210 protein-coding genes and 6 tRNA genes (2 of these 216 only partly in view) are annotated in these 230,686 nt (G+C 56.7%); 134 read left to right on the plus strand and 82 right to left on the minus strand.

The window, feature by feature from the left end:
• The 26 genes from nuoL to lpxB form a co-directional block, all read left to right on the plus strand.
• A protein-coding gene (nuoL, locus tag B8783_RS05315; protein ID WP_084421912.1) for an NADH-quinone oxidoreductase subunit L crosses the window boundary here: on the plus strand, positions 1 to 99 show its 3' end. Its footprint begins 2,037 nt before the window's first position; only the last 99 of its 2,136 coding nucleotides appear in the window; its start codon lies off the left edge, out of view; its stop codon occupies positions 97 to 99.
• Positions 99 to 1,589: an NADH-quinone oxidoreductase subunit M gene (locus tag B8783_RS05320; protein WP_084418800.1), complete on the plus strand. Its 1,491-nt coding sequence runs from the start codon at positions 99 to 101 to the stop codon at positions 1,587 to 1,589. The genes nuoL and B8783_RS05320 overlap by 1 nt, the downstream gene beginning before the upstream one ends.
• A 6-nt stretch (positions 1,590 to 1,595) precedes the next feature.
• Positions 1,596 to 3,020 (plus strand): NADH-quinone oxidoreductase subunit NuoN, encoded by a 1,425-nt coding sequence (gene nuoN, locus B8783_RS05325; protein WP_084418802.1) that lies wholly within the window; start codon positions 1,596 to 1,598, stop codon positions 3,018 to 3,020.
• Positions 3,017 to 3,781: a biotin--[acetyl-CoA-carboxylase] ligase gene (locus tag B8783_RS05330; protein WP_169711706.1), complete on the plus strand. Its 765-nt coding sequence runs from the start codon at positions 3,017 to 3,019 to the stop codon at positions 3,779 to 3,781. The genes nuoN and B8783_RS05330 overlap by 4 nt, the downstream gene beginning before the upstream one ends.
• Positions 3,765 to 4,550, plus strand: coding sequence for a type III pantothenate kinase (locus B8783_RS05335; protein WP_084418806.1), 786 nt, complete (start codon positions 3,765 to 3,767; stop codon positions 4,548 to 4,550). The genes B8783_RS05330 and B8783_RS05335 overlap by 17 nt, the downstream gene beginning before the upstream one ends.
• Complete coding sequence (locus tag B8783_RS05340; RefSeq protein WP_084418808.1) at positions 4,540 to 6,219, plus strand: ribonuclease J; 1,680 nt, start codon at positions 4,540 to 4,542, stop codon at positions 6,217 to 6,219. Before B8783_RS05335 ends, B8783_RS05340 begins: the two co-directional genes overlap by 11 nt.
• 7 nt (positions 6,220 to 6,226) lie before the next feature.
• Positions 6,227 to 6,658: a methylmalonyl-CoA epimerase gene (gene mce, locus B8783_RS05345; protein WP_084418810.1), complete on the plus strand. Its 432-nt coding sequence runs from the start codon at positions 6,227 to 6,229 to the stop codon at positions 6,656 to 6,658.
• A complete protein-coding gene (locus B8783_RS05350; protein WP_084418812.1) occupies positions 6,658 to 6,906 on the plus strand; it encodes a DUF1467 family protein in 249 nt (82 codons plus the stop codon). Before mce ends, B8783_RS05350 begins: the two co-directional genes overlap by 1 nt.
• 115 nt (positions 6,907 to 7,021) lie before the next feature.
• Complete coding sequence (gene proS, locus B8783_RS05355; protein WP_084418814.1) at positions 7,022 to 8,341, plus strand: proline--tRNA ligase; 1,320 nt, start codon at positions 7,022 to 7,024, stop codon at positions 8,339 to 8,341.
• Positions 8,341 to 9,612, plus strand: coding sequence for a lipoprotein-releasing ABC transporter permease subunit (locus B8783_RS05360; protein ID WP_084418816.1), 1,272 nt, complete (start codon positions 8,341 to 8,343; stop codon positions 9,610 to 9,612). Before proS ends, B8783_RS05360 begins: the two co-directional genes overlap by 1 nt.
• Positions 9,612 to 10,298, plus strand: coding sequence for an ABC transporter ATP-binding protein (locus B8783_RS05365; RefSeq protein ID WP_084418818.1), 687 nt, complete (start codon positions 9,612 to 9,614; stop codon positions 10,296 to 10,298). The genes B8783_RS05360 and B8783_RS05365 overlap by 1 nt, the downstream gene beginning before the upstream one ends.
• Before the next feature lie 59 nt (positions 10,299 to 10,357).
• Positions 10,358 to 13,777: a DNA polymerase III subunit alpha gene (dnaE, locus tag B8783_RS05370; protein ID WP_084418820.1), complete on the plus strand. Its 3,420-nt coding sequence runs from the start codon at positions 10,358 to 10,360 to the stop codon at positions 13,775 to 13,777.
• A gap of 137 nt (positions 13,778 to 13,914) precedes the next feature.
• Entirely contained in the window at positions 13,915 to 14,754 is an 840-nt protein-coding gene (rpsB, locus tag B8783_RS05375; protein WP_084418822.1) for a 30S ribosomal protein S2, read from the plus strand.
• Between the two features lie 37 nt (positions 14,755 to 14,791).
• Complete coding sequence (tsf, locus tag B8783_RS05380; RefSeq protein WP_084418824.1) at positions 14,792 to 15,706, plus strand: translation elongation factor Ts; 915 nt, start codon at positions 14,792 to 14,794, stop codon at positions 15,704 to 15,706.
• An 88-nt stretch (positions 15,707 to 15,794) separates the two neighbouring features.
• Positions 15,795 to 16,532, plus strand: a complete 738-nt coding sequence (gene pyrH / locus B8783_RS05385) for a UMP kinase (protein WP_084418826.1) — start codon at positions 15,795 to 15,797, stop codon at positions 16,530 to 16,532.
• Between the two features lie 18 nt (positions 16,533 to 16,550).
• A complete protein-coding gene (frr, locus tag B8783_RS05390; protein ID WP_084418828.1) occupies positions 16,551 to 17,105 on the plus strand; it encodes a ribosome recycling factor in 555 nt (184 codons plus the stop codon).
• Positions 17,102 to 17,863 (plus strand): polyprenyl diphosphate synthase, encoded by a 762-nt coding sequence (uppS, locus tag B8783_RS05395; protein WP_233355680.1) that lies wholly within the window; start codon positions 17,102 to 17,104, stop codon positions 17,861 to 17,863. Before frr ends, uppS begins: the two co-directional genes overlap by 4 nt.
• A gap of 1 nt (position 17,864) precedes the next feature.
• The gene (locus B8783_RS05400; RefSeq protein WP_084418830.1) at positions 17,865 to 18,695 is read left to right on the plus strand and encodes a phosphatidate cytidylyltransferase; all 831 of its coding nucleotides are present in this window, start codon (positions 17,865 to 17,867) and stop codon (positions 18,693 to 18,695) included.
• The gene (gene dxr / locus B8783_RS05405) at positions 18,692 to 19,900 is read left to right on the plus strand and encodes a 1-deoxy-D-xylulose-5-phosphate reductoisomerase (RefSeq protein WP_084418831.1); all 1,209 of its coding nucleotides are present in this window, start codon (positions 18,692 to 18,694) and stop codon (positions 19,898 to 19,900) included. Before B8783_RS05400 ends, dxr begins: the two co-directional genes overlap by 4 nt.
• Positions 19,897 to 21,069 carry a M50 family metallopeptidase gene (locus tag B8783_RS05410; RefSeq protein ID WP_084418833.1) on the plus strand — a complete coding sequence of 391 codons (1,173 nt, stop codon included), beginning with the start codon at positions 19,897 to 19,899 and terminating at the stop codon, positions 21,067 to 21,069. The genes dxr and B8783_RS05410 overlap by 4 nt, the downstream gene beginning before the upstream one ends.
• 34 nt (positions 21,070 to 21,103) lie before the next feature.
• A complete protein-coding gene (bamA, locus tag B8783_RS05415; RefSeq protein WP_084418836.1) occupies positions 21,104 to 23,677 on the plus strand; it encodes an outer membrane protein assembly factor BamA in 2,574 nt (857 codons plus the stop codon).
• Between the two features lie 20 nt (positions 23,678 to 23,697).
• Positions 23,698 to 24,288 carry an OmpH family outer membrane protein gene (locus B8783_RS05420; RefSeq protein ID WP_084418838.1) on the plus strand — a complete coding sequence of 197 codons (591 nt, stop codon included), beginning with the start codon at positions 23,698 to 23,700 and terminating at the stop codon, positions 24,286 to 24,288.
• Positions 24,289 to 24,297: 9 nt separating this feature from the next.
• Complete coding sequence (gene lpxD, locus B8783_RS05425) at positions 24,298 to 25,314, plus strand: UDP-3-O-(3-hydroxymyristoyl)glucosamine N-acyltransferase (protein ID WP_084418839.1); 1,017 nt, start codon at positions 24,298 to 24,300, stop codon at positions 25,312 to 25,314.
• Entirely contained in the window at positions 25,311 to 26,102 is a 792-nt protein-coding gene (gene lpxA, locus B8783_RS05430) for an acyl-ACP--UDP-N-acetylglucosamine O-acyltransferase (protein WP_084418841.1), read from the plus strand. Before lpxD ends, lpxA begins: the two co-directional genes overlap by 4 nt.
• Before the next feature lie 10 nt (positions 26,103 to 26,112).
• Positions 26,113 to 26,952 carry an LpxI family protein gene (locus B8783_RS05435; RefSeq protein WP_084418843.1) on the plus strand — a complete coding sequence of 280 codons (840 nt, stop codon included), beginning with the start codon at positions 26,113 to 26,115 and terminating at the stop codon, positions 26,950 to 26,952.
• A gap of 2 nt (positions 26,953 to 26,954) precedes the next feature.
• Positions 26,955 to 28,103: a lipid-A-disaccharide synthase gene (gene lpxB, locus B8783_RS05440; RefSeq protein WP_084418844.1), complete on the plus strand. Its 1,149-nt coding sequence runs from the start codon at positions 26,955 to 26,957 to the stop codon at positions 28,101 to 28,103.
• Here the strand turns inward: lpxB and gltA are convergent.
• A complete protein-coding gene (gene gltA, locus B8783_RS05445; protein WP_084418846.1) occupies positions 28,100 to 29,407 on the minus strand; it encodes a citrate synthase in 1,308 nt (435 codons plus the stop codon). The two genes, lpxB and gltA, sit on opposite strands and share 4 nt — an antisense overlap.
• A 25-nt stretch (positions 29,408 to 29,432) precedes the next feature.
• Complete coding sequence (gene gltX, locus B8783_RS05450; protein ID WP_084418848.1) at positions 29,433 to 30,917, minus strand: glutamate--tRNA ligase; 1,485 nt, start codon at positions 30,915 to 30,917, stop codon at positions 29,433 to 29,435.
• A 165-nt stretch (positions 30,918 to 31,082) separates the two neighbouring features.
• Between gltX and B8783_RS05455 the strand changes: the two genes are divergently transcribed.
• Complete coding sequence (locus tag B8783_RS05455; RefSeq protein ID WP_233355866.1) at positions 31,083 to 33,056, plus strand: ComEC/Rec2 family competence protein; 1,974 nt, start codon at positions 31,083 to 31,085, stop codon at positions 33,054 to 33,056.
• A 10-nt stretch (positions 33,057 to 33,066) separates the two neighbouring features.
• On the opposite strand, the gene lexA is transcribed toward B8783_RS05455, so the two are convergent.
• The 7 genes from lexA to B8783_RS05490 all read right to left on the minus strand — a co-directional run bounded on the left by lexA (position 33,067) and on the right by B8783_RS05490 (position 40,403).
• The gene (gene lexA, locus B8783_RS05460; protein WP_084418852.1) at positions 33,067 to 33,750 is read right to left on the minus strand and encodes a transcriptional repressor LexA; all 684 of its coding nucleotides are present in this window, start codon (positions 33,748 to 33,750) and stop codon (positions 33,067 to 33,069) included.
• Between the two features lie 62 nt (positions 33,751 to 33,812).
• The gene (gene trpC, locus B8783_RS05465; protein WP_084418854.1) at positions 33,813 to 34,613 is read right to left on the minus strand and encodes an indole-3-glycerol phosphate synthase TrpC; all 801 of its coding nucleotides are present in this window, start codon (positions 34,611 to 34,613) and stop codon (positions 33,813 to 33,815) included.
• Positions 34,610 to 35,641, minus strand: coding sequence for an anthranilate phosphoribosyltransferase (trpD, locus tag B8783_RS05470; protein WP_084421916.1), 1,032 nt, complete (start codon positions 35,639 to 35,641; stop codon positions 34,610 to 34,612). The genes trpC and trpD overlap by 4 nt, the downstream gene beginning before the upstream one ends.
• A 78-nt stretch (positions 35,642 to 35,719) precedes the next feature.
• Entirely contained in the window at positions 35,720 to 36,493 is a 774-nt protein-coding gene (locus B8783_RS05475) for an alpha/beta fold hydrolase (RefSeq protein WP_084418856.1), read from the minus strand.
• 12 nt (positions 36,494 to 36,505) lie between these two features.
• On the minus strand, positions 36,506 to 37,075 hold the full coding sequence (locus tag B8783_RS05480) for an anthranilate synthase component II (RefSeq protein ID WP_084418858.1): 570 nt from the start codon (positions 37,073 to 37,075) through the stop codon (positions 36,506 to 36,508).
• Positions 37,072 to 38,502 (minus strand): anthranilate synthase component I, encoded by a 1,431-nt coding sequence (gene trpE / locus B8783_RS05485; protein WP_084418860.1) that lies wholly within the window; start codon positions 38,500 to 38,502, stop codon positions 37,072 to 37,074. The genes B8783_RS05480 and trpE overlap by 4 nt, the downstream gene beginning before the upstream one ends.
• The gene (locus B8783_RS05490; protein WP_169711707.1) at positions 38,499 to 40,403 is read right to left on the minus strand and encodes a peptidylprolyl isomerase; all 1,905 of its coding nucleotides are present in this window, start codon (positions 40,401 to 40,403) and stop codon (positions 38,499 to 38,501) included. The genes trpE and B8783_RS05490 overlap by 4 nt, the downstream gene beginning before the upstream one ends.
• An 87-nt stretch (positions 40,404 to 40,490) precedes the next feature.
• On the opposite strand from B8783_RS05490, the gene tpiA reads away from it, so the two are divergent.
• The 14 genes from tpiA (at position 40,491) to B8783_RS05560 (ending at position 53,925) form a co-directional block, all read left to right on the plus strand.
• Complete coding sequence (gene tpiA, locus B8783_RS05495) at positions 40,491 to 41,240, plus strand: triose-phosphate isomerase (RefSeq protein WP_084418863.1); 750 nt, start codon at positions 40,491 to 40,493, stop codon at positions 41,238 to 41,240.
• A 73-nt stretch (positions 41,241 to 41,313) separates the two neighbouring features.
• A complete protein-coding gene (secG, locus tag B8783_RS05500; protein WP_084418865.1) occupies positions 41,314 to 41,808 on the plus strand; it encodes a preprotein translocase subunit SecG in 495 nt (164 codons plus the stop codon).
• A gap of 59 nt (positions 41,809 to 41,867) precedes the next feature.
• On the plus strand, positions 41,868 to 43,502 hold the full coding sequence (locus B8783_RS05505; protein WP_084418867.1) for a CTP synthase: 1,635 nt from the start codon (positions 41,868 to 41,870) through the stop codon (positions 43,500 to 43,502).
• An 85-nt stretch (positions 43,503 to 43,587) separates the two neighbouring features.
• Positions 43,588 to 43,767, plus strand: a complete 180-nt coding sequence (rpmF, locus tag B8783_RS05510) for a 50S ribosomal protein L32 (protein ID WP_084418868.1) — start codon at positions 43,588 to 43,590, stop codon at positions 43,765 to 43,767.
• Between the two features lie 107 nt (positions 43,768 to 43,874).
• A complete protein-coding gene (gene eno, locus B8783_RS05515; RefSeq protein WP_084418871.1) occupies positions 43,875 to 45,152 on the plus strand; it encodes a phosphopyruvate hydratase in 1,278 nt (425 codons plus the stop codon).
• 79 nt (positions 45,153 to 45,231) lie between these two features.
• Entirely contained in the window at positions 45,232 to 45,531 is a 300-nt protein-coding gene (locus tag B8783_RS05520; RefSeq protein WP_084418873.1) for an FtsB family cell division protein, read from the plus strand.
• 69 nt (positions 45,532 to 45,600) lie between these two features.
• Complete coding sequence (pdhA, locus tag B8783_RS05525; protein WP_084418875.1) at positions 45,601 to 46,620, plus strand: pyruvate dehydrogenase (acetyl-transferring) E1 component subunit alpha; 1,020 nt, start codon at positions 45,601 to 45,603, stop codon at positions 46,618 to 46,620.
• The gene (locus B8783_RS05530) at positions 46,620 to 48,044 is read left to right on the plus strand and encodes a pyruvate dehydrogenase complex E1 component subunit beta (RefSeq protein ID WP_084418877.1); all 1,425 of its coding nucleotides are present in this window, start codon (positions 46,620 to 46,622) and stop codon (positions 48,042 to 48,044) included. The genes pdhA and B8783_RS05530 overlap by 1 nt, the downstream gene beginning before the upstream one ends.
• A gap of 9 nt (positions 48,045 to 48,053) precedes the next feature.
• The gene (locus B8783_RS05535; RefSeq protein ID WP_084418880.1) at positions 48,054 to 49,475 is read left to right on the plus strand and encodes a pyruvate dehydrogenase complex dihydrolipoamide acetyltransferase; all 1,422 of its coding nucleotides are present in this window, start codon (positions 48,054 to 48,056) and stop codon (positions 49,473 to 49,475) included.
• Positions 49,476 to 49,490: 15 nt separating this feature from the next.
• Positions 49,491 to 50,900 carry a dihydrolipoyl dehydrogenase gene (gene lpdA / locus B8783_RS05540; protein ID WP_199288154.1) on the plus strand — a complete coding sequence of 470 codons (1,410 nt, stop codon included), beginning with the start codon at positions 49,491 to 49,493 and terminating at the stop codon, positions 50,898 to 50,900.
• Positions 50,901 to 51,010: 110 nt separating this feature from the next.
• Positions 51,011 to 51,673, plus strand: coding sequence for a ligase-associated DNA damage response endonuclease PdeM (gene pdeM, locus B8783_RS05545; protein WP_233355681.1), 663 nt, complete (start codon positions 51,011 to 51,013; stop codon positions 51,671 to 51,673).
• Positions 51,674 to 51,735: 62 nt separating this feature from the next.
• Positions 51,736 to 52,572, plus strand: coding sequence for a mechanosensitive ion channel family protein (locus B8783_RS05550; protein WP_084418888.1), 837 nt, complete (start codon positions 51,736 to 51,738; stop codon positions 52,570 to 52,572).
• A gap of 28 nt (positions 52,573 to 52,600) precedes the next feature.
• Positions 52,601 to 52,975, plus strand: a complete 375-nt coding sequence (locus B8783_RS05555) for a DUF6460 domain-containing protein (protein WP_084418891.1) — start codon at positions 52,601 to 52,603, stop codon at positions 52,973 to 52,975.
• A gap of 47 nt (positions 52,976 to 53,022) precedes the next feature.
• A complete protein-coding gene (locus tag B8783_RS05560) occupies positions 53,023 to 53,925 on the plus strand; it encodes an SDR family oxidoreductase (protein WP_233355682.1) in 903 nt (300 codons plus the stop codon).
• Positions 53,926 to 53,937: 12 nt separating this feature from the next.
• On the opposite strand, the gene B8783_RS05565 is transcribed toward B8783_RS05560, so the two are convergent.
• The 4 genes from B8783_RS05565 to B8783_RS05580 all read right to left on the minus strand — a co-directional run bounded on the left by B8783_RS05565 (position 53,938) and on the right by B8783_RS05580 (position 58,716).
• The gene (locus tag B8783_RS05565) at positions 53,938 to 54,915 is read right to left on the minus strand and encodes an alpha-L-glutamate ligase-like protein (RefSeq protein WP_233355683.1); all 978 of its coding nucleotides are present in this window, start codon (positions 54,913 to 54,915) and stop codon (positions 53,938 to 53,940) included.
• A gap of 2 nt (positions 54,916 to 54,917) precedes the next feature.
• Complete coding sequence (locus B8783_RS05570; RefSeq protein WP_084418899.1) at positions 54,918 to 56,486, minus strand: UUP1 family membrane protein; 1,569 nt, start codon at positions 56,484 to 56,486, stop codon at positions 54,918 to 54,920.
• A gap of 37 nt (positions 56,487 to 56,523) precedes the next feature.
• A complete protein-coding gene (locus B8783_RS05575) occupies positions 56,524 to 57,051 on the minus strand; it encodes an ATP-dependent zinc protease family protein (RefSeq protein WP_084418902.1) in 528 nt (175 codons plus the stop codon).
• Positions 57,052 to 57,144: 93 nt separating this feature from the next.
• Complete coding sequence (locus B8783_RS05580) at positions 57,145 to 58,716, minus strand: AMP-binding protein (protein ID WP_084418905.1); 1,572 nt, start codon at positions 58,714 to 58,716, stop codon at positions 57,145 to 57,147.
• Positions 58,717 to 58,858: 142 nt separating this feature from the next.
• Between B8783_RS05580 and lipA the strand changes: the two genes are divergently transcribed.
• Positions 58,859 to 59,806 (plus strand): lipoyl synthase, encoded by a 948-nt coding sequence (gene lipA, locus B8783_RS05585; RefSeq protein ID WP_084418908.1) that lies wholly within the window; start codon positions 58,859 to 58,861, stop codon positions 59,804 to 59,806.
• A gap of 7 nt (positions 59,807 to 59,813) precedes the next feature.
• Complete coding sequence (locus B8783_RS05590; protein WP_084418911.1) at positions 59,814 to 60,272, plus strand: type II toxin-antitoxin system RatA family toxin; 459 nt, start codon at positions 59,814 to 59,816, stop codon at positions 60,270 to 60,272.
• On the opposite strand, the gene B8783_RS05595 is transcribed toward B8783_RS05590, so the two are convergent.
• The gene (locus B8783_RS05595; RefSeq protein ID WP_084418914.1) at positions 60,269 to 60,760 is read right to left on the minus strand and encodes a CinA family protein; all 492 of its coding nucleotides are present in this window, start codon (positions 60,758 to 60,760) and stop codon (positions 60,269 to 60,271) included. The genes B8783_RS05590 and B8783_RS05595 overlap by 4 nt on opposite strands.
• Positions 60,760 to 61,923, minus strand: coding sequence for a bifunctional 2-C-methyl-D-erythritol 4-phosphate cytidylyltransferase/2-C-methyl-D-erythritol 2,4-cyclodiphosphate synthase (locus B8783_RS05600; protein WP_084418917.1), 1,164 nt, complete (start codon positions 61,921 to 61,923; stop codon positions 60,760 to 60,762). The genes B8783_RS05595 and B8783_RS05600 overlap by 1 nt, the downstream gene beginning before the upstream one ends.
• 118 nt (positions 61,924 to 62,041) lie before the next feature.
• On the opposite strand from B8783_RS05600, the gene dusB reads away from it, so the two are divergent.
• From dusB to hflX, 9 genes are all read left to right on the plus strand, one after another.
• Positions 62,042 to 63,031: a tRNA dihydrouridine synthase DusB gene (gene dusB / locus B8783_RS05605; protein ID WP_267889689.1), complete on the plus strand. Its 990-nt coding sequence runs from the start codon at positions 62,042 to 62,044 to the stop codon at positions 63,029 to 63,031.
• Positions 63,028 to 64,086 carry a two-component system sensor histidine kinase NtrB gene (locus tag B8783_RS05610; RefSeq protein WP_084418923.1) on the plus strand — a complete coding sequence of 353 codons (1,059 nt, stop codon included), beginning with the start codon at positions 63,028 to 63,030 and terminating at the stop codon, positions 64,084 to 64,086. Before dusB ends, B8783_RS05610 begins: the two co-directional genes overlap by 4 nt.
• The gene (locus B8783_RS05615; RefSeq protein ID WP_084418926.1) at positions 64,083 to 65,450 is read left to right on the plus strand and encodes a sigma 54-interacting transcriptional regulator; all 1,368 of its coding nucleotides are present in this window, start codon (positions 64,083 to 64,085) and stop codon (positions 65,448 to 65,450) included. The genes B8783_RS05610 and B8783_RS05615 overlap by 4 nt, the downstream gene beginning before the upstream one ends.
• Before the next feature lie 138 nt (positions 65,451 to 65,588).
• Positions 65,589 to 67,721 carry a sensor histidine kinase NtrY-like gene (locus tag B8783_RS05620; protein WP_139792255.1) on the plus strand — a complete coding sequence of 711 codons (2,133 nt, stop codon included), beginning with the start codon at positions 65,589 to 65,591 and terminating at the stop codon, positions 67,719 to 67,721.
• Complete coding sequence (gene ntrX / locus B8783_RS05625; protein WP_084418932.1) at positions 67,718 to 69,106, plus strand: nitrogen assimilation response regulator NtrX; 1,389 nt, start codon at positions 67,718 to 67,720, stop codon at positions 69,104 to 69,106. The genes B8783_RS05620 and ntrX overlap by 4 nt, the downstream gene beginning before the upstream one ends.
• Before the next feature lie 3 nt (positions 69,107 to 69,109).
• Positions 69,110 to 70,483 carry a Trk system potassium transporter TrkA gene (gene trkA, locus B8783_RS05630; RefSeq protein WP_084418935.1) on the plus strand — a complete coding sequence of 458 codons (1,374 nt, stop codon included), beginning with the start codon at positions 69,110 to 69,112 and terminating at the stop codon, positions 70,481 to 70,483.
• Positions 70,484 to 70,515: 32 nt separating this feature from the next.
• Complete coding sequence (locus B8783_RS05635) at positions 70,516 to 71,922, plus strand: TrkH family potassium uptake protein (protein ID WP_084418938.1); 1,407 nt, start codon at positions 70,516 to 70,518, stop codon at positions 71,920 to 71,922.
• Between the two features lie 86 nt (positions 71,923 to 72,008).
• A complete protein-coding gene (gene hfq / locus B8783_RS05640) occupies positions 72,009 to 72,263 on the plus strand; it encodes an RNA chaperone Hfq (RefSeq protein WP_084418940.1) in 255 nt (84 codons plus the stop codon).
• Positions 72,260 to 73,603 carry a GTPase HflX gene (gene hflX / locus B8783_RS05645; protein WP_084418943.1) on the plus strand — a complete coding sequence of 448 codons (1,344 nt, stop codon included), beginning with the start codon at positions 72,260 to 72,262 and terminating at the stop codon, positions 73,601 to 73,603. Before hfq ends, hflX begins: the two co-directional genes overlap by 4 nt.
• Here the strand turns inward: hflX and tyrS are convergent.
• Complete coding sequence (gene tyrS, locus B8783_RS05650; protein WP_084418952.1) at positions 73,600 to 74,853, minus strand: tyrosine--tRNA ligase; 1,254 nt, start codon at positions 74,851 to 74,853, stop codon at positions 73,600 to 73,602. The genes hflX and tyrS overlap by 4 nt on opposite strands.
• Before the next feature lie 59 nt (positions 74,854 to 74,912).
• On the opposite strand from tyrS, the gene B8783_RS05655 reads away from it, so the two are divergent.
• The gene (locus B8783_RS05655; protein ID WP_084418954.1) at positions 74,913 to 76,034 is read left to right on the plus strand and encodes an anhydro-N-acetylmuramic acid kinase; all 1,122 of its coding nucleotides are present in this window, start codon (positions 74,913 to 74,915) and stop codon (positions 76,032 to 76,034) included.
• Here B8783_RS05655 and B8783_RS05660 read toward each other — a convergent pair.
• Positions 76,031 to 76,783 carry an alpha/beta hydrolase gene (locus B8783_RS05660; RefSeq protein WP_084418957.1) on the minus strand — a complete coding sequence of 251 codons (753 nt, stop codon included), beginning with the start codon at positions 76,781 to 76,783 and terminating at the stop codon, positions 76,031 to 76,033. The two genes, B8783_RS05655 and B8783_RS05660, sit on opposite strands and share 4 nt — an antisense overlap.
• 119 nt (positions 76,784 to 76,902) lie before the next feature.
• Here B8783_RS05660 and B8783_RS05665 point away from each other — a divergent pair, with 119 nt between their 5' ends.
• The 8 genes from B8783_RS05665 to B8783_RS05705 all read left to right on the plus strand — a co-directional run bounded on the left by B8783_RS05665 (position 76,903) and on the right by B8783_RS05705 (position 84,940).
• Positions 76,903 to 78,045: a cysteine desulfurase family protein gene (locus tag B8783_RS05665; protein ID WP_084418960.1), complete on the plus strand. Its 1,143-nt coding sequence runs from the start codon at positions 76,903 to 76,905 to the stop codon at positions 78,043 to 78,045.
• A gap of 1 nt (position 78,046) precedes the next feature.
• Complete coding sequence (gene sufB, locus B8783_RS05670) at positions 78,047 to 79,588, plus strand: Fe-S cluster assembly protein SufB (RefSeq protein WP_084418963.1); 1,542 nt, start codon at positions 78,047 to 78,049, stop codon at positions 79,586 to 79,588.
• Between the two features lie 580 nt (positions 79,589 to 80,168).
• On the plus strand, positions 80,169 to 80,849 hold the full coding sequence (locus B8783_RS05680; protein WP_139792256.1) for a hypothetical protein: 681 nt from the start codon (positions 80,169 to 80,171) through the stop codon (positions 80,847 to 80,849).
• A 65-nt stretch (positions 80,850 to 80,914) separates the two neighbouring features.
• The gene (sufC, locus tag B8783_RS05685; RefSeq protein WP_084418972.1) at positions 80,915 to 81,676 is read left to right on the plus strand and encodes a Fe-S cluster assembly ATPase SufC; all 762 of its coding nucleotides are present in this window, start codon (positions 80,915 to 80,917) and stop codon (positions 81,674 to 81,676) included.
• Positions 81,673 to 82,917 carry a SufB/SufD family protein gene (locus B8783_RS05690; protein ID WP_084418974.1) on the plus strand — a complete coding sequence of 415 codons (1,245 nt, stop codon included), beginning with the start codon at positions 81,673 to 81,675 and terminating at the stop codon, positions 82,915 to 82,917. The genes sufC and B8783_RS05690 overlap by 4 nt, the downstream gene beginning before the upstream one ends.
• On the plus strand, positions 82,914 to 84,137 hold the full coding sequence (locus B8783_RS05695) for an aminotransferase class V-fold PLP-dependent enzyme (protein WP_084418977.1): 1,224 nt from the start codon (positions 82,914 to 82,916) through the stop codon (positions 84,135 to 84,137). Before B8783_RS05690 ends, B8783_RS05695 begins: the two co-directional genes overlap by 4 nt.
• 9 nt (positions 84,138 to 84,146) lie before the next feature.
• Positions 84,147 to 84,545, plus strand: a complete 399-nt coding sequence (locus B8783_RS05700) for an SUF system Fe-S cluster assembly protein (protein ID WP_084418980.1) — start codon at positions 84,147 to 84,149, stop codon at positions 84,543 to 84,545.
• A gap of 35 nt (positions 84,546 to 84,580) precedes the next feature.
• Positions 84,581 to 84,940: a HesB/IscA family protein gene (locus tag B8783_RS05705; RefSeq protein WP_084418983.1), complete on the plus strand. Its 360-nt coding sequence runs from the start codon at positions 84,581 to 84,583 to the stop codon at positions 84,938 to 84,940.
• Between the two features lie 65 nt (positions 84,941 to 85,005).
• Here B8783_RS05705 and B8783_RS05710 read toward each other — a convergent pair whose 3' ends face one another.
• Together B8783_RS05710 and B8783_RS05715 are read right to left on the minus strand one after the other, a co-directional pair.
• On the minus strand, positions 85,006 to 85,773 hold the full coding sequence (locus B8783_RS05710; protein ID WP_139792257.1) for a lysophospholipid acyltransferase family protein: 768 nt from the start codon (positions 85,771 to 85,773) through the stop codon (positions 85,006 to 85,008).
• Positions 85,774 to 85,788: 15 nt separating this feature from the next.
• On the minus strand, positions 85,789 to 86,382 hold the full coding sequence (locus B8783_RS05715) for a TetR/AcrR family transcriptional regulator (protein ID WP_084418986.1): 594 nt from the start codon (positions 86,380 to 86,382) through the stop codon (positions 85,789 to 85,791).
• 149 nt (positions 86,383 to 86,531) lie between these two features.
• Here B8783_RS05715 and B8783_RS05720 point away from each other — a divergent pair, with 149 nt between their 5' ends.
• The 4 genes from B8783_RS05720 (at position 86,532) to secF (ending at position 90,300) form a co-directional block, all read left to right on the plus strand.
• Positions 86,532 to 87,143, plus strand: coding sequence for an HD domain-containing protein (locus B8783_RS05720; protein ID WP_084418989.1), 612 nt, complete (start codon positions 86,532 to 86,534; stop codon positions 87,141 to 87,143).
• Between the two features lie 94 nt (positions 87,144 to 87,237).
• Positions 87,238 to 87,618: a preprotein translocase subunit YajC gene (gene yajC / locus B8783_RS05725; RefSeq protein ID WP_084418993.1), complete on the plus strand. Its 381-nt coding sequence runs from the start codon at positions 87,238 to 87,240 to the stop codon at positions 87,616 to 87,618.
• A 23-nt stretch (positions 87,619 to 87,641) separates the two neighbouring features.
• Positions 87,642 to 89,318: a protein translocase subunit SecD gene (gene secD, locus B8783_RS05730; RefSeq protein WP_084418996.1), complete on the plus strand. Its 1,677-nt coding sequence runs from the start codon at positions 87,642 to 87,644 to the stop codon at positions 89,316 to 89,318.
• Positions 89,319 to 89,331: 13 nt separating this feature from the next.
• The gene (secF, locus tag B8783_RS05735) at positions 89,332 to 90,300 is read left to right on the plus strand and encodes a protein translocase subunit SecF (protein ID WP_084418999.1); all 969 of its coding nucleotides are present in this window, start codon (positions 89,332 to 89,334) and stop codon (positions 90,298 to 90,300) included.
• Here secF and B8783_RS05740 read toward each other — a convergent pair whose 3' ends face one another.
• Complete coding sequence (locus tag B8783_RS05740) at positions 90,301 to 91,065, minus strand: NAD kinase (RefSeq protein ID WP_084421920.1); 765 nt, start codon at positions 91,063 to 91,065, stop codon at positions 90,301 to 90,303.
• 112 nt (positions 91,066 to 91,177) lie between these two features.
• Between B8783_RS05740 and B8783_RS05745 the strand changes: the two genes are divergently transcribed.
• Both B8783_RS05745 and hemA read left to right on the plus strand, forming a co-directional pair.
• A complete protein-coding gene (locus tag B8783_RS05745) occupies positions 91,178 to 91,969 on the plus strand; it encodes a class II aldolase/adducin family protein (RefSeq protein ID WP_084419003.1) in 792 nt (263 codons plus the stop codon).
• 113 nt (positions 91,970 to 92,082) lie between these two features.
• The gene (gene hemA / locus B8783_RS05750) at positions 92,083 to 93,303 is read left to right on the plus strand and encodes a 5-aminolevulinate synthase (RefSeq protein ID WP_084419006.1); all 1,221 of its coding nucleotides are present in this window, start codon (positions 92,083 to 92,085) and stop codon (positions 93,301 to 93,303) included.
• Between the two features lies 1 nt (position 93,304).
• On the opposite strand, the gene B8783_RS05755 is transcribed toward hemA, so the two are convergent.
• Positions 93,305 to 93,697: a MucR family transcriptional regulator gene (locus B8783_RS05755; RefSeq protein WP_084419009.1), complete on the minus strand. Its 393-nt coding sequence runs from the start codon at positions 93,695 to 93,697 to the stop codon at positions 93,305 to 93,307.
• Between the two features lie 199 nt (positions 93,698 to 93,896).
• On the opposite strand from B8783_RS05755, the gene glyA reads away from it, so the two are divergent.
• The 9 genes from glyA to B8783_RS05800 all read left to right on the plus strand — a co-directional run bounded on the left by glyA (position 93,897) and on the right by B8783_RS05800 (position 102,314).
• On the plus strand, positions 93,897 to 95,204 hold the full coding sequence (gene glyA, locus B8783_RS05760) for a serine hydroxymethyltransferase (RefSeq protein ID WP_084419012.1): 1,308 nt from the start codon (positions 93,897 to 93,899) through the stop codon (positions 95,202 to 95,204).
• Position 95,205: 1 nt separating this feature from the next.
• On the plus strand, positions 95,206 to 95,676 hold the full coding sequence (gene nrdR / locus B8783_RS05765) for a transcriptional regulator NrdR (RefSeq protein WP_084419015.1): 471 nt from the start codon (positions 95,206 to 95,208) through the stop codon (positions 95,674 to 95,676).
• Positions 95,673 to 96,335 (plus strand): RibD family protein, encoded by a 663-nt coding sequence (locus tag B8783_RS05770; RefSeq protein ID WP_084419018.1) that lies wholly within the window; start codon positions 95,673 to 95,675, stop codon positions 96,333 to 96,335. Before nrdR ends, B8783_RS05770 begins: the two co-directional genes overlap by 4 nt.
• An 86-nt stretch (positions 96,336 to 96,421) precedes the next feature.
• Positions 96,422 to 97,048, plus strand: coding sequence for a riboflavin synthase (locus B8783_RS05775; protein ID WP_084419021.1), 627 nt, complete (start codon positions 96,422 to 96,424; stop codon positions 97,046 to 97,048).
• The gene (gene ribB, locus B8783_RS05780; RefSeq protein WP_139792258.1) at positions 97,048 to 98,175 is read left to right on the plus strand and encodes a 3,4-dihydroxy-2-butanone-4-phosphate synthase; all 1,128 of its coding nucleotides are present in this window, start codon (positions 97,048 to 97,050) and stop codon (positions 98,173 to 98,175) included. Before B8783_RS05775 ends, ribB begins: the two co-directional genes overlap by 1 nt.
• A 1-nt stretch (position 98,176) precedes the next feature.
• Entirely contained in the window at positions 98,177 to 98,605 is a 429-nt protein-coding gene (gene ribH / locus B8783_RS05785) for a 6,7-dimethyl-8-ribityllumazine synthase (protein WP_084419027.1), read from the plus strand.
• On the plus strand, positions 98,602 to 99,078 hold the full coding sequence (nusB, locus tag B8783_RS05790; protein ID WP_084419030.1) for a transcription antitermination factor NusB: 477 nt from the start codon (positions 98,602 to 98,604) through the stop codon (positions 99,076 to 99,078). The genes ribH and nusB overlap by 4 nt, the downstream gene beginning before the upstream one ends.
• Positions 99,079 to 99,086: 8 nt before the next feature.
• Positions 99,087 to 100,031, plus strand: a complete 945-nt coding sequence (gene thiL / locus B8783_RS05795) for a thiamine-phosphate kinase (protein WP_084419034.1) — start codon at positions 99,087 to 99,089, stop codon at positions 100,029 to 100,031.
• 129 nt (positions 100,032 to 100,160) lie between these two features.
• The gene (locus B8783_RS05800; RefSeq protein ID WP_084419037.1) at positions 100,161 to 102,314 is read left to right on the plus strand and encodes a sodium-translocating pyrophosphatase; all 2,154 of its coding nucleotides are present in this window, start codon (positions 100,161 to 100,163) and stop codon (positions 102,312 to 102,314) included.
• 83 nt (positions 102,315 to 102,397) lie between these two features.
• Here the strand turns inward: B8783_RS05800 and B8783_RS05805 are convergent, their stop codons facing one another.
• Complete coding sequence (locus B8783_RS05805) at positions 102,398 to 102,877, minus strand: outer membrane protein assembly factor BamE (protein WP_084419040.1); 480 nt, start codon at positions 102,875 to 102,877, stop codon at positions 102,398 to 102,400.
• Positions 102,878 to 102,947: 70 nt separating this feature from the next.
• On the opposite strand from B8783_RS05805, the gene B8783_RS05810 reads away from it, so the two are divergent.
• From B8783_RS05810 to B8783_RS05835, 6 genes are all read left to right on the plus strand, one after another.
• Positions 102,948 to 103,487: a ubiquinol-cytochrome C chaperone family protein gene (locus B8783_RS05810; RefSeq protein ID WP_169711708.1), complete on the plus strand. Its 540-nt coding sequence runs from the start codon at positions 102,948 to 102,950 to the stop codon at positions 103,485 to 103,487.
• Between the two features lie 78 nt (positions 103,488 to 103,565).
• Positions 103,566 to 104,603, plus strand: coding sequence for a phosphate acyltransferase PlsX (gene plsX, locus B8783_RS05815; RefSeq protein WP_084419042.1), 1,038 nt, complete (start codon positions 103,566 to 103,568; stop codon positions 104,601 to 104,603).
• Positions 104,604 to 105,572, plus strand: coding sequence for a beta-ketoacyl-ACP synthase III (locus tag B8783_RS05820; protein WP_084419045.1), 969 nt, complete (start codon positions 104,604 to 104,606; stop codon positions 105,570 to 105,572).
• Positions 105,573 to 105,621: 49 nt separating this feature from the next.
• Positions 105,622 to 105,918 (plus strand): integration host factor subunit alpha, encoded by a 297-nt coding sequence (locus B8783_RS05825; RefSeq protein ID WP_084419048.1) that lies wholly within the window; start codon positions 105,622 to 105,624, stop codon positions 105,916 to 105,918.
• Positions 105,919 to 105,930: 12 nt separating this feature from the next.
• Positions 105,931 to 106,425 (plus strand): MerR family transcriptional regulator, encoded by a 495-nt coding sequence (locus B8783_RS05830; RefSeq protein WP_084419051.1) that lies wholly within the window; start codon positions 105,931 to 105,933, stop codon positions 106,423 to 106,425.
• A gap of 57 nt (positions 106,426 to 106,482) precedes the next feature.
• A tRNA-Pro gene (locus tag B8783_RS05835) sits at positions 106,483 to 106,559 on the plus strand.
• Between the two features lie 13 nt (positions 106,560 to 106,572).
• Here B8783_RS05835 and glpK read toward each other — a convergent pair.
• Positions 106,573 to 108,084 carry a glycerol kinase GlpK gene (glpK, locus tag B8783_RS05840; protein WP_084419054.1) on the minus strand — a complete coding sequence of 504 codons (1,512 nt, stop codon included), beginning with the start codon at positions 108,082 to 108,084 and terminating at the stop codon, positions 106,573 to 106,575.
• A gap of 126 nt (positions 108,085 to 108,210) precedes the next feature.
• Here glpK and B8783_RS05845 point away from each other — a divergent pair, with 126 nt between their 5' ends.
• The gene (locus B8783_RS05845; protein WP_084419056.1) at positions 108,211 to 110,655 is read left to right on the plus strand and encodes a putative bifunctional diguanylate cyclase/phosphodiesterase; all 2,445 of its coding nucleotides are present in this window, start codon (positions 108,211 to 108,213) and stop codon (positions 110,653 to 110,655) included.
• 194 nt (positions 110,656 to 110,849) lie between these two features.
• Positions 110,850 to 110,926: transfer RNA gene (locus tag B8783_RS05850), tRNA-Asp, on the plus strand.
• A 131-nt stretch (positions 110,927 to 111,057) separates the two neighbouring features.
• Here B8783_RS05850 and B8783_RS05855 read toward each other — a convergent pair.
• The 7 genes from B8783_RS05855 to B8783_RS05880 form a co-directional block, all read right to left on the minus strand.
• Positions 111,058 to 111,870 carry a crotonase/enoyl-CoA hydratase family protein gene (locus B8783_RS05855; RefSeq protein ID WP_084419058.1) on the minus strand — a complete coding sequence of 271 codons (813 nt, stop codon included), beginning with the start codon at positions 111,868 to 111,870 and terminating at the stop codon, positions 111,058 to 111,060.
• 100 nt (positions 111,871 to 111,970) lie between these two features.
• Positions 111,971 to 113,002: a 1,9-bis(guanidino)-5-aza-nonane synthase gene (locus B8783_RS05860; protein WP_084419060.1), complete on the minus strand. Its 1,032-nt coding sequence runs from the start codon at positions 113,000 to 113,002 to the stop codon at positions 111,971 to 111,973.
• Positions 113,003 to 113,125: 123 nt separating this feature from the next.
• Positions 113,126 to 114,313 (minus strand): type III PLP-dependent enzyme, encoded by a 1,188-nt coding sequence (locus B8783_RS05865; protein ID WP_084421924.1) that lies wholly within the window; start codon positions 114,311 to 114,313, stop codon positions 113,126 to 113,128.
• A gap of 101 nt (positions 114,314 to 114,414) precedes the next feature.
• Positions 114,415 to 114,549, minus strand: a complete 135-nt coding sequence (locus B8783_RS18710) for a hypothetical protein (protein ID WP_267889648.1) — start codon at positions 114,547 to 114,549, stop codon at positions 114,415 to 114,417.
• Positions 114,550 to 114,693: 144 nt separating this feature from the next.
• Positions 114,694 to 115,854, minus strand: a complete 1,161-nt coding sequence (gene metC, locus B8783_RS05870; protein WP_084419062.1) for a cystathionine beta-lyase — start codon at positions 115,852 to 115,854, stop codon at positions 114,694 to 114,696.
• Positions 115,851 to 116,702 (minus strand): sulfurtransferase, encoded by an 852-nt coding sequence (locus B8783_RS05875; protein ID WP_084419064.1) that lies wholly within the window; start codon positions 116,700 to 116,702, stop codon positions 115,851 to 115,853. Before B8783_RS05875 ends, metC begins: the two co-directional genes overlap by 4 nt.
• Positions 116,703 to 116,704: 2 nt before the next feature.
• A complete protein-coding gene (locus B8783_RS05880; protein ID WP_084419066.1) occupies positions 116,705 to 117,706 on the minus strand; it encodes a cysteine synthase A in 1,002 nt (333 codons plus the stop codon).
• Between the two features lie 127 nt (positions 117,707 to 117,833).
• On the opposite strand from B8783_RS05880, the gene B8783_RS05885 reads away from it, so the two are divergent.
• Positions 117,834 to 118,361 carry a cupin domain-containing protein gene (locus B8783_RS05885; RefSeq protein WP_169711709.1) on the plus strand — a complete coding sequence of 176 codons (528 nt, stop codon included), beginning with the start codon at positions 117,834 to 117,836 and terminating at the stop codon, positions 118,359 to 118,361.
• Positions 118,358 to 119,065 carry a DUF6134 family protein gene (locus B8783_RS05890; protein WP_084419070.1) on the plus strand — a complete coding sequence of 236 codons (708 nt, stop codon included), beginning with the start codon at positions 118,358 to 118,360 and terminating at the stop codon, positions 119,063 to 119,065. The genes B8783_RS05885 and B8783_RS05890 overlap by 4 nt, the downstream gene beginning before the upstream one ends.
• A 62-nt stretch (positions 119,066 to 119,127) precedes the next feature.
• On the opposite strand, the gene B8783_RS05895 is transcribed toward B8783_RS05890, so the two are convergent.
• The 4 genes from B8783_RS05895 to B8783_RS05910 are packed head-to-tail and all read right to left on the minus strand — an operon-like array spanning position 119,128 to position 123,997.
• Positions 119,128 to 120,360, minus strand: a complete 1,233-nt coding sequence (locus B8783_RS05895; protein ID WP_084419072.1) for an SAM-dependent methyltransferase — start codon at positions 120,358 to 120,360, stop codon at positions 119,128 to 119,130.
• Positions 120,361 to 120,369: 9 nt separating this feature from the next.
• Complete coding sequence (locus B8783_RS05900) at positions 120,370 to 121,158, minus strand: DUF1365 domain-containing protein (RefSeq protein ID WP_169711710.1); 789 nt, start codon at positions 121,156 to 121,158, stop codon at positions 120,370 to 120,372.
• Positions 121,155 to 122,486: an NAD(P)/FAD-dependent oxidoreductase gene (locus B8783_RS05905; RefSeq protein ID WP_084419076.1), complete on the minus strand. Its 1,332-nt coding sequence runs from the start codon at positions 122,484 to 122,486 to the stop codon at positions 121,155 to 121,157. Before B8783_RS05905 ends, B8783_RS05900 begins: the two co-directional genes overlap by 4 nt.
• A complete protein-coding gene (locus B8783_RS05910; protein WP_456077584.1) occupies positions 122,483 to 123,997 on the minus strand; it encodes a cryptochrome/photolyase family protein in 1,515 nt (504 codons plus the stop codon). Before B8783_RS05910 ends, B8783_RS05905 begins: the two co-directional genes overlap by 4 nt.
• Positions 123,998 to 124,099: 102 nt before the next feature.
• Between B8783_RS05910 and rfaE2 the strand changes: the two genes are divergently transcribed.
• Positions 124,100 to 125,551, plus strand: a complete 1,452-nt coding sequence (gene rfaE2 / locus B8783_RS05915) for a D-glycero-beta-D-manno-heptose 1-phosphate adenylyltransferase (protein WP_084421926.1) — start codon at positions 124,100 to 124,102, stop codon at positions 125,549 to 125,551.
• On the opposite strand, the gene B8783_RS05920 is transcribed toward rfaE2, so the two are convergent.
• From B8783_RS05920 to B8783_RS05930, 3 genes are read right to left on the minus strand one after another with little or no spacing between them, the layout of a single operon-like run.
• Complete coding sequence (locus B8783_RS05920) at positions 125,548 to 126,444, minus strand: DUF3089 domain-containing protein (RefSeq protein WP_084419078.1); 897 nt, start codon at positions 126,442 to 126,444, stop codon at positions 125,548 to 125,550. The genes rfaE2 and B8783_RS05920 overlap by 4 nt on opposite strands.
• Positions 126,445 to 126,446: 2 nt before the next feature.
• Positions 126,447 to 126,824 carry a DUF6285 domain-containing protein gene (locus tag B8783_RS05925; RefSeq protein ID WP_084419080.1) on the minus strand — a complete coding sequence of 126 codons (378 nt, stop codon included), beginning with the start codon at positions 126,822 to 126,824 and terminating at the stop codon, positions 126,447 to 126,449.
• On the minus strand, positions 126,817 to 127,824 hold the full coding sequence (locus tag B8783_RS05930; RefSeq protein ID WP_084419082.1) for a phosphotransferase family protein: 1,008 nt from the start codon (positions 127,822 to 127,824) through the stop codon (positions 126,817 to 126,819). The genes B8783_RS05925 and B8783_RS05930 overlap by 8 nt, the downstream gene beginning before the upstream one ends.
• Positions 127,825 to 127,902: 78 nt before the next feature.
• Here B8783_RS05930 and B8783_RS05935 point away from each other — a divergent pair, with 78 nt between their 5' ends.
• Positions 127,903 to 128,643, plus strand: coding sequence for a DUF502 domain-containing protein (locus tag B8783_RS05935; RefSeq protein WP_084419084.1), 741 nt, complete (start codon positions 127,903 to 127,905; stop codon positions 128,641 to 128,643).
• Here the strand turns inward: B8783_RS05935 and recG are convergent.
• A complete protein-coding gene (recG, locus tag B8783_RS05940; RefSeq protein ID WP_084419086.1) occupies positions 128,593 to 130,659 on the minus strand; it encodes an ATP-dependent DNA helicase RecG in 2,067 nt (688 codons plus the stop codon). The genes B8783_RS05935 and recG overlap by 51 nt on opposite strands.
• Positions 130,660 to 130,769: 110 nt before the next feature.
• On the opposite strand from recG, the gene B8783_RS05945 reads away from it, so the two are divergent.
• The 4 genes from B8783_RS05945 (at position 130,770) to B8783_RS05960 (ending at position 136,411) form a co-directional block, all read left to right on the plus strand.
• Positions 130,770 to 131,027, plus strand: coding sequence for a succinate dehydrogenase assembly factor 2 (locus B8783_RS05945; RefSeq protein ID WP_084421928.1), 258 nt, complete (start codon positions 130,770 to 130,772; stop codon positions 131,025 to 131,027).
• A 42-nt stretch (positions 131,028 to 131,069) separates the two neighbouring features.
• Complete coding sequence (gene mfd / locus B8783_RS05950) at positions 131,070 to 134,525, plus strand: transcription-repair coupling factor (RefSeq protein ID WP_084419088.1); 3,456 nt, start codon at positions 131,070 to 131,072, stop codon at positions 134,523 to 134,525.
• Between the two features lie 89 nt (positions 134,526 to 134,614).
• Positions 134,615 to 135,712, plus strand: coding sequence for a CaiB/BaiF CoA transferase family protein (locus B8783_RS05955; RefSeq protein WP_084419090.1), 1,098 nt, complete (start codon positions 134,615 to 134,617; stop codon positions 135,710 to 135,712).
• Positions 135,713 to 136,033: 321 nt separating this feature from the next.
• Entirely contained in the window at positions 136,034 to 136,411 is a 378-nt protein-coding gene (locus B8783_RS05960; protein WP_084419092.1) for a helix-turn-helix domain-containing protein, read from the plus strand.
• A 3-nt stretch (positions 136,412 to 136,414) separates the two neighbouring features.
• Here B8783_RS05960 and B8783_RS05965 read toward each other — a convergent pair whose 3' ends face one another.
• On the minus strand, positions 136,415 to 137,383 hold the full coding sequence (locus tag B8783_RS05965; protein ID WP_084419094.1) for a LysR family transcriptional regulator: 969 nt from the start codon (positions 137,381 to 137,383) through the stop codon (positions 136,415 to 136,417).
• A 126-nt stretch (positions 137,384 to 137,509) separates the two neighbouring features.
• Here B8783_RS05965 and B8783_RS05970 point away from each other — a divergent pair, with 126 nt between their 5' ends.
• Positions 137,510 to 138,088: a hypothetical protein gene (locus tag B8783_RS05970; protein ID WP_139792259.1), complete on the plus strand. Its 579-nt coding sequence runs from the start codon at positions 137,510 to 137,512 to the stop codon at positions 138,086 to 138,088.
• Positions 138,089 to 138,152: 64 nt separating this feature from the next.
• Positions 138,153 to 138,737 carry a GNAT family N-acetyltransferase gene (locus B8783_RS05975; RefSeq protein ID WP_233355687.1) on the plus strand — a complete coding sequence of 195 codons (585 nt, stop codon included), beginning with the start codon at positions 138,153 to 138,155 and terminating at the stop codon, positions 138,735 to 138,737.
• Positions 138,738 to 138,997: 260 nt separating this feature from the next.
• Here B8783_RS05975 and B8783_RS05980 read toward each other — a convergent pair whose 3' ends face one another.
• From B8783_RS05980 to B8783_RS06030, 11 genes are all read right to left on the minus strand, one after another.
• Entirely contained in the window at positions 138,998 to 141,580 is a 2,583-nt protein-coding gene (locus tag B8783_RS05980) for a DEAD/DEAH box helicase (RefSeq protein WP_084419097.1), read from the minus strand.
• A 3-nt stretch (positions 141,581 to 141,583) separates the two neighbouring features.
• On the minus strand, positions 141,584 to 143,692 hold the full coding sequence (locus tag B8783_RS05985) for a site-specific DNA-methyltransferase (RefSeq protein WP_084419099.1): 2,109 nt from the start codon (positions 143,690 to 143,692) through the stop codon (positions 141,584 to 141,586).
• Positions 143,693 to 144,010: 318 nt separating this feature from the next.
• Complete coding sequence (locus B8783_RS05990; protein WP_084419101.1) at positions 144,011 to 144,601, minus strand: hypothetical protein; 591 nt, start codon at positions 144,599 to 144,601, stop codon at positions 144,011 to 144,013.
• Positions 144,602 to 144,876: 275 nt separating this feature from the next.
• Entirely contained in the window at positions 144,877 to 145,305 is a 429-nt protein-coding gene (locus B8783_RS05995; protein ID WP_139792260.1) for a hypothetical protein, read from the minus strand.
• Between the two features lie 13 nt (positions 145,306 to 145,318).
• Complete coding sequence (locus B8783_RS06000; protein ID WP_084419105.1) at positions 145,319 to 145,525, minus strand: helix-turn-helix transcriptional regulator; 207 nt, start codon at positions 145,523 to 145,525, stop codon at positions 145,319 to 145,321.
• Positions 145,526 to 145,624: 99 nt separating this feature from the next.
• Positions 145,625 to 146,347 (minus strand): hypothetical protein, encoded by a 723-nt coding sequence (locus B8783_RS06005; protein WP_139792261.1) that lies wholly within the window; start codon positions 146,345 to 146,347, stop codon positions 145,625 to 145,627.
• 78 nt (positions 146,348 to 146,425) lie between these two features.
• Entirely contained in the window at positions 146,426 to 147,619 is a 1,194-nt protein-coding gene (locus B8783_RS06010; RefSeq protein ID WP_084419108.1) for a tyrosine-type recombinase/integrase, read from the minus strand.
• Between the two features lie 185 nt (positions 147,620 to 147,804).
• Positions 147,805 to 147,889 (minus strand) — tRNA-Leu (locus tag B8783_RS06015).
• Positions 147,890 to 148,414: 525 nt separating this feature from the next.
• Complete coding sequence (locus B8783_RS06020) at positions 148,415 to 149,593, minus strand: MFS transporter (protein WP_139792262.1); 1,179 nt, start codon at positions 149,591 to 149,593, stop codon at positions 148,415 to 148,417.
• Complete coding sequence (gene betA / locus B8783_RS06025) at positions 149,593 to 151,224, minus strand: choline dehydrogenase (protein ID WP_084419111.1); 1,632 nt, start codon at positions 151,222 to 151,224, stop codon at positions 149,593 to 149,595. Before betA ends, B8783_RS06020 begins: the two co-directional genes overlap by 1 nt.
• Before the next feature lie 2 nt (positions 151,225 to 151,226).
• Positions 151,227 to 152,060 (minus strand): phytanoyl-CoA dioxygenase family protein, encoded by an 834-nt coding sequence (locus tag B8783_RS06030; protein ID WP_169711711.1) that lies wholly within the window; start codon positions 152,058 to 152,060, stop codon positions 151,227 to 151,229.
• Between the two features lie 185 nt (positions 152,061 to 152,245).
• On the opposite strand from B8783_RS06030, the gene betI (B8783_RS06035) reads away from it, so the two are divergent.
• Both betI (B8783_RS06035) and betI (B8783_RS06040) read left to right on the plus strand, forming a co-directional pair.
• Positions 152,246 to 152,854 (plus strand): transcriptional regulator BetI, encoded by a 609-nt coding sequence (gene betI, locus B8783_RS06035; protein WP_084419115.1) that lies wholly within the window; start codon positions 152,246 to 152,248, stop codon positions 152,852 to 152,854.
• A 5-nt stretch (positions 152,855 to 152,859) separates the two neighbouring features.
• Positions 152,860 to 153,438 carry a transcriptional regulator BetI gene (gene betI, locus B8783_RS06040; RefSeq protein ID WP_084419117.1) on the plus strand — a complete coding sequence of 193 codons (579 nt, stop codon included), beginning with the start codon at positions 152,860 to 152,862 and terminating at the stop codon, positions 153,436 to 153,438.
• Positions 153,439 to 153,442: 4 nt separating this feature from the next.
• Here the strand turns inward: betI (B8783_RS06040) and B8783_RS06045 are convergent, their stop codons facing one another.
• Complete coding sequence (locus B8783_RS06045; RefSeq protein WP_084419119.1) at positions 153,443 to 154,354, minus strand: NAD(P)-dependent oxidoreductase; 912 nt, start codon at positions 154,352 to 154,354, stop codon at positions 153,443 to 153,445.
• A 164-nt stretch (positions 154,355 to 154,518) separates the two neighbouring features.
• Between B8783_RS06045 and betB the strand changes: the two genes are divergently transcribed.
• Both betB and B8783_RS06055 read left to right on the plus strand, forming a co-directional pair.
• Entirely contained in the window at positions 154,519 to 155,976 is a 1,458-nt protein-coding gene (gene betB / locus B8783_RS06050) for a betaine-aldehyde dehydrogenase (RefSeq protein WP_233355689.1), read from the plus strand.
• A gap of 49 nt (positions 155,977 to 156,025) precedes the next feature.
• Complete coding sequence (locus tag B8783_RS06055; RefSeq protein WP_084419121.1) at positions 156,026 to 158,353, plus strand: TonB-dependent receptor; 2,328 nt, start codon at positions 156,026 to 156,028, stop codon at positions 158,351 to 158,353.
• Positions 158,354 to 158,836: 483 nt separating this feature from the next.
• On the opposite strand, the gene B8783_RS06060 is transcribed toward B8783_RS06055, so the two are convergent.
• A tRNA-Ser gene (locus B8783_RS06060) sits at positions 158,837 to 158,926 on the minus strand.
• 533 nt (positions 158,927 to 159,459) lie between these two features.
• On the opposite strand from B8783_RS06060, the gene B8783_RS18755 reads away from it, so the two are divergent.
• The 7 genes from B8783_RS18755 to mazG all read left to right on the plus strand — a co-directional run bounded on the left by B8783_RS18755 (position 159,460) and on the right by mazG (position 165,888).
• On the plus strand, positions 159,460 to 160,434 hold the full coding sequence (locus tag B8783_RS18755) for a septal ring lytic transglycosylase RlpA family protein (RefSeq protein WP_324612754.1): 975 nt from the start codon (positions 159,460 to 159,462) through the stop codon (positions 160,432 to 160,434).
• A 90-nt stretch (positions 160,435 to 160,524) separates the two neighbouring features.
• Complete coding sequence (locus B8783_RS06070) at positions 160,525 to 161,682, plus strand: D-alanyl-D-alanine carboxypeptidase family protein (protein WP_084419125.1); 1,158 nt, start codon at positions 160,525 to 160,527, stop codon at positions 161,680 to 161,682.
• Positions 161,679 to 162,311, plus strand: a complete 633-nt coding sequence (tmk, locus tag B8783_RS06075) for a dTMP kinase (protein ID WP_084419127.1) — start codon at positions 161,679 to 161,681, stop codon at positions 162,309 to 162,311. The genes B8783_RS06070 and tmk overlap by 4 nt, the downstream gene beginning before the upstream one ends.
• Positions 162,308 to 163,255: a DNA polymerase III subunit delta' gene (locus B8783_RS06080; RefSeq protein ID WP_084419129.1), complete on the plus strand. Its 948-nt coding sequence runs from the start codon at positions 162,308 to 162,310 to the stop codon at positions 163,253 to 163,255. The genes tmk and B8783_RS06080 overlap by 4 nt, the downstream gene beginning before the upstream one ends.
• Before the next feature lie 11 nt (positions 163,256 to 163,266).
• A complete protein-coding gene (locus B8783_RS06085) occupies positions 163,267 to 164,043 on the plus strand; it encodes a TatD family hydrolase (RefSeq protein WP_084421934.1) in 777 nt (258 codons plus the stop codon).
• Positions 164,040 to 164,852 carry an MBL fold metallo-hydrolase gene (locus tag B8783_RS06090; RefSeq protein ID WP_084419131.1) on the plus strand — a complete coding sequence of 271 codons (813 nt, stop codon included), beginning with the start codon at positions 164,040 to 164,042 and terminating at the stop codon, positions 164,850 to 164,852. Before B8783_RS06085 ends, B8783_RS06090 begins: the two co-directional genes overlap by 4 nt.
• 217 nt (positions 164,853 to 165,069) lie before the next feature.
• Positions 165,070 to 165,888, plus strand: coding sequence for a nucleoside triphosphate pyrophosphohydrolase (gene mazG, locus B8783_RS06095; RefSeq protein WP_084419133.1), 819 nt, complete (start codon positions 165,070 to 165,072; stop codon positions 165,886 to 165,888).
• Between the two features lie 5 nt (positions 165,889 to 165,893).
• Here mazG and B8783_RS06100 read toward each other — a convergent pair whose 3' ends face one another.
• A complete protein-coding gene (locus B8783_RS06100; protein WP_084419135.1) occupies positions 165,894 to 169,313 on the minus strand; it encodes a YhdP family protein in 3,420 nt (1,139 codons plus the stop codon).
• 80 nt (positions 169,314 to 169,393) lie between these two features.
• Here B8783_RS06100 and B8783_RS06105 point away from each other — a divergent pair, with 80 nt between their 5' ends.
• From B8783_RS06105 to B8783_RS06115, 3 genes are all read left to right on the plus strand, one after another.
• A complete protein-coding gene (locus tag B8783_RS06105; RefSeq protein ID WP_084419137.1) occupies positions 169,394 to 169,852 on the plus strand; it encodes a peroxiredoxin in 459 nt (152 codons plus the stop codon).
• A 196-nt stretch (positions 169,853 to 170,048) separates the two neighbouring features.
• Positions 170,049 to 171,266, plus strand: a complete 1,218-nt coding sequence (locus B8783_RS06110) for a M23 family metallopeptidase (RefSeq protein ID WP_084419139.1) — start codon at positions 170,049 to 170,051, stop codon at positions 171,264 to 171,266.
• 88 nt (positions 171,267 to 171,354) lie between these two features.
• On the plus strand, positions 171,355 to 171,789 hold the full coding sequence (locus B8783_RS06115; protein ID WP_233355691.1) for a bactofilin family protein: 435 nt from the start codon (positions 171,355 to 171,357) through the stop codon (positions 171,787 to 171,789).
• A 61-nt stretch (positions 171,790 to 171,850) separates the two neighbouring features.
• Here B8783_RS06115 and prfB read toward each other — a convergent pair.
• The 3 genes from prfB to B8783_RS06130 form a co-directional block, all read right to left on the minus strand.
• Positions 171,851 to 172,964, minus strand: a protein-coding gene (gene prfB / locus B8783_RS06120; RefSeq protein WP_139792264.1) for a peptide chain release factor 2 whose coding sequence is annotated in 2 segments (ribosomal slippage) — positions 171,851 to 172,894 and positions 172,896 to 172,964 — 1,113 coding nt in all. Because the reading frame shifts where the segments join, the coding sequence is not laid out codon by codon here.
• Between the two features lie 60 nt (positions 172,965 to 173,024).
• Positions 173,025 to 175,595 (minus strand): penicillin-binding protein 1A, encoded by a 2,571-nt coding sequence (locus B8783_RS06125; protein ID WP_084419143.1) that lies wholly within the window; start codon positions 175,593 to 175,595, stop codon positions 173,025 to 173,027.
• 100 nt (positions 175,596 to 175,695) lie between these two features.
• The gene (locus B8783_RS06130) at positions 175,696 to 176,892 is read right to left on the minus strand and encodes an N-acetylmuramoyl-L-alanine amidase family protein (RefSeq protein ID WP_169711712.1); all 1,197 of its coding nucleotides are present in this window, start codon (positions 176,890 to 176,892) and stop codon (positions 175,696 to 175,698) included.
• A 398-nt stretch (positions 176,893 to 177,290) separates the two neighbouring features.
• On the opposite strand from B8783_RS06130, the gene B8783_RS06135 reads away from it, so the two are divergent.
• Positions 177,291 to 179,900 carry an Rne/Rng family ribonuclease gene (locus B8783_RS06135; protein WP_084419147.1) on the plus strand — a complete coding sequence of 870 codons (2,610 nt, stop codon included), beginning with the start codon at positions 177,291 to 177,293 and terminating at the stop codon, positions 179,898 to 179,900.
• A 33-nt stretch (positions 179,901 to 179,933) separates the two neighbouring features.
• Here the strand turns inward: B8783_RS06135 and B8783_RS06140 are convergent, their stop codons facing one another.
• The 3 genes from B8783_RS06140 to B8783_RS06150 all read right to left on the minus strand — a co-directional run bounded on the left by B8783_RS06140 (position 179,934) and on the right by B8783_RS06150 (position 182,606).
• The gene (locus B8783_RS06140) at positions 179,934 to 180,971 is read right to left on the minus strand and encodes a Glu/Leu/Phe/Val family dehydrogenase (protein WP_139792265.1); all 1,038 of its coding nucleotides are present in this window, start codon (positions 180,969 to 180,971) and stop codon (positions 179,934 to 179,936) included.
• A gap of 64 nt (positions 180,972 to 181,035) precedes the next feature.
• Positions 181,036 to 181,932: an alpha/beta fold hydrolase gene (locus tag B8783_RS06145; RefSeq protein ID WP_169711713.1), complete on the minus strand. Its 897-nt coding sequence runs from the start codon at positions 181,930 to 181,932 to the stop codon at positions 181,036 to 181,038.
• A gap of 86 nt (positions 181,933 to 182,018) precedes the next feature.
• Positions 182,019 to 182,606 carry a uracil-DNA glycosylase family protein gene (locus B8783_RS06150; RefSeq protein WP_233355692.1) on the minus strand — a complete coding sequence of 196 codons (588 nt, stop codon included), beginning with the start codon at positions 182,604 to 182,606 and terminating at the stop codon, positions 182,019 to 182,021.
• 46 nt (positions 182,607 to 182,652) lie between these two features.
• Between B8783_RS06150 and B8783_RS06155 the strand changes: the two genes are divergently transcribed.
• The 3 genes from B8783_RS06155 (at position 182,653) to rlmJ (ending at position 186,218) form a co-directional block, all read left to right on the plus strand.
• Complete coding sequence (locus B8783_RS06155; protein WP_084419152.1) at positions 182,653 to 183,549, plus strand: pirin family protein; 897 nt, start codon at positions 182,653 to 182,655, stop codon at positions 183,547 to 183,549.
• Positions 183,550 to 183,644: 95 nt separating this feature from the next.
• Positions 183,645 to 185,432, plus strand: coding sequence for a M28 family metallopeptidase (locus B8783_RS06160; RefSeq protein ID WP_084419154.1), 1,788 nt, complete (start codon positions 183,645 to 183,647; stop codon positions 185,430 to 185,432).
• Positions 185,433 to 185,435: 3 nt separating this feature from the next.
• Positions 185,436 to 186,218 carry a 23S rRNA (adenine(2030)-N(6))-methyltransferase RlmJ gene (gene rlmJ, locus B8783_RS06165; protein ID WP_084419155.1) on the plus strand — a complete coding sequence of 261 codons (783 nt, stop codon included), beginning with the start codon at positions 185,436 to 185,438 and terminating at the stop codon, positions 186,216 to 186,218.
• Between the two features lie 10 nt (positions 186,219 to 186,228).
• On the opposite strand, the gene B8783_RS06170 is transcribed toward rlmJ, so the two are convergent.
• Complete coding sequence (locus B8783_RS06170) at positions 186,229 to 187,809, minus strand: PAS domain-containing sensor histidine kinase (RefSeq protein WP_169711714.1); 1,581 nt, start codon at positions 187,807 to 187,809, stop codon at positions 186,229 to 186,231.
• Between the two features lie 309 nt (positions 187,810 to 188,118).
• Here B8783_RS06170 and B8783_RS06175 point away from each other — a divergent pair, with 309 nt between their 5' ends.
• Together B8783_RS06175 and B8783_RS06180 are read left to right on the plus strand one after the other, a co-directional pair.
• Positions 188,119 to 189,369, plus strand: coding sequence for an FAD-dependent oxidoreductase (locus tag B8783_RS06175; protein WP_139792266.1), 1,251 nt, complete (start codon positions 188,119 to 188,121; stop codon positions 189,367 to 189,369).
• Positions 189,370 to 189,390: 21 nt separating this feature from the next.
• Positions 189,391 to 189,930: an acyl-CoA thioesterase gene (locus B8783_RS06180; RefSeq protein WP_139792267.1), complete on the plus strand. Its 540-nt coding sequence runs from the start codon at positions 189,391 to 189,393 to the stop codon at positions 189,928 to 189,930.
• 38 nt (positions 189,931 to 189,968) lie between these two features.
• Here the strand turns inward: B8783_RS06180 and B8783_RS06185 are convergent.
• The 6 genes from B8783_RS06185 to B8783_RS06210 form a co-directional block, all read right to left on the minus strand.
• Positions 189,969 to 190,044, minus strand: a tRNA-Val gene (locus B8783_RS06185).
• Between the two features lie 99 nt (positions 190,045 to 190,143).
• Complete coding sequence (gene lon / locus B8783_RS06190; RefSeq protein WP_084419163.1) at positions 190,144 to 192,552, minus strand: endopeptidase La; 2,409 nt, start codon at positions 192,550 to 192,552, stop codon at positions 190,144 to 190,146.
• A 144-nt stretch (positions 192,553 to 192,696) separates the two neighbouring features.
• Positions 192,697 to 193,962 (minus strand): ATP-dependent Clp protease ATP-binding subunit ClpX, encoded by a 1,266-nt coding sequence (gene clpX / locus B8783_RS06195; RefSeq protein WP_084419165.1) that lies wholly within the window; start codon positions 193,960 to 193,962, stop codon positions 192,697 to 192,699.
• A gap of 116 nt (positions 193,963 to 194,078) precedes the next feature.
• A complete protein-coding gene (locus tag B8783_RS06200) occupies positions 194,079 to 194,702 on the minus strand; it encodes an ATP-dependent Clp protease proteolytic subunit (protein ID WP_084419167.1) in 624 nt (207 codons plus the stop codon).
• A gap of 187 nt (positions 194,703 to 194,889) precedes the next feature.
• Positions 194,890 to 196,293 (minus strand): type I glutamate--ammonia ligase, encoded by a 1,404-nt coding sequence (gene glnA / locus B8783_RS06205; protein ID WP_084419169.1) that lies wholly within the window; start codon positions 196,291 to 196,293, stop codon positions 194,890 to 194,892.
• Positions 196,294 to 196,346: 53 nt separating this feature from the next.
• A complete protein-coding gene (locus B8783_RS06210; RefSeq protein WP_084419171.1) occupies positions 196,347 to 196,685 on the minus strand; it encodes a P-II family nitrogen regulator in 339 nt (112 codons plus the stop codon).
• Between the two features lie 238 nt (positions 196,686 to 196,923).
• Between B8783_RS06210 and B8783_RS06215 the strand changes: the two genes are divergently transcribed.
• The 5 genes from B8783_RS06215 to tig all read left to right on the plus strand — a co-directional run bounded on the left by B8783_RS06215 (position 196,924) and on the right by tig (position 200,783).
• Complete coding sequence (locus tag B8783_RS06215; protein ID WP_233355693.1) at positions 196,924 to 197,700, plus strand: ubiquinone biosynthesis protein COQ4; 777 nt, start codon at positions 196,924 to 196,926, stop codon at positions 197,698 to 197,700.
• Positions 197,697 to 198,236 carry a histidine phosphatase family protein gene (locus B8783_RS06220; RefSeq protein ID WP_084419172.1) on the plus strand — a complete coding sequence of 180 codons (540 nt, stop codon included), beginning with the start codon at positions 197,697 to 197,699 and terminating at the stop codon, positions 198,234 to 198,236. Before B8783_RS06215 ends, B8783_RS06220 begins: the two co-directional genes overlap by 4 nt.
• A 115-nt stretch (positions 198,237 to 198,351) precedes the next feature.
• The gene (locus B8783_RS06225) at positions 198,352 to 199,197 is read left to right on the plus strand and encodes an NAD(P)H-hydrate dehydratase (RefSeq protein ID WP_084419174.1); all 846 of its coding nucleotides are present in this window, start codon (positions 198,352 to 198,354) and stop codon (positions 199,195 to 199,197) included.
• A 40-nt stretch (positions 199,198 to 199,237) separates the two neighbouring features.
• A tRNA-Leu gene (locus tag B8783_RS06230) sits at positions 199,238 to 199,322 on the plus strand.
• Between the two features lie 126 nt (positions 199,323 to 199,448).
• Entirely contained in the window at positions 199,449 to 200,783 is a 1,335-nt protein-coding gene (gene tig / locus B8783_RS06235; protein ID WP_084421938.1) for a trigger factor, read from the plus strand.
• 52 nt (positions 200,784 to 200,835) lie between these two features.
• Here tig and B8783_RS06240 read toward each other — a convergent pair whose 3' ends face one another.
• Both B8783_RS06240 and B8783_RS06245 read right to left on the minus strand, forming a co-directional pair.
• Positions 200,836 to 203,835, minus strand: a complete 3,000-nt coding sequence (locus B8783_RS06240; RefSeq protein WP_084419175.1) for an SdrD B-like domain-containing protein — start codon at positions 203,833 to 203,835, stop codon at positions 200,836 to 200,838.
• A gap of 35 nt (positions 203,836 to 203,870) precedes the next feature.
• On the minus strand, positions 203,871 to 204,065 hold the full coding sequence (locus tag B8783_RS06245) for a hypothetical protein (protein ID WP_084419177.1): 195 nt from the start codon (positions 204,063 to 204,065) through the stop codon (positions 203,871 to 203,873).
• A gap of 266 nt (positions 204,066 to 204,331) precedes the next feature.
• Between B8783_RS06245 and B8783_RS06250 the strand changes: the two genes are divergently transcribed.
• Positions 204,332 to 204,832, plus strand: coding sequence for a c-type cytochrome (locus B8783_RS06250; protein WP_199288155.1), 501 nt, complete (start codon positions 204,332 to 204,334; stop codon positions 204,830 to 204,832).
• On the opposite strand, the gene B8783_RS06255 is transcribed toward B8783_RS06250, so the two are convergent.
• A complete protein-coding gene (locus B8783_RS06255) occupies positions 204,829 to 205,524 on the minus strand; it encodes a hypothetical protein (RefSeq protein ID WP_084419181.1) in 696 nt (231 codons plus the stop codon). The genes B8783_RS06250 and B8783_RS06255 overlap by 4 nt on opposite strands.
• Positions 205,525 to 205,569: 45 nt before the next feature.
• Complete coding sequence (locus B8783_RS06260; RefSeq protein ID WP_233355694.1) at positions 205,570 to 206,064, minus strand: MarR family winged helix-turn-helix transcriptional regulator; 495 nt, start codon at positions 206,062 to 206,064, stop codon at positions 205,570 to 205,572.
• A gap of 306 nt (positions 206,065 to 206,370) precedes the next feature.
• On the opposite strand from B8783_RS06260, the gene B8783_RS06265 reads away from it, so the two are divergent.
• Genes B8783_RS06265 through dacB form a run of 4 tightly spaced genes read left to right on the plus strand, consistent with a single transcriptional unit; the run spans position 206,371 to position 209,764 of the window.
• Entirely contained in the window at positions 206,371 to 206,688 is a 318-nt protein-coding gene (locus tag B8783_RS06265; RefSeq protein WP_084419183.1) for a PilZ domain-containing protein, read from the plus strand.
• A 55-nt stretch (positions 206,689 to 206,743) separates the two neighbouring features.
• On the plus strand, positions 206,744 to 207,268 hold the full coding sequence (locus B8783_RS06270; protein ID WP_169711715.1) for a GNAT family N-acetyltransferase: 525 nt from the start codon (positions 206,744 to 206,746) through the stop codon (positions 207,266 to 207,268).
• A gap of 20 nt (positions 207,269 to 207,288) precedes the next feature.
• The gene (gene hemB / locus B8783_RS06275; protein WP_084419187.1) at positions 207,289 to 208,293 is read left to right on the plus strand and encodes a porphobilinogen synthase; all 1,005 of its coding nucleotides are present in this window, start codon (positions 207,289 to 207,291) and stop codon (positions 208,291 to 208,293) included.
• Between the two features lie 10 nt (positions 208,294 to 208,303).
• Positions 208,304 to 209,764 carry a D-alanyl-D-alanine carboxypeptidase/D-alanyl-D-alanine endopeptidase gene (dacB, locus tag B8783_RS06280; protein WP_139792268.1) on the plus strand — a complete coding sequence of 487 codons (1,461 nt, stop codon included), beginning with the start codon at positions 208,304 to 208,306 and terminating at the stop codon, positions 209,762 to 209,764.
• On the opposite strand, the gene B8783_RS06285 is transcribed toward dacB, so the two are convergent.
• The 3 genes from B8783_RS06285 to B8783_RS06295 all read right to left on the minus strand — a co-directional run bounded on the left by B8783_RS06285 (position 209,761) and on the right by B8783_RS06295 (position 212,138).
• Entirely contained in the window at positions 209,761 to 210,195 is a 435-nt protein-coding gene (locus B8783_RS06285; protein ID WP_084419191.1) for a DUF1801 domain-containing protein, read from the minus strand. The genes dacB and B8783_RS06285 overlap by 4 nt on opposite strands.
• A 70-nt stretch (positions 210,196 to 210,265) precedes the next feature.
• The gene (locus tag B8783_RS06290) at positions 210,266 to 211,267 is read right to left on the minus strand and encodes a TIGR00341 family protein (protein WP_084419193.1); all 1,002 of its coding nucleotides are present in this window, start codon (positions 211,265 to 211,267) and stop codon (positions 210,266 to 210,268) included.
• 1 nt (position 211,268) lies between these two features.
• Complete coding sequence (locus tag B8783_RS06295) at positions 211,269 to 212,138, minus strand: NAD(P)-dependent oxidoreductase (RefSeq protein ID WP_084419194.1); 870 nt, start codon at positions 212,136 to 212,138, stop codon at positions 211,269 to 211,271.
• Positions 212,139 to 212,362: 224 nt separating this feature from the next.
• Here B8783_RS06295 and B8783_RS06300 point away from each other — a divergent pair, with 224 nt between their 5' ends.
• From B8783_RS06300 to B8783_RS06325, 6 genes are read left to right on the plus strand one after another with little or no spacing between them, the layout of a single operon-like run.
• A complete protein-coding gene (locus B8783_RS06300; RefSeq protein WP_169711716.1) occupies positions 212,363 to 213,001 on the plus strand; it encodes an OmpA/MotB family protein in 639 nt (212 codons plus the stop codon).
• Positions 213,002 to 213,046: 45 nt separating this feature from the next.
• Positions 213,047 to 214,885, plus strand: a complete 1,839-nt coding sequence (locus B8783_RS06305; RefSeq protein ID WP_084419198.1) for an SLC13 family permease — start codon at positions 213,047 to 213,049, stop codon at positions 214,883 to 214,885.
• 12 nt (positions 214,886 to 214,897) lie between these two features.
• Complete coding sequence (locus tag B8783_RS06310) at positions 214,898 to 215,662, plus strand: arginyltransferase (protein ID WP_084419200.1); 765 nt, start codon at positions 214,898 to 214,900, stop codon at positions 215,660 to 215,662.
• A gap of 52 nt (positions 215,663 to 215,714) precedes the next feature.
• On the plus strand, positions 215,715 to 216,830 hold the full coding sequence (locus B8783_RS06315; protein ID WP_084419202.1) for a TRAP transporter substrate-binding protein: 1,116 nt from the start codon (positions 215,715 to 215,717) through the stop codon (positions 216,828 to 216,830).
• A gap of 12 nt (positions 216,831 to 216,842) precedes the next feature.
• Positions 216,843 to 217,511 carry a TRAP transporter small permease subunit gene (locus B8783_RS06320; protein WP_084419204.1) on the plus strand — a complete coding sequence of 223 codons (669 nt, stop codon included), beginning with the start codon at positions 216,843 to 216,845 and terminating at the stop codon, positions 217,509 to 217,511.
• Complete coding sequence (locus B8783_RS06325; protein WP_084419206.1) at positions 217,501 to 219,081, plus strand: TRAP transporter large permease; 1,581 nt, start codon at positions 217,501 to 217,503, stop codon at positions 219,079 to 219,081. The genes B8783_RS06320 and B8783_RS06325 overlap by 11 nt, the downstream gene beginning before the upstream one ends.
• A 115-nt stretch (positions 219,082 to 219,196) precedes the next feature.
• On the opposite strand, the gene B8783_RS06330 is transcribed toward B8783_RS06325, so the two are convergent.
• Positions 219,197 to 219,757 (minus strand): LemA family protein, encoded by a 561-nt coding sequence (locus B8783_RS06330; protein ID WP_084419208.1) that lies wholly within the window; start codon positions 219,755 to 219,757, stop codon positions 219,197 to 219,199.
• Positions 219,758 to 219,820: 63 nt separating this feature from the next.
• Positions 219,821 to 222,055, minus strand: coding sequence for a DNA topoisomerase IV subunit A (parC, locus tag B8783_RS06335; RefSeq protein WP_139792269.1), 2,235 nt, complete (start codon positions 222,053 to 222,055; stop codon positions 219,821 to 219,823).
• 87 nt (positions 222,056 to 222,142) lie between these two features.
• On the opposite strand from parC, the gene B8783_RS06340 reads away from it, so the two are divergent.
• Entirely contained in the window at positions 222,143 to 222,841 is a 699-nt protein-coding gene (locus B8783_RS06340; protein WP_084419212.1) for an extensin-like domain-containing protein, read from the plus strand.
• On the opposite strand, the gene recO is transcribed toward B8783_RS06340, so the two are convergent.
• The 7 genes from recO to rpoZ are packed head-to-tail and all read right to left on the minus strand — an operon-like array spanning position 222,838 to position 228,878.
• Positions 222,838 to 223,569 (minus strand): DNA repair protein RecO, encoded by a 732-nt coding sequence (gene recO / locus B8783_RS06345; RefSeq protein ID WP_084419214.1) that lies wholly within the window; start codon positions 223,567 to 223,569, stop codon positions 222,838 to 222,840. The genes B8783_RS06340 and recO overlap by 4 nt on opposite strands.
• Positions 223,569 to 224,516, minus strand: coding sequence for a GTPase Era (gene era, locus B8783_RS06350; RefSeq protein WP_084419216.1), 948 nt, complete (start codon positions 224,514 to 224,516; stop codon positions 223,569 to 223,571). Before era ends, recO begins: the two co-directional genes overlap by 1 nt.
• Positions 224,506 to 225,276: a ribonuclease III gene (rnc, locus tag B8783_RS06355; RefSeq protein WP_084419218.1), complete on the minus strand. Its 771-nt coding sequence runs from the start codon at positions 225,274 to 225,276 to the stop codon at positions 224,506 to 224,508. Before rnc ends, era begins: the two co-directional genes overlap by 11 nt.
• Positions 225,273 to 225,686, minus strand: a complete 414-nt coding sequence (acpS, locus tag B8783_RS06360) for a holo-ACP synthase (RefSeq protein WP_084419220.1) — start codon at positions 225,684 to 225,686, stop codon at positions 225,273 to 225,275. Before acpS ends, rnc begins: the two co-directional genes overlap by 4 nt.
• 12 nt (positions 225,687 to 225,698) lie before the next feature.
• Positions 225,699 to 226,280 (minus strand): orotate phosphoribosyltransferase, encoded by a 582-nt coding sequence (pyrE, locus tag B8783_RS06365; protein WP_084419222.1) that lies wholly within the window; start codon positions 226,278 to 226,280, stop codon positions 225,699 to 225,701.
• Positions 226,277 to 228,520, minus strand: a complete 2,244-nt coding sequence (locus B8783_RS06370) for a RelA/SpoT family protein (RefSeq protein WP_233355695.1) — start codon at positions 228,518 to 228,520, stop codon at positions 226,277 to 226,279. Before B8783_RS06370 ends, pyrE begins: the two co-directional genes overlap by 4 nt.
• A gap of 7 nt (positions 228,521 to 228,527) precedes the next feature.
• Complete coding sequence (rpoZ, locus tag B8783_RS06375; RefSeq protein ID WP_084421944.1) at positions 228,528 to 228,878, minus strand: DNA-directed RNA polymerase subunit omega; 351 nt, start codon at positions 228,876 to 228,878, stop codon at positions 228,528 to 228,530.
• A 133-nt stretch (positions 228,879 to 229,011) separates the two neighbouring features.
• Here rpoZ and B8783_RS06380 point away from each other — a divergent pair, with 133 nt between their 5' ends.
• The 3 genes from B8783_RS06380 to parE form a co-directional block, all read left to right on the plus strand.
• On the plus strand, positions 229,012 to 229,587 hold the full coding sequence (locus B8783_RS06380) for a LabA-like NYN domain-containing protein (protein ID WP_084421946.1): 576 nt from the start codon (positions 229,012 to 229,014) through the stop codon (positions 229,585 to 229,587).
• On the plus strand, positions 229,580 to 230,236 hold the full coding sequence (locus B8783_RS06385) for a uracil-DNA glycosylase (RefSeq protein WP_084419224.1): 657 nt from the start codon (positions 229,580 to 229,582) through the stop codon (positions 230,234 to 230,236). Before B8783_RS06380 ends, B8783_RS06385 begins: the two co-directional genes overlap by 8 nt.
• A gap of 120 nt (positions 230,237 to 230,356) precedes the next feature.
• Positions 230,357 to 230,686 carry the 5' portion of a DNA topoisomerase IV subunit B gene (parE, locus tag B8783_RS06390; RefSeq protein ID WP_084419226.1) on the plus strand. Its footprint extends 1,674 nt past the window's final position, so the window shows 330 of its 2,004 coding nt (coding positions 1-330); it begins with the start codon at positions 230,357 to 230,359; its stop codon lies beyond the right edge, outside the window.

The raw sequence follows: 230,686 nt of genomic DNA on the forward strand, positions 1-230,686 counted from the left end.
ATGCACACTGGCTATCTCTATCACTATGCATTCGTGATCATCGGCGCTGCGCTCGTCTTTGGCGCTGTGATCTTCTGGCGCGTCGGAGGCGCGGGCTAATGGGCAATTTCCCTATTCTGACAGCGGTCACATTCCTGCCGCTCGCAGGTGCCGTGCTGATTATGCTGGTGCGCGCCATGACGGGCAGCCAGGAAAGCGATGTCGCCAGCGGCAACAAGGCGCTGATGGCGGGCCTGATCTTTTCGGTTGCCACATTCCTGGCGTCTCTCGTCATGCTTGCGAGCTTCGATATCGGCGCGCCGGGATATCAGTTGGTTGAGGAAGTCAGCTGGTTTCATGGTGTGCAGTACAAGCTCGGCATCGACGGCATGTCGCTCTTGCTCATCCTGCTGACGACGCTGCTTACACCCATCAGCCTGATTGCTTCCTTTGGGTCAGTCAAAACGCGGCTGACTGAATACACGGTGGCATTTCTCGTTCTTGAGACGTTCATGATCGGCGTTTTCTGCGCGCTGGATCTTGTCGTGTTCTACGTGTTCTTTGAAGCTGGCCTCATTCCGATGTTCATTATCATCGGTGTCTGGGGCGGTGCAGACCGGATCTACGCATCCTACAAATTCTTCCTGTACACCTTGCTGGGCTCGCTCTTCATGCTCGCAGCCGTTGTCTTCATGTACCTGCAGGCTGGGACGTCAGACATTACGGTACTTGAGACATTCGCCTTTGCACCAGAAGTCCAGACCTGGCTGTGGTTGGCGTTCTTTGCGTCCTTCGCGGTCAAACTTCCCATGTGGCCCGTCCATACATGGCTACCGGACGCGCACGTCCAGGCGCCGACGGCTGGTTCCGTTATTCTGGCGGGTATCCTTCTGAAGATGGGCGGATACGGCTTTCTGCGCTTCTCATTGCCAATGTTCCCCGATGCCAGCGAAATGTTTCAGCCAATGATGTTTGCGCTATCGGTGATTGCGATTGTTTACGCATCGCTCGTTGCGTTCCGTCAGACGGACATGAAAAAGCTCATCGCATACTCCTCGATTGCGCATATGGGCTTTGTCACGCTCGGCATCTTCTCGTTCACCGAAGTCGGCGTGCAAGGCGCCATCTTCCAGATGATCTCGCACGGGCTCATCTCGGCCGCGCTCTTCCTTATTGTGGGGGTCGTCTATGACCGTACCCATACCCGTGAAATTGCGGCCTATGGTGGCCTTGTGAACAAGATGCCAATCTATGCGGCCATCTTCATGCTGTTCGCCATGGCCAATGTCGGCCTGCCGGGGACCAGTGGGTTCGTCGGGGAGATCCTGACGATGACCGGTACTTTCCAGGCATCGACCTGGGCGGCAGCAGGCGCCGCACTGGGCGTCATTTTCTCAGCGGTTTACATGCTTACGCTTTATCGGCGGACAGTGTTCGGCGAGGTGACAAATCCAGCGCTTGAAGCCATTCAGGATGTCAGCGTCAAAGAGCTCGTCACGCTCGTTCCGCTGATTATCGGCACCATTCTGCTGGGTATCGCACCCAATATCGTTTTCAACATCACGCGCGAGACGAGTCTTCGCGCGCTCCAGATGATCACCGGAGGTTAGTCGCCAATGTTAAATATTGAGGCGATGATTGCGGCGATCGGGCCGGAGATGCTTCTGGCCCTCGCGGGCTTGGTTGGCGTGCTGCTCGGTGCCGTTTTCGGCAAAAAATTTAACGCATTGTCGTTCAAACTTGGTGCGGCCACGCTAGTCGTGGCAGCAGCCATTGTCCTTTTGAACTGGTCAGGCGGCGAAGCTTTCAACGGTCTGGTGTCGACCAGCCCATTCGTCAATTTTGCCAAGATTGTCAGTTTCCTGGCCGGCGCCGTGACCTTGCTCATGGGCGAGAACTTTCTGGCGCGCCATGGGACGATCCGATACGAGTACCCGCTACTTGTCGTATTCGCGTCACTCGGCATGGGCATCATTCTGTCGGCGTCGAACCTGATGACGCTCTATATGGGCATCGAGACGCTGAGCCTGTCGTCCTACGTATTGGCGGCTTTCCACCGCGACTCGGCCCGTTCAGCTGAGGCCGGTCTCAAATATTTCGTACTTGGCGCATTGGCGTCAGGCATCCTTCTTTATGGTATTTCGCTCGTCTACGGCTTTACCGGTTCGACCGCCTACGCAGATATTGCAAATGCTGAAAGCGGGATCGGCCTCCTGTTTGGTATGGTCCTGATGATTTCAGGCATGGCGTTCAAGGTGTCCGCAGCGCCGATGCACGTCTGGACGCCCGACGTCTATGAGGGCGCACCTAGCCCTGTCGTCGCCTTCTTTGCGACAGCGCCGAAAATGGCCAGCATGATTGTGTTTGCAAATCTCATGTACACGGCATTTCCGAGCGTCTTTGAAGACTGGCAGATGATCATCGCAATCATCGCGACACTATCGATGCTGGTCGGTGCCTTTGGGGCGCTTGTTCAGAAGAACCTCAAGCGTCTGCTTGGCTATTCCTCGATCGCGAATATGGGGTATGCGCTGATTGCTGTTGCGGCGGGTGCTGAGTATGGCGCGGCTGCGCTGCTCGTCTTCATGACGACCTACGTCGTTGCATCAATTGGCTTGTTCGGTGGTGTCCTGTCGATGCGCCGCGAAGGTGGCATGGTCGAGAATATCGATGAGCTGGCTGGCCTGGTTCGCCGGCGCACCGGTCTAGCGATTGCTTTGACCATTCTTGTGATCTCTGTTGCTGGCTTTCCGCTCGCTGTCGGTTTCCTCGGCAAGCTGGTGGTCTTCGAGGCAGGTTGGAATGCTGGGCTGCTTCCGCTCCTCATCGTGCTGGTGCTTAGCTCTGTGATCGCCTTTGGTTATTACTTGCGTATCATCCTGGTGATGTGGGTGCGTGAGCCTGCTGAGCGCTTCCAGCCGATCGACAAAACGGTCTCTGCCGCGGTCTATCTTTCAGCAATTCTCTGTATCGTGCTGTTTATCTTCATCTCTCCATTCATGGATTGGGCAGCCGCTGCGGCATCCGGGCTTATTCAGTGACACCAGACACCTCTGTCTACTGGCACGATGAGGTCGACAGCACCAATGAACAGGCAAAACGGCTCGCCCAATCGGGTGATTACGGGCCTCGTTGGATCGCTGCGCATAAACAGACTGCGGGCAGGGGACGGCTTGGACGTTCCTGGGTTTCGCCAACGGGAAATCTCTACGTAACGGCGCTGTTTGTCGAACCGTCCGGGATCTCGACTGCGACGCGATATCCGTTTGCAGCTGGGCTCGCCATCATTGATGCCTGCAAGGTCTTTCTCCCGGCGGTGCGCGCCGAATTGAAATGGCCGAATGACGTTAGAGTGGACGGGGCCAAACTTTGCGGAATTCTGGTTGAAGCTGGCACTATACGTCCCGCAAATTCAGCCTGGGTCGCCGTCGGCATGGGGATCAACATTCAAAGCTCGCCGGAAAACGCTGGCCAGTCGGCAACAAGCCTTTGTGAGCTGGGCGCCAATCCAGCCCTCGATGCTCAGACGTTTTTGCAGGCTTTGATCGCGACCTTTGAAAGACGGACACGTCAGGCCCGCGAAAATTTTTCCAGCCTTCTGAAAGACTGGGAACAAGCCGCCGAAGGCCTCGGCAAGATGGTTAGTGTCGGAAAAGACCCTGACAAAATCCATGGCCGCTTCAAAGGACTGGCGAGCGATGGCGCGCTGGTTCTTGAGTTGGCTGATGGCACCAGTCACACGGTTCGAGCCGGAGATGTAGAGCTTATCAGGGAGATCAGCGACGATGCTGCTCGCAATTGACGTCGGCAATACCAATACGGTTTTTGCCCTGCACGATGGTGAAGATTGGGTCGCGATGTGGCGGAGCGCGACAGACTCGCGGCGAACTGCGGATGATCACATCGTCTGGCTGGGGCCGTTGATGGACATGCGTAAGGTGTCAGTGAATGACGTAAGCGCGTGCGTGATCTCATGTGTTGTCCCCCAAGCGCTTTTCAATTTCAGAAATCTGGCCCGGCGATACTTTGCTGTTGAGCCGCTTGTCGTGGGTGAGCCTGACGTCGAGCTTGGTGTTCCCATCCGCATCCAGAGACCGGAACAGGTGGGCGCGGACAGGCTTGTTGCCGCGATAGGCGCGCACATCGCGTATCCTGGCGCCTTGATCGTGATTGATAGCGGCACTGCAACCACACTCGATGTTGTGGGGCCGGACGGTGGCTTCGAAGGCGGCATCATCAGCCCCGGCATCAATCTGTCGATGCGCGCCTTGCATGATGCGGCCGCCCAATTGCCACGCATCGCTATCCAGAAACCGGAACGCATCATTGGCGATTCAACTGTTGCCGCGATGCAGACAGGCGTCTTCTGGGGATATATCGATTTGATAGACGGTCTCGTGAGGCGCGTGAAAGAAGAGTATGCGCAGCCGATGACCGTGATCGCCACGGGCGGTGTCGCCTCGCTCTTTGAAGGCGCTAGCGCGACGATCGACCATTACGACCAGACGCTCATGGAGTCTGGGTTGCTGGAAATATACCGGCGCAACAAGAAAGCTTTGAATGGCAAATAAGGATACACCCGAACTCGTCTTTCTACCGCTTGGCGGCTGTGGCGAAATCGGAATGAATCTCAACGCTTACGGGTATGGTCCTTCCCATGCCCGAAAATGGATACTGGTCGACGTTGGGGTCACGTTTGGTGATCATACGACGCCCGGCATTGATCTCATTTGCCCGGACCCGGAATTCATCGCTGAACATGCAGATGACATCGAAGCGATTTTTCTGACGCATGCCCATGAAGACCATATCGGCGCTGTGGGGCTCTTGTGGCCACGGTTGAGAGCTCCCCTATATGCGACGCCGTTTACCGCGCACCTCGTGGCCGGCAAGCTTGCCGAGCGCGGTCTCAAACATGTGGATGTGAATGTCATTCCCATCGGTGGAGCGGTCGAAGCCGGACCATTCCATGTCCGGTACATGACGCTGACCCATTCCATTCCGGAGCCTAATGCGCTTGCGATTACCACGCCGGCCGGTGTCATCCTTCACACCGGCGACTGGAAGATTGATCCCGATCCGTTGATCGGGGACAGCGTCGATATTGAAGGTCTGACAAAGCTTGGAGACGAAGGTGTCCTCGCCATGGTGTGCGATAGCACCAACGTTTTTGTTGATGGCGAGAGCGGCTCAGAAGCAACGGTTCGAAAGAACTTGATCGAACTTATCGGGTCGCTTGAGGGCCGCGTCGCCGTTGCAACCTTTGCTTCGAATGTCGCGCGCGTATCCACGGTTATAGAGGCCGCCCGCTTGGCCGGACGAAGTGTTTGTCTAGCAGGGCGCAGCATGCACAAGATTGTCGATGCGGCGGTCCAGACAGGTGTGCTGAAGGATTTGCCAGACCTGGTTGATGAAGCGGATGCCGGTAGTTTTCCTTCCGACAAGATCCTTTACCTTTGCACGGGCAGTCAGGGCGAAGAGCGCGCAGCGCTTGGCCGTATTGCCAGCGGATCGCATCGCCATATCGTGCTTGGCGAGGGTGATACGGTCGTGTTTTCCTCGCGTGTTATTCCCGGCAATGAGAAGGGCATATTTGATATGCAAAATGCCCTGGCGGAAAAGGGCGTTCGTATCATCACTGACCGCATGTCGCCAAAAACGATACATGTATCAGGGCATCCCGCGCGCGATGAGCTGAAGCAAATGTATCAATGGGTGAGGCCGCGCATCTCGGTCCCGGTCCACGGTGAGCGTCGGCATATCATGGAGCATGCAATCTTTGCGAAATCCATGCAGGTGCCCGAGGCTGTTACGCCGCGAAATGGAGACCTTATCCGTCTCGCGCCCGGGCGCGCCGAGGTAATTGATGTGGTTCCAAACGGCCGTCTTCATCTGGATGGCTCACGTCTGGTGCCAGCTGATTCTGCCGGGCTCAGAGAGCGTATTGCGATATCGAAATTTGGCTATGCGACGGCCAGTATTTCGTTCGATGAATCCGGCTCAATTGCTGACGGCCCATATTTGTCCGTTCGTGGCCTTTCGGAGCTTGATGGCAGTCTGGCTGACGAGTCCGTGGATATCCTCGAAGAAGCTTGCGAAGAAGCAATAGACGGTTTGTCGCGCCGCAAGCGCCTTGACGACAATGCCGTAGAAGCGGTTCTGGTGAGAGCAATAAGAAAGTCCTGCGAGCGCGAGTTTGGGCGCAAACCGCTCGTGGATATAACAATCATGAGAGTGTGAGGACGCCATGTCGAAAGAATTCAAACTCGGACCCCTGAACCATGTCGGCGTTGCCGTGCCGTCTTTGCCAGACGCAATCGATACCTATCGGACACTGTATGGCGCAACGGACATTACCGAGCCATTCGACATGGAAGCCCAGGGCGTGAAGGTCTGCTTCGTCAACTTGCCAAACAGCCAGATCGAGTTGATCGAGCCGTTGAGCGAGGCCAGCCCGATCTGGAATTTCATTCAGAAAAATCCAAAAGGCGGCCAGCACCACGTCTGTTTCGAAGTTGATGATATCAATGAAGCGGTCGACGTCATGAAAACACGTGGCGCCACCGTACTTGGCGAGCCGCGCATTGGCGCTCACGGCACGCCAATCGTCTTTGTGCATCCAAAAAATTCAAACGGTGTGCTTGTTGAGCTAATGGAGACCCCGAAGGGCGATCACTAATGAACCTCGTCGGCGGCATCGTTATCTTTCTTATATCCTGGTGGATCTGCCTGCTTGTCGTTCTGCCCATCGGCGTGCGTGGCCAGTTTGAAGACGGGGAAGTGACCGATGGCAGCGAAGAAGGTGCGCCCGTATCCCACATGATGCCGAAGAAGATCTTGTGGGCCACGATTGGCGCTGTCCTTTGCACGGTTCTTGCCGGATTGGTTGTAGTGCCGCTCATCCGCGTCTACGGCGGCCACATCTAGGCTGAGCCTGGATCATGATCGGATAACAGCGCATGCTTGCATGCGCGCTCTAGCCAATCTTCAAATCTCACAATAACACAGGCTTCAAATCAGCCGTTCGAGAGATGACGCGCCCATGCGACTTTCAAAATTCTTCTTGCCCGTGTCCAAGGATGTTCCTGCTGACGCGGCCATCGTTTCGCATCAATTGATGTTGCGCACCGGAATGGTGCGTCAGAACGGAGCGGGCATCTATTCCTGGCTGCCTTTGGGCTTCCGGGTTCTTCAAAAGATCGAACAGATCGTTCGCGAAGAGATGAACCGCGCGGGCGCCATCGAAATGCTGATGCCCACCATCCAGCAGGCCGAGCTCTGGCAGGAGAGCGGACGCTATGATGATTACGGCAAAGAGATGCTGCGGATCACGGACCGGCATGACCGCGAGATGCTCTTCGGCCCGACAAATGAAGAGCTGATCACCGACGTCTTCCGCTCCTACGTGAAAAGCTACAAGGCGCTGCCACTCAATCTCTATCACACGCAGTGGAAGTTCCGGGACGAGATTCGCCCGCGCTTTGGCGTGATGCGCGGGCGCGAATTCCTGATGAAGGACGCGTATTCGTTCGATCTGACAGAAGACGATGCGCGCAAAAGCTATCGGAAAATGTTCTGTGCCTACCTCAATGCATTTGAGCGGATGGGGCTGACCGCAATTCCGATGCAGGCTGACACCGGACCAATCGGCGGTGACCTCAGTCACGAATTTATTGTGCTTGCCGAGACAGGCGAAAGCGCCGTGTTCTGTGACAAGGCACTTCTGGATATGCCCGCACCCGGCCTCGATCTTGATTTTGAGGGTGACCTGACCGCGGAAGTGGAAAAACGCACCTCTTACTATGCGGCGACCGAAGAGATGATCGACGAGGCTGAGTTTGCGAAGGTCCCCGAAGATCGTCAGGTTTCGGCACGCGGTATCGAAGTCGGGCACATCTTCTTTTTCGGAACGAAATATTCCAAGGCGATGAATGCAACCGTGCAGACAGCGGATGGTGAGAATCTGCCGGTTCAGATGGGCAGCTACGGGATTGGCGTTTCGCGTCTGGTCGGCGGCATCATCGAAGCCTGCCATGACGAGAATGGTATCGTCTGGCCTGCAGCTGTTTCGCCTTTCGATGTTGGCCTGATCTCCATGCGGCCAAAGGATGAAACAGTCTCGTCACACGCAGACGCCGCCTACGCTGAATTGGGCAAAGCCGGTTTCGATGTGCTGTACGATGAGACGGACGAACGTCCGGGCTCCAAATTCAATCGCATGGACCTGATTGGACTGCCTTGGCAGATCGTCATCGGGCCGCGCGGTATCGACGCTGGTGTGGTGGAGCTCAAGAATCGCAAATCGGGCGAGAAGACAGAGCTACCGTTGGCAAAGGCGATTGAGCGGATCAAGGCTGGCTAATGGCTAATCCTGCGCCTTTCAGTCAGGTCGAGCGCGCTCTTGCCTGGCGATACCTGCGCGCACGCCGTCAGCACGGCGGTGCCTCGCTTATTTCAATCATTTCCTTCTTCGGAATTATGCTCGCAGTCACTGCGCTCATCGTGATCATGTCTGTCATGGCCGGGTTTCGCTCGACCTTGCTGAACGCTTTGCTAGGCGGGCAAGGCCATGTTTTCGTGACGGTGAACGGCTATCCTGAAGGCGATGTGCAGGATCTCACTCAACAGATTATCGAGCTTGAGGGCATAAAAAGCGCGTCTCCGATCATTGAGCAGCAGGTTCTGGCGACCTCAGAATATGCTCGTACGGGGGCAATTGTTCGCGGTGTCCGGCCTGATGATCTCGACAATCTGCCATATCTCGCAAATGGAAAATCGACTGCTGATGCGGCTGGATTCAATGCGGGGCGAAACGGTGGTGATGTCGTCCTGATCGGCGCTTTCCTGGCATCTGACCTTGGCGTTGGGATTGGGGATAAGATCACGCTTATTGCGCCTGAAGGGGTGGCCGGTCCATTCGGGGTGACGCCTCGCAGCAAGGCCTATACGATAGGCGACACGTTCACGACTGGTAGTGTCGAACTGGACAAGCTCTATGTCCTGATGCCGATGCAGCAGGCGCAACTGTTCTTCAACAAGCGCGGCGAATATCAGCTAATCGATGTCCGCATCGACGAGCCGATGAAGTCTGAGCAAGCCGTTGCCCGTATTCGGGATGCGACCGGTAATATCTTTCCAATACAGGACTGGAAGCGCCAGCGCGCGTCCTACTTCAACGCACTCAACGTCGAGCGGGGCATGATGCGCATCATCATGCTGATCCTCATTACAATTACCGCTCTCAACATCATTACGGGCGTAGTCATGCTCGTGAAGAACAAGACCCGCGATATTGCGATCCTCCGGACGATTGGCGCAACACAAGGATCGGTGATGCGCATCTTCATCATGATTGGCGCAATCCTCGGTCTGGCTGGGGCCCTGATCGGCTTGGCTCTCGGTGTGCTGATCGTGTTGAACATTGGTGTCGTGGAGTCCTTCCTCAGCGCCATTCTCGGCCGCGATATCTTTGACGCTGAAGTCTATGGTCTTGATGGTTTGCCCGCCGAACTGGACTGGGGCGAGGCCGTATTCACAACGCTGTGGGCAATGAGCATGTCGATCCTCGTCACTATCTGGCCGGCCTGGAATGCGGCACGGCTCGACCCTGTTGATGCATTGAGGTTCGAATAATGAGCGCGCCCGTCCTCGAATTACGCGGCATCGTCCGAGAATACCGGTCAGGCCCGAACGTCCTGAAAGTGCTGGAAGAGGCTGACCTTGTCCTGAACAGGGGTGAGCTTGTTGGTCTGGTCGGCCCATCAGGCTCAGGCAAATCGACATTGCTTCATACGGCGGGCCTGCTGGAGCGCGCCGAGGGCGGCGAAGTGCTTCTGGATGGTGAGGGCGTGCTTAAGCTTTCCGATTCCGTTCGCACGCGGCTACGGCGTGAGAAGCTTGGCTTCGTCTATCAGTTTCATCACCTTCTGCCGGAATTCAACGCGTTAGATAACGTTGCCATGCCGCTTATGGTGAATGGTGTGAAACGGTCAGTGGCGCGCGAAAAGGCTTCAGTTCTGCTCAACGAAATGGGTCTTGCTGACCGTGCGACACACCAACCCGGACAGCTGTCTGGCGGTGAGCAACAACGCGTCGCGATTGCGCGTGCGCTGGTCAACGATCCGAGACTGGTGATTGCGGACGAGCCGACAGGTAATCTCGATCCGGCGACAACCGACAGGGTTTTTGCGAGCCTTATCAAGATCGCCCAGAGCGAAGGCGCTGCTGTCCTGATCGCTACCCATAACATGGCGCTTACGCGGCACATGGACCGTGTGCTGACCCTCAAGGACGGGAAACTCACAGACTTTACTGCATAGGCCCTTCGACTCAGTGGCTTGAACAGGCATACTCACTTTGTTCTCGCAGGAGTGTGTCTTTGTCCGATCAGCTTTTTATCCATCTGGCGGTCCGTACCAGCTTCTCGCTGCTGGAAAGCATGATCACGCCGAAAGATCTGAAGGCTTGGGCTGCGGACTATTTCGTCCCGGCTGTCGCCGTTACTGATCGAAATAATCTTTTTGGCGCGCTGGAAATCTCTGAAACCTTGGCGGGCGCTGGTGTTCAGCCGATCATGGCCTGCTGCTTTGACGTTACCGACGGGGCGCATCAGGAGTGGCTGACCCAGGTCTCACTCTATGCGCAGGACGAGCCGGGATATCGCCGACTGATGGAGCTATCGTCCCTGGCTTATCTCGAGGCTGAGGACGGGGTGCCACGGCTCAAACGCCAACATCTGTTCGAAAAGACCGACGGCCTTATCCTGCTCACAGGCGGGTCAAATGGCGAAGCGGCGCAATACATCCTTAAGGGCAAACAGGCTGAGGCCGAGGAGACGCTTTCGGCATTCGCTACGGCGTATCCGGGCCGTTGTTATGTAGAGCTCACGCGCCACGGCTTGCCGGATGAAGCCAATAGCGAACAGGGCCTCATTGAAGCGGCTTACAAGCTTAATCTTCCATTGGTTGCAACGCACGACGCGCGGTTTCTGAAGCCTGAAGATGCAAATGCTCATGATGCCATGATGTGTATCGCGAACGGTCAATATCTCGGGCAGGACGACCGCAAGCGGGTGTCGCCAGAGCAGTACCTCAAGACATCGGCTCAGATGGTGGAGCTTTTCGAGGATATTCCCGAGGCTGTCGCCAACACAGTCGAAATCGCCAAACGCTGCGCCATACGTGCGCGCAAGCACGATCCGATCCTGCCAAACTTCGGGGATGGCTCGCGGTCAGAATTTGACGAATTGCGCGTTCAGGCTGAGGCCGGCCTCGAAAAACGTCTCGCTGAGGTGCCGCAGCTATATGCGCCGCGCGAAACTTATATTGAGCGGCTCAATTACGAGCTCGGCATCATCAAGAAGATGGGGTTCCCGGGCTACTTTCTGATCGTTGCTGACTTTATCAAATGGGCCAAAGAGCAGGGTATCCCCGTTGGGCCGGGTCGTGGGTCCGGCGCTGGCTCGCTCGTCGCATGGGTGCTGACCATTACCGATCTGGATCCGCTCCGCTTCGATCTTCTGTTTGAGCGCTTCCTCAACCCGGAACGTGTGTCGATGCCCGATTTTGACATCGACTTCTGCCAGGAGCGGCGAGGTGAGGTCATCCGCTACGTTCGCGACAAATATGGCGCTGACAGCGTCGCGATGATTATCACCTTCGGTACGCTGCAGGCGAAGGCTGTGGTTCGCGATGTCGGCCGCGTGATGCAGATGCCTTACGGACAAGTAGACCGACTTGCCAAGCTCATCCCGTTCAATCCGGCCAATCCGCCGAAGCTTCAGGAAGCTATCGACGACGAACCGAAGTTCCAGGACGAGATTGAGCAGGATCCACGCGTCGGCGAACTTTTGGAGACTGCGCTTTCGCTGGAAGGGCTGTATCGAAACGCCGGTACGCACGCCGCAGGTGTCGTTATCGGCGATCGGCCACTGACCCAGCTCGTTCCGCTTTACAACGATCCAAGATCTGACCTGCCAGCCACCCAGTTCAACATGAAGTGGGCCGAAGCTGGTGGTCTGGTGAAGTTCGACTTCCTTGGCCTAAAAACGCTGACCGTGATTGATCGGGCGCTCAAATTTATTCGGCGCGATGGCCGCGATGTCGGGCCGGAATGGGATAGTCTCGACGACGAAGCCACATATGAGCTTATGGCGAGTGGCAATACGCTCGGCGTGTTCCAGCTCGAAGGGCAGGGCATGCGCGACACGCTGCGCAAGGTCCGTCCCGGCAATCTGGAAGATGTCATCGCGATCATCTCGCTCTATCGCCCGGGCCCGATGGATAACATTCCAACCTATGTCGCTGGGAAGGAAGACCCAAAGAACGTAAGCTATCAACACCCTGACCTCGAGCCCATTCTGGAAGCGACCTATGGCGTGCCTGTCTATCAGGAGCAGGTCATGCGGATGGCGCAAGAGATTGCCGGCTACTCTCTCGGTGAAGCTGACCTCTTGCGGCGCGCGATGGGTAAGAAAAAAGTCGAGGAAATGGTGGCTCAGCGCGAGCGGTTCTTGCGCGGCGCCAAGGAGCTAAAAGGGATCGATGCGCCGCTTGCGAACGACATCTTCGATACGATGGAAAAGTTTGCCGGCTACGGCTTCAACAAATCCCACGCGGCGGCCTACGCCTTGATCGGGTATCAGACCGCCTATCTGAAGCAACACTTCCCTGTTGAGTTTCTCGCAGCTTCCATGAGCCTAGATCTGCACAACACTGACAAGCTCGCTGCCTTTGTTCAGGAAGCCAAGCGTCTGAAGATTTCGGTCATTCAGCCGGATGTGAACCGATCCACGGCGGACTTTGACGTTGAAGATGGTGCGCTCGTTTATGCACTCGGCGCCCTTAAAGGCGTTGGGCTTGAGGCAATGCGACACCTTCAGGCTGAGCGAACGGATAAGGGCCGGTTCGAAAACCTGCATGACTTTGCCGAGCGCGTTGATCCGAAGTCCGTGAACAAGAAATGCATGGAGCAGCTGGCGCGCGCTGGCGGCTTTGATGCGCTTGAGCCCAACCGGGCGACCGCTCTTGCGTCTGCACACCTGCTCGCGGCCACGGCTGTTTCGGCAGCAGAGGACCGTGCAGGCGGGCAGGGGGGACTGTTCGGTGAAGCCGAACCGGCGATCCGCGCAACCTTGCCTCAGGTCTCGCCGTGGAACGGCCAGGAAAAGCTGGACCAGGAATTTGCGGCCATTGGCTTCTATTTGAGCGGTCATCCATTGGATGACGTTCTCGAGAGTCTCGAAGAGGGCCGCATTACACTTTCGAGCAGCATCGGGGACGTTGCTGTGGATGGCCGGCCTCTTGAGCTGATTGGTGTCGTGCGCCGACGTGTAGAGAAGATGTCGAGGTCAGGCGGCAAGTTTGCGTTCCTCACCCTTTCCGACCCGACTGGTGAGGTCGAGCTTATGGTGATGCCGGAAGTGCTCGAGAATTTCAGGGATTTGATGTCACCCGGCAACAGCGTCTGGATGACTGTCAATGTGCGACGCCAGGACGAAGAGATCCGCCTGTCGGCGAAGCAGGTAAAGCCCATTGAAAAGGCCCGCATTGGCAAGAAGGCCAAAGCCCTGATCGTGAAGCTTTCGCGTGGGGCCAATTTCGAACAGTTGGCGAGTGTGGCCGAAAAGCTTGTCGATGCGCCTGGCGCCGATCGCGGTGAAATCTATCTCGATCTTGAGCTTGAAGACGGTAGAACCGTCTCAATGAAACTGCCCAAGACCTATGCCACCGGGTTGGAGGCGCTTCGCGCGCTCAAGATGGCATCCGGCGTGACGCGCGTTGATACCCGCGCTGCCTGACAAGGGCGGTTGCGCAAACGCGCGAAATTTGTATAAGCCAGCCCCATAACCCCCGATGCGCAAGCTATCCGGTGTTGGTCTCTATGGTTTGAGCCCAATAACGCTTGTGCCGGTCAACCGGAAAAGGAAAATTAGATATGGCAGTGCCAGAATTCACCATGCGTCAGCTGCTCGAAGCGGGCGTGCACTTTGGTCACCAAACCCACCGTTGGAACCCAAAAATGAAGCCGTACATCTACGGCGATCGTGCGGGCATCCACATCATGGACCTGTCGAAGACGGTTCCACTGCTTCATCAAGCTCTTGTGCAAGTTCGCGATGCTGTTGCCAAAGGCGGCCGTGTGCTGTTCGTCGGCACCAAGCGTCAGGCCTCGCAGCCCGTTGCTGAAGCTGCACAGCGTTGCGCACAGTACTACATGAATCACCGTTGGCTCGGCGGCACGCTGACCAACTGGACCACTGTTTCGAAGTCGATCAAGCGTCTTCGCGAGCTCGACGAAGTGCTCAGCGACAAGGATAGCTCTGGTCTGACCAAGAAAGAGCTGCTCAACATCGAGCGTGAGCGCGACAAACTCGAGCGCGCCCTTGGCGGTATCGCCAGCATGGGTGGTCTTCCAAGCCTTATGTTTGTCATCGACACGAACAAGGAGTCCATCGCGATCAAGGAAGCCAAGAAACTTGGTATTCCGGTGATCGCGGTTATCGATACCAACTGCGACCCTGACGATGTCGATTTCCCGTTCCCGGGCAATGACGACGCAGCACGTTCGATCTCGCTTTACTGCAATCTGATTGCTGATGCGGTTATCGATGGTCTTGCTGAATCGTCCGCCGGACTGGATCTGGACCTTGGCGAATCTGAGGATGTCGACGCGCTGGCTGCTGCTGATGTGGCTGCTGCCGACGCTGCTGAAGCCGCTGCTACGGCAGAAACAGACACCAGCTCAGACGAAGAAAAAGCTAAAACCGACAGCTAATAGCTGAACCAAAACTCAATCTGGAAGGATCATTGAGATGGCACAGATTACAGCCGCTCTGGTCAAGGACCTGCGCGATCGTACCGGCGCAGGCATGATGGACGCAAAGAAAGCGCTCGTTGAAAACGACGGCGACACCGAAGCCGCAATTGATTGGCTCCGCGCCAAAGGTCTTTCAAAGGCCGCCAAGAAGTCCGGCCGTACCGCTGCGGACGGGCTTGTTGCTGCCGTACGTTCCGACGATGGCAAGACCGGTGCGCTGGTCGAGCTGAACGCTGAAACTGATTTCGTTGCTCGCAACGAGAAGTTCCAGTCCGCCCTTCGTGAGATCGCAGCAGAAGCTCTGAAGACAGATGGTTCGCTGGAAGCTCTTCAGAATGCACCTGCGCCTTCTGGCGAGGGTTCGGTCACCGACATGATCACGGCTTTGGTCGCGACGGTCGGCGAGAACATGACGCTGCGCCGTACGGCGAAACTGTCTGCGCCAAATGGCCAAGTCGCTTCGTACATTCACAGTGCAGAAGCTCCGGACATGGGCAAGATCGGCGTGCTTGTTGCGCTCGAAGGCGCCGATGCCGAGAAACTTGCTGATGCAGGCCGCAAGGTTGCCATGCACGTTGCGGCGACCAGCCCAGCGTCTGCAACCACTGATGACCTTGATCCAGAACTGGTCGAGCGTGAGCGTCAAGTGCTGACCGATCAGGCCCGTGAAAGCGGCAAGCCTGACAATGTCATCGAGAAAATGATCGAAGGCCGAATCAAGAAGTTCTACAAGGAAGTGGTGCTCGTTGAGCAGCCTTTCGTGATGAACCCTGATCAGACCGTTGGTCAGTTCATTGAAGAGCAGGGCGCAACGCTGGTTGGCTTTGTTCGCTTCACGCTTGGTGAAGGCATTGAGAAAGATGCAGACGACTTCGCAGCAGAAGTCGCTTCGATGACGTCAAAGTCCTAGGACGACATAATTGCTTCCAAAGGTACCCGGCTGCCCATGACAGGCAGCCGGGAATCCTTTAGGAGCATGTCGACCCTGGGAGATTTTGATGCCTTCAGATACAGAAAGTACTGGCAAGCTCGTTTATAAACGTGTCCTGCTCAAACTGTCGGGCGAGGCCCTCATGGGGCCCACCGAATTTGGCATTCATATGCCCACCTGCCTTCAATTCGCAGAAGAAATTGCAACGGCCCTTCGAGACACCGGTGTAGAGCTTTGCCTTGTCATTGGCGGCGGAAACATCTTCCGCGGACTGGCAGGTGCAGCAAACGGTATGGAGCGCTCGCAAGCCGACTCCATGGGCATGCTCGCCACAGTCATGAATGCCCTGGCCATGCAAAGTGCCCTGGAGCAGGTTGGCGTGCCAACCCGGGTCCAGTCTGCGATCCCCATGGACACCGTCTGCGAGCCTTATATTCGCCGCCGTGCGATCAGGCACATGGAGAAGAAGCGCGTCGTGATTTTTGCGGCCGGCACAGGTAATCCGTACTTCACGACAGATACAGGCGCGGCGCTGCGCGCAGCCGAAATGAGCTGCGACGCCATGTTCAAGGGCACTCAAGTCGATGGTGTGTATTCAGCCGATCCGAAAAAGGATGCCGATGCAGAACGCTATGACCATCTGGCCTATCAGGATGTGCTTGCGAGAGACCTTCGCGTAATGGATGCTTCAGCCGTCAGCCTTATGCGTGACACAAACATTCCTATCGTTGTGTTTTCCCTTCACAAGAAAGGTTCATTGCAGGATGTCCTGCTTGGGTTGGGAACATCGACGGTCATTTCTTAATGTGCGAGAACACAAGTCATGAGTATTGATAAAAAAGACCTTGAGCGCCGGATGGATGGCGCGATTACAGCGCTTCAGTCAGACCTTGCCGGTTTGAGAACGGGGCGGGCATCCCCTAATTTGTTGGACACTGTTATGGTGCCGGCGTACGGCTCCGACATGCCTCTTAGCCAGGTAGGGTCGGTGTCAGTGCTCGATGCGCGAACGGTCTCAGTCAATATCTGGGACAAATCGATTGTCGGTGCTGCTGACAAGGCGATCCGGGATTCCGGGCTCGGGCTTAATCCGGTCACTGATGGTACGAACCTTCGAATTCCGATTCCCGTGCTCAATGAAGAACGTCGCCATGAGTTGACCAAAATTGCGGGCAAATACGCCGAACAAGCACGTGTTGCGGTTCGCAATGTACGCCGCGATGGCATGGACCAGCTCAAAAAAGCTGAGAAAGACGGCGAAATTGGCGAAGATCAGTCGCGCGGCCTTTCGGATGACGTGCAAAAACTGACCGATCGTCACATTGCTCGCATCGATGAAATCGTGAAGGCCAAAGAAGCGGAGATCATGCAGGTTTGACGGCACAACCCGCACTTTTTGGCCGACCAGAGACATCCGGTACAGATGTCATGCCGCGTCATATCGGCATTATAATGGACGGAAATGGCCGCTGGGCGTCCCGAAACGGACTGCCGAGATCGGTTGGCCATGAGCGGGGCGTGGAGGCATTACGCCGGACAGTTCGGGCAGGGCAGAAGATGGGGCTCGAATACCTCACCGTCTATTCCTTCTCGACAGAGAACTGGCGTCGTCCGGTGTCCGAAGTGACGGCATTGTTTGGCCTGCTGCGAACGTTTATCAAGCAAGACCTCAAGCGCCTGAACTCTGAAGGTGTCAAGATTGACGTTTTTGGAACGCGCAACGGGCTTCCAGACGATATTTCAAAATTGCTGGATCTTGCTGTAAGTGAGACGTCGTCCAACGATAAGTTCCGACTCGGCATTGCCTTTAATTATGGCGGCCGCGAGGAAATCGTGCGTGCTGCGGCTCTGATTGCTCAGAAGGTTCAGGCCGGCGAGATTACGGTTGAGCAAATCGACGAACAAACATTTTCGGATGCGCTTGATACCCGGACTTATCCTGACCCGGATCTGATTATCCGTACCGGTGAAGAGCGCCGGCTAAGCAACTTCCTCGTCTGGCAATCAGCCTATTCAGAATTGTATTTCACCGAAGTGCTATGGCCCGAGTTTGGTGAAGAACAGCTTCGCGATGCATTGCTGGCGTTTACAACGCGTGAGCGTCGTTTCGGCGGACTGAAATCCGGGGCAGCCTGATATGGTTGCCTCCTCGCCTGGCAGTCACAAATCAAGAGAACTGGCCCTGCGGCTCGTATCCGCGGCCGTCCTAATTCCATTCGCACTCTTTGTTGTTGCCTTCGGAGGGGTGCTACTAGCCGTTTCGTGTGCAATTTTTGCGGCAATTATGGCGTATGAGTGGGCGCGTATGACGGCCTCGCCAATTATGCCGGTTATGACGGCTCTGGCCGCGGTGCCGGTCATTGTCAGTCTGTTTCTGACCTGGCAATTGGTGCTTGTGAGCCTTCTGGTTTGCGCTGCAATCGTGGTGCTCGTTCACCCATCAAAGATGAATGACCGCGTCGTCAGCGCCTTCGGTGTTTTCTACACGGCAGGATTGCCCCTCTCATTGATGTTGCTCCGGTCCGGTGACTGGAATGGGCAAGCCGCAGCACTGATTGTCATGGGGACTGTCTGGGCATCCGACTCAGGTGCTTACTTTGCTGGTCGCGGATTTGGTGGACCACCTCTTTCGCCCAAGGACTCGCCTTCAAAAACATGGAGCGGCGCAATCGGAGCGCTCATATGTAGCGGATTGTGCGGACTGATCGCTGCTGGCTTGCTGGATGCGTCCCGTCTGCCGTGGCTGCTAGGCGGTGTTCTGATTTCGGTCGCCTCTCAATGGGGCGATCTGTTTGAGTCGTCGTTGAAGCGAAAGTTCGGCGTGAAGGATACGAGTGGCATTGTTCCAGGCCATGGGGGCGTAATGGACAGGGTGGACGGGTTTGGCATGGCTTGTGCGTTCGCTGTCGTGGTTCTTTCTATTTCGATGGGACTTACTGCGCTACTCGGTCTGGATACGCCTGCATGACCCTTAAACTGACAATTACCGGCTCAACGGGATCCGTCGGTCAATCCGCGCTCGCCGTCGTCGAGGGCGCCAATATTGCTGGACAAGAGCCGGCATTCGAAATCGAAGCCCTGACTGCGAACACAAATGTTTCTCGCCTTGCGAGCCAGGCTATTACTTCAAAAGCACGTCTGGCGGTTATTGGCGATGAGTCTCTATATGAAGAACTTAAAACCGCATTGGCTGGCTCAAATGTCGAGGCCGCCGCAGGTGATAAGGCGATTATTGAAGCATGTGAGAAACCTGTCGACCGTGTATTGGCGGCGATTGTTGGTATTGCAGGGCTCAGATCGACCCATGCCGCGCTCGTGGCGGGAAACTCAGTTGCGCTCGCCAATAAGGAAAGCATGGTGTGCGCCGGGCAGCTCCTGAAGGATGCAGCGGCAACAAGCGGTGCGTCCATTGTGCCAACAGATTCAGAGCATAATGCGATGTTCCAGGTCATGGAACGCAGATCAGATATTGAGTCGCTGATCCTGACCGCATCGGGCGGACCGTTTCTCGACACAGACCTCAGCACGCTGAAGACGGTCACACCTGAACAAGCCTGCGCCCATCCTCAATGGCAGATGGGTCGAAAGATCTCTGTCGATAGTGCCACGTTCATGAACAAGGCGCTCGAGCTTATCGAGGCTGCATTTTTGTTTGATATGCCGGAAGAGCAGATCGAGGTCGTCGTACACCCGCAATCAATCATTCATTCGCTGGTTAGCTACATCGATGGGTCGGTGCTGGCCCAACTTGGTTCGCCAGACATGCAAACGCCAATTGCGCACGCCCTGTCATGGCCGGGGCCGCGTGTCCGCACAACTGTGCGACGGCTGAATCTCATTGAAATTGGGCAGCTGGATTTCAGGGCCGTTGACCATGATCGATTCCCTGCGATCAATTTGGCACGCCGAGCGGTGCGTGACGGCGCAGCAGCACCCGTCGTCATGAACGCCGCGAATGAAGTCGCGGTTGATGCGTTCTTGTCCGGCCGCTGTCGCTTCACGGACATCAATCGGATTGTTGAAAACGCGCTCCAACAGAATTTCTCGGTTCAGACCACCCCCAGCGGCGCGCTTGATATAGATGACATTATTGCACTGGATGAGATGTCTCGAACCAAATGCGGTGAGCTGATAGGACAGGGCCTATCGCAGTTGCAGGGCAGAGCGTCATGATGTCATTTCTGAGCCAAGGGCCGATTTTCATTGTTTGCCTCGTCTTCCTGCTAGGCGTGGTCGTTGTGATTCACGAATACGGTCACTATCTGGCCGGCAGATTTTTCGGTGCTGGCGTTGAATCGTTTTCGGTAGGCTTTGGAAAGCCCATTTTTGAGACAACAGATAAGCGCGGCACGCGCTGGCGCCTGAACTGGATCCCTCTGGGCGGCTTTGTAAAGTTTGTAGGGGAAAGTCAGCTACCAGGAGACGTCGGCAAGGTTGAATCCGGTCCCGTCGGTAAGGTCTTTAATGATATAAGCGTTGGCGGACGCACAATCATTGCGGCCGCTGGCCCGGCGGCAAATTTCCTGTTGGCGGCCCTCATCTTTGCGCTGTTCTTTTTTTTCAACGGCACGTACGAGACGCGCGTCGGAGTCGTAAATGTAGTGGGTGACGGCGCAGCTCATGAAGCTGGAGTTGAGCCCGGTGACATATTTGTGAGCATGGACGGCAAGGCCATAAATGGTATTGGCACGCTGCAGACGATTGTCTCCATGTCGAGCAATTCAGAGCTTGAAACAATCGTTGAGCGAGATGGGCGTGAGCTGACGCTGGATCTTACGCCCCGCCGCGAGCTACGAAGAAATCCCGTTGGTCAGATGCAGCAGCAAGGAACGATCGGCGTCGAGCTCACCCCGATTCGCGACTCGGCTCGGCAAGTTCATTACAATCCAATCGAGGCTATTGCGAAGGGTGGCCTGCAGACTTGGGAAACCCTGACCATGACGACCGATATGATCGGCAGAATGGTAACGGGAAAGGAAGCCCTCAGCTCTCTGAGCGGACCTGTGGCGATTGGAGATGTAAGTCGCCGGATCGTCAATCAGACCATGGAAAACGACCAAATACCGCTGATCGTGAGGCTGGAATCGCTGTTCTGGAGCATGATGACCATTTGCGCGGCGGTTTCTGTAGGAATTGGTTTCTTTAATTTACTTCCATTTCCTGTTCTTGATGGTGGCCACATCGTTTTCAATTGTTATGAAGCTATAGCTGGCAAGCCCATGCCAGCGCGTGTGCAAGAGGGCGCCTTGATGGCCGGTATGGTTTTGTTGCTCGGGATGTTCGTTTTCATCACCTGGGGCGACGTACTGGAAACAGGGCTGTTCAACGGCGCACGAGGCTGATAGCCGATCCTCGAGGTTAATGAGAGTGTACAACATGCGATCAGTGTTCGCCGCGTCCTTCATGAGTGTTGCCGCCACGGTTGGTATAACTGGCCTGTCAGGAGCGTTGCTGGAAGCAAATGCACAGAACGTCGACCAGGATGAGGTCATTCGGTCAATTCTCGTTGAAGGCAACCAGCGCATTGAGGATCGCACGATCCAATCTTACCTTTTGGTGGAGCCAGGCGACAGATTTGACTCAGAGCGCATTGATCTTTCGCTCAAAACGCTGTTTGCGACTGGCCTGTTTGCGGATGCTTCTTTTGATAAAGCGGGCCCGGACCTGATCGTTCGCGTCGTTGAGAACCCGGTGATTAACCGCGTGATCTTTGAAGGCAATCGCGCAATCGACGATGACAAGATGCGCGAAGAAATTCAGGTGGCGCCGCGCGGCATTTTCACGGCAGCACGGGTGCAGGCTGACGTCCAACGTATTCTTGAGCTCTATCGTCAAGCAGGTCGCTTTGCGGTCAGCGTGGAGCCGCAGTACAAGCCGCTCGAGCAGAACCGGGTCGACCTTGTTTTCGTCATCAGCGAAGGCCCTGTAACAGGCGTTCGCGCGATCAATTTCATCGGCAACGAAGAATATTCTGACCGTCGCCTTCGCAGTGAAATTGTGACCCGGCAGTCGCGTTGGTGGCGCTTCTTTAGCTCGAATGACAATTACGATCCGGGCCGCTTGGAATATGACCGTGAATTGCTGCGTCAATTCTATCAGAATAACGGCTACTATGATTTCCGCGTTGTCTCTGCTGTGGCTGACCTGACGCCTGATCAGGAAGACTTCTACATCACGTACACAGTGGACGAGGGCGATCAGTATAATTTCGGCAACGTCCAGGTTTCAACTGAGCTCGACAAGCTCAACGCGGATGCTCTGCGCGGCGTGCTTTCCATCCAGGAAGGTGATCTGTTTCGGGGCAACCGGATCGAAAACGCGATCGATACACTGACTTATGCGGCAGGTGTTGCGGGTTATGCTTTTGTCGACATTACGCCTGATCTGAAACCGAACCCTGAAACGAACACGGTCGACGTGACGTTCGCGATTGATGAAGGTCCCCGCGTCTATGTCGAGCGCATCAATATTATTGGCAATACACGCACACTGGACCGAGTAATTCGCCGCGAGCTTCGCGTATCTGAGGGCGACGCATTCAATCGGGTTCTTCTTGACCGTTCGCGCAACCGTGTCCGCGCGCTCGGATACTTCAAAGACGTTGAGATTACCGAGACCCAAGGCTCACGCCCTGATCGTACGATTGTTGATGTCTCAGTCGAAGAGCAGCCTACAGGTGAGCTTTCCTTTGCCGCGGGCTACTCATCGGTCGATGCGTTTCTTTTTGATGTTAGTATTTCGGAGCGAAATTTGCGTGGACGCGGTCAGTCCGTTGTTGCCCGCGTCTCAGCCTCGCAACGCCAGCAGTATGTCGATCTGCGCTTCCGGGAACCACGGTTTCTTGACCGCAATCTTGCAGCAGGCATCGACATCTTTTCGTCCCGGTCCGACTTCTCGAATATTCGTGATGGTGCCTTCACTTCGGACACGGTCGGCGCAGGTGTGAACCTTGGCTTTCCGCTGACAGAGAACACAAATCTGGGTCTGCGGTACCGCCTGCAATCTGACGAGCTGGACCTTAATTACGGTGAGGTCGTAATTGACGACAATGGTGACCGGGTAACGAAGACGGTTACTAATGACAACGGCACGCCCGACGACCCTAGCGATGATACGACTTCGACTTTTTTCGCCGTGCCCTCAGATCTCCCATTGGCCGATGTACCGAGTGCCAAGGCCGTGGACTTCTGTTCGCCAGCATTCAATGATCGCCCATTTGCGACCTGTCGCAATGAGCGTGCTGAAATCTCGTCCATCCTCGGATACACGTTTAACTGGGACCGCCGCAACGATCCCATCACGCCAACAGCCGGCTTTGACTTCTCCCTTAGCCAGGACGTTGCCGGGCTTGGCGGCGATGTTCAGTATCTTCGCACAGAGGTTTCTGGTGCGACCTATAAAGGCATCTTCAAGGACGTTCGTGCCAGCTTGCGCCTGTCAGGCGGTTATATTGTTCCGTTTGGCGATGACGACGGCATCAGGATTAACAACCGCTTTTTCCGTGGTGGTAGCTCATTCCGTGGTTTTGATGTTGCCGGTCTCGGCCCGCGTCGTATCCAGCGCGAAGTGGATACTGACGGCAATACGGTACGGGTCAGAAAGCTCGAAGCCCTCGGCGGTACGGCCTACTATCAGGGCACATTCGAACTCGCATTTCCAAACTACCTGCCCGAGGAATACGGTATCGACACTGCGTTCTTCGTAGAAGCAGGTTCGGTCGGATTGCTGGACGACGTTGATATTGAGCCAGCACAAGTTATTGCGACGACATCCGACACGACGACAATCGAATTGTCCAAATATAGCATGGCTCTGCGTGCGTCTGCAGGGCTCTCGGTGGGCTGGGATTCACCGTTCGGACCGATCCGGTTCGATTTCTCTCAAATCTTGAGCAAGGAAGAGTACGACCGTACGGAGACGTTCCGGTTTAGTACCTCCACTCGATTCTAGTCAGTTCTCAGGAGGAACTCATGAAACTTTTGAAAGCAGCGCTCGCGTCTTTCGCGATGCTTTTTTCAGGTCTGTCCATTGCAGCGCCAATCGCGGCAGCACAGGGCACCAGCATCGTGGTCATCGATCAGGCGAAGATCATGCGCGATAGCGCCGGTGGCAAAGATATCGTCAGCAAAGTCAATGCGATTGAAAAAACCATGCAGGCCGAGTTGCAGCCTACTGCCGATAGCCTGACCACTGAAGGCAACGCGCTCGAGGCGAAGACCGCCAATATGACGATGGACGCCATGAGGGCGGATGCTGCGCTTCGGGCGGAAGTGGAGGCCTATGCCAAGAAAGCTCAGGACTTTAATCGTCAACGACAGGTTGCCGCTGCAGAACTTCAAGCAACTGAGCGTAAGGCCTGGGGCGATTTTTTCACAGCTCTTCAGCCAGTGCTGCAAGAAGTCGTCACTGAAGAGGGTGCAGACCTGATGTTGGATCGTGCTGACGTCGTCTATTCTGGGCCTTCGATTGATGTCACCAACAGTGTCATCACCAAAATGAACGCAAAGATGCCCACGGTTTCTGTCGTGCGCCAGAAGATGCCTGCTCAACAGCAGCAATAGTTTTCGGTCATGGCGGTTGATTCGAGATTCTACGAGAAGACGGGCCCGGTTCGCATTGCCGATTTAGCAGCCACTACAGGCGCGACTTTTTCTGGTGATGGCGAGGTTCGGATTTCCGATGTCGGTGCGGCAGAGCATGCCAAGTCGAATGAAGTCTGTTACTTTGAGGGAAAAGCTCCGCCGACGGAAGGCCAGGTCAGTGCTGAAGCCGGGGCCTGCTTTGTCACCGCCGCCCATGCAGACAAGTTGCCGGCCGGCACAATAGCGCTGATAAGCCGTACGCCGCGGTCTGCCCATGGCAAAGCCGCGGAAATGCTGTTTCGTCTACGCAATTGGACGGATGAGGCGTCAGCCGAAAACCCGACCAACATTCACCCAACGGCTGTGATTGCTCCATCTGCGGTAATTGGCCAAGGCGCCGCTATTGGTGATCGTTCTGTCATTGCCCCCAACACTGTGATTGGCCCCGGCGTGCAGATAGGCCGTGATTGCATCATTGGACCGAACGCTTCGGTTCAATGCTCACTTATTGGCAACCGCGTGAAAATCTATGCCGGTGCACGAATAGGTGAAGCGGGATTCGGGGTGGCTGCTGGACCGGAAGGAGCTGAAGACGCTCCACAGTTTGGAAGAGTGATCCTGCAAGATGGCGTCACTATTGGCGCCAACACTTGTATTGACCGAGGCGCCTTCGACGACACGATTATCGGTGAGAATTCCAAGATCGATAATCTTTGTCAGATCGCGCATAACGTCGTCTGCGGCCGTAATGTCTTGATTGCATCGTTTGCAGGGATTTCCGGCTCAGTTGAGATTGGCGACGGTGTCATGTTTGGTGGTCGCGTCGGTATTGCGGACCACGTCAAGATCAATGAAGGCGCACAGATTGCTGCAGCGTCAGGCGTGTTTCGCGAAATACCCGCTGGTGAAACCTGGGGCGGTGTGCCGGCGAAACCTTTGAGACAGTGGATGCGCGAAATTGCGTGGCTACAGAAACATAGCTCTGGCGGAAAGCGGAAAACGTGAGTGCAAATATACACCCAACCGCCATCGTTGAATCCGGCGCATCGCTTGGTGAAAACGTCACCATCGGCGCGTTTGCGATCGTCGGCGAGGAAGTCGTGCTGGGCGATGGATGTGTTATCCACCCGCGAGCAACCGTCATTGGCCGAACGAAACTCGGTAAAGATGTTGAAGTCTATCCGAATTCCGTTGTTGGCGGGGCGCCGCAAATCTTAGGGTTCGAAGACGATGGTACGTCGCGGACAGTCGTCGGTGACAGATCCATTATTCGAGAACACACGACGATCCACGCTGGGTCGCCGGCTCACGGGGGGCTAACCGAACTTGGTGACGACTGTCTTCTTATGGTCGGGTCCCATATCGCGCATGATTGTCATTTTGGAAGCAAATGCGTGCTTGCCAATAATGTGCAGGTTGGAGGCCATGTGACCGTCGCCGACCAGGTATGGATGGGTGGTCAGGCCGCCATTCATCAGTTCTGCAGAATAGGACCTCACGCATTTGTTGGCGGTGGTGCAATTGTCGTTGCAGACGTCATTCCATACGGCTCTGTTATTGGGAACCATGCCCATCTGGCCGGGCTGAATATCATCGGGATGAAGCGCCGTGGTTTCACTCGGAAATCCATTCATGACCTCCGCGCAGCCTATCGCATGTTGTTCGCAAAAGAAGGCACTTTCAGTGAACGTGTTGTCGACGCAGAGCAGACGTATGGCGATTGCAAGGAAGTTATGGAGATCATTGCTTTCATTCAGTCGTCGAAAACCCGCTCACTTTGCTTGCCTGAATAGAGGGCCGCGAATGCCCACTTTGGGAATCATAGCAGGCCTCGGACACCTGCCTGTAAGCGTCGCTGAAGCCGCTGAAACAGACGGCAAGACTGTCCACATAATCCGTATCGCCGGATTTGAAGAGCCCGCGCTTGAGCGATTCAAGTGCGAAACCATGGGTATTGGACAGCTCGGTCGTCAGATCAAACGACTGAAGAAGCTGGGCTGTGATGAGGTCGTGTTCGCGGGCATCGTAAAGCGGCCGGAGTTTTCAAAGATAAAGCTCGACCTTCACGGTGCACGCGTATTGCCGAAGGTGCTCAAAGCCGCTCGCCAGGGCGACGACGCGCTTTTGCGTGTGATCATCAATGAATACGAGCAAGCCGGACTGAACGTCATTGCAGCCGAAGAAGCCGCCGCCGGTTTACGAGCCACAGAGGGTTTGATCTTCGGCTCGGAACCGGACGAGACTGCAATGCGAGACCTTCGCAAAGCCGCCACTATAGCTGCAGAGATCGGCAAGCTGGATATAGGGCAGGGCTGTGTCGTATGCGACGGCCTCGTGGCGGCCGTAGAAGCGCAGGAAGGGACGGACAGCATGTTGGAGCGTGTTGCCTCACTCGATGTCGCTGTTCGTGGCTCTATCAACCATAAAAGAGGCGTTCTGGTGAAACGCCCCAAGCCTATCCAGGAGCGACGGATTGATCTGCCCACAATTGGACCGGGCACGCTCGAGCGCGTCGCCGAAGCAGGCTTGGCCGGCATTGGCGTTGAAGCCGGAGGCGCGTTGCTTCTCAACAAAGGAAAGCTGGGTGATCTCTGTGATCGTTACGGGATCTTTGTATTTGGCTTTCCTTCCAACTGGGAGTGAGTATGGCTGAACGCATATTCTTTGTGGCGGCCGAATCCTCCGGTGACTTGCTGGCATCCGAGATTATCCGCGAGATTCGTCACTTGCAGCCCGAGTGCGAGATGGCGGGGATTGGCGCGGACAATATGGCAGCCGAGGGCGTTGTTTCACCTATCGACATATCGGACCTATCTGTCGTCGGCTTTGTTGAAGGCCTAAAGATCTACAAGCGAGTTGTTGAGCTAGCAGACGCGGCAGCGGATGAGATCGTCGCCTGGGGGGCTGACACAGTTGCCCTGGTGGATTCTTGGGGCTTCACGCTTCGTGTTGCCCAACGCGTGCGCGAGCGGATGCCAGAGATCCGTCTCGTAAAAGTTGTTGGCCCTCAAGTCTGGGCCACCCGTCCAGGACGAGCAGAAACCCTCGCCAAAGTCGTTGATCATCTGGTGTGTATACACGCCATGGAGGTCGACTTTTACACACCGTTCGACTTACCTGTGACCGTGATGGGCAATCCGGCATTGTCGCGCGGTCATGCCGGTGACGCTCTCAAAGGCCGGGAGATTCTTGGTGTAAAACCGGATGAGCAAATTTTGCTCGTTTTGCCGGGAAGCCGACGAAGCGAAATAGATAAGGTTGCGCCGACACTGCTTGCCGCAGCGCAAGAGGTCTATAACTCACGACCGAATACCCGAGTTATCGTTCAGCCGTCTTCCAACATTCGTCCGTATTTCATTGAAAACAATAAGAGTATCGAGAGCTGGGCGACGTTAGCCCCGGTTTCCGGCGATCGTTATGATGTGATGGCGGCAGCTGATTATGCTCTGGCCTGTTCTGGAACCGTGACGAGCGAGCTCGCAATGCAGAACGTCCCGTTCCTTGTAGGCTATCACATGGGATGGGTGACCTGGGCCATCGCTCGGATGTTTCTCTTCAAGCCCGACCATATAACGCTTCTGAATATCGCTGCGGACGACACAGAGATCGTGCCGGAGTTTGTGCAAACGAAGTTCAACGCAACTGAGATGGCCAAAACCGCAATAAATATGCTTGCATCCGAGACTGCTCGTAGAAGCCAGGTGCTCGCCCAAAGAAAAGCCCTCTCCAGGATGGGAGAGGGCCAGACCAATTCCGCAAGAATCGCGGCAGAGGTTCTTCTAGATCGTACCTAGTCGCGCTCTGAAACCGGTTTGAAGTCACGCATGGCTTCACCTGTATAGATTTGCCGTGGACGTCCAATCCGCTGGGTCGGGTCTTCAATCATCTCATTAAGCTGTGAGACCCAGCCGACCGTGCGAGCGAGTGCAAACAAGACCGTGAACATCTCGGTCGGGAAGCCCATCGCATCCAGGATGATGCCGGAATAGAAGTCGACATTAGGATAGAGCTTTTTCTCGATGAAATAATCGTCTTCCAGAGCAATCTTCTCAAGCTCCATCGCGACCTTCAGAACAGGGGTGTCGCGAACGCCGAGCTCATCAAGCACCTCATGCGCCGTTTCCTGCATGACTTTCGCGCGCGGATCATAGTTTTTGTAAACACGGTGACCGAAGCCCATAAGCCGGAAAGGGTCATCCTTGTCTTTGGCCCGCGCGATAAATTCAGGGATCCGATCAACCGATCCGATCTCATGGAGCATGTTGAGGCAGGCTTCATTGGCCCCGCCATGGCTTGGCCCCCAAAGACATGCCACGCCAGCCGCGACTGCCGCGTAAGGATGGGCGCCTGACGAACCGGCGAGCCGAACCGTTGACGTCGATGCATTCTGCTCGTGATCGGCGTGCAGAATGAAAAAGCGATCCATAGCTTTGGAAAGAGTGGAACTGATCTTGTAGTCTTCGGCCGGGACCGAGAAGCACATGCGCAGGAAGTTTTCTGCGTATGACAGATCGTTGCGCGGGTTCACGAAGGGCTGGCCAATCGAATACTTGTAGATCCGTGCAGCCAGTGTGGGCATCTTGGCAATCAGGCGGATCGATGCAAGCCGGCGCTCTTCTGGATCAGCGCTATCCATGGAGCTTGGATAAAATGCCGACAGCGCGCCAACGGCGCCGGTGAGCATCGCCATTGGGTGGCTGTCTCTGCGGAAGCCGTCAAAGAAACGATCCATTTGCGTGTGCAGCATAGTGTGCTGCGTAATCTCCCGGGCGAAGGTCTTGAACTCCGCGCCTGTTGGAAGTTTGCCATTCAAAAGCAGGTAGCAGACTTCGAGGTAACCGGACTGTTTTGCAAGTTGGTCAATCGGATAGCCGCGATGAAGGAGGATACCTTCCTCGCCATCAATGAACGTGATCTTTGATTCGCAGCTGGCTGTGGAAGTGAAGCCTGGATCAAGAGTGAAAACACCTGCTTGAGCATAGAGTTTTTTCACGTCAACGACGTTCGGCCCATGGGTCCCGCTTAGAACAGGCAGGTCATATGATGTGCCATCAATCTCGATTTTAGCGGTGCCAGCAGGTTTAGTACTATTGATCATTTCAGCCTCTCAAACGGGTCGGGTCTTATTCGCCCTGCATTTCTGCACGAGCGAGATGAAAATCAATGCGCGTTAAAGTCTCGTCCCGGCCAAGCCACTCCATGACAGGAGCCAGATCTGGCGCAGGCAGTCCGCCTGTCAGTGCGGCGCGAACGGGCGGGCCGACTTGTCCAAACGATAATTCGTTCGAGGAACAGTAAGACTCTAAAGCATGTTGCAATGCGGTATCGCGCCATTCAGGAACAATGGCAATGATTTCTCGCAATTCAGCCAACGTTGAAATCTTGTCGCCGGAAAGAGATTTGCGCGCCTTCTTGTTCAGATTGTCGGCATTTGACGTCCACAAAAAGCGGAAAGCCTCAGCAAGCTCGGGCAGTGTCTGTCCTCGATCTTTCATGGTCGGAAGTGCCAGAGCGATCTTCTTGTAGATATCGTCTGATAGGTCATGCCCGGCGGCTTCTACCAACCAGGGACGCAACAGATTCAATAATCTTTCGGGGTCGCAGGCTCGAATGAAATGGGCATTCACATCATTCAGTTTCGCGAGGTCCAGCCGAGCAGGCGACTTGTTGATCGCGTCGAGCGAAAAAACTTCCGCCGCTTCGTCCAGCGTGAATATCTCTCGGTCTCCATGGCTCCAGCCAAGCCTCAAGAGATAAGCGTTCAGAGCTTCGGGCAGATAGCCCATGTCGCGATATGCGGTGGTGCTGAGGGCTCCATGCCGTTTTGAAAGCTTGGCCCCATCATCGCCATGGATCATTGGAACGTGGGAAAAAGAAGGAACAGGCCACCCCATACCTTGATAGATTGGGATCTGGCGGAAGGTGTTCCGCAAATGGTCGTCGCCCCGAATGACGTGAGTGACGCCCATATCGTGATCGTCGACCACCACTGCGAGCATGTAGGTGGGGGAGCCGTCAGCTCGCAGCAGTACAAGATCATCAATCTCATTAGCCGCAACTTTTACGGTGCCCTGAACCTGGTCCTGCAACACGATGTCTGTCTGATCGGGCGCACGAAGGCGCACGGTGAATGGCGCGTCTGGCGACGGTGGTGTGCCGCCGTCGCGGTAAGGCGAACGGAAGGGGGCTAGAAGCTCTTCGGCCTCTTTGAAGCGGGCTGACTTCTCGCTCTCACTCAAGCCTTCCTGCTTCGCAGACGCCCTTGCGGCCTCACCGCGTTCGCGCCTGTGCTGCAGCTCTTCCGAGGTTACATAGCAGCGAAAGGCGGCTCCCTTTTCGATCAGCTCCATCGCGCAGGCAACATGACGATCCGACTGCCTGCTTTGGAACACAGGTTCCTGATCGGGCTTCAGACCAAGCCAGTCCATCCCATCAAGAATCGCGTCGACCGCGGCCTGCGTGGAGCGGGCCTTGTCGGTATCCTCGATACGGAGAAGAAACTGACCGTGGTTGCGGCGCGCAAACAAGTAGTTGAAAAGAGCGGTGCGGGCTCCACCGATGTGGAGCATTCCGGTTGGGGAGGGGGCAAATCGCGTTATCGTCGTCATCAGTCTGACAAATCATCCAGTTTGTTCGAATTGCAAGCGTCTGCGGGCCATGAACACGCTTGCAAAGGTTCAGGCAAGAGCCCTGCTGAATTCGAGCCAATTGATGCGCCAAGAGATGCAGTTTCAGAGCTGATCCTGCAGGGGCCGCTCTATTTTGCACTTGGTATGTGCGTCGGCGCAATCGCGTACTTTTCACTTCCGTTTGAACCCGGCCTGCTGACATTGATCGCGTTAAGTCTATGCTTGTTTTGCGGTTCGCTGATCGCCCTCAGATACGTTGCTATTGTAGCGCTTCGGATCCTCCTGTTTTTAGCACTTGGGTGCGCCGTCGGAGGTATGTCGGCGAAGATACATACAGCTATTCGTCCGGCACCGACGCTTAGCGAAGCGCTGGGCCCCACAATTATTGAAGGGTGGGTCACATCGGTGGAGCAGGGGGCGAACGGCGTTCGTCTTAGATTGCGCGTTCACGCGATTGGCGGGCGATCAACCGCAAACTTGCCCGATACCGTCCGCCTGACCCACACCCTGTCGCTCAATGTCGCACCAGGACGATTTGTCAGATGCTGGGCAGTTTTGCGGCCTCCACCCCAACCGTCATTGCCAGGCGATTACAATTTCAGCCGACAGGCATTTTTTGAAGGGCTTTCCGGCGTTGGGTATGTTCAGGGAAGATGTCGCGGTGGCACGCTTGGCGAGCCAGCTAGCGCGCGCGGCAGTATCGCACTGGCGATCTCACGCGCGCGGCGCCAACTGGCAGAACATGTCCGACAATTGTCCGGCGAAAGAGCAGGGGGCTTTGCAGCGGCGCTTTCTTCGGGCGACCGGAGCTTCATGAGGGCCGAAGACGTAGAAGCGCTTCGCCGTTCGGGCCTCGCGCACCTTCTCGCAATATCTGGACTTCACCTGGGCATAGTTGGCGGACTGGTTTTCTTTTCGGTGAGGAGGGGCCTCGCCTTGTGGGAATGGCTAGCTCTGAGGATCGCTGTGCAGAAGCCGGCCGCAATCGTCGCCTTGGTCGCTCTGACCATATATATGGTGCTCTCTGGGGCGAGTATTTCGACCCAGCGCGCCTATGTAATGGCTGCGGTCTTTTTCGGCGCAATCATACTCGACCGATCGCCGCTGAGTTTCAGATCATTCGCTGTGGCGATGATCGCGATTCTCATCTTGCAGCCTTACAGCGTCATGACGCCGGGTTTTCAGATGTCGTTCGCTGCAACTGGGGCGCTCATCGCCGTTTACACCGCGTGGCGCCGGTACAGCGCATCTTCAGCAAGCTTGCCGAGAAAATCTGGTTTCAGCTTTATGATGAAGTCGCTCGTGCTGACCTCGATTGTTGGTGCTGCCGCCACAGCGCCTTTTGCGCTTTACCATTTCAATCGCGTTGCACCTGCAGGCGTCGTTGCCAATCTCGCGGCTATGCCAATCGTAACATTCATCAGCGCCCCAGCTGCCGGACTGGCACTTGTTACGGCTCCGTTCGGATTGGATGGCGTCTTTCTGCGCGTATTTGGATGGTCGCTGGAACGCGTCTTGATGATTGCGCACTGGACTGCGGGTCAGGGAAAAGATGGTTTCCAGCTGGACCAACGCATGCCCGGTTCAGTGCTGATCGTCATGAGCGCTGCAATGGTCACTATATGCCTGTGCAGATCAGCGAAAACGGCGCTTCTCACGAGCGTATCGGCTGTTGTTCTATGCTTATTGTGTTGGATCGCCAGCCCAAAGCTTGTGCTGCACTGGTCGGCATCGGGTGACATCTATGTTCGTGAGACCAATCAGCCAATCCGGCGCTATCAGTTCACCAGGGGCGATGCCCTGTCTCCGCTGTCATTCAGCGATATGGAACCGGCAGCAGATTGCAGCGCATCTTCATGTTCGTTCCAGACTGCATCCGGGAAGATCGCGGTTATGACCGGAAGTTGGAACGCAAACGGGTGCCCAGAAGCTGTCTCGTATATACTGCAGACACAGCCTGAGGATCACCTATGCAGCGATGCCAAAGCGCACCTCCTCAGTTGGGATGCCGTTGAAGCTTCAAAGGGCGTAACCGTGCGATCAGCCCTTATAGGCGAAGACATCATAAGCTCGCCCACATGCGGCATCCGCCCTTGGGCACCATGCCTTCACGACTAGCATCAACGTCTTAATCGTAACGCCGCACCAGAGCGACAAGACGACCCTGAACACGAACGCGGTCCGGTCCGAAAATGCGTGTCTCATAAGCAGGGTTGGCGGCCTCGAGCGCGATGGAAGCGCCCTTTTTGCGAAGTCGCTTCAAGGTAGCCTCTTCATCATCGATGAGCGCGACCACGATATCACCGGTATGAGCCTCATCAGTTCTCTTGAGAATGACAAGATCTCCGTCATGAATGCCCGCATCGATCATTGAGTCGCCTTTGACCTCGAGCGCAAAGTGCTCATCACCTTCAGGCAATCCATGAGGCGCATTGATACGCGACGTCTCATGCTGAATAGCCTCAATCGGAACGCCCGCAGCAATTCGTCCCAGGACTGGAATGGACTTGCTAGAGAAATGTGGCATGGCGCCAACATTGCCAACGACGCTCGGCCTGAAGACCTGTCGTCCTCTAGGGGGCGCAGCGGGAGTGGCGGAGTCGGGGAGCTTCAGAACCTCAAGAGCCCGCGCGCGGTTCGCCAGACGCTTAATGAAACCGCGCTCTTCCAGCGCAGTAATAAGCCTGTGGATGCCGGACTTCGACGCGAGATTCAAAGCTTCCTTCATCTCATCGAAAGATGGTGACACACCATCCTTTTTGATACGTTCGTGAATGAAGAGAAGAAGCTCTCTCTGTTTGCTTGTAAGCACGTCGTGTCCTCCGACTATACCGATTACGTTCACATGTGTTCTACATGCGTTCTCGTTTCGGGTCAATCGTGCTTCGCGTTGCTCAAGGTCTCGCAGGCCGCCTGACGGTCATCAGACTTCATCAGACTTTCGCCGATCAGAAAACGTCTCGCGCCAGTTTTTCTGAGACGAGCAATATGCTCAGGACTGGAAATACCGCTCTCCGATATAAGCATCTTGCCTTCTGCTAGATGGGGGGCGAGCTTTTCTGTTGTCGACAGGTCAGTGACCATTCGTTTCAGATCGCGGTTATTGATGCCCACGAGTTTGCCCGGCAAATTATTCGCTCTGTCGAGTTCTGCGCGATCATGCACCTCGATAATTGCGTCCATCCCCAGCTCTTCGGAAAGGTTTATGAGGCTTTTCGCCTGGCTGTCGTCCAGCACAGAGAGAATGACGAGTATTGCATCGGCACCGTAAGCTCTGGCCTCGGCCACCTGAATCTCATCAACCATGAATTCCTTGCGGAGGATGGGTAGCTTCACGGCGTTCCGGATCTGAACAAGATCATCCAAAGATCCGCCGAAACTTGGCAAATCTGTCAGAACCGAAAGGCAAGCGGCACCGCCCGCTTCATAATCGCGCGCGATTTCGACCGGGTTGGCGCCGGGCATGATCTCGCCGGCAGACGGCGACTTTCTCTTCAGTTCGCAGATCAGCGCGTTCCGGCCATTGTCAGCGACTTTTTGCAAGGCATTAGAAAACCCCCTTGGTTCAGGAGTGTCGCGTGCCTGTGAGAGTAGGGCGGTCAGTGAGCTACGCTTCTTCAACTCCGCCACTTCGTCTCTCTTGTAGTCGATAATTTTGTCCAGCGCCGTTTTCATTCGTTTGCCAATCCGCGGCTTGTCGCAACCAGTTTGGAGAGCGTATTCAGTGCCCGTCCGCTATCAATCGCTTCGGCGGCCAGAGATGCACCAGCTTCAAGACTGTCTGCCTTGTCCATTATCATCAGTCCTGCGGCCGCATTCAGAAGCACCACGTCGCGAAAGGGCCCAGACCGCCCCTCAAGCAACTCGCGAATTGCCGCTGAGTTCTGCTCAGGTGAGCCGCCTTCAAGCGCCGAAAGCGGACTAGTGTCGAGACCGGCATCTGCAGGGGTCACGGCAAATTTGCGAAGCGACCCTTGCGCCACTTCCATGACTTGCGACTCACCTGCGATGGACAGCTCATCGATCCCATCTACGCCATGGACGACCCAGGCTTTTTCAACGCCGAGCTTTAAAAGCGTCTCGGCCACCGGCTCGATCCACCTCGACTCGTACACGCCAAGAATATGGTGCGTTGCATTGGCTGGGTTTGAGAGCGGCCCTAACAAATTGAAGATGGTTCGAATCCCGAGGCTTGCCCGCACGGCCGCGACATGCCGCATCGCAGAATGATGGCTAGGCGCGTAGAGAAATCCGACCCCAACCTGGTCGATACACTCACTGAAGATTTCAGGCGTAACATCCAGCTCAACACCAAGGGCTTCCAGGACGTCAGCCGACCCGGTCTTTGGCGGCACCGAACGATTGCCATGCTTGGCGACACGCCCGCCCGCAGCGGCAATGACGATTGCGCTCGCGGTGGACGTATTGAGCGATGTCCATGGAAGACCGCCAGTGCCGCACGTATCCAGAAGAGGGCCGTCCACGTGAACCTGTCGCGCATGCTTGCGCATGGTATGTGCGCCAGCACTAAGCTCCGTCGATGTTTCGCCACGAACAGCCAGCCCCATCAAAAATGCGCCCACTTGTTCAGGCGCGGCCTTACCGTCCAGCAGGGTGTCGAAAGCAGCTTCTAGCGTGCTTTCTGACAATTCCTCTTTCCGGGCAAGCGCCTTTATGGACGCGGCAAGGGCTGTGTCAGTCATCGTCATTAAATCCGGTCGGGGCCAAAAGTCAGGCCAGCGATAGCCAGCTTGTCTGCAGGACGCAATTGCATGGATGTTTCATCCAGCCAGAAATGCCTTGATTTCCGAGAGAATGCCGCGGTCCTGAGCAAGCTCACGGTGATCGAGATCTTCGACCTCCAGCAGTTCGGAATGGGGAAGCGTTGTAGCCAAGCGTTTTATGCTGTCGATCGGGCAGTCTTCATCGTTTTGAGACCCTATCAGCAGGATGCGTCCTCTGAAATCATTCAGGCACTCACCAATGTCCAGAGCCTGCAATTCGAAACCGTGTATTTGTCGGTACTTTTCCTGCGCACGCTGGATGATCTGTTCATCGACACCCTTTCGGCGCTGGCGAGCCTCCCAGCCTCGTCCGTTGCCGGGCAAAGGCGGCGCGATCAGAACGATGGCCGGTACATCTGCACCTTCGGCAATTGCGTTGGCCGTCGCCGAGCACCCGAAGGAGTGGGCAATGATTGCGTTCAACTGCGCTTCACTGTCCATGACGGCTTTGACAGATGCGCCAGCCGACTTCCACGTGCAGTCCTCATCCTTCGAGGCGCCATGACCTGGCAGATCCATCAGCAGGACGGCGTCTCCACGTTGCAGGTAGTCCATCGCAAAGGGCCGCCAGACGCGGTGAGTATCATCCCAGCCATGAACGAATAGTGTCGCGACACCGTCTCCGGCGCGCCAGACGGGTGCGCTTGTCTCATCAAAATCCACATCGAAGCGTGTCTGCGGTGGCAGAAGGTTTTGACCAGGCCCTGCCGTCGCGCTGATGGGACGCATCGTCTCCAGGAGTGCTTCAGCCTGTTGATCTAGATCGTTCATCTGCCTGCTTAGCTAGCGAGTAAGTTTCAAAAAGTTCTCGATGAGCTCGTGCCCGTACTCAGTCTTGATAGATTCTGGATGAAACTGAACGCCGTACACCGGCCGCGAAAGGTGGTGTACCGCCATGATCTCACCGTCTGGCGTCCACGCATCGGCTTCCAACGCAGCGGGAAGACGATCAGACGGAATGGCGAGCGAATGGTAGCGAACAACGTCGAACTGTCTTGGCAGACCTTCAAAAAGGCCTGTTTGCCGAGTCTCAATTGTTGAGATCTTGCCGTGGAGAATTTGCTGAGCCTGGGTGACCGGCTCTCCAAATGCATCTCCAATGGCTTGATGGCCGAGACATACGCCGAGTATCGGCAGGGACTCCGGAGCCGCCTTTATCAGATCAACGCAGATGCCAGCTTCACGCGGCGTGCAGGGGCCAGGAGACAAAACGATGCTCTCTGGTTGGAGCGCCAGGACGTCGTCAACAGACATCTCGTCATTGCGAATCACCCGTGTGCGACCGCCGGCCTGTTCGATGTAATGAACCAGGTTCCAGGTAAAACTGTCATAGTTGTCGATGACGGCAATCATTGATCGAACTCGTAAATTGCAGACATTTCCGCGGCGCGTCTAAGCGCGCCAGCCTTGTGAACAGTCTCATCGAATTCGTATTGGGGCGAGCTATCGAGAACGACGCCGCCACCCGCCTGGATATGTATCTGTCCATCTTTCAGGACAGCTGTCCGCAAAGCGATACACGTGTCCATGTCGCCATCCCAGCCAAAATACCCAACGGCCCCGCCATATATTCCACGGCGGGAAATTTCCAGCTCGTCGATAATCTGCATGGCGCGGATTTTTGGGGCGCCTGAAACTGTGCCTGCCGGCAACCCTGCTAGCAGCGCGTCGACACAATCCAGCCCGTCCCGCAAATCACCCTCAACGTGGCTAACGATGTGCATGACATGGCTATAACGCTCGACGATGAACTGCTCTGAGACTTCAACGCTGCCATATTTGGCGACCCGGCCAACATCATTGCGACCGAGATCAAGAAGCATCAGGTGTTCTGAGCATTCCTTCTCGTCCGCAAGGAGGTCGGCTGCGCGACGTGCATCCTCAACAGGGTCACCGGACCGAGGCCGCGTGCCGGCGATAGGACGGATCGCAACCCGGCCTTCACGAAGTCTGACAAGAATTTCGGGGCTCGACCCGACAAGCCGGACGTCGCCGAGATTCATATGGAACATGAATGCGGACGGATTGAGCCGGCGCAGAGCGCGATAGAAACTTATCGACTGGCGGCCGAAGGGGGCCGAGAAGCGCTGGCTCGGCACTATCTGAAACGTATCGCCTGCACGGGCGTACTCTACAGCTGCCTCAACCATCTCAAAGTATCGAGCCTTGGATGTGTTCGATGTAAAATCCATCGAAGCAGGCTCACCATCGCGAGGCGAGATCGGTGAGGCGCGTCGCAGGTTTTGCTCGACCCGATCCAGCCGCGCATTCGCCGCGTCTTCTCCGCCTGGCTCATGGCGCCCAACAAGAAGAAGCTCCTGGTACAGGTGATCGAAAATGATCATGACGCCAGGAATAACGAGAAGCGTTTCAGGGACTTTCAGGTCGTCTGGCGCGTTGATCTGAACAGGCTCGACATATTGGATCATGTCATAGCCGACATATCCGAAAGCGCCGGATGCCATTGGAGGCAATCCGGCTTCATCGGTTGTCGCGCGAGCCATCGAGACAAACTGGCGAAGCGCAGAAATAGGGTCGGCCTCAACAGTTTCAGAAGATGCGAACCCCGCATCAGTGGCTATCTCGCATTTCCCCTCAAGGATCCTGAACCACTTGATCGGCTCTACACCGACGAAGGAGTACCGACCGAGCCGTTCGCCCCCATGAATGGATTCAAACAGGAACGAGCCGGGCTCTTCGGGGTCGAGCTTGAGCATCGCCGAGACAGGAGTCTCGATGTCACCGATCCGCCGACGCACAATCAATCTGTCGCGGGTCATGTGTCGGGATTCACGCGAGCCTTGTAGGACGAGAAGGCGCCGTCATTGACCTTGAGCTTAACGTCGCTCTGTATCTCAGCGACAAACGCCTCCAGCAAGTCATTCGTTAGCTGGCTTTCGATCTCCGTTGACGCAGCAGAGCTAGCCGCTTGCAATGCATCACCGGCAGGTTTTTCGATACTGGTCAGTTGGACCACAGCAACGGCTTGTCCAGTTTGAAGCGGCGCCAGATAGATGTCCCCGACCTCTTTGAGAGAAAACACGCCCGCGGCGAGGGCAGGGGGAATTTGGCTATTCGGTCCAGGTACGCGCGTGAAGGCCTGATCAAATTCAACCACATTTGCGTCATAGGTTTCGGCGGCATCTTCAAGGGTCAGCGCCCCACTGGCGATGTCATGCTGGATCGACTGAGCAGTCGTGTTGAGCGCTTCTGAATCTCTTTGAGCCTCAAGCGCCAGACGCAGGTCGTCCCGTATATCCTCCAGATCAGGCGTGAATGGTTCCACGATCGAGTCCACGCGTAGAATATAGGCGGTCTCATCTTGTCCGAAACGCGAGGTCTTGCCGCCTTCGGTCAACTCAAAAGCTCGCATGAGAATGTCTGGGTCGGCCTGCAGCGCAGCAATGCGAACGCCATTCTGGGTCGTCCCTGAGCGGTCGACGGGGGCAAAGCTGAGCACCGGGGTCCCCATTTCCGCACCAATTGATTCCAGGCTGGCGCCAGTCCCGATCAGATTGTCGAGCTGCGACAGCGAGTCATAATAGAGACCAATCGCCTGTTCCCGAGAGAGCTCATCAACAATCTCTTCGCGAACCGCATCGAAAGGTTCGACTTCACCAGGCGTAATCGATTCCAGGCGAGCGACAGTGAACAGGCGTCCTGTCTCGAACGGACCGAAAATGCCGCCAGGTTGCGCGGTTGGCCCAAACACTCTCTCGGCAAGCTGACGATTATTCATGCTGGTCATTTGTCCGGTGCGGTCCGCAGAGTTCAGCAATCCAGGAATGACCGACGGCGCCGCGCCACCCGCAATACGTCCCAGAGCTGAGCGGGCCTCTTCTTCGGATTCGAACACAAACTCTGTCCAGGACCGCGTATCAGGGCCGGCATACTGGCTGGACTTCACTGCGTCGTAATAGCTTCGAAGTTCATCCTCGCTGAATTCAGACTGGTTGAGGAAGTCCTCGACCTTCAGATTCAATATGCTAACGCGACGTCTTTGTGGATTGGTTAGCGCGTCCTTGCGTTCATCATAGAACGCCGTGAGCTCGTCATCACTGATTGGCTCAGCTTCTGGCAGCGCGTCCCGCTCAAGAAAGAACCATTGAGCCTTGCGCGTCTCACCGGAATAAGATGCTTGCAGGGAACTGACCACTTCCGGGGTCTGGAGACCCGCAGAAATTGTGCCGGTCAGGCGGTTGATCGTCAGGTCCCGCTTCAGGAATTTCTCGAATGAGGCAGGTGTGAAGCCACTTTGATTGAGCAGGCCGCGATACAGATTCGGGTCAAAAGCACCAGTGTCCGATTCAAATGCAGGGTCCTCGCGAATGACGTCTAGAACTTCAGCGTCTGTGGCTCCGGCGCCAAGCTTGGATGCGTAGGCAACCAGGGTCGTGCGGAACAGCTCTCGCTGATAGACTTGATCGACCAGTCCGCGCTCGACAGCTTGTGCCTTGCTCAATGAGCGGCCGCGATCATCGGTTGCGGTTCGCAGTTGTCGTTCCACCTCGCGGTCCAGATCGGATTCTGAGAACTCGGTGTTACCAGCTTGCGCGAGATTGCCGCCCAAACCGCCCGAAAATACATCGGTAACGCCCCACGCCGCCATTGCGACGATAAGCAAAACAAACAGCAATCCCGCCAATTTCGAGCGGAGCATGTTTCGGATCATTGTCAGCATGTGCGGATTGCCTCGCAGTTTGCCTTGTAAGCTGGTCATGTGCTTGCTAGGCGAGCGCGCTATTAGTTGCAAGATGGGGAGAGCTGCATGATCAGGCCATTGATCGCCGGAAACTGGAAAATGAACGGGCTTGAGGCCTGGCTGGAAGTCATCGAAGCGATCGGCGATGGGCTGAATAAGCAACCAGATGCTGCGGATTGTCTCATCTGTCCGCCATTCACAATGATTGCAGCGGCAGCGAAGGCCGCTGACAAAACAAGGCTCAACATAGGTGCACAGGATTGCCACACCGTCGCGAACGGCGCTCATACAGGCGATATCTCAGCGGAAATGATCGCTGACGCAGGCGGCAAGTACGTCATTGTTGGCCATTCCGAACGCCGCGCTGATCATGGTGAGTCGGATGCGACTATTGCAGCGAAAGTGGAAGCTGCCTTCAGGGCCGGCCTCACGCCAATCATTTGCGTTGGTGAAACTCTGTCAGAGCGAGAATCTGGAGAAACAATTGCCGTGATTTCAAGTCAGCTCGCCGGCTCGATTCCTGCATCTGCCTTCGGACAGCACTTCGTTGTTGCCTATGAACCGGTCTGGGCAATCGGAACCGGTAAGGTGGCCAGTGTCGAACAGGTCGAAGAAGTTCACGACAAAATCCGGGAAATTCTCGGTGAACGTTTTCCAGGCCAGGCGAATGAAACGCCCATCCTGTATGGCGGCTCAATGAAACCCTCGAACGCGCCCGAACTTTTGGCCGTGGGCAACGTCAATGGGGGACTCATTGGAGGCGCGAGCTTGAAAGCGGACGATTTCCTGTCCATTTACGCCGCTAGTGTCAGCTAATTGTGAGCTTCAGGGCTTGGCGTAAGCGCCTGAACAGCCTATCCGGCGCGCAGGAATTCTCGAAGGTTCGTTCATGACCGTTATTCTTGTCATTCATATTCTGGTGAGTCTCGTGCTCGTCGGTGTCGTTCTGATGCAACGCTCTGAAGGCGGTGCCTTGGGTGTCGGCGGCGGCGGCGGTGGTGGCGGACTGATGTCCGGTCGCGGTGCCGCTGGCGCGATTGTTCGGACCACGATCATCGCTGGTGCAATCTTTTTCGTCACGAGCTTGCTGCTCACAACGATGACGGCACGCCACCTTGGTGACAACCGGACGGATGTCGAGCGCGCGCTGGATGAGGAATTCGGTGGCGATACAGGGCAAAGCAATATCGATATTCTGAATGATCCGACCGCCCCATTGCTGGATGACGGTCCTTCGTCTGCGCTCCCATCAACCGAACCGACACTTCCTTCCGAAACGGACGCTGAGGATCCACTGGCTGCGGATATTCCTGCTGCCACCGTTGAGGATCCTGCTGCTTCGGATGTTGAAGAAGATCAATCTGTGGAAGAACCACAGCAATAGGCAATCAAGTGCATTTACCAATTGTGTGACTGCGCGCGAATCGGGCAAGCTGACTTCCCATGATCCGCTATATTTTCATTACAGGCGGCGTGGTTTCCTCGCTGGGAAAAGGTATTGCGTCCGCTGCTATGGGCGCCCTTCTGCAGGCGCGCGGATACAAGGTACGCCTGCGCAAGCTCGACCCATATCTCAATGTTGACCCAGGGACGATGTCGCCCCGCCAGCACGGCGAAGTGTTCGTCACTGATGATGGTGCAGAAACCGATCTGGACCTTGGCCACTACGAGCGTTTCACTGGCGTCTCGGCGCGTCAGTCAGACAACATAACGACGGGCAGGATCTACCAGTCCATCATTGAAAAAGAGCGCCGTGGCGATTTTCTTGGGGCAACGATCCAGGTGATCCCGCACGTGACGGATGCGATCAAGGAATTCGTCCTTTCTGATCCCGGCGAAGATGTCGATTTCGTCCTGTGCGAGATTGGCGGCACCGTCGGTGATATCGAAGGGCTTCCGTTCTTCGAAGCGATTCGCCAATTGGGCCAGGAACTGGGCCCCGAGCGCACCTGTTTCATCCATCTCACGCTTTTGCCTTACATTCCGGCCGCCGGTGAAATGAAGACCAAACCGACGCAGCATTCCGTCAAGGAATTGCGCTCGATCGGCATTCAGCCTCAGATTCTTCTTTGCCGCTGTGACAGACCAATTCCGGAGACGGAAAAGGGCAAGATTGCGAGCTTCTGTAATGTGCGTCCGTCAAGCGTCATCGAAGCGCGAGACGTCGGACACATCTATGATGTGCCGTCCGCCTATCATGCAGAAGGCCTCGACACTGAAGTGCTCTGGCATTTCCGTATGGAGGATGCACCGCTTCCGGATCTCACGCGGTGGAATGAAATCGCTCAGACGATCCACAATCCCGACGGTGAAGTCTGTATCGGCCTGGTTGGCAAATACACCGATGTTCCAGACGCCTATAAATCTGTATCCGAGGCACTTGTTCATGGGGGCCTTTCAAACAAGGTCCGCGTAAAAGTCAGAATGATCGATTCTGAGCAGTTCGATGATGAGCATCATCCGCTCGACATTCTTGAAGGCGTGCATGGCGTATTGCTGCCGGGCGGTTTCGGGGAACGGGGCGCACGCGGCAAGATTCGCGCGGCCCGATTCGCGCGCGAGCGGAAAATTCCATGCTTTGGGATCTGCTACGGCATGCAATTGTCTGTCGTCGAAGTGGCCCGGCATATGGCCGGTATTAAAGCTGCGTCTACGACAGAATTTGGGCCCACAGATGAGCCTATTGTCGGCCTGATTGAAGAGTGGACCAAGGGCAACGAGAAAATCTTGCGTGACGAGAACACTGACAAGGGCGGGACCATGCGGCTGGGCGCGTATCCGGCAGTCTTGAAGCCCGATAGCAAAGTTGCGGAGATTTACGGTTCCACAACGATATCAGAGCGCCATCGCCACAGATATGAAGTGAACCGCAGCTATATTGACCGCATGAAGGGGCTTGGAATCAGCTTCTCGGGTATGTCACCTGATGGGCTGCTGCCGGAAATTATCGAACTCGAAGATCACCCCTGGTTTATCGGTGTTCAGTTTCACCCGGAGCTGAAGTCACGGCCGTTTGAGCCCCATCCGCTTTTCTCAAGCTTCATCGAAGCGGCCAAAGTGCAGTCCCGCCTCGTCTAGCGGGTTGCATTCGCATTGCGGCGCAAGTATACGCGCGGTTTGATTTTCATGCGGTGGAGACGCCGCCAAACTCTGGAATACGATCATGGCAGTTCCTAAGCGTAAAACATCGCCTTCGAAGCGTGGCATGCGCCGCGCACACGATCGCCTTGCGACCCCAACTTACATCGAGGACGCCGATTCCGGCGAGCTTCGTCGTCCGCACCACATTGACCTGAAAACAGGTGTGTATCGCGGCCGTCAGGTTCTCGAGCCAAAAGACTAATCATACTGTTCGCCTTGCTTCGGCTGGCGACACAAAGTAACCGACATGGCGCCTCCGGATTCCGGGGGCGTTGTCATATCCGCTGCTAGCCGACAGGATCATGTATCATGAGCGAAATCGTCGATATCCACGCCCGCCAAATTCTCGATAGCCGGGGCAACCCGACAGTCGAGGTTGATGTTCATCTGGAAGATGGATCCTTCGGCCGAGCTGCTGTGCCATCGGGCGCTTCCACGGGCGCGTATGAAGCCCACGAGCTGCGCGACGGTGACAAGGATAGCTATGGCGGTAAGGGCGTCTATAAAGCGATTGACGCGGTGAATGGTGAAATCAACGACGAACTCGTTGGAATCGATGCAACCGAGCAGCGCCTCATTGATGGCTTGATGATTGAGCTGGACGGGACCGACAACAAGAAGCGCCTTGGCGCAAACGCAATTCTTGGCGTTTCCATGGCCGTCGCCAAAGCCGCCGCTGAGAGCTGCGGTATGCCGCTCTATCGTTATATTGGCGGCACCAATGCTCGCATCCTGCCAACCCCGATGATGAACATCATCAATGGCGGCGCGCATGCCGACAATCCAATCGATATTCAGGAATTCATGGTCATGCCGGTTGCGGCAGAGAGCGTGGCGGACAGCATCCGCATCGGGGCAGAAGTCTTCCATTCATTGAAAAAACTGCTCCATGATGCCGGCCATAACACGGCTGTTGGCGATGAAGGTGGTTTCGCGCCAAACCTCGCTTCGACAGACGAAGCAGTTGGCTATGTCATGAAGGCCATCGAAAAAGCGGGCTTCAAGCCTGGCGATGAAGTCGCATTGGCGCTGGATGCTGCATCGACCGAATTCTACAAGGACGGAAAATACGTTCTTGCGGGTGAAAATACCACGCTGGATGCCGAGGGCATGGCGAAATACCTTGAAGACCTCGTCAACCGCTATCCGGTCATCTCGATTGAAGACGGTATGGCTGAGGACGATTGGGAAGGTTGGGGTATTTTGACCGAGCTGGTCGGCGACAAGTGCCAGCTTGTTGGTGATGATCTTTTCGTCACCAATCCTGCGCGCCTGTCAAAGGGCCTCGAGCTTGGCGCGGCGAACTCCATCCTCATCAAGGTCAACCAGATTGGCACGCTGTCGGAAACGCTGGATGCAGTCGAACTGGCGCACCGCCATGCATACACGGCGGTGATGTCACACCGGTCGGGCGAAACCGAAGATTCCACAATTGCCGATCTGGCGGTTGCCGTTAATTGCGGCCAGATAAAAACCGGCTCGCTCTCGCGCTCGGACAGACTTGCCAAATACAATCAGCTCATCCGGATCGAGGAAGAGTTGGGCGCTACGGCGTTGTATGCAGGGCGTTCGCTTATTAACGCGTAGACAGCGCAACTCTCCGGTAACGCAAATTTAACCTAAATCGAGTCCTCTGCCGATTCGCAGAATTGCAGAGGTCTCGATCATGGCTCCCAAATATGCTGCAGCAGGTTTAACCGCCCTAACTGCATATTTCGCGTATCATGCATTTGCCGGTCCGCAGGGGCTCGGGCAATGGACAGACATGCAGGCACAATTAGCGGACCGGAAAACGGAGTTGGCGCGTGTCCAGGCCGCCAACGATCTGCTCCGCATTGATATTGCACGGCTTACCCCAGGCACGGTTGATCCTGATCTTGTAGAAGTGCTGGCACGCGACGATCTTGGATTTGTGTATCCCACAGAGATCGTCGTCATAGGTTCGACCACCGGCGCTGCATTTTGACATAGGTGCTAAAACTGGACGCGGCCCTTTATAGGGATACATATGGTATCCTCGACAAAGGGAGGCCGCATGGCCAAAATGCCGTCCAAGAGCAAAAGCTCGAAATCCACGCCTAAGCTTCAATCTGACGAAGCTCTCAAATTCTACCGCGACATGCTTTTGATCCGCCGCTTTGAAGAGCGCGCCGGGCAGCTCTATGGCATGGGCAAGATCGCAGGGTTCTGCCACTTGTATATCGGTCAGGAAGCTGTCGTCACTGGCATGCAGGCCTGCCTGAAAGAGGGTGATCAGGTGATCACCGGCTATCGTGACCACGGCCATATGCTTGCGTGCGATATGGACCCCAAGGGTGTCATGGCCGAGCTGACCGGACGTGCAGACGGCTACTCCAAGGGCAAGGGCGGCTCGATGCACATGTTCTCCCGCGAGAAGAATTTCTTCGGCGGTCACGGCATTGTCGGGGCGCAGGTGCCGATCGGTACCGGTCTCGGGTTTTCAAACAAATACCGAGGAACAGACAATGTCTGCGTCGCGTATTTCGGCGACGGCGCGGCAAACCAGGGACAGGTCTACGAATCATTCAACATGGCTTCGCTCTGGGACCTTCCAGTCGTATATGTGATTGAGAACAATCAGTACGCGATGGGCACAAGCGTCGCTCGCGCATCCGCTGAAACCGAGCTCTTCAAACGCGGCATCTCATTTGAAATTGAAGGCGAAGAAGTCGACGGTATGGATGTCTACGCCGTCAAAGCCGCCGGGGAAAAAGCGGTGAAATATGCCCGCTCTGGAGAGGGCCCATATATTCTGGAAATGAAGACATATCGCTATCGCGGCCATTCCATGTCTGACCCCGCCAAATATCGAAAACGCGAGGAAGTTGACGACATTCGAACCCATCACGATCCGATCGACGGCCTTAAAGGCCAGATCATCGAACAGAAGATCGCGACCGAAGATGAGCTCAAAGATATCGACAAAACAATCAAGGATCTTGTGAAAGAGGCTGCCGACTTCTCACTCGATAGCCCGGAGCCCGATCCTGAAGAATTGTGGACCGATGTGTTGCGTGAAGTGGAGTCCGCATAATGGCGATTGATGTTCTAATGCCTGCTCTCTCTCCGACCATGGAGGAAGGCACGCTCGCGCGCTGGCTTAAAAAAGAGGGCGACACGGTCTCATCAGGCGATGTGATTGCCGAGATTGAGACCGACAAGGCGACGATGGAAGTCGAAGCAGTCGACGAAGGTACGCTCGCCAAGATTTTGGTCGCGGAAGGTACCGAAGGCGTCAAGGTGAATGCCGTCATCGCGCGCTTGGCAGAAGAAGGTGAAGACGCTTCTGAGGTGGATGATCAGCCATCTGAAGAGGCTAAATCCTCACAGGCGGCCAGCGAAGCAAAAGATGCTCCAGAAACCGAAGGCGACGGATCTGACGACGACTCTGGCTCTGAGTCCGACGGCGCCTCGACGCCGCCTAAACCGGCCGCCAAGTCCATTGCTGACCCGGATGTGCCCGACGGCACAAACTTCGTAGATACCACAGTCCGTGATGCGCTACGCGACGCCATGGCTGAAGAAATGCGCCTCGACGATACTGTGTTCGTGATGGGCGAGGAAGTTGCCGAATATCAGGGGGCCTACAAGGTCACGCGGGAGCTCTTGCAGGAGTTCGGTGACAAGCGCGTCGTGGACACACCGATCACCGAGCACGGGTTTGCCGGGCTTGGCGTGGGCGCAGCTTTTGGTGGGCTCAAGCCCATCGTCGAGTTCATGACCTTTAATTTTGCCATGCAGGCGATTGATCAGATCATCAATTCAGCTGCCAAGACGCTCTACATGTCAGGCGGACAGATGGGGTGCCCGATTGTGTTCCGCGGACCGAACGGCGCAGCCTCGCGCGTTGGTGCCCAGCACAGCCATGACTATTCGGCCTGGTACGCAAATGTGCCCGGCTTGAAAGTTGTCGCGCCATACGACGCTGCAGATGCCAAGGGATTGCTCAAGGCGGCCATTCGCGACCCGAACCCTGTCGTGTTCCTGGAACATGAGCTGTTGTATGGGGAGAGCTTCCCCGTGCCAGATGTCGAGGACTATGTCCTTCCGATCGGAAAAGCCCGGGTCCGCCGTGTTGGCTCTGACGTTACACTGGTCGCTCATTCCCGCATGGTCGGTTTTGCGCTTCAGGCGGCTGAGAAACTCGCCGAAGATGGCATTGATGCTGAAGTTGTCGACCTTCGCTCACTTCGCCCGCTCGACACCGATACTGTGATCGAAAGCGTGAAAAAGACCAACCGGATCGTCACCTGCGAAGAAGGCTGGCGCTTCATGGGCGTTGGAGCAGAGATTTGTGCGACGGTGGTGAATGAGGCATTCGACTATCTCGATGCACCGCCGACCCGTGTGCACCAGAAGGATGTGCCACTGCCATACGCAGCCAATCTGGAAGCGATGAGCCTTCCGGGTACCGCGGATATCATCAAGGCGGCAAAAGCCGTCTGCGAAGGCATGTAGGAGGCATCCATGTCCATTAACATTACGATGCCAGCGCTTTCCCCCACGATGGAAGAGGGTACGCTTGCCAAATGGCTGGTGAAGCCAGGCGATACCGTTTCCTCAGGCGATATCATTGCTGAAATCGAAACCGATAAGGCGACGATGGAAGTCGAAGCTGTCGATGAAGGCACCATCGCGAAGATTCTTGTCGATGCAGGGACTGAAGGTGTGAAGGTCAACGCCGTGATCGCCGTGCTTGCCGAAGAGGGCGAGGATCCGGACAGTGTCGATGTTCCTGAAAGTGGTACAGGCGACGAGCCGAAACAGGCCGAAAAATCGGACTCCAAGGCGGAAAATCCCGAGCCGGCATCCTCCAAGGCAGAAAAACCAAAAGAGACTGAAGCTCAGCGCACCACAGACGAGGACGAGAGTGCCCAGAAGCCGCGTGAAGCTGAGGGCAAGACTGTCTCGAAGGAGCTCGCGGGCACACCGATGAAACTGGCCGATGTTGGCTCTGGTGAAGAACGCATCAAGGCTAGCCCGTTGGCACGCCGGATCGCAGCGCTGCGCGGCATCGACCTTTCTTCGCTCAAAGGGTCCGGCCCGCGGGGACGCATTGTCAAAGCCGATGTAGAGAATGCAAAGCCTGGTAAAACAGCTGAAGCGCCTAAGTCCGCTGCAAGCACCCCGGCGTCTCCCCAGAAATCGCCTGACGGCCTGATCCTGCCACAGACCCTCGACGACAGGGTTTATGATCCAGATAGCTACGAGCTGAAACCGCTCGACGGTATGCGCAAAACGGTGGCGAAGCGGCTCACGACGAGCTTCATGCAGGTTCCGCACTTCCCGCTGAATATCGACATCAACCTCGACAAGCTCCTTTCAGCGCGTGCCGAGATCAATGAAGCCGCCCCCGAAGGCGTGAAGATCTCCGTCAATGACATGCTGATCAAAGCGTCTGCGCTGGCCCTGATGGCCGAGCCTGATTGCAATGCGAGTTTCACTGACGACGGCATTGCCTACCACAAGTCGGCGCACATCTCGGTAGCGGTCGCTATTGAGGGTGGTCTGATCACACCGGTCATCTTTGATGCGCAGACCAAGGGGCTCGCCAAGATTTCAGAAGAAATGAAAGACCTGGCCAGCCGGGCGCGCGACAGGAAGCTCAAACCCCAGGAATATTCCGGTGGCACCTTCTCGATTTCCAACCTCGGAATGTTCGGCATCAAATCATTTGGATCGATCATCAATCAGCCAGAAGGCATGATCCTGTCTGTTGGGGCAGGGGAGAAGCGTCCGGTCGTGAACGAAGAGAATGAGATCGTGCCAGCAACTGTGATGACTGTTACGCTATCTTGCGACCACCGCGTTATTGGCGGCGCGGAAGGGTCTCGCTGGCTCGCCGCATTCAAGCGCTATGTCGAACGACCACAAAGCATGCTGCTCTAAACTGGAGGCCTGACCATGGCTGACTATGACCTGATCGTTATTGGCTCGGGGCCGGGCGGGTACGTCGCGGCAATCCGTGCAACCCAACTTGGTATGAAGACGGCCATTGTGGAGCGCGAGAGTCTTGGCGGGATCTGTCTCAACTGGGGCTGCATTCCAACCAAAGCGCTCCTCAGGTCCGCAGAGGTGTTGCACCTTGCCAAGCACGCCAAGGATTTCGGTCTCAAGATCGAAAAGGCTGACTTTGACCTCGATGCTGTCGTGAAGCGTTCAAGAGGCGTTGCGAAACAGCTTTCGTCAGGCGTCACCCACCTGATGAAAAAGAACAAGATTGACGTCATCATGGGCGAGGCAACGCTCAAAAAGGGCAAGCCCGCTCCAGTGGTGGTCGTCAAAGACAAGGACGGCAAGTCCAAGGAATACAAGGCCAAGCACGTCATGCTGGCCACCGGCGCGCGCGCGCGGTCCATCCCGCAGGCCGGGCTCGAACCTGACGGCAAGCTGATATGGACCTATCGCGAGGCGATGGTGCCTGACATTACGCCGAAGAAGCTGCTCGTCATCGGATCCGGCGCAATCGGGATCGAATTCGCAAGCTTCTACAATGAACTTGGAAGCGACGTGACAGTTGTCGAGGCGCTGGATCGAATTCTGCCCGTTGAGGACGAAGAGATCTCTGCCGCTGCGCGCAAGCAGTTCGAAAAGCAAGGCCTGAAGTTTCACACAGGCGCGCAGGTCAAATCGCTCAAGAAAGGCAAAGACAAAGTCACGGCGGACATCTCTGTCGGCGGCAAGTCTGAAACCATAGAGGCGGATCGTGTCATCCTGGCAATCGGCATTGTCGGGAACGTCGAAAACCTCGGGCTCGAAGAGCTTGGTGTCAAAGTTGAAAAGACGCATGTGGTTGTGGACGGTTTCGGTCGTACCGGTGTCGATGGCCTTTACGCGATTGGGGACCTTACAGGCCCGCCTTGGCTGGCCCACAAGGCGAGCCATGAAGGCGTTATCTGCGTTGAAGGCATCGCCGGCGCCAATGAGAGCCATCCGTTTGACGCCTCCAACGTTCCCGGCTGCACCTACTCGCATCCGCAGATCGCAAGCGTGGGGATGACGGAGACCAAAGCCAAGGAAGCGGGGCACAAGGTCAAAGTCGGAAAGTTCCCGTTCATTGGCAACGGAAAAGCCATCGCGTTGGGGGCCGCCGACGGACTTGTGAAGACAGTGTTTGATGCGGAGACGGGTGAACTGCTCGGCGCGCACATGGTCGGCGCCGAAGTCACCGAACTGATTCAGGGCTACGTTATCGCCCGCCAAGGCGAACTGACCGAAGCAGAATTGATGGAAACGATCTTCCCGCACCCAACATTGTCCGAGATGATGCATGAATCGGTTCTGTCCGCCTTTGGCAGGGTCATCCACATGTAAGTCACGGTCCTGCGTCGCTTGACCATTCAAGCGACCAGCGACACCAATAAGTAATGCTAGCTGCGTCCTCACCTCGTGCCGCCGATACGTTTCTATGCGTCGCCGGTGAAATGTTCCTGCCGCTTGCGGAGGGAGCGCTGTGGTGGCCTGAGCAGGAAACGCTGATCGTGTCTGATCTCCATCTGGAGAAAGGGTCGAGCTTCGCCCGTCGGGGCCAGTTTATTCCTCCATATGATACCGCATCGACGCTCACCTCTGTAGAGAAACTCGTCCGCCGATTTGGACCGAAGCGGGTCATATCCCTGGGGGACAGCTTTCACGACCGGCGGGCAGAGGAACGTCTGGATGAGACTTGCCGAGGGCGGATAAGGGCACTGACGTCCACAACAGACTGGCTCTGGGTGGAGGGTAATCATGATCCTGCGCCACCAGAAAGCCTTGGCGGAACTGGGACCAAGGAATTCAGACTTGGGCCGTGTGTGTTTCGCCACGAACCCACGAATGAGCCGGGCGAACTATCGGGGCACCTTCACCCGGTAGCCCGTATCAAAGCGCGTGGTCGCAGCATTAGAAGAAAGTGTTTCATCACCGATGGCTCTCGCCTGGTCATGCCGTCATTGGGAGCGTTCACCGGTGGCCTGAATGCCCTGGATTCAGCCATCACGGGCTTGTTCCCTAGAGGCACAATGGTATTCGCCAGCAGCGGTAACCGGGTTATGTTGATAGACAACCGGACACTGGTGCCAGACTGCGCATCTGCTTTAATACGCTAAGCTTCGCACTTGTAACTTAAGTAAATTGTTCTAGCTGAGACGCTGGAAGGAGAACTCACTTTATGGAAGATCTGCAGAATATAGATTTCAACTCGCTCTTGGCCGAATACTGGCCCGTCCTGCTTGGCGGTGCGTTGAAGGTTGTTGGCGCACTCCTCGTTCTATTTATTGGGCTGCGCATCGCGGGGTGGCTTGCCAAAGTCGTGAAAACGCAGACTTCCAAACGGCCGGGTGTCGACGACACGCTAGGTAGCTTTTTTGGGTCGCTGGTCAGATGGTTTGTAACAGCTGCCGTCTTTATTGCCTCGCTTCAAGTGTTTGGCGTGCAGGCGACCAGCTTCGTTGCGATCCTTGGTGCGCTTACCCTTGCCATTGGTCTCTCTCTCCAGGGCGCACTTGGAAATATCGCGTCCGGCGTGATGATCATGCTGTTTCGGCCGTATAGTATGGGCGATTTTGTCGAGATTGCCGGCGTTTCTGGTACCGTCAAAGATATCAATCTTTTCCAAACTATCCTTTCGACCGTCGACAATGTGAAAATCATCATCCCAAACTCAGAAGCCATCGATGGCATTATCAAGAATTTCTCAGGCTTCGACACTCGCCGATGCGACATCACTTTTGGCATCGACTATGATGACGACATGGATGCCGCCATCGGCATCATCAAATCGCTTGCAGATGACGACGAGCGCGTGATGCGTGATCCCGAACCGTTCGTAAAAGTTACCAATCTTGGCGACAGTTCCGTTGATATTACTGCCCGCCTTTGGTGCAAGGCCGAAGATCTATGGGGATTGAAATTTGACATGACCAAGCGCGTCAAGGAACAGTTCGACAAGCAGGGTATTTCGATACCATACCCGCACCATACCATCGTTCAAAAATCTTCAAGCTAGCTACTCACCTGCGTCAGGACAAAACAAGATGACCGAACAGGGCTCGCCAGAAGATCCCGTCATTACCCCCGTCACGATGACCTCGAAACCAGATCCGAGGCCAGCGTCGGAAGAGACGCCGAAGCGGTCAATGACGGCGAAACTGTTTGCGGTTTCACCCTGGGACGTGGTCCGGCTTGTCCTGCTTAGCATTCTGGTTGGTTACTTTTTGCTGGCACTGGATTTCAGCACTGACTCCCAGGGTGTCGATATTCTCGGAGCTATCTGGGACGTCGTTCAGACCATTCTCAGCGCCTTGTGGTGGGTCATCAAAAATTTCTGGAAGCCCTTGCTTGCCGGTGCGGCAGTGGTGCTTCCTGTCTGGCTGATCTGGCGATTGGTGAGTCTGCCCTTCCGGAAGTAGGGCAAAACGCTCCAGCGCCGCTTTCAACAACATAGGAATCTGGAACGTTGGATACACAAAAACTCATGTTCAAGGACGGTCTTATGACCGGCGAACGCATTCTCGTAACCGGAGGCGGAACTGGTCTGGGCAAGGAGATGGCCGAAGGCTTTCTCAAGCTTGGCGCCGAAGTCCATATTTGCGGCAGACGAGGGGCGGTCTGCGAAGAAACGGCCAAAGAACTCATGGCGAAACACGGCGGCAAAGTCGTGCCACATGCTTGCGATATCCGTGTGAGCGACGCCATTACAGACATGAATGACAAGATCTGGTCCACGCACGGCCCACTGACAGGTCTGGTGAATAATGCAGCCGGCAACTTCATCTCTCGGACCGAAGATCTGTCGATCAGAGGCTTTGACGCAATTTCCAACATCGTCTTTCGCGGGTCGTTCTATATGACTCACGACATTGGCAAGCGCTGGATTGAAGAAAAGTCTCGCGGAAACGTAATTTCGATTTTGACGACATGGGTCTGGAATGGCGGCCCATTTGTTGTGCCATCGGCCATGTCCAAGGCGGCTGTGAACACGATGACGCAAAGCCTTGCTGTCGAGTGGGGACGTTATGGTCTCCGTTTCAATGCGATTGCGCCTGGCCCCTTTCCGACGGAGGGCATGTCGAAGCGTCTTTCACCTGACGAAGAAGGTGCCAAACGAATGGATTCCGGGGCGTCGAATCCAATGGGGCGCGTTGGCGAAATGCATGAGCTCGTAAATCTTGCTGTCCTGTTGATGGCGCCGGGGGCTGAGTACATCAACGGACAGACCATTGCTATCGACGGCGCGATGTACAATGCGTCAGGCGGCAATTTTGCTCAGCTAACGGCCTGGGGCGATGCCGAATGGCAGGCCGCACGTGAAGCGATTGAATCGACCAATGCCAAGGACAAGGCTCAACGGACGGTCTGACTTGAGTCAGACCTATTCGCCGGGCTCCATGAAGCGATCTAGCGGTTCACCCCGCCAGTTCGCTTCAGCAATCTCGATGCGCTTGTGAACGTCGTCGGGAATCGATGATAGTCTATGGATGGGCAGGAGAAGCGGCCGCAAACCAAGCAAATTTGCTGTTTGAATTGCGATTCCGGGCCGGGCGTTCAATTCCAGCAACGTCGGCCCTTTGTGTTCGCATATCACGATGTCGACGCCCACATATCCAAGACCGACATGATGCCCAAGCCTGGACGCTAGCTCCAGAATTTCAGACCAGCCTGGCACCTGAAAATCGCGAACGGGCGTTTCAAAGTCCGGGTGTAATTCCACCGAATCATTGTGCTGGACGCCCCGCGTGGTGACACCGTTCACAAGATCAATTCCTGCGCCAATCCCCCCTTGGTGCAGGTTGGCCTTTCCGTCTGACTCAGCAGTGGGCAGGCGCAGCATCGACATAACTGGAATGCCCCGGAACACGATCACCCGGACATCCGGCACACCGCCAAATGCAAGCTTTGAAAATGCAGAGTGTGGGACAAGGCGTTCTTCAATCAGGACCCTGTCGGAGCCATCCCCCATCGAAAACATACCCGTGAGCATGTTGTTCAGGTGATACTTCACATCAGACCAGGGCATGATCTGACCGTTCATCCGCCGCAGACCCGTTTTAGCGACACCATTGAACACCATGATGCCGCCGCCTCCCGACCCGCGCGCAGGCTTCACGACGAATGATCGGTGCTTTTTGGCGATCTCTTCAATGAGATGCGCTTCACCCCCGTAGCGAATGACGCCGTAAAGATCCGGGACTGTGACACCCGCTTCGATCGCAAGCTCCTTGGTGATGATCTTATCATCGACGAGCGGATAGAGCCGGCGAGGGTTGTATGCCGCAATGAATTCGAGATTGCGGCTGTTTATCCCCAGCACGCCAGCCTTTGCGAGTTTGGAAATAGGTCCGAAAGGCAAGATCAGTCCTTTCCGGCGTTCGCGAGAACTTTAAAGCGGAAAAACTCTGTCACTTTGTATCCAGTGTAGCGACCGAGCAGGAGAACAATCGCGAGAACAATCAGCAACAGTTCTGGAAACACGATCGCGATATGCTCGATATACTCGCTCGTCAGGATGTAATAAGCGGGCACGGCGCAGGCCAGCGATCCAATAGCTTTCTTCATTGCCTCAGATGCGCCGTCCTCTTCCCATGTCAGCGACATCCGCTCAATCGTCATCGTGATGATCACGAGCGGGAACAGCGAAATTGAAAGTCCTGTCTGAATACCGAGTGCCTCACCAGCCAATGCGATAAACATCATGAGGAACGTCACGATAATCAGGACGGCCGCCAAGCGAGGCACGAGCAGCAATTGCAGCTGATTGAAGTACGCTCTCAAGAGCAGGCCAGTCGCCACGATCCCCACAAATAGGGTCATGCCTGTTATGAGCTGGGTCTCGCGAAATGCCAGCGCAATCAGAACCGGCATGAACGTCCCGAATGCCGGCATGCCGATGATCTGTTTCAGCAAAACGATAATCAAGGCGCCAAGCGGGATCAGAAGCAGCACACGAAACACCAGCTGCAGATCGATCGGGAGCGTAAGCAAGGAGGTCGCATTGACCCAAGGTGCGAATTCTTCACCTCGTTCCATCGCGCGGAGGAGCTGACTTTCAAAATTTCGGGCGACCGACCAGGAAACGCTCACACGGCTGAAACCGTCGCCATCTACGATAGGCTGTCGATCATATACGATGGCCAATGCCCGATTATCATTCAGCGGCTCTGCAGTTCGACCGTCAGCACTTATCCAGGCCCCATCCAGCCAATACTCGACCCAGGTTTCCAGCGGCGCCTGGCGTGTATCTGTGTCGAGAATGATACCTTGAACATGCCGTGCAGGCGTACCTGCCGCATTCAGAAGAAACACCAGCCGGTCAGACGCGTTGCTGATTTCTGGCGGGCCGCCTTCAATAATCGTGGTAATCCGATCATCGTTCTCATCGACACTCAGGCGGGCAAGTTGCGTAATAAAGCTGCGCTCCCCGGCAGACTTGTCCAGCGCTTCTGTCAGGACGGAATCGAGGGCAACCAGAAGCGGCGTCGCATTCTCCTGAATGGCCCGGCGGCGTTCAGCCCGCCGATAGTCCGATACTGCTTCGGGGGCAGGGCTATTGTCGTCAGCACGATAGCGTCGATCTACAGCAATAAGCTTGGACCGATAAAATATGACGGCGTTTCCGTCTTGGGCGCGTCGCTCAAAAATAGCTTTGCGACCCGTCTCGTCCGTGTCTGTTTCGATGCCGAAGCCTGAGGCGACAAACGACTCATCGACGACAGAAAACTGTCCCTCAGAATCAGGCAAGGCCAGCCTCAAGGTTACCGGATCACCTCGACCCCGAAAGGAGATTTTAGCCTCAATTGTCCAAGTGTCGGAATCGAGATCCGGCACGACCGGAAACCCTAGCCGCGTAACCTTGTAAGAGAAAATGCCTAGTGCCGTCGCAATCAAGACGCCGACAATTATAAGCAGCTGTGTCCGTTTCAAAAAGCGACTCCGATTTCCCTACACGCGACTTATGGCGCTACTTGGGGCAGCGAGCCTTCTTCGTATAGATTTCGCTGGAATCAACAACAATGTTTGCAGATTCGAGCATATTTCTACCGATAAGCGTCTCATAATTGAAGTGTCCGCGGTCTGCGAGCGTCACTTCATCAGTTATTGATCGCCCGCCAAGGCAGAATTCAAGTTCAACGACAGGGCGGTAGATCACGCCACCCTTTTTTGTCTTGATAGCGGCCCATCTGACGATCTCAGTCTCGATGGTACGCTCGTCGCCGTCTTCATTGATCACCTTGAAGATAATGTCGCGGCTCTCATCCTCGTCATCGAACTTCTTTCTCGAAGGCTGAGAGAGAACTTCTGCGTGAATTGAAGATGTTGTCGCACCTGTATCAAGCTTGGCATCAAGCTCAATATCGAGGTCGGCAATCGCGACGTGCTCAAGCCAGCCCAAAAGATGTTTGTCTTCCATGTCAGTCTTCTTGTCAGCCGCAGCAGGCAGCGCAGCCATAGCGACAATAGCGAGGCAGGAGAGATGGAAAAATTTCATTTTGGGTACCGTCCTGTTTAGCTTCTTGCATTAGGCGCGTCTAAGAGGCTGAAATTGTGATGATCAGATGGCGTTTCCGCATCAATCTGGTGATCAAGCCTCGGAAATCTCGGTCACCCGCTTTTGAATTGCGCCGTAGTCTAACTTCCCCGTTCCGAGTACAGGTATTTCTTCTACATGATAGACTTTTCTCGGTACGGAAAGTTCCGACACGCCATGCGATTGGGCCCAAGCCAGAATGTCGGCGCGGTTGGCCGTCGGGCATGTCGAGAGCAGTATGATCTGCTCTCCTTTTCGCGGATCCGGTATCGCTCCGGCCGCATGCATATGATCTGGCCAGATCGCGCTCGCGCAGTTTTCGACGACAGACAGAGAAACCATTTCGCCGCCGATCTTGGCGAATCTTTTTACGCGGCCCCGGATCCTGATACAGGCGTCGCTATCAATTGCGACGATATCGCCTGTGTCGTGCCAGCCATCCTCGAGGGGCTCAACCACACCTGGCGCATCACCGCGCATGTAGCCTTGCATAATGTTCGGACCGCGAATTCGCAGTCGACCACCTTCAGAGATGCCTTCCACCGGCACGAGATCATACTCCATGCAGGCCATAAGCTGGCCCACCGTGCCCGGCTTGTTCATCTCTACACTATTGGCGGCAACGACAGGGGAAGCTTCGGTTGCGCCGTAGCCTTCGAGGATTTCAATATTGAATTTGCGTCGGACAAGCTGTCGCGTTTCATCCTTGACGCGTTCTGCGCCGCAAACTGCAAGCCGCACACTATCGAGATCGCCTGCTTGCCCAACTCGAGCGTATTGAGAAATGAAAGTGTCAGTGGCGAGCAGGATCGTCGCCCCAGTTGTACCGATCCGCTTGGCGATTTCTCGAGGCTGAAGCGGTGTCGGATGGAAAATAGCCTTCACGCCGGCGATGAGCGGCAATAGCGCGCCGACCGTCAGACCGAAGCAGTGAAAGGTCGGCAAAGGATTGAAAACAGAGTCCGTTCCAGGATCGAGCCCGATGTGGGCGCGAACCTGCTCAACATTCGCGACGATATTCTGATGACTGAGTACAACGCCCTTCGGCTCGCCCTCGGTTCCGGAGGTAAAAAGGATTACGCCTGTCTTGCGATAGTCAGGTGCCGAATGAACAAGAGTTGGCGCAATCGGGCCGACGGCGCCTTTGATTTTGTCCACAATCGTCAGTTTTTCCCTGACATCTTCAAGATAGACCATCTCACCGGCCGAACTGAGCTCTTCAATCAGTGGCTCCAAACCGCCGATCTCTACAAACCGGTGTGCCGTAACAATGCGTTTGACCTGAGCGGCTTTCATCGCGGCCTTGAGGCTCGATGGGCCAGCCGTAAAGTTGAGCATGGCCGGAATTCGACCGGCAGCAAGAACGGATAGAAAAGCGATCACGGCGCCAGCGCCGGTAGGCAACATTATACCCACGACTTCGTTTTTGGAGGTCAGTCGTCGAAGTGCGGATCCCAGAGCGAAGGACGCGCGTGCGATCTCCGTATAGGACAATTCGCGCTCGTCTCCGTCAATGACGGCAGTGGTTGAGCCACCAAACTCTCGCCGTGCACGCAGAAAGGCCGACAGGATGTCGGTTCGCGTCCGCTTCAAAGAAAATGGAATGGGGGCAGGTGAGTTCGACATATCAGTTCTGCGCTTCACTAATTTCAGGCATGTAACAAACTGTCACACTGCGTTACGATTGCAAATCGCTCAATACATTCAGGGTGGCAGCTATGAGAAGAAGCGACTTGATGCTGATGCGCAGTCAGGCCATTTAGGAACTATGGCCACTCTTATTGATAACAAGATCAAGTTGCGACATCCGGAAAAACGGAATCGCCCGGACACGCCGCTGTTGCGCAAGCCCGACTGGATTCGGGTCAAGGCGCCGACCAGCAAAGGCTTCGCCGAAACCCAGGACATTGTGCGTTCCAACGGTTTGGTGACGGTCTGCCAGGAAGCCGGCTGTCCGAACATTGGTGAGTGCTGGACGAAAAAACACGCAACGATGATGATCCTGGGCGAGACCTGCACCCGGGCTTGCTCGTTCTGCAACGTTTCCACAGGTAAGCCTTCGCCAGTGGACCATGACGAACCTCGCCGCGTCGCTGACGCCGTTGCGCAAATGGGTCTTGAGCATGTTGTAATCACGTCTGTCGACAGGGATGATCTCGAAGATGGCGGCGCCATGCACTTCGTTGAGGTCATCTCCGCGATCCGCAAAGCGTCTCCGGGCACCACGATCGAGATATTGACGCCAGACTTTCTGAGAAAAGATGGATGGGAAAACCGCGTCATAGATGCGGCGCCAGATGTGTTTAATCACAACCTTGAAACCGTTCCACGCCTCTATTTATCCATTCGTCCGGGCGCGCGTTACTACCATTCATTGCGCTTGCTGGAGCGGGTCAAACAACGCGACCCTAAACAGTTCACAAAATCCGGCCTTATGGTCGGCCTCGGTGAGACCAAAGAAGAAGTCATGCAGGTCATGGACGATATGCGTTCAGCCGACATCGATTTCCTGACGATTGGCCAGTACCTTCAACCGACGCGCAAGCATGCGGCCGTTGACCGGTTTGTCCATCCGGACGAATTCAAAGCGTATGAAGAGATTGCTCGCTCGAAGGGCTTTCTGATGGTGTCCGCATCGCCACTGACACGGTCCAGCTATCATGCTGGCGACGATTTCGCGAAGTTGAAAGCGGCGCGTCTCAAATTGAAGGCCTAGCTTCGTCTTGCCCAGCCTTAAACGCCAGGTCAAAATTCCATACCATGCTGACGATGTCTTCGATCTCGTAGCAGACATTAGCCGCTACCCGGAATTCATTCGCTGGATAAAAAAAATGAAGGTGTCCGGCATAGCCCACAGCGGTCCCGTTCGCACCTATCGCGGAGAAGCGGATGTCGGCTTCAAGGGGTTTTCGGAACGCTTTTCAACGGATATCAGGGCCGACACCGAAGTCCGGACCGTTGATGTTTCGTTGGCTCGAGGGCCGTTCAAGAAGCTCAAAAATTCTTGGAAGATGAAGCCCGATGGGCAAGGCCAGACCGACATCGAGTTTTTTATCGATTATGAGTTCAAGAATCCGGTGCTTTCATTGCTGGCGCGGGCGAACACAAATCTCGCCGTGAGCAAAATCATGCAGGCCTTCCAGGATGAAGCAAAGCGTCGTTTCGGGAAGCCGTCAGCTTAAGGAATTTGTTCCCGGATCATAGACAGAGCCGTCTCGATCGTTGCCATGCGCACTTCGTGACGCCCTATGTCGCCGAAATAGCATGCCTGATGCAGCACGGCCTTGTTCTCTCGCGCACAGGCTATGTGGACGGTGCCTACGGGTTTCATCGGCGTGCCGCCGCCGGGACCAGCGATCCCGGTCACAGCGATGGAGAGGTTGGCGCGGCTGATCTCAAGCGCTCCCTCCGCCATCATTCTTGCGACCGCTTCAGAGACTGCGCCGTAATCCGCGATTAGGTCCCCGGGGATGCCAAGAACTTCTTCCTTCGCGCGGTTTGAATAGGTCACGAAGCCGCGCTCAAATACATCTGAGGAGCCGGAGAACTCGGTAAGAAGAGATGCAATCAGGCCGCCCGTGCAGGACTCTGCAGTTGCGATTTTGATACGCCGTTCACGCGCCTCGTCCAACGTTAGCAGGGCGAGATTTTGTAGTTTTTGCGGAAACATTATTGAGCGCCTTTCTTCTCTTCCTTCTCCAGAAGGACAACCGCCTGAGCCGCGATGCCCTCCCGCCGACCCGTGAAGCCCAAGCCTTCTGTTGTCGTTGCCTTCAGGCTAACGCGATCAACATCGACTCCAATGAGTTCTGCGGTTCGCTCGCGCATGGCCAAACGATGCGGCTTCACTTTTGGAGCTTCGCAGATCAGCGTGATGTCGCAATTACCAATGGTCCAACCCTGCGCTTTGGCCAAATCCACAGCGTGTAACAGGAACACCGAAGAATCTGCGTTCTTCCATTTCTGATCCGATGGCGGGAAATGATCCCCCAGATCGCCAAGTGCCAAGGCGCCAAATATCGCGTCGGTCAGCGCATGCCAGCCCACATCGGCGTCAGAATGGCCTGCAAGACCAGACCCGTGCGGAATGCTTACGCCGCATAGCGTAACGTGATCACCGGGCTCAAAGGCATGAACGTCGAAACCACTTCCTGTCCTGAATTCCATTCTATCATCAAACATCAAACGGCTGATCCTGCCAAAGTCTTCCGGGTAAGTTATCTTTGATAATTGTTCGTCGCCCTTCACCAATTCGATAGAGCAGCCAATGGATTCAATGGCCGCTAGATCGTCGACATGATCAGACGCGCCATTTTCCAAGGCTTCGAAGATGGATGCGAAGCGGAATGCCTGAGGCGTCTGAATACGAAAAAGGCTGGTTCGATCAACTGCGGTAATGCCATCAGAGCTGTTCCGCTTCAGCGCATCGACAACCGGCAACGCCGGTGCAGCTGCATCTTTCCGCGACAAGGCATCGATCAGAAGATCAATAACCGCGTGACTAAGTCCTGGCCTCGCGGCATCGTGGATCATCACAATGTCTTGGTCAGATGATCCCGGAATCGCTCTCAGACCATTCAGAACAGAATCGCTACGCGTCACGCCGCCTGTCGCTAACAGGATTGGTTGCTGTTGCAGACCTGCAGTTAGATCATCCGCTGCCGTACCGTCGGGCAGCACCAAGCATATACTATCGATTGCCCTATGGCTGTTCAGCGCCTCCAGAGACCAGCGCAGTACGGGCTTGCCGGCAAGCATTTGAAACTGCTTGGGCATTGAAGAACCCGCGCGCGTTCCACTGCCAGCGGCGACGATGATTGCGTGCACTTTCATGCGACGAGGCTTATCGCTGCTGATGCAAGATGGCCACACTATTTGTCGGGGCAAAGCGGCACGTCTGCTCAACTATTGTGCAGATGCTTTTTATGCATGAATAGAGGGCATGACTTCGATGCGCGATATTTCACCAGAACGCGTTTGGTTGGCGCCCATGTCTGGGTCCACCGATGCCGCTTTCAGACGCCAGGCTATACGCTTCGGCGCGGAAGCTGTTGTCTCCGAAATGGTGGCTGGTGAAGCTTTGACCGCTGCGCGTCCCGATATGGTGCGGAGAATATGTCGGCACGAGGGGGCAGGACGCTGGATTGTGCAGCTTGCAGCCAGGCGCCCTGAGGACATGAAAGCTGGCGCCAGATTGCTGGCCGAAGCAGGGGTCGATCAAATAGATATCAACATGGGCTGCCCATCGCGACAGGTCACCGGCGGACAGTCGGGGTCAGCGCTCATGAGGGAACCGGATCTGGCCCAGCGAATCATGGACGCGGCACTTGAGGGTGGCGGTGGCTTGCCCGTTTCATTGAAGATGCGACTAGGGTGGGATCATGACGCCCTCAACGCGCCCACGCTGGCGCAATATGCTGAACGAGCGGGCATTTGCATGGTCTTCGTCCACGGCCGGACGAGGTGCCAGTTCTACAAAGGCGAAGCCGACTGGGCGCAGATCGCCGACACAAAGGATGCGGTGACAATACCTGTCATCGCAAATGGTGACATCTCAGATCCTGCCTCTGCTCAACAAGCTCTTGAACTGTCTGGAGCTGACGGCGTGATGATCGGGCGGGCCGCAATGGGGCGCCCCTGGTTGTTAGGCTCTGTCTCCGCATCCTTGAATAACAATGACAATTGGACGTGGCCTGACGTACCAGAACAGCTCGACAGCCTTGTTTCCCAGATCGAGGACAGTCTGTCCCTGTACGGAGCCGCCTTGGGCCTCAAAATTGTTCGCAAACATATCTCAGCAGCGATCGACCACCTGGACCGCCCTTGGCATTCAGACGCGCGCCGCGAAGCCAGGTCGACGATCTGCCAATTGAGCTCTGCGGACGCCGTGGTCGAGGCGCTTCAGGATGTCTATCTCAAAGACCGGCGGCTTGCAGCATGAGCCAACTCACCACCGTAAATCTTTCAGAGCTCATACCGTTCGCGATTTTACAGATCGACGAGCGCCGCAAGATCGTGACGGCAAATACCGAAGCGCAGATGCTTCTCGGTCACTCCATCACCAGCCTGATGGACCGTAGCCTCAGCGAATTTATCTATCATGACTCGCCTATCTTTGAGCTTCTCGACCGCGTTTACGGTCAGGAGGGCGATGTCAGCGCGCACGGCGTCTCCATTTCCGGACCCGCCATCACTAAAGGGCGCCTTTACGACATCCGTCTTCGTCCGTCACCTCCAACGGGTATCGTCATTGCCGCATCGGAAGCGCTTAGCCGCGACCCGTCCGAAAGCGCCGCTGGGATTTCAGGTTTTGGCCGCATCCTCGGGCACGAAGTTAAAAATCCACTCGCAGGCATATCAGGCGCAGCTCAATTGCTGATGCGAGACGCCACCGAGCAACAGATACCGTTGCTCGACGTCATCAGAAGCGAAAGCAGTCGGATCGAGCGTTTAGTCAGCCGTCTGTCTGCGTTTGAGCTATTTTCATCGCCGAGACAGGACAGATTCAACATCCACCAGTTGCTCGACAAGATTCTCATGGCTGAAGAAGCTGCGCACGGTGGCAGCATCAAGCTGCGGCGGGCCTATGATCCATCCTTACCGGAAATAATGGGGGATGAAGATCATCTACATGAAGCATTTCAAAACATTGTCAGGAATGCCGCAGAAGCTGCGTCGGAAACGAGCGGAAGCGGCGAAGTCATCCTTCAGACGGCTTTTGAAACCGGCTTTGCATTTTCAAGAACACGTAACGCCAAAAGGCTCCAGCGCGCCATTCGAATAACTGTTGAGGACAATGGCAAGGGCATCAGCGCCCGTGCCCGCGAGCAAATGTTCGACATGTTCTCATCCACCAAGTCAGGTGGCCGCGGCTTGGGGCTCAGCGTCGTATCAGAGGTTATCGCTGCCCATGAAGGGCGAATAAAAGTAGACAGCAGGCCCGGCCAAACGCGCTTTTCCGTTTTCCTGCCGATGAAACGAGACCAAGTTCAATGACACAAAAAACTGTTCTTCTTGCAGAAGACGATGCTAGCATCCGCCTCGTTGTAAATCAGACCCTCGTAACCGCAGGATATCAGGTTCGCGCAACCAGTTCTGCTGATGCCCTTGAACGATGGGTACGAAACGGGGAGGGCGACGTCATCGTCAGTGACGTCTACCTCGGTGATACGGCAATATTTGAGTTGCTGCCTTCCATCAAACTTGCCCGACCGGAGCTTCCCGTCATTGTGATGAGTGGTCAGAACACCATTCTGACGGCAGCGTCTGCGGCTCGGCATGGCGTTTTCGATTACTTGCCTAAACCGTTTGATATCGACCAGCTGACCAGTCTTGTCGGTCGTGCCCTTAAGGCGCCAGGCAAGAAAGACGCCCTCACAAGCGCGGCCCTTAAAGACAAGTCCGAAGGAAGCTTGCCGCTGATTGGCCGCTCGGATCCAATGCAGGAAGTCTACCGGATCATCTCAAGAGTGATGAACACAGACCTCACAGTGCTGATCGAGGGTGAATCCGGCACGGGCAAAGAACTGGCTGCAATTGCCATTCACGAGCTCGGCAGCGAACAGGATGGACCGTTCAAAGCGCTGGATCTTGCCGCGATGTCCACGGACAAAATAAGCAAGGACCTCTTTGGCACGCCAGATGAGCCCGGAATTGCCTTTGACCCTGGCGCGACGCTGTACCTCGATGAAATCGGTGACTTACCCGCCGAGGCTCAGACCCAACTTGTCAAACTCATGCGCGAAGCGGGCGGCGCTCGAATAATTGCGTCCACTCGCCAGCCACTGAGCAAACTGGTGGAGGAAGGCAAGTTTCGGGAAGATCTCTTCTATCGCATAAATGTGGTTCGTATTTTCATGCCGCCCCTTCGGCAGAAAAAGGAAGACATTCAGGAGCTTGTTCGCGCCTTCCTGCTGCGAGCGCAACGCAAGGGCCTCGCAAGCAAGCAGATTGAGCCGGCAGCGATGGACTTGATGATGGCCTATGACTGGCCAGGAAATGTCAGGGAACTTGAGAACCTGATCATGCGGCTTGCTGCTCTGAGCCCCGATGCGGTCATTTCGCAGAGAGATGTAGAGCGGGAACTGCGCGCAGAAGCGCTCAAAGACATTGCGTCAACGGGCAGCTTCGAAAGTGAAATCGAGTCACTTCTGCATCGCTACGTGATGGCTGACCTTCTTCAGGCCTCGCCCGACGATAGCCGCATACACCAGTCCGTTATGGAGCAGGTCGAACGCCCCCTGATCAAGCTCGCTTTATCCGTCACGTCGGGCAACAAATTGCGGACGGCCGCACTTTTGGGCGTGAACAGAAACACCCTGCGCGCACGGATAAACTCCCTCGGATTAGCAGACGACTAATTGACGTCTGCCGTTAGTGTTGCTCTAAATCCTCACTGTTGCCGCTTGGGCACAGGCCCGTCTGTGAGGTAGTGTTTGTTTGGCTTCCTGAAGCCCGGGAGATCGCAAGCTGGCTGGAGACTGTTCCAGGGGCTGTTCGTGGTTGCGGCATTTCTGGCTGCGACAGTCACGTTCATTGCTGTCTCCGACATGGATCCGATCGAGCCCGTAAACCGGGACGTTCAGCTCCTGATCATCGCCAATACCGTAATCATCGGCATTTTGGCGATTCTGATATTTCAACGCTATCGAGCGTCTCGCTCGCCGAAAAAAGGCGAACAAGGCGACCGCCTTGCCAGGCGGTTTCTTATCCTGTTCGGCCTTTCTGCCGTAATTCCCGCGCTGGTCGTATCGCTATTCCTTTGGGCAGCCATTTCGCGCGGTTTCGACACCTGGTTTGGTGAACGTATCGTCACGCTCGTCGAACAGACGGCAACCGTCGCACGGCAGAATGTGGAGGAATACAGCAACGTCCTCGAAGAGGACACCCGCCTGATGGCGACGGACGTCAACAACGCCCTTGAAGGCCTGACGGAAGACAATGACCGCTTTGAATCCTATCTCGGCATTCAGGCTTATGTGCGTAACATGCCGGCCGCCTATGTGATTGACCGCAAAGGCATTCCGCTCGCAATTGGGGAGAATACGGGCGGCGAGGGTTTTTACCGTAAGCCGACCGCCGGAATGCTGAACGATGCAGATAAAGGCGAGGTGATTCTTTCCTTGCAGGAAGCGGACGGTTTCGCGACATCCCTGATCCGGCTTGAGGGAATGAATGACGTTTATCTTTATCTCGCCAAGCCGTTGGACAGAGATGCATTCGCCAGACTGAGACGTGCGGAGCAGGCGCTTGAAGAGTATCGCATTGCGGCGAACCTCAGCGCCCGTTCTCAGACTTTGTTTGTCGTGGCTTTCGGCCAGATTGTTGCGCTTGTCCTGTTGCTCGCTGTGCGGCTTGCGCTTGAGGCCGCAGGGCGGATAACCGGGCCCATTGGCAGGCTCGCGAGCGCTGCCCAATCAGTGCGTGACGGAAACCTGGACATTCGAGTGCCACTCCCAGGAAGCAAGGACGAAGTGCGTGCCCTGACTCGATCCTTCAACGTCATGACGGACCAACTTGGTACGCAGCGTGCCGCTTTGATTGCAGCACGCGAAGAGGCTGAAGATCGTCGGCTGTTTCTGGAAACCCTTCTTGAGGAAGTCAGCGCAGGCGTCATCCGGGTTGATGAAAAGTTTGAAGTCACTCTGGCAAACGCATCAGCACAGAAGTTGCTGGGGCTTGAGGATAATATGGAGGGCAAGCACCTTCAGAAAGTGGCTCCGTCCTTCTTTCCCCTTAGCTCTGAAGTCATGGCGACTGGCCAGCCTGTAGATGCATCCCTGGACCTTAGAGAAGGCTCAGGAGCCCGGCATTTCCGCCTGAAAGCAGCGAGGGATTCGACCGGCGGTCTGGTGCTCACTTTCGATGACGCCACGCGACTAGTGACAGCCCAGCGACAGCTTGCCTGGCGGGATGTGGCGCGGCGTATCGCGCACGAGATTCGCAATCCTTTGACGCCGATCCAGCTTTCGGCTGAACGTATCCGACGTCGTTACACACAATACATTCCTGAGGACGACACGATTTTTGCGAAATGCACCGACACAATACTGCGCCAGGTTAGTGACATTGGCCGGATGGTGGAAGAGTTCTCTGGCTTCGCCCGTATGCCAAAGCCGACACTTCAAAGCTTTGATTTGGCCGCGATGCTGGATGAGACCAGCTTTTCGCAGCAAGTTGTCAGTCCAGATATTACAATCGAATTACATCACGTCACGAAGCCATTGATGATCACAGGCGATGAGAGACTATTAGGTCAGGCCATTGGGAACATCGTCAAGAACGCCGCGGAAGCGATCGAAAGGCTGCCAGAAGAAGATGAGAGCCTGGGATTGATCGAGATCACAACACATGATGCGCTGGATTCAATTGAGATCGTCATCGAGGACGATGGCCCGGGTTTTCCGGAAGAGGCACGCGACAGGTTGCTGGAGCCCTATGTGACGACCAGAGAAAAAGGCACGGGTCTCGGTCTTGCCATCGTTAATCGTGTTATCGTCGATCACGGCGGCTCAATTCTTCTGCAGGGGCGGGACGACAACAAGCGAGGCGCACGTGTGCGAATAATGATACCGAAACAGGCCACGCTAAATGAATATGAAGAACCAGCTTCTACGGAGGTTCTGCAATGACCAATGATATCCTGATCGTTGATGACGAGCCCGATATTCGCGATCTGATCGCAGGCGTGCTCGAAGACGAAGACTACGCCGTACGGACGGCCGCGACCGCTGAAAGCGCTCTCGAAGAGGTTCGCATGAGGGCGCCAGGTCTGGTGATCCTGGATGTCTGGCTGCAGGGCAGCGATATGGACGGGCTTTCACTGCTGAAATACCTTAAGTCCATCGATCCTCTTATCCCGGTCATCGTCATCAGCGGGCATGGCAATATCGAAACAGCCGTCGCTGCCATCCGCCGTGGTGCCTACGACTTTATCGAGAAACCTTTCAAGTCGGACAGGCTAATCCATCTGGTCGAACGGGCTCTGGAATCGACGGCGCTGAAACGCGAAAATGTTTCGCTGAGAAACATGGTCGTGAACAGCGATGACTGGATTGGAAGCAGCCATGCAGCGACGACCCTTCGGTCTTCGATCGGCAAAGTGGGGCCGACAAACTCTCGTGTGCTCATTACCGGGCCCGCTGGCGCCGGCAAGGAACTCACGGCACGCCTCATTCATGCGCATTCGAACCGCAGCGCAGGGCCGTTCGTCGTCGTTAATGCCGCAAATATCTCCCCTGACCTGATGGAACAGGAGCTGTTTGGCGAAGAAGACGCCGACGGAAGACCTCGGCGCATCGGGCTGTTCGAGAAAGCCCATGATGGCACCCTGCTGCTGGACGAGGTGGCGGACATGCCGCTCGGGACGCAAAACAAGATACTGCGTGTCCTGACGGAACAGAGGTTTCAACGCGTGGGCGGCAAATCCGATGTGCGTGTCGATGTACGCGTCATGTCTTCGTCGACTAAGAACCTCAGGGAGGAGATTGAATCCCGACGTTTTCGCGAAGATCTTTTCTATCGGTTGAGTGTCGTGCCAGTGAAGGTGCCGCCGCTGTCTGAACGGCGTGACGATATTCCAGAGCTTATCAACCACTTCACCGGCAAGATCGCTGATAGCTCAGGGCTGAATGCGCGGACATTCTCATCCGAGGCGATAGCAGTGCTTCAGTCCATGGAGTGGCCGGGCAATGTGCGGCAACTGAAAAACCTCGTAGAACGCATCCTCATCCTGTCGCCAAATGACGCAAAGCGGCCGGTGTCGGTCGATGAACTGCCGCAGGAGCGCAGTGGCGTCTCGAGCAAAAGTGGCCCATCAGCGTCGGCAGAGCTTGTCGGGCTTTCGCTTCGCGACGCACGTGAACAGTTCGAACGCGAATATCTCACGCTGCAGATTACGCGATTTGATGGCAACATATCCCGGACGGCTGAGTTTATCGGCATGGAACGCTCGGCTCTGCATCGCAAACTCAAGGCACTTGGCGTGAATGCATCCGCCAGCCGGTCGGAAGTCTAGGTTATGCGCGTTATCATCTGTGGGGCAGGGCGTGTCGGGCAGGGCATAGCCAGACGACTTGCGAAAGAAAATCATGACATTGTGATGATCGATCAGGACGCTCGTCTGATCGACATCGTCCAGACCGAACTGGACGTTCGCGGTGTCCAAGGGCACGCAGGGCATCCGAATGTATTGCTCGCCGCAGGTGGTGAAGCCTGCGACATGATTATCGCTGTCACTTATTCTGACGAAATCAACATGGTGATTTGTCAGGTCGCCGACACCCTGTTCAACATCCCGACAAAGATCGCCCGTATTCGGGCCCAGCAATATCTTGAGAGTTCCTGGCGACAACTGTTCAGCCGGGACGGGCTAGGCATCGACCTGGTTATCTCTCCGGAATTGGAAGTCGGTGACGCTATCCTTCAGCGGTTCAAGACACCCGGCGCTGTCATGAGCGTCAGTTTTGGCCGCGGCGATGTTCAACTTATCGGCATCGAAGTCCTGCCAGACAGTCCTGTCCTGGACACGGCTCTGGACCAATTGCAGGGGCTGTTTCCAAGCCTCAATGCACGCGTCGTTGGCATCAGCCGGAACGAGCACGTCTTCGCGCCGCGCGGAAATGACAATTTGAAGGTTGGTGACACGGCTTATGTGGCCGTCCTCAAGTCTCACGCCCATCGCTTGAACAGTATATTCAATCGACCAGAAGCCGAGACGCGCCGTGTGGTTATTGTGGGCGGCGGCAATGTGGGTCTCTATGTTGCGAAGGGCCTGGAAAAGCAGAGCGGTGTACGTGTTCGCGTGATCGAAGCCGACATCACGCAAGCCGAGCATGCGGTGTCAGAGCTCAGCCGAACAATCGTCATACATGGCGACGGACTGACGCGCGAAATCCTGGAAGAGTCCGACGCGCCGACAGCCGACCTGGTGATCGCGACCACGCACGACGACAAAACGAATATTCTGATCTCAAAGCTATCGAAGCAGATGGGAACGAAACGGGCGCTCGCACTCGTAAATGCACCGGAGCTTGCGCAGCTCGCCAGAGAGATGAAATTGGATGCGGTGCTCGATCCACGCGCGCTCACCGTGTCGAGAATTCTCATGAAAATGCGACGAGGTCGCATTCTTGCCTTGCAGTCGCTTGAAGATGGGGCCGCAGAAATTGCTGAGGGCGTCACGCTTGAGACGTCTCCCTTGATCGGAAAATCTCTGGGCTATGACGATCTGCCTAAAGGGATTACTGCCGCAGCGATCCTGCGAGACGGGGAGGTTATCTTCGCGACACCGGAGGTCAGACCTCGCGCCAATGATCATGTACTGCTTTTCTATGAGACGACGATGACAAGCAAAGTTGAGCAATTCTTCCGCGTCAGCGCAGACTTCTTCTAGCCACTTTCACACGCAGATAGCGATACGCCTGAATGAACTACGCTGCCATCATTCGCATGCTCTCATTGGCGGGACTAGGCTACGCAGCCATCATGCTATTCTGCGCGATGATTGCCTTGTTTTCAGGTGAGACTGCACAATTGCATGTCTTCCTGACGACGACTGTACTTGTAGCGACCCTCGCAATCGCCGCGCTTGTTCTGACGGGAACGCCAAAGCGTCGGGCGCTGCCTTCTGATGGCCTGGCGTTTATGGTGTTTTTCTGGATCTTTTCCGGCATTGTTTGTGCGCCTCCATTTTTGATGGGTCTACCAAACGATAGCTTGGTCACCGCACTTCACGAGGCCGTGTCCTGCCTCACGACCACAGGCCACAGCGCCCTGAACCCGCAATTTCTGGATCTGCCAGTATCAATCCTGATGTATAGGGCGGCCCTTCATCTTGCCGGTGCAATTGCCACGATCACGCTGGCGGCGACTGTGCTCGCTGCGCTGAACCTTGACGGCCCGGGTATCCATCGCACGCACCTTTACAGTCTTTCCGATGCCAGTTTCTTCGATTCGGTGCCGCGCGTATTGCGTACGGTCGCCTTAGTGGCATCGGTCTGCGTATTGCTGGTTTTCGCCATCGAAGTAGTCGGGGGCATCCCTGTAACAACCGCTTTTTTTGACGCCGTCAGTGCGTTCAGCACCGGTCTGGCTGAACCGCAGGGCCTCATCAACGATGTTACGCGAGAGGCGAGGGCCATCGGCATCACATTCGGTCTTATCCTTGGATCAGTTGGTATCTTCGTTCTGCTGCAAATGGTGACGCGCGACTGGAAGCGCACTTTGACCGACGCCGAAGTAACGACCTTTGTCGTGTGCCTGGTTCTGTTTACACTCTTGGCCGCAATAGAAGGGCTGAACGGGCTCAATTCGTTTGGCTGGGCCATATCAGCGCTGTCGACGAGCGGCATTGCGCTGGTTTCGCCCTCCACGACCCAATCGCTGCCACTGGCGCTTCAGCTTGCGCCGGCCCTTATAGGGGGCGCCGCGCTGTCTGCAGCCGGCGGTATAAAACTCGCGCGGGTCTACGTGCTTAGCAGACGCGTCGGTCAGGAATTCCTTCGGATGGGATTCAAGCAATCGCTTTTGCACTTTCAGTTCCGCCGACGAGTGCAGTCGGACAGAACCCTAATGGGCATCTGGGTCTATCTCGTTGCCTACATCATGGCATCGGTAGTCGGAATGCTGCTGTTCTCATTTTCGGGACTGAACTTCGAAGACTCGATATCCAACACAGTCGGCAGCCTTACGAATTCGGGCAACCTGATCGAACTTCAAAACTTGCCCGGTCACGATGTCCATCAGCTGTTTTTAGTATTCGGCATGATTTTAGGCAGACTGGAAGTGCTTGCTTTTATTCCATTGCTAACGCTGTCATTTTGGCGACGATAACGCGCTCGGGACTTGCCAAGGCCGTTCAATCCAGATAGCGCCTGCAAAAACGCATAGCGTATACATCCAGTTTACGGAAACCGACAATGTCTTCAGATAAAAAACAAAACTTGCAGGACACGTTTCTCAATGCTGTCAGAAAGTCCCGCATTCCTCTCACAATCTTTCTGGTCAACGGCGTAAAACTTCAGGGCGTGGTCACCTGGTTCGACAATTTCTGCGTTCTTCTGCGCGGCGACGGTCGCCCGCCACAACTTGTTTACAAGCACGCCATTTCCACCATTGCGCCAGGTGCGCCGGTGCAGCTGTTTGACGAAGAAGCAGCGACGGGCTCCGATTGAGTTCGGACCTGATTGATCGCACCCCTGCGCAGGATCGTGCAGGGGTCATCATTCCTTGGGCCTCACCGCCTGACCGTCCCGATCGCGACAGGCTGACGGAAACGGCTGGCCTTGTCGAAGCGCTTGGCTGCAATCTTTCCTTCTTGCGAGCCGAACACGTGCGCAAACCTAGCGCGTCACACCTGCTCTCTGGCGGACTGCTGGAGAGGCTGAAGGCCGACATCGAGGAATCTGAGTGTACGCTTTGCGTCATCGACGCATCGCTGAGCCCGGTCCAGCAGCGGAACCTCGAAAAGAACCTCAACTGCAAGGTCATTGATCGAACCGGTCTCATCCTTGAAATCTTCGGTTTGAGAGCTCGCACCAAGGAAGGCAAGCTCCAGGTCGAACTGGCGAGGCTGTCCTATGAGCGCTCCCGCCTTGTGCGCACCTGGACCCACCTTGAGCGCCAGCGCGGCGGTGGCGGCTTTCTGAGTGGTCCCGGCGAGACGCAGCTCGAAGCTGACCGCCGAATGCTCGACCGTCAGCTGGCATCCCTGAAGGCTGACCTCGACGAAGTGAAACGCACCCGCGGCCTGCAGCGCTCAGGACGTCGGGAGGCTGGCTTTCCGGTCATTGCGCTGGTTGGGTATACAAACACAGGCAAGTCGACACTGTTCAATCGACTGACCGGCGCGAATGTTTTTGCGCGCAATATGCCATTCGCGACGCTCGACCCGACAATAAGGCGGTTTGAGCTGCCAACCGTTGGTGAGGCGGCGATTGTTGATACGGTCGGGTTCATTTCGGATCTGCCAACCCACCTGATCGATAGTTTCCGAGCGACGCTTGAAGAGACGCTGGAAGCGGATCTTCTCGTCCATGTTCGCGATCGCTCAAGCCAGTTCGACGATGATCGCAAGCAGGATGTCTTGCGCGTCCTGAAACGGTTGGAGCAGGAGACGGGACAAGTCCTTCCGCCGATGATCGAGGCCTGGAACAAGGTCGATTTGTTGCCTGATGATCTACAGGACACAATGAAACTTGCCGCCGCGAGCAACAGCGCAACCTCTACTCCCGCTGTCGTCACCTCTGCGCTGACAGGCGAAGGCATAGAAGACCTGCTTCACCTGATCGAGGCCTCAGTTCGCGAAGAACTGGAGCATTATGTTGTCGCGCTTCGACCAGTCGATGGAGCGGCGAGAGCGTGGCTCTATCAAAATGGACATGTTCAGGCAGAAGACACCGACGAAAAGGGGAACGTCAGCCTGCAGGTCGGCCTGAGCGCCAAGCACCGCGGCCGGTTTGAAGCTACGTTCCCTGATGTCGTTCTAAGAACCGTGCCTGGCCCAGCCGACTAGACAGCCTTCAACAAGGCGTGACGCTTTTTGCCCGCCGACAACTTTACCGTGGCGTCGTCACTGAGATCGTCTGCCGACACAACAGCGTTTTCATCCGACACGACGGCGTCATTTACCCGCGCAGCGCCTTGTTTGATGAGGCGTCGTGCTTCGCCGTTGGACTTGGCAAGTCCAGCCAGATTAAAGGCCGCTGCAACCAGCATTCCTTTTTCGAACTCGCCGCTTGGCACCTCTGTCGTCGGCAAAGCCACGTCCCGATCACCGGCACCAAAGACCGCAGCCGCACCGCGTTCAGCATCCCTGGCCGCCTGTTCACCATGAAGCAGGGCGGTTGCAGCATTGGCTAAAGCGATCTTGGCATTGTTTATTTCCGCGCCCTCGAGGCTTTCCAGCTTCTCAATTTCGTCCAGCGGCAAGTCCGTGAACAGGCGCAGGAAACGCCCAACATCCGCATCTTCGGTGTTGCGCCAGAACTGCCAGTACTCATACGGCGATTTACGATCCGCATTCAGCCAGACTGCGCCATCGACCGTCTTGCCCATCTTTCCGCCCGAGGCGGTGGTGACAAGGTGTGACGTCAGTCCAAAGGCCTCGCCATTGGCAACGCGGCGTGTCAGCTCAACGCCATTGACGATGTTGCCCCACTGGTCGGAGCCGCCAAGCTGGAGGCGAACCTGGTGGCGACGGAAAAGCTCCAGGTAGTCGTACGCCTGCAGCAGCATGTAGTTGAATTCCAGAAAGGTGTAGGGCTGCTCGTTGCGCAGCCTGCGATCGACGGTTTCCTGCTTGATCATTGTATTGATCGTGAAGTGCACACCGTAATCACGTAAAAATTCGACGTAACCGATCTTGGACAGCCAATCGTCATTGTTCACCATAATCGCGTCGGTCGGCCCATCCCCGAAGGTAAGGAACGGCTCAAAGACGCGTTTGATGCTTTCGATGTTATGGCTGATCTGCTCATCGGTAAGCAAAGGGCGGGATTTTTCCTTATCGGTCGGGTCGCCAACTTTTGTCGTCCCGCCGCCCATAAGCACGATCGGTTTACCGCCCGCTTGCTGCAACCGTCGAAGCATCATGATCTGAAGAAGAGACCCAACATGCAGACTGTCGGCAGTCGCATCGAATCCGATATATCCGATAGGAGTTTGTTTAAGGCAGTACTCATCCAGCGCATCGGGATGCGTGATCTGTTTGATGAAACCGCGCTCATCGAGCGTCTTCAGAAATTCGGATTTGTACTGGCTCATAAAAGTTTACTCCGCGAACGCATGCGCAGCTAGCACGAGAGAAGCCACTGTTGAACCAGATGAATGACGAATTTGAACCAATTTGGGCAGCAGGCTTCATGTCGGGAACGTCGCTCGATGCCGTTGATGCCGCAATGATCCTGACGGACGGTATTGATGTGCTGGATTTCGGCCCGGTCGCAGAGCGTAAATATACGCCTTCTGAAAGAGCTGTTCTTAAGAAGGCCGTGGATGCCGCCAGAAGCTGGAATTGGACGGGGCCACAGCCGGACAGGGCGTTCTCAGACGCTAACCAGGTGCTTACGGCAACCCATGTCGATGCCTTTAGAGAGATGATTAGAGTTCGTAACGAGCATTCGCCTGAGTTGGCCGGCGTCCATGGTCAAACGGTTCTCCACAGGGCGCCAAAAGCGGACGCCAAGGGAAACACGCTACAAATCCTCGACGCTAAGCAGCTACGCGACACAATCGGTCTTCCGCTGGCCTACGACTTCCGCACAAAGGATGTAGATGAAGGCGGGCAGGGTGCGCCACTCGCGCCGGCCTATCATGCCGCACTTCTGCGTCGGCTTGGAACGGACCGCAGCCAGGCCGTTCTCAATCTTGGCGGCGTCGCGAACATCACGCTTCATCAGACTGACGGCACGATAGTGGCATTCGACACCGGCCCAGCCAATGGTCCGATAGACGAGTGGGTAGAGCTGCACGGCCTCGGAACTTACGATGTTGATGGAGCAATTGCCTCGAGCGGCCGGGTCAATGAATTATCGATTGAGCAATGGATGGATAATCCGTGGTTCGACAATCATGGCCCAAAGAGCCTCGACCGGTTCGACTTCAGTGCTGATCTCGCCCGTGGCATGTCAGTCGAGGACGGCGCTGCAACTTTGACCGCCTTTTCAGCGGAATGCGTCGCACATGCCGTGCGTAACGCGGCTGAAGTGCCTGAACAGCTTATCGTCTGCGGTGGTGGACGTAGAAACCCAGCGCTGATGGAAGAGTTACGGCGCCGCGTACCCTGTCAGGTTTTGAGCGCCGAAGATGTGGGCTGGTTAGGCGATTCCATTGAAGCGCAGGCGTTTGCGTACCTTGCTGTCAGGACACTCCGAGGTCTTCCAATCAGCTGGCCCGGCACCACGAGGGTGCCGGTTGCCATGACAGGCGGCAAGCTGATCGACTAGTCTTCGCTGTCGATGTCGCCTTCATCTTCATCGTCGTCTGTAACATTCGGCAGGGCCGCCATGCCACGCTTCTTCGAGGTGTCTGTTTCCAGACGCATTTTCTGCTCATCTTCGACAAGGCGGCGGTCCACATAGGTTTCGCACTTCGCCAGCAGCTCATCCTGCTTGCCCTGGAAGAAGTGGTTGGCACCCGTAATGGTGTCGCGCTCGATGACTTCGCCCTTCTGAACGCGAACCTTGGTCAGCGCGCGCTCGACATCTTTCGGGCCGGAGATCTTGTCATTGTCGCCCGAAAGGATGAGGCCTGAAGCCGGGCAAGGGGCCAGGAACGAAAGGTCGTAGTGATTGCAAGGCGGCGCAATCGCCAGGAAGCCATCGATTTCAGGACGACGCATCAGAAGCTGAAGTGTAATCCAGGCGCCAAATGAATAGCCTGCGCACCAGACAAACCGAGGGCTTTCCGTCAGATTCTCCATATAGTCGAGGACATAAGCAGCGTCTTCCAGCTCGCCGACGCCTTGATCATAGACGCCCTGGGAACGGCCAACACCGCGCGTGTTAAAACGAAGAACGCCAAAGCCGCGCTTTTCGAACATCTGGAACAGGCGGATCGTGATCGGATCCTGCATCGTGCCGCCGGCACGAGGATGCGGATGCAGAATCAACGCGATTGGAGAGCCTTCCTGAGGGGGCTTGGTATAGCGCGCTTCGATACGACCGGCCGGACCTGGAATGATGAGCTCTGCCATTTAGGGGCGCCTCTTCTGATTTTAGCTGCTTCTAGCGAAGTTGGCGCTTTAGGCGAAAGCTGCAAGGAAATGCAAGTTTTTGTGTAAGCCCTGACCGTGTTACTTTAGGGGCATCGGTTATGATTTATGCAGATTACAATGCCACTGCGCCCCTAAGGCCTGAAGCGCGTGACGCCATGATGGCGGCTTTGGACGTTGGCGCTAATCCGTCCAGCGTCCACGCGCCAGGGCGCAAGGCACGCAAAGTATTGGAAACTGCACGCGCCCAGGTCGCCAGTTCGATACGCGGCCTGCCTCAGGACCTCGTTTTTACGTCCGGCGGCACTGAAGCCATTTCGCTGGCAATTGGAGGCGTCGTCAAACAACTGGAAGCAAAGTGCACATTGCTTGTATCAGCAATTGAGCATGAAGCTGCCGCGAAGAATGCTGGCTATTCAGGCGCGCCGACCAGAACGGCTTATGTGGACGCAAACGGGCAGATTGATCTGGAGCAGCTTCAGAAAACACTGGACGACTGGGATGAAGACGCATTTGGCAAGCCCGTCCTTGTCCTGATGCTCGTCAATAATGAGACAGGTGTCATTCAGCCGGTGGCGGACGCAGCTACCCGTGTTCGCGCAGCCGGAGGGCTCGTTGTCTGCGATGCCGTTCAGGCGCTCGGAAAAATTGACCTCAACGTGTCACTGCTCGGCGTCGATTATCTTGCGCTGTCCGCGCATAAAGCTGGTGGCCCTCAAGGAGCAGGCGCGCTCTGGATAAGAAGCGGTGCGCCTCTGAAGCCTGTCATTTATGGCGGCGGCCAGGAGCGATCGCTGAGATCGGGGACAGAAAACCTTGCTGGAGTAGCAGGATTTGGGGCCGCAGCGGAGGCGAGCCTTCGCGATCTGGGCCTTTTCAGCAAACTCTCCGGATGGCGCGACGCTATGGAAGCGCGCCTGAAAGCCGAGGCTGGCGTTGTCGTTTTCGGTGAAAGCGCGCCGCGTCTCGCCAACACATCCAACTTTGCATCGTCGGGGTTTCGCGCGGAAACGCAGGTCATGGCGATGGATCTTGCAGGGGTCGCTGTGTCCTCAGGCTCGGCATGTTCCAGCGGCAAAGTGCGACGCTCAGTCGTGCTGGCTGCGATGGGCGCACCTGACAACCTTGCAGAATGCGCTATACGCACCAGCTTTGGATGGAAGAGCACAGCCAAAGATTTCGACAAAACTGCCGAAGCATGGCTCAAAGCTTTTCACCGCCGCAACCTGAAGGAGACCGCCTGAGATGCCGGATGATCTTAAAATCAAGGACAGCATCGATGCCGGGACTGTTGCCGCTGCGAAGGCGCTTGAGTCTGAAAACTATTCTGCTGGCTTCAAGACGGACATCGAAACCGAATACGCGCCCAAGGGTCTGAACACGGATGTGATCCGTTTCATCTCAGAAAAAAAGGGCGAGCCATCCTGGATGCTGGACTGGCGTCTGCAGGCTTATGAGCGTTGGCAGACAATGGAAGAGCCAGACTGGGCGAAGGTCGAGTACGAAAAGGTCAACTATCAAGACATCTATTACTACGCAGCGCCAAAGCAGGGCGCGAAGTATGAGTCTATTGATGACGTCCCGAAAGAGATTCTCGAAACGTATGAGAAGCTCGGCATTCCGCTTCGTGAGGCGGAAGTTCTGCTTGGTGTAGAGGGCGCTGCGAATACGGCCGCTGATGCACGTGGCAGCGCGCAGCCAGCCGGCAATCGCGTCGCCGTTGATGCGGTATTTGATTCTGTTTCGGTCGCGACCACGTTCCGCAAGGAGCTTGAGAAAGCCGGCGTGATCTTCATGTCGATCTCCGAGGCGCTTCGTGAGCATCCGGAACTCGTCAAAAAGTACCTCGGCTCTGTGGTGCCACAATCTGATAACTTCTTTGCCACGCTGAACAGCGCCGTCTTCTCCGATGGTACCTTTGTTTACGTGCCCGAAGGTGTGCGGTGCCCGATGGAACTCAGCACCTATTTCCGGATGAATGCCGAGAACACAGGGCAATTTGAGCGCACGCTCATCGTGGCCGACAAGGGAGCTTACGTTTCGTACCTCGAAGGTTGTACAGCGCCAATGCGGGACGAAAATCAGCTTCACGCAGCGGTCGTGGAACTCGTCGCGCTCGAAGATGCCGAGATCAAATATTCGACCGTGCAGAACTGGTGGCCCGGCGACGAGAATGGCAAGGGCGGAATTTTCAATTTTGTGACCAAGCGCGGAGATTGCCGCGGCGCACGTTCAAAGATCAGCTGGACGCAAGTTGAAACAGGGTCTGCCATTACGTGGAAGTATCCTTCCTGCATTCTGCGCGGCGACGACAGCACGGGTGAGTTCTATTCGATCGCCGTCACAAATGGTCGGCAGATGGCCGATACCGGCACCAAGATGATCCACTTGGGTAAAAACACCCGCTCTCGAATTATCTCCAAAGGCATCAGCGCCGGTAGATCCGACAACACTTATCGAGGGCTCGTGTCCGTGCACAAGAAGGCGGAGAAAGCGCGGAATTTCACCCAGTGTGATTCCCTGCTGATCGGCGGCGATTGCGGTGCGCACACCGTCCCATACGTCGAAAATCGCCGTGTCGACGCCCAGCTGGAGCACGAGGCAACGACGACGAAACTATCTGACGATCAGTTGTTCTATGCCCGTCAACGCGGCCTCGGAGAAGAAGAGGCGGTCGCCCTTCTGGTGAACGGCTTCGTCCGGGAGGTGATGCAGCACCTTCCTATGGAGTTTGCCGTGGAGGCCCAAAGCCTTCTGAAGGTCAGCCTGGAAGGCAGTGTAGGGTAAAGCCATAAGGAAACGCGCGGGGCCGATGCAATTGGAGACTGTAGAGACGTTCAGCCAATGGCTGGAGCAGAGCAGAATTTGTTTGCTCGGTTCAAATAGCGACGCGCTAATTAGCCAGTTCAGCCACGACGTTCAGATATGCACAACGCCTTTCGAAGCGCCCAGAAGAGGGGCGGCTGCATTATCACAACTGATCTCTGAGGTTCTGCCGAAACAGCAAGAGCTTGATCTACAATTCCAGACCATAGGCTTTCGGGACAAAACAGGCTGGGCCCATTTTAGTTGCAGTTTCACACGCCCTGGCACGGACGACCCAGTCCGGTTCGATGGCGTTCTTCAGCTCCATTTCACGGGCTCACATTGCCATAAACTCAGCGCCTGGTGGCACCGGTTGGAGCCCGGGCAGGGCGATCTGATGCGGGATGTCGACGCCTGAGCTCGACATAAACGTTCTTGAAATGGCTGCAGAATCCAAACGATAAATTAGGGCGGCACGCCATTTGCTGGTAAACAAGCCCGCACGTGTAGTGCCTGATTCGATTGGACTGATTTGGCTCGACTTTGGCTCATTCTGGGATTCTTGCTCACGGCGTGTGCCACGCCCAGCAAGCCTACGCCCTATTATATCCCGTATGATGGATATGGTGCGACGGCATATGAGCCGGGCTTTTCCCGTGGCGAAGTTATCGGGCGCGATGATGGTGTCTACGCCTCCAGTCTGGAGGTCCGAGATATCGGACCGGCGCTTGATCGCTTCATGTCTCCGGAGGGTGATCGGCTCATCCTACTGCCGAATCGGCTGGACCGCTCCAAGCTCGACTTCTCGATTGAGAGCATGAAGACAGTCGATAGCTGGTTGAAAGATGTCCACACAATCAACCGTCTTCAGGCATCGGAAGGCAAGGCAGGCGAGTCCCTTATTGCGGACGGCCGTGGGGACAATACTGTCATGTTTGCCGGGCTTTACCTTGGTGAAGTCATTCGGGCCAATTCTGATCTAGACTGGCGTTGGGAACGCTTTGATCGCTTCATGGCGGCGAATCCCTACTTCACAGAGCATTACGGCTTTGATCCAGGTCTCGACAGTTTCGTGCTGGTTGGGCCTCAAGGCGTGGCAACGCCGATTAACACCGCATTGAAGCGTGTGCTGAACGGAAAAGAAGAGAGTCTTCACTATATTGCGACCCTGCTCGTAAATCCTGTTGATCTCGAAGCAGCCGTTTCTGGTCAGGATTTCTACGGGCTGACCGACATTCGCTGATATTTGGGCGAATTTCCACGCATTACGGGCTTTGAATCGAGAGCTGACGGCTCTACATCCACTGCATGTTGAAACTGGAAAATCTTACAGCCCAAGTTGGCGAAGGTGACGAAGCGAAAACGATCCTGAAAGGGCTTTCGCTAGAGGTGCCTGCAGGCGAGGTCCATGCGATCATGGGGCCGAACGGCGCAGGCAAATCGACGCTGTCCTATGTCCTGACCGGACGGGACGGTTATGAAGTTACCGACGGGACGGCCACCCTCAACGGTGAAGACCTTCTCGATATGGAGCCGGAAGAGCGAGCCTCGCATGGCGTGTTTCTGTCCTTCCAGTATCCGGTCGAGATTCCCGGCGTACCGATCATGACTTTCGTGCGCGCCGCGATGAATGCGCAGCGCAAGGCGCGCGGCGAAGAAGAAATTTCGGCGCCCGATTTCATCAAGAAAGCCCGCCAAGTAGGCACTATGCTAAATCTCGATGCCGAGATGTTGAAGCGGCCCGTCAATGTCGGCTTCTCCGGCGGCGAGAAAAAGCGACTTGAGATTTTCCAGATGCTGATGCTGGAGCCTCGGTTTGCGATTCTCGACGAAACAGATTCCGGCCTTGATATCGACGCGCTGAAAACCGTTGCAGAGGGCGTCAATGCGCTTCGTGATGCCGAACGCGGTATGCTTGTCATTACACACTATCAGCGCCTGCTGGACCACATACGGCCCGATAAGGTCCACGTGCTTGCCAACGGCCGAATCATCAAGACAGGTGGCCCGGAGCTTGCCTTGCAGCTCGAAGACGAAGGGTATGACGGCGTCCTCGGAGAAGCGGTTTGACGCAGACCACACTCGCTCCAACCATCAAAGATCCAACGACCGCCGAACAGCAGCTCGTGGATCTTTATCGTTCGCTGCCCGAGAGTGAGCAACGAACAGAGCTGTTCGAAGCATTCGCAAAGATCGGCTTGCCAAGCAGGCGTCTTGAACGATGGAAGTGGACCGACTTTCGCAGGGCGCTCGAAGGCCTTCAAGCGACCGATCAAGCTCCAAAAGAGACGCTCGCACTTCCTGTTGATGCAATTCGTCTATCATTCGATGGCGCGAAGTGGACTTGGCCGGACGGTGAAATAGACGGTCTCCACATCCATTCGAAGTCTTCGCCTCAGCCTTTCGGCGAAGCTGACGCCCATCCACTGGCTGCGTTGACCGCTGCCATGACGGGCAATGACGGACCCGACACGCTTGTTGTCGAAGTTAGCGCATCGCACACGCAACCAATCTGCATTGATGTCGCGCCAAACGCGCAGAGCGCCGCCTTCGCCCGGATTGCCTTTGTGGTACGCGAGGACTGTTCCGTCGATTTGATCGAGGCCTATGGCGGTAGCGCTCCTTTCTCCTCCACATTGTTGGAGTTTGGTCTTCAGGACAGGGCAAAGCTGACACGCACAATCTTTCAGTGCGGCACAGCTTCACAGTGCGTTGCGATTACCGGTTTTGCTCATCTGTCCGAAAGTGCCGAGTTTACTCAGACCGCGCTGTCGTTCGGCGCGAAACTTTCGCGCTGCGAAACGCATGTCAGTTATTCCGGGCCGAATGCGCGCGCAATGATCGACACCGCATACCTCGCCGCAAGCGGCTTTCATTCCGACACGACCACGCATGTTACGCATGGCGCAGAAAGCTGCGTCACGCGTCAGCTCACCAAGGGTGCGGTCAGCGATGGCGGGCAGGGCGTTTTTCAGGGCAAATTCCTTGTCCCGCGAACGGTTGGTCAGTTTACGGATGCCAATATGCAGCATCAGGCACTGTTGCTGGAAAATGGTGCTGAGGTTTTCGCAAAGCCCGAGCTTGAAATCTATGCTGACGATGTTGAGTGCGAACACGGCAATACATCCGGACAGCTGGACGACAGCGCGCTCTTCTACATGCGCCAACGTGGCATTCCACTGCCGGAAGCGCGCGCGCTACTGACCGAGGCCTTCATCGTCGAAGCACTGGACAAAGCTCATCCGGGCGTCCGTGAGCAAATGATTGATGCAACGCGGCGCTTTCTCAGGGCTGAAAAGGCGGTCTCGTGAGCCGGCCACTGGATATCGAAGCCATTCGCGCAGAGTTTCCGATACTTTCGAGATCGGTGAATGGCCGCCCGCTCGCTTACCTGGATAATGCAGCAAGCGCTCAGACGCCTGATGCGGTCCTGAATGCGATGACAGACCAGGCTCATACTGCCTATGCGAATGTCCATCGCGGTCTCCACACGCTTGCCAACGAGACGACAGCGGCTTTCGAGAATGCGAGAGAGATCGTCAGGGCGTTCCTGAACGCACCTGACGCGTCCAACATAATATTTACCAAGGGCGGTACTGAGGCCATAAATTTGGTCGCTAACGGTATCGCAGGCGACATAAGCCCGGGCGATGAGATCGTCCTGTCCGTGATGGAACACCATTCAAACATTGTTCCCTGGCACTTTCTGAGAGAGCGCTACGGCGCCGTTCTCAAATGGGTGGAGATACTCGAAGACGGCTCACTCGACATGGAGTCCCTTCGCGAACAGGTCTCTTCGAAGACCCGGATGGTCGCGCTTACTCATATGTCGAACGTGCTGGGAAGCATCACAGATGTCACCGAAGCAACAAGAATCGCCCATTCGGTCGGAGCAAAAATTCTGGTGGATGGCTGTCAGGCAGGCGTTCATCTCGACATCGATGTTCAGGAGATCGGCTGCGATTTCTACGTCCTGACAGGTCACAAAATCTACGGCCCAAGCGGCATCGGAGCCTTGTTTGGCACGACTGACGCCTTGCAATCGCTTCGGCCGTATCAGGGCGGCGGTGAGATGATCGAGATCGTCGAACGCGACCGCGTCACCTATAATGAGGCGCCTCACAAGTTTGAGGCCGGCACACCGCCGATCCTGCAGGCAATCGGCTTTGGCCGCGCGCTGGAGTGGCTCCGAAGCTTCGACATGGAACAGGTCCGCGCTCACGAGAATAGTCTGTTGAGTCGAGCCGCCGAAGCGCTTTCCGGTGTCAACGGGATCAAACTTTATGGGACGACCCCATCGAAAGGACCGGTGATGTCCTTCAGTGTCGAAGGCGCCCATCCGCATGACATTGCTCAGCTTCTCGACCGGTATGGTGTCGCGATACGTGCAGGCCATCATTGCGCTCAGCCTCTGATGCACCATCTAGGTGTCAGTGCCACTGCGCGCGCAAGCTTTGCGGTGTACAATACGCCGTCTGAGGTAGACGCCTTTGTCGATGCGCTCCACAAAGCACGCGAAATGTTGTTATAAGGTCCCTCAATGCCCGATGATATGAGCCTTGAAAATCCAGACCACGCGGTTGCAGATGACCCGGCGACGACCGGTGAAGGCAGCGCGATTCCTCAAGACGAATTGAACCGGCTGACCGATGCGCTCATCGCAGCGTTCAAGACAGTGTTCGACCCCGAAATTCCTGTCGACATTTATGAGCTAGGGCTGATCTACAAAGTCGACATCGACGACGACCGAAAAGTCGACATCGACATGACGCTAACCGCACCGGGCTGTCCGGTTGCAGGCGACATGCCCGGCTGGGTCGAAACCGCGGCCCGTACCGTCGACGGCGTTAAGGATGTCGAGGTCCGGCTGACCTTCGATCCGCCGTGGGATCCGTCCAGAATGTCTGACGAAGCCCGTCTTGCACTGAACATGCTCTAGTTGAATTCAGCCAACAGGAACATCATCTCTAATCCATGGCCAGAAGACCACGCCCCCAACTCGTAACCCTTACTGATGCTGCCGCGACCCGCGTTCAGGAGATCATGTCCGAAAAAGGGGCAGGGTACCTTCGCGTTGGCGTCAAGAATGGCGGCTGCGCCGGCATGGAATACGTCATGGACTATGTTACCGCACCTGAAAAATTCGACGAAGTCGTCGAGGACAAGGGCGTGAAAATCGTCGTTGACGCGAAAGCCGTACTTTTTCTGCTGGGATCTATCGTGGACTACGAATCAACGCCTCTGCATGAGAAGTTTGTATTCCGGAATCCAAACGAGACCGATGCCTGTGGATGCGGGGAAAGTGTAACGATAATGCCTGCAGAGGCTTCCTGAAGCTCAACGGCGTTGATCAACCTTCATTTTGGTCGAGACGTAGGCGCATCACGGTCTTTTCACTTCTAATCGACCTTGCGCGGTTTCGGGTCGCTGATCAGGCGCGTCGCCTCGCACGCAAATGGCGTATCTTTCAACAAAGCGGCGCACTCGGATTCGATTTGCGTTGTCAGACGCTCAAGAAACAGATCCTTGGGCAATCCGCTTTCCAATGGCGATAAGATGCGCACCGTAGCCGTACCGCTACGTTTCCTGATGTCCTGCTGCGTCCAGAATGCCCCGAGATTAGAGGCGACGGGCACAACTGGAAGGTTCGTTTCTCGTTGCATATGCCAGACACCGGCTTTGTATCTGAAGTATTTTCCGGGTGGAGCCAGATGGCCCTCAGGATAGATCAAGACGCGCCGGCCCTCACTCTTGGCCGAGGCGAGCCCTTCCTCCAGCGAACGAACTTTCCTGTCTCCACCCCCGCAGGTGTCGATAACGATGGCACCGAGTTTCTCCAGGATGCCTCCAACCAGCGGAAACTTGGCAAGATGGTCTCCAGTGACGAAGGTCAGGTCCCGAATTTCTGGATAGATGATGATACCATCACCCCAGCTCTGGTGCTTCGCGGCGAGAATGTAGGCGCCGTCGGGCAAGTTTTCCTTGCCTTCAATTCGAACTTTGACTCCTCCGATCCAATGAAAGGCGAAGCGGACACATCGGCAATACTGGCGAATTGACCAGCTCACGGCGGCACGGCCGGGCAGAATGAGCAATGGAAGGGTGATCAGAACGAACACCAGCGACAGGACATAATAGATGCCAGTAAAGGCGTATCCTCTGATCATGATGGGACGCCCGAATTATTTCTGAAGCAGGATTGCCATAATAGTGCGGGTGAAGGTGTCTATATGCGCCGCAAATGGTCCGGGAAGCCGGTTATAAATCTTGTTTTGCCCAGACTGCATAACGACGCCAAGACACATTGCGGTCGAGAGAGCCGGATCACCGGCCGGAATCTGGCCCGCTTCCATCATAGCCCCAATCACGCGCTCAATCACCGACACCGGATCATCATCGCGTTTGATATCGTGCGGCAAAAAACGATTGAGCGAGACGAGGTGAAACGAAAATAAAAGCCAGTCTTCATCAGCCAGACTACAATACGCTGTCACGGCGCGCCGTACACGTGTCTCCAGAGTACCGTCCTGCGAAAGCGCGTCGCGAAGCATCGCGCCCAGCCTGTTGTGGGTCTCCATGAACAGGGCCAGCGCCAGCTCATCTTTGCCGCTATAGTGCCGATACAGGGCGCCTTCCGACACGCCTGCAGACATAGCAATTTCGCGCGTCGTCGCTGCGTCGATCCCCTCATCGACAAAAAGCTTCAAAGCCGCCCGTTCTATTTTCGGACGAGCATTTCGAGCGCGCTCCCTGCTGACGGGCTTCTTGTCGGGCATCCAGATTATCTCCACCTGCAGTGAGACGCAGCCATCTCTTCAATGGGCATCCGTGAACGACTACTCACAACGCATTGTTGGGAATTTCAAGCACGAAGTGCTATTGATCCGCTTGATACTCATAACAAAACACCACCGGGAGAACGACAATGGCCGACGGACATATCGCAGGGGATCGCGCCCAATTTACCACAATGGTTGAGGGTTCTGGCGATGACTGGGCCGTCATTGCGCGCAACGCCAAGGAATTCAACAGGGGACTGGCTAAACGTGTGCTCGCACACCTGCGCCTCCTTGATGGAGATTTCGGAGGATTTCCAATCGACCGGCTTCAGCACTCTCTTCAGACCGCGACTCGCGCCCATCGCGATGGACGCGACGAAGAGTACGTTGTTTGCGCATTGCTTCACGACATCGGTGATACGCTAGGAAGCCATAACCACCCCGATATTGCCGCGGCTATCCTCAAACCGTTCGTTTCGGAAGCAAACCTCTGGATGGTCGCCAATCATGGCATCTTCCAGGGGTATTATTTCTTTCATCATCTGGGACTCGACCGGAATATGAGAGAGAAATTCAAAGATAGTCCCTACTACGAATATACGGCGCAGTTCTGTCACCTATATGATCAGGCAGCTTTCGACCCTGACTACGAAAGTGAGCCGCTCTCATTCTTCGAGCCAATGGTTGAACGCGTCTTTCGAGCCCCGAAACACTCAATCTATTTGAATGAAAACAAGAAGCCGCGGAAAAAAGTCTGAGTCAGGACTGCTATCGCGCATTGATCGGGCTTGTTTGCAATGTAAGGCCTCCACAGATATAGGCACGTTCCTGAAATCTGGGGAGTAAATCAGCATGTTTTCACGTCTGGCCACGACGGCCATGATTGCAGGTGCATTCGCACCATTCGCATTCGCTCAGGAGCAGGGGGGCGGTACCGGGGGTATTCTCGGGCAGCTCATCTTCTTTGTTCCGCTCATCCTGATCTTTTATTTCCTGCTGATCCGCCCTGCGAACCAGCGTCAGAAGAAGCACCGCGCCATGATTGAGGCGGTCGTGCGGGGTGATACAATCATCACGTCAGGCGGCCTGATCGGCAAGGTCACGAAGGTGACCGACCAGGAACTCAGCGTTGATCTGGCAGAGGGCGTTCGGGTCCGGGTTGTGAAAACCATGGTTGCCGATGTTCGTCCAAAGAATGAGCCGGTTGCAGCGAACGACTCCAAGTCTTCCTGAATAATTTCTAGGAGTTTGCCGTCATGTTGAATTTTCCGGCCTGGAAAGTGGCATTGATTTCCCTGGTGCTCCTCTGGGGCGCTCTGCTTGCATTGCCCAATGCGTTCAGCGACGGCTTCCTTGGCGTAGCGCCAAGGGACACTGGCGCCACGGATGCCCAGTCGGTCGCAGAATTCAATGAACAGCAAGAAGCGGCCGAACACTCCTGGTGGCCGAGCTTTCTCCCGACCAGAAAAGTCAATCTTGGCCTCGACCTTCAAGGCGGCGTCTATCTACTGACGCAGATTGATCCTGAAGAGGTTGCCAGCAATCGCCTTGAAACACTGCAGGCCGATATCGTTCAGGCGCTCAATCGCGCGCCTCTGATTGAACGGGATGTCCCTGAACAGCAGGGCAGCACGCTGCCGATCAGGCTTCGCAATCCAGACCAGATGGATGATGCGGTTCGTCGCTTGCGCCGTTTGAACCCCAGTATCGGGGCCACGGGCAATGAGAAGGTCATGTCAATCGAGAAGTCAGGGCCGGAGCTGATTACTGTCAGCGTCTCTGACAGTGCCAAACAGGCGCTTGCCGCTGATGCCCAGAGCAAGATGATCGAGATTATCCGCCGGCGTCTTGACCCTGATGGCGTTAGTGAAGTTTCCATCACCCCTCAGGGCGATACTCGGATCGTGATTGAGGCGCCGGGTGAAGCTGACCCGCGCCGCATCAAGGATATCCTCAGCCAAGCAGGCCGCATGACGTTCAACATGGCGGATGTCGATGCATCAGCCATCAATGCGGCTCAGTCCACCCGTCCGCGACCAGGCTGGGAATTGCTTCAGGACGTGGAAGGTCGGCCAATCCTTGTGAACCGCACGCCAGTTGTAACGGGCAGTGACATTGCGACAGCCAATCAGGGCAATGACCCTGATGATAACAGCGCTGCCGTTGATTTCCGGCTGACCGGCTCTGGAGCAGAACGGTTTGGCCGCACGACAGCCTCCAATCGCGGGCGGATCTTCGCTATTGTGCTCGACGGCACGGTCATGTCCTCTCCTCGGATCAATGAGCCTATCTGGGGCGGCAACGTTCAGATTACGGGTCAGTTCACGATCGAGGAGGCGCAAGACCTCGCAGCGATCATTGAAGCGGGGGAATTGCCCGCCAAACTGAATTTTATTGAGGAACGGACTGTCGGACCCGGTCTGGGCGCCGATTCGATCGCTGCCGGTACGCGGGCCAGCATCATTGGCCTGGTTCTGGTGGGCGTGTTCATGATCATCGCTTACGGTTTGATCGGGGGATTTGCGGTCGGTTCTCTGTTAGCCAACATCGTATTGATTTTGGGTGCGCTTTCCGGTCTCGGCGCAACGCTCACGCTACCGGGTATTGCTGGTATCGTCCTTACAATCGGTATGGCTGTCGATGCCAACGTGATCGTATTTGAACGCATCCGCGAGGAGCAGCGAGCGGGAAGGTCACCATCCACGGCCGTTATTGCCGGCTATGAGCGGGCGCTTGCGACCATCCTTGATGCCAACATCACGACATTCATTGCCGCGGCGATCCTCTATCTGCTTGGGTCTGGCCCCGTCAAAGGCTTCGCCGTGACCCTCGCCATCGGGATCGTGACGTCGGTGTTCACAGCATTTGTCGTGACGCGTTGGTTCACCGCCATGTGGCTACGCGTGGCAAAGCCTCGCAAACTCTCGATCTAACGAGGACAATTTCATGTTGCTTCAATACTGGCCGAAGAAAACAAATGTCCCGTTCATGCCATTGCGGATGGGCGCCCTGGTCATGTCGACGATTCTCATCGCAGCTTCGTTCTTCATGATCTTCACCAAGGGCCTCAATTTCGGGATCGACTTTTCGGGTGGGTCGGTCATCGAGATTGAACGTCCGGATGGCGCACAGGAACAGGACGTCCGTGAAGTGATGAGCGGACTTGGACTTGGCGAAGTACAAGTAAACGCCGCCCGCGGGACAGGCGTCGATAGCGTCGAAGTTATTGTCATCAGATTCGCGACACAGCGGGCCGAAGAAGGCGTCGATCAGGACGTTGCCCAACAGCAGGCCAATGATCGGGTCCTTGCGGCCCTGGGCGAGGCGTTTCCGGGCTACATCCTGCGCAGCAGCGCCGCCGTTGGCCCCAAGGTATCCGGCGAGCTATTGCGTAGCGGCTTGATCGCACTCGCGGTCGCTCTTCTGTTGATGATGGCGTACATCTCTGTTCGCTTTCAGTGGAAATACGCGCTTGGCGCCGTCGCTGCGCTTTTCCACGACGTGATCATCACAATGGGGATGTTTTCCCTCACGCAGTTTGAATTCAACCTCTCAACCATCGCGGCATTGCTGACGATTGTGGGTTACTCAATGAATGACACGGTCATCGTGTTTGACCGCGTTCGGGAAGAAGCGCGCAAATACAAGAAGATGCCTTCGGCTGACGTGATTGATCTTGCCATCAACCAGACGCTGTCCAGAACCTTGCTGACATCCGGCACCACATTGCTGGCCCTGCTGAGCATCTACCTGTTTGGTGGCACGGTGCTGAGCGGAATGAGCTTTGCGCTTATCTTCGGCGTGGTGATCGGGACGTATTCGTCCGTGTTTGTAGCTTCCGCTGTGGTGCTCATGCTGGGCCTTGATCAAGGCGACAAGCCAAAACGCGAAGTTACCGGTTTCCAGGGCGTCTGATCAGAAGGCAAACTGCTCTCGCAGAATTCGTTCATCAAGCGCCTGTCCTGGATCGAAGAGCATCGTAAGTGGGCGAGAGCGATCTTCCACGACGGTAAGCTTTGCGACTTCCCGCACTTCCTGATTGTCAGCCGCAGCTGACACCGGACGGCGCGTCGGCTCGACAATTTCGAACTCCACCTTCGCGTCATGTCGGAGCAGGGCACCGCGCCACCGACGCGGACGAAAGGCACTCACAGGGGTCAGGGCAAGCAAATTGGCACCGATCGGCAGGATCGGCCCGTGGGCTGACAGATTGTAGGCGGTTGAGCCCGCTGGTGTTGCCACCATGATGCCGTCACAGGTCAGCTGGCTCATTCTTTCCTGCCCATCGACCTGTATCCGCAGCTTTGCGCTTTGCGCGGTTTCACGGAACAGAGATACTTCGTTTATGGCCAGGCGCTCAAAGTTTTCGCCATGAATATCCGTCGCAATCATGCGCAGCGGAACGAGCGTCGCTTTCGCAGCCTTGTTGATTCGTTCGAACAGGCCGTCTTCCGCAAAGTCGTTCATGAGAAAGCCGACGGTGCCGCGGTTCATCCCGTAGACGGGCTTCCGGTCATCAAAACGGCGACGCATGGCATCCAGCATGGCCCCATCGCCGCCGAGAGCGACAATGACCTCGGCGGCCTCCTCAGATGACTGTCCGTAGCGCTTGGTCAGGCGCTGTAGAGCTTCCTGGGCTTCTGGGCGCCGCGACGCGGTGAAAGCGATATCTATTTTCATGTCACCCAAATCCATTGCCCAATCGGGCACGTCAAGCTCCGAATGGTGAACGGGGCTGGCGCTAATGCTCGGTTTTCCTGTATGTTACCGAAAACAATACATGGAGGAACTGATGCCAGACGATATGAAAGCCATCACCGTAAAGGATGCCGTGTCCGCCGAAGAGTGGAAAGCACGGGTCGATCTGGCGATGCTCTATCGTCTCACAGCCCTGCATGGCTGGGATGATATGATCTTCACCCATATCTCCCATCGCGTGCCGGGGCCCGAGCATCATTTCCTAATCAATCCATACGGCATGTTGTTCGATGAGATCACGGCGAGTTCTCTGGTCAAGGTCGATCTTGAGGGCAACATCGTGTCGGACACGCCATACTTCATCAATCCGGCTGGCTTTACGATCCACTCGGCTATTCATGCAAGTCGAGACGACGCAAACGTCGTTATGCATCTGCATACCGATCAAGGCGTTGCTGTTTCATCCCAGAAAGAAGGCCTTTTGCCTATTTCTCAGACGGCCATGATTGTCCGTTCCGACATCGCATTTCATGATTATGAGGGCGTCGCGCTCGACCTCGACGAACGCGAACGTCTGGTGGCAGATCTTGGTCCAGACAAACACACCATGCTTCTTCGTAATCACGGTACGCTGACCTGCGGCGAAACTGCAGCAATGACGTTCACGCGGATGTTCTTTCTCGAACGCGCCTGCAAAATGCAGATCATGGCACTCTCTGCTGGACGCGATGGCGTTCTGGAGTGCGGGGATGATCTGCAAAGCAAGGTGGCCGGCCAGGGCGGTTTGATGGGCCACCGGTCGGGCATGAGCAAATTGTCAGAAAAACTTATCTGGCCTGCCATGCAGCGCAAGCTCGACCGGGAAGCCCCAGGTTACGATATCTGATCCCAAGAACCTGCGACATTTGCAGCCTACGCGAAGTCACCTATAGATACCTACGCAATGACTTGCCATATAGCTGCCAAGCCATTTGATCACTGAATACGAAGGCAAGTGATATGAAACATATCAAGGCATTCGAAGACGCCCTGACAGACATCAGGGATGAAGGCCGTTACCGGGTCTTCGTCGACCTGCAGAGACACCGCGGCAGTTTTCCGAAAGCGACTGCGCGCTTTGAAGACGGCGAGCGGGAAATCACGGTTTGGTGCTCTAACGATTATCTGGGCATGGGCCAGGATGATGACGTGCTGGCATCGATGCACGAAGCCATCGATAGTTTCGGTGCAGGTTCAGGTGGCACCCGAAATATCTCTGGCACCACTCGCTTCCACGTCGAACTGGAGAAAGAACTCGCGGATTTGCATGGCAAGTCCGGTGCGCTCCTGTTTACGTCCGGCTATGTGGCCAACGAAGCAACCCTGTCGACACTCGGCAAAATCCTGCCTGGTCTGATCATCTATTCAGATGAACTGAACCACGCCTCGATGATCGAAGGAATCCGCCGCTCGGGTGCCGACCGTCGGATCTTCCGTCATAATGACGTCGAGCATCTGCGCGCGCTGATCGAAAACGATGACGCCGATCGCCCCAAACTGATTGCCTTCGAAAGCGTCTACTCAATGGATGGCGACATTGGTCCGCTGAAAGAGTTCTGCGATCTGGCAGACGAATTCAACGCACTGACCTATCTCGACGAAGTCCATGCGGTCGGCATGTACGGCAAAGAGGGGGCTGGTGTTGCACAAGCCCAGGAGCTGATGCACCGGATCGATATTATCGAGGGAACGCTTGGCAAGGCCTATGGCGTGATGGGCGGCTATATCGCAGCTCATTCCACAATGATCGACGCTATCCGGTCGATGGCTTCCGGCTTCATTTTCACGACGTCTACCTGTCCTGTTATGGCCGCAGGCGCTTTGGCGAGTGTCCGCAAACTTCGCAGCGACGAAGGACGCGAGCTTCGCGCTGATCATCAAGCCAAGGCAGAACTGCTAAAGAACAAATTCCGCGCAGTGGGCCTGCCTGTCATGGACAGCGTAACCCATATCGTGCCGTTGCTCGTTGGCGACCCGGAAAAGTGCAAAGCGCTGTCTGATACGCTGCTGTTCGATTTCGGCATCTACGTTCAGCCAATCAACTACCCAACCGTACCACGGGGCACCGAGCGTCTCAGATTTACGCCGGGACCGGTCCACGACGAAATCATGATGGATGATCTCGTTTCAGCGATCCTGGCGGTGTGGAAGCAGCTGGGCCTCGACGAACAAGCTGCCTGATTTAGTCAGTGCGCTTTTTGCCAAGCCCAATCTTCTTGGCGAATTCTGATCTTCGTTTGGCGTAGTTTGGCGCGACCATCGGGTAATCTGCTGGCAGATTCCACTTTGCCCTGTAGGCGTCGGGCGTGAGCCCGTAATGGTTCTGCAAGTACCGCTTGAGCATCTTGAGCTCTTTGCCGTCTTCCAGGCAGATCAGATAGTCCGCTGTAATTGACTTGGCGGGGGAGACAGCGGGAAGCTTTTCTTCTTGCTCGGTGGTGTTAACTCCGCTCAAGCTGCAAATGGCTTCATGAACCGTCTCTATAAGCGACGGCAGAGACGCGACGCTCAGCGAATTATTGGCAACATATGCCGATACAATTTCAGTTGTGTACTGAATGTATTTATCTCTCATCTTACCATACCGGCCTAATTCTTGAAATCGCTGCGCATGCTAGGTTAATACTCAATTTCATCATGTGTTGAGCAACAATTACAATGAATTCAAGTTCAATAATACCTATAAAATAGACGGTCTGCGAATTGTCGCATTGGCTTGCCGTAACCGGTCATGATGCGTAAACGGGGGGAACACTCGCAAAAGGTCACAATCCATGCCCGATACCTCCGCAGCACACACCTTTTCAGCTGACAAATTCTTTTCCGCGCGCCTTCAGGACACAGACCCAGAGCTGGCGTCCGCAATGGAGAAGGAGCTTCACCGTCAACAGCATGAGATTGAGCTGATTGCATCAGAGAACATCGTGTCTCGAGCCGTGCTGCAGGCGCAAGGCTCGGTCCTGACCAACAAATATGCCGAAGGGTATCCCGGCCGACGCTACTATGGTGGTTGCCAGTTTGTGGACCTTGCTGAAAACCTCGCGATAGACCGCGCCAAACAGCTCTTCAGTTGCGGGTTCGCAAACGTACAGCCTAATTCAGGCAGCCAGGCCAACCAGGCGGTTTTTCAGGCGCTGATCAAGCCTGGTGACACCATTCTGGGCATGAGCCTCGATGCTGGCGGTCACCTTACCCACGGCGCAAAACCCAACCAGTCGGGTAAATGGTTCAATGCCATTCAGTACGGCGTCCGCGAAGACGATCATCTGATAGATTTTGATCAGGTCCGCTCGCTCGCAAAAGAGCATTCCCCCAAATTGATCATTGCTGGCGGCTCAGCCTATCCGCGGCAAATCGATTTTGCGAAGTTTCGGGAAATCGCTGACGAGGTTGGCGCGTACTTCATGGTCGACATGGCGCACTTTGCAGGCCTTGTAGCCGGCGGCGCTCACCCTAACCCACTGGACCACGCCGACATTGCAACGACGACCACACACAAGACTTTGCGCGGACCTCGTGGCGGCATGGTTCTGACGAATGACGAAACGATTGCCAAGAAGGTCAATTCGGCGGTGTTTCCAGGCATTCAGGGCGGTCCTCTGATGCACGTGATCGCCGGCAAGGCAGTGGCCTTTGGCGAAGCACTCACGCCAGCTTTCAAGACGTATGCGGCCAAGGTGGTTGCCAACGCCAATGCCATGGCAACGGCCGCAAAGAGCGCTGGCATGGATCTGGTCTCCGGCGGAACAGATACGCACGTCGCGCTCATCGATCTTCGCCCGAAGAACGTCACCGGCAAGGATGCGGAAGCTGCGCTTGGGCGCGCTTACATCACCTGTAACAAGAATGGGGTCCCTTTCGATCCTACTAAACCGACGATCACAAGTGGCATCCGGGTAGGGTCTCCTGCGGGCACGACGCGCGGCTTTGGTGAAGCGGAATTCCGCCAGATTGGGGATTGGATCGGACAGGTCGTCGATGCCGTAGCTCAAGGCAATTCAGAAGGCGTTGAAGCACGCGTCAAATCCGAAGTCATGGAGCTAACATCCAAATTCCCGATATACGCTGATCTGGAGCTGTGAGTTGAAGTGCCCGTTCTGCACTGCTGAAAATACGGCGGTTAAAGATTCCCGGCCCGCTGAGGACAACACAGCGGTTCGGCGTAGGCGCGCCTGCGAGGTATGCGGCGGGCGCTTTACCACATTTGAACGCGTTCAGCTGCGTGAAATCATCGTCGTCAAGCGCGACGGCAAGCGCGCGGTATTCGACCGGGAGAAAGTCGCCAGATCGGTTATGATAGCTCTGCGTAAGCGTCCCGTAGGCGATGAAAGTGTAGAGCGCTTGGTATCGGGCATTGTCCGCAAACTGGAAAGCAGCGGCGAGACCGAATTGCTATCGTCTGAAATCGGTGAGCTGGTCATGGAAGCGCTTAAAACAGTCGATCCCGTCGGCTATGTCCGCTATGCGAGCGTCTACAAGGACTTCAAGGATCCGAGCGATTTCGCCCAGTTCATTGAAACCTCGTCTCTGGATGAATCCGGGGTCGACGATTGACTTCCAACGTTGGCGTCACGCTCAAAATCGCGACATCGCTTGATGGTCGAATTGCGCTTTCCAACGGGACGAGCCAGTGGATCACGAATAGCGCTTCTCGGGCGCGCGTTCATGAAATGCGCGCCAACCATTCAGCCGTTCTGGTTGGAATCGGGACGGTTTTAGCTGATGATCCATTGCTAACCGCCAGAACAGTTCCGCCGCCCCAGAACCAGCCTGTCAGAATCGTCGCAGATAGCCGATTGCGGACACCGAAACATGCGCGACTGCTCGCTTCAGCCGCATCGGGACGAGTTGTCCTGGCTCACGCGCAGAACGCATCAGGCGAGACATTTGATGGCTCCGACGTTGATCTATGGGAGGTAGGCGACGGCAGCGGGCGCGTTTCACCGCAGCACCTGCTTCGCCGTTGTAGGGCCGAGGGCATCAATGATGTGTTTCTCGAGGGAGGTGGCATTCTTGCTGCCAGTTTCTTGAGAGCTGGTCTGGTTTCACGCATCGCATGGTTCAGGGCCCCGATCATCATTGGCGGCGACGGCATCTCGGCGATTGGCGCTCTCGGATTTCAATCCATGGACGCGGTGTCATCCTGGAGACTGGAGTCCAGAGAGCAGATCGATAGCGATACGCTCGAAATCTGGACGCCTGACGTATCCTGATCCCTTTTTGGCTCACGCTTACCGCTGCGGGATAGATTGGCGGAGCAGCCCGCCTTTCCTATATCAGCCCCCGAGGAGGAGACCGCATGTTTACAGGACTTGTTACCGACATGGGTAAAGTCGAAAGCACGACCGATCTGGACGGGCTTAGACGTATCCGCGTGCAGTCTTCTTACCCCGCTTCTGACATCGAACTTGGCGACTCGATCATGCATTCGGGGGTCTGCCTGACGGTGACTGACTTCGGCGAACTCGAAAGCGGCAGCTGGTTTGAGGTAGAGGCAGTTCCAGAAACCCTATCGAGATCGAATCTCGGCGCTCTTAAAGCCGGGTCGATCGTGAACCTCGAGCAATCGCTCAAACTGGGCACCAAGCTTGGTGGCCATTTCGTATTTGGGCATGTCGACGGTTTGGGTGAGATTATATCCATCATCGAAGACGGTCAGAGTTTCAGGATCACCGTCCGCCCCCCGCGAGAACTGGTTCGATATTTTGCGACTAAAGGCTCGGTGACCATCGATGGCGTATCTCTGACCGTTGCAGACGCCCATGCAAATGGTGACTTCGAAGTTGCTGTTATTCCACACACGTGGAGCGTCACAACCATTGGCCAATTGCAGGCGGGCAGCAAAGTAAATCTTGAGGTGGATATGCTAGCGCGCTACGTCGCCCGCATGATTGGCGTCGACGCGCCAGAAGGCCAGGTGAAATAATGAGCGACGACATACACGCAGCGATTTCTTCAATAGACGAAATCATCGAAGACGCCCGCAATGGGCGTATGTTCATTCTCGTCGATGCTGAAGACCGCGAGAACGAAGGCGATCTTGTCATTCCGGCCAGTTACGCCACACCCGAAGCAGTCAATTTCATGGCCCGTTTTGGCCGGGGCCTAATCTGCCTCGCCATGACGAAAGAACGCGCGCACACGCTGAACCTCGACATGATGGCGCGCGACAACCGCGAAAGCATGCAAACGGCCTTTACGGTGTCGATTGAAGCCAAAGAGGGCGTAACGACCGGTATCTCTGCATCTGACCGCGCGCGGACGGTTGCTGTGGCGATCGATCCAACCAAGGACCATCACGACATCGTTTCACCGGGACATGTATTCCCGCTGATAGCCCGTGATGGAGGCACACTCGTGCGAGCCGGCCACACCGAAGCGGCCGTCGATATCTCGCGCATGGCGGGTCTGTTTCCGGCCGGGGTGATCTGCGAGATCATGAATGATGACGGCACGATGGCGCGGTTGCCGGAACTGATCGCTTTTGCACAGCTTCACGGCCTGAAAATTGGCACGATTGCAGACCTCATTGCGTGGCGCAGAAAGAATGATCGTTATCTGGAGCGGCGCGTCGAAGCACCGCTCGACAGCGAATATGGCGAAGGTTTCAAGACGGTCGTCTTCAGGAACTCGCTTGATAACATCGAACACATCGCCGTTGTTCACGGCTCGATTACGCCCGACAAAACTGTCCTTGTGCGCGTTCACCGTACAGACGTTCTGGCCGATATTCTCGGTCAGAAAGGTCCGCGCGCCAATCTGGTCGAACAGGCCATGAAGGTCATTTCGAACGCTGACGAGCCGGGCGTTGTCGTGTTCGTCAACACGATGCGTCCAAACTCGCTGGCTGCCCGACTGGGCCTCAAGACCCTCGACGGTGAGGACGAACATATGCCCCTGCGCGAGTATGGTGTAGGTGCACAAATTCTAAGAGAGCTCGGCATCCGGAAGATGATCTTCCTTTCGGATACCAAACCGACCCGCGTTGCCGGGCTGGAAGGGTACGGGCTCAGCATTGAAGGTTGGCGCACGCTGACCAAAGAGAAAGACTAGTATGGCTCACCGCATTCTGATCGCGACTTCGCGCTATTATGAACACATCTCGCTTGAACTCGAAGCAGGCGTTGCTGAGGCCCTTGAAGGCGAAGATATCGTTGCTGAAACGATCGAGGTTCCAGGTGCGTTCGAGCTTCCTGGCATCATTGCCATGGCGGCCGATAGCGGTCGCTATGACGGCTTCATTGCGCTTGGCTGCGTGATACGGGGTGAGACGTCTCATTACGATTACGTTTGCGGAGAAAGCGCACGCGGATTGATGTCGCTCGCCGTCGACCGGCGTCTTGCCATCGGATACGGCATCCTGACGGTTGAGAACGAACAGCAGGCAATCGTTCGCGCTGACCGCAAACAGAAAAACAAAGGCCGCGACGCCGCTGTCGCATGTCTGGAAATGTTGAAACTGCGAAAGAAGTTTGTCGGATGAGCAACGCTCAGAAACTCCCTTTCGAAGTGCTGCGAGCAAGACGCGCTGGCGCAAGACTTGCTGCGGTGCAGGCGCTTTATCAGATGGAACAAACCGGCGAGAGCGCGAAAGCCGTCATCCGTGAATTCATGGAAGACCGCCTCGGTTTCGGACCGGACGAAGAACCTGTTGAGGAAGCTGACCCGGACCTCTTCAAGTCAGTGCTTGCTGCAACGGTTGAGCATCAGTCCCAGATAGATGAAGCCATCCTCAAACGGCTCTCCAAAGGCTGGAAACTCGCGAGGCTGGACGCAACGACGCGGGCGATTTTGCGCGCGGCCACTGCGGAACAGATTGCCCACACTGAACTTTCCCGCGCGGTTATTATCGATGAGTACGTGTCGCTCGCACACGACTTTTTCGACAAGACGGAAGCGAACTTCGTAAACGCCGTTCTCGATAACATCGCGCGCGACATTCGCCCTGATGGCTAAGGCGTCGAATGGATGAGTTCGATCTCATTGATCGGTATCTGAAGCCGCTTGCCACAAGTCCTGGCGCGGATGGCCTGTCAAACGATGTCGCAATACTCAACACTGCCGGGACGGGTGCCGCGGTTGTAACCGTCGATACGCTTGTATCCGACGTACATTTTCTCGCCGATGATCCATTGCATTACCTGGCACGGAAACTGGTGCGCGTGAACGTTTCGGACATTTTGTGCAAAGGCGCACGGCCCAAGGACGCGCTCCTGTCTTTGGCTTTGCCTTCAGACATATCTGAGTCCAGCTTTGCGGAATTTTGTGCTGCCCTTGGGGAGGAATTTCGCCTTTGGGGAATAAGTCTCATCGGCGGAGATACGGTGCGCACTCCCGGACCGCTGACCGTTACAATGACCCTGACGGGACACTGCGTCGGTAAAGGCCCCACGCTCCGGTCAACCGCGCGGCCTGGTCATCAGATCTGGGTCACCAACCAAGTTGGCCACGGCTTTCTCGGCCTTCGCGATGCGAGGGCGAAAACGCCCTCCAAACACGCTGAATTCTATCGCTCACCAGATCTGCCACCCATGGCAATTGCTGATCTTATTGCCAACTTTGCGACCTCATCAATCGACGTTTCTGACGGTTTGCTCTCGGACGCCGCACATATTGGCGCTGAAAGCGCCGTGCAGATGACACTGGATCTTGGCACTATTCCTTTCGCTGCATCGGTCACCGGAATTGAAGCTGCGGTGCAGCTCGCAACCGCCGGCGATGACTACCAAACGCTCTTTACCGTCCCCGCATCGGCCGAATTTGCTATGCAAGAACAAGCACGTGCAGATGGCATAGAGCTCACCAGGATTGGCATGGTCGAGGCGGGCAGGGGCCTCGAATTGAGATGGAAGGGCGAAACCGTTGCCGTGCCTTCAAACCTTGGATACCGGCATAATAGCGAAAGTTAGAGCAATCGCCTGCTCAACGAACTTGCTTGCTTATCGCTGCGCCTTTTGGCAGTGATTCTCCCACATGAATGATCGAACCGACTCAAATTGGGTCAGGTTTGACGCTTACAAAGGGAGGAAGGGCATCAAATGACCCTCTGGCTATACGTTGCACTCGCTGCGGGTCTCGCAGCCGTGCTTTATGGATGGATCCAGTCGCGATCCATCATGAGTGCCGACGCAGGCACTGATAGAATGAAAGAAATCGCTGCGGCAATTCAGGAAGGGGCAAACGCTTACCTGAAACGCCAATATACGACGATTGCGATTGTTGGCATTGCCGTTGTCGTGCTTCTCGTCATTGCGTTCCGCAGCTGGGAAGTGCCGGTCGGCTTCGTCATCGGGGCTGTGTTGTCCGGTGCCGCCGGCTTCATCGGCATGAAAGTTTCCGTACAGGCGAATGTGCGCACCACGCAGGCGGCGAGCATCAGCCTTGCCGGCGGACTCAACATGGCCTTCAAGTCCGGCGCCGTAACGGGGCTCCTCGTCGTCGGGCTCGCGCTACTTGGCGTGGTTGGCTACTACGGATTGCTTACAGGCGTCGTTGGTTACGCCGATAGTGATCGCGCAGTTGTAGACGGCCTCGTTGCGCTTGGCTTCGGGGCTTCCCTGATTTCGATCTTCGCCAGGCTAGGCGGCGGCATCTTTACAAAAGGGGCCGACGTTGGCGGCGACATGGTCGGCAAGGTCGAAGCCGGCATTCCTGAGGACGACCCTCGCAATGCCGCAACGATTGCGGACAATGTGGGCGATAATGTCGGCGACTGCGCCGGCATGGCAGCTGACCTGTTCGAAACCTTCGCCGTTACGATCGTTGCAACGATGGTCCTTGGCGCAATCTATTTCGGCGGGACAACTTACCTTGGATCGATCATGGTTCTGCCGCTCGCCATTTGTGCGGTCTGTATCATTGCATCGATTGTGGGCACCTGGTTTGTCCGCCTCGGCAAGGGCTCAACCAACATTATGGGGGCGCTCTATAAGGGTCTGATCGCGACGGGCATCCTGTCCGCTGGTGGTCTGGCGATCGCCATCAATTGGGGCCTTCCAAACGGCTTCGGCGTGCTGGAAGGTGCTGCCGCAGCGCTTGGCCTGGCTGGCACCGGCGTGACAGTCACAGGTATGGATCTGTTCCTCTGCGGTCTGGCTGGCCTCGGTGTCACGGCACTTATCGTGGTAATCACCGAATACTATACCGGTACGGCCTATCGACCGGTTCGTTCCGTCGCGAAATCTTCAGAGTCTGGACACGGCACGAACGTGATCCAGGGTCTCGCCGTTTCGCTTGAATCCACGGCTCTACCAGCCATCACGATCATTGCCGGCATTATCGTTACCTACAACCTTGCCGGCCTTTACGGGATCGCGATCGCAACCACGACCATGCTGGCGCTCGCCGGGATGATCGTTGCGCTCGATGCCTTTGGACCAGTGACGGATAATGCTGGCGGTATCGCTGAGATGTCTGATCTTCCGAGCGAAGTTCGCGACACCACCGATGCGCTCGACGCTGTTGGCAACACCACGAAGGCTGTGACGAAAGGCTATGCGATCGGGTCTGCCGGTCTCGGTGCTCTCGTCCTGTTTGCGGCGTACTCAGAGGACCTGAAGTACTTTGCCGTGAATGCCGCAGAGGGAAGCGTGCTTCTTGGTGTGTCGGTCAATTTCTCGATCGCCAACCCATACGTCGTGGTCGGTCTGCTCTTTGGCGGCCTTCTGCCCTTCCTGTTCGGTGGCATGTCCATGATGGCTGTTGGCCGGGCCGCGCAATCGGTCGTCGAAGAAGTCCGTCGCCAGTTCCGCGAGATGCCAGGCATCATGAAAGGCGAGGTCAAACCTGACTATAGCCGGGCGGTCGATATTCTCACCCGCGCGGCGATCAAGGAAATGATCGTCCCATCCATGCTCCCAGTCTTGTCGCCGATCGTTCTGCTCTGCGTCATCTGGGCAATTGCAGGCATCGCTTCGGCGCTCGCTGCGGTTGGCGCCATGCTTCTTGGTGTCATCGTGACCGGTCTGTTCGTCGCGATCTCCATGACATCCGGTGGTGGCGCCTGGGACAACGCCAAGAAGTACATCGAAGATGGCAATCATGGCGGCAAAGGGTCTGAGGCTCACAAAGCGGCCGTGACCGGCGATACGGTCGGTGACCCTTATAAGGACACTGCTGGCCCAGCTGTGAACCCGATGATCAAGATCACCAATATCGTTGCTCTGCTGATGCTGGCATTCCTGGCTCACTAGACAAGTTGCGATAAGTCCAAAACGAGAAAGCCCCGGCCAAACAACTGGCCGGGGCTTTTTTAAGTTCAATTGGTTGAAAAAACCTAGTTGCGTCGACCGGTCGGGTTGCCGGGGGTCGCTTCGTTCGTTGCTGGTAGCACCGTGCGCCCGACATTGCCGAAGATCTGTTCCCACAGCCCAAGCTCGCGGCCACGTGTTGGCGTTTCGCGCGATGCATAGTTCAGCACACGTCCATCTTCCTGGTCGTATTCCAGGACTTCCTGAACCACGTCTTCTTCGCTGAAACGGATAGCCGTTACCGTGCGTGTGGATATCTGCGGGCGGTAAAATGCAATCCGCTCCTGGATCGTCGTAATGTAGATCCAGGTGTTATCGTCAAAGATGCTCTCTGTGGACGGCGAGCCAAGCTGCGCCAGAACGCTGGAGCGCGTATCGATGCCCGGGGTAATCTGGTTTGGCGCCACCTCGTCCGGGGCATAGCCGTGATACGCCTGCACAGGAGAGATACAACCAGCTGTCAAACAAGCCAGCGCGACGGTCGCGAGAATGGTACGGTGTGCCATTGACTGTTCCTTTTACTCCTTTTTCGATTACAGGGCCGGGCGTGCGATTGGCAAGTTGTGGAGCGCAGATATGTTTTCGATAGCCGAGAAATTATTTCCCGCCCGTACCCGGCGACGCGCAATAGCAAGACAACTTCACGCCCAAATCATTGCCGAAGCCAGACGTCAGGAATTGTTCGGAGACGCTCGCATAAAGGATGATGTAGACGGCCGTGTTGCCGCCATCTCGATTTTCTCCAGCTTTGTAACGCTGCGGCTCTCGCAGGCGGACGAAGATGGCAAAGCGATCGCAGATTTGCTGACCGCACAGATATTTGAAGGGTTTGATGCCGCGCTTCGCGAAACGGGCGTCGGCGATGCGTCGATATCCCGTAAGGTGCGCAAACTTGGCGAAGCTTTTGTCGGCATCGGCGTGGCCGTGAACGAAGCGCTTGCCGGAGAAACCCCGAAGGACGATCTCGAAGATGTCCTGATCCGAAACCAGATCGTTCAGCCCGAAGGCAGTGAGGCGGTCGCGAGGCATATAATGTTGGCACACAGCAACCTGATGAAGCGTAGTATGGAAGACATACGCAACCCGCAGGCCGATCAGCCATTATTTAAGGCGTGAGACAATGCGCCGTGGCAGTTGCACTCAATAGGGCGCCTGCGTAGTGTCCCCGCTGAACCGGACGGCATTGAGCGAGTCATGACGAATATCACTATCTCTGTCGACGCAATGGGGGGCGATTCTGCGCCCGAAATTGTCCTGGATGGCTTAGCCTTATTCTGCAAGGAACGCTCCGGTGTACGCTTCCTCGTGCATGGGAAGTCGGCTGAAGTCGAAGCTGGCGCCAAGGCGCGTGGATTTGCCGATCGATGCGTATTTATTGACCAGCCTGAAGTTGTCTCGATGAGCGCTAAACCGTCCTCAGCCCTCCGGCGCGCCAAGGGCACGAGCATGTGGAGCATGATTGAGGCTGTAAAGTCTGGAGAGGCGCAAGCTGGGGTCTCGGCAGGCAATACGGGCGCTCTCATGGCGATGTCGATGGTCGCTCTCCGGAAAATGGATGGCGTTCATCGTCCGGCAATGACCGCTGTCTGGCCTAGCCTGAAGGGCCGATCGGTCGTCCTGGACGTCGGCGCAAACCTGGATGCAGACGCCGAACAACTGGTTGAGTTCGCTGTCATGGGTGAATCCTACGCGCGAGCCGTTTTTGGCATCAAGAAGCCAACCGTCGGCTTACTGAATATCGGGTCCGAAGAAGAGAAAGGCCGCGACGCCATCAAGTTTGCTGGTGAAATTTTGCGCACACGTGACCTTGGTCTGGACTTTCGTGGGTTTGTCGAAGGCAATGACATCTCAATGGGCGCCGTCGATGTTGTCGTCACAGATGGCTTTACCGGAAATGTCGCCTTGAAAACCGCAGAAGGGACCGCGCGTTTGGTATCGACTTATGTGAGAGAGGCGCTGACGGGCTCCACGCTCAGCAAGATTGGCGCAGTCATGGCGTCTTCCGGCTTGAAATCACTGCGCCAAAAACTGGATCCATCCAGCGTAAATGGTGGGGTATTGCTCGGTTTGAATGGCGTTGTCGTCAAAAGTCACGGCGGCACGGATGCAATCGGATTTGCCACAGCTATTCGACTCGCCGCAAATCTCGCCCAAAGCAACTATATGGACGAGGTCTCAACGGGGCTCAGTCGCGTTGCCAGACAGGGTTTAGCTCCAGAAGCAGTAGAATAGATGTCCACACGAAAAAGTATCATCCGGGGAACCGGCGCTTATCTGCCAAGCCGGATTCTATCAAATGATGATCTCTCCAAGATGGTCGACACCTCCGACGAGTGGATCCAGGAGCGGACCGGCATCAAGCAACGCCATATCGCTGCTGAGGACCAGGTAACGTCTGATCTCGCCACAGCAGCAGCTCTCGATGCGCTCAAGAACGCAGGCGTATCGGTTGATGATGTTGACCTGATCGTTCTGGCCACGACGACCCCTGATCAAACCTTCCCGGCGACCGCGACAGCGGTTCAGGCAAAGCTCGGCGTCAAGTCTGGCGCGGCGTTTGATGTGCAGGCGGTATGTTCGGGCTTCCTCTTTGCAATGGCGACTGCCGATTCAATGCTCAAACAGGGATTGTTCTCCACTGCGCTCGTCATAGGCGCGGAGACGTTTACACGCATCCTTGACTGGTCGGACCGGGGCACTTGTGTCCTGTTCGGCGACGGAGCCGGCGCTGTTGTCCTTCAGGCTGAAGAAACTGACGATGATGTCGGCGTGATCGCCCATCACATTCGGACCGACGGCACAAAAAGCGATCTTCTCTATGTTGATGGCGGCGTTTCATCCACGGGCACAATCGGGCACGTACGCATGCAGGGCAATCAGGTGTTCCGGCATGCAGTGACGAACATTTCCAGCGCGATCAAGCATGTCCTGGACGAAACAGAATTGACGATTGAGGACATTGACTGGTTCGTGCCTCATCAGGCCAATCAGCGCATATTGAACGGCGTTGCCAAGAAACTGGGCCTCCCGGAAGACAAAGTAGTTTCAACGGTGGCCTTGCATGGCAACACGTCTGCCGCTTCAATACCGTTAGCGCTTCACACCGCGGTCGCCGACAAGCGAATTAATAAGGGCGATCTCGTTCTCAGTGAAGCAATGGGAGGCGGATTCTCATGGGGAGCGTCTCTCTTCCGGCTGTAATTCTTTCGTTAAGAAATCAGCCATATCTGTTAATCAGGGGAGCTGTTCAGTGGCTAACAAAACCATCACTCGAGTTGAGCTGTCAGATGCCATTGTCCGTGAAATCGGACTTACGCGTCAGGAGTCAGGCGACATTCTCGATCGCATGCTGGACATGATCGGCAAAAGCCTCGAGCACGAGAACGAGGTGAAGCTTTCGCGGTTCGGCAATTTTGTCGTTCGCAAGAAAGCCGCAAGGGCAGGGCGCAACCCAAAGACGGGCGTCGAAGCCCAGATTTCCGCGCGTCGCGTCGTGACTTTCAAGCCCTCTCCAATGCTAAAATCTACCGTTGAAACAGACGAATAGGGGACGTCTTTAATGCCATCTGCCGCAAAACGTATTACAAAATCTGCCCAGGCGTACCGCTCAATTGGAGAGGCGGCTGAAGAGCTTGGCTTACAGACACATGTTTTGCGGTACTGGGAAACAAAGTTTCCGCGGCAGCTCAAACCCGTAAAGCGGCCAGATGGCCGACGCATGTTCCGGCCGGAAGACATCGAAACGCTAAAAGCTATCCAGTTGCTGGTGCACAAGCAGGGCATGACATTGAAGGGCGCTGCGAAGCTTTTGAGCGAGCACGGCAGCGTTCAGATTCTTAACGAAGGCCCTCTGCCAGGCAGGCCAACTTCAGCCCCGACCAGCAAAGAAGGTCCGGCCCGCGAACTTCAAAAGACGATCGCGAGCGCTTTTTCTTCTGAAATCAACGATGCGCCTCTACAGGACGCTTCTCAAAAGCGGCTGGAAACAGTCCTCGCAGACCTGCAAAGTATCAAAGCCCGGCTGGATGCTTATCGCGTCGACCGCGCCGCCTAACAGCTAGCAGCACGGGGCGTTGCAATAAGCTCAAAGCGAGCTTAAGCAGTCGCCAGTCGGAGCGTAGCGCAGCCCGGTAGCGCACTTGTCTGGGGGACAAGGGGTCGTGGGTTCGAATCCCGCCGCTCCGACCATTTCCACCTTTTCTCAGCGCTGCCTTTTAAGTTCGGCATGGTACAGTGTCGCCTTTACGGCGCTATGCCATCCTGAAACCAGTTCACCGCGCGTCGCTGCAGACATTTTTGACGAGAATTCGCGCTCACTCGTCCAAAGCGAGCTCAGCGTCTCGACGTCTTTGTAAACGCCGCTTTGTAGGCCCACGAGGAAAGCCGCGCCCCTCGCCGTACTTTCGATGACGGAGGGCCGATCAATGTCCACGTCCGTGATGTCCGCTAGAAATTGCAGAAACCAGCTGTTCTCCACCATTCCGCCATCAACCCTCATCCTGTTCGCCTGAAGGCCATCAGCCTTCAACGCATCCAGTAGATCCTGTGTCTGATAGCCGACGGCCTCAAGCGCCGCCCGTGCGAGCATTTTACGGTCCGTCGCTCGTGTCAGTCCAAAGAGGGCGCCTCTGGCATCGGCGTCCCAGTGCGGTGCGCCGAGTCCCGTAAAGGCCGGAACGAAATAGACCCCGCCATTTCCTTCGACGCTGGACGCCAGCGCCTCTGTATCCGCCGCCGTCTCAATGATTTGCACCTGATCACGCAGCCATTGAGACACAGCGCCAGCGATGAAAATAGAGCCTTCTAACGCGTACTGAATGCTCGACCCTGTGCGACAGGCAATCGTCGACAAAAGCCGGTTCTGCGACTGGAGGCACTCCTCACCCGTGTTCGCCAGCAGGAAGCAGCCGGTGCCATAGGTGCTTTTAATCATGCCAGGCTCAAAGCAGGCTTGCCCAAAAGCGGCAGCCTGTTGATCTCCTGCAACGCCGCGTATCGGGAGTGGGCGCCCGAACAGGTCCGCTGACGTCATTCCAAACTCTGATGCACTCGGCTGCACGGAGGGGAGAACAGACGTTGGAATATCCAGCATGGCGAGAAGGCCATCATCCCATTCCTGCGTCTTGATGTTGTAGAGCATTGTCCGGCTGGCATTGGTTTCGTCGGTCAAATGCATTTGCATCCCGGTTAGCCGGAAGATCAAAAAGGAGTCGATGGTTCCAAATGCCAGCTTGCCTTGCGATGCAAGCGCGGCCGCCTCCGGCCTGTTTTCCAGGATCCATTTGAGCTTGGTGCCTGAGAAATACGGATCAATCGTAAGTCCCGTTTTCTGATTGATCTCTGCCTCGCGACCACTCGCCTTGAGCTGCTCGCAGATCTCCGACGTTCGTCGATCCTGCCAGACGATGGCGTTACCGATGACCTCGCCGTTATCCCTGTGCCAGGTGAGAGTGGTTTCGCGCTGATTGGCAATGCCTATAGCAACCACTTCCGCATCGCCGCCGGCTTCAGCCTGCGACATTGCTTGCCTGGCCGTCTGCAAGGTGGTTTCCCAGATCTCCTCACAATCGTGCTCAACAAAGCCAGATGCCGGGAAGTGTTGCGCGAATTCCATCTGAGCGGTCGCGACGACCGCTCCATTGTCATCAAACACCAGGGCTCGGCTGGACGTCGTTCCCTGGTCAAGTGTCAGTATCAATGGCTTTTTTGTCATTACTGTCTCTTAGACTGATCATTGGCTCCAAACCAGATAGACGAAATTTTATCCATTTGCCTTCAAAGATATTCACCTCTGTTCACTAGGTGTGCTCCACTCTGAGTTTCGAAAGCAGGATAGCGGATGTCTGATATCGCGCAGCCAAAGAAAAAAAGTTCTCTGTTTTCGTCGAGCCTCATCAAGAAGATCAACATTCCTGATGAGCAACTGGCCGTTGTGCAGGAGCGTCAGCTCAGCACGGTCAGCGACTTGATCCCTGTTATTGGCCTGGCAAATCTCGTGAATGCCGCCGTTGTCGTGATGTCCTTCTGGGACACGCCGGCAAACAGGCTATTGAGTGTTTGGTGCTTCAGCATGGTGTTTGCCACCACGGTCATGCTCGTGGCCTATATGCGGAACCGCTCGCAGAGCGCGAATGGCTTCAGCGAGCATTCCTCGACGGAGCATTTCGCATCCAAGCTGGAAAGTAGCGCCAGATTTGCGTCCGTCATCGGGCTGCTTTGGGGCATCCTGCCTCTGCTGATTCTTCCATTTACCGACCATACGAACCAGCTTGCCGTCAGCTCGATCGTGGCCGGCGTCATGTTCGCCGGCGTGCTGCTCATTGGGCGGATACCTGAAGCGGCCATGGGGTTCCTCATACCCACCGTCGTGGGCTACATCGTCGGCCTGCAACTGGGCCAGGACCCGCGCAACGATTTCCTATCCGTTCTCGCTCTGGTCTATGCCGTCGTACTTTGGACATCATCGCGTTGGTCGTACACCCAGTTCGTGGAGCAACTTCTCAGTGGGTCAGCGGTAAAGCAGCAGGCGCAACTGATCGGACTACTTCTGCGCGATTTTGAAGAGAGCACGTCTGATTGGCTCTGGCAGACAGATGCCGACGGCACACTCATCGAAATACCACTTCCAACGCTTGGAGAACAAAAGCACTTCGAGCTCATGGAGCAGGGCGTAAAGCTTTCCGGGCTGTTCAAGAGCAGTGAGGCCAGCGCCACTCTATCGCGCGCCCTCAACCGACGTCAGAGCTTCCGCGATCTCTCGCTAGAAATTGAGAGCGACGGCGAGGGTGAGACCTGGTGGTCTCTGACTGGCAAGCCGATTTTTGACGTAAATGGTCAGTTTCAGGGCTTTCGCGGCGTTGCCTCGGATGTCACTCAGTCGAAAGCCATTGAAGACCGTATTGCGTTCATGGCGCACTTCGACCCGCTCACCTCTTTGCCAAATCGAGCCTTCCTGCATGAGGCGCTTGAAAAAGCGACCCTGCGACAGATACCGGAAGGCGCCTGCCGGGCCTTGTTCTGGCTGGACCTCGATAACTTCAAATGGGTCAACGACACGCTTGGGCACCCAGCAGGCGACGAGCTGCTTTGTCAGGTGGCCAACCGTTTACGGACTACAGTCCCGGATCAAGACGTTATTGCGAGATTGGGGGGCGATGAATTCGCCATCCTGCTTGAGCTGGACAGCCACGAACTGGTTCTGGAGCAAGTCGAGCGCCTCAGTGAAACACTAAACCGGCCCTATGAAATCTGGGGGTCGATTGTGCATTGCGGCGCGAGCATCGGTGTTCGCATCATCGAGCAGCACAATATGGAAATTCAGACCCTGCTGAAACATGCTGATCTTGCGCTGTATCAGGCCAAGGATGCCGGTAAGCGCACCTGGTGCATATTCACCCAGGACTTGGCCGACCGGGCCAAGGCTCGGCAAGTCATCGAACTCGATCTGAACACTGCGCTTGAAAATAATGAGCTGCGTCTGTTTTTCCAGCCACAGCTTTGCGCCAAGACGGGCGAAATCATCGGCTGTGAGACCCTGATCCGCTGGCAGCACCCCACACGGGGGCTCATCGGACCTGATCACTTCATCCAGCACGCCGAGGACAGTGGCATCATCACGCGTCTGGGAGACTGGGCGTTGCGGGAGGCTCTGAAGGCTGCGCGGCGCATGCCTGAGAGCATGCACATTGCAGTCAACATCTCGCCCCTGCAGATCCATAGTTCAAGCCTGGTCACGACGATCATCAACGCAATCGCTGCGAATCAGATCGATCCATCACGCCTTGAGCTGGAAATCACCGAGTCGGTCTTGATGAGTGATACCGAATTTACCCTTGAGCGGCTGAAACAGCTCAAGGATATCGGGCTTCGGATCTCACTTGATGATTTCGGCACGGGCTTCTCGTCTCTCAGCTATCTGCGCCGCTTCCCATTCGACAAGCTCAAGATTGATAAGAGCTTCGTTGAAGACGCAGACCACAACAATGAAAGCCGCGCGATTACCAAGGCCACTCTGCAGATTGCAAAAGCCCTGAACATGCGCTGCACGGCCGAAGGCGTTGAAACGGAAACCCAGAAACAGTTTCTGACTGAAATCGGCTGTGATGAGCTCCAGGGCTATCTGATCAGCCGGCCACAACCGCTGGATAGACTGGGTCACCTGTTTCCGATCCTGTCTGAGGAAGAGGCTGACGCGCGACTTGAGAAGCGGCATGAGCAAGGCAGCAAGACTGCTGAGATTGTCTCGATATCAGAAGCGGGTTTTGCCAAACGCTCCGCGATGTAGCGGGCTTTCGAAACAGTAGATTTCGCGCCATTACGTGCACTCAGTTTGTCTTTCAGGACATGACAAGCCGCGCCGCCCTCAGCATTTTCTGAATTAGCTGCAAGTCGCTGCATTGTGATGTCAGTTCGCGCTTGACCGGGGCAGTCTGCTTGTCTAATCAGGCGCCTCACCGTCAAATGCGGTGGACGATCTGTGCGGGTGTAGCTCAGTTGGTTAGAGTGCCGGCCTGTCACGCCGGAGGTCGCGGGTTCGAGCCCCGTCACTCGCGCCAGATCGCTCCAGTCCATTTATGGACGACAATTATTCCCAAATTTATCGAGCTAGCCCACCCCATATTTTGGGGCAGGCTTCCTGTATCTCGATTGTTGTTGGGCTGCGACAGCGCCGAAGCGCTATTCGCGCTTAGCGACCGTCGGTGAAGTTTGCCGGGCGCTTACCAAGCTCAGCCATGATGGCTTCAATCTGATTCTTGCTGCCGATAAGCTTGTCCTGCAAAATCGATTCCTGGAGCAGGGCTTCAGCTTCCGTCATATCGGCAAGACTGTTGAAGATCTGCTTGTCGGCTCTGATGGCATCCGGGTTCTTGCCGGCAATCAGATTAGCCATCTCCATCGCGCGGTCATACGGGCTCTCAGAGACCTCCGTCGCAAAGCCATAATCGGCTGCCTCAACGCCCGAAAAGATACGGCCGGTATAGGTTAGCTCGCGAAGGCGGTCGTCGCGGCAGAGAGAGCGCATGATCGGCGTCCCGGCCATATCCGGCACCAGTCCCCACTTGATCTCCATAATTGACAGTTTCGTCTCCGGATGAACGATCCGGATATCTGACCCGAGCATCACCTGGAAGCCGCCCCCGAGCGCGACACCATGCACTGCAGCGATGACCGGCACGGGCAACTCGCGCCATCCCCACACAGCCTGCTGGGCGCGATTGGTGATGCCGTGTGTACGAGGCTCCAGCTTCTGCTTACCGGCTGGTGTACCGCCAGTCCCTTCAGCCATCTTGCCGAAATTGCCCATATCGAGCCCAGCGCAGAAGGCGCGGCCATCGCCCGACATGACAACACAGCGAACGCTCTCGTCCTTGGCCAGCTCTTCTGCTGTCTCCAGCAAGGCGGAAAACATCGCATCATCCAGCGCATTCATCTTGTCTGCGCGCGAGAGTTTGACGTCGGCAACGCCGCCCGATTTCGTAACTGTAATCCGCTCGGCCATTTCGTGTCCTCTATAAGCTTTTCTCAGAAGCACTTTGACCAACGAAAAACGCCGGGACAAGTAATGTCCCGGCGTCAGGTAATGTCTATTGAGCTCGTCGCTAGAGAAACAGTTTCGCGAACTCGCGGGGTTTACGCTTCTTCCACTCGCCCTTGTGCCAGGACGCAGAGGCCAGCAGAGGAATAACCGAACCGGCTTCGGCGAAAACCATCTGCTCATAGACCGTCTGAACCTTGCCCCAGCTTGCGGCTTCTTTCAGCGTCGAAGACGAGCAGGCACCGTCGCGCGTGTCGGCAACCGTGATCTGCACGGCATATTTGTGCATCTCGCACTCCTTGCCGAGGATTTCAGCACAGACAACCGTGTCCTGAACGAAGTTCTTCGGCACGCCGCCGCCGACCATCAGAAGGCCGGTGCTTCCAGCGGCGATCTTCACATCAGTCAGCTCACGGAAGTCCGCAACGCTATCGATCGACATGTAGTTGCCCGGATTTTCAACCTGGTGCTTCACCAGACCAAAACCGGCAGAGCAGTCAGAGAAGGCCGGCACGAAGATCGGAACGTTGTGGTCGTAGCAGGTCTCGATCAGTGAGTTCTTTTTGACGGCATTGGTCTTGAGCCATTTGCCCATCTCCCAGATGAATTCACGGGAAGAATAGGGGCGTGGCTCCAGGCTGTTGGCAATTTCCAGAATGGTATGGTCGCAGGACTGCAGCTCTTCTTCATCGATGAACGTATCGTAGATACGGTCGATATAGAGATCGCGCAGAATGTTGTCGTCAACGGACTCAGGCGCCTGATAGTGCTTGTACCCAAGCGCTTCAAAGAAATCCATGTCGACGATGGACGCGCCGGTTGCCACGATACAATCGACGAGACCGTACTTCACGAGGTCGCGATAGACGTGCATGCAGCCGCCGGCGGACGTTGAGCCGGCCAGCGTAAGGATGATTGAGCAGTCTTCATCCTCGACCGCCATGTTGAAAATGTCCGTAGCGCGCGCAAGGTCGCGCGATGTGAAGGACATCTTACCCATCGATTCGACAATTGGACGGGCGTCGAAAGATGTAATGTCGATGTGCTCGACGACTTTGCTCAGCAATTCCGCCTTGCGGTTGGTGTTATCGGCCATAGGGAGGAACTCCAGTTGAATTGAATGGCTTTGTAACGGCAGGGCCCATAAGGGTCCAGCCAAAGCGAAGCGCCGCCACAAGAGAGCGGTCGCTCGCTACGATTAGATTGTAGAAAATGAGACTTACGCCATCACAGCGACAGTGGTTTCACTGTAGAAGCCGTTGAAGCGCGAGGAGAGCGCCTGGCCATAGGCACCGAGATGGCAAACCTCGATCCAGTCGCCTTCAGCAATGTCACCAGGCAGCTCAAACGGCCCCTCCATGACATCCAGGCTGTCACACGTCGGACCAAAGAAACGAAACGGCTCATTGGCCTCAGCGATCCGTGGGGTCGCCCGGTGAAGCTTGACTGGAAACTTCCAGGCGCACTGAGCCGCATCAAACAGAGACCCATAGCTGCCATCATTGATGTAGAGGTCAGCGCCCTTGCGAAGCTCCACACGCGTCAGCGTAGACCCACCTTGAGCGCAGAGCGCCCGGCCGGGTTCGCCGAGGATCTGCAGACCGTCGAAGCCGTTCTCTCGAAGGGCCGTCCGGATCGCGGCAAAGTAATTGCCCATAGGCTTGTGACTCATGCCCGGATACGCAACGGGAAAGCCACCACCGCAATCGACCGAATCGATTTCGACGTCGGCGTCGTCAACGATCGAGCGTACCCACGACAGGGCACGGCCATAGTCTTCTACGTCCAGGCATTGAGAGCCGACATGGAAGGTGACGCCCAGCTGGGCAACGTGCGGACGCGCAGCTTTCAGCAACTCGATCGCTGTTGCCCGGTCCGCGCCGAACTTGCCAGACAGTGGCATCGCTGCATTGCCCTTTGGCAGCGCCAGACGAAGGTGGAATGTCAGATCAGGTGCGTAGCCGGTTTCCTCGAGCATCTTCTGAAGCTCTTCTGCGCTATCGAACGAGAAATCACGCACGCCCGCCTCATAGGCCTGACGGATCGTGGCTCGCGACTTGACCGGGTGCATGAGGAAGAGTTTCGCATGCGGCGCAATCGAGCGAACGAGATCAACTTCACGTGTCGAGGCGACATCGAAATTGCGGATGCCGCTCGTCCAGAGAGTCTTGATAACGGCGGGATGCGGGTTCGCCTTCACCGCATAAAGGACAGTGCCAGGAAAACCGTTGAGAAACGTCCGGGCGGCCGCCGCGATCTTCTTCGGGTAAAGCACAAAGATTGCGTCATCGCCCTCATAGGCGTTGAGCACATCACCAACGCTCGCAAAGGCCGGGAGGCCTTGACGGTTGGAGGCATCGGGAAGAATTGCGGGACGCGCCAGAGACGCGAAATCGTTTTTGAACATGATTGAAAAATTCGGTTTGTACCTGGCAAACGCCAGTGAACTTACAGACTGCATACAAGCAACAACGCCTAATGCGCGGCAGAGTTCGGCGGGCGAACCCGCTACGGCCTTATAAGTTCAGCGACCGCAGCCGCATAATCTCCGAATTTTCTATCGTAATAGTTGTAGAGGCCGTTGTCGTAAGCAACGTCCATACGTTTATAGTTGATCGCTGATGCGAACTCATTGCGGGTCATCCAAGTATCCTCGTCCAGCACGACTGGCGCCTTAGCCAGTTATGAAAGTGAAGACAGTTGGGCTCACCCGTACTGACGACCTTTCGGACCCGTCGTAGCTCGCTTGCTTGTCGGCGGTGGAGATATGAGAAACCGGAACCGGAATCAAGTATTTTTTACGTTAGCTAACGCAGCGAAACCGCGATCAAGATCTTCCATCAGATCACGCGTGTCTTCTAGGCCAGCATGGACGCGCATCAACCATCCATTTCGGTCGCCAGTCCAGTCACCCGGCAGACGCGTCAATTGCTCGTCACAAGGGATAATCAGGCTCTCAAAGCCGCCCCACGAAAAGCCAAGTTCAAAGACTTCAAGCGCTGACAGGAAGGCGTCGACCTCATGATTCGACGCTGCTTGCAGAACGAAGGAAAAGAGGCCCGAGCTGCCCGTAAAGTCCCGCTTCCAGAATTCATGGTCAGGATGTGATGGCAGGGCAGGGTGGATGACATCGCTGACCAGTGGCTGCTCCTGAAGCCAGGACGCCAGCTTCAGCGCAGATGCCTGATGATGGTGGAGACGTGTAGATAGCGTGCGGGTGCCGCGAAGGGCTGCGTACGCATCATCAGCGCCCAGCGATATGCCCCAGTCCTCAAGCAGATCATCGATCGCACCCGCATACCGTGCATCGCTCGTCATCACGGCGCCGCCAAATGCGTCTGCATGACCCACCACATATTTTGTCAGTGCCTGCACAGAAATATCGACGCCGAGGGCCAAAGGCTGGCAAAAAACGCCTGCAGACCAGGTATTGTCCATGATGGTTGCAATGCCGCGCTCGCGCGCGATGCTCGTAAGTCTTGGCGTGTCTGAGATCTCGAACGTCAGAGACCCCGGCGCCTCAAGAATGATTGCGCGAGTATCCGGACGAATGAGGTCGACAAGTCCGTCGGCATTCCTCGGATCAAAGCGCTGTGCCTCCACGCCCATTGTCTTCAGACGTTTCTCACAAAAACGGCGCGTCGGCCCATAAACAGAATCAGACAGCAGCACCGAGTCGCCAGCAGACACGCATGACGCAATCGCAACTGCGCAGGCACTGAGGCCAGAAGGCGTGAGCCGCGCATCCGATGCGCCTTCGAGCTCGCACATAGCCGCTTCGAGCTCACGATGGACCGACAGGCCCATCCGGCCATAGCCGGGCTTGGCGTTGTACAACTGCTCCCGGTCAGGAAGAAGGACGGTTGAGGCGCGCTCCACCGGCGGATTCACAGTGCGGCGCGCCGGATTGCCCGACCGATTATGTATCAGCCGCGTTGGTAGCTTCATGCGTTTTCCACTGCGATTTCATTTTCCGCTGACGCGGCCCATTCAGACCAGGATCCGTCATAGATCGCTGCGTCCCAATTTCCGAGCTCTGCCAGAGCGAGCGCAATAACGGCCGCCGAAACGCCTGAGCCGCACGTCGCAATAGCAGCAGTTGAAGTATAATCGTCCAGCAAGGCTTTCAGTTCGTCCTTCGGGGCCAGTTTACCATCAGCGCCGACCAGCTTGCTTGCGGGTACATTCGCGCTGCCTGGTATATGACCTGATTTCAGCTCAGGACGCGGCTCTTTTTCAGAGCCACTGAAGCGGCCCGCCGGCCGGGCATCCAGTATCGCAGCATTCTTCTGCTTCGACGCGGCTCGAACCTGATCCATGGACTTCAGCAGATCGGCTCGCACGCGGGGCGTAAAATGTCGTCCACCCGTGATGACGGGCGGCAGGTCTTCCAGCTCACCTTCGATGGCTTGCCAGGCTCTGAGGCCACCGTCCAGCACATAGACATCTTCATGACCCATCGCCCGGAACATCCACCATACGCGCGCTGAGGCGAAAAAATCATTCGCATCATAAACAACGATCCGATTGCCATCACCGACGCCGAGCTTTCTGACCCGCGATGAGAATTTCACCGCATCCGGCAACATGTGCGGCAGCTCAGAATTGCTGTCAGCAATCTCATCAATGTCGAAATAGACGGCTCCTGGAATATGGCCTCTATCATAGGCCTGCTTCCCAGCACCCGACGCCGCAGTCCACGCCGGGAAATAGCTGGCATCAATCACGCGCAGGTCCGGGGCCTGCAAATTATCTTTAAGCCACTGGGCCGAAACGAGCGGAGATCTGTCGGTCATTATTATTTGTCCATCCATGGCGGAACAGGCAGATCCTTGCTGCGTAGAAATTCCGGATTGAAGAGTTTTGATTGATAGCGATTTCCATAATCGCAGAGCACCGTCACGATCGTGTGGCCGGGTCCCATATCCTTCGCCAGGCGCACAGCACCGGCAATGTTGATACCGGCTGAGCCACCAAGACAAAGGCCTTCATTGAGAATGAGATCATAAAGGATGTGAAGCGCCTCGGTGTCCTCACATCGATAGGCATAATCGACCTTCAGGTCTTCAATGTTCTTGGTGATGCGTCCCTGACCGATCCCCTCAGTGATCGACGTGCCTTCGGCTCTCAGCTCTCCGGTCTTGAAGTACTCATAGAGCGCCGCGCCGCCCGGGTCGGCAATACCGATCTTGATGGCCTCATTCTTTTCTTTGAGCGCCTTCGCGACACCAGCAAGCGTGCCGCCCGAGCCGACCGCACAGATAAAGCCGTCAACCTTGCCGTCCGTCTGGGTCCAGATTTCCTGTCCCGTCGTCTCGTAATGGGCGTTGAGGTTGGCGATATTATCGAACTGGTTAGCCCAGATCGCTCCGTTCGGTTCGGTTTTGGCCAATTCCTCAGCGAGGCGGCCAGAGTAGCGGGCATAGTGATTTGGATTGGAGTAAGGCACGGCATCGACTTCGATGAGTTCGGCGCCGAGCAACTTAACGGCCAGTTTCTTTTCCTGGCTTTGCGTGCGCGGCATCACGATGACGACCCGATAGCCCAAAGCGCTGCCGACCAGCGCGAGGCCAATACCGGTATTGCCCGCGGTGCCCTCAACAATCGTCCCACCCGGCTTAAGCTCACCAGACGCTTCGGCGTCGCGTACAATGCCCAGGGCGGCGCGATCTTTTACCGACTGTCCGGGGTTCAGAAACTCCGCTTTGCCAAGGATCGTGCAGCCGGTTTCTTCGGAAACCTTCTGAAGCTTGATGAGCGGCGTGTTCCCGATCGCATCCAGAACCGAATTCAATATCATCTAATACACTCCAATGGGGCCTAACGGTGTAGCTGCCCGTCCAATCACTGACAACAGGTCGCGAATGATCCAGATGGGCGCCACTCGCGTAGAACATGTAACCGATGCCGTGAGATGGAAGTTTTTAATGACAGATGCCTGCACCTATCAGTCGTTCATGCTGGATCATGTCGCAGGCAATCTTGGCAAGGGCATGCATGTCGCAGCCACCATCCACACGCTGATGTCTCGCGAGGGCAAAGAAGCGAGGCAGGTCTGGCAGAGCGTTAAACGCGCGCTCCATACGGATACGAAGTCCGTTAAACAGGATCCAACACAAGACTTCCTCGAGGAAGCCCTCACAATTCTCGATACAGACTATGACGACGTGAAATGGCGGCGCGGCTTGTCGGGTATAAAGTATTCCAAAGTCAGCGAGGCAGGCGGCAAACTGATGCGCCTCTCGCCAGGCGACCGCGTCTTCGAACATGGCCACAGCGCCCTCGAGGCGATGGTTGTGCTTGAAGGTTGCCTGAAAGACGGTCGCGGTCACTACGAGGCGGGCGAACTCGTGCTCGCAACACCTTCGGTGCGCCACAGACCCGAAGCCGCGAGGAACGGGGCCTGTACCTGCTTCGTTGCTCAGTCAGACATTCCATTCTGGAGACTCACTTGACGAGAACATGCATTCAATTCGCTCTCGGTTCGCTTTTGCTGGCCGCAGTGCCGCTCTCTGCAACCGCGAATGAAAACGCGCCGTCCGAAACTGTGGATACAAACGCGCCACAAGCCTGGCAGCCTGAAGACGGCGATGTCATCAGCTTCAAGGTCTTGCGAAAGGGAAAGCCGTTCGGCACTCACACCGTGTCGTTCGACGTTGATAGCGATGGATCTTTCACGGCCACGTCTGAGGTCGAGCTGAAAGCTGGCTTCGGGCCGATCACCTTGTATCGCTATGAACTGAACACCACCGAAACGTGGGAAGATGGTGTGCTCGTCGGACTCGAAGGCCAAACAAATGATGACGGTGATGACGAAGCTGTTTCAGCCAGTCTGGAAGAGGGTAAACTCGCTGTCGCAGGCACTGGCTTCGAAGGCGCAGTGCCAGTGGGCATAATTCCTTCGAGCCACTGGAATATTCAGGAAGCCTTCAGCTCGAAGATCATCTCAACACAAGACGGTGAAATTCTTGATGTCGATGTGACAACGATCGGTGAAGACACGGTCACGGTTGCGGGCGAAGAAGTGCCAGCCACGCATTATCGTCTCGTCTCAGACCTGACGGTTGACCTCTGGTATGATGAGCAGTCGAGATGGGTGAAACTTAGTTTTGAAGCGCGCGGTCAAAAGATCGACTACGTTCTGAACGCACTCTACTAGACCAGTCCGCAGCAGCCAAAAGTAAGGCCGATCAGGACCAAAAACCTGATCGGCCTTTTAGTTTAGCTCTTCGCGAGCTGGAACTGGCCAACATTGATACGGCCATTGCTGAAGCCCGCCTCACAGTAGCTCAGATAAAACCGCCAGAGACGCCTGAACCGTTCATCAAATCCGAACGTCTGGATACGGTCCCAGGCGTCCTCGAACCGCTGCGCCCAGAGCTTCAGCGTGTGCGCATAGTCCTGCCCAAAGTAGTGGACGCCATCATAGCGAAGACCCGCCGCCTGGAACTGGGCCTTCAGCGCGTCTTCACTTGGCAGCATCCCGCCGGGAAAGATGTACCGCTGAATGAAGTCGGCCCGTTTGCGGTAGGTCTTGAAGAGCTCGTTGTCGATTGTGATGATCTGGAGCGCGGCCCGCGAAGAGTCTTTCAGCGTTTCACGAACCTTGGCGAAATAGCTGGGCCAATAGCTTTCGCCGACCGCCTCGAACATCTCGATTGAAGCAACACCATCATACTGGCCTTCATGGTCTCGATAGTCCTGAAGCCTGATGTCCACGCGCTCCGACAGGCCTTCACGCTGCATACGCTCCATCGCGTAGTCACGCTGGGCCTCGGAAATCGTCAGACAGGTAACCCTGGAGCCGCGCACCTTTGCTGCGTACTCGGCAAATCCACCCCACCCACACCCGATCTCCAGGAGGCTGCTGTCAGGACCGGCGCCGATCTCGTCTGCTATGCGCGCATACTTGGCCGTCTGCGCTTGTTGCAGCGACATATTCGGCTTGTCGAAAAGGGCTGACGAGTAGGTCATCGTCTCGTCCAGCCAGGACGAATAGAAGTCGTTTCCGAGATCATAGTGCGCCATGATATTGCGGCGCGCGCCAGAGCGGCTGTTGCGATTAAACAAGTGCCGCAATTTGTTTATCAGCCTCATGATCACGCCGCCGACCGCGAGCTTGCCGGCCGATTCGAAGTTTTCGGAAAAGAATTCGAGGACTTCGGTCAGATCCGGTGTCGTCCAATCTCCATCCATATAGCTTTCGGCAAAGCCGATGTCGCCATTGGCCAGGGCGCGCTGGGAAAATCCAAATCGAATCACATCCACGACGGCCGTCGGCCCTGGATTTCCATTGTCGAACAGGACTGACCGTCCATCCGGCAAATTGAACCGGATGGACCCGTTTTCGGTGCGTAGAATGAGCAATCCTGCCAGCCGAAAATTGGCGGGCACGCCGGAAAGTTGGCGCAAAGAAGAGACGCTCGCCCGGATCGTGTTTTCTTGGTTCGTCATTGTAAGCCCTTAAGTCTCTGAATTCGCAGATCTGGCGACTGTGAGCCTGTCTCGTTTGGTTTCAGGTCGAGAATGATATTTTGCGCCTTTTAGCCAAAGCTTCAATGCCTCCCAATGGATCGCAATGCTGACACCAAGGGTGGAGAAAGGCATTGTCAGGAACGCTGAGAGAAATGCCCGGTCGGTGGCCGGTTTTCGGCGGGTGGCGAGGGTCGCCATGTGAAGCGGCTGCCCGTCTTTGATCGTCGTCACGCCTAGATGCAGCTCATTCGCGTCAGAGCGGAGCGAGAACTGATAACGGCCCGAAATGTCAAAAAACGGTGAGACGTGAAACGACTTCGGGGCGTTATGCCTATCCCATTCGCCGTCAATTCTCGCCGCATAAATGTGTCGATCACCAAACGTATTCCGTACTTCGTAGAGCACACCAACAGGCGAGCCATCCTGCCCCCGCGCGATCCAGATAGAGATCGGCGCAAATTTATAGAAAAGATGCCGGGGCAGGGTGATGAGACCGACTGATGCCTCGGAGATGTCCACGCCTGCTTTGGCAAACTCGTCGGCAGCCCAACCACGCAATTCGCTCTGCCCAAGGTCGCCATGGTCTTTCCGTTTGAACGAGAACAACGCCGCACCCGTCGTGCTGAAAAGGCGGCACTGACGACCGGCCTCATCAAGGCGATCAATGTCGACCTCAATCAGAAACATCCGGTAGCGGAACGCCGACAGGAACGGCTTGAACCGCCGATGAGTCGTGTGCCCCTTATGGACGCTGAGGGGTTTCGGCAGGTTGATCACTGAACGACCTTGAGGCGCGGTCTGTCTACGTCGGCCCTGTCGCGGGCAACCTCGACCAGCTCTACGCCTTCTGCCGACCATGGCACCCGCCCGCCAAGAGACAAGCCAGCACGAAGACCGCTTTTCAGTCCGTCTTCATGAAAGCCTGACCCAGCCCACGCCCCGGCCAGCCATACGCCGCTTTCACCCTGAATGCGCTCAAGGGATCTCACGGCCGCTTCAGCGGCGCCATCGAACTGCGGGTGGTCAAACGTCACCATCTGGAAAATGTCTTCCTCTGCCGGCGGCGTTGCCGGATTGAGCGTCACAAAGAGCGGATGCGATTTCGGCAAGTTCTGGAGACGGTTCATCCAATAGGTCAGGCAGATGTCACTCCCGGTGGACTGCGCTTCAATGACATTCCAGCTCGCCCACGCCTGCTTGCGAGACGGCATGTAGGCAGGGTCACGATGGAGAAAGATACGGTTTGGCCGGTAACGTATTGAATTCAAAAGAAAGCGATGCTCCGAAAACGCGTCGCCTGCCAGCAAGGCCCGCGACGTGTCTGTGTGCGTGGCCAGGATCACATCATCGAAAAATTCGGTTGAACCGTCCTCAAAATCGACTTTCACCTTGTTTCCGTAGGAGACGACCGACCTAGCCGCCATCCCAAGCTTTAGCCGGTCGCCCAGCTGCGCTTTCACCTTGTCGACATAGGACCGTGACCCCCGAGTGACGGTTCTCCATACCGGGCGTTCGGCATGCATCAGTCTGTGATTTTCGAAGAACCGGAAAAAACTCATGGCCGGATAGTCGAGGATCTCCTGCGGCGGCGTCGACCAGATCGCGCCGCCCATCGGCAGAATATAATTCTGCTTGAAATCATCGCTGAACCTCTTCTGCTTGAGCCAGATGCCAAGGCTTTCAGACCCTACGTTTCCAGCAGCGAGCTCCGCACGGGCGACATCGTTGAACTTCAGGATCTCACGCCAGAAACTGTGAAACCGCATCCGGAAGAGATTGCGTTTGCGGGCAAACATACCGCGCACGGTCGAGGCCCACTCAAACCCGTCGGGATTAGAAACGGCGAAGCTCATATCTGTCTCTTCTGTCGAGACGTTCAACGCTTCGAAAAACCCGGTCAGGTTTGGATAGTTCAGGCCGTTATAGACGATGAAGCCCATGTCGACGCTGAGCTGAGTGCCATCATAATCGACATCGACGGTATGCGCATGGCCGCCAGCCCGCTCTCTGGCCTCAAAGACGGTGATGTCGGCGTGACCATCAAGCGCAAAAGCTGCGCCCAGACCTGATATTCCAGAGCCTATAATGCCTATTCGTTTCGTCATGCGTCCTGCTTCTCTTTCAGGGTGTCCCAAGCATCGAGCGCTTTTTGCCGACCTTCGGCGTGCTTGATAATCGGCTTGGGGTAGGTATCGCCGAGTTTAACACCGGCTTTTTCTAGTACGTCCGAGGGGGCCTCCCAGGGCGCATGCAAATATTTGCCGGGCAGGTCTTTTAGTTCCGGGCACCATTTACGGACATATTTGCCGGTTTCATCGAACTTCTGCCCTTGAGTGATCGGATTGAAAATCCGGAAATAGGGCGACGCATCCGCGCCTGAACCGGCCGTCCATTGCCAGCCCGCGGCATTTGATGCGGGGTCTGCATCAACCAGCGTGTCCCAGAACCAGGTTTCACCGTCGCGCCAATGGATCAGCAAATGCTTGGTCAACAAGGATGCCACGATCATGCGGACACGGTTGTGCATCCATCCTGTATGCCAGAGCTGCCGCAACCCAGCGTCAACGATCGGATAGCCCGTTTGCCCATCCTGCCAGGCCTCAAGCGCGCTTTTGTTCTTGCGCCACGGCATCTCGTCGAATTTCTTGTTGTAGTTTTCCCAACCAAAATCAGGGTTGTGATAATAGAGAACGTAGGAAAACTCGCGCCAGACTACCTCTGACAGAAACGTCCACGCGCTATCATCCTCCTTCAAGCCGCGATTGATTCTCCCGGTAACAGATCGCCAGATCTGCGCCGGACTGATTTCACCATGAGCGAGATGCGGGGATAGACCCGACGTCCCATTACTGATGTCTGGCCTGTCTCGCGCCGTTTTGTAGGATCTGAGGCCATCATCGAGAAAGTCAGAGAGCCGCTCCTTCGCGCCCGCTTCGCCGGGTTGCCAAAGATCGGAAAATCCCTCTGACCAGTCCGGGTTTTCCGGGTGCAGGCCCCAGTCTTCAATCCTGTCGCCGTCTATTCCCGCTCCCGAAAAGCTCTCAGGCGTGGAGAAAGGTGAGGGGGCTGAATAGGTGGCTTTCACCGACTTCCAGTAGGGCGTGAAAACCTTGTAATAGCCACCGGACGTCGTTTCATAGCTCCACGGCTCCGTCAGCAGGCAGGTGTTGAATGATTTGGCCTCAATGCCATCATCCGTCAGAGCTGACTTGATACTGGAATCGATTTCACGCTCTGGCTTTCCATAGCGTCGGCCCCAATACACCGCACCAGCCCCAATTTCATCAACCAGTTCTGGAATGATCTTTCTCGCATCTCCGCATCGACAGATCAGTTTGCCACCCTTTTCAGATATATCAGACCGCAGGGATTTCAGGGATTTATCCAGCCACCACTTCGAAGCACCGCCGCGCGCACGAAGATTGGCACCATCCTCCAGAATATAGACAGGATAGATGTCTCCGCCTCGCTCCATAGCGGCTGCCAGCGCCGCGTGGTCGTTGAGTCGTAGGTCATTGCGAAACCATACGATGACCGGTTTTTTATTTGATGCAGCCAGGGCGACAGCTCCTTCAGAACTTGTATGTACTGTTACGATCCAAATGCGTGCTTGGATCAGCCAGTCGAGCAGCTATCTTGATCGCTGGCGCAGGCAAACGGTTTTCGCTAGGCAGCCACGACGTTGACCGGACCGGCGGACGGAATGAATGATTTGAGAATGAAACAGCAACTTCCAGAGATTCTCGCACAGGCCAGTACGCGTCGTATTCTATGCGTCGGCGATCTGATGCTAGATCGCTTCGTTTATGGGGCCGTCGACCGAATTTCTCCGGAATCGCCCGTGCCGGTCCTTCGCAAGACCCATACGGTTGAGATGCTCGGCGGGGCAGGCAACGTCGCGCGCAACATGGCCGCCATGGGCCTGAAGGTGATCATGGCAGGCCTCGTCGGCGAAGACGATTCCGGGCGTCGCTTGGTCGAATTACTCGATGAGAATGATCGCATCGAAACCCGAATTGTTTCGACTGCGCAATTTCAAACCGTCGTGAAGTCCAGATTTGTGGCCAGAAACCAGCAATTGCTGAGGGTCGACTCCGAGCAGGCCAACCCGTCTCTTGATGCGCCGGCAAAAAAACTCGTCGAGTTGATTGAGAAAGCTGCACCGGACTGCGACGCAATTGTGGTCTCGGACTACGCCAAGGGCGCCATCAATCCTGATGTTTTCGCTGCCTGTAGGAACGCGGCGAGCCGTCATTCCATTCCGTTGCTAGTCGATCCGAAGTCCCGAGACTTCTCAATCTATGCTGGCGCCACCCTCATCAAACCCAATGCCAGTGAACTGGCGGCCGCCACCTCTCTTCCATGCACGGCGGATGAAGACATTGAGGCGGCTCTCGATGCTGCTTCGAACAAAGTCGAAGGCGCGAGTATCGTCGTCACACGTGCCGGAAGAGGGATGTCCTGGCTAGAGGAAGGCCACGTGTCGCACAAACGCGGTGAAGCCCGTCAGGTCTTTGACGTGTCCGGGGCAGGCGACACAAGCATGGCGGCGCTCGCGCTCGGCCTCGCATCAGGCGCATCGCTTGAACAGTCCGTTTCGCTGGCCGTCACCGCATCTGGCATCGCCGTTTCGAAGACGGGCACTGCAACAGTAGATGCCGATGAGATCATCGCAGCCTTACGGACCGGCCAGATCGACAGAACAGGCGTCGTGCTGGGGCGCGATGCCCTCATAGATCAGGTGCAGAAGTGGAAGTCAGCCGGCTTGCGTGTCGGCTTCACCAACGGGTGTTTTGATATTCTCCACACCGGCCATCTATCATTGCTGGAAACCTCGAGAGAAAATTGTGACCGGCTTGTCGTCGCGATCAATACAGATGCGTCTGTGCGACGGCTTAAGGGCGATGAGAGACCGATCAATTCCGAAGCTGACCGCGCCAGATTATTAGCCGGCATGACGGTCGTCGATGCTGTCACCAATTTCGATGAAGATACGCCAGCCGAGCTGATCGCAAGCCTGATCCCCGACGTGCTGATCAAGGGTGGGGACTACTCGATTGAAACAATCGTCGGCGCCGATGTTGTAAGGTCTGCAGGCGGCGAGGTGCTGATCGTGCCGCTCGTGCCCGGCCAGTCCACCACCGGCATTATCGAGAGATCGCGGCGCTAGTTGCCGCGTTCGCCCGAAATATCGGTCTCCGAATTTGGTCGCCGGATCGGCGCGACATCCACCACCTCATCCGCAGCCCAACTATCGAAAGGCTCGGCCGGTTTGACCGCATTGTCATCCAGCCAGGCAGACAGCGTCTCGGCGCGTTCGTCTACGACACCGCCCAGGGGCGCCTCTGCGCTATAACTCAATGGCGGGTGGGCAAGCGTTGGCATGAAGAATCGGGTTTTTGTCTTGGATGCCGATAGGGTCGTTGCGACCGCACACGCGTCGAAGGCAGGACTGCAGGCACCAACCTTGTCAGTCCATTCTGTGGCATCCACACCCTCAGGCAAAAGCACGCCAGCAAAGCGGTTCCGGAACGCCTCATCATCAGGCAGTTCTTTTAGCGCAGCTTCCAGAAGAGTGACTGTATCCGGCGCCGCCAATATCATCAGACCGCGCTGACGATTATTTGCCGCAAGATAACGACGCATTGCATCAGAAACATCTGATGCCGATGTCTTCAAGCCTTCCACGCGAGCTTTCGCGGACGAGGCCGGAGATGGCGCGCGATAAGCGGGCGCATAAACTATTGCCGACTCGGGCTGAAGGCCTGCGCCCTCAGCAAAGGCATCATAGTCAGCCTTTTGCGCATCACTTTCTGCCGGGATCAGTCCCTTGGGTGCTGGTGTTGTGGTCGGTGGCGCAAGCACAAACACATCCACGCCCCAAGGCGTCGCCCAACCACCCTCTGGCGTTTCAGCCGGGCGTTCAAACCAGGTTTCGTTGTAGGAATAATCCGGTGTGATGGCGTCTGTATCCGACCGACCAAGAAATGCGGAATAGCCAACATCCTTCAGCGCAATCCAGGCCACAATGACGACGAAGACAGCGATGAGTATGCGGCGCATCTTTACTCCTTGAGGGCGTCGGCCAGCCCCGAATATCCAGGTTGATCGACTTTTAGCTGCGCGATTGCGGTCTTTTTGAGGTGATCGAGCAATTGGTCCGACTCGATTGTGAGGTCGCCAGCACGAATAGCATCGCGCAGGTCTCGGTTCAGTTTTTCGATAGAGGAGGTGCCATTGTCCGAAAGCAGGGCCTGAAGCCGCCCCAACTCGGCAGCATCATTCGAGTCCCGGCTTTCAAGGTCGCGAAGAATTGTCGCCAGTACGTTTGACGCGACGCGGGCGTGGAAGGCAGCGCGCCCGGTGAGTTCAGGCATCGCGGTTTGATCTACGAAATTCTTCACAGACTGCACCAGCTCGGTGACGCTTGGTTGATTATGCATGGCGCTGGCGCTCCAGAAGGTTGATGAGGTCCATCTCTGTCTCTGACACACGGCGCCCGATCGCGGCGCGCTCAACACTCGGGTCTGCGCCAGACCTGAACGATTCGTACATCAGCATGCACATGATGCCCCATTTCATACTGCCCAGCATGTCCCACCAGTCGATGTCGGCTGGTTTTATCTCCACGCCGCCTGACGCCGCATAGGCGTCAAGAAAGGGCTCAAGATCGCCGAAGCCACCGAGACGCTTGTCCGAATGACCAAACCGCCAGGAATTAGTGCACATCCAGCCAATGTCTTCACGCGGATCGCCAATGTGGGCGAGTTCCCAGTCCAGCACGGCGGCGAGACCTGACTCATCAACCATGATGTTGCCCAGTCGGAAATCTCCATGAACGACGACGGTAGGCAGGGGCGCGGGCGCATTCTCACGCAACCACACCATGGCAAGATCGAAGATCGGACGACAGACCTCTCTCGACTGGTAGATATTCTCGTAATAGGCGAGTTGATCCAGGCCGCTACTCGGTTTCAGAACCGGAACTTGCGCACTATCGATGGCATGAATACCCGCCAACGCGCGGCCGCACTGCTCGGGCAACACATCTCTGGCCGTGGCGAACTTATCGTCACGCAATATCCGCCGGGCAATTGTTTCACCTTGAATGCGCGACATCAGAAAACCGCTGCCCATATCGTCATCTTCGTCGAGAACATGGACGACACCGGGCACAGGAACGGCGCCTTGGTGAGCCTGCCGGATAACCTTTGCCTCATTCTCAAGCCCAATCGCGGCAGACCCCATCGACTGTTCGGCACCCGGCGGCGCACGGCGCAAGATCAGGTCCGAAGGACCTGACTCTGCGTCGAGCGCAATTAACCAGGTCTCCTGGCTGGCTCCGCCGGAGAGGCGATTTGCCGATTGAAGAACGGTGTTGTGTCCATACACCCGGCGAAGGACAGACTGGAGCCTGTCATTGAATTCTTGCGTGTCACTCATCTTCGCCACATTTAACCGAAATCATAACATCTCCAACCCATACTCAACGTCAACCAATGCGAATTCAGGAGCGCCTTGATGGCCAATCAATCTGGTCCGGACGATAATGGACTGACGCCTCCGCCGCCGAAGCGGCCGAGCGTATGGGCATGGCTGCGTGGACGCTTCCTCGCGGGCATGGTGATCGCTGCACCTATCGCTATCACCTTCTTTGTTCTGCAGTTTTTGATCAATTTGATCGACAACCGGGTAAAGCCGCTGCTGCCGCCAATTCTTCAGCCGGAGACGTATACAAATTACGCCATTCCGGGTTTTGGCGTACTGGTCATGGTGGTCGCGCTAACGGCGCTGGGCGCCGTGGCGACAAACCTGATTGGCCGTTCAGTGATTCGCGGCGCAGATCGTCTTCTGTCGAGCGTTCCAGTCGTTCGGAATGTGTATGCTGCCTTCAAACAGCTCGTCGAAGTGCTGACCAACAATCAGCAAGCATCGTATGACCGTGTCGTCATGGTCGAATATCCCAAAAAGGGGTCCTGGTGCATCGGCTTCGTCTCGTCGAATGCGAAAGGCGAAATCAGCCATCATCTCGGCGCCCACTTTGTCGGCGTATTCGTCCCAACGACTCCCAATCCGACATCCGGTTTTCTCATCTATGTGGACGAATCAGAGTGCATCGAGATGGATATGTCGATTGAAGACGGCGCCAAGATGATCCTGTCAGCCGGCCTCGTTGTTCCGGATTTTGAGCATGGCGATACCGCTCAACGCTCACTCCCCCTGCCGGACGAGGGGGCTGAGAAGCTCCCTAAGAAGGCTTAGGGCGCGCCCTCTAGCACTGGTAAGACCAGGATCGCGCTCGATTGCAAATCTCGCATCCTTGCGGGCAATGGTGATCAGGTCAGCGTCTTTCGCGAGATCGAGTATTCTGTAGTCGACCGCGCCGGACTGGCGCACGCCCAACAGGTCGCCCGGACCGCGTAACCGGAAGTCGGCTTCAGCAATGACAAAGCCGTCCTCGGTGTTTCGCAGCGTCTCGAGTCGCGCTTTTGCGGTCTCGCCCAGCGGGGGCCTGTAGAGCAACAAACAGTACGACTTACGGCTTCCGCGTCCGACGCGCCCCCGCAGCTGATGTAGCTGGGCAAGTCCAAAGCCTTCAGCTCTCTCGATCACCATGATCGTGGCATCCGGCACATCGACGCCAACCTCAATCACCGTGGTCGCGACGAGAATTTTCGTGTCGCCCCGCCTGAAACTGTCGAGCGCCTCATCTTTCTGATCTGACCGCAAGCGGCCATGCACCAGCCCAACCGGAACCGACAGCCAGTCCGACAGCGACGCGGCGCGATGAACGGCCGAGCTGTCATCTTCATCCGCATCCACGCGTGGGCAGACCCAGAAAATACGCTCATCCCGCGCAATCGCCCGGCCGATGGCCTCCACAACGTCCTCTATTCTTGTGTCAGGTATGGCGCGTGTCTCGATCGGCTGGCGTCCGGCAGGTTTCTCATCGAGCACCGAGACGTCGAGATCTCCATGCACGGCCTGCGCAAGCGTGCGAGGTATCGGCGTCGCACTCATGACTAGCCTGTGCGGCGCATGCGCCTTGCTGACGAGCCGCATGCGGTCAGCCACGCCAAACCTGTGCTGTTCATCCACGACGATCAGGCCGAGTTTCTGAAAGTGCACAGCCTCTTGAAACAGGGCCTGCGTGCCAACGACAATCTGGATCGAGCCATCCGCCAGCCCCATCAACACTCCTTCACGGCCAGCGCCTTTGTCACGCCCAGTCAGCGCAGCCACCTCATAGCCGAGCGGTGAGAGAAGCGATGCGATCGTCTCATACTGCTGACGAGCCAAGACTTCGGTTGGCGCCATGAATGCCGCCTGAAACCCGGCCGATACCGCTTTCACCGCCGCCATGATCGCGACCAGTGTCTTACCCGCGCCCACATCGCCTTGCAGCATCCGGCGCATCGGTTGATTGCGCGCGACATCTGCCAGGATCTCCTTGATGGCCTTTCGCTGCGCATCGGTCATCTTGTAGGGCAGGGCCTTTGCAAGCTCATTCAGCGCATCCGACTCAGACACCAGCGCCGGGGCCGTTTTCTGCGACCGTGCCTGCCTTGCGAACGCAAAGACCGTCTCGCGGGCCAATGCCTCGTCATAAGCGAGGCGCTGGCGCGCAAGCTCCAGAAGGTCGAGGTCATATTTCTCCGGCATGTGCAGCGTGGCGAGCGCACTCTTGAAAGTCGGCCAGCCACGCTCAGCAATCAAATTCTCATCGAGCCATTCGGGCAGATCGTCAGGGACGAGGTCCATCGCCGCCACCATCGCAGAATGGACGCGCTTATTTGTCAGTCCAGCCGTCAGCCGGTAGATCGGCTCGACAGCGGGCGGCAGCTCACCTTTGGCCGGGTCCAGAATGTAATCAGGGTGCGACATTTGCCGCTCCCCATTGAACTCACTGATGGGCCCCGAAACGATGCGTTCCTTGCCGTTCGGAAATTGCCCCTGAAGCCACCGCGGATCAGCCCGAAAAAAGGTGAGCGTCAAAAACCCTGACCCATCGAAAAGCTGAATTCGGTGCGGCGCCCGGTCACTGAACGGCGCTTTGTAGGAGTGGACTTCGCCTTTCACCGTCGCGACTTCGCCAGCTTCCAGCATATCGAAAGACGCCTTCACGCGGCGGTCGAGCCAGCGCTCCGGCAGGTGCAAGAGCAAGTCCCAGACTGTCTCTCCATCGATCAGCCGTTCGAACACTGGCCGCAGCTTCGGGCCAATACCCGGCAAGCTGTCGACAGGCTGAAACAGAGGGAAGAGTCGTTCGTCGCGCATGAGTCAAACTGACAATAGTGGAAGTCGGGCCTGCTGCAATTGTGCTTCGGCGGTGGGAAGGCAGACGAGTTTGCCCTATGTCAGCCCAGAACGGTGATGAGAGGCAGACCATGAATGAGAGAAAGCGAAAACTGAAGTTCCGGGCTCAGCGGCGCGGCTTTAGAGAAATGGACCTGATAATGGGCCAATTCGCTGATGCGCACATTGCTGCCATGAGCGACGCCGAACTCGATGAATTTGAGCGGCTCCTCGCCACGCCGGACTGGGATGTCTACGCCTGGATCATTGGAAACAAACCCGTTCCGCCAAATTATACAGGCCCGGTTCTGGACCAGCTGCTTGGCTTTCGATACGACCCGGGCGCCTGAGCCCGCAAAACTCTCCGACTTTTACCGATAGACTGATACGCGATGTCCAGTGCTGACTTCCTGAGCCGCCTGTCTGCGCCGACAAATGTGTCAGGCGCCCCCTTTGGCGTTGACCTTCAAGCCTTGCAGGATGCTTTGGCGCTTAAGGGCGGGATCGCACTTTACGTTGCCCGCGACGACAAAACCGCGGCGACAGCGCTCAAACTCGCAGAGTTCAACCGGCCAGCCATGGACCGCGTGCTTCTGCCGGGTTGGGACATTCTCCCCTATGACCGCGTTAGCCCGAGCGCCGCTGTCTCTTCCGCCAGATGCGCCGCGCTCTCCCGGATTGCCCAATACAGCGACGGCGACAAACCTTTGCTGGTCATCACAACCGCCTCGTCTCTGGTCCAGAAGGTGCCCCCACGCGAGACCATGAAAGCGGCCAGCTTTTCGATGGTTGTCGGCGAGGAAATTCGTGAGGAAGCCCTCACCGATTATCTGTCAATCAACGGCTATATCCGCACAAGCACAGTCAGCGAACGCGGTGAGTTCGCGATTCGCGGCGGCATTATCGACATCTATCCGCCAACCAGCCCGGAACCTATCCGCCTCGACCTCTTCGGCGACACGCTCGATCAGCTAAAAGCCTTTGATCCGGAAACGCAGGTGTCGACCCGGTCCCTGACATCCGCCGTGCTCGCCCCAGTCTCGGAAATTCTGTTCTCCAACGAAACGCTCAGCCTGTTCCGCGAGAAATACCTCGCCGCGCTCGGCGCGCCGGCTGGCGACACGATGTACGAAGCGGCTCGCGCGCAGATCCGCCGGCAAGGGCTGGAAAACTGGCTGCCACTTTTCCATCCGCACCTCGATACATTGTTCGACTACATTAGCGGGGAGGCCCTCATCGGCTTCGGCCACCTTTCTGGCGAAGCGGCGTCAGAGCGGCTGACACAGGCGGAAGACTATCATGCAACCCGCCTGGAAGCGGCGAGTGATGACCGGCCAGCCAAGGTCCTGCCGCCAGAAGATCTCTATCTCGTCCCAGCTGAGCTGACCGCCACGCTTGAAACAAGCGGTGTCGCGAAGTTCTCGCCTCTACCGGGCGAAGGCGGCCTGGACCTTCAGGGCAAGCCCGGCCGCGATTTCGCGCCAGAGCGTGCCCGGCCAGACATCAATGTCTTCGAAGAAGCCGCCGCCCATGCGAAAACACTGCGCGCAGAAGACCGCACGGTTGTCTTTGGGGCATGGAGTTCCGGCTCAGCCGACCGCCTCATCAACGTCATGGAAGACCATGGCCTCGGCGTTCTGCCGCGCATCTATTCCCTAGAGGCCGCGACAAAAGCCGGGTTGAGTATCTGCGAACTGCCGCTCGAACACGGCATCGAGACAACAGATCTCGCGATCATTTCAGAACCGGACATTCTGGGTGACCGTCTCGCCGCGCCTCGGCGCAAAAGGAAAGCCGCAAACTTCATCGCCGAAGCAGGGTCACTGAACACCGGCGATCTCGTCGTTCACGTTGATCATGGCGTCGGCCGCTATGAAGGCCTCAAAACGCTTGAGCTGACCGGCGCCCCACATGACTGCCTAGAGCTGTCCTATGCGGGCGGTGACCGCATCTATCTGCCCGTCGAGAACGTCGACCTGATCAGCAGATATGGCAGCGACGAAGCCGAAGGCGCGATTGACCGACTCGGCGGGGTTGGATGGCAGACGCGCAAGGCGAAAGCCAAGAAGCGCATCCTCGAGATGGCGGCAGAGCTGCTCGACATCGCCGCTGCACGTGAACTGAAACGCGCCGAGCCAACGACAACGGGCCAAGGGCTCTATGAGGAATTTGCGGCGCGATTCCCATACGAGGAAACCGACGACCAGTTGAACGCGATCGAAGACACGCTGACTGACCTTGCCAGTGGCAAGCCCATGGACCGTCTGGTTTGCGGCGATGTTGGCTTTGGCAAGACGGAAGTCGCGCTTCGTGCCGCTTTTGTCGCCGCCATGAGCGGCATGCAGGTGGCCGTTATCGCGCCAACGACATTGCTGGCCCGCCAACATTTCAATGGCTTTGCTGAGCGTTTCGCGAACTGGCCGGTCAATGTGCGGCACCTCTCGCGCATGGTCTCCACGAAGGAAGCCTCCGAAACGCGCGACGGTCTCACCAGCGGCTCGGTCGATATCGTCGTTGGCACACACGCCCTGCTGTCCAAATCCATCGATTTCAAGCGCCTTGGCCTCTTGATTGTCGATGAGGAGCAGCGCTTCGGGGTGAAGCACAAGGAACGCCTCAAAGAGCTCAAATCAGACGTGCATGTTCTGACCCTGTCGGCCACACCCATTCCGCGGACATTGCAGATGGCGCTGACGGGCATTCGCGACCTCTCCATCATCGCAACGCCGCCGGTCGACCGCCTGTCTGTGCGCACCTATGTCGCAGAGTTCGACACCGTCACAATCCGCGAAGCCTTGCTGCGCGAGAAGTATCGCGGCGGTCAGGCCTTCTTCGTTGCACCGCGCATCTCCGATCTCGATGGCCTGGAAGCCTTCATGCGGGACAATGTGCCGGAAGTGAGCTTCGTCGTCGCCCACGGCCAGATGCCTCCGACCGAACTCGAAGACATCATGACGGCTTTTTATGAGGGTGAATTCGACGTTCTTCTGTCGACCACGATCGTCGAAAGCGGACTCGACATACCGCGCGCCAACACGCTGATCATCTATCGTGCTGACAGGTTCGGCCTGGCGCAGCTCTATCAGCTACGCGGTCGGGTAGGGCGCTCAAAACTGCGGGCCTATGCCTATATGACAACCCCGCGCGACCAGGTCATGACGCCGAATGCTGACCGTCGTCTTCGCATTCTTCAGTCCCTCGACAGTCTTGGTGCAGGCTTCCAGCTTGCCAGCCATGACCTTGATATGCGTGGCTCCGGCAATCTCTTGGGGGACCAGCAATCGGGTCATGTCCGGGAGGTCGGTGTCGAGCTTTATCAATCCATGCTCGAAGACGCCGTGAATGCCCTCAAGGCCGGCGCGGGTGACCTCGACCAAGAAGTTGCCGACGACTGGTCTCCGCTGATCAATCTCGGCGTGGCTGTTCTTATTCCCGAATCCTATGTCGAAGATCTAGGCGTTCGACTGGGCCTCTATAGACGCCTCGCCGAAATTGACACCGAAGAAGGACGTGAAGGGTTCGCTGCAGAGCTGATCGACAGGTTCGGACCTCTGCCGGAGGAAACGCGCCAGCTTCTCGACGTCACGGCTATCAAGGCCGCCTGTAAGAAAATAGGAATTTCAAAACTCGATTCGGGCCCCAAAGGCGTCGTCATGGCCTTCCGCGATGATACGGCCGTTGACCCCGGCCAGCTGATGCAGCTTGTTCGTTCGCGGCCAAATTCTCTGAAACTGCGCCCCGATTCCAAGCTCGTGGTCACGCGCGTTCCCGACGGCAAGGACAAGCGCGTCCAGCTGATACGCGGTCTTCTGAAAGAACTCACTGAGATCGCTGACTCTGCCGCGTAATTAAAATAACCGGCGCGACGCGACGGTAAGGCTTGGCAGTGGTGAGCACTTTTATATGGTCCAGCCAACAGACAAGGGAGACCAAAATCATGGCCAGTGGACCACTCAACGGTATCAAGATCGTCGAATTTCAAGGGATTGGGCCCGGCCCATTTTGCGGGATGCTCATGTCGGACCTCGGCGCTGACGTTATCCGTATCGACAGGGCAGGGGCAGGCGGCCGCGCCGCAACGCCCGCCAATGTTGAGTCGCGAGGACGCCGGTCCATCGCGCTCGACCTGAAAAACAAAGACGATGTTGAGACCGCTCTGAAACTGATCGAGAAGGCCGACGGGCTGATCGAAGGCTTCCGGCCCGGCGTCATGGAACGCCTTGGCCTTGGACCGGATGTTGCGCTCGGTAGAAATCCGCGTCTGGCCTATGGCCGTATGACGGGCTGGGGTCAGACAGGCACGCTCTCGCACTCAGCCGGCCACGACCTCAACTACATCGCCCTTACGGGCGCCCTCGGTGCGATGGGTCGCAAGGGTGAGGCGCCATACCCGCCGCTTAACCTGATCGGTGATTATGGCGGCGGCGCGCTCTATCTCGCTTTTGGCCTTCTGGCAGCGATCCTCAGCGCCAAGTCGACAGGCGAGGGGCAGGTGATCGATGTCGCGATGACGGATGGTGCAGCGTCTCTGTCTGCGATGTTCTTCGGAATGAGAGCCATGGGCATCTGGTCAGATGAGCGCGGGGACAATCTTCTGGATGGCGGCGCGCACTTCTATGACTGCTATGAAACCAGCGACGGAAAATATGTGTCCATCGGCTCTATCGAGCCTCAGTTCTATGCGCTACTCCTGGAGAAGGCTGGCTTGTCCGATCCTGATTTCAAACATCAGATGGACCGCAAGAAGTGGCCAGAGCTGAAAGAGAAAATTGCAGACACATTCAAGACCAAGACCCGGGATGAATGGTGCGAACTGATGGAAGGCACCGATGTCTGCTTTGCGCCAGTTCTTTCCATGGCCGAAGCGCCCGACCATCCACACAACAAGACGCGAGAGACGTTTGTTGACTATGAAGGCGTCACGCAGCCCGCGCCGGCCCCACGCTTTTCCAGGACACCGGGCAAGATCCAACGCCCGCCAGCCTCACCTGGCGCACATTCGGACGAAATTCTCAGTGACTGGGGTGTGTCCTGACGCCAGATTTTCGGTCTGAGAAACATGAACCGATGACAACACGAACACCGTCATCTCGTTCAGACTAACTTTGTTAGAAAGAGGATGTCAGCAAATTCTACCTGCAACTACGCTAGGTTTATGAGCTGACGTCCTTCTTGCTAAACTTTGGCCGCTCATTGAGCGGCCTTTTTTTCTGAGTGTTAAAAACTCCCGCACTATTCAGGATTTAATGTTTCGTGTTTCATATTCTTTATAAACAAGTCTATTGCCGTAACACGCTCTGAAGTCGAAAAGGCCGCTGACCAAAGTTGATTATTTTTACCTAAGAGGAACGGCTTTATGGAGACCGTGCTATCGGCATCGCCTAGAAAAGTCAGCGATGCTGACCGGGGAATCGGACAACTGGTGCGCAACGCCCGGCGTCGTATCGGTATGACCCTCGATGATCTGGCTAAGAAACTTGGACTGTCCTATCAACAGGTCCATAAATACGAGAATGGCACCAACCGCATTAGCGCAGGCACACTTGCAGCAATTGCGAACATTCTGGTTGTTCCTATTGAAGAACTCTTTCCCGCCGACGCATTGCTCGGCAACGACAGTTCAGAAGAGGGCAGCGAACTTGAGCAGATGCGTAATGAAATTCATCGCATCGTGCGGCTGATTGACGATCCCAAAAAACTTGAAGCGATCGTCACCATCCTGAAGACGGTCTAGCCCTCAATCCTTAGCAGCAGCGACGGGCAACCTGTTGTCCAACGATACCTTGTCTGGATGGATGAAGGTTTCGCGGAACCATGGATGCTCGTCGCCTGCAAACTGGCGCCGGACCCAGTCAACCAGCCTGCGCCCGCGGGACAGGCGTTGCAGCCTCTGGGTATACACCAGCCAGAATTGAATCGGCGCGATTTCGGGCATCTGCAAAGCGATAAGGCGCCGGTCAATCTCCGCCACATAGGACGGCATGAGCGCAACTCCGCCGCCATTGGCGCATACCTCTTTCAAGACTGTACCTGAATTGGTCTGCATCTTCACGTGAAGCGACTTCTTCAGGTTGGCACCACGCGATGACCAACGCTCAACCTGATGCACATAGCTGTCATGAGCGAGACAATCATGGGCGTCGAGATCAAAGAGGCTTTGCGGCGTACCGCGGCGGTCCAGGTAATCCTGCGACGCGAAAAACATGTAATGCAGAACACCCAGGCGGATAGACTGCAGCTCGCGATGACGTGGTTCGCTGAACGAAATCGTCACATCTGCCTCTCCGGTCAGCAGATCCGGCTCCCGCTCCTGAATCTTGAAATCGAATTCGACATGAGGATTGTCCCTCTGAAAGCTCGGGAGAAATCGCGTCAGCCAGTGTGACGCCACCCCATCCTGCGCGATCATCCGGATATTGCCGCCACCTTCTATGTCGAAATTGGCAACGTCATTCCATAGCGTATTGGCCTCGTCATTAATCGCGAGAATGTGTTTTGCTGCAAGCCGGCCAGCCTCTGTCAGTTCGACGCCCTGGGTCGTTCTCACAAGCAACTGGCAATTGAGCGTTTTCTCAAGCTCAACGATCTTTCTGCTCACCGTCGGCGTGGATTCCCCGAGGCGTTTGGCGGCCGCCGTCAGGCTCTTCAATTCGGAAACAACACCGAATACCCGAAGCTTGTCCCAGTCCATCTGTTTCGTACTCATGCCGCAGCATCCCAAAAAATGTGGTATGAAGCGTCTCTCCTGCCGATTGTTTCGCCCATTGTAAATTTACCAACTTGACAACTCTTACGCGAATTTACCACATTCTCCCGTGAAGGGAGAATTTCCATGTCGATTCACCGAACAGTTGCAGACGAGACCGTCAAACCATACTGCCATGTGCCACCGAGTGATATGGCCCGTGCAATGGGAGAGTTTGGCTTGCGCCGGTGCCCAATGGGGCGCGTGCAGGAAGCTTTATCTCTCGGCGAGGACCTTATCGCCGGCTCACTATCGCGGCCGGAGGTCGTTTCCACGGTCGACGCGATTACCGGAATGACGATCTGGGTCGTTGAGACCGATAGCCAGCTTAACGGCGTCTATCTCATCGTCCCATTGACAGAAGAGGGCAGGGCCGCAGTCGAGTCTGGCGATTTTAATCCAGCAGACCCCGCCTTGCGGCACCTCGCGCCGGCCGGCACGGCGATCTTCGGCCTGTATATTGGCATTTATGCCGGAAGCACAAAAGATGCCCGACGCTCGATTATGGCGGCCTCCGCGAATGTGCGGGTTAGCCGGTTTTCGCCGGTGCCTGTTTTTGCGCGAGCCGCTACGGAAGATGGTGCGCGGTCAATGCTCAGCCTAGGCTTCAGACCTCTGGAAGGCGGACTTCCAGATTTGTTTGTCTCTGATCCACTAAATGGTTGAGACGATGGACCACCAGCTTTCCTTCCCGGAGATCGGATGCCGAGCGCTCAGGAGAGCGCCATCTGTGGACAGCTTTGCCGCAGTACACGTCAGCACGGCACGATCTCTGGATGACCTCCACCGCGTTTTCATGATCCGGGCCATTGTCTTCATGGCAGAGCAGGAATGTCCCTTCGATGAAGAATATGACGGGAATGATCTCGCCTGCCTTCATCTGATCGCCCGGATTGACGGAGAGCCTGTTGGCACGCTTCGGCTGCGCTGGTTTGCGGGGTTCGGTAAGATTGAACGCGTCTGCATTCTTCCACGCGCACGCGGGCATCGGCTCGACCGGATACTGCTTGCTCATGCGCTCGAAATTGCGGCCCGCAAGGGATACCGGCTGATGATCGGACAAATTCAAGCCAGGCTATGGCCGCTCTGGTCGCGCGTCCTCCATTGCCATCTACAGGAAGACCGCGCGAAATTTTCGTTCTCGGATTTTGAGTATCTTGAGATCCACATTCCCGTCCCTCGCCATCCGGACGCGTTAAGCCCAACAAGCGATCCGTATGTTCTGATCAGGCCTGAAGGCGACTGGGACCGCAGAGGTATTCTGGAAGCATCAACCGACAGAACCGTGGCTGACAAGCCGGGCAGGGCGGCCTAATCCGCTTTTGGACGGGTCGGACTTGAAATCGAAAAATATAGAGCGCGGCGAACGTCCACTTGGCCATGATCGGACCAACGGCCAAGGGTTTTGCTCGGCTCGACCTCATAGTCGTTCCGGAAGCTAGCGCCGCATTTCGAAAAATTGAGTGGTGCCAGGAGAGGACTCGCATCGATCTGATAATCGATTGATTTATCTGTATATTATTTATTTGTCAAAGCACTATACCAACAAATATACCAACAATCTCTGCCTTTGCTCTAAGCGGGGTAATCTTTTGCGACGCCACCTTTCGCATATAGAGACGTCGGCGTTTCGGCAGTCTCGATTGCTTTTCTTACCGTAGGATCTTGCAGATCCAGCACTCTTAGCACTCCGTCACTCGTTGCCGCTATTGCGTCAATCCTTCGGAAGTGGCCACCATGAAGCTCTGCATACCGTGCCAAGCCCCTTAGCTTTGGAAGCGCATCGCTGAACTGCGTGCCGTGAGGGTCCACGATGTCGGCAACAATTGTGCCATCCCCTAACTCTGAGAAGCAAATCAAGTCCGGCCGAACGATCCGCAGCTCGTCCATTTCGTAAGTTATACCCAGCGAGTCTTGGCTTGCTCGTGGTGGATTTCGATACCAAGCAACGAAGTCGTCTTGGCTCATCTCTCGGTTCAGAACTCGTGTCTCCCAATCGTTTAGCTCATCAGGGAAAAGTCCCTCTTTATTGCAAAGCAAGTGCCGGGCAAATGTGGGCAAATCGGCTATTCTCCCATCCGGCATCTTCATCTTTGTCGGTTGCAGCCAGACGTCTGGCCGCACGAGATCTACGTTTTGCGGGTCGGAACTCATTTCGCGAATCTCGCGATAAGTGTCTTGGCGCTGATCACTCAGGCTTTTGATCGCGCCGCCATGTTCTGAGAACCATTCTTTCGTAAGGGCGTCGGCAGCGGCATCCAGCTTGTCACGAACGGTTGGGACCAGCCCGATCGCTGCCACATCGGTATGTGCCTCTACCAGTGCTTCCTCAATATCCTCTGCTTCTTCATTCTTGTCGGCGAGGTATTCGCTATAGGTCCGCGCCACATCAGGCGTAATCAGCCGTGCGGCGCGCCTATAGGCATCCTCGATAACCGCAAGGTCAGCGTCCTCTACAAAACTCTCGAAACTCTGCTCTCTCGTGTTCACGTCGGCGACAAGCCTTAACCCCTCCACCCTCAGAACAGCTTCGCGTGCAGCTTTGATTTCGTCCGCTTGGCTTACGGCAAAGTCATCCAGCACCTTGTGCAGATGTGCGTGCGCCCGTTTACCAGCCCCGTCCAAAAGGTCGTCAGCAGCCAACTCGTGCGCCAAGGCCGTCAGGCGCTTAATCGGACGGGCCTGGCGCTTAGGCAGGCTTTGAGATGGCAGTGAGACCAGCTTTTCCCAAACGGCTTCCGGAACGTCTGGATTTGGCGTCATTTCGCGCGGGTTAATCAACACCCGGCGCTCGAGGCTATCGCCGCCGGGTTCGCCGCCGTGCATCAGCACATCCACCACGTTCTCGACGGTCTTGCGATTGAAATGAGGCAGAAGGCAATCGACGGCGTTCAGCATCTCATTGCCAGGGATGCGGCGGGCCAAAGGCGTCCGGACCATCCGCCCCAAAAGTTGCGTAATGTGCGTATTGTCCTGTGCCGCCCGAAGCGAAACCATCACTTCCGCGCGTGGGCAATCCCAGCCGGTACTAATGGCATCCTTCGCAACGAGAATACGCACCCACTTCGACTCTTGAACGCGCTCCGGTGCGATGTAAGGCGCTTCGTAGGAGCCGAATTTTTCGGCACGGTGCTCACCAAAAACATTGGCAATGCAATCACTGTCCAATTCTGGCCACGTCTCAAATATGGTCTGCAGCCACATTCCGATTTCATTATGATCCGGCGAATTGGGAACCTGCAGCACCAGAAGCGGGATGACCTGATCCGCATCGTTTTCTTTCTGATGATAGTCCAGCCAGCGCGTGGAGATATTGCGGAACTTTTCACCAGCGCGCCGCAAAAGCACGGTCTCAAAATCTCCCGTCTCATCGGGCACGTCCATGTTAATGGTGTCTTTGAGCAAGCCGGACGCCTGCACCTTCTTTGAATCGACGACAACATCGGGAAACTTGGTATGGCCCGCCATGTCCTCTATCGCTTCGTTAAAGCGTTGGACTGTCGCGGAAATTCCCCAAACAACTGGAATGCCTGGCACGCGACCTTGGCCGTTGATCAACCGGGTTACAATCGTCTGGCGGCCTTTGGCTGTCCCGCTAACGCCACGGTGCGCTTCATCCAGCATCAGGTAAAGCGTCAGGTCCGGATCCTCGATCGTATTCTGTATCGTATCCCAGATCGTGTGCGCACGCAGATCCGGCATGACGCGCTGCCCGCCTACCTCCACAACGCTATCATCATCGTCGTGACCGCGCACCAGCAGACTGGTTTTCGATAGCTTTTGGGTATTTAGAAAATAGATTTTGCCCGCTTCGAACGTCTCTCGGCCAAAGCTGCTTTCGACCGTCTCAAGATTGCTAGTAGTCAGCTTGTCGGACGCCTCCATCAAGCGGTATTTCGATTGCTCGTTCAGGGACGGGTCATCACTGAACCAGATGACAACAGCGCCAGCATCTGCCTCAAACTCAAACTCATCGCTGCCATAGAACAGCGCTTCGAATACGGCGGCTGCCATGACCGTCTTGCCAGCGCCCGTCGTTGCGGTCAGCGAGAAGGCATGCTTGTCGCCGTCCTCGTGCCAGCGTTTGCGCGCCTTTTTGAGGTTATCCAGAACGTCTCTAACGGCGTCATCCTGATAGTCTTTGAGCGTAAACTTCATCGTCTATCGTCCCATAGAGAAGCGGAAATTTGTAAGGTAGGATTCGTAAAGCCGCACAGGCTCCACGCCGTCAGGCAGACGCTGCGCAATTGACTGAAAACGCCTTTCATCATCCGTCACGATATAGGCGATGCGGATCGCCTTTGCTGCCTCGATAGCGGCGCAATAGGCTGCCGCCTGATCGAGATCGGTCAGCAGGCCATATGTGTCGGCTACATCCCATCCAGCTTCTGGCAAATTCTCGACGCGTCGCCCTTCGCTACCCGCCCGCATCCAGAGGAGCGGCGCAATGCGGGCGAAAGCCTTGTTATGGCTGACAGAGACCGGCGTTTCATAGGTCAGCGTGAAGAACTCGGCATTCTCTTCGAAGCCGTCCGCCATCGGAAATTCGTCAGTAAACTTGTAATCGCCATTGATCGGCTCGCCGTCCGGTGTCTTGCCGGTGATCGCCGCAGCAATGCGCGGCTTGGTGATGTGGTCGCAAATGCCCCATTTCTCCCAATCCGGGTCGCCGGGGCGAAGGCCCGCTTCGCGCAACACCTTCTGTTCGTCGGCGGCAACTTCATTATTTGTGACCGAAATACATTGGCGCCGTCCGCCATCTTGTCGGTTCAGCCGCATCACGGCATGGGCGGTAGTCCCGGAGCCCGCAAAGAAATCGACCACGGTGGCGTTTGGTTTGGCTGAAACAAAAAAACGCAGTGCATCTTCAACTGCGAATAGTGACTTGGGGAAAGGAAAAACCCGGTTGGGTAGCAATCGCTTCAGTAGAAGGCTTCCATGGGATTGAGCGTTATGAGAATCTCTCAGCCAAACACTTTTTGGCATCAGCGTCTTGCTGCCCGGGCGAAAATATCCTTCAATTCCCCCGAATGAATCGCGTCCGGTTACCTCGACTTGCCCAGATGCTATGGCTTGAACTGTGCCAGCGTTTAGAAACTGAACCAGTCCGCGGTCATTGACGCGTGCATATCCATTTTCTGCTAAATATCTCAGACGCTCGGGGACTACGCCCCACAGTCTTTCTTCCCCAGCTGGATTCAAAGGAAATACTGCATGAGTGCCCACAGGGGCTTCAACGTCTTCAATGTTCACATCGTTAGGAAGCGAATCTCCAACAGAGTGAATAAGACCGCTCAAGTCGTCTACAAAAATAGGATAAAATTGATTTGGGCGAGCGCCACGAACACTTTCTCTCTCTCGTCGCCTAAGGTTTCTCCATTCAATCGGCACGACCACTTCACGCTCATTTCGGTCGAACATGTTGTCCGCATTTGCAAGCAACTCGTATCCTTCAAACATGACAAATAGAATGTATTCATGCGTCCGAGAGAACTCGTTGACGCGACCTGTTCCTTGAGGGTTGATTATTATCGATACCGTCTGGATAGTTGCATCCGGATATATTTGCTCAAGTAGCAGTGCAAGGCGGTGGATTTCTTTCTCGTCGACCGTTACCATCAGTACGCCTGACGGAGCTATTAGCTCTCTTGCGATTACTAGCCGCCGCTCCATGAAGGCGAGCCATTTGGAATGGCGGTAGAGATCGTCGGCTTCGACATAATCATTATTGTATTTCCAGTCCTTTGCCCCGGTATTGTAGGGCGGATCTATGTAGATCGCGTCGATCTTGCCGCGATGTGTGTAAGTCAGCGCTTCCAGCGCGTGAAAATTTTCACCATTGATTACGCAATGAAACGGCTTGTCTCCGCCACGCTCAACCTTGCCAGTGCCAATCAGCCCCGGATAGATATAATCGCGAAATTCCGCGACGACGCATAGATCGGCCGCATCGACAGTCAGCGTTTCGTCTTCCTGCCCCTCAAGCAACGACAGATGGGCCAGGCGCACGCAATCGGTGCGCTGGATGCGGTTGACCTTCCACAAACGCTGATCGCCCTTGGACGTGTCTCCACGCTTCGGCAGCACGCGCACCTTGTCGCCGCGCCTGATCGGACGCCCCGGCAACTCAACGCTTTCCGGCCGGTGACGCTCAAAGTTCAGCCCGAATGACCGGCGCGATGCGAGCGTTTTGAACTCGCGCTCCAGCTCACGCCCCAGCGCTTCATTCTGTTTTTTGGTCTCTGCAATCAGATCAGTGAGGCGTGACATTATCGCCTCCCATCGTCAGCCGCGCTTGCAGCGCCCAAGTGTTCACACAATCGGTCATAGTCGATTCCATCCCTGAGGACGCATCGAATGCCATTCAGCCTTCCGCATCAAGCCCGAAACTTTGGGTTAGCTGTTTGTCTTGCGCGTGCGCGCGAGACAACTGGGTTAGCGTTTTCGCTTGGGATAGGCGCCGATGGCGCATCAAGACGCTCCCAACATTCTTGCCCCCTCCAAATCTTGAACTGAGGAAACGCGCAGAAAGCATAGGACGCCGGTTGCCGTGCGTTCCCCTCTGAAGTTTGCCATACCCCCGCCCCCTTACTTGCGGCCAAGCCTGCGAACGTCATGCATCAGCAGCGCGTCAATCCGCATCTGCGCCGCCCAGTCCGCTTTTCTCAGCCGGTTATAAGTCTTCCAGTGCATGCCCTTTGGCCGGTCGGGGAATGGGTAGGCAAGGCCCATCTCCCCCTTCAACTTCCGGCGCACACGCATGGCCCGCGTGACGCCGGGCGCATAGATGCGCTCATACTGGCTTTCATAGGTGAGGCGGCAGCATTGCCGACAGCGGAAATAAGTGCCGCCAAAAAGCACCCTGCATCGCCGTCCGCAGCCTCTGCACTCGATCCACCAGCGCTGTCCGCCAAGGGGCTGTTCAGTGGGTGTCATGACGAAGCATTCCGTAATGTCCTGGCGCTCGCCTTCGCGCGTGACGGTGTAGTGCAGCTCCAGCCGGTTTGGTGACAGGCGATAGCCGATGCTGCCGGTTTTATGATCGCCGCGTGACCAGGTGAGCGTGCCGGTGCGGCGATGCTGAAACCATTCGCGGGGGAAGTCAGTCAGATCCCGCCTGTGAAACTGGTCGCTTCGTCCTGCCCCGCGCGCGTGCCGTCCTGATCCGTAACCGCCCATGTTTCAGCCTCGTATTTTCGCAATCATGTGGAAGGTGGAGACTGTCGGTCTTTGCCGGATACCCCGCCCGCCTTGCCCCGCTCGTATGAGCGGCGGGGCGGCGTTGGGCTAATCACTGCGCCGAAGCGGTCCGGTGTCTTCCGATGCAAGGCTATATGGGTGGAAGCCGTATTCTGGCGTGTGACAAAAACTGGCGCAGGTTTCGATAAACATTCAGGTTTTTTCAGGTTTTGCGGCATGGCAAAATCATTTCAGACGCATCAGATTTGCAGCGCTCATGCTGCAGATTTGCGGCGTTCATTTTTCTGGCGTCTCTGCCACAGCGTGATTGGCCACATTGGGTCTCCAGCTGCCGTCTCGGTGTCATAGTGGGTAAGCGAAACGATCCGCTCGCGCCCGACGGCTTTGCCACGGTTGCGGCCGGTCTGCTCGACCCGCAGAAAGCCGCGCTCGATCAGGTCGTCTATTGCCTTCTTAGCCGTTCTGGGCGGACAGCAGCTCATGGCTGAGACACGCCTTTCGCCGACAGGGAAAATATTTGGTTTGTCGGGACGGTAAGACGTCATGAGCATCACGATGATCTTGAAGGCAGGCGACGTCAGCTCCATCCAGGCCGGATGGTGCATCCAATGGTCAAAGATACGCGCATGCGGCATGTCTCGCCGTTTCAACGGAAAGACGGCTTTAGACTCTTCTCTCGCCATTTTCTTAGCCCCTCTACGCCGCGCCGTTTTCGATCAGCGCGCGGATATCCTCGACGCGCCAGACGGTCACACGCTCGCCCAGCTTCTTTGGCTTGGGAAAGCGGCCATCTTTCACGCCCGCCCACCAGGTCGATTTGCTGACGGGGATCGGGCCGTCGGGCGCGAGAATGGACTTCAGGCGAAGAAAGCCCGTTTCGGGAAAATCAGATTGGTCGTGCATGGTTTCACCTCGTTCGTTTGAAGGTGAAACAGACTTATCCGGTACGTCTGAGGGGTTGGACGATTTCGGTTTCGATCAAACCGTTTTCGGTAATCGGTTTCAATCAAACGGTCCGAGCCAATGCTCTTCGCCTGCTTGTTCAAGATGGCTTCGTACAGCATCATCGCTGATAGTTAGCTCGATCTTGGCGGCAGCGTCCTGAATGCTGCGAGGCGCCGTGTTCCGCGTTTTATCAGGATCATAACGATATTTGTCCACAGCCATAATCAAGATGATTTTGCGAAGTGTAGAGATAACTCTCGTCTGCGAAGACTGATTGGCAATGTCTTTTGGAGAGGAAGCCACGGCTTCTAACGCCGCAAGTCTGCTCACAACCCCATTGTAGTGTGCGCTTTCCGCCGGGACTTCTGAGAGATTGTCAAACGTCGGAAGGTTGGCGGCGACCTCCAACAACTTAGGCGGAAAGGGTTCATCCAAGGCCTGCAGCCAATTGAGTGCAATTATCGGCTTAATCTGGCGCAACAAGTACCCCATTTCTTGAGCGCGTTGAGCTTGGTCTATTCTGTCCAAAATCTTTTGCATTGTCGCACGATCGGATTGTTGCTGCTGATCGGTAGCTTTGAATATTGGCGCGGGCTCAAATCCTAACGTCACACACGCCAGTTCTTCACAAGTCCAGAACGGCATCTTTGCCCACCGGACCAGATCGGCCGGGCGGTAGCAATTCTCCGAAACGCCGCCTTCAATATCAGTTTCTTGAGCCGTCTGTCGCCCAATCGAGCCCATAGCCATATCTTGTGCAGCCCTTTCGTCTGACCACAATCTATAGTGTCCGTTACGCTTGATTTGTGACAGTTTTATTACACAATTTGTGAATGTAGGTCGTTTTCCACATTTCCGTTAGATAGCTGTTAGACAGCCTGCAATATCAGCCGCCCACCAGTCCGCCATCTTAACGCGTTCATCCCAATACCGCGCGCGATGGTAGGCCCGGCGGACTTCATCACTGCCGACATGGCCAAGCTCTGCCTCGATCGCGTCTGCGTTCCAAAGGCCGCTTTCATTCAGCAGACTTGAGGCCGTGGCGCGGAAGCCGTGGGAGGTGTGCTGATCCTTGTCGAAACCCATGCGGCGCAAGGCTTGATTGAGCGTGTTCTCACTGATCGGCCTGTCTCGGGCGATGGCCGACGGAAAGGCGCGATAGTTGCTGCCGGTTTCAGCTTTCAGCGCCTGCAGGATCTCGACGGCGAGCGGTGGAAGTGGCTTTACATGCTCGCGCCGCATCTTGGTGCGCTCTGCCGGAATGGTCCAGATTGCTTTCTCCAGGTCAAACTCTTCCCAGAGCGCGAGGCGCAACTCGCCGGGGCGTGTGTAGAGGAGCGCCATCAGCTTTAGCGCGGCGCGTGTGGAGGGAGAGCCGCCATCATAGGCCCAGATCGCTTTCAGCAGCGCTCCAAAGCCGTCCCAGTCGGTAATCGCCGCCATATGCGAGACCTTCGGCGTAATGAGCGCGCCTCTCAGACCGAATGTCGGATCATTATCAGCGCGCGCCGTCGCAATCGCAAACCGGAATACTTGCCCGATCGTGGAGCGCAGGCGTCTGGCGCTTTCGTAATTGCCTTTGGCCTGCACTTTCTGAAGCGGCTTCAAAATGTCAGCCGCCGTGATCGCTCTAATCGGCCTGTCTCCGAAGGCAGCATTCGCCATATCCAGAAGCCATTGCTTCTTGGACAGCGTGACCTCTGCCTTGCCTTCCTTGCGCAGCTTTTCGATCAGTTCGGCGGCGATTTTTGCGAAGGTATGTTCTGTAAGCGCCTCTTGTGCGGCCTTCTCCGCCTTCGCATGCTCGTTAGGATCAATACCTTGGGCCAGAAGTACTTTAGCTTCTGCTCGCAGCTCGCGCGCACGCGCCAGACTGACGGCGGGGTACGCCCCAAAAGCCAGCAGCTTCTGTTTACCGTCGAAACGGTACGCCATCCGCCATAGCTTCGAGCCAGACGGCGCCACCTGGATAAACAGTCCATGGCCATCGGCGAGCTTCACCGTTTTTCCGTCTGAAGAAAGAGAACGCAACTTTGTGTCAGTTAGCGGCATCTGTTGGTATCAACATCATGAGGCGCCACTAAATCGTGGCCGATACCAACGGATATACCAACAAATGCTCAGGATACCAACACACCCCAGCGGACACCGCCGGACCACAAGAGCGAGATAAGCTCTGTTTTTCTTATGATTTACAACGAATTACGGAGGTTGTCGCACTGTCTCGGAGAACAAGATGGTGCCCAGGAGAGGACTCGAACCTCCACGTCGTGAGACACACGGACCTGAACCGTGCGCGTCTACCAATTCCGCCACCTGGGCAATCCGGCCTCGGAAGGCGGGTTGATACGTTGGACGCTTCATCAGGTCAACGGCGAAGTCCAGCGAAAACAGTGCAAGTCGACACGAATTGCAGAGTTATCCGATCGAATTACGTTTTTCCGTCGACCTGTAGGCTGGCGAGATAGATGCGGTGCCATTTGAAACGGCGCTGTTCCGTTCAGGCGTAATAGGCAGTCGGGGCGGCAGATATTGAAATGGTTGTAGAATGAAGCTGAGTTGAAGCGAACTTCTATGAGTTCAACATCAGCCCGCACCTCGGCATTGGCCGACGCTAGTGCAACGTCCCTGCTCACCCACTTTAATAAGTGCTGGGTTGCAGTTCGACGACAACTGTTCACCCCGCCAGTGTGATAAAAAAGCTTTCGGCATCTCCGGAAGATGTCACCCTAAACGGCCCAAACCAGCCCGACTTAGTAGAGATGTGCGGCAAGGGCTTAAGCATCGCAATCTTTGCGCCTGTCGAAGTCATTCTGAAAGCACAGAGAGCGTTTCGCCCGGCCGCGGCTAGCCGAGACCTTTTCTCAAACGTGCGACAGTGTGAGCGCTGACCAGAAGGCAGAACGCCAGGGCGACGAGGCCGATTGTTGTGTAGCTCACTTGCTGAAAAAGCCCCGACGATCCGGGCACGATACCAACAAGTGCCGGCCCAACTCCCATCCCGGCAAAAGCCAGGACGGGCAAGAGCGAGGTCACGCGGTCTGTTGCGTCCGCCGCTGCGACGCTGCCCATGAGCAGGGGGAGCCCGCCGCCCCAGGCAAAAAGGAACAGACTGCTCGCGAGGTAGAACTGTATGAGTGTCATATCGGCTGCGAAGAGCAGCGCGCTCAGCGCAAGCGTCAGGCAAACGGCCAGGATTGGCGAGATACGGCCGAAGCGAGACGTGATGATCGCCGCCAGTAGCGATCCAGCGATCGCGGCGACATTGCCGAACGCCAATGCGTGACCTAGCGGTGCGTCATCAATTTCCGCCATTGATCCGAGGATACCGGAAAAGACCCAGAGCACACCGACGGCCGCCGAAAAGACAAAATAGGACGCAGCCCTCAGAAGAATGGACGCTTGAACAGGCGAACCGCTAGCCTCTGACGTCTTTAGAGCCTTCTCGGCAATCGGGCCGTATCTCATCGTCAGCCCGACCGGAATCAGAAGTGCCTGTGTGCTCGCAAGAAAGATCATAACCTCCAGCAAGGAGTATGCCTCTGCCAGAACCGGAATGACGAGTAACACCAGCACAGCGACACCTGCCTGCAAGGTGAGGATGAAGGCGAAGCCGCGGTCTGGATTGGCTGATGCGCCAACAATGGCCGCAGAAAGGGCGATCAGGACGCCTGCGCCAATTCCCGAAACGGCTTCAAGCAGGATGATGCCCGTGAATCCTGCCATAACGGCTACTGCGATCTGTGCGGCAACGGCGATCAGTGCTGAGACAATTACGGTTCGTCGCAACGGCAGATGATGCAGCCAAATCGTCACAATCAGTGAGCCAAGGGCTGTGCCAAGCAGGTTTGCCAGTCCGATAAGCCCGGAATCAGCCCCTTCGATCTGGAAAGCCGAGGCTATCAGTGTCGCCAATAATGGCATGGCAACCACCTGCGTGATGCCAAGCCCGCCCATCAGAATGGCGGCAACCAGCTCCATCTGGCCGGGTGGGGTTCGCTTTCCGGTTTCGGGGGGCATGACCATTACGCGGCATCCGCGGGAAGAAGGGGCCTGCCCAGAATATGATCGGCTGCCTTCTCCGCCAGCATCAGTGTTGGCGCGTTGATGTTGCCATTGGTTATGTTTGGAAACACCGAAGAATCGACCACTCTCAACCCTTCCACACCTATGACCCGACAGTCCTGATCAACAACAGCATCGGGGTCGTCGGCGCTACCCATCCGGCAGGTGCCACATGGATGATAGGCACTTTCGACCTCCTTGGCGACGAAGGCGTCGACATCCTCGTCGCTCTTGCAGTCTGCAGAGGGGGCAATTTCGCCGCCACTGAAAGCCTTGAGGGATGGCTGATCGAAGATCTCGCGCGTCAAGCGAACGCATTTGCGGAAGGCTTCCCAGTCTGCAGCGCTGGACATGTAGTTGAACTGGATTGACGGCGCGGCGATGGGATCGGCGGATTTCAGGCGAACGCGCCCACGTGCCGTCGTGCGACCGGGGCCAATATGCGCTTGAAAGCCGTGTGCCCGCACTGGTTGGCTGCCATCGTAGCGAATTGCTGCGGGCAGGAAATGATACTGGGCATCGGGATAATCGGCCGTATCATCCAGTCGGACGAAACCGGCCGTTTCGAAATGATTGCTGGCGCCGATCCCGGTCTTGGTGAGGAGCCACTGCAGACCGGCCAAGCCCTTGCTGAACGGGTTCATGTAACGGCGCAGCGTAATCGGCTCGGTGCAGCGCATCTGGAGATAAATCTCCAGGTGGTCCTGAAGGTTTTTTCCGACGCCGCGGCGTTCGCTAACCATGTCGATGCCAAGCGGTGACAGGTCCTCGGATGCGCCGATCCCGGATAGCATTAGCAGTTTCGCTGAGTTGAAAACCGAGGCGCTAAGGATGACTTCCTTTCGAGCACGCAAGAGGCGCCGCTTGCCGCGGTGCAGAATTTCGACGCCGGTTGCCCTGTTTCCTTTCCAGTGAATGCGGCAGGCCAGCCCGCGATAGAGCGTGAGGTTTTCCCGGCTGAGCGCTGGTTTCAGATAGGCGTTCGCGGCTGACCATCGGCGGCCTTTCCAGATGGTCTGATCCATCGGGCCAAAACCATCCTGTTGAAGGCCGTTGCAGTCCTGCGTTTTTGAAAAACCGGCTTCCTGCGCGGCTGTCATGAAGGCCTGATCTAGCGGGTGCTGCTGTTTCGGTACGGTTATGTGCAGGGGGCCGGACGTGCCGCGAATGGCCGGGTCAGCGCCTTCGACATTTTCGAGCCGACGGAAATAGGGGGCGACATCACGACCGCTCCAACCTTCTGCGCCCTTGTCTGCCCAGCCATCGAAATCCTTTGCGTTTCCTCGAATGTAAACGAGGCCGTTGATCGAGGAGGACCCACCCAGCACCTTCCCGCGCGGCGCGGCGAGCTGGCGCCCACCAAGATGAGGCTCCGGCTCGCTGCGATAGCCCCAGTCATAGCGTTTCATGTTCATCGGATAGGAGAGGGCGGCCGGCATCTGGATGAACGGGCCGATATCCGAGCCGCCATATTCCAGCAGAGCCACATCGTGCTCCCCGGATTCGGACAGGCGGTTTGCCAGAACGCAGCCAGCAGAGCCTGCGCCCACGACGACATAGTCGGCCGTGCCGATTTCTAGCGATCTGGCCATAGCTAATCGTCTAGCAGTGCGCGCGGGCTACCGACTTCGTACATATTGATCAGTCCGCTGCCGCGACTTGTGCCGTCATAGAGATCATAGCCGAGCAGGCTTTGAGCGCGGTGCGGCAGCGTGCGAACCGTATCGAGTGGAATGCCGAGCCAGCTATTTTCGACAGGCACCAGCCAGCCATGGCAATAAGAGACCGACAGGCCACGGCGAGGTACGCCGCTGACGTTCTGTCCACCGCCATGCAGCGTCTGCCCTGTAAATATGGCGGCGGAGCCTGGCGACATAACGGCCTGCGTAATTTCCTCGGTTTTCGGGTGGCGGTCGCTGTCCCATTTGTGGCTGCCGGGGACGACCACGGTCGCACCGTTCTCTGCTGTGTATTCACTGAGAGCGATCATGACGTTCACGACAAGTGGCGCAGCGCTCTGGGCGGCGCGCGGCCAGGAATCATCATCGCGATGTATTGGCTGGGCCGTTTCTCCGCCCCGAATTTCGATGAGTTCGGCGGAGCTTAGACGATAATCGGTACAATTGGGTTTGAGCTGACTGTCCATGACGGTCATGATCCGTGGATCGATCAAGACATCCGGAAAGCTCGCGGATTTTGCAGCAATGCCATGAAGGCGAACCGTGTAGCCGCCGAGAAAGTCATCATACATGCTCTTTTGTTCGCGGGGTTTACTGGCGTCGACGTAGGGCTGAAGCTCCTCATTGAGCGATTTCACGAGGTCGGGCGCCAGAAAGTTCTCCACGATGACAACCCCATCTGTTTCCAGCGCGGCATTGATATCCTCGCCAGAGCATGAACCTGGTAGCCTCTCAACAGTCGCACCCATCAGCTTCCTCCGAATGATCTTGTCTATCTTTCGGCACATTTTCAGAAAATGTGCAAAAAGTAAATGGTCGAGCAATTACTAATGTGATTTTCTGCTGCCTGGGTCAGTTCTGGACGTGCAGGCTTCCCTTTGTGGGGATGAAAACCTATGCGACAGATTGAGTGAAATTGAATTAGACCGGAGCCATGCAGACAGCGCCTCGCCAACGACGCCATCGCGATCAAAGCCAGAGACATCTGGTCGATGCGACAATTGCGGCGATCTACAAGCATGGGTTCCATGACGCCACGACGCAGAGAATAGCCGAAGAGGCGAAACTGTCCGCAGGCAACATCCACTACCATTTCGGCTCGAAGGAAGAGCTGTTTGCCGCGGCCATGCGTCAGCTGATGTCCGATATCAGTGACACACTCGTCTATCAGCTGGGCAAGGCTGACACGCCCTTGGCGCGGGCTCATGCAATCATTCGGGCCAACCTGTCTGAACCACTTTATACTCATCGCAACTGTTTCGTCTGGCTTCAGTTCTGGTCCGAGACGGCGAGGTCTGAAGAGTTGGCCCGGCTTGAGCGCATCAACGCCTTGCGCTTTCGCCGTAACCTTCTTGATGCCCTGGTTAAGCTTCTTCCGCGTGAGGAGGCTGAGCGCATCGTTCAGGAGCTGGTCGCGATGGTAGATGGGCTCTGGCTTCGCAAGGCTCAGAAGGATCAAGCCGTGACGCCCGACGCCGCGTGCGCCATGGTCTTTTCCTATCTTGAGCGCAGGCTCGACTCTGCGGCAGGGCAGGGGGGATAAGCCAGATGGGACGGGCAGAGAAAAAACTGTTGCGCAAGCAGAGCCTGATCGAGGCGACGGTTACCTGCGTCACCAAATATGGTTACGCGCAATCGACCATCCAGCGCATCGCCGCCGAGGCCGGCCTCACGGGTGGCACGATCTACCGTCATTTCAACGACAAGCGCGATCTCTTCGCGGCGACGATGCGCCACTTGTTGAAGCTTGTCCTGGCCGAGGAAGGCGAGGCCGTTGCAAGAGCTGATACAGATGCTGATCGGCTCAAGGCGGTCATCTCTTCAAAGTTTGCGCCCAGGCTTTTTAATTCAGCCTTCTGTTCCGTCTGGCTTCATTTCTGGGCCAATGCGCAGTCGGATCCTGCATTCGCGCGGATAGAGCGGCTCAGCGACCGGCTTTTGCACCGCAGTTTGAGCCGCTATGCCCGCCGTGTGATGGCGCCAGAGATTGCCGATGGCTTCGCCAATGAGGTGTCGCTCATCATTGACGGCCTCTGGATCGCGCACGCTCAGAACGCTGATGAACTGACGCCTCATGAGGCCAATGAAATCGCCCAAGGCTGCCTCACGGCAAGGCTTGGGCGATAGGGGCTCAGGCCTCCCAGTGTAGCGGCCAATCGCCCTCAAGGCGCAAGTCTTGGCCAACGGCATCCTCAATCAGTTTCGCGACGTGAAGTTCACCCGCGCCGCCGCCATAGGCTTCGGCGGCATCGGTGAAGCGGTCGCGCACGCGGGCGCCGATTGGAATCGGGACATTGCCTCTCTCTGCCAACGCTGCGCACAGGCGCAGATCCTTGAGGCAGAGGTCCAGGGTGAAGGACGGATCATAGTGGCCGGCGAAGATGGATGGCGCATCATGGCGGGCGACAAAGCTGTCGCCGACACTGTCCTTGATGGCGTCCCACAACACGTCAAGCGGGACACCGGCGCGCCGACCCAGCATCAAGCCTTCGCCAATGACGGCGGCATGCGTGAACCAGAGATAATTGGTAACCAGCTTCACCGCATTCCCTGTGCCAAGCTTCCCGCAGCGGATCACGCGGCCCATGCGCGACAGGATCGGTTCAACGGCATCCAGAGCGTCGTCCTCGCCGCCGGCAAACAGCGTCAGCTCACCACGCCGGGCGCCATCGACGGCTCCGGTGACGGGCGAGTCGACCGTTTTGACGCCAAGCTTTTCGGCCTGTTCGGCCAGTTCAATGACCAGGCCCGCATCATTTGTGGTGGTGTCCACCCAGATTGTGCCTTCGCCGAGCCCTTCAAAGACACCCGCTTCGCCGCGCATGACGGTGTCAACAATGTCGGGCTTGGGGAGGGAGGTGATCAGAAGGTCGACATCACGAGCGCACTCTGCCGGCGTTTCGGCCCAGCTCGCGCCAGCCTCGATATGCTGGGCAGCATGAGCCTTTTCAATATCGTGCACTTTCAGTTGCAGGCCTGAGCGCTGCAGCACCATCGCCATGTTGGCGCCCATATTTCCGAGACCGATAAATCCAACGCGCATACGTCTTTCCTCTGACTGACTGTCCGGCTGGCGCCCCTCCAGGAGGCGTCGAGCCGCTGCGAAACTATGAAACACACGCAATTGACAAAATGTAATTGACCGTGCAGTTATTTTTTAGACGTAATCGACGAGACAGTCGTCCGCAAGGAAAAAGGAAGCGCGACGTGAGCTACGCCATAGACCTGTTCATCGACGGAAAGCGTGTGGCCGGAGAGGGCGAGACAGAGTTCATCTGCCGCAATCCCGCCACAGGCGAAGAGATCGGCCGGTTCCGTGAGGCCAGTCCCGATCAGATCGAGGCCGCGATTGCATCTGCCACCCGGGCTCAAAAAGACTGGGCTGCGATGCCAGCGGAAGATCGCGGCCGGATCCTTCGCAAGGCGGCCGAGATTTTGCGGTCTCGCAACGACGAACTCGCACGCATTGAGGTGCAGGACACTGGCAAACCCATTGCCGAGGCCAACGTTGTCGATATCCAGACCGGTGCAGACGCGATCGAACATTATGCCAATCTCGCCGGCAGCCTGGCAGGTGAGTATCAGGATTTCGGATACGGCTTCTATTACACGCGCCGCGAACCAGTCGGCGTTTGCGGTGGTATCGGCGCCTGGAATTATCCGCTGCAGATAGCCTGCTGGAAGTCCGCCCCGGCGCTTGCGGCTGGAAATGCAATGATCTTCAAGCCGTCGGAGCTGACTCCAATAAATGCGGTGGCTCTAGCCGAGATCTATTGCGAGGCGGGTATGCCGCCCGGCGTCTTCAACGTCCTTCAGGGCGAACGAAACCCCGGCGCCGCGCTTGCCGCTCATCCGGCTGTCGCGAAGGTATCCTTGACCGGTAGCGCCCCGACTGGGCGCAAGGTGATGGAAGCGGCATCCCCGCGCCTGAAGGAAGTCTCGCTCGAGCTTGGTGGCAAGTCCCCGCTGATCATCTTTGATGATGCCGATCCTGAATATGCAGCGCGTCTCGCCATGTATGCGAACTTCCTGACCCAGGGCGAAATCTGCGCGAACGGCACGCGCGTCTTTGTTCAGGCTGACGTTTATGACGACGTCCTCGAAGAAATTGTGAAACGGACCAAGACGCTGAGAGTCGGCGCTCCGGATGATCCGGAAACGCAGATTGGCGCGCTTATCTCCGAGAACCATCTTGGTGTCGTAAGTGGCTTTGTTGAGCGGGCGCGCGAAGCTGGCGCGACGATCCTGTGCGGTGGTCACCGTGTCGATGTCGCGGGACATCAGGGGGGCGCGTTCTATGCGCCGACGGTCATCGCCGACAGCACGGACGATATGGAGCATGTTCGCGAGGAGATTTTCGGGCCGGTCATGACCGTTCTGAAGTTCGATACCGAGGACGAAGTCGTCGCCCGCGCAAACCAGTCCGACTACGGCCTGGCGGGCGGCGTGGTCACGAAAGATTTGGTCCGGGCCCATCGCGTAGCGGCGAGCGTTCAGACCGGCATGTTCTGGATCAACACCTACCAGGCCCAGCCAATGCAGATACCGTTCGGCGGCTACAAGCAGTCCGGCATTGGCCGTGAGAATGGCTGGGACGTCCTTGATGCCTACACCCAGAAGAAGAGCGTCTTTGTGCAGATGAAGCCCGAAGACCTTCCTTTCTGATCTTTCAATCAATCAAAAAAACACCGCAACGCGGCTCCGGGAGGATAATATGAAGAAAACAGATCGATGGTCCCTGATGATGGGGGCTGCATCCACTCTTGTTCTGTCTATCGCGGCGCCTGCCATGGCGCAGAATGCGGACCAGAAAGATAGCCGCAGCCGCGTCCTTCAGACCGTAAAGGTGACCGCTGAGCGCAGAGAAGCCTCACAGCAGGATGTCCCAATCACAGTCGCGACTGTCGATGAGCGGATGTTGAGCGAGGGCGACTATCGCACCAGCGAGGATCTTGCCCAGCAGATCCCGGGCCTGCAGATCAAGTCGTCTTTCTCGGCATCAAACCCGACCATCTTTATCCGCGGCGTCGGCATAAATGACTTCAACCCCGCCAATAGCGGCGCGATCGGCGTCATGATCGATGACATGTTCTATAACTCGACCACTGGTCAGCTTTTCCAGCTATTCGATCTGGACCGGGTGGAAGTGCTGAAGGGTCCGCAGGGGACGCTCTATGGCCGTAACACCACTGGCGGCGTTCTGAGCATTCATACCAAGGAGCCTGGCTTCGAGACGGGCGGTTATGTCAACGCGACCTATGGCCGGTTCAATCAGTTGGACCTTGAGGGCGCCTTCACGCTTCCTGTGAGCGACACGCTCTCTTTCCGCCTGTCCGGCGTCTCCAATACACGTGATGGCACGCGCGACATCGCTTTTCCGGACGGAACCAGCCGCGAAAAGAACGACGTCGATTTCCAGGCTGCCCGGCTGCAAATGCTGTTCGAGCCGAACGATGCACTGAAAATTCTCGGCAAGCTGGAATATGGCAAGAGCAGCGCGACCTCTCGCTCCTATGAGAGCCAGGGTCTGATCAATTTCACAACGGGGCAGTATGGCCTTGCCGACTATGACGGCGTCTGCGGCGGCCGCGGCGCTGCGGTCTGCGGCGATGCTTTCGGCTATGTCGATAATTCCGATCCGTATTCTGGCGCAGAAAACCTCAAGGATACGCCGGAGGAGGTCGAGGCCTTCACAGCGAATCTGCGGGTCGAATGGGACCTCGGAAACTTTGAGTTGACCTCCGTTACAGGGTATCTGGACACCAACAGGGAAGCGATCCTTGAAGTCGACGCGTCGCCGAACCGGCTTGTCGAAGAATATATCAAGGATGGGTCTGAACAGTTCAGCCAGGAGCTACGCCTCGCATCGAAATGGGAAGGTCCGCTCAGCCTGATCGCAGGCGCGTTCTATCTTCAGGATGAGCTGACCGGTCAGGATTCGTTTGAGCTGCTTGCCGGCCTCAACCCGACGCCCGGCACGCCGTATTTCGATGCCACCAATTTCATTCTGCGGACAGACCGTTTCTATACCCAGAAGACCGACACCTTCGCCGTGTTCGCCCAGTCCGACTATGAGCTGACGGATCGGTTGACCGCCACGCTTGGCGCCCGTTTCACCTGGGAGGAGCGTACACTCGATCACGTTGCCTATGCCGGGCCCGTCGACGCTGTCCCGCTTACAGAAAAGGTTCCCGTTTATGCGACGTTGCTCGACACGAGCAATTTTGCAACGGATGAACTTACGTTCGAGGAGCCGACCTTCCGCGCCGCGCTTTCCTATGATGTCAGCGATGACGTGATGATGTACGCGTCTGTGTCGCGGGGCTTCAAGAGCGGTGGCTTCAATACCGGCGCGACGTCAGATCCGATCGAAGCCTCGGTGGTCAAACCTGAAAAGCTGATGGCCTACGAGGCCGGCGTGAAATCTGAATGGTTTGACCGCTCGCTTCGCGCCAATGCGTCGGTTTTCTATTACGATTATACCGATCTTCAGGTCTTTGGCCTCGCGCCGGGAGCTGTTCCAACACAGACCCTGTTCAACGCCGAAGAGGCCGAGATCAAGGGGCTTGAGTTTGACCTTACGGCTCTTCCAGCTTCAGGCCTCGAACTGTCGCTCGCCGGGACGTATCTCGATGCTGAGTACACGAAATTCGTGACGCCGATCGGACAGGACTTCTCCGGCAATACGATGGTGGCAGCGCCGGAATGGAGCCTTGTGGCGCGTGGACGGTACGATACCGGCCCGATCTGGGGTGACCTCGGTCTCGTGGTCAGCGCCGATGCAGCTTATACAGGCGATCAGTACTTCGACACGCAAAATACCGATCGGCTTGCTCAGGACGGCTACTGGCTGGCGAACGCCCGTCTTGCGCTACGCCCGCAGACCGGACGCTGGGAAGTTGCAGCGTTCGTGAAGAATATCGCCGACGAGGAGTATACCGTCGACGCCTATGATGTGGCTGATTTCGGCTTCGATGAACTGGTTTACGGCGACCCCCGGACTTACGGCGTCAGCCTGACCTATAGATTCGGGAGTGACTAGGCTGCGATCTGGCGCATAGCCATGCGTCCGCCGGACATCTTCGGAATACCGAAGCGACAACCGAAGTCGCATGTCCGCTATGGCGGCCGGGCGTCGCCTTGATCTTCAACTAGGAGCGTTCATAATCGACGACGTTTCCGACGGGCAGGGAAGGGGACCTTACCCGGTCCGGTGTAGAGACATGCCCATCGCGCAAGACGAATAGCCGCCAGGCACGGCGTCCATGCCAGTATTCTGCTCTGCTCCACCCCGGGTGGGGTAGAGCATATTCCTGTTAAAAGAACGATGTCTCCGGCACCCGGACGAAAACTGGGAATTCTAGCTCTAACATACCTGGCGAGATCGCCGCGCAGAGACTTCGGCTCGAATATCGGAGCTGAACAGGGGGTTCTGTAAAAAGAGAAACCGCGCTGCATAAAAAAGCCCGCCAATGGCGGGCGTTTTCGGCAGTTTCGAGATCTTCGCTCTAAATTTGCATCTGTGTGGCGGAGGGACGGGGATTCGAACCCCGGGAACGCTTGCACGCTCGCTAGTTTTCAAGACTAGTGCATTCAACCACTCTGCCATCCCTCCGCTAGGTCGGCTGTTTCCTTCAAGACGCAGCGAAATGCAAGAGCAGCACTGAATCTCAATTTTGCCAAACTTTCGCAGCAAGTAAATTTTCTGTTTCCGCACTCTTCCAATCTGGGCCTATCAATTCAAAGAATCTCAACTCCAGCCTGATACACCCATACCAGGTCAGGAAGAATCCCGACCCGCCCAGGAAAGAATTCCAGGTGCGAAGATGACCACAGAACGAGGTTCAAATGGCAAAGCCGCTCAACGTCCGCATTCCGATTCTGGTTACATCCGGAATCCTGGCTCTGGCCCTTTCGCCTGCGCATGCAGACAGAAGGGCGCCTGGGAGCAGCGACCGCGCCGAAACATTTGCGATCCCGAGAGCCAATTCGAGCGCCGTTGACAATGAGTGGCGCGGACCCGTTACCAAAACGGGTTCTGTAAGCCTGCCATCAACACGGCAGCAAATTCGTTTCACCTATCCAGGCAGCGCGCAATCAAAGCGTGGTCAGATCCCGCAAAATTCCCCGAGTACAACCAGCACGCCTGTGAAACTGGTTCCCGTTCGCGCAGCAACCGCTCACCAGCGCATCGCGCCGAAGTCCAGCGCCGGCTATCCCGGTGATGCCCTCAAAACGCTGGCACCCGCAGCGGTTTCCGGACCTGCTGTTTCACCAGTCTCTGCGACTGTCACACTGGAGGAAACCGGTCTGGCTTCCTGGTATGGCCAGGCTTTTGACGGAAAGCTGACTGCAAACGGCGAAATCTTCGACGTAAATGCCATGACGGCGGCTCACCCCACGCTCCCGCTGCCTAGTCTCGTGCAGGTGATCAATCGCGAAAATGGCCGTGAAGTTGTTGTTCGCGTCAATGATCGTGGCCCGTTCGTCGCCGATCGTATCATCGATTTGTCCCGCCGAGCGGCAGATGCGCTGGATCTGACCGATCAGGGTACTGCTGAGGTCTCTATCCGGTATCTCGGACCAGCGCCCGCCATCAATATCGAGGCGCCATCCCTCAGCCTTGTCGCGAATGAACGCCAAGCGGTCACAAGCGAACCGCTTCAACTCGTGTCGGCTGAAACGCAGGCGCCTCGCCGTCCTTCGCTCTACGACCAGGATATTCTGCTCGGTGGCGCAGAGCCTTCGCTTGGCGTTCCAGATCCAGGCCAGAGCGTGCCAACGCCTGCAAGGACTGCGCCCAAAGTCACTTACGCAGCTGCGACACCGCAAGCCCATTCCCCAGCGCCGACACCGGCAAGCTACACGCCGCAGTCTGCTTCAGCTGGCTTCAACCCCGGTGTTTATGTCCAGATCGGCTCATTTTCCGACATCAGCAACGCACAGCAGATGAGCGCCACAGTTGATCGCAACTTCAACACCGACATTGAAGCTGCGCGTGTGAAAGGTGCCGACTACTTCCGGGTCTTCATCGGACCGTTCCCCACAAAGGATGCGGCCGAGCGCGCCAAGCTTCAGATGAAGTCAAACGGCATACGTGATGGATTTCTTGTCCTCAGATAACATGCCTTGCCATTGACGGGCGTCTCAAAGCGGCCCTTTTTCTAGGTCATATTCTGTCTTTAAGAACGCGACCTAGCTGGAGACCGCTTAATGCCCCGCCTGACATTGCTTGCCGCAGCTGCCATGACCTTTGTCATTGGCTTGCCGGCAAGCGCCCAATTTATCGATACCCAAGCCGAATACGCCGTCATCATGGATTATGAGACCCAGGAGGTCCTCTATTCCAAGAATGGCAGCGAGCCGATGATCCCGGCGTCGATGACAAAAATCATGACGGCGCACGTCGTCTATGACTCCATCGAAAAAGGCGAAATTTCTCTCAGCGATGAACTCACGGTCAGCGAGCGGGCCTGGCGCGAAGGTGGTTGGGCGACAGGCGGCTCAACGATGGGGCTGAAGATTGGCGAGACACCAACCGTTGAGGACCTCATCCGCGGTGTGGTCATTCTCTCTGGAAACGATGCCTGTATCGTTCTGGCTGAAGGGCTCACCGGCTCCGAAGAGGCGTTCGCCAAGCTGATGACCGAAGTTGCACAGGACATGGGGCTGAAAAGCGCACACTTCAAAAATGCCAGCGGCCTCGAAGCAGAAGGTCACGTAATTTCTGCTGTGGATCTTGCACGCCTTGCAGCCATGGAAATCAAGAAATTCCCCCAATATTACAAGTACTACTCCGAGAAAGAGATGACCTGGAACGGCATCACCCAGGGCAATCGCAATCCGCTTCTCTACACGATGGATGGCGCGGACGGTCTGAAAACAGGGCACTTGTCAGTATCTGGCTATGGCTTGACGGCATCCGCTGTCAGGGATGGTCAGAGACGCATTCTGGTCCTCAATGGCCTGCCATCAATGCAGGCCCGCGCAGAAGAAGGCGAACGCCTGATGCGTTTGGCGTTCACGGCCTTTGATACGCGCACCATCACACCCGGTGAAACGCCGCTGGCAACGCTCCCCGTCTGGAACGGCGAGTCCCGCACAGTCGGTGTAAAGCTTGCTTCCGATGTTCGCGTGGCGGCCCATGCACGCGCCTTCGATGAAGCCACGTCTGAAATCGTCTATGACGGCCCTCTTAAGGCCCCGATTGCAGCCGGAGACGAAGTCGCGCGTCTGGTCATTACAATTGAGGGCAAGGATGAGCCGGTCACGGCCCCTCTAATCGCGACTGAATCGGTTGGAAAACTTGGATTTGTTGGCCGGGCCATCGAAGGGCTTAGCCTGAAGCTTGGTAACGGCTCTGCAGAATGACGGCCCGCGGGCGCTTCATAACGATTGAAGGCGGCGAAGGCACCGGCAAGTCGACATTGATTGAAGCGCTTGCCCAACACCTTCGCAGCCAGGGACTGTCTGTCGTCGTGACGCGTGAGCCCGGCGGTACACCGCTGGCAGAAAAGGCGCGGGAGCTGGTGCTGTCCACCTCAGAGGACGATAGCTGGAGCGGCCTTGCACAGACCTTGCTCGTGAGCGCCGCGCGCGCCGATCACATTGAGAAACGTATCGAACCGGCTCTTTCGGCTGGGTCATGGGTTTTGTGTGACAGGTTCGCTGACTCGACCCGCGTCTATCAGCGCCTAAGCGGGGCGAGCCCAGCCGACATCGAGACCATAACGGCCTTAGCCGTTGCAGATACCGGGCCCGACCTGACCTTGCTACTTGATGGACCGGTTAAAGATCTGCTCGGCCGACGTGAGAGCAGAGGTGTATCTGACACATTTGAATCCCGCCCCATCAGCTTTCATGAAGACGTTCGAAAAGAATTTCTGGCTCTGGCGGCGGGAGAACCTGATCGGTTTGTGATCCTTGATGCAATGAAGTCGCCTGACGAGGTTCTTGGCGACGCCATTGCCGCGCTGGCCTCAAGACTGAGCCTCTCATGACAGATCGACCCGCACTCCCGCTCTATGGGCATCAAAAAGCCCAAGGCGCATTCCTGAAGGCCCGCGCGGGCCATCGGCTTCATCACGCCTGGATCGTAGAGGGGCCTTCAGGGATCGGAAAATCCCGGTTCGTTCTGCGCCTTGCCGGCATGCTGCTCGGCGCGCAGGGGACGGAGGATGATCCAGCCGCTGCACCTCCGGAAGATCCCGTCATGCAGAAGATACTGGCTGACGCGCATCCCGACCTCAAACACGTGACGCGCCAGCTAAATGACAAGGGCAACCTCAAGCAGGACATCTCTGTCGATCAGATCCGGGATCTGAACAGTTTCTTCAGCCTGAAACCGGCCTTGGGCGGCTGGCGTATCGGCATTCTGGATTCGCTCGATGAGATGAACACCAACGGCCTCAACGCCGTTCTGAAAACGCTTGAAGAGCCGCCAGCTCAGGCCATAATTTTCCTGATATCTCACGCGACCGCACCGGTTCTTCCAACGATAAAATCCCGCTGTCAGACATTGCGGCTGGATCCGCTCAGCCGCGAAGATACAGCCCGCGCACTCGCCGAAAACGATGATGAAGTCGCGCCGGGGCTGGTAGATCTGGTCAATGGCAGACCCGGCCGCGCCGCCGAACTGACCGGACCAAAAGTACTTGCGGCAGCCAATGCCGCGCAAACACTTCTCAGATCGCTTCCAAGGCCGAATGAGGCCCAGTTATCAAATGCGATTGCCGCTGCATCAGAGGACGATCAGAGCTTCCGTGTGTTCTCCGAAGAAGTGCTCCGCTGGCTCGCCGACCGGGCAAATGACGACGCCCAATGGGCCAGCACATGGTTTGAGGCACAGCAAATTGTAACGACGCAGAAGGGCCTCCACATGACGGGGGCGCAAGCTGCGTCAAAGCTGGTATCGTGCCTTCAATCGACGGCCAAGGCCCGCTAGACGAGGTCTTGATGTTCGACACACACGTAAATCTCCATGGCGAAGCTTTTGAGGATGACCTCGGCGATGTCCTTGCACGCGCGAGGGACGCCGGAATTACACGCTTTCTGGCGATCTGTGACCGGTTCGATAATTACGAGACGGTCCGTTCGATTGCTGAAGCGCATCCCGATATCTGGAACACTGTCGGCGTTCATCCGCACCACGCGAAGGATTTCACCTCGCTGACGACCGAACAGCTCGTGGAGGCTGCTTCAGACAAGAAGACAGTGGCAATTGGTGAGACGGGCCTCGATTTTCACTACGGCTATTCAGCGCGCGATGAGCAGGTCGACAATTTCCGGCGCCACATCGCCGCGGCACGCCAGACCGGCTTGCCGCTCGTCGTTCACACGCGTGAGGCGGATGATTTAACGGCAGACATACTGGAGCAGGAGACGCGAGAGAGCGGGCCATTCGGCATCCTGTTGCATTGTTACACCGGGGGCCATGACCTCGCCGCTCGCGGTCTGGCGCTTGGCGCCTACTTTTCCGTCTCGGGCATCCTGTCTTTCAAGAACGCGACCGAGGTTCGCGACGTCATTTCGACCGTGCCGCTTGATCGCGTCATCCTTGAAACCGACTGTCCATATCTGGCGCCAGTGCCTTTCCGTGGCCGGCGCAACGAACCGGCTTACTTGCCATATGTCGCAGATGCACTGGCAAAACTGCATGGGCTTGAGCGCGATGAAATCACTTCAACTTGCGAGCAGAACGCATTGGCATTGTTTGGAAAAATAAGACCATGAGCGACAGAGGAAAACTGACATTCCTGGGAACTGGCTCATCAGGTGGCGTACCGCGCGTTGGCAATGACTGGGGCGATTGTGACCCTGCCAATCCACGTAATCGGCGTCGGCGCTGTTGCGTCTTGCTGGATGTCGGTAATTTAGAAGTCCCGGACGAATGCACGAGAGTGTTGATCGACTCGTCACCAGATTTGCGAGAGCAGCTGCTGGATGCGCACGTCAAACATCTCGATGCGCTGGTCTACACCCATGACCATGCAGACCAGTCGCATGGCATAGACGATGTGCGTGCGCTTGCGCTCAGCATGCGGCACACAATCCCGACCTATATGGACTCTAGCACAGCAGAAACGCTCGCCAGCCGATTTGCGTACTGTTTCGAAGGCCGAGGCGGCTATCCGCCCATTCTGGATCGCCAACCAGATATCGAGCCCGGCCGGCCGTTCACAATCGATGGAACGGGGCCGGACATCACTTTGCTACCCGTCAAACAATTGCACGGACGTATCATCAGCCTCGGTTTCCGGATCGGCGATCTCGCTTACTGCAACGATCTTCATGACATGCCTGAAGAGAGCCTGGCGCTGCTTGAGGGCGTCGACACACTGATCCTCGACGCATTGCGCTACACGCCGCATCCGAGCCATGCGCATCTTGAGCGCGCTATGGGCTGGATGGAACGGATCAATCCAGGCAGGGGCTATCTGACGAATTTGCACATTGATCTGGACTACGAGACGCTGTGCGCTGAGCTGCCAAGCCATATTCGGCCGGCATTTGACGGTCTTGAGGTCGAATTCCAAGCTTAAGCACGATATACAATTTCCCATAATATTGATTATGCGATCTTTGGATGAAACTCGCAGAGCCACTGTCGCACCGGCTTCTGACTGGACTGTCGGCTAATCGGTTTGGAATTTACATGGATCAGCTCGTAACGTTGACGTGTTGTCAGATCAGTGGTTCGCCCGGCGCAAATGTGTGAATCAGATATTATGCGGCTCTGCTCGCGCGAAAGGCTCCTCAATGACCTCCCCTTCCCCTACTGAATTTGAGCGCCTTAAGACCATCATGGCCCGTCTGCGCGATCCTGATGGCGGCTGTCCGTGGGACCTCGAGCAGGATTTTGCGACGATTGCGCCTTACACGATCGAAGAAGCGTACGAGGTCGCTGACGCCATTGAGCGTGAAGATTTTGACGATGTGCGCGATGAACTTGGAGATTTGTTACTGCAGGTGGTCTTCCACAGTCAGATAGCGTCCGAACGCGGTCTTTTCACGGTTGAGGACGTTGCGCGCTCAATCAATGAGAAAATGGTCCGTCGGCACCCACACGTGTTCGGCGATGCTGAAAGCCGGAACTCGACCGAACAGACTGTAGCATGGGAAGAAATAAAAGCCGCGGAGCGCGCGAACAAACCCGCCGCGTCTGAAGACACGTCCGCCCTCAACGGCGTCGCCAAAGCCCTGCCGGCCCTGATGCGCGCCGAGAAACTTCAAAAGCGTGCAGCTCGCACGGGGTTCGACTGGACCAATGCCGACGACATCCTCTCCAAACTCGACGAGGAAGTCGATGAGGTGAAGGACGCGATCAGTGGCGGCAATCTGGCAGATATCGAGGATGAGATCGGTGATCTCATTTTCGTGGCCGCCAATCTCGCAAGACGCCACAAGCTCGATCCAGAAATCGCCTTGCGCAAAGCAAATGCAAAATTTGAAAGACGGTTCCGCGCCATGGAAACGCTGGCCGCATCAAAAGGCCAAATTTTTAGTGACCTATCTCTGGACGAACAGGACGGTCTCTGGCGAGAGGTCAAACGCCTCGAGAAAGCCAACCAGACCTGAAACCGCTAATTGCCCGAGCCTGGCGCTGACGGAATAAACTCGGCGTCCGGCATGGGCGGCGCCGGCGGCGTCTTGTTCGGATCAACCTCCAGGCTGTCCGGTATGCTCGTATCTGCGGGGTTCTCGAAAATCCTGCGCAAGATGCCCGGTGTCACGGCTGAGAGCGGATTGACCGCGACCTGGGCCTTATCAAGCGTGCCGCGCACTGAATAGGTCAGCGAAAATAGCCCCTCACCGTCCCGGCTTACAAACAGGTCGCCGATGATCGGCACGCCGCCAAGCATCGAATTCATGCCGAAGCTTGGCACCAGCACACCCGACAGGCTGAGTTCGTCCGATCCAGCCTCAAACCAGCCATTCATGGTCAGGCCGAGCGCCGGACCATTGGCGCGCGCGCCATCGAAGATGTATCGCCCGCCACTGATCGTAATCGGCACATCGATGCGGGAAAACAAGACGCCGTCGCCGTTCAACGTGTCGGCAAGCCCTCTCAGAGAGGCGAGCGACAAAATCTGCGTCAACACCGGCGCATCCTTCAACTGAACGTCACGCAATTGCAGCGAAAGCGTCGCGGGCGCCTCTCCGCGCGCAAGCGATCCATTGAGCTCAAGCCGGCCGCCCGACAGAAAGTCCTGGCCGAGTATGCCACGCATGAAATAACCGGCATCGTCACTTTTGAGGCTGATCTCTGCGGCATCCTCACGGGTCGGCCCGGTATATACGGCGCTCATCTTGCCGCCCGATCCTGATATCTGGCCGTCGGCTGTGACTTTGCGGACGCCTGATTTGTCGCTGACAAAAGCCAGCTCAGCGTCATCAAGGTCGAGCCCTTCACGCAGGCGCAGCCGGTCGAGATCAGCGTTCAGCTGAAGCGGAACCGAGAGCCCGCCTGCCCCGTCTCCTATGGCGCCGAAATCTCCGAAGAAGGCGCTCACATCAAGGAACGCACCGTTCAGGTCGCTCACAAAGCTCGCTTCGCCTTCTCGACGGATGTCGCCGCTGACATCCATGAAATCTTCCAGAAAGGCTTCGCGCATCGTCAGTGACTGCAGACCACCATTCAGGGCCAATTCAATGTCCCCGTCGAAACGGGCTTCTTCACTCTGGTACCGGAATGTGGAGGCCGTGCTTTCCGACATGGCGTCGTAAGACAGGGTTGCGCGAGCTGGTTCTCCAGACGGCTTGATATAGCCGATTTCAGAGACGTCGATCCTCGACTGCTGCAACTCAAATCCAACCTCGAGGGCTTCGACGCCGCTGGCATTCACCTTCGCCTGCAGCTCTACCGGGATATCCTCGCTGACATAGGCCCGGCCCACAATGCCGAACCGGTTGAGAAAATCGGGTGAAATAAAGGCGCTGGCCGACAGATCTGCCGGCGCACCATCATCATCAAGCTGGTCGCGCCAGGTGAATTGCACTGGCGCAGGTCCAAGGTCACCAAAACCTGTCACCACAAGCCGGTTGTCTTCCAAGGTCAGGCTTGCTTTCCCGCCCGTCATATCGAGCCCTGGAATCGCGTCAGCGAGCGTCGCTTCGGTAATATCTGCGGTTACGTTGATGTCGAGATCTTCCAGCGGCACGTCATTCAGGGCGGGGCGAAACATCTCAAACGTCGCGGTTGCTTCTCCCGTGAAGCGTTCAGGGTCGAAAGGCACCTCCCCCTCTTCCTCCATGGCTTTGGCGACGTTCCGCATCGCGTCGACCACTGGCCCGCCACCTTTGGCGTAAACGCGGAAGAGCTCGCCCTTCGGCTTGAACTTCGGAAACTGGACGCTGCCTTCCGACAACTGCCATTCTCCGTAAGTGCCTTCATTCAATTGAACGAAGAGACCATTGCCGGACAATCTAGCGCTTCCGCTCGCATTGGAGACGGGTGGCAATTGGTCCATGAACTTCACGCTTGCCCCAGCCACAACAAACCGGACTTCGATATCCTCGTCGCGCATCCTGTCGCGGCCCACGCTATCGGGCTTCAGATCGATCTTGTAGCTCGCAGCAGTCACCGTGCCGTCGTTTATTTTGTCTCTCGCGAAAATGCGCGCGTCAGCGCCCAGGGTTTCCGGCCAGAAACGAAGCACCGTTTCCTTCGAGACATCACCTGACGTTTCCCCTTCAACCAGCAAATTCATCGGCAACTGGCCCGCTTTCGGGGCATCCACCAGCTCTATTTTTGCCGTGCCGGAAAGATCGGTCCCTGCAATGGTCACGTCGTAAGATGATACGTCCATCACGCCGCTGGGCACATCGAGATCGCCCTCCAGGTCGATTGCATCAACATCCCAGGCGTCAACAAAATAAGGCGTGAAATCGAGCCTCGTCTCTTTTGATGACAGGTCGAAGGCCACTTGCCCGGAGTCCTCGGTCAGGCCTCGGGCTGAACCAGTCCATTTGCCTGATGCGTGGGCCGAAGCAAAATCAAGAGAGTTGATTGTGACCGTATCGCTTTCCGGGTCGTAGGCGACGTCAAATTCCAGATCGTCGATCTGCACCTTGTTCGTGCCGAGACGCACATTCCCACGCTCGGCATCGGCTTTGAGTGATATACGCTCAATACCATTGCTCGGGCGGTACTGAAGACCGACACCGATATCGGCAGGAAATCCTTCCAGCCGGCCTTCAATGATGCCCAGACGCTTTGCGAGGTCACCGACGCTCCAATTATCGATCTGAATGTTGAAATTCAGCTCATCAAACGTGCCGGGCAGCGACAGGCTGGCCTCAACATCGCCCGGGAGCCCCAGCCCTCCGCCGCTCCCTGACAGGCTGACCTGCAATCCTTCATCAGATTGAGAATAACGTCCCCGTGCATCTCCCATTTCTCCGATGAGCTGGCCTTCACTGTCCCGGAAACGAAGATCAAATCTCTCAAATGAAGCAACTTCCAGCGGACTGGACAGCCGGCTCATATTGATGCCCTGAAACAATTGCGCCAGGGCCCGGTTCGCCAGACCAAGTGCCGCCGCCGGTGTTTCTGGTAGAGCTCGGGATTCAAACTCCGGAAGCGGATCTCCGGCAAACGTCCATTTGTTGGGCGCAACATTCGCCACGTCCGCCCAACCATCCCGGAGGTCCGTTTTCAGGATTTCGGTCCGGCCAAACAGGAGCGACCCTGCATCAAGCGTGATCACAGCCTCACCCGCTTCGCCAGAAAGCTCGCCCTCATTGTTCGCGAGCTTCAGATTTTCGGCCGCGATAATCATCCGGCGGTCGGAAGGCGACCATTGAAGGGACAGGCGTTCGATGTCGACGTCCCGGCCATTCCGGGCCTGCACGAGCGCCCGCTCAACATCGGCCTTGAAGAGATTTAGCTCAACCGGCCCCTGCGCCAGCATGAAAGCCAGCAGTACAGCGCCTGCAATCGCAAGCAGCAGGACACCACCAAGCAATTCAAGTGTAACGACAGCGGCTGTTTGTCTAACCAAACGCGGGTTTCCCTCTTCTTCGTCTCGCTTTAAGTCTCAAAACACACAATCAATAAAGCAGAAATAGGACAAACAGCGTTATGGCAGCAGTTGTGACTGCAGGAGATCCTGCTCCCACTTTGAAACTTCCTGGTTCAGATGGTGACATCAGCATCCCCTCTCAGAATGGTCGCGGACAGGTCGTTTTCTTTTACCCGAAGGACAATACGCCCGGCTGCACCACGGAAGCCAAAGCCTTTTCCGAGCACCAGGAGGCGTTCGAAAAGGCCGGCTATGACATTGTTGGCATCTCGCGTGACAGTCTTGCGTCCCACGAAAAATTCATAGAAAAACAGGGCCTCACCGTTCCATTGGCCAGTGACGAAGACGGAAGCGCGTGCGAGGCGTTCGGCGTCTGGGTCGAGAAATCAATGTATGGGCGCAAGTTCATGGGCATCGAACGGTCGACCTTCCTGATCGGCGCTGATGGCACGATTATTGAAACGTGGCGCAAGGTCCGGGTCAAAGGCCATGTCGAAGCAGTTCTTTCACTACTTTAAATTTGCTGCGGCTTCATTGACCAGATCGGTATCGCAAGCGTGCTCCTTTATTGAACATTGGTGCACAAAACACGACAGGAATGGGATTTAACCCTTTTCGTCTAAACGCGAATTGGGTTACACCTGACGCTAGGGAGTTAGGCTCCACGTGCAACGTGTGGCTGGTGTAGCGTAAATTGGAGAGGCAGGCGTGTAGATGAAGAAAAAGACGATGAAGGTTCGAGAACTTTTCAGTCGCCTCTTTCCAGAGCGCCAGATTTACCACCGTAGTGGCGGCACCGTTCGCTACTTCACGATTTCCCCGTCCCAACAAGCCGTGCTCTCTGCAGCTGTCGCAGCAGCTGTCGGCTGGTCCCTCTACGCAACAGCCGCTCTGGTTTTCATACCGAACAGTGGCCTTGCGGCGAATGGCCAGAACGAAATCGACAAGTACGAACGCTGGGTGCAGGAGCTTCGGGCTCGTGACGCCCTTTCGCGCTCCCAGTTGGTCGAGCGCACGGAAGCCTTCCAGGAAGCCACTGTCGACTTTGAACGTCGTCACCGCACACTCGAAGTCATGCTTGAGACGCTCAAGAATGGCGGCGAGCTGGAAACAGCTGCCCTCAGAGGCAATGACGCGCCCTTGCTCGTCAACGCATCAATTGATGAAGCCGATCGTCGCCAGTCCCGCCCGAGCGCAGACATTCAACAAGCCAGCGCGTCAAATGTCGGTCTTCGCGGTCAGATCGCAGAAATACAGCAAGATCAGCAAAAACTGCTCGATGAGATGGAAGAAATCGCCGTGGAGCGCTCTGAAGCAGCCCGCGGCGTTCTACGTCTGACGGCTGTGGGCGCGAACCGCATCGCGAACACAGAGGAAATGGGCGGACCGCTGATCGAGTTTGCGAGCCTGACAAGCGGCGAATTCGGCACCCCGGAAGAAGCCGCCTTTGCCCAGCGCGTCGCACAAGTGGCGGCCCGCATGGAAGAAGCACGCTATTATGAGGATGTCGTCTCCACGCTCCCTCTGGCTCAGCCCGTGGGTGTGCCCTATCGCATGACGTCGAATTACGGCCTGCGCGTTGATCCCTTCAACAAGCGTCCTGGCTGGCACAATGGCATTGATGTCGGCGCTTACTGGAATGCGCCGATCACATCGACAGGCCCTGGCACCGTCAGCTTCGCTGGCAGCAAGTCTGGGTACGGCAAGGTGATCGAGATCGATCACGGTCACGGCTTCAAGTCACGTTACGGTCACTTGAAGCGGATCGATGTCAAAAAGGGCGAGAAGGTTGCCATTGGTGATGTCATAGGTGCCATGGGCTCTACCGGTCGCAGCACCGGGCCGCATCTTCACTATGAGGTGTGGTTCAACAATAAACCCTATGACCCAGTAGAGTTTCTCAAGGCGGGTAAACATGTTCACGAAGAATAAGGATAACGGTTCCAGGTCCAGCCATACCCCGGCACCTGAACCAGCGCGTAGTTCCTCAAGCAAACAATCAACCCGTGGGAGTGTCGGCGTGGCCTCTATTATCTGTAACGACATGGTCATCAAAGGCTCCATCATTGCTGAAGGGGCCCTTCACATCGACGGCACAGTCGAAGGCGATGTCAGCGGTTCCGACATCACGATTGGGCCAGAAGGCAAGATCGTCGGCGAAGTCAAAGGCGAAGCTGTAAAGGTAAAAGGCGAGATCCGCGGCTCGATCCGGGCGGTTCGGGTTGAGCTTGAAACCGGCGCCAAGGTAGACGGTGATATTCTTCACAGCTCCCTCAGCATTCAGCCAAACGCGATTTTCGAAGGTCAGGTCAAACACGATCAGGACCCACTGAGGAAGTCTGCGCCGAAACCGGCACGCAGCGCCTCATCAGAAAACGGATCGAAATCGTCCGGACAGCCTACGTCTATCGCTTCCGGCAACCGGTCCTTCTCAACCGGACACACCGCTTCCTGATCCATCCGGTCAATCAAAGTTCCAGAACCGTCATTTCCAGGCCGGAAATGACGGTTTTTCTTTATGCGGTTTCTTCTTCGTCCACGCCAACGGCATGGGCCAGAGCGGCGCTCAGAAACGCATCAATATCGCCATCCAGCACACCGGCCGTATCAGACGTTTCATGTCCGGTGCGAACATCCTTGACCATCTGATAGGGCTGCAGGACGTAGGACCGGATCTGGTGGCCCCAACCAATGTCAGACTTTGAATCGTGACTGTCCTGAACGGCCTCACGCCGTTTCTGAAGCTCCAGCTCATAAAGCTTCGACCGCAACATTTCCCAGGCTTTCGCCCGGTTCTGGTGCTGCGAGCGACCTGCCTGACAGGCCACGACAATGCCAGTGGGTTCATGCGTCAGCCGCACAGCCGAATCCGTTTTGTTGACGTGCTGCCCACCTGCCCCGGACGATCGATACGTATCGGTACGAACATCAGACGGATCAATCTCCACCTCGATGGAATCGTCGATGACCGGCGAAACCGTGCACGACGCAAAGGATGTGTGCCGCCGCGCCGAAGAGTCGTAAGGAGAAATCCGCACGAGACGGTGCACGCCGGACTCTGATTTCAGCCAGCCATACGCATTGTGCCCTGAGATCAGCATGGTCGCAGACTTGATGCCGGCTTCCTCGCCATCATGCGCATCGACTTCTTCAACCTTGTAGCCGCTCTGCTCAGCCCAGCGGACATACATGCGGCGCAGCATCGCCGCCCAGTCCTGGCTTTCCGTGCCCCCTGCCCCTGCATTGATCTGCATGTAACAGTCATTGGCATCCGCCTCGCCGGAGAGCAGCGCCTGAAGCTCTGCTTTCGCGGCCCGCTCACGCACGCGCTTAAGAGAGGCGGCGACCTCGTTGAGCATATCCTCGTCGCCCTCGGAGAGTTCGACGAGTTCGAGGCCGTCACGTGCCTCGCGCTCAAGGTCCTTGACGGTCTGGATGCCGGTTTCCAGCTGCTGGCGTTCCGCCATCAGCTTTCGGGCCTGCTCAGGGTCGTTCCAGAACTCGGGTTGCTCGGAAAGAGCGTTCAGCTCATCCAGTCTTTTTTCAGCGACGTCCCAGTCAAAGACGCCTCCTCAGCAGTTCCGACGACTGCTTGATTTCCTCAACGAGGTTGATGATTTCCGTGGACATATATTCGTTTCACAGTCTGTAGAGATTTAGCCGTTGCGATGCACAAATCCGCTGGGCGCGTCAATAAATGCCGCCGAGACTTTCATCAGCAACGTCTTCCTTGTCATTGCCGCCGAAATTATCAAATCCCTCGGCATCCGGATCTGCGATATCTCCGCGCGGCGAGCTGGCGCCCTGATTGCCGGAGATCGAAAATCCAGTTGTATCATCAAATACGGCGCCCGGCTCAGTGCCTGGACGGAACGCTTCAACGATAATCTCGCCTGAACCGGATGTCGGTAGGCCGCCCGTATCGTGATCGACGGAAACCAGCCGTACACCCGGCGGAATGCGGAATGGCATTGCCGGTGCGTCTTCCAGAGCTGTCTCCATGAAGTCGACAAAGATCGGTGCGGCGACAGAGCCGCCAGCTTCGCCATTGCCAAGCGTTTTTGGCTGATCGAAGCCGACCCAGATACCGACGACCAGGTCCGGTGAGAAGCCATAGAACAAGGCGTCAAAATAGTCGTTCGTCGTGCCAGTCTTGCCGGCCAGCGGCTTACCCAATCGCGCCGCACGGCGCGCCGTGCCGCGTTCAACAACGCCCTCAAGCATGTGCACGACCTGATAGGCAATAATTGGATCGACCAACTGCTCACGATCATCGGCCAGTTCAGGCGGTTCTCCACCATCCCAACTTTCGGCGCTACAGCCTTCGCAGGCGCGCATATCGTGCTTGTAGAGCGTATCGCCGCGGCGATCCTGCACACGGTCGAGCAGCGTCGGCGTGACTTCCTTGCCGCCATTCACAAACGCGGCGTACCCACGTGCCATCCTCCACGGGGTCGTTTCACCCGAGCCGAGCGACATGGCCGGATAGGGATCAAGCTTGTCGTAAAGACCAAACCGCTCAGCAAACTCAGCCACAGCCGGCATGCCGATATCAACGGCAACGCGGGCGGTCACCTGGTTGAAAGACCGCTCAAGCGCTGTGCGCATGGTAACTTCGCCATAGCTGCGGCCAGCAGAATAGTTCTGAGGCTTCCAGGTCTGGTTGATCTCTTCATCATAGTAGACGAACGGCGCATCCAGAATGCGGGTGGACGGTGTGTAGCCATTCTCAAGCGCGGCGCCGTAAACGAAAGGCTTGAACGATGAACCGGGCTGACGCATGCCTTGGGTGACGCGGTTGAACGGGCTTTTGAAGAAGGAGTAGCCGCCAACCATCGCCAGCACGCGCCCCGTGTGTGGGTCGAGCGCGATGATCGCCCCTTCAACTTCGGGCACCTGGCGCAGCTTGGCTATCTTTGCCGGCACTGAAATCCAGTCTTCTTCTTTGCGATAGGCGCCCTCTTCCGGCGCCTCGGCGCCAGGGCGCAGCTCTTCGGTCCGCACGACTTCCAACAACACGACATCGCCTTTGGCGAGCCCCTTGCGACCGTCTTCACGCTCCCATCTCGATGCCCAGGAGACGTCCTCTTTCGGGATAGTAGTTTCTTTGCCGTCTTCCAGCACCAGCGTAGCCCCGGTCTCGCTGACCTCAGACACCATGCCGGCCTCCCAGTCGCCATAGCCCGGCGGCAGGGTCAGGGCTTCCATTTGCTCAGGCACGTTTCCGCCGGCATCGATCTCAGCGAATGGGCCTCTATAGCTGTGGCGACGGTCATATGTCTCAAGCCCCGTCTGTAGCGCGTCCTGCGCGGCAAGCTGAAGCTTGGTGTCGATGGTCGTGCGGATCGAAAGACCGCCCTGCTCCAGCGCCTCTTCACCATACTGATCAATCAGCTGGCGGCGCAGTTCCTGGACGAAGTAAGTCGCAGCGGCGTATTCCGGCCCACGCAAACGCTCGGTGACCTTGAGCGGCTCAGCTTGCGCAGCCTCGGCCTCTTCTTTCGTAATATAGCCGTCCTCGACCATCCGGTTGAGCACATAGTCCCGGCGGGCGAGAAGCCGCTCCGGCCTGCGGTATGGATTGACGGTTGAAGGCCGCTGCGCCAGCGCGGCGAGGATCGCAGCTTCGGACAGATCAAGTTCAGGCAGGGATTTATTGAAATAGGTCAAAGCCGCAGAGCCAACGCCATAAGCGCGCACGCCGAGATAAATCTCGTTGAGATAAAGCTCCAGGATCTGGTCCTTCGTGAAGGCTTTCTCCATTCGCCGCGCAATGATGGCTTCCTTCACCTTACGCTCAATACGTTGGTCCCGCGTCAGAAGCATGTTCTTCGCGACCTGCTGCGTGATGGTCGAGCCGCCCTGAAGATTGCCCCCGCTGCCAGACAGTTTCGTTTTCGCTGAATTGATAGCGCCGCGCATGATGCCGACGAAATCAAGCCCGCCATGTTTGAAGAACTTCTTGTCCTCGGCGGCCACAAAGGCCTGAACCACATGATCGGGAATTGATTCGATAGGCACGAAAACGCGGTGTTCATCGGCGAACTCAGCGATCAGGGTCCCATCGCCTGCGTGAACGCGCGATGTGATCGGCGGCTCATAATTCGCCAGCCGCTTATGCGATGGCAGGTCTCGTGAAATCGCCGCGACCCAAAGAAAAAGCGCAATAAAACAAATCGCTGCCAGCGCAAACAATACCAAGGCAACGCGCCGGAGCAGTTTCCAGCTCAAAAAACGTTTTCGGGCGGGCTGTTCGCTCATTGAAGGTCCTGTCTGACACCGTAAATCACTTGCGAGCGTCTCTCGCAGAATTCCATGTCCAGAGTAAGGCGCTCACGGGTCAGGCGAAAGCCAAAATGGCCTAATTTGCTGCAAAGAAAACGTCGCGGCGGGCGAAATACGCGTCGATACCTCGCGCAATGGCGCTCGCTGTCTTGAGCCGTCCGTCTTCCGAAGACAGGCGCTGCACATCCGACGTGTTTGTCAGAAAACCGATCTCGACAAGCGCTGCCGGCACGTCCGGCGCAAGCAGAACAAAGAAGTTCTCCTGCCTGTGGCTGTTGCGAACAATCGGTCCAGCTTTCGCCAGCTCGGGGATCAGCAGTTCGGCGAAGATAGAGGAATTGGACTTCGTCTCGCGTTTGATCAGGTCCGCCAGAATGCCAGACACTTCCTGCGTGGTCCCATCCTCGATTGGCAGGTCCCATCCATTGGTCCGGGCCGTGCCCTCAACGCGGCGCTCCCCGCGCGCAGACAGGGTATAGACCGTTGCGCCGGAAACAGAGCTGTTACCGGCCGCATCGGCGTGAACCGAAATGAACAGGTCAGCGCCCCAGTTGCGCGCCATGGTCACCCGATCTTCGTGATCGATGTACGTGTCATCTTCGCGCGTCAGAAAGACCTTATAGCGCCCTTCCCTCTCCAGCTCTTGTTTCAGCAAAAGCGATGTTTTGAGAACGATATCTTTCTCACGCGTCTTGTTGCGGCTCGATGCACCGGGGTCATGACCACCGTGGCCGGGATCGATCACCACGACATATTGGTCATTGCCAGCCGCCTTGGGTGACTCCGCGTCGAGGTCCCGCGCCGCAGATGGCGGGGCCGCATCCGATAGAAATTCCAGACGGCGCGCGACATCATCTTCTGCCGCGCGATCAAAACGCACTGGCGCCACACGAACCAGATCAACCACGAGCCGGTGGCGTGGATCACTCGTCGTCGGCCCAATTGGCAAGGCCCGAGAGACCATCATGGGCTGGGACAGACGGAACAGGATTTCGCCGTCCGTGATCTCATAGGCGTCTACCGCACCTGTTGGCAGCGGCGTATCGGCATCCGCGCCAACAAAGGCGTTGGGCAAGGCCAGATCAACCGTTCGCCCATTCTCGTCGGAGATAAAGAAGGCCTCATGCTCAATCGGCCCATCAGCGGCAAGAGCAATCTGGGTGTATTCACCACCGCCAACGACACGGATCTCCGTGATTTCCGTCGCGGCCGCCGGTCTCGTCAGAGCCAGCGCCATCATAAGGAAAGCAAGGGGAGCGAAAATTCGAATCATTCTGAATCCGTTAAGGTCGTCTCGGTATTGTCCATTCATCGCACAGAGAAGATTAATCCAATATTTACCGAGCCGCCCGCGCCTGCGATTTTCGCTCTTGTGTGATTTTCCGCTTCCCTTCGGTGTCGGCTTTGGGCATGCTCTCAACACTCTCGTATTGAGGGCTAGCCAATTTCCGACAGGCGCATGACCGGGCTTTGATAACTCGCATGCCGCCGGAACGGACACGGATAAGACAAGAATGTACCCTTTGACCCAACATGCATCGTCCCGAATTGCGCCAACAGGCGCGCGGATGCACGGGCTCGGGGTTTTCCAGCAAAACACATCTGGCGTTTGCCGCAGCTTCCGGATCAAAACCCCCGGAACCGCGCCGCCAGCCTACAAGGCGATAAACTATGAGCAAACTGATGCTAATCGACGCGGTCCACCCGGAAGAAACCCGGGTGGCGCTCGTTTCGGATGGGCGTGTCGATGATTTCGATTTCGAAACTGCCGGTAAAGAACAGCTTCGCGGCAACATCTATCTAGCAAAAGTCACGCGGGTCGAGCCTTCGCTCCAGGCCTGCTTCGTGGAATATGGCGGCAACCGCCATGGCTTCCTCGCCTTTAGCGAGATCCACCCCGACTACTATCAGCTTCCACAGGCCGACCGCGAGGCGCTCCTGCAGGAGACTGCCCGCGCCGCCGCTGAAGCTGCTGACGATGATCTCGACGCCGCAGAGGCAGACGCAGATCAGGGCGACAGCGATGAAGACGAAGCAGCCGCCGAGGCAGCTGCCGCCAAGCCAAAGCCACAGAACAACTCCAAGCGCTACAAGATCCAGGAAGTCATCAGACGTCGTCAGGTGATGCTGGTTCAGGTCGTCAAGGAAGAGCGCGGCAATAAAGGCGCAGCTCTCACAACCTTCCTGTCGCTTGCCGGCCGTTACAGCGTCCTGATGCCGAACACCCCGCGCGGCGGCGGCATTTCCCGCAAGATTTCCTCCAGCAGCGACCGTAAGCGCCTCAAGGACATCATGTCCGCGCTCGACGTGCCAACCGGCATGGGCCTCATCGTCCGCACAGCTGGCGCCAAGCGCACCAAGACAGACATCCGACGTGACTATGAATACCTGCAGAAATTGTGGGACAACATCCGCAACAAGACCATGGAATCCATCGCCCCGTGCGTGATCCATGAAGAAGGTGGCCTGGTCCACCGCGCCATGCGGGACATGTTCGACAAGGACATCGAGGAAGTCGTGATCCAGGGCCCAAGCGCGTATCGCGAAGCCAAGGACCTCTCCAAGATGATCATGCCGACCCAGGCGCGGAAGGTGAAGCAGTGGAAGTCCACCGCCCCCCTCTTCGTCTCCGAAGGTGTTGAGGAACAGCTCGATTCGATCTTCTCACCGGTCGTGCAGATGAAGTCCGGCGGGTATCTCGTCATCAACCAGACAGAAGCGCTCGTCGCAGTTGACGTGAACTCCGGTAAATCGACCAAAGAGCGCAATATCGAACAAACAGCCCTGCGCACAAACCTGGAAGCGGCTGAAGAAGCCTGCCGCCAGATGCGCCTGCGCGATCTTGCCGGCCTCATCGTTATCGATTTCATCGATATGGAGGAGAACAAGAACAATCGCGCCGTCGAAAAGAAGCTGAAAGACTGCCTCAAATTTGACCGTGCGCGTGTTCAGATGGGCAAGATTTCCCAGTTCGGTCTGATGGAAATTTCGCGCCAGCGTCGCCGCGCCGGCGTCCTTCAGGCAACATCTGATCCATGCGAAGTCTGTAGTGGCACCGGGCGTCGCCGCTCTGTACCATCGGCTGCCCTTCAATTGCTGCGCGCTCTTGAAGCGCGCGCGGCTGGTGGTGGCCTCGCCTCAATCACCGTTCACGCGCCGACAGACGTTGCGCTCTACCTGCTCAACAATAAGCGCGAAGCGGTCACAGACATCGAAGACGTCGCCGGTTTTGCAATCTCGGTTCGCTCCTCGGATGAATTGCTGCCAGGCGACTTCAAGATCGAGGCCGAGAAAGACCCGAACTACAAATCCCGCCGCTCAAAATCCTCCGACCGCAGCAAACATATTGCTGGCGACGAAGATGATGATCGTTTGCCGAATGAGGCAGATGACGCCGATGAGGACGAAGACGAAACGATCGACACCGACACGTCCGGGTCTTCCGACACCGATGACGACGACGCAGATACGCCAAATTCGCACGCAGAAGAAAAATCATCGTCTTCCTCCAAGAAGCGCCGTCGCCGCGGCCGTCGTGGTGGACGTCGCAGACGGCGCGAATCTGCCCCGATTGTGCCAGCCGATGGCGGCGCGCTTCTGGATGGACTGTCGATCAGCGCTCCGGCCCTGCTGGACGACGAGCCTCCTGCCCTGCCCGATCCGGACGCGATGAACCGTTCAACGTCACCGCAGCCGCAACTAGCCAAAACCGTCGCTCTGGAAGCTGAAAAAGCTGACAATGCCGAGACCGGTTCAGACGGATCGTCCGATGGCTCCGATACGCCGAGCGAAGACAAGCCAAAGTCCAGCCGCCGCAGACGGTCGAGATCGCGCTCGCGGACGCCAAAGACCGACAACCGGTCTGAGAATAAAACCGAGGCTGATGCTGAGACGGCAAAATCAGACGACGCGGCAACCAATGACGACCAGGCCAAAGAAGTGCCTGCCGTCGTCGAAGCAGACCCAGTCGCTGAAACGCCAACGGCCGAAGAGGCTCCAGCCAAGAAGCCGCGCAGCAGACGGCGCACGTCCAAGCCAAAGCCAGTTGAGGCCGAAACCGCTAAAACTGAAACTGCTGAAGCCAAAAGCCCTGAAGCAGAAGCAGCTAAGCCTGCCGCTGAACCAGAAGCTGCCCCGGCTGAGCCAGAGGCAGAGCCAAAGACTGCGGCCGTGTTCAACGCAGACAAACCGGTCGCAAGCGAGCCGGTCCTTGTCTCCGATGATGCAGAAAAGCCTGCGGACAAGCCGAAGAAGCGTGGTTGGTGGTCGCGGGGTCGCTAGACCCCGCCCTTCCTCATCCAAAACAGATAGGCGTCAGGCCGCAGCGATGCGCGCCCGCGCCATCTGTTCGGCGACCTGATTGGTCGGCGCATCTGTGCTCAAGGCCTGATCCAGAACTTCGCCAAGCGTGGAAATCAGCACGTCCAGCTTGCCCATCACCCAGTCGCGCGAATACTGGCCGGAAATCTCGGCTGCCACATTGATGATACCGCCGCCATTGATGACGTAATCTGGGGCATAAAGAATGCCCTTCTCGCGCACGGCCGCATCCATTTCAGGGATCGACAGCTGATTGTTCGCGCCGCCCGCAATGATGCGAGCCTTAAGGCGTGGCAGCGTTTCAGGATTGATGATCGCACCAAGCGCATTGGGCGAAAAGATATCGACGTGCTGATCATAGATCTCGTCCGTCTTTACCGCCGTCGCGCCGATCCGCTTGCAGACCTCGTTGAGAGCCGCCTCATCGATATCGGTGGCAATGATGCGCGCGCCATCCTTGGCGAGGTGATCACAGAGATAGCCGCCGACATGACCAACGCCTTGCACCGCAATCGACCGGTCAGACAGATCATCCGTGCCGAAAACACGCGCCGCACTCGCCTTGATGCCGCGATAGACCCCAAGCGCCGTGATCGGTGACGGGTCGCCGCTGGCGGCATCGCCGCTATCGAGGCCTGCCACATATTTCGTCTGCGTGGCGACGATTTCCATGTCCGACGTGTTTATGCCGACATCTTCAGCGGTGTAGTAGGCGCCATTCAACGACTCAACGGCGCGGCCAAACGCTTCAAACAGTTTCTCGGATTTGTCGGCTTTCGAGTTGCCCCAGATCACGCCCTTGCCGCCACCAAGTGGCAGGCCCGCCATCGCATTCTTGAAGCTCATGCCCTTGGACAGGCGCAGCGCATCTCTCAGCGCCTGCTCGCCGGTCTCATAGTTCCACATGCGGCATCCGCCCGCCGCCGGGCCAAGCGCTGTAGAATGCACAGCGATAATCGCGCGCAGACCGCTCTCGGCGTCGTGGAACATGTGAACGCCCTGGTGACCGTCAAAGGAAGGATGGTCGAACATACAAATCTCCTGAAGCTCGAAGTCTCGGCCTTAGCGCCCCTGAGGGCACGGTCAACCCGTTCTCTCACCTGCGCGGGACAGGATCGACGCCGGACGGGAATGGCGAGGCAGGATCTTGCATGAAAGCCCACATATCGGCGTAAACTGTTTCTGCCTGAAGGTCTCGCAACAGCATATGATACCCTTTTGGGTAATAGGCCGTGCGCACATGCTTTGGCAGAATGCGCATCGTCCGTTTCACCGCAGCCTTCGGAACGACGATATCCTTTGCCCCATAGGTGAGCATCGTAGGCGTCTGGCTCGATAGCTTTTTGGTCGCAAGATGCGCGTTTTCCATCAAATCAACGACGCCATAAACCTGATCGATCCGGTTATCGCTGAGCGTCAGCGGATCGCGGGAATACTGCCGCTGAACGTCAAGATTGTCCGTCGGCTCAATCTTGACGCCGCGGGGTGGCACGACGACCCAGCCAGGCCGCGTATGTGTCGAAAGCCATAGCGCGCCACGATAGAGCCAGTTCAACGCCCCCCATCCGCGTAGGCCCGGGCCTGACAGGACAAGCCGGTCAACGCCCAGCGGCGGGTCGTCCGATCCAAACAGCGTCATCGCAACAGATCCCCCCATTGAGATGCCAACAAGCGTTATCGTTGCATCGGGGTGGCGTTCGCGCGCAATCTTTATAGCCGTACGCATATCCTGTTGAAGCAGCGTCTCGTCCGGCCAGATACCGCGTCCAGCAGATCGCCCGAAGCCGCGTTGGTCATACGCGTAAGTCGTTACCCCGCGCTCTGCGAACCAGGGCGCGGCAAGATGAAACGCGTTGGCATAATCATTCATGCCGTGAACGCCGAGGATGACATGTTTCGGTTTGGGCTCCCCCTGCCCTTCCCAGACGGTCAGGCCGAGTTCGGCACCATCGAAACTGACGAATGTCTCGTCAGGAACATTGAAGGAAGGCATGGGCGGACTTTCTATATCCATGGGTTTCAGCACGCGCGGCGTCGCACAGGCGACCAGCACTAAACTTAAGGCCAGTATGAGGCGCCTCAAAGTAAATCTCTCACGCGCGACTGAAGCTCCGGCAACACTGATTGCTCAAACCACGGGTTTTTCTTCAGCCAGCCATTATTGCGCCAGCTGGGGTGCGGTGTTGGCAAGATGCCGTGCGCCAGATGTGTTCGCCAGTCCTGCACCGTCGCCGTGAGCGTGCGAGCCGCAGCCGTCCCCAGATGCCACTTCTGGGCATAGCCGCCGATCGCCAGAACCAGCTTGATCTGCGGCATCTTCTCCAGCAATCCGGCCCGCCATGTCGGTGCGCAAACCTTCATTGGCGGCAAATCACCGCCATTTGCATCATAGCCCGGAAAGCAGAAGCCCATGGGCGCGATGGCCACGCGCGCCTCGTCGTAAAACTCATCTTCATTGACGCCCATCCAGCTCCTCAGACGAACGCCAGACGGGTCATCAAACGGTTTGCTGGACCGGTCCGCCAGATTTCCGGGCGCCTGGCTGGCAATCAGAATCCGCGCTTCAGAGCTCGCCCGGACGATCGGGTTCGGGACACGCTGCATCTTGCCCGCGCAAAGTTGGCAGACTCTAAGTTCGTCCACATATGAATTAAGTTCAGTCGTCACGATCTATAATTTGTCTGTCCCGGCGGCACTTACAAGCGAGAGGCTCATGTCAGCATCCATCGAACAACTCATCGACGCGCGCGGCCATGATCTCGGCGGCGGTTTCAAGGTCCGTCGCATCCTCCCCTTTCATAAGCGCCGTATGGTGGGGCCCTTTATCTTCTTCGATCATTTCGGCCCGGTCGATTACCCGCCCGGCAGTGGGTTCGATGTTCGTCCACATCCGCATATCGGATTGGCAACCGTCACCTATCTCTTTGATGGCGCCATTGCCCATCGCGATACGGTCGGCTCCGACATCGTGATCGAGCCCGGCGCGGTAAACTGGATGGTTGCCGGGCGCGGTATTGTTCACTCCGAACGCACGCCGCCCGACATGCGCGCAGCAGGCATGCGGCTACACGGCATTCAGACATGGGTGGCTCTGCCTGAGACGCATGAGGAGTGCCCGCCTTCCTTCACGCATCATCCCGCATCGACGCTCCCCGTATTTGATCTTGGCGGGGCGACCGCTCGCCTGCTGGCCGGGCACGCCTGGGGCCACACCTCACCGGTCGAGTTTCCATGGGGCATCTGGTATCTCGGCGTGACCGCAGCAGATGGCGCCAGGTTTGATATTCCCGCAGACGCCGCCGAAGAGCGCGCCGTTTACGTGGCCGAAGGCGACGTCATGATCGACGGTCAATCCGTTCAGGCTGGCACCATGGCAGTCCTCACGCCCGGCAAGACGGCAACGCTGAATCTCGCCGAAGGCAGCCATCTTATGCTGGCTGGCGGCCAGAAAATGGATTCGGAGCGGAAGATCGACTGGAATTTCGTCGCCAGCCAAAAATCGCTGATCGATGAGGCCCGAAGGGACTGGACGGCCTCAGCCGCAGCCTCCTGGAAAGGCACACGTTTCACCCTTCCAGAGGGAGAGACAGAGCATATTCCGCTACCATAAGCCTGACGGCGCAATGAGTATGCGCGCATTCGGTTTCTTGTGGCACCGACGCCCCTGTGTCAGAACAACGCCAAATGTTTCACAGGAGTCGTCAAATGAAGCTCGCAGTCTGGCCCGCCATTTCCCTCATCGCGCTCGCCGCATGTTCCAATGCAAACGATACCGCCAAGGAACCGGCCGAACAGGCTGAAGAGATCGTCGTTGAGACAGAAGAGACCACATCTCAAACTGCCGACGCTGACCTGCTGCTTCCACTTCCTGACGCCACCTCGCCTGACATCACCGCCGAAGACCTTGCCGTGCGCATCAAGACATTGGCCGACGACACATTCGAAGGCCGCGGTCCGGGCAGCGAAACTGGCGAGAAAGCCGCTGACTGGATCGCCAAGGAAATGGAACGGGTCGGACTTGAACCGGGCGGTGACAATGGCACCTGGTTCCAGACCGTCGGCATGGTTGAGCAAAGCCTCGAAGAGAGCCAGTCCAGCCTGACATTCAATGGCGGCGCATCCGGCGAGCCCATGGAAATGACGCTCAAGGAAGACGCCGTCCTCTGGACCAAGCGCCAGGAAGAGCTTGAGCTCGAATTCGATGATTCCGAACTTGTCTTCGTCGGCTATGGCGTTGTCGCACCAGAATATGACTGGAATGACTATGAAGGCCTCGATGTCGAGGGCAAGACAGTCGTCATGCTGGTCAACGATCCTGGCTTCGCGCGCGGCACCGATGACCTCTTCAAGGGCAAGGCGATGACCTATTACGGCCGCTGGACCTACAAGTTTGAAGAAGCTGCCCGTCAGGGCGCAACCGGCGCAATCATCGTCCACGAAACCGCCCCCGCCTCCTATGGCTGGGACGTCGTCGCCAACTCATGGTCCGGCGCGCAGGCTGATCTCGTGCGCAGCGATGGCGGCGCAAGCCGTACCGTTTTCGAAAGCTGGGTCACAGAAGACATCGCTCGCACCCTGTTTAACGAGGCCGGCCTCGACTTCGACGAATTGAAAGCCGCCGCCAAAGAGCCGGGCTTCACATCGGTCGATATGGGTGATCTGACAGTGTCCGGCGATATCGTGCAGACCGTGTCGCGCATGGACTCCCGCAACGTGATCGGCGTCCTGCCAGGAAAAACCGCGCCGGACGAGTATATGCTCTACACTGCGCACTGGGACCATCTCGGCAAGAAAACCGGCGAAAAGACGGGCGCACCGGGCGAGGACTTCTATCAGGATGACATCTTCAACGGCGCCGTCGATAATGCGACAGGCGTCGCGGCCCTTCTCGAGGTTGCAGAAGCCATGGCCCAGAACGAGCATCCGCGCTCAGGCCTCTTTGTCTCCGTCACGCTTGAGGAATCCGGCTTGCTGGGCTCTGCCTACTACGCCGAGAACCCGACTGTGCCACTCAATGAGATCGTCGCGGGTGTGAACATGGACGGCATGCTTCCAGTTGGCCGCACCAAGGACATGGTCGTCGTCGGCTACGGCGCCTCGGAGCTTGAGGATATCCTGACCGCCAAGCTCGACGCACAAGACCGCACGGTCAAACCAGACCAGAAACCGGAAGCTGGCTACTTCTACCGCTCAGACCACATCTCCTTCGCCAAAAAAGGTGTGCCGATGCTCTACGCAGATGGCGGCGTCGACAAGATTGATGGCGGCGAAGCAGCCGGTCTTGCCGCAGGTGAGGCCTATACGGTGAAGCGCTACCACAAGCCAATGGATGAGTATTCAGAGAGCTGGGACCTCTCAGGCATGGCTGAAGATATCAACGTGCTCTACCAGGTCGGCCTCGACATCATCGATTCCGACGAGTGGCCAACCTGGTATGAAGGCAACGAGTTCGAGGCCACCCGCCAGGAGTCGCTCGGCACGGGCGGCGAATAGACCTTGCTTTCCTATCAACACGGATATCATGCCGGTAACAGGGCCGACGTGTTCAAGCACGCGGTCCTGTTTTCCGTGCTCCAGATTGCGCGCCAGGCGCAGCATGACTGGCTCTATATGGAGACCCATTCGGCTGCCGGTATTTATGATCTGAATGATCCACTGGCCCGCAAGACCAAGGAGGCTGACGAAGGCGTTCTGCGCCTTTTGAAGACGCCCGAAAGCGCCCCTGCCCTCGCTGACTGGTTGTCCTTCGTCGAGCAATGCACGCCGTCCGCCTATCCCGGCTCCCCTTCCATTGCGCGTCACTGCTTGGGCGAGAAAGACCGGATGATCTTTTTCGAACGCCATCCAGCCGAGTTCGAGAAACTGAAGTCCAGCCTCGGAAATGACGATCGCGCGCGTGCCCTGAAGGAAGACGGATATACCGGTGCCCTGAAGCTACAGCCGCGCCGCGGCGAACGCCTGTTGGTCTTCCTCGATCCAAGCTATGAGACTGAGCGTGATATGGAGCAGCTGGCCGATTGGCTACCGCGCGCCATGAAGCGCTGGCCCAAAGCCGTGTTTCTGGTCTGGCTGCCACTCTTCAAGGACGAGCGTGAGCTTGAGTTCGGCCAGTTCATCTCCAGTCTCGACTTTGGCTTCGTGGCCGGCACGCGCTGGGATGAGCAAAGTGGCAAGGATACTGCGCTGGAAGGCTCGGCCATGATCGGACTACGCACAACGCCCGCCATGGCCCGACCGGCTTATGCCATGGCTGAAGAGCTCGATGCCCTATGGGGCTAACGCTGATGCGTCAGGCGACCCGCTGATTGTCAGACTTCTCGATCTTGTTTTGCTGGTCAGGCAGATCCCCGGACCGCAGGCAGGATCTCGGCAAGGAAAGGATCGCTGTCGTGCCGACGCCCACGCGCGATTTCAGGATCACATCGCCTGACAGCATGCGCGCGAGATGACGACAAAGCGTAAGACCAAGTCCCGTGCCACCATGGTTGCGGTCAAGGCCCGCATCGCCCTGATAGAAGGCTTCAAACACGGCTTCGAGCTTGTGCTCGGGAATGCCTTCGCCAAAGTCACGAATCGCGATGAACGGCTTGCCTTCGGTATCGAGGCCAGCGCGAATGACGACCTTGGTATCTGGCTTGTTGAAGCGGATCGCATTCGTGATGAGATTGATCAGAATGCGTTTTGTGGCCGTTTCATCAACATACAGCTGCGAAACCTTGGACGAAATCTGGACGTCAAAAGACTCAAGGCTCATCTGGTTCTCAAACCCGGCCGCCAGCGTAATCGCTTCGGTCAAAAGCGTTTCAGTTTCCAGGTCCACCGGATTGATGGTCACACGGTTCAGACCGACTTTCGAGTAATCAATGATGTCATTGATCAGCTTTAGAAGATGCGTCCCGCTGGTGTGAATATTATCCGCGTATTCGCGTATCTCTTCGTTCGACAGCTTGATCTTCGAGTCGCCCGTCATGAGCTTTGAGAAGCCGAGAATGATGTTCATCGGCGTGCGCAATTCATGGCTCATCGTGGACAGGAAGCGGCTCTTGGCAGCGTCGGCTTCAACGGCTTCCCGCTGCGCCTCAATCAGCTCTCGCTCGCGCGTTTTCAGCGCGCTGATGTCTGTGTGCACAACCACGGCGCCGCCCTTACCGGTATCCCGGCTAGAGCGCATCAGCCAGCGGCCATTCTCGAGAAGAACCGGCACACTTTCTTCGCCCGTCGTAAAATGGGGTGTTTTATTTCCGAACCAGTCACGATGGCGGGCATTGGCCAGTAGAAGCTTGTTGTCGCTATCAAAGAACGCGAAGGCATCGTTCGAGGATTCGATGGCATCGGCGAGCCGTTCTCTCGAAGAGCGGCTTTCATGACCGGTCGCCACAATCGACTTCAGCTGACCATAGCTATTGATACTTCCGTGTATCAGAGCGGCGAGGAATACGATGCCGAGCATGGCGATCGTCAGCCCATAGTCTCCGCCTCGAAGAAAATTGGCGAATGTCACCGGGACGAGACAGGCGACAGCAAATCTTGCTGTGATGCGCGGCACAGGCGTCAGCAAGCTGGTGAGTCCAGCGGCCATGCCGGCCTGCATCATCCACACGAACAGGAGATGCGAGACTTCGCCATCTCCAACAAGAAATATCGATGCCGAGCCCCAGCAAACCCCTGTTGCCAGAGCAGCGATTTCCGCTTTCCTCAGATACGACCCCGTTACCTTTGCCGGCGGCGGCGCATTGCGAAACCGCCACCAGGAGGTGATCTGAACGATACCCATGAAGAAAATTGGTGCGTACCAGATCGCCGCATTGGACGTCGGCACATTTGAGGCACCGCCAACAGCGACCAGCAATCCATTAAAAAGATTGATCAACCCCATCGCCAACTGCTGCTTTACAACCAGCAGTTGTTGCTCCCGATACACGTGTTGCTGCAGGCTATCCATGGGTTTGGGCAAACGCCCGAAAAGCGCAGAAACACTCGAAGAAGGGTCGCGGTGCATGCTCATTTAGAAATTGCATATCCGACAATGGTTAACCCATGCCGAAACTGGACAGTAAATTGCTCGCAATTGTTTGATCCGGCGGCAAGAAACTTGCAGGCGGCAGGCAAGGCGAAACAAGATGTTGCGATTAATTGAGGGGGAGTCAGACTTGCAGGGACGGGGAAGGATTCGTTTGGCGTGAAAACAGTTGGCATTATCGGGGGAGGACCTGCTGGCCTGAGCATCGCACGGATGCTCACCGAGCTTGGCGAATTCAAGCCGACCGTATTTGAAGCCCTCGGCCAGGTCGGCGGCAAATCCTTTACCTTTCAGCATGGCAGCAACGTCGTCGAAATGGGCACGTGCTACGCAACCTTCTCGCATGCGATCACAAACAAGTGGATGCGTGAGCTGGAAATGAAAATGTCGCCCCTCGGCGAACAACGCTTTGACGATGATGATTTCATGAAGTTCGTCAAATCCGGTGACGGCCCCGCTCTCCCCGTTCAGGTCGCTCGATACTGGAAAGACAAGCTACGGCTCGAGCGTGAACTGGAAAAGCCGGTGCCCACCCAGTCAGCCCTGGACGATGCGGCCCTGCCCGCCCAGGAATGGCTCGCCAGACGTAAACTGGGCAAGATCCAGAACTTCATGCTCCGGTCGACCACGAACATTGCCTATGGCTTCATCGACGAAGTCCCTGCTGTGCAGGCGCTTCGCTGGAACGATATGAAGCTCATCTTCTCGGGCCTTCTAAAGCAGCTCAAAATGCCCGTTGCCGGTTGGGCCGAATTCTGGCGCCTCATCGCGTCTGATCTCGATGTCCGCTTGAACAGTCCTGTCACCGGCGTTGACCGCAGCGGCGAAAAAGTTGTGATCACAACTGGCGCCGATAGCGAGCATGAGTTTGACTTCATTGTCTGCGCGATCCCGGTTGATGACTTTATCGGGCTCACAAAACCGACAGATCTTGAGCAGCATATCGCAGACTCAGTCGAATGGAATGGATACACGACCACCCTCTTTGCGGCCGAGAACTGGTTTGACGACGTCCATGTTGTGGCATTTCGGGATTCGGTCATGCCGGGCGCAGAACTGGGACAACTTCTCTCGGCGCGCCGCGAGGGTTCCGAACCAGAACTCGGCGGCGATCTTTATCTCGCAGGTCAGCTGACGGGCAATTATAGCGGGCCAGAACTGGCCGAGCTGCTGCGCGCCGATGTCAAGAAGTACGGCGGCAATGTCACAAACGTTATCCTTCAAAAACTATGGAAGTACTTCGCTCAATATGATTCAGACGCGATACGCGGCGGACTGCTGAGCGATCTGAAGAAAATACAGGGCCAGAACCGCACATGGTATACGGGTGCCATCTTCTCGCACGAAGCGGTCTCCCACATTGTGACATTCAATTCTGGCCTTGCCCGGCAAATCCAGAAAAACGTGTGATCTGCGTATCGTGACCCGCCTGTGAACCTGTTTTTCCGTCTCCTCATGGTCTTTATACGGGCCAGTCTGTCCAAGCAGCGTGTCAGCGTCTTCGCCACAACGCGCATCCGGTCACGGGTCATGATTACCGATCAGGACATGTTCGCCCATATGACGAACAGCCGGTATTTCTCGTTTAGTGATCTCGGCGTCATCAACTACATCGTACGAACTGGCGCCTGGCCAAAACTCAGGAAAAAAGGCTGGTTTCCAGTGGTTTGCGCCGAAAGCGTGGTGTTCACTAAAATGCTGCGCTCGCCTCAGGGTTTTGAAGTCCAAACCCGCCTCGCCGGATGGGATGACACCTATATCTGCCTCAGGCATGACTTCATTCGGGACGAGCAGACAACCGCAACCGTGCGCATCGTGGCCCGTTTCGCCAGCCGCAAGCGCCAGAAAGTCGTCATGTCTGACGTCACCAGCCTGCTCGACATCGATGCAGCTTCACCGCCGCTCGGCCGGGACTTTCTGGACATGATTGAAAACATCGAGGCTGCGCGTTCTGTCCGCGAACCTGTCTGACTTGGGCAGATCTCCCAAAGTCCAAGACATGTAAGGAATGGTGGGCGGTAACGGGCTCGAACCGCTGACCCTCTCGGTGTAAACGAGATGCTCTACCAACTGAGCTAACCGCCCTCTTCCAACGCCTTTTGCGCAAGTCTGGCGCGAAATGCAAGACGGCCCCTGCGAAACACACAGGGGCCGTCCAATTATTCTACAGTTAGACCGCTTCGCCTAGTGGCGGATCGTCTCGCCGGCGTCCGGATCGGTGGACTTGCCAGCAAGCGTGGCCTGCAAGGCAGCCTCTTCCTTCTCTGACCACTCAATCGGTGTCAGCGGCCGTGTCAGGGCGCGGGCAAGCACCTCGTTGACGTCAGACACTGGCACGATGGTCAGGCCCTCTTTCACAATGTCCGGGATCTCGGCGAGATCCTTTTCATTCTCCTGAGGAATGAGAACCGTCTTGATGCCGCCGCGCAGCGCCGCAAGGAGCTTCTCCTTGAGACCACCGATTGGCAGGACGCGTCCACGCAGGGACACCTCACCCGTCATCGCCACATCGCGGCGAACAGGGTTGCCCGTCAGCAGCGAAACGATCGCCGTTGTCATGGCAACACCAGCAGATGGACCATCTTTCGGCGTTGCCCCATCCGGGACGTGAACGTGAATGTCCGTCGTGTTGAACTGGCTCGGCTTGATACCGACCATGACAGCACGTGAGCGCACGAGTGAGCTCGCCGCCTGAATGGACTCCTTCATCACGTCTCGAAGGTTGCCGGTGACTTTCATCACGCCGCGGCCAGGCATCTGCACAGCTTCCACCGTGAGCAGGTCGCCGCCGGTTTCCGTCCAGGCAAGGCCGGTAACGGCGCCAATTTGGTCTTCCTCGTCCGCGAGGCCGTAACGGAACTTCCGCACGCCTGCGAAGTCAGACAGATTCTCGCTTGAGACTTCGATGGTGACATCGTCGCTCTGAGCGATCTTCCTCACCGCTTTGCGCGCTAGCTTTGCCAGCTCCCGCTCAAGGCTACGGACACCTGCTTCACGCGTGTAATAGCGCACCAGATCCTGAATGGCGCTGTCATCGACAACCCACTCACTGTCGGCCAGGCCGTGATCCTTGCGGATTTTCGGCAGGAGGTGACGCTTGGCGATCTCCAGCTTCTCTTCCTCGGTATAGCCAGCAATCCGGATCACTTCCATACGGTCGAGAAGCGGCTGTGGCATGTTCAGCGAGTTGGCGGTCGTGACGAACATTACGTCCGAAAGGTCGTAGTCGACTTCCAGATAATGGTCGTTGAACGTCGAGTTCTGCGCAGGGTCCAGCACTTCGAGAAGCGCCGAGGCCGGATCGCCGCGATGGTCCATACCCATCTTGTCGATCTCGTCCAGCAGGAAGAGCGGATTGCCCGTCTTCGCCTTTTTCAGCGACTGGATAATCCGGCCAGGCATCGACCCGATATAGGTCCGACGGTGACCACGGATTTCGCTTTCGTCCCGTACGCCGCCAAGCGACACGCGCACGAACTCACGGCCCGTCGCCTCAGCGATGGATTTACCAAGCGACGTCTTACCAACGCCCGGAGGTCCGACGAGGCAAAGGATCGGGCCTTTTAGCTTCTGCGTACGCTTCTGCACGGCGAGATACTCGATGATCCGTTCCTTGACCTTCTCGAGGCCGTAATGGTCTTCGTCGAGCTGGTTTTCCGCCTTGGTGAGATCGGTCGACAGATCGGTCCGCTCGCCCCATGGCAGGGCGAGCATCCAGTCGAGATAATTGCGAACAACGGTCGATTCCGCTGACATCGGACTCATCTGACGCAGCTTCTTCATTTCCTGATCGGCCTTGGCGCGGGCTTCCTCGCTTAGCGGCTTCTCGCGGATTTTCTCTTCCAGTTCAGCAATCTCGTCACGCTCGCCTTCACCGGCATCGCCGAGCTCGCGTTGGATCGCTTTCATCTGTTCGTTGAGATAATACTCGCGCTGGGTCTTCTCCATCTGACGCTTGACGCGGTTTTTGATCTTCCGCTCCATCTGCATCATGCCCATCTCGCCTTCCATCAGGGCGAACACCTTTTCCAGGCGCTCCCGTGCATTGGAAAGCTCAAGCAGTTCCTGCTTGTCGGCGAGTTTGACCTGCAGCTGGGACGCCACAGCATCTGCGAGTTTCCCCGCATCGGTGATCTGCGAGACCGTGCCAACCGATTCCGGTGGAATCTTGCGGTTCAGCTTCGCATAGTTCTCGAACTGGTCGATCACAGCGCGCGCCAGCGCCTGCACTTCGCCGGTATCGCCGGACTCAGGTTCAAGCAGCTCTACATCGGCATCGAAATAGGTGTCACGATCATTGAACGCGGTGATCCGCGCCCGGGCAGAGCCTTCGACCAACACTTTGACCGTGCCGTCCGGCAGCTTCAGCAGCTGCAGGATTGTCGCGACCGTGCCGAGCGAATGTACGTCTTCGGCGGTCGGCTCATCTGTTGATGGGTCCTTCTGGGCAACGAGCATGATCTCGTTTTCGCCCTCATCGACCATCTCAAGTGCGCGTACGGACTTGTCACGGCCAACAAAGAGCGGGGCCACCATGTCTGGAAAGACCACGATATCCCTCAAAGGAAGGACTGGGAGGGTTTTCTTGGGCATATCTGCCTCCTCGTTTTCTTGGATCCTGCTCAGCAGCAATCCTGCCGGACCTGTCCACGGTGGACGATTCCGGCCTTGGTAGATAGATGTGGAGGTAAATTCGGTCTGTTCAAGCTGTGTTAAACAGACCGATTTGCACAGTTTTTAGGATGCTTCGCTCGGCTTTGTGGCCTTCGCATGAACATGCAGCGGCGCCGCATGCCCTTCAACCACTTCCCCGTTCACGACGATCTCATCGACGCCGCGCAGGTTTGGAAGTTCGAACATCGTGTCGAGCAGGATGCCCTCCATGATCGACCGCAGACCACGAGCCCCCGTCTTGCGGCCGATGGCCTTGCGGGCAACACCGATAAGCGCTTCTTCGGTGAAGGTCAGCTTGACGTCTTCCATGTCGAACAGGCGCTGATACTGCTTCAGGAGCGCGTTTTTCGGCTCCGTCAGGATCTGGATAAGCGCCGCCTCATCGAGGTCTTCCAGCGTCGCGATAACCGGCAGACGCCCGATGAATTCGGGGATCAGGCCGTAACGCTGAAGGTCTTCCGGCTCGGTGTCGCGAAGCACTTCACCAACGCCGCGCGCATCCGGGTCCTTCACATCGGCACCAAAGCCAATGCGGGTGCCCTCACCACGCGAGGAAATGATCTTGTCGAGGCCGGCAAATGCGCCGCCGACGATGAACAGGATGTTCGTCGTGTCGACCTGCAGGAATTCCTGCTGCGGATGCTTGCGCCCACCTTGCGGCGGCACGGAGGCAACGGTGCCTTCCATGATCTTCAGCAAGGCTTGCTGAACGCCCTCGCCCGAAACGTCCCGCGTAATCGAAGGATTATCGGACTTGCGGGAAATCTTGTCGATCTCATCGATATAGACGATGCCGCGCTGGGCCCGCTCGACATTATAGTCGGCAGATTGAAGCAGCTTCAGCACGATGTTCTCGACATCCTCACCGACATAGCCGGCTTCGGTCAGCGTGGTGGCATCGGCCATCGTGAACGGCACATCGAGAATGCGCGCCAGGGTCTGGGCCAGCAGCGTCTTGCCGCAACCGGTCGGTCCAACCAACAGAATGTTGGACTTGGCCAGCTCAACACCATCGGACGTCGAGGCGTGAGACAGACGCTTATAGTGGTTATGGACGGCGACTGCGAGAATGCGCTTTGCGTAAGGCTGACCGATCACATAATCGTCGAGCACATCGCAGATTTCACGGGGGCTAGGAACGCCCTCTTTCGTCTTGAAACCGGCCGCTTTGCTCTCTTCACGGATGATATCCATGCAGAGCTCAACGCATTCATCGCAGATGAATACCGTTGGTCCAGCGATCAGTTTTTTGACTTCGTGCTGGCTCTTTCCGCAGAAAGAGCAATAGAGCGTATTCTTCGAATCGCCGGAGCCGTTTTGCTTTGTCATGGCTACCTCATGCTTGCGATCAATTAATGCACGATTTATGCCGCGCAAAAATGTCGCTTCTCCCCAATCATATTTTCAACTGAGCGGCACGCAAGACACGTTGCGCACCCGACAGCTTATTCTTCGTCTTCGCCTTTGCGGCGCGCAAAAACCTGATCGATCAGGCCAAAATCGCGCGCCTCTTCGGCGGTCATGAACGTGTCGCGGTCGAGCTTGCGCTCAATCGCGTCATATTCCTGACCGGTGTGCTTAACATAGATATTATTGAGACGGCGTTTAAGATCGAGAATTTCTTCAGCGTGCCGTTCAATGTCTGTTGCAACGCCTCTGAAGCCACCTGAAGGCTGGTGGACCATAACGCGGGCGTTCGGCAACGCAATGCGCATGCCCTTCTCGCCAGCGGCCAGCAACAGCGATCCCATGCTTGCCGCCTGACCGATACACACGGTCGAGATCGGACAGCGGATATATTGCATCGTGTCATAGATCGCGAGGCCGGACGAGACATACCCGCCAGGGCTGTTGATGTAGATCGAAATCTCTTTTTTCGGGCTTTCGGACTCAAGGAAGAGCAGCTGCGACGTGATCAGCGCGGCCATCCCGTCATCGATACCGCCCGTCACAAAGATGATGCGCTCTTTCAGCAAACGCGAGAAAATGTCGAACGCGCGTTCGCCGCGGCTCGTCTGTTCGACAACCATCGGGACTAGATTGAGAGCGGTACGGTAAGGGTCGGTCATGAAAAGCGTTCCAGCCTGCTTAATTATATCGTCTGAACTGGGACCGTGGTCGCAGAGACTTCCATATTTGTCTACACCGCGTTGCACGCAAGGGCGCAACCGCTTTGTAAACGGTGGATAACCCAGTTCAAATGAAAGCGCCGGGGCAGAATGGCCCCGGCGCTCGCATTAGCATCGTCTGGTAAAATCAGACTTTATAGTACATGTCGAATTCGACCGGGTGCGGATGAAGCTGCAGACGCATCACTTCTTCCATCTTCAGATCGATATAGGCGTCGATCTGATCGTCGTCGAAGACGTTGCCCTTTTTCAGGAAGTCACGGTCACCATCGAGTGCCTCGAGCGCTTCACGCAGCGAGCCACAGACTTGTGGAATGGATTTCGCTTCTTCTGGCGGCAGGTCGTAAAGGTCCTTGTCCATGGCGTCGCCTGGATGGATCTTGTTTTCGATGCCGTCGAGGCCAGCCATAAGCAGGGCCGCAAAGGCAAGATATGGGTTCGCCGTTGGGTCCGGGAAGCGGGTCTCGATGCGCTTGGCCTTCGGGTTGGAGCCGAAAGGAATACGGATCGAGGCAGACCGGTTGCGGGCCGAATAGGCCAGCATGACAGGTGCTTCATAGCCTGGCACCAGACGCTTGTAGGAGTTGGTCGACGCGTTGGTGATCGCGTTCAGCGCCTTGGCGTGCTTGATGATGCCGCCAATGTAGAACAGGCAAGACTCTGAGAGGCCGGCATAGTTATCACCGGCGAAGAGTGGCTTGTTGCCGTCCCAGATCGACTGGTGAACGTGCATACCCGAGCCATTGTCGGCAAACATCGGCTTCGGCATAAAGGTCGCCGTCTTGCCGTACTGTGCTGCCACATTGTGGATCACGTACTTATAGAGCTGCAGATTGTCAGCCATCTTGGTCAGCGTGCCGAATTTCAGGCCTAGCTCATGCTGGGCAGGCGCGACCTCGTGGTGATGTTTTTCCGGCTCCATTCCAAGTTCGCCCATCACCGCCAGCATTTCCGAACGCATATCCTGCTCGGAATCGATTGGCGGAACAGGGAAGTAACCGCCCTTGGCATGCGGGCGGTGGCCCATATTGCCGGTCGGGTATTCGCGGTCCGTGTTGGACGGAAGCTCGGTCGAGTCGAATGAATAGCCGGTTTTGTGCGGATCGGTTGACCAGCGAACGTCGTCGAAAACGAAGAACTCGGCCTCAGGGCCGAAATAGGCGGTCGTGCCGACGCCAGACTGCTTCAGATAGGCTTCGGCCTTCTTCGCGGTCGTCCGCGGATCGCGGCCATAGGCTTCGTTGGTGATCGGGTCGAGAATGTCACAGATCACAGCCATCGTGGTCTGCTGGAAGAACGGGTCGATGATCGCCGTGCTTGTATCCGGCATGAGCAGCATGTCGGACTCGTTGATCGTTTTCCAGCCAGCCACGGACGACCCGTCAAACATCTGGCCTTCACTGAAGAAGTCTTCTTCAATCATGCCCTTGTCGAACGTGACGTGCTGCATCTTGCCGCGTGGATCGGTGAAACGGAGATCGACGAACTCGACATCCTTTTCTTTCATCATTTTCTGTAGATTATCGGCCATTAAGCCCTCCTGTTAGAATTCAAGTTCGTCGGCCGAACCAGATCAAAGCGCCTTTAAAGCGCGCTGTCACCCGTTTCGCCGGTGCGGATACGTACGGCTTCAGTCACTTCTGACACAAAGATTTTCCCGTCACCAATCTTTCCAGTCTGGGCAGCTTTGGAAATTGCCTCAATCGCGCCTGGCACACTGCCATCGGCAACGACTAGCTCGACCTTCAGCTTCGGCAGAAAGTCGACGACATATTCGGCGCCGCGATAGAGTTCGGTGTGGCCACGTTGACGGCCAAATCCCTTCGCCTCGGTTACAGTCATACCCTGCATACCGACTGCGTGAAGTGCTTCTTTTACATCATCAAGTTTGAATGGTTTGATGATCGCTTCGATTTTCCTCATCGCCAGCTTTATCCCTTTCCTCCGACATGTGCAGTTGCCCTAGCAGGCATGCGCCGCACGTGAATAACAGGCTACTACAATTCATGCTTTGTAAAATCGACTGCCTGCTTTTTTGGCGGCGCTGCCACCAAATTGAGCATTTGCGACCGCCCGCAAAACTGACGCATGCGTCATTGTTCTGACGACTGGGCGTCGCTATGTTAGAAGCCAGACCGTCGTTCCCCCGGAGCTAAACCACATGATGAGCACGCCAAACCTCTACATCCATCCGAATCGCGAAACGCCCAAATTTCGCCCGCTGACAGCTTGGCGCCACATGCAGAAACTTATCGCGGACAAGGAAGATACCGATCAGGTCTTTCAGATTATCGAGGCGTTGAACGGCAAAGCCGCTCTCAGGGATCTGGAACGGTTCGCATCGACCGAAAGGGGCCAGGCTGAGCTTATAAAACGCACCTTCCTGCCGCCGATCCTCGATGATCACGCTCCCCTTCACGCGCTCCCCAGAGGCAGCGTCGGAAAAACCTATGTCGAGTTCATGGAACGCGAAGGCCTCACAGCCCAGGGCCTTGTTGAAGAAAGCCTCAAGCGCGATTCCGAATGGCGCAATATCGACGATGACCTGCTCTGGTATGTGAACCGTCTGCGCGACGTCCACGACATGTTTCATATCCTCAGCGGTTATGGCCGCGACGCGCTTGGTGAAGCAGCCCTGCTTGGCTTTACCCATAGCCAGCATGGTGGGCGCGGCGTCAGCTTCATTGCCTTCATGGGCGGCCGGGAAATCGCGAAGACGGCCCCACCAGAAGCCCGCATCAAGGATGTCATCCGCGAGGGACGCCGTCATGGCAAAGCAGCCGGACGCATCGTCGAGCTCGATATCGAATCGATCCTGCCGCGTCAGCTGTCAGATGTCCGTGCAGAGCTTGGCATCCAGCCTCCGGTTCTTTATCAGAGGGCGCTTGCAATTCTGCAAGAACATGGCCTTGAGCCAGAAACTTTGATGGCTGCATGATATATCTCGTTCGTCACGGCGAAGCCTCCGCTGGATGGGGCTCCGCTCCCGACCCCGGCCTATCGACCCTCGGCAAAAGACAGGCGGAAGTCGTTGCCGATACGCTCAACCAGAAACCGCTCAAACGGGCCTTCGCGAGCCCGATGCAGCGCTGTCAGGAAACGGCAGCGCCCTTTTCCAGGCTCAGCGGACAGACAATTGAAACTGACCCGCGCGTGACCGAAATCCCGACGCCTGACGGTCTCGATGATCGCGTCGCCTGGCTACAAGGTTTCATGGCCGGAAAATGGGATGCCGCGCCCGCTGTCGTGTCTGAGTGGCGCGCAGATCTTCTGACCGCAATTGAAGCGATGCCAGAAGACTCGGTCGTGTTCACGCACTTCATCGCGATCAACACGATTGTCGGCCATCTTGAAGGCAGCGACCTCGTCACGAATTTTCGTCCGGGTCATTGCTCGGTCACCCAGATCGAAAAACTTGAGGGTGGCCTCAAACTATTCGAGCTTGGAAGCGAAGCGGCGACAAAAGTTCTCTGATTCTTCAGTTTACCGGCCGCCACGACACTCTGGCGACACCATTTCGCGGCAGAAAAACACTGTTACGACACCGTGAAATCGCCGGTATTTCACGAAAGAGCTGACGAGCGTTCATATGGCTGCCACTGAAATACAGACCAATTCCCCCGATCTCTGGCTAGACCAGTGGCCTTGGCCAGACGCCGGCAGTCACAAGCACAAACGCGGGCATTTGGGGTGCGTCACGGGTTCGGCCGCCTCAACGGGCGCAGCCCGTCTGGCCGCGCGCGCAGGCCTTCGAATCGGAGCTGGCCTGGTGACGCTTCTCTCCCCGCCATCGGCCACCCTGGTGAATGCGTCCGTCTCAACGGCGGTGATGGTGAAACCGTTTTCATCGGTGGAAGACCTCACCGAACTTGCCGAATCATGCAGCTGCGCCCTGATTGGCCCTGCAGCTGGTGTGAAGGCGCAGACCCGGGATAACACCCTCATTTTGTTGGAGTCTGCAGATAGTTGCGTTCTGGATGCCGACGCGCTCACAGTTTTCTCCGACGCGCCTGAGGACCTCTTTAGCCAGATAACCAAACCTGTCGTGCTCACCCCGCATGAGGGCGAATTCAAACGCATTTTCCCTGATTTCCTCAACCAGCACACAAGAGAAAAAGCCGTCCGCCTCGCGGCAAAAGAATCAAACGCCATCGTTATATTGAAAGGCGCCGAAACCCTGATCGCAGCGCCAGATGGACGCCTTGTGCGCAACACTCATGCCTCTCCCTTCCTCGCAACCGCCGGCAGCGGCGACGTGCTGGCCGGCCTCACCGGCGGCCTGATGGCACAAGGCATGGACGCCTTCCTCGCGGCCTGCGCCGCCTGCTGGACCCACGGCGAACTCGGCCTCCGCCTCGGTCCCGGTTTAATTTCCGAAGATCTCCCCGACGCCCTGCCCGCACTTCTCAAAGAGTTTTATGCAACGAGGTCTTGATGCGCGGCGTGACGCGGATTACCAACCCGGCTCGAACCTGGCGGATGTGGCGGAATTGGTAGACGCACCAGATTTAGGTTCTGGCGCCGCGAGGCGTGGGGGTTCAAGTCCCTTCATCCGCACCAGGTGAAATTGCCCTGCCCCACCGCATGGACAGTCACGTTTTGCTGTGACATACACCGCCGCTTCTAGGAAATCGATTGCCAGAATGACCGGCCTGAAAGGCTGCCACGGCACAAGGAATGACAGACATGGAATGCACCGAAACCACCGATGGCCTCAGCCGCATGTACAAAGTCAAGGTGCCTGCAAGCGAGCTCAAGTCAAAGCTCGACGCCAAGATTGAGGAAATGCGCCCTCAGATGCGCCTGAAGGGTTTCCGCCCAGGCAAGGTGCCGGCTTCACACGTCCGTAAGATGTTCGGCAAATCCATCATGGGTGAAGTCGTCGAAACGGCGATGAAAGAATCCAGCGAAAAAGCAATCGCTGACGCCAATGTGCGCCCGGCTTCCCAGCCTGACATGCACATGGAAAGCGACATGGAAGCCGTGCTCGATGGCAAGGAAGACCTCTCCTATCACATGCACGTCGATGTCATGCCGGACTTCGAGCCAACCGACGTCACCAAGCTCAAGATCGAACGTCCCGTCGCCGAAGTCGAAGACGAAGCTCTGACTGAGGCGCTCGACCAGGTCGCAGAGAACAATCAGAAGTACGAGCCACGCGGCAAGACAGCCAAGTCGCGCGAAGGCGACGCTGTTGTGATCGACTTCGTCGGCAAGATCGACGGCGAACCGTTTGAAGGCGGCGCTGCTGAAGGCCATACCCTGGTTCTTGGTTCAAACAGCTTCATTCCGGGCTTTGAAGATCAGCTCGTCGGCACTAAGGCCGGCGAAGAAAAAGACGTCGAGGTCACCTTCCCTGAGAATTATCAGGCCGACCATCTCGCCGGTAAAGCCGCGGTCTTCGAAGTCAAAGTCAACGAAGTTCGGGCCCCGAAAAAGCCGGACGTCGACGAAGAGTTCGCCAAAGGTCTCGGCGTTGAATCACTCGAAGAGCTCAAGAACCTGGTCAAAGGCCAGCTTCAGCAGGAGCTCGACGGCGCATCCCGTTCGAAAGCCAAGCGTAACCTGCTTGATGCTCTCGACGAGAAGCATGACTTCGAACTGCCGCCGAAAATGGTTGAAATGGAATTTGACCAGATCTGGCAGCAGCTTCAGGCTGAAATGGATGCCGGCCGCGTCAGCGATGACGACAAGGACAAATCCGAAGACGAGCTGAAGGAAGAGTACCGCAAGATCGCCGAACGCCGCGTTCGCCTCGGTCTGGTGCTGGCTGAAATCGGCCGCCTTCAAGACATCAAGATTTCCGAGCAGGAAGTTCAGCAATCTCTCATCCGCGAAGCCCAGCGCTTCCCGGGCCAGGAGCGTCAGGTGCTCGAATTCTTCCAGAGCAATCCGAACGCGATGGCTCAACTTCGCGCGCCGATCTATGAGGACAAGGTTGTCGACTACCTCCTCGAGACGGTGAAAGTCACCGACAAGACCGTCTCTCGTGAAGAGCTTCTGGCCGAAGACGACGAATAGGTCTCGGTACACCCGAATTTGAAAAAGCCCGGCCAATCGCGCCGGGCTTTTTTTATGGTGCCTCCGTCAGTTGGGCGACCTGTTGCGCTGGCGTCACCCCAAAGACCTCCGGCGGTATCGCAATCGGCACGATTTGCAGCATAGCGTCTTCAGTCAATTTCACGTCGACCGCATACTCTTCCCAGCCAACCATCACGAAGAGCCTGTAGTCGCCCGGCTCGAGGTTCTCGAAACCGTATTGACCGAAAGAGGCCGTTGGCACTTCGACGGATGCATTCGTTGCAAGATTGAGCAGACGCACTGGCTGGCCTTCAAGCCGCTCGTCCCTATGGCTCGCTATGCCGTTCCCATCCATATCTATGAAGACGGCCCCGCGAAGCTGGCCAGACTGAATGACTGGAATATCGACAGTGGTGCGGCGCCCTTCAGCGACCGAAGCTTTGATCAGTTCTGCATCCTGGACCCGGTAGCCCAGCGGCAGACTGCGCTGATTGATCGACAGGCCGAACAGACCCTCTTTCACGTTCTCTATCTCGAAGTCACCGTCACGATCTGCAGCGTGGGAAAGTTGCGTCCCTCGGACCTCGACTTGCGCGCCCGCGAGCCCAGGCTCATCAGCCTGGCGCACACCATCCCGGTTGAGATCGACAAAGACGCGGCCCGTCAGGACGCCGCGGTCGGCGAGCGGCAGTGTCTGGCGGCGCGGCTCATTGAACTCAATGGTGCCGCGCAAGGCGATCGAAAAATCGTTGCGGCCTTCAAGATCGTCAAAATAGCTCGCGACGATCTCGGTCCTTCTGCCGACGCGATACCGGGCCTCAAGATTGGCGTAGTAGCGCGTGGCAGCAGCTTCAGGTTCGAAATTGGAAAGCGCCCAGACCTGACCCGACAGCTCTAGTTTTTCGTCGAGCAGCAGGCCGCTCGAAAAGGCCGCAGCCCCCCCGGCGCGAAAGCGTGCGTCGCCGTCTGTATAGGTGACGGTCGCGGCGGGTGCCACGGAAACAAAAGCGCCGTTCTTGAACGACTTTTGCAATGGGTTGGATTGAGCGATCGCGACGGCCTGGTTTGACGGCCTCGTGCCGTTTTCGAGATGAAGATAGTTGGCCTGCAACGAGCCCCAGTCGAAACGCTGATAGGCCCGCACGCGCACGTCTGTCATCGTCTCGTCAGAAGCGTCCCCAAATGCCCTGCTATGCTCAACGTCCACCGCCAGGTCAGGGCCAGATGCGCCGATTTTGGTGTTGAGCGAAGCCGAATAGACATGCGTAGTCGTCGAAACCGGCCCGTCGATCTGATTGATCGAAGCGCGCGCACCGACCGACACATATTGAAGAATTCCCCAGGACTTCGCGCTGCGCCAGTCGGTCGAAATTGCGCCGGTCGTTCTCGCGCCGACCCGGTTATCGAAGACGCCGCCAAAATAGGTCGCATCCCGCGATGCCTGGAATTTTTCCCCGTCATGCTGGCCAGAGATGGACACAGTCCATTGGTCGTTCATCGCAAAGCGAAGTTCGCCGCGACCACGAACATCAAAGCCGGTCTCGGCTCCGTCGAAATATCCGCCATCTACCGAAACGTAAGCGGTCTGAAGATTGCCAAAGGTGCCCTTCGGTTCGATGACCTTCTGGACCGATCCGACAATAGCCGTATCGTCGCCTCCAGCCGTCACTCTGGCCGCAACGCCGATCTCCTGAGACCCATCCTTGTCCAGCAATCGAACGCCGCCTGCAAAGCCGCCAAACTCCGGCTTGGTCGCGTGCTCACTGATCGTCTCTGCGCCCGTGAGCATTGTTCCTGCGGACACGGCGAGAATGTCGCCTCCGTCGGTCTTGCGGCGCCAGGACAGCCCACGGACCCTCGAGACGTCGACGCCGGCCGTTTCGCGGAACCGACCGCTATAGTCCCCAACCGACCCCGCCCAACCATCCAGCGACTGAACGTCGAGCGACATCCAGCTCGGCTGCAGCTCCTCCAGAGCCTCGAGCCCTCCAGCGCTTTCATAGGTAAGCCGGGAATTATACCTGCCCCAGCGGCTGGAGAATTCTGCGCGGTTCGGACCACGGTCACTTAGCAGGTAGCTGAGCGCTTCTGGCGTGAACGGAGAACCGCCTGCTCCAGCTGCGCCCCTGTCTGGCGGAAGCGCGGCGCCGCCGAGGCGATCGTCCTGCCGTACATCGATACGATTGGAGCCTGGTGACAGCGAAATATGAGTGCCCGTCAGGGCTTCGACGGCCGAAAATGGCAACAGCAAGGAGGATGGCTCGGCAAAGCTCATATTAGGCGAAACACCGCGCGGCGTGCCATTGACCGTGATTAGTCCTGTCGCAAGCTCCAGCGAAATCACCGCAGTATCCTGAGCGCGAATGACCTGCACCATGCCCGCTTGCAGCGTCAGCTGGTGGCCAAGCGCCTGGGTGATCGGCTCAAGCGGCACCAGAAGTACCGGCCCGATCGTGCGCGGTTCCTTCGCACCAAACGTGTCCACCGGGCGGCCATTGACCCAAAGGTCCAGTTCAGATTGCGGGCGAAGGCCTTTTTGAAGCTCGAATGTGTAGGTCCCATCTGCCTCAACCAGCAGGGTTGTCCCCGTGATCACTGCAATAGTTTTGGGTTCAAGCCATGTGCCGGACTCTTCACCGCGTTGGAATTCTGGCAGCTTTCCAAGCACCATGTCGTTGGCGCGAAACTCGCCATCGCCGAAATTCAACGTCATAACCGCGTCGTCCTGCGGTCGGTAATACGTCAGGCGATTGTCTGAGACCTCAAACCGGCTCCCCAATATCTGGGCTATCGGCGCGGCATCTATGAGGGTTCGGCTATCTTTACCGTCTGCGTGGCGTGTCGGTACGGAAAGACGGGCACCAGCGACTTCAACGTCGATGTAGGCCTTGGTGGCGGCTACTGGGTCAGGGACGCTCTGGGGCGGCGACAAATCGGCAGGCTGGGTCGTACGGAGCGCGACGTTCACACCACTCTCTTGCGCTGTTGCCACGGGCATCAGCGGAAGAAGCGTCAGGGCCGCGAGGGCCAGTATGAGTGGGCGCGTAACCATTCAAGCGGTCGGCTAATTCGCCGACCGAAGCCCATCTACGAGAGGGTAGGCTCAGTGACGCTGTGGCGGCATTCGCCTGTCGTCGAGACGTCGCCTCGGGCTTTGCCCCTCAGGATACCGGTCGTGGTGTTTTTGAAACCGATTGAGACATCGGACGCTCGCGGATCAGCAACTGCGCTCGCAGCCCCCATCGGCGAACAGGCCGTGAGACCTGCCAGCTTATAGCCCATTTTTTCACCCAACTTTCTGTTGTTATTGGAAAAAATATAGTCCGCGGGAGTTAATGTGGGGCTTACTGGAGACCGAAAACTGCGACAACACTGCAGGATGCGTCAGGCTGACCAAGTGCCTGATCGGCATCGCCGTGGTATCCATAAAACTCGATTTTTCATCCCGCATCTGAACGGCGATCGTTCAAAGACACGAAGACGTCCTGGTTTAACTTATGCCCACAATGCGTTGTTTTTCCTCTATTGCTTTAGCCTCGCTGCTAGCCATGGCCGCATCGTGTGATCGTACGGCGCAAGAGCCCGAGCGAATCGAACCACCCGCTTCAACCGCAACTCAGCCGGTCGCGCCCGCCGTGACGGCGCCAGAGACTGCTGCAGATCCGGTGTCGCGTGACTTCTCAGGTTTTCCTGAACCCTATGCCAGTGCGGATTACGCCCTTGGTCGCCGGACATTCAAACTGTGCGGGAGCTGTCACACCGTGACAGCTGGCGGCCGCGATCTGGTGGGGCCAAATCTTCACGGCATATTTGGCCGTCAGGCCGGCTCCAAAGAGGGGTTCGCCTATTCCAAGGCGCTGAGCGCTGCCGACTTTCAGTGGACACCTGATCGCGTGGAGCATTGGCTTGCCAATCCGAATGACTATCTGCCCGGCAACAACATGACCTTTGCGGGCGTGCGTCAGGAGAATGCCCGGCATGCCGTTATCGCCTATCTGATGCTGGAAAGCGGATACGACGCGGGCGCCGCTTCCGAGACGGCGGACTAGAAGGTTTTGGCCACCGCGAAGAACGCGGCCGACTCCTCGAACTCACCGCCGAGTTCCTGAAGAACGCCGATGGATAAATCGACCGCCGGCAGGCGCCAGAGATATTCGAACTGGTATTTCTGAGAGCTGGCATTGGTTGTGCCATCGTCCAGCCAGGCTTGGGTAATAGTCCAGATGCCGGGGTAGATCTCCCTGCCCCATCCAGCCTCCAGCCGGTACCGTTCGCACCCGTCTTCGTGCGCCCGGTATGCAATGTCGGCAAACCAGAAGCCATCGCGGTCTTGCTCGGTGTTTTCCTTATAGGAGCGGCCAAGCCCGGCGCGCCCCTCAACGCCCAGACTCTTGCATCCTGCAGCCCCACCAATGGCAGCCCCTTCCAGTAAGCCAAATTCAATGGACGCCTGGTACGTTTCTCCCAGCCGAAACGGGCGCCGCAAGGTCGCGCGCCATCCGTCGGCTGTAAATTCAGGATATCCGTCGAACGCGACGCGCTCATATTTCAGCGTCGACGTCCATGTGTCCGACAAGCCGTACTCGGCATATGCATCGACCCGGCCGCTGGCCAGACCCTCCACTTCACCGAGCGAAATTGCGACACGGGAATAGAGATCGCCATGCGGCTGGCCCCAGGGACCAGCGTGGCATGGCGCGGCTGCGAACACCGCGATCAGGACGGGACATAATCGGACCATGAGCGAAAAGCACTAGGCGTTCTGCTCATGGTTGAAAAGTCACAATTATAGACGGAACCGGATCTGGTCAGACCAGAAACGCTCAAGGCGCGATACCGTCTTGTTCAGCTGAGTGAGATCCACCGGACGAACGCTCGCTGTCGGCTCAAGCGCCGTTGCCTGCTTGGCGAAGAGACCTTCGACACGCTTGCGGACGGTGTGGCCGCGCTCTGTCAGGCGAAGGTGCACGGTGCGTTTGTCGGCTTCCGACCGCGACTGCAGCAGGTATCCACCTTCCTGAAGTTTCTTGATGTTATAGCTGAGGCTCGTGCCAGCAAATGCCCCACGGGCACGCAGCGTTGAAGCCGGGGTTTCGCCTTCGCCAATTTCATAGAGAAGCAGCGCCTGGACACCCGTCAGGTGACGTTCACCGCCACGCTCGAGATCATCCTTGACGACATCGTGCAACCGACGATGTGCTTGCTCAAGAAGAGAAAGGGATTTCAGGAAAGATTCAGCAACCGTATCTTCAGCGGTCACTGCTTGCACAGCGTTGTTCATTGTTATCACCATCATCACTCAACTTTTGTTGTAGTTTGAACAGAGTTACGCCGATCTTCCTGACATTTCGTTAAACATGGGGGTTTGACGGCCCCGATTCGTTAATATTTGACGTCCAAACCGTTACCTTCGGCGACAAAAACCCCGATCTCACTCAATTCAACGATGTATAAACTATTCGGGCGCGACAATTGGCCGTTGAGTCGACCGCCGCGGATCAACAAAGTCATGGCCGCCTGACATCCATGATATGATTATCTGAAATTCTGGCGGCATTTATGAGTTGGGAATGTGGATAGAAAACCGATGACCAATCAATTGAACAACGCAGCCCAGGAGTCGGAAGACATGTCCGATCAGCGCGATCATCCGCGCTTTGAAGTCAACACTTCCGGCACGCTGATACTCGAAACAGGCTTCAAGATTCCTTTCATCGTAAAGGATTTGTCGCAACGCGGCGCAAAGATCCTGCTGAACAAGACCGTCATGCTTCCGGCGCGCTTCACAGTCGAAATTCTGAGCCCTGACAAGCAGAAGATCAAACGCTGTACCTCGTCACGGCAGTGGCAGCGTGGACCGCTTGTTGGTGTCCACTTTCTAAGCTCACAAACGATCCAGCTATAGCGCCGCGATTAATAGGTCAGGTCTTGCGGCTTGAGCCACAATCGAGGCGGAAAACTTGCAATCCCCCCATATCCGCGACGGACGTTCGAGCGATGCGCCTAGCGTCATAGCTGTCGACATAGCGGCGTCAGACCTTTTCCGACCGACCGGCCTGTTGAGTAAAGACGCGCTTGGCGATCATGTTTCAGCTGATGCCATCAATGCCGCGATAGATCGCGGTCTTATGAAAGTTGCCGTCGTTGAGAGCGGCGACGTCGCGGGCTTTTTGATGGCCTCCATCCAGGATGGCGACCTTTATATCGACCAGATAAGCGTGTCCCCAGACTTCGGTCGGCGCGGCATCGGCACAGCGCTGATGAAAACGGCAGAAGACATGGCAACCAACCTCGGCATCAATTCCATTCTTTTATCCACCTTCCGCGATCTTGCATGGAACGGTCCGTTCTACGCGTCGCTAGGATATGGAGTGATCCCGAAACACGCCTACTCGTCCTTCATGAAGGAGGTCGAGGCCGCGCAAGCGCCTTTCATGGACGTCTCACTGCGGATTTTCATGAGAAAGACGGTTCGCAATCTCTGAATCCGCGATAGAAAGCGGGCATGACATCTCCATACCCACAAAGCTTTCCTGCTACCCGCCTGCGCCGACTTCGCCAGTCTGGCTGGATCCGAAACCTGTCCGCGGAAAATACGCTCCAGCGCAAGGATCTGATCTGGTCCATGGTCGTCCATGATGGCGACGAGCCCAGCATACCTGTCGGCTCGATGCCCGGTCTGGTGCGTCTCAATGTTGATGAAGCTGCGGCAGCCGCAAAGCGCGCGAGCGACCTCGGCATTCCAGCGATCGCGATGTTCCCGCATCTCAACCCGCGCTACAAAGACGAGACAGGCAGTGAAGCCCTGAACCCTGATGGACTTGTGCCGCGGGCGATCAAGGCGATGAAGGATGCGGCCCCTGATGTCGGCATCATATGTGATGTCGCGCTGGATCCGTTCACGTCGCACGGCCATGACGGGCTGATCGATGCCTCCGGCTACGTCATGAATGATGAGACGACAGCCGTCCTGATTGAACAGGCACTTGTCCAGGCCGCAGCTGGCTGTGACATGGTGGCCCCGTCAGACATGATGGACGGGCGTATCGGCGCGATCCGTCAGGCACTGGAGAGTGAAGGTCATTCCAATACAATGATCCTCTCCTACGCTGCTAAATATGCCAGTGGCTTCTACGGGCCCTATCGCGATGCAATCGGGTCAGCGACGGCGCTGACGGGTGACAAGAAAACCTACCAGCAGAACCCGGCCAATTCCGATGAAGCGCTGCGCGAAGTCGCCATGGATATTGCCGAAGGCGCAGACATGGTCATGGTGAAGCCTGGCCTGCCCTATCTCGATATTGTCCGGCGTGTATCGGAGACCTTTGCCATCCCGACAATCGCGTTTCAGGTGTCTGGCGAATACGCCCAGATCAAGGCGGCTGGAGAGAAAGGCTGGATTGATGAAACCCGTGTGATGATGGAGACGTTGCTCTGCTTCAAACGTGCTGGCGCTTCAGGGATCATCACTTATTTCGCAGAAGCAGCAGCACATCAGTTAAACGACTAAGGTGCTTTTCATGTCATCATCGCGCGCGGCTATCTGGCTGGCCACCCTGAGTGTCGCCTTCATTGCCTGCGCGCCACTTGCTTCCGCTGAGAGGCTTGGCAAAGACTCGTTCAAGCTGCCCGACCTGGAAGGTGGCAGGTGGGGCATTTCGGTAAAGGCGCTCGATGGAGAAGAAGCGGTCGCGCTGTCCGAAGATGAAAGATTTGCGCTCGCGTCGACCCTCAAGCTGGCAACAACCGCAACGGCTTTCGATACATTGGGGTCATTCGAAGAGGGCAAATGGCCAAGCGGAACCGGCTACCGGCTAAAACCATCCCCGCTTTCAAATTATCCGGTTGTTGAACTTATCGGCAGTGGTGATCCGACCCTGTCTTCCGCGTCAGATTGCAAGACAAACTGCCTGCAGCAAATTGCTGATGCTATTGTGGCGACCGGCATAGAGCACATTGCTTCTGTCGACGTGAACGATTCCCTCTTTCTGCCGCCACACTGGCCGACGGGCTGGAGCCATGAAGACTTCCGGTTCGGATATGCAACTGCAATCACAGCTTTAAGCGTTGATGGTGGCACCGCCCGTGCGGAACTGACCCCCGGGCCCCGACAAGGTTCAGCGCCGGTCGTGGAGTGGGACTGGGCCCCCGCCTTCGGTATCTCCACAACAGAAGCGCAAACCGTTCCAAGCCGCAGTTTTGATCTCGACCTGATCCGGCGCCCTGGCGCGCGCGAAGCCTATATGGTCGGAGATCTGCCCCTCGCCTCCCCTCCCGTCGAATTGAAGTTCGGCCTGGATGACCCTGCCCTTTATGCAGGCGAAGTTCTGAAGCTGATGCTCGAACAGCGCGGCGTGGAAGTGCACGGATCCGTCATTCGAAGTGACATCAGATATTCACCGAAAGTGGACGATGCAAAGTCGGTAAATCAAACGCCCGACTTTACTCTTCCCCTGCCGGACCGGGATGAGTTCCTTAATTCGATCCTGCATGACAGCGACAACTTCTATACTGAAATACTGCTTCACCACATCTCGCTCACCCAGGGTGATCGGTCACAGATGGCTGGCTTGAAGCTGGTGAGCGATACGCTCATCAAAGCAGGCGCCGATCGCAAGGATTTCAATCTGGCAGACGGCTCTGGTCTGTCCGTTTATAACAGGATGACCCCGGAAGCGATGAGTTCATTGCTGGTCTGGGCCAGCAAGCAGGACTGGTACAAAAGGTGGGAATCCTATCTGGCCGTCGGCGGCGAAGACGGAACACTGAAATACCGCTTCAAGAATATAAGAAAGCCAAATCGGATTCACGCCAAGACCGGCAGCGTAAGGGGGGTGTCCGCCCTCGCAGGCTATTTTGAGAGCGCGAGCGGCAAGACATATGCTTTTGCGATTTTTGCCAATGACACACCTTTGAACGGCTATCAGACCCGAAAACTGATCGACGATGTTCTGGAGAACATAATCGAACGCGTCGGTTAAACGTCCCACGTCTCATATTTTGCGCGCATGTATTGAAGTCCGAAATCAATGATTTCAGCGAGCACGCTTTCATCAATGTCGGCCAGCTTGTTTATGTAGAGGCACGACTTGCCAAGTTTGTGCTTTCCAAGACGGGACAGTTTGTCTTCGAGACCGACATAGCCGGGCAATATGTAGACCGCCAGATTGGCCTTGCGCGGCGAGAACCCGGTCATGAAGAACTCGCCTTCGCGACCACTTTCATATTTGTAGTGGTAGCGACCATAGCCAATCATGCTTGGTCCCCACATCCGGGGTTCCAGATTCGTAACGTCCTTGAAAATCTCGAGCAGGCGAAAAGCGTCAGCGCGACGGACCTCATGGTCAATAGACGCAATAAAGGCAGATGGTGACAGCTTGGTCTGCCTGGTCTTGTTCTCAGCTTTGGCCAATTGCGGCTCCCCTCGCCTGCGGGCAGACTACTCGCACAGGCAACAGCCGCAAAGCCTCCCGGCGAAAGCTCTAATTCCCAAGGTCAACCTTGTGGCCGAGATCGAAGTAGACGATCAGCACGCTGGCAATCACAAGGAAGAGGATCGACAGACCGACATTGATATAGAAGGCCCGGTCGGCATTCTGTTGGTCAACCCAGCCTCTTGGCCTGATATTTTTGAGCCGGAAGACTGCGAGCGCTGAAAGCACAAGGCATGCAATATTGAGCAGCAGCAAAAGGCCTGACCGCGACGCCAGCATCCATTCCCCGCTACCGATAAACAGGCCAAACGCTGCCCCAGGTGGAAGCAGAGCCGCCGCAACCATGACGCCAACGAGTGCGGACGCCTGGCCCCTGGCCATTGAAAGCGCTGCGGCGCCCCCTGCCGCAAGGGCCAGAGCAAGACTGTCCAGCCTGACTTCTGCTCGGGACATCAGCTGCTGGCTGCTTGTATCCAGTTTCAGGGTGAAAGAGATCGCAAAAGCAACAATCAGAGCTACGGCGAGACCAGCGGCCAGTGTTTTGCCGGACTCGCGGATCAGGTTCATGTTACCAAGGCCTGCCCCAAGCGAGAAGCCGAGTATCGGCCCGAGAAGCGGCGCGATGACCATTGCGCCGATAACAGCCGCCACACCATCAGAATTCAAACCGATGGCGGCCACAACTGTCGAGAGCGCGGACAGGATCAGAAAATCGAACGTAAGCGTTGCATCGCGGGTAACATCGTCGAGCAGCTCTTCCCTCAATACCCTGTTATTCGCCTGCTGCGCGTCCTCTTCCATCGGCTCCGGCGTGGGGAGCGTGGCTTCAATCGGGATTGTCGTAATTCGCCAGTCACGGCAGCCTTCAAGCGCAGAGCTAAGTGCATCCGTCAGCGTCTGCGAGCGTCCGTCATGCATCAGGACGCGGATCAGCACCCGGTCCTGTTGCTCCACCGGAAAAGAGATCGAGTCGATGGGGCCGAATGCCTTTATGGCTCGAATAACCGTATCGCTGTCGCGCTTCTTGAGATGAATTTCGAGTTGTCTCACGCTAGTCGCGATCGCCTTTCCGGAAGCGGTTGATCAGACTCGACGTATCCCAGCGCGATCCGCCCATGGCCTGAATATCCGCATAATACTGATCAACGAGCGCCGTCACGGGCAGAGACGCCCCGCTCTCGCGCGCCGCCGACAGCGCTATCCGCAAATCCTTACGCATCCAGTCGACCGCAAACCCATGATCAAAGTCCCGCTCTGCCATGGTCTCCCAGCGGTTTTCCATCTGCCAGCTTTGTGCCGCGCCGCCTGAGATGGCTTCGATTACCTTGCTCACATCGAGACCGGACGTCTCTGCGAAATGGATTCCTTCGGAGAGGCCCTGCACGATACCGGCAATGCAGATCTGATTGACCGATTTTGCAAGCTGCCCTGCACCGCTCTCTCCGATGTGTGTGATACGCGCGCCATAAGCCTGCATCACAGGCGTCGCCTTTGCCATGGCCGCGTCATCACCGCCGCACATGATTGTCAGTTTACCGCGTTCGGCCCCGGCCTGTCCGCCAGAGATCGGCGCGTCTATGAATTCTGCGCTCTTTGCCTTGCAGCGTTCATAAAGTTTGCGCGCAAGCCCAGCGCTCGCCGTCGTGTGGTCTACGACAATAGTCCCTTCCGACAGGCTGTCTTCGATCTGGTCGAAAACGGCTTCCACGTCAGGGTCATCGCCGAGGCAAAGGAGAACATAATCGCAGCCGGCGATCGCATCTGCAGCCGTCTCATAGGGCGTGCCATCATGCTGCTTGGCCCAGTCTGCCGCTTTCGACGAGGTGCGGTTCCAGACACTCACGGCGTGACCGGCATCCACCAGATGCCCAGCCATCGGATAGCCCATGACGCCCAGCCCCAGAAATGCGCACTTACTCATGGATACCTCAACTCTTCTTGACTTTATGCCAGCCTGAACGACCAACGGACCGCTACACCACCATCGATCTAGACCACGCTGGTCAAGATCAAACTACATTTCTTGTAAATTCAAACCATTCGAGTGACCTGATCTCAAAACGGGCCTGATAACCATACCATCAAGATCAGAAAGATCGGTTGGAAATGGCTGGATATGACGCCACGTCGCGCAATAGGGGCAGAATGCCCCTAGCGCCTACCCGCAGGACGGGTGCCTGGAAGCTTGCTTATGCAGACTTCCTGACGGCGCTCTGCGCTCTGTTTCTGGTCCTATGGCTCGTTCATGGCGCGACATCCGAACAAAAGGAAAGCGTTGCAGAAGGATTTGGCGGCAAAGCGGTGAACACCGTCCAAGCAATGTCACTGACGCCCTCTCCGCGTGACCAACTCAGCTCCAAAATACAGAGTACTCCGCTCTTCAGCGACGAGACCGAAAGCGTCACCCTGCAGACGACAAAAGAAGGCGTGCGCATCAATCTGCTCGACCCTGAACGCGCACCGCTATTCGAAAAGGGCGATGCCACGCTCAACACTCATGGCGAGTCTTTGATCGCGCTGACAGCGGCTGCGCTGGCTGTAATCGACTATCCGGTCTCGATTGAAGGTCACACCGATAGCGATCCTATTAACCGGGCCAACTACTCAAACTGGGACCTTTCCTCGGAACGGGCGAATGCGGCCCGCCGGGCGCTTGTCGCAAACGGACTGGACGCGACCCGCATCCGAAGCGTCGCAGGTCTCGCCGACACACAACCGCTCGATCCTGACGCAACAAACTTGCCTCAGAACCGGCGGTTGAGCATAGTGATTCACATCGAATAATATGCAGCTCCAGCCTCAGGCGTGAGCTTCAGGCAAGGAGGCCGGATGGCCGAACCGCTCATTTCCAACTGGCCGATGTGGGCCAGCCTGGGCATCGTGCTCATTACAATATGCTTTTACGTGCTCGATCGCTGGTCGATGGAGATCGTGTCCGTCTGCGTGATTGCGTCACTGCTCTTGCTGTTCGCCCTGCCAGGCATGCTGGGACTGCCAGACGCGCCCATCGGGCCGGCCGACCTGCTACAAGGGTTCGGAAACCCGGCATTGATCACAATCATGGCACTGCTGGTTGTCGGACAGGGGCTTTTCCAGACAGGTGCGATAGAAGGTCCAACCAAAGCTCTGGTCAGCTCCTACGGCAAACGCCCCATCAGTACACTGGCGCTAACGTTTCTCAGCGTCTTTGCGATCAGCGCGTTCACCAATAATACGCCCGTCGTCATCATGTTTCTTCCGATTATGAGCGCGATTGCCATGCGGATGAATACGTCACCGTCAAAACTCATGATGCCGCTCAGCTTCGTGTCCATCCTGGCGGGCATGACGACCTTGATCGGAACGTCCACCAACCTGCTGGCGGCCGACACCTACCGGCGTATCGAAGGCATTTCGCTCGGATTTTTCGATCAGACGCCGATGGGCCTGATGCTGGCTGCTATCGGCATGTTGTATATCGCGATCTTCTCGCGGTTTCTCCTGCCAAACCGTGATACGTCAGCAGATGAAATCGTGCCATCCGGCAAACAGTTTGTCGCCCAGATCCAAGTCACCGGCGACCATTTTCTGATCGGCAAGACATCGGTTGCCGGCATGTACCCCGATTTGAAAGACATGACGGTTCGCATGATCCAGCGCGGCGAACGCGCTTTGTTGCCGCCTTTCGACGAGATTGAGCTGCGGCACGGAGATCTGGTGATTGTCGCTGCGACAAGAAAGGCGCTGACCGACCTGTTGGCGAGGCAGCCTGGCATGCTGCAACAGATATGGAATGGCACCGGCCCATCTGAAAAGGTTGATAACTCGCTGCCTGCGCTGAGCATGGTCGACGCGGTCATCGCGCCGGGCTCACGCATGGCTGGCCGGACGGTAGAAATGCTCGGCTTTCGCAGACTGACATCCGCAGTCGTGCTGGGCATTCAACGCCGATCCAGGATGATACGAAGCAGGCTCGGCGAGATCAGGCTGGAAGCTGGCGACACTTTGTTGCTTTGCGGTCCGCAGCAAGCCTTTCAGGAGCTGCGCAACAGCCGCGACCTCATTTTACTTGAATGGTCGCAGACAGAAATTCCGATAACCGCCCGCGGCTATGCTGCGCGCGCCATTGCGCTTGGCATGGTTATCCTCGCCGCGTTCGGCATAACGAGCATTCTGATCGCCTCAGTGCTTGCCGCAACCGCCATGATCCTCCTGCAGTGCCTGAATACGCGGCAAGCAAGCCGCGCGCTCGATCTCAAGATATTTCTGGTCATCGGCGCAGCTTTAGCGATGGGAACGGCCCTCGAAGCCACCGGGGCAGCCACCCTGATTGCGACACTCGTGGTCGACCTAGCATCGCCCTACGGGCCTGTTGCAGTGCTCTCGGCAATCTTCCTCTGCGTCGCCATTCTGACCAACATCCTCAGCAATGCCGCAACAGCTGTCCTCTTCGCGCCTGTCGCTCTGGAAGCGGCCCACACGACCGGGGCAGAGCCACTGCCCTACCTGCTCGCGGTGATTTATGCATCCAATTGCAGCTTTGCTTCACCCATTGCCTATCAGACAAACATGCTGGTCATGGCGCCTGGTCATTACAAATTTTCTGATTTCGTTAAGTTTGGCGGTCCATTACTGGTCGTGATGTGGATTGCTTTTACACTCATTGCCCCTTGGCGATTTGACCTGTGAGTGGCTTAATCGATGACGATGAAACTTGATGAGTCTTTATTTACGGTACCTGGTATCCGCCGGGGGCTTCGTTTCTATGTAACGGGCCCGACCCCTTGCCCCTATCTGCCCGACCAGTTTGAACGCAAGGCGTTCACGCATTTGAACCAGGCATCGCCTGACGCCCTGCATAACCAGTTGAGCGAGGCGGGCTTCCGGCGCAGCCAAGCCGTTGCCTATCGCCCGGCCTGCCCGAGCTGCAATGCCTGCCGCAGCGTACGAGTCGATACGACCCGGTTCGAGCCGAGCCGCAATCAGACCCGCATTCTGCGCCGTAACAGCGATATTGTACGCCGGCCGGTCCCGCCAAAGGCAACGCGTGAGCAATTCCGCCTGTTGAAGCGCTACCTTCTGGAGCGTCATGAAGGCGGCGGCATGTCTGACATGGGTTTTCGAGAATTTTCCGGCATGGTGAACGAAACACCCGTTCAAACCCTGATGTTCGAATATCGTGAGGGCCCTGAAGAAGATGCGCCCCTCATCGCGGTCTCGCTGACTGATGTGCTCCGTGATGGCTTTTCAATGGTTTACACATTTTTCGATATCCGCCAGCCAAAACGTAGCCTGGGCACCTATCTGATCCTGGACCATATTCGAAGCGCGGATGAGTTCGGTCTGCCGCACGTCTATCTGGGCTACTGGATCAAACAGAGTCCAAAAATGGACTATAAGCGCCGCTTTCAACCGCTTGAAGTGCTTGACGGGCCGGTCTGGCGTCCGCTTGAAGATACCGAGTAAAGTCCTGCAGACATAATCCGACAGGACGATCCGTGCGATCCGGGGGAGGATAATGATACGCAGACGAAACCTGCTGGGTGCAGGCTTACTTGGCATAGGCGGTGCAGCCGCATCATTCGGCAGCCCCGAACACGCTGCGAACCTCGCCGCACCAGCGATTAGCCGGAACCGGCGCCGCCTGAATATGGTGACGACATGGCCGAAAGGCTTGCCGGGCCTTGGCCGGGCGGCTGAGCGCGTCGGTGAGACGATTGCGGCCATGTCTGATGGACTCATCGAAGTGAAAGTCTATGCCGCCGGCGAGCTAGTGCCGGCCTTTGAGAGCTTTGACGCCGTCGCAAATGGTTCCGCGGACATGTATCACGGCGCGGAATATTACTGGACGGCCAAATCGACGGCGTACCCCTTCTTCACCGCCGTGCCATTCGGCATGACGGCTCAGGAGATAATGGGCTGGATCGATTTTGGTGGTGGTCAGGCGCTTTGGGATGAGCTCTCGGCCCAGTTCGGGGTAAAGGCGATACAGGGCGCCAACACAGGCCATCAGATGGGCGGCTGGTTTCGCAAGGAAATCAATGGCCTCAATGATCTCGTCGGTTTGCAGATGCGCATTCCCGGACAAGGCGGCGATGTGCTGCGGGCGCTCGGTGGATCTGCAAAGGCTCTTCCGGGCGGCGAAATCTATCAGGCTCTCCAGACTGGCAATATCGACGCGACCGAGTGGGTCGGTCCATGGAATGACTATTCGCTCGGCTTCTATCGGGAAGCGCCATATTATTACGGACCGGGCTTCCACGAACCGGGCGCCAGTCTCGCCGTTGGCATCAATCTGAAGCTCTGGGAAAGCCTGACTGAAAGCGAACGCGCGCTGATCACGGCCGCTTGCCAGTCCGTCAACCACACTTCGCTTGGCGAGTTCACCTATCAGAACTCGGTCTATCTCGACATTCTGACGCGTGAACACGGCGTACAGCTTCGTTCCTTCCCGGACGATGTCGTCAAAGCGATGGCCGAAGCAGCGCGTGATGTGCGCGCCGATTCCGGCAAGAGCGGGATTGAGAAGCGGATCTATGAAAGCTTTGAAGCGGGCCTGAAAACCATGAGCGATTGGGCCGCCGTATCCGACGGGCCCTACTACGCCGCCCGCGAACTGGGCCGGTCGAGCTAAGGCGCAGACATCATGGATGCAGACCTCTTCCTGACGATCGGCACATTCCTCAAATGGATCGGCATCGTATTGCTGCCTGTCCTGCTGCTGCCGCTTATTATTCTTATTGTCCCCAAGCCTATGCAGTCGGCAGGCACTGCCCTGGCGCGACAACTGGATGACGCGATTGAGTGGGTGCTGAAGATCGCCATGTTCGCGGCGGTTCTATTGTTCATTCTTCAGCTGGCTGTCGTCATTTCCAGCTATGCGCTGGCCCTGTCATGGACCTGGCTCTCGGAGTCCGTGATCTATGCATTCGCGACCATTTTCATGCTGGGTGCGGCCTCTGCGCTTCGGGACGAGGCGCATGTGCGGGTCGATATCTTGCGCCCGAAATTCGGTGAGCACGGGCGAGCCTGGATTGAGCTTGCGGGCACCTATCTATTGCTCTTCCCAATCTGCATTCGGCTTCTGACGACAGGCGAACAGGGGCTCACGCGAACATGGATGCTGTTTGAAGGCTCCAGGGAAAGCGACGGACTGCCCATTCTCTTTCTCTTCAAGACGCTCGTGCCGATCTTTGCCGTCCTCATGATTGTTGCGGGCCTGTCGATTGCCCTGAAAGCCGCGCTGAGACTGACCGGTCGCCCCATGGGCACCGAAAACGTCACGCCAACAGAAAGCAGCGAACATGGAGCTTGAGATCATCCTTGCGCTTCTGATGTTCGCGACGGCGATCATTGCGTTGCTGGCGGGCTACCCGGTTGCCCTTACGCTGGGCGGTGTGGCCTTGCTCTTTGCGCTGGTCGGCATCACGTTCGGCGTCTTCCCCGAACCGCTACTGCTATCATTGCCGAGCCGCATTCAGGGCGGCTCTATCATGCAAAACGAGACGCTGATCGCTGTTCCGCTTTTTGTGTTGATGGGCGTCATCCTTGAACGCTCGCGGGTGGCGGAAGACTTGCTGCATATTGCGAGCCGGCTGCTTGGCGGGGTTCGAGGCGGGCTCGGCTACTCTGTGGTTCTGGTGGGCGCACTGCTTGCTGCCTCGACAGGCATTGTTGGCGCGACCGTCATTACGATGACGCTGATCGCCCTGCCCTCCATGCTGAAGCAGAATTATGATCCTAAGCTCGCCACCGGCACAATCGCTGCGTCCGGCACGCTTGGTCAGATCATCCCTCCCAGCATTGTCCTCATTCTTCTCGCAGACGCGGTCTCGAACGCAGCCAGTCAGGCCGCGAACAAGATGGGCGTTGGCACCTTCGTGGTCTCCGTTGGCGATCTTTTTGCTGGCGCTCTCATCCCCGGTCTCCTTCTGGTTGGCTTCTATCTCGCATGGATCGCATTCAAGGCGTTCACGGAACCGAGTACCTGCCCACCGATCGTCGATGACGATAGCGAACCGCTGAAAGTAAAGGAGGTCGCGTTCGGCCTTGGTGCGCCGCTCGTGCTCATTATCGCCGTGCTTGGCGCGATCCTGTCCGGTATTGCAACGCCAACCGAAGCTGCCTCGATCGGTGTGGCTGGCGCCATCCTGCTCGCGGGTCTCCGGCTTTCCGAAGACGGCGACAAAGCGCTGTCCACGATCATCATGGCGGCGTTCGGCGGCCTTGTGGCGATCCTGTTCATCAGAAATGTCATGGATCTGCGGACCGGTATCGATACTGCCAGTGCGGGCACTTATGCGGGCGTCGCGGTTGTTGTGATTTCCGCACTGATCTTTCTGGCCGGGACCCTCGCCGGAATGCTTATCCTGCACAGGCGCGGCCAGCTTCTGCCCGCCTTGAAAAGCGGCGTTCATATTACCTCTATGGTCTTCCTGATCCTGATTGGGGCGTCGCTCTTTTCGCTCGTCTTCCGGGGGTTTGGAGGCGATGACGCCGTTGCAGAGCTCTTGGCATCCGTTCCAGGCGGTAAGTGGGGCGCGCTGGTGGGCGCCATGCTCGTCATGTTCGTGCTTGGCTTCTTCCTGGACTTTATCGAGATCATCTTTGTCGTCGTACCGTTAGTGGCGCCGCCGCTGATCATCATGGGGTTTGATCCGGTGTGGCTGGCGATCCTGATGGCGCTGAACCTTCAGACGAGCTTCCTGACGCCGCCCTTCGGCTTCGCACTCTTCTATCTGCGCGGCGCGGCGCCAGAGAGCGTCCAGACCGCAGACATATGGCGCGGGGCCCTGCCCTTCATCTGTCTGCAGCTGCTGATGATCATTCTGGTCGCGATGATCCCAGCGCTGGCAACCTGGCTTCCGGGTATCGCCGCCAAATAGGCCTCTCAATTCGGCACACAAAAAAGCCGCCAGCGACACGTCGGTCGATGGCGGCTTCGATTGGATAGAAAGGTTTAGTTCGCGCGAACGACGCGCAACCCTTACGCCTGAAGCGCTAGAACTTGACCTCTGGTACGTTGGACAGCGCCGTACGGTCGCCGCCAAGGTCGAAGAATTCGCGCTCTTCGAAATTGAACATGCCGGCGACAACCGAGTTCGGGAATTGCTCACGCGAGGTGTTGTAGTCCTGAACGGCCGAGTTGTAGAAACGGCGCGCAGCGGCAAGCTTGTCTTCGATCACAGACAGTTCGTCCTGCAGATCCTTGAAGTTCTCATTCGCCTTGAGGTCTGGATAAGCCTCGGACAGCGCGAACAGTCGGCCAAGCGCTCCGGTGAGGGCGCCTTCTGCTTGAGCCATCTGAGCTGGCGTATCGGCTGCGACAGCCGAATTGCGCGCCTGCACAACAGCATCGAGCGTTTCGCGCTCATGCGTGGCATAGCCTTTCACCGTCTCCACAAGGTTCGGAATAAGGTTCTGACGCTGTTTCAGCTGAACGTCGATATCGGCGAAAGCCTGATTGCACCGCTGCCGTTTGGCCACGAGCGAGTTGTAGATGCCGACCAGAAAGACGAGCACCAGGGCCAGAAGGCCGAGAATTACAAATAAAGGTGTCAACGGGTGTCCCCCCAAAGAAATAACAAGCCTGATTCAGTAAACCTGCCTGCCGCCGCAGGCAAGCTATCCGCTAAACTTGCCGGACTTCGGGAAGCCTCTCGGAGCGAGCCGACCGGCCTGGGCGCGTTTGCCCATCCACTCGGTCCACTCAGGGAAGGCCCTTGAGCGGCCCGCAGCATCCGTCACGACAAGGCCATCCTCACGGTCAAACGTCATCGCATCCGCCAGCTTTTCTTTGCCACGATAGTTCTGCAGCTTGTTGCCCTTGCCGCGAGACATTTCTGGCAACTCGTCCAGCGGGAAGATGAGCAGTTTCCGATTGGTGCCGATCACCGCGATATGGTCGCCCGCGACGGGTGTGCAAACAGTCAACAGGCCACCGGCTGTGTTGACCGAAGACTTGCCCGCCTTCCGGTTTGATTCCAGGTCACGCTCAGCGACGATGAAGCCGTAGCCGGCGTCTGAAGCGACCAGACGCTTGCGATCCGGCTCGAGCTTGAACATCGATACGATGTCGACACTGTCTTCCAGATCGATCGACAGACGGATCGGTTCACCATGCCCGCGCCCGCCCGGCAGCTTGTCGCAGCCAAGCGTGAAGGACCGGCCATCTCCCGACAGGAGAATGATCTTGTCCGTCGTGTAGACTTCTTCGCTCAGATAGAGGCTGTCGCCTTCCTTGAACTTCGCGGACTCCAGATCCAGCCCATGGCCCTTCATGCCCCGGATCCAGCCCATTGAAGACAGAACGACAGTGACAGGTTCTTTCGGCGTAGACGCTTCAAGCGCTGCCGTCAGGTCAATCTCCGGCGCATCTTCAAACGTCGAACGACGACGGCCAAGCTCGGTCGATGGGTCGAACGTTTTGCGCGCCTCTTTCAGCTCTTTGCCGACACGCGTCCACTGCCGCTTCGATGAGTTGAGCAGGGACTGAATGTCGTCGCGCTCAGCGATTAGCGCCTCGTGCTCGCGCTTGATTTCCATCTCTTCGAGCTTGCGCAAAGCGCGCAGGCGAAGGTTGAGGACGGCTTCGGCCTGAATATCCGTCAGGCCAAACCGGCTCATCAACTCCTGCTTCGGTTCATCCTCTTCGCGGATGATCCGGATCACCTCATCAATGTTGAGGTAGGCAATGAGATAGCCATCGAGCAGGTGCAGCCGCTTCTCGATCTTGTCGAGACGGAACGCAGCCCGGCGAACAACAACTTCGCGGCGATGCTCAAGATAGGCCAGCAGAACGTCTCGCACGCCCATCACGCGCGGCGCCCCCTTGTGAAGAACGTTCATGTTCATCGAGAAGCGCGATTCCAGATCGCACAGTTTGAACAGGCTCTCCATCAGGACTTCAGGCTCAACCGTCTTGGCACGCGGCTCAAGAATGACCCTGATGTCCTCGGCGCTTTCATCGCGCACATCGCTCAAGAGGGGCGCCTTCTTTGTCTCGATCAGTTCGGCCAGTTTCTCGATGAGGCGGGATTTCTGGACCTGATACGGGATCTCCGTGACGACGATCTGCCAGGTTCCGCGCCCAAGGTCCTCGACCTCCCAGCGCGCACGCATGCGGAAGCCACCGCGGCCAGTTTCATAGGCGTCGCGGATGGCGCTACGGGGCTCGACGATCACGCCGCCTGTCGGGAAGTCAGGCCCCGGCATCACGTTCATGATTTCCGTGATCGGCGTGTCACGGTCGTCAATCAGCAGAAGCGCGGCGTCGATAACTTCAGCAACATTGTGCGGCGGAATGGAGGTTGCCATGCCGACGGCAATGCCCGTTGCGCCATTGGCAAGCAGGTTCGGATAGCCGGCCGGCAGCACCACGGGCTCACGGTCAGTCTCTGAATAGTTGTCCTTGAAGTCGACCGCATCCTCATTGAGGCCTTCGAGCAGCAATTTCGCCGCTTCGGTCATCCGCGCTTCGGTGTAACGATAGGCGGCGGCATTATCCCCGTCGATATTGCCGAAATTGCCCTGCCCGTCGACGAGCGGATAGCGAACCGAGAAGCTCTGCGCCAGACGCACAAGCGTGTCATAGATCGCGCTGTCGCCGTGCGGGTGGAAGTTACCCATCACGTCACCGACAATCTTTGCACATTTACGGTAGCCGGAATCAGGATCGAGCTTAAGTTCGCGCATGCCGTACAGAATGCGGCGCTGCACCGGCTTTAGCCCGTCGCGTACATCAGGGAGCGCGCGGGACGTGATCGTCGACAAGGCATAGGCGAGATAACGCTTGGTCAGCGCCTCGCTCAGCGGCTCGTTGATGATATTGCCATCTTCATGGTCCAGAAGGTCGGACATGTCGGCTCTCCCCAGGATGTTTGATCGCCCAGACGGGAATCAGGCGTCTAAAAAGAAGCGTACCAGAAAGGACAGGCCGGGTAAGGAATGATCAGCACCGTAGAGCGCACAATCAAGCAGCTGGGTGTTATCGCGGCAATGCTGCTGGCGATCATCGCCTTCAACGCGTTCGTGCCGACCCAGCACAACCCCTTGCGCCCGATAAGTCTCAATGACCCGATCGGTATCGCCACCTCGTTCAAGCTTTCGCGGCTGAAAGCTGACCGCGCGCTATGCTATTCCCGGCTCGACCGCGCAGACATCGCCTACACGCGGCTCGATGACGGCGCAGGCACTGAGCGTTGTCCAATCGATGGCGCGCTGGTGCTTGATCGCTCAACCTATCCCTACTCAGTTGCGCCGCTTCGGATGACATGCGCGCAAGCGGCAGCTGTCTACATATGGGAGAGGGAAATCGTCTCGGTGGCCGCTGAAGATATCCTCGGCTCGCCCGTCGTTGAAGTGCTGAGCTATGGCAGCTTCTCATGCCGGAATATTGCTGGGTCCAACCGCCTCAGCGAACATGGCCGGGCGAATGCTATCGACATCAAGGGCTTTCGCCTCGAAGACGGTCGTGAAATTGATGTGCGACAGCATTGGCGAGAAGACAGTGAGCGCGGCGAATTTTTGAAAGCGGTCCGCGATGGGGCATGCCAGCTTTTTTCCGTGGTGCTTAGCCCGGACTATAATGTGGCCCACGCCGACCATTTTCATTTCGACATGGGCAATTCCAGCATCTGCCGCTAGGGCCTCGCGCCCAGCTTTGCGACGAGACGGCGACGCGGCTCTGGCAGGTCACGGTTCATTGTATTGAACAGCCGGCGCTCAATGAAATAGCCGGTGAGCGTCAAGCCGTTTGCGATGTCGACTTCCGTCGCCGGGGCCATAGGATCGATAAGAAAGCGCGGCAGCGGAAACAGGCGGCTAACATAGTCTTCTGCGACCGAGCCTTTAACGGCGCGACCGGTGCGCGGCGACACATGGGTCAGACCATCATTCTCGCCGCTTATAGCGCACGCTTCGAGATCAAGACCAAAGCCGAGCGCCGATAACAGGCCCAGTTCCCAGCGGACATAAAGGGCGGGCCAGACCGCTGTATCGTCGAGACTGTCGAGCAGCATCTCGGTCGCTTCAAACATGTAAGAGCCCGCATGATCGCCCTCATTGATGGCGCCGCGCAGCAGAGCACAGATCGAGGCTACGGCGTTGAGGGCAAGCGGTAGGTCAATCAGGCGCGCGGCGCGCTGTTTGGAGCTCTCGGCGACATCAAAGCGTCCAAGCTGTTCTTCAAGTCGGCCAGACCAGGACAGGTCTACCGAATTGCCCGGCTCATATTGTGCGCGTTTCTTGCGGGATGCACCGCCATAGACAAGGCCGGACCGGCGCCCCCGCTCACGCGTCAGGACGTCGAGAATAAGTCCACTTTCACCGAATTTTCGCCCGCCGAGGACAAGGCCCTCATCGCGCCATTGCATCAGAGATCGAACTCCAGCCCCAGATTGGAATAGCTCTCGCGGCGTTCCTGCCACTTTTCATCAACCTTGACGAAGAGAAAGAGATGGACGCGCGTATCCAGCAACTCGCTGAGCTCTTCGCGCGCCGCCTTGCTGACCCATTTGATCGTCTGGCCATTCTTGCCGAGCACCATGGATTTGTGGGACTCGCGCCCGACAATGACGATCTGCTGGATCTTCACATCACCATTCTTGAAGTCTTCCCAGGACTCGGTCTCGACCGTCAGCTGGTAGGGTAGCTCTTCATGCAGGCGCAGCATCAGCTTTTCGCGCGTGATCTCCGCAGCCAGCAGTCGCATTGGAATGTCGGCGGACTGATCGGGCGGGAACATCGCCTCGCCCTCAGGCATGCGGGACGCGAGATGCGCCATGAGCGCTTTAACCCCGTCGCCGTTCGCGGCCGAGATCATGAAGATGTCGGAGTACGCGCCGCTCTCATTAAATTCGGCGATGAGCGGCAGCACATCTTCGTGCGGGAAGAGATCGATCTTGTTCAGGGCCAGAATGACCTTGCGCCCGGTCTTCACCAGCGTCTCGATCACCTTGCGGTCATCCTCAACTGATTTGATCTGCGCAGGTGCGGACTTTCCCTTGGTTTCAGCAATCCAGGCCGCGGCATCTATCAGGTGCACGACAGCATCGGCATCGTCTGCCCCGGACCAAGCCGATTTGACCATGGCCCGATCGAGGCGCTTCTTAGCGCCGAAAATTCCTGGCGTGTCGACGATCACCAATTGGGCATCGCCGTGATGGGTGACGCCGCGCACCGGAAACCGCGTTGTCTGCACCTTGTGGGTCACAATCGCGACCTTCGCGCCGACCATGGCGTTTGTCAGCGTCGACTTGCCAGCATTCGGGGCACCGATAATGGCAACAAAGCCGGCGTGTTTGATGTCTTCAGCGTTCATTGCGTAATAGATCTCTCAATAGGCGGTCAGCGGCGGCCATTTCTGCTTCCTGTCTGGAGCGCCCCTTGTCGATGGCCTCCCCATGACCTTCAACACTGGCGCGCACCGTAAAGATCGGCTCATGATCGGGGCCTGATCGGTCAACTATATCATAGGACGCGTAAGGCGCCTTGTTCGCACCGCACCAGTCGCTGAGCCGCGTTTTCGGGTTCTGCTGGGAAACCTCGCGCTCCACAAGCTCCATGATCCAGTGACGGCTGATGAAAGCGCGCGCGGCCTCCAGCCCACCATCGCGGTAGACCGCGGCGATGATAGCTTCCACCGCATCGGCGACACTCTTGTCATAGCTGCCGCGCTTGTTCTTATCCATCGAGGCATCAAGGAAGATAAACGGACGCAGACCGATGGCTTCGCCGACATCTGCGCAAGCCTCACCGCTAACCAGCTGATGGAAGATGCGCGTGAGATACCCTTCCCGTTCGGCCGGGAATTTCGAGATCAACAGCTCTGCCATGACAAGACCGAGCACACGGTCGCCAAGGAACTCCAGGCGCTGGTTCGAGAATTGCGCGTCGCCATCATAATTGTCGATCAGGCTTGGATGCGTCAGGGCGCGGTGTAGCCATTCAACATTCTTGAACGCGTAACCGAGCTTCTTTTCCAGCCGGTCGCGGTCATCCGCCGACAATTCAGGGCGTTTGCGCTTCACCGTGCGGCCAGAGGCACGAAGGCGGGTACGTTTGGGACGGGCCGGTTTCATGACGCTGCTTCTAATGGCACAGCCTCAATGATGACAACAGCAGAGGCCCATGGATGATCATCTGTGATGGTGAGGTGAATGAGCGCTTCATGTCCGTCTGGCAACATCTGTTTCAGACGCTCCGCTGCGCCGCCTGTCAGGGCCATGGTCGGCTTACCGGTTGGCAGGTTGACGACGCCCATATGCTTCCAGTGCACGCCGCGCCGAGGAACGCCGGTGCCGAGCGCCTTGGCGCAGGCCTCCTTGGCAGCAAACCGCTTGGCATAGGTTTCGGCCGACAGTTTGCGCCGTTCGGCCAGTGCAATCTCAACATCCGTGAAGCAGCGATTTTTGAAACGATCCCCGAACCGCTCAATCGACCGCGTAATGCGCTCGATATTGCAGAGATCATTTCCCATTCCGATGATCATAAATTCCGCCTCTCAGGCGAGCCCGCGGCTGCCGGGTTTCACAGCAGGCACGTCTTTCAGCTCATCTGGAAGCTCGTCCGGGGCGTAATCGGGGAAATCGACCTGCGCGAGCGCCACCAGTTCGCATCCAACATCCGCCTTGCCATTCGAGCGATCGATGACGCAGGAACCGCCGACAACCTCGCCCGGCAGCTTCGAAAGCGCGACGACTGTTTCCCGGAACGACAGGCCCGTTGTGACGATGTCTTCGGCGATCAGGATCCGCTCCCCTTCGGCGATGGAGAACCCCCGCCGAAACTGAAGCTCGCCTTCAACCCGCTCAGCAAAAATGGAGCGGCAACCAAGCTGGCGCGCAAGCTCGTATCCAGGAATGATACCGCCAACAGCGGGACCGGCGACAACGTCAATCTTGCCGAACTTCTCCCGGACCCGCTCTGCGAGCGCGTTGCAGAGACGGGCGGCGAGTTCAGGCTGAGAGAAGACTAACGCCTTTTGAAGGAAAACCGGGCTACGCCTGCCGGATGAGAGAATGAAATGACCTTCAAGAAGGGCGCCTGCTTCACGAAAGCACTCGAGCACATCTTCATTGGTCAATTCACTACCTCCTCGATCCGTTCGACGCTCTCGACAACTGCGAGCGCGCGCAATGCGGCCTTTATCTGCTCCAGGTGGCGCAAGTCCTCAACCTCTATATCGAAGATAAGCTGAAGAAAGTCCGCTGACCGCTCGCCTGTCTCAACACGCGTGATGTTGCCGCCTGCCTGCGCCACGGCGGAGGCTTGCGTGGCCATAACGCCGCGTTTGTTCACCGCGCGGACACCAATACGGCCGACAGCGACAACACCCTGTTTTGAAACATCATTCCAGCGAAGATCGACCCAGAGGTCCGGACGATCTTCAAAGTCGACAACCCGCTGGCAGAAAATCGTATGGATCACGAGGCCTTTTTCCGGCTCACGCAAGCCAATGATCCGGTCTCCCGGTATCGGGTGACAGCATTCGCCAAGGTGCAATGTGACGCCGGGCGTCAGATCAGCCCCCGCAATCATTCGGCTGGCATGATTGTCGTCGATCAGCATGCGTTGCTGAGGATCGGACTGCGCCGGCTCATGTCCCGGAAAGGCTGTCCGGATAAAATCCGCTGTTTCGTACCGCCCACGACCGATCGCTTCAGCAAGCTCTTCAGAAGACTCAAAATCTGCACGACGCGCAATGCGGGGCATGTCGATTTCGATCGGGTCGATACCAGCTCGTCTCAGATCGCGGTCGATCAGGGTCCGGCCAAGTTTCACAAATTCGATCTGCTCACGGTCGCGGATCAGACGGCGGATGGCCGAGCGCGCCCTACCCGTCACGGTCAGCGCTTCCCAACCGACGACGGGACGCGATTCCGGACGCCTGAGGATTTCTACAACGTCCCCATTCTTGAGCTGGGTCCGAAGCGTTCTGACGACGCCGTTGATCTTGACGCCGTCGCACGTGTCGCCAACTGCCGTGTGAACGGCATAGGCAAAATCCAGCGGCATCGCCCCGCCCGGCAGAATGATGAGGCGTCCCTTGGGCGTGAAAACGAAGACGTTCTCACGATACATTTCGAGCTTGGCGTGTTCGAGAAACTCATCTGGCTCAGCGCCGTCTGCGAGCAATTCGCCGAACGCGCGAAGGTTGGCGCCCGGGTCAAGGCCTGCGGCTTTGGACGACTCCAAATCAAACCCATACTCACTGTTCTTATAGGTCCAGTGGGCCGCGACGCCATGCTCGGCCGTTCGGTCCATCGCCTCTGTCCGGATTTGCAGCTCAACAAGTCGATTGCCCGACGCCCGTACGGTCGTATGAAGCGAGGCATAGCCGTTGGGCTTGGGCACGGAGATGAAGTCCCGGAACCGGTCTGGCAGGCACGCCCAGACCGTGTGGAAGGCGCCGAGGAGCTGATAACACTCCTGCACCGATCCAACGATGACCCGGAAGGCAAAGATATCGGCCACATCCCTGAACGAGATGGACTTGCGTTCCAGCTTTCGCCAGATCGAATAAGGCTGCTTGCGGCGTCCTTTGACCCGGGCCTCAATACCATTTTCGGCGACGATCTGTTTGATCGCAAATCTTATGCGCTCAAGGTCATTGGCGTTCTCGGACGTCAGCTCTTCCAGTTTGTCGATAATGCTATCGCGCGCGGCTGGGTTGATGTGATGGAAGGCAAGGTCTTCCAGCTCGGACGCGACCTGATACAAGCCAACTCGCCGGGCCAGCGGCGCGTAGATGTCCATGGTTTCACGGGCGATGCGAAGGCGCGACTCTTCCTTCGGAATGAAGTGAAGCGTGCGCATATTGTGAAGCCGGTCAGCCAGTTTTACCAGCAGAACGCGAATGTCCTGCACCGTCGCCAGAATGAACTTCTGGAAGTTCTCGGCCTGTTTTGACTTTTCAGACTTGTATTGAAGCTGGCCGAGTTTGGTTACACCGTCGACAAGCTCGCCAACATCTACGCCAAACCTTCTTTCAATTTCTTCAAGCGCAACGTCGCAATCCTCAACCGTATCATGCAGCAGGCCTGCCATGATGGTACACTGGTCGAGTTGTATAAAAGCGAGCAGCATCGCGACCTGAACGGGGTGCGAATAATATGGGTCTCCGGATTTACGGAGTTGTTCGCCATGCTTTTCCTTGGCGAAGTCATAGGCGTCACCGAGCCGCGCAGCGTCGGCTTCCGGATGATAGGCACGGACAGCTTCAATAAGGTCCTCGCGAGAAGGAATTGCGGCGCGAGTGCCAGACTCGCGCCGCTCCATATTCGCGGGCGACCGGTCAGATGACGTTACGGTCGCGCTTGTCATATTGGATCTAGAACCTGTCGTCGCGGCCCGATTCAAGCTCGGCCTGATAGGCGCGCATGACATCTTCTTCGCTAGCCGCCGGTGCGGCTTCGAGTGCCACGCGATCGGCTTCGCGCTCGTCTTCTTCGCCTGGGCGAACTTCCTGAAGATTGGCGATCAGGCCTTCACGAACCACATCGAGGCTGACAGAACGCTCAGCGATCTCGCGCAGCGAAACAACTGGGTCCTTATCATTGTCCCGATCGACGGTCAGCGGCGACCCTTCACGGATCATGCGGGCGCGCTGGGCAGCGATGAGGATAAGTTCAAAACGGTTGGGGATCTGCTCAATGCAGTCTTCAACGGTTACTCGTGCCATGTGGGAAATCTCCTGTAGCCGATTTTTATATGCGCTGCAGCAGCCGAACACAACCCGCGCCTTGATCTGATTGCAGTCGCCGCCTAGCATTACATGCTTATTCAATATTCTTTTTTATTTCTGGTATTTTGACATGGCATTTTACAAGGATGAGAGGCTGGCCCTCTTCATCGATGGCGCGAGCCTTTTTGCGACGTCCAAAGCTCTCGACATGGAGGTGGATTTTCGCAAGCTTCTCACCGAGTTTCGAAGCAAGGGGCGGCTCCTGCGGGCGAACTACTACACCGCGATCCTGGAAGATGATGACTACAGCCCGCTTCGCCCGCTCGTCGATTGGCTGAGCTATAATGGCTACAACGTCATCAAGAAACCGGCCCGCGAATTCACAGACCGCGAAGGCAAGCGCCGCGTCCGCTCGAGTATGAGCGTCGAGATCGCTGTCGATATGCTCGAGACGGCCGCCCATGTGGACCACATCATATTCTTTGCCGGAGATGGCGATTTCCGAAGACTGGTGGAAAAGGTGAAATCCGAAGGATGCCGTGTCACCGTGGTTTCATCTGTCAAAGGCCAATCAGCAACCATATCCGACGATCTGAGGCGCGAAGCGGACGTCTTCATAGACCTTGAAGACCTCGCCGACCTCGTATCGCGCCCACGCCGAGTGGGCGAACCCTCAAAGCACCTTGCGGAGACTGACCATGACTGAAGTTCAAACCGAGTTTCCAGCAGAAGCACCGCTGAATTGCGATCTTTGCCCTAGACTTGTTGCCTATCGCTCAAAGAACCGGCTGGAACACCCCGGCTGGTTTAACGGCGCGGTCCCATCCTTCGGTGATAAAGCGGCAGAGCTTCTGGTCATTGGTCTGGCCCCCGGTGTGACAGGAGCGAACAAAACCGGCAGGCCGTTCACCGGCGACTGGGCCGGAGACCTTCTCTACGAAACGATGCTGAAATGTGGCTTCGCCGAGGGCACCTATGCGGCGCGGCCTGATGATGGGCTGGAGCTGAAAGGCGCGATGGTCACAAACGCCGTTCGATGTGTCCCACCAAAGAACAAACCGAATGGTAGTGAAGTCAATCAATGCAGGAACTACCTGAATTCCCGCATCGAAGCGCTTCCAACTGCAAAAATTCTGCTTTGCCTCGGCAAGATTTCTCACGATTCCACGCTTCGGGCGTTCGATCTGAAAGTGAAAGACCATCCCTTCGGCCACGGGACGGAATATGCCTTGCCTGGCGGGCAAATCCTGCTCTCGAGCTATCACTGCTCGCGCTACAATACGAACACCCGCCGTCTTACACCGGAGATGTTCGAAGACGTCTTCAATCGCGCGAAAGAATTGCTCGGTCGCTAGCCTTTCCGGTTCTGATATCCGGGTATTTCACAGCTGAGAGCGGCTAAGCAGCGCTCGCACCCTTCCTTAAGGCGATGCAACACGTATCATCGAACTGAGTCGATTCAGACGGGGGTCCTTATGGCAACTTCAAATCAGGCGCAATTGTTCGATATGACGCCGGAAAAGCCGGACACGTCTGGTTATTCCGCCAAGGATATCGAAGTTCTCGAAGGCCTTGAGCCTGTGCGCAAACGCCCCGGTATGTATATCGGCGGCACCGATGAACGCGCCTATCACCATCTCTTTGCCGAAGTCCTGGATAATGCCATGGACGAAGCTGTTGCCGGCCATGCGAACCGTATCGAAGTCAAGCTGGACGCAGATGGCTTCCTGACTGTCACGGACAATGGCCGCGGCATTCCGGTCGATCCGCACCCAAAGTTTCCTGACAAGTCGGCGCTTGAAGTC

The sequence above is a fragment of the Henriciella litoralis genome (assembly GCF_002088935.1).
In the GTDB taxonomy this organism is placed as follows: Bacteria; Pseudomonadota; Alphaproteobacteria; order Caulobacterales; family Hyphomonadaceae; genus Henriciella; species Henriciella litoralis.

Bases quoted from the DNA above. Each gene is read 5' to 3' on its own strand.
- B8783_RS05320 (WP_084418800.1), top strand. From the start codon at position 99: ATGGGCAATTTCCCTATTCTGACAGCGGTCACATTCCTGCCGCTCGCA.
- nuoN (WP_084418802.1), top strand. From the start codon at position 1,596: ATGTTAAATATTGAGGCGATGATTGCGGCGATCGGGCCGGAGATGCTT.
- B8783_RS05335 (WP_084418806.1), top strand. From the start codon at position 3,765: ATGCTGCTCGCAATTGACGTCGGCAATACCAATACGGTTTTTGCCCTG.
- B8783_RS05340 (WP_084418808.1), top strand. From the start codon at position 4,540: ATGGCAAATAAGGATACACCCGAACTCGTCTTTCTACCGCTTGGCGGC.
- mce (WP_084418810.1), top strand. From the start codon at position 6,227: ATGTCGAAAGAATTCAAACTCGGACCCCTGAACCATGTCGGCGTTGCC.
- B8783_RS05350 (WP_084418812.1), top strand. From the start codon at position 6,658: ATGAACCTCGTCGGCGGCATCGTTATCTTTCTTATATCCTGGTGGATC.
- proS (WP_084418814.1), top strand. From the start codon at position 7,022: ATGCGACTTTCAAAATTCTTCTTGCCCGTGTCCAAGGATGTTCCTGCT.
- B8783_RS05360 (WP_084418816.1), top strand. From the start codon at position 8,341: ATGGCTAATCCTGCGCCTTTCAGTCAGGTCGAGCGCGCTCTTGCCTGG.
- B8783_RS05365 (WP_084418818.1), top strand. From the start codon at position 9,612: ATGAGCGCGCCCGTCCTCGAATTACGCGGCATCGTCCGAGAATACCGG.
- rpsB (WP_084418822.1), top strand. From the start codon at position 13,915: ATGGCAGTGCCAGAATTCACCATGCGTCAGCTGCTCGAAGCGGGCGTG.
- tsf (WP_084418824.1), top strand. From the start codon at position 14,792: ATGGCACAGATTACAGCCGCTCTGGTCAAGGACCTGCGCGATCGTACC.
- pyrH (WP_084418826.1), top strand. From the start codon at position 15,795: ATGCCTTCAGATACAGAAAGTACTGGCAAGCTCGTTTATAAACGTGTC.
- frr (WP_084418828.1), top strand. From the start codon at position 16,551: ATGAGTATTGATAAAAAAGACCTTGAGCGCCGGATGGATGGCGCGATT.
- B8783_RS05400 (WP_084418830.1), top strand. From the start codon at position 17,865: ATGGTTGCCTCCTCGCCTGGCAGTCACAAATCAAGAGAACTGGCCCTG.
- dxr (WP_084418831.1), top strand. From the start codon at position 18,692: ATGACCCTTAAACTGACAATTACCGGCTCAACGGGATCCGTCGGTCAA.
- B8783_RS05410 (WP_084418833.1), top strand. From the start codon at position 19,897: ATGATGTCATTTCTGAGCCAAGGGCCGATTTTCATTGTTTGCCTCGTC.
- bamA (WP_084418836.1), top strand. From the start codon at position 21,104: ATGCGATCAGTGTTCGCCGCGTCCTTCATGAGTGTTGCCGCCACGGTT.
- B8783_RS05420 (WP_084418838.1), top strand. From the start codon at position 23,698: ATGAAACTTTTGAAAGCAGCGCTCGCGTCTTTCGCGATGCTTTTTTCA.
- lpxD (WP_084418839.1), top strand. From the start codon at position 24,298: ATGGCGGTTGATTCGAGATTCTACGAGAAGACGGGCCCGGTTCGCATT.
- B8783_RS05435 (WP_084418843.1), top strand. From the start codon at position 26,113: ATGCCCACTTTGGGAATCATAGCAGGCCTCGGACACCTGCCTGTAAGC.
- lpxB (WP_084418844.1), top strand. From the start codon at position 26,955: ATGGCTGAACGCATATTCTTTGTGGCGGCCGAATCCTCCGGTGACTTG.
- gltA (WP_084418846.1), bottom strand. From the start codon at position 29,407: ATGATCAATAGTACTAAACCTGCTGGCACCGCTAAAATCGAGATTGAT.
- gltX (WP_084418848.1), bottom strand. From the start codon at position 30,917: ATGACGACGATAACGCGATTTGCCCCCTCCCCAACCGGAATGCTCCAC.
- B8783_RS05455 (WP_233355866.1), top strand. From the start codon at position 31,083: ATGTGCGTCGGCGCAATCGCGTACTTTTCACTTCCGTTTGAACCCGGC.
- trpC (WP_084418854.1), bottom strand. From the start codon at position 34,613: ATGAAAACGGCGCTGGACAAAATTATCGACTACAAGAGAGACGAAGTG.
- trpD (WP_084421916.1), bottom strand. From the start codon at position 35,641: ATGACTGACACAGCCCTTGCCGCGTCCATAAAGGCGCTTGCCCGGAAA.
- B8783_RS05475 (WP_084418856.1), bottom strand. From the start codon at position 36,493: ATGAACGATCTAGATCAACAGGCTGAAGCACTCCTGGAGACGATGCGT.
- B8783_RS05480 (WP_084418858.1), bottom strand. From the start codon at position 37,075: ATGATTGCCGTCATCGACAACTATGACAGTTTTACCTGGAACCTGGTT.
- trpE (WP_084418860.1), bottom strand. From the start codon at position 38,502: ATGACCCGCGACAGATTGATTGTGCGTCGGCGGATCGGTGACATCGAG.
- B8783_RS05490 (WP_169711707.1), bottom strand. From the start codon at position 40,403: ATGCTGACAATGATCCGAAACATGCTCCGCTCGAAATTGGCGGGATTG.
- tpiA (WP_084418863.1), top strand. From the start codon at position 40,491: ATGATCAGGCCATTGATCGCCGGAAACTGGAAAATGAACGGGCTTGAG.
- secG (WP_084418865.1), top strand. From the start codon at position 41,314: ATGACCGTTATTCTTGTCATTCATATTCTGGTGAGTCTCGTGCTCGTC.
- B8783_RS05505 (WP_084418867.1), top strand. From the start codon at position 41,868: ATGATCCGCTATATTTTCATTACAGGCGGCGTGGTTTCCTCGCTGGGA.
- rpmF (WP_084418868.1), top strand. From the start codon at position 43,588: ATGGCAGTTCCTAAGCGTAAAACATCGCCTTCGAAGCGTGGCATGCGC.
- eno (WP_084418871.1), top strand. From the start codon at position 43,875: ATGAGCGAAATCGTCGATATCCACGCCCGCCAAATTCTCGATAGCCGG.
- B8783_RS05520 (WP_084418873.1), top strand. From the start codon at position 45,232: ATGGCTCCCAAATATGCTGCAGCAGGTTTAACCGCCCTAACTGCATAT.
- pdhA (WP_084418875.1), top strand. From the start codon at position 45,601: ATGGCCAAAATGCCGTCCAAGAGCAAAAGCTCGAAATCCACGCCTAAG.
- B8783_RS05530 (WP_084418877.1), top strand. From the start codon at position 46,620: ATGGCGATTGATGTTCTAATGCCTGCTCTCTCTCCGACCATGGAGGAA.
- B8783_RS05535 (WP_084418880.1), top strand. From the start codon at position 48,054: ATGTCCATTAACATTACGATGCCAGCGCTTTCCCCCACGATGGAAGAG.
- lpdA (WP_199288154.1), top strand. From the start codon at position 49,491: ATGGCTGACTATGACCTGATCGTTATTGGCTCGGGGCCGGGCGGGTAC.
- pdeM (WP_233355681.1), top strand. From the start codon at position 51,011: ATGTTCCTGCCGCTTGCGGAGGGAGCGCTGTGGTGGCCTGAGCAGGAA.
- B8783_RS05550 (WP_084418888.1), top strand. From the start codon at position 51,736: ATGGAAGATCTGCAGAATATAGATTTCAACTCGCTCTTGGCCGAATAC.
- B8783_RS05555 (WP_084418891.1), top strand. From the start codon at position 52,601: ATGACCGAACAGGGCTCGCCAGAAGATCCCGTCATTACCCCCGTCACG.
- B8783_RS05575 (WP_084418902.1), bottom strand. From the start codon at position 57,051: ATGAAATTTTTCCATCTCTCCTGCCTCGCTATTGTCGCTATGGCTGCG.
- B8783_RS05580 (WP_084418905.1), bottom strand. From the start codon at position 58,716: ATGTCGAACTCACCTGCCCCCATTCCATTTTCTTTGAAGCGGACGCGA.
- lipA (WP_084418908.1), top strand. From the start codon at position 58,859: ATGGCCACTCTTATTGATAACAAGATCAAGTTGCGACATCCGGAAAAA.
- B8783_RS05595 (WP_084418914.1), bottom strand. From the start codon at position 60,760: ATGTTTCCGCAAAAACTACAAAATCTCGCCCTGCTAACGTTGGACGAG.
- B8783_RS05600 (WP_084418917.1), bottom strand. From the start codon at position 61,923: ATGAAAGTGCACGCAATCATCGTCGCCGCTGGCAGTGGAACGCGCGCG.
- dusB (WP_267889689.1), top strand. From the start codon at position 62,042: ATGCGCGATATTTCACCAGAACGCGTTTGGTTGGCGCCCATGTCTGGG.
- B8783_RS05610 (WP_084418923.1), top strand. From the start codon at position 63,028: ATGAGCCAACTCACCACCGTAAATCTTTCAGAGCTCATACCGTTCGCG.
- B8783_RS05615 (WP_084418926.1), top strand. From the start codon at position 64,083: ATGACACAAAAAACTGTTCTTCTTGCAGAAGACGATGCTAGCATCCGC.
- ntrX (WP_084418932.1), top strand. From the start codon at position 67,718: ATGACCAATGATATCCTGATCGTTGATGACGAGCCCGATATTCGCGAT.
- trkA (WP_084418935.1), top strand. From the start codon at position 69,110: ATGCGCGTTATCATCTGTGGGGCAGGGCGTGTCGGGCAGGGCATAGCC.
- B8783_RS05635 (WP_084418938.1), top strand. From the start codon at position 70,516: ATGAACTACGCTGCCATCATTCGCATGCTCTCATTGGCGGGACTAGGC.
- hfq (WP_084418940.1), top strand. From the start codon at position 72,009: ATGTCTTCAGATAAAAAACAAAACTTGCAGGACACGTTTCTCAATGCT.
- tyrS (WP_084418952.1), bottom strand. From the start codon at position 74,853: ATGAGCCAGTACAAATCCGAATTTCTGAAGACGCTCGATGAGCGCGGT.
- B8783_RS05655 (WP_084418954.1), top strand. From the start codon at position 74,913: ATGAATGACGAATTTGAACCAATTTGGGCAGCAGGCTTCATGTCGGGA.
- B8783_RS05660 (WP_084418957.1), bottom strand. From the start codon at position 76,783: ATGGCAGAGCTCATCATTCCAGGTCCGGCCGGTCGTATCGAAGCGCGC.
- B8783_RS05665 (WP_084418960.1), top strand. From the start codon at position 76,903: ATGATTTATGCAGATTACAATGCCACTGCGCCCCTAAGGCCTGAAGCG.
- sufB (WP_084418963.1), top strand. From the start codon at position 78,047: ATGCCGGATGATCTTAAAATCAAGGACAGCATCGATGCCGGGACTGTT.
- sufC (WP_084418972.1), top strand. From the start codon at position 80,915: ATGTTGAAACTGGAAAATCTTACAGCCCAAGTTGGCGAAGGTGACGAA.
- B8783_RS05700 (WP_084418980.1), top strand. From the start codon at position 84,147: ATGCCCGATGATATGAGCCTTGAAAATCCAGACCACGCGGTTGCAGAT.
- B8783_RS05705 (WP_084418983.1), top strand. From the start codon at position 84,581: ATGGCCAGAAGACCACGCCCCCAACTCGTAACCCTTACTGATGCTGCC.
- B8783_RS05710 (WP_139792257.1), bottom strand. From the start codon at position 85,773: ATGATCAGAGGATACGCCTTTACTGGCATCTATTATGTCCTGTCGCTG.
- B8783_RS05715 (WP_084418986.1), bottom strand. From the start codon at position 86,382: ATGCCCGACAAGAAGCCCGTCAGCAGGGAGCGCGCTCGAAATGCTCGT.
- B8783_RS05720 (WP_084418989.1), top strand. From the start codon at position 86,532: ATGGCCGACGGACATATCGCAGGGGATCGCGCCCAATTTACCACAATG.
- yajC (WP_084418993.1), top strand. From the start codon at position 87,238: ATGTTTTCACGTCTGGCCACGACGGCCATGATTGCAGGTGCATTCGCA.
- secD (WP_084418996.1), top strand. From the start codon at position 87,642: ATGTTGAATTTTCCGGCCTGGAAAGTGGCATTGATTTCCCTGGTGCTC.
- secF (WP_084418999.1), top strand. From the start codon at position 89,332: ATGTTGCTTCAATACTGGCCGAAGAAAACAAATGTCCCGTTCATGCCA.
- B8783_RS05740 (WP_084421920.1), bottom strand. From the start codon at position 91,065: ATGAAAATAGATATCGCTTTCACCGCGTCGCGGCGCCCAGAAGCCCAG.
- B8783_RS05745 (WP_084419003.1), top strand. From the start codon at position 91,178: ATGCCAGACGATATGAAAGCCATCACCGTAAAGGATGCCGTGTCCGCC.
- hemA (WP_084419006.1), top strand. From the start codon at position 92,083: ATGAAACATATCAAGGCATTCGAAGACGCCCTGACAGACATCAGGGAT.
- B8783_RS05755 (WP_084419009.1), bottom strand. From the start codon at position 93,697: ATGAGAGATAAATACATTCAGTACACAACTGAAATTGTATCGGCATAT.
- glyA (WP_084419012.1), top strand. From the start codon at position 93,897: ATGCCCGATACCTCCGCAGCACACACCTTTTCAGCTGACAAATTCTTT.
- B8783_RS05775 (WP_084419021.1), top strand. From the start codon at position 96,422: ATGTTTACAGGACTTGTTACCGACATGGGTAAAGTCGAAAGCACGACC.
- ribB (WP_139792258.1), top strand. From the start codon at position 97,048: ATGAGCGACGACATACACGCAGCGATTTCTTCAATAGACGAAATCATC.
- ribH (WP_084419027.1), top strand. From the start codon at position 98,177: ATGGCTCACCGCATTCTGATCGCGACTTCGCGCTATTATGAACACATC.
- nusB (WP_084419030.1), top strand. From the start codon at position 98,602: ATGAGCAACGCTCAGAAACTCCCTTTCGAAGTGCTGCGAGCAAGACGC.
- thiL (WP_084419034.1), top strand. From the start codon at position 99,087: ATGGATGAGTTCGATCTCATTGATCGGTATCTGAAGCCGCTTGCCACA.
- B8783_RS05800 (WP_084419037.1), top strand. From the start codon at position 100,161: ATGACCCTCTGGCTATACGTTGCACTCGCTGCGGGTCTCGCAGCCGTG.
- B8783_RS05805 (WP_084419040.1), bottom strand. From the start codon at position 102,877: ATGGCACACCGTACCATTCTCGCGACCGTCGCGCTGGCTTGTTTGACA.
- B8783_RS05810 (WP_169711708.1), top strand. From the start codon at position 102,948: ATGTTTTCGATAGCCGAGAAATTATTTCCCGCCCGTACCCGGCGACGC.
- plsX (WP_084419042.1), top strand. From the start codon at position 103,566: ATGACGAATATCACTATCTCTGTCGACGCAATGGGGGGCGATTCTGCG.
- B8783_RS05820 (WP_084419045.1), top strand. From the start codon at position 104,604: ATGTCCACACGAAAAAGTATCATCCGGGGAACCGGCGCTTATCTGCCA.
- B8783_RS05830 (WP_084419051.1), top strand. From the start codon at position 105,931: ATGCCATCTGCCGCAAAACGTATTACAAAATCTGCCCAGGCGTACCGC.
- glpK (WP_084419054.1), bottom strand. From the start codon at position 108,084: ATGACAAAAAAGCCATTGATACTGACACTTGACCAGGGAACGACGTCC.
- B8783_RS05845 (WP_084419056.1), top strand. From the start codon at position 108,211: ATGTCTGATATCGCGCAGCCAAAGAAAAAAAGTTCTCTGTTTTCGTCG.
- B8783_RS05855 (WP_084419058.1), bottom strand. From the start codon at position 111,870: ATGGCCGAGCGGATTACAGTTACGAAATCGGGCGGCGTTGCCGACGTC.
- B8783_RS05860 (WP_084419060.1), bottom strand. From the start codon at position 113,002: ATGGCCGATAACACCAACCGCAAGGCGGAATTGCTGAGCAAAGTCGTC.
- B8783_RS05865 (WP_084421924.1), bottom strand. From the start codon at position 114,313: ATGTTCAAAAACGATTTCGCGTCTCTGGCGCGTCCCGCAATTCTTCCC.
- B8783_RS18710 (WP_267889648.1), bottom strand. From the start codon at position 114,549: ATGACCCGCAATGAGTTCGCATCAGCGATCAACTATAAACGTATGGAC.
- metC (WP_084419062.1), bottom strand. From the start codon at position 115,854: ATGAAGCTACCAACGCGGCTGATACATAATCGGTCGGGCAATCCGGCG.
- B8783_RS05875 (WP_084419064.1), bottom strand. From the start codon at position 116,702: ATGACCGACAGATCTCCGCTCGTTTCGGCCCAGTGGCTTAAAGATAAT.
- B8783_RS05880 (WP_084419066.1), bottom strand. From the start codon at position 117,706: ATGATATTGAATTCGGTTCTGGATGCGATCGGGAACACGCCGCTCATC.
- B8783_RS05885 (WP_169711709.1), top strand. From the start codon at position 117,834: ATGACAGATGCCTGCACCTATCAGTCGTTCATGCTGGATCATGTCGCA.
- B8783_RS05895 (WP_084419072.1), bottom strand. From the start codon at position 120,360: ATGACGAACCAAGAAAACACGATCCGGGCGAGCGTCTCTTCTTTGCGC.
- B8783_RS05905 (WP_084419076.1), bottom strand. From the start codon at position 122,486: ATGACGAAACGAATAGGCATTATAGGCTCTGGAATATCAGGTCTGGGC.
- rfaE2 (WP_084421926.1), top strand. From the start codon at position 124,100: ATGAAACAGCAACTTCCAGAGATTCTCGCACAGGCCAGTACGCGTCGT.
- B8783_RS05920 (WP_084419078.1), bottom strand. From the start codon at position 126,444: ATGCGCCGCATACTCATCGCTGTCTTCGTCGTCATTGTGGCCTGGATT.
- B8783_RS05925 (WP_084419080.1), bottom strand. From the start codon at position 126,824: ATGCATAATCAACCAAGCGTCACCGAGCTGGTGCAGTCTGTGAAGAAT.
- B8783_RS05930 (WP_084419082.1), bottom strand. From the start codon at position 127,824: ATGAGTGACACGCAAGAATTCAATGACAGGCTCCAGTCTGTCCTTCGC.
- B8783_RS05935 (WP_084419084.1), top strand. From the start codon at position 127,903: ATGGCCAATCAATCTGGTCCGGACGATAATGGACTGACGCCTCCGCCG.
- recG (WP_084419086.1), bottom strand. From the start codon at position 130,659: ATGCGCGACGAACGACTCTTCCCTCTGTTTCAGCCTGTCGACAGCTTG.
- B8783_RS05945 (WP_084421928.1), top strand. From the start codon at position 130,770: ATGAATGAGAGAAAGCGAAAACTGAAGTTCCGGGCTCAGCGGCGCGGC.
- mfd (WP_084419088.1), top strand. From the start codon at position 131,070: ATGTCCAGTGCTGACTTCCTGAGCCGCCTGTCTGCGCCGACAAATGTG.
- B8783_RS05955 (WP_084419090.1), top strand. From the start codon at position 134,615: ATGGCCAGTGGACCACTCAACGGTATCAAGATCGTCGAATTTCAAGGG.
- B8783_RS05960 (WP_084419092.1), top strand. From the start codon at position 136,034: ATGGAGACCGTGCTATCGGCATCGCCTAGAAAAGTCAGCGATGCTGAC.
- B8783_RS05965 (WP_084419094.1), bottom strand. From the start codon at position 137,383: ATGAGTACGAAACAGATGGACTGGGACAAGCTTCGGGTATTCGGTGTT.
- B8783_RS05970 (WP_139792259.1), top strand. From the start codon at position 137,510: ATGTCGATTCACCGAACAGTTGCAGACGAGACCGTCAAACCATACTGC.
- B8783_RS05980 (WP_084419097.1), bottom strand. From the start codon at position 141,580: ATGAAGTTTACGCTCAAAGACTATCAGGATGACGCCGTTAGAGACGTT.
- B8783_RS05985 (WP_084419099.1), bottom strand. From the start codon at position 143,692: ATGTCACGCCTCACTGATCTGATTGCAGAGACCAAAAAACAGAATGAA.
- B8783_RS05990 (WP_084419101.1), bottom strand. From the start codon at position 144,601: ATGGGCGGTTACGGATCAGGACGGCACGCGCGCGGGGCAGGACGAAGC.
- B8783_RS05995 (WP_139792260.1), bottom strand. From the start codon at position 145,305: ATGGCGAGAGAAGAGTCTAAAGCCGTCTTTCCGTTGAAACGGCGAGAC.
- B8783_RS06000 (WP_084419105.1), bottom strand. From the start codon at position 145,525: ATGCACGACCAATCTGATTTTCCCGAAACGGGCTTTCTTCGCCTGAAG.
- B8783_RS06010 (WP_084419108.1), bottom strand. From the start codon at position 147,619: ATGCCGCTAACTGACACAAAGTTGCGTTCTCTTTCTTCAGACGGAAAA.
- B8783_RS06020 (WP_139792262.1), bottom strand. From the start codon at position 149,593: ATGGTCATGCCCCCCGAAACCGGAAAGCGAACCCCACCCGGCCAGATG.
- betA (WP_084419111.1), bottom strand. From the start codon at position 151,224: ATGGCCAGATCGCTAGAAATCGGCACGGCCGACTATGTCGTCGTGGGC.
- B8783_RS06030 (WP_169711711.1), bottom strand. From the start codon at position 152,060: ATGGGTGCGACTGTTGAGAGGCTACCAGGTTCATGCTCTGGCGAGGAT.
- betI (WP_084419115.1), top strand. From the start codon at position 152,246: ATGCAGACAGCGCCTCGCCAACGACGCCATCGCGATCAAAGCCAGAGA.
- betI (WP_084419117.1), top strand. From the start codon at position 152,860: ATGGGACGGGCAGAGAAAAAACTGTTGCGCAAGCAGAGCCTGATCGAG.
- B8783_RS06045 (WP_084419119.1), bottom strand. From the start codon at position 154,354: ATGCGCGTTGGATTTATCGGTCTCGGAAATATGGGCGCCAACATGGCG.
- B8783_RS06055 (WP_084419121.1), top strand. From the start codon at position 156,026: ATGAAGAAAACAGATCGATGGTCCCTGATGATGGGGGCTGCATCCACT.
- B8783_RS06070 (WP_084419125.1), top strand. From the start codon at position 160,525: ATGCCCCGCCTGACATTGCTTGCCGCAGCTGCCATGACCTTTGTCATT.
- tmk (WP_084419127.1), top strand. From the start codon at position 161,679: ATGACGGCCCGCGGGCGCTTCATAACGATTGAAGGCGGCGAAGGCACC.
- B8783_RS06080 (WP_084419129.1), top strand. From the start codon at position 162,308: ATGACAGATCGACCCGCACTCCCGCTCTATGGGCATCAAAAAGCCCAA.
- B8783_RS06085 (WP_084421934.1), top strand. From the start codon at position 163,267: ATGTTCGACACACACGTAAATCTCCATGGCGAAGCTTTTGAGGATGAC.
- B8783_RS06090 (WP_084419131.1), top strand. From the start codon at position 164,040: ATGAGCGACAGAGGAAAACTGACATTCCTGGGAACTGGCTCATCAGGT.
- mazG (WP_084419133.1), top strand. From the start codon at position 165,070: ATGACCTCCCCTTCCCCTACTGAATTTGAGCGCCTTAAGACCATCATG.
- B8783_RS06105 (WP_084419137.1), top strand. From the start codon at position 169,394: ATGGCAGCAGTTGTGACTGCAGGAGATCCTGCTCCCACTTTGAAACTT.
- B8783_RS06110 (WP_084419139.1), top strand. From the start codon at position 170,049: ATGAAGAAAAAGACGATGAAGGTTCGAGAACTTTTCAGTCGCCTCTTT.
- B8783_RS06125 (WP_084419143.1), bottom strand. From the start codon at position 175,595: ATGAGCGAACAGCCCGCCCGAAAACGTTTTTTGAGCTGGAAACTGCTC.
- B8783_RS06130 (WP_169711712.1), bottom strand. From the start codon at position 176,892: ATGATTCGAATTTTCGCTCCCCTTGCTTTCCTTATGATGGCGCTGGCT.
- B8783_RS06135 (WP_084419147.1), top strand. From the start codon at position 177,291: ATGAGCAAACTGATGCTAATCGACGCGGTCCACCCGGAAGAAACCCGG.
- B8783_RS06140 (WP_139792265.1), bottom strand. From the start codon at position 180,971: ATGTTCGACCATCCTTCCTTTGACGGTCACCAGGGCGTTCACATGTTC.
- B8783_RS06145 (WP_169711713.1), bottom strand. From the start codon at position 181,932: ATGCCTTCCTTCAATGTTCCTGACGAGACATTCGTCAGTTTCGATGGT.
- B8783_RS06155 (WP_084419152.1), top strand. From the start codon at position 182,653: ATGTCAGCATCCATCGAACAACTCATCGACGCGCGCGGCCATGATCTC.
- B8783_RS06160 (WP_084419154.1), top strand. From the start codon at position 183,645: ATGAAGCTCGCAGTCTGGCCCGCCATTTCCCTCATCGCGCTCGCCGCA.
- lon (WP_084419163.1), bottom strand. From the start codon at position 192,552: ATGCCCAAGAAAACCCTCCCAGTCCTTCCTTTGAGGGATATCGTGGTC.
- clpX (WP_084419165.1), bottom strand. From the start codon at position 193,962: ATGACAAAGCAAAACGGCTCCGGCGATTCGAAGAATACGCTCTATTGC.
- B8783_RS06200 (WP_084419167.1), bottom strand. From the start codon at position 194,702: ATGACCGACCCTTACCGTACCGCTCTCAATCTAGTCCCGATGGTTGTC.
- glnA (WP_084419169.1), bottom strand. From the start codon at position 196,293: ATGGCCGATAATCTACAGAAAATGATGAAAGAAAAGGATGTCGAGTTC.
- B8783_RS06210 (WP_084419171.1), bottom strand. From the start codon at position 196,685: ATGAGGAAAATCGAAGCGATCATCAAACCATTCAAACTTGATGATGTA.
- B8783_RS06215 (WP_233355693.1), top strand. From the start codon at position 196,924: ATGATGAGCACGCCAAACCTCTACATCCATCCGAATCGCGAAACGCCC.
- B8783_RS06220 (WP_084419172.1), top strand. From the start codon at position 197,697: ATGATATATCTCGTTCGTCACGGCGAAGCCTCCGCTGGATGGGGCTCC.
- B8783_RS06225 (WP_084419174.1), top strand. From the start codon at position 198,352: ATGGCTGCCACTGAAATACAGACCAATTCCCCCGATCTCTGGCTAGAC.
- tig (WP_084421938.1), top strand. From the start codon at position 199,449: ATGGAATGCACCGAAACCACCGATGGCCTCAGCCGCATGTACAAAGTC.
- B8783_RS06240 (WP_084419175.1), bottom strand. From the start codon at position 203,835: ATGGTTACGCGCCCACTCATACTGGCCCTCGCGGCCCTGACGCTTCTT.
- B8783_RS06245 (WP_084419177.1), bottom strand. From the start codon at position 204,065: ATGGGCTATAAGCTGGCAGGTCTCACGGCCTGTTCGCCGATGGGGGCT.
- B8783_RS06250 (WP_199288155.1), top strand. From the start codon at position 204,332: ATGGCCGCATCGTGTGATCGTACGGCGCAAGAGCCCGAGCGAATCGAA.
- B8783_RS06255 (WP_084419181.1), bottom strand. From the start codon at position 205,524: ATGGTCCGATTATGTCCCGTCCTGATCGCGGTGTTCGCAGCCGCGCCA.
- B8783_RS06260 (WP_233355694.1), bottom strand. From the start codon at position 206,064: ATGAACAACGCTGTGCAAGCAGTGACCGCTGAAGATACGGTTGCTGAA.
- B8783_RS06265 (WP_084419183.1), top strand. From the start codon at position 206,371: ATGACCAATCAATTGAACAACGCAGCCCAGGAGTCGGAAGACATGTCC.
- hemB (WP_084419187.1), top strand. From the start codon at position 207,289: ATGACATCTCCATACCCACAAAGCTTTCCTGCTACCCGCCTGCGCCGA.
- dacB (WP_139792268.1), top strand. From the start codon at position 208,304: ATGTCATCATCGCGCGCGGCTATCTGGCTGGCCACCCTGAGTGTCGCC.
- B8783_RS06295 (WP_084419194.1), bottom strand. From the start codon at position 212,138: ATGAGTAAGTGCGCATTTCTGGGGCTGGGCGTCATGGGCTATCCGATG.
- B8783_RS06300 (WP_169711716.1), top strand. From the start codon at position 212,363: ATGCCCCTAGCGCCTACCCGCAGGACGGGTGCCTGGAAGCTTGCTTAT.
- B8783_RS06305 (WP_084419198.1), top strand. From the start codon at position 213,047: ATGGCCGAACCGCTCATTTCCAACTGGCCGATGTGGGCCAGCCTGGGC.
- B8783_RS06310 (WP_084419200.1), top strand. From the start codon at position 214,898: ATGACGATGAAACTTGATGAGTCTTTATTTACGGTACCTGGTATCCGC.
- B8783_RS06315 (WP_084419202.1), top strand. From the start codon at position 215,715: ATGATACGCAGACGAAACCTGCTGGGTGCAGGCTTACTTGGCATAGGC.
- B8783_RS06320 (WP_084419204.1), top strand. From the start codon at position 216,843: ATGGATGCAGACCTCTTCCTGACGATCGGCACATTCCTCAAATGGATC.
- B8783_RS06325 (WP_084419206.1), top strand. From the start codon at position 217,501: ATGGAGCTTGAGATCATCCTTGCGCTTCTGATGTTCGCGACGGCGATC.
- parC (WP_139792269.1), bottom strand. From the start codon at position 222,055: ATGTCCGACCTTCTGGACCATGAAGATGGCAATATCATCAACGAGCCG.
- B8783_RS06340 (WP_084419212.1), top strand. From the start codon at position 222,143: ATGATCAGCACCGTAGAGCGCACAATCAAGCAGCTGGGTGTTATCGCG.
- recO (WP_084419214.1), bottom strand. From the start codon at position 223,569: ATGCAATGGCGCGATGAGGGCCTTGTCCTCGGCGGGCGAAAATTCGGT.
- era (WP_084419216.1), bottom strand. From the start codon at position 224,516: ATGAACGCTGAAGACATCAAACACGCCGGCTTTGTTGCCATTATCGGT.
- rnc (WP_084419218.1), bottom strand. From the start codon at position 225,276: ATGAAACCGGCCCGTCCCAAACGTACCCGCCTTCGTGCCTCTGGCCGC.
- acpS (WP_084419220.1), bottom strand. From the start codon at position 225,686: ATGATCATCGGAATGGGAAATGATCTCTGCAATATCGAGCGCATTACG.
- B8783_RS06370 (WP_233355695.1), bottom strand. From the start codon at position 228,520: ATGACAAGCGCGACCGTAACGTCATCTGACCGGTCGCCCGCGAATATG.
- rpoZ (WP_084421944.1), bottom strand. From the start codon at position 228,878: ATGGCACGAGTAACCGTTGAAGACTGCATTGAGCAGATCCCCAACCGT.
- B8783_RS06380 (WP_084421946.1), top strand. From the start codon at position 229,012: ATGGCATTTTACAAGGATGAGAGGCTGGCCCTCTTCATCGATGGCGCG.
- B8783_RS06385 (WP_084419224.1), top strand. From the start codon at position 229,580: ATGACTGAAGTTCAAACCGAGTTTCCAGCAGAAGCACCGCTGAATTGC.